Source organism: Spirochaeta dissipatitropha, assembly GCF_054657935.1.
In genome coordinates, this window is sequence record NZ_BAAHXT010000001.1 from 113,873 (window position 1) to 344,558 (window position 230,686).

General features: G+C 50.8%; 170 protein-coding genes and 1 tRNA gene (2 of these 171 cut by a window edge). 100 read left to right on the top strand and 71 right to left on the bottom strand.

The genetic code is table 11. The features are described from left to right. On the bottom strand, nt 1–402 hold the 5' end (the start) of the coding sequence (locus ACYQ2L_RS00545; RefSeq protein ID WP_460049919.1) for a response regulator transcription factor. It extends 456 nt beyond the left edge of the window; 402 of the gene's 858 nt are visible here — the first part of the coding sequence; it begins with the start codon at nt 400–402; its stop codon lies beyond the left edge, outside the window. Nucleotides 403–519: 117 nt separating this feature from the next. On the opposite strand from ACYQ2L_RS00545, the gene ACYQ2L_RS00550 reads away from it, so the two are divergent. Genes ACYQ2L_RS00550 through ACYQ2L_RS00565 form a run of 4 tightly spaced genes read left to right on the top strand, consistent with a single transcriptional unit; the run spans nt 520 to nt 5,797 of the window. After that, a complete protein-coding gene (locus ACYQ2L_RS00550) occupies nt 520–1,932 on the top strand; it encodes a hypothetical protein (protein WP_460049921.1) in 1,413 nt (470 codons plus the stop codon). 3 nt (nt 1,933–1,935) lie between these two features. Continuing rightward, nucleotides 1,936–4,158, top strand: a complete 2,223-nt coding sequence (locus ACYQ2L_RS00555; RefSeq protein WP_460049923.1) for an InlB B-repeat-containing protein — start codon at nt 1,936–1,938, stop codon at nt 4,156–4,158. Beyond that, entirely contained in the window at nt 4,158–5,525 is a 1,368-nt protein-coding gene (locus tag ACYQ2L_RS00560) for a hypothetical protein (protein ID WP_460049925.1), read from the top strand. The genes ACYQ2L_RS00555 and ACYQ2L_RS00560 overlap by 1 nt, the downstream gene beginning before the upstream one ends. Then, nucleotides 5,522–5,797: a hypothetical protein gene (locus ACYQ2L_RS00565; protein WP_460049927.1), complete on the top strand. Its 276-nt coding sequence runs from the start codon at nt 5,522–5,524 to the stop codon at nt 5,795–5,797. The genes ACYQ2L_RS00560 and ACYQ2L_RS00565 overlap by 4 nt, the downstream gene beginning before the upstream one ends. Before the next feature lie 45 nt (nt 5,798–5,842). Here the strand turns inward: ACYQ2L_RS00565 and ACYQ2L_RS00570 are convergent, their stop codons facing one another. Genes ACYQ2L_RS00570 through ACYQ2L_RS00580 form a run of 3 tightly spaced genes read right to left on the bottom strand, consistent with a single transcriptional unit; the run spans nt 5,843 to nt 10,057 of the window. Next, complete coding sequence (locus ACYQ2L_RS00570; protein WP_460049929.1) at nt 5,843–7,681, bottom strand: putative glycoside hydrolase; 1,839 nt, start codon at nt 7,679–7,681, stop codon at nt 5,843–5,845. A gap of 51 nt (nt 7,682–7,732) precedes the next feature. After that, nucleotides 7,733–8,953, bottom strand: a complete 1,221-nt coding sequence (locus ACYQ2L_RS00575) for a glycosyltransferase (protein ID WP_460049931.1) — start codon at nt 8,951–8,953, stop codon at nt 7,733–7,735. 15 nt (nt 8,954–8,968) lie between these two features. Continuing rightward, a complete protein-coding gene (locus tag ACYQ2L_RS00580; protein ID WP_460049933.1) occupies nt 8,969–10,057 on the bottom strand; it encodes a DUF8084 family protein in 1,089 nt (362 codons plus the stop codon). 180 nt (nt 10,058–10,237) lie between these two features. On the opposite strand from ACYQ2L_RS00580, the gene ACYQ2L_RS00585 reads away from it, so the two are divergent. The 5 genes from ACYQ2L_RS00585 to ACYQ2L_RS00605 are packed head-to-tail and all read left to right on the top strand — an operon-like array spanning nt 10,238 to nt 17,951. Continuing rightward, a complete protein-coding gene (locus ACYQ2L_RS00585) occupies nt 10,238–10,861 on the top strand; it encodes a TetR/AcrR family transcriptional regulator (protein WP_460049935.1) in 624 nt (207 codons plus the stop codon). Beyond that, nucleotides 10,858–12,147 (top strand): efflux RND transporter periplasmic adaptor subunit, encoded by a 1,290-nt coding sequence (locus tag ACYQ2L_RS00590; RefSeq protein ID WP_460049937.1) that lies wholly within the window; start codon nt 10,858–10,860, stop codon nt 12,145–12,147. Before ACYQ2L_RS00585 ends, ACYQ2L_RS00590 begins: the two co-directional genes overlap by 4 nt. Further along, nucleotides 12,144–15,293, top strand: coding sequence for an efflux RND transporter permease subunit (locus ACYQ2L_RS00595; RefSeq protein WP_460049939.1), 3,150 nt, complete (start codon nt 12,144–12,146; stop codon nt 15,291–15,293). The genes ACYQ2L_RS00590 and ACYQ2L_RS00595 overlap by 4 nt, the downstream gene beginning before the upstream one ends. Continuing rightward, nucleotides 15,290–16,525, top strand: coding sequence for a hypothetical protein (locus ACYQ2L_RS00600; protein ID WP_460049941.1), 1,236 nt, complete (start codon nt 15,290–15,292; stop codon nt 16,523–16,525). Before ACYQ2L_RS00595 ends, ACYQ2L_RS00600 begins: the two co-directional genes overlap by 4 nt. Continuing rightward, the gene (locus ACYQ2L_RS00605) at nt 16,509–17,951 is read left to right on the top strand and encodes a TolC family protein (RefSeq protein WP_460049943.1); all 1,443 of its coding nucleotides are present in this window, start codon (nt 16,509–16,511) and stop codon (nt 17,949–17,951) included. Before ACYQ2L_RS00600 ends, ACYQ2L_RS00605 begins: the two co-directional genes overlap by 17 nt. Nucleotides 17,952–18,024: 73 nt before the next feature. Here ACYQ2L_RS00605 and ACYQ2L_RS00610 read toward each other — a convergent pair whose 3' ends face one another. The 3 genes from ACYQ2L_RS00610 to ACYQ2L_RS00620 all read right to left on the bottom strand — a co-directional run bounded on the left by ACYQ2L_RS00610 (nt 18,025) and on the right by ACYQ2L_RS00620 (nt 24,452). After that, nucleotides 18,025–21,768, bottom strand: coding sequence for an alpha-amylase family glycosyl hydrolase (locus ACYQ2L_RS00610; RefSeq protein ID WP_460049945.1), 3,744 nt, complete (start codon nt 21,766–21,768; stop codon nt 18,025–18,027). Then, nucleotides 21,768–23,750, bottom strand: coding sequence for a 4-alpha-glucanotransferase (locus ACYQ2L_RS00615; RefSeq protein ID WP_460049947.1), 1,983 nt, complete (start codon nt 23,748–23,750; stop codon nt 21,768–21,770). Before ACYQ2L_RS00615 ends, ACYQ2L_RS00610 begins: the two co-directional genes overlap by 1 nt. 63 nt (nt 23,751–23,813) lie before the next feature. After that, the gene (locus ACYQ2L_RS00620) at nt 23,814–24,452 is read right to left on the bottom strand and encodes an alpha/beta hydrolase (protein WP_460049949.1); all 639 of its coding nucleotides are present in this window, start codon (nt 24,450–24,452) and stop codon (nt 23,814–23,816) included. Between the two features lie 71 nt (nt 24,453–24,523). On the opposite strand from ACYQ2L_RS00620, the gene ACYQ2L_RS00625 reads away from it, so the two are divergent. The 7 genes from ACYQ2L_RS00625 (at nt 24,524) to ACYQ2L_RS00655 (ending at nt 30,552) form a co-directional block, all read left to right on the top strand. Continuing rightward, entirely contained in the window at nt 24,524–24,814 is a 291-nt protein-coding gene (locus ACYQ2L_RS00625; RefSeq protein WP_460049951.1) for a sll1863 family stress response protein, read from the top strand. Between the two features lie 35 nt (nt 24,815–24,849). After that, complete coding sequence (locus ACYQ2L_RS00630; RefSeq protein ID WP_460049953.1) at nt 24,850–25,335, top strand: ATP-binding protein; 486 nt, start codon at nt 24,850–24,852, stop codon at nt 25,333–25,335. 3 nt (nt 25,336–25,338) lie between these two features. Next, nucleotides 25,339–25,713 (top strand): hypothetical protein, encoded by a 375-nt coding sequence (locus tag ACYQ2L_RS00635; RefSeq protein WP_460049955.1) that lies wholly within the window; start codon nt 25,339–25,341, stop codon nt 25,711–25,713. 14 nt (nt 25,714–25,727) lie between these two features. Further along, on the top strand, nt 25,728–26,837 hold the full coding sequence (locus tag ACYQ2L_RS00640) for a methyl-accepting chemotaxis protein (RefSeq protein ID WP_460049957.1): 1,110 nt from the start codon (nt 25,728–25,730) through the stop codon (nt 26,835–26,837). A gap of 32 nt (nt 26,838–26,869) precedes the next feature. Further along, nucleotides 26,870–28,969: a PP2C family protein-serine/threonine phosphatase gene (locus ACYQ2L_RS00645; RefSeq protein ID WP_460049959.1), complete on the top strand. Its 2,100-nt coding sequence runs from the start codon at nt 26,870–26,872 to the stop codon at nt 28,967–28,969. A gap of 273 nt (nt 28,970–29,242) precedes the next feature. Continuing rightward, entirely contained in the window at nt 29,243–29,728 is a 486-nt protein-coding gene (locus tag ACYQ2L_RS00650) for a hypothetical protein (RefSeq protein WP_460049961.1), read from the top strand. Next, the gene (locus ACYQ2L_RS00655; RefSeq protein ID WP_460049963.1) at nt 29,728–30,552 is read left to right on the top strand and encodes an alpha/beta hydrolase; all 825 of its coding nucleotides are present in this window, start codon (nt 29,728–29,730) and stop codon (nt 30,550–30,552) included. The genes ACYQ2L_RS00650 and ACYQ2L_RS00655 overlap by 1 nt, the downstream gene beginning before the upstream one ends. A 3-nt stretch (nt 30,553–30,555) precedes the next feature. Here ACYQ2L_RS00655 and ACYQ2L_RS00660 read toward each other — a convergent pair whose 3' ends face one another. The 7 genes from ACYQ2L_RS00660 to xylA all read right to left on the bottom strand — a co-directional run bounded on the left by ACYQ2L_RS00660 (nt 30,556) and on the right by xylA (nt 39,327). Beyond that, nucleotides 30,556–31,926: an alpha-amylase family glycosyl hydrolase gene (locus tag ACYQ2L_RS00660; RefSeq protein ID WP_460049965.1), complete on the bottom strand. Its 1,371-nt coding sequence runs from the start codon at nt 31,924–31,926 to the stop codon at nt 30,556–30,558. Continuing rightward, a complete protein-coding gene (locus tag ACYQ2L_RS00665) occupies nt 31,923–32,513 on the bottom strand; it encodes a TetR/AcrR family transcriptional regulator (RefSeq protein ID WP_460049967.1) in 591 nt (196 codons plus the stop codon). The genes ACYQ2L_RS00660 and ACYQ2L_RS00665 overlap by 4 nt, the downstream gene beginning before the upstream one ends. A gap of 66 nt (nt 32,514–32,579) precedes the next feature. Beyond that, the gene (locus ACYQ2L_RS00670; protein WP_460049969.1) at nt 32,580–33,434 is read right to left on the bottom strand and encodes an SDR family oxidoreductase; all 855 of its coding nucleotides are present in this window, start codon (nt 33,432–33,434) and stop codon (nt 32,580–32,582) included. 73 nt (nt 33,435–33,507) lie between these two features. Beyond that, complete coding sequence (locus ACYQ2L_RS00675) at nt 33,508–34,281, bottom strand: DUF4097 family beta strand repeat-containing protein (RefSeq protein WP_460049971.1); 774 nt, start codon at nt 34,279–34,281, stop codon at nt 33,508–33,510. 81 nt (nt 34,282–34,362) lie between these two features. Continuing rightward, nucleotides 34,363–36,351, bottom strand: a complete 1,989-nt coding sequence (tkt, locus tag ACYQ2L_RS00680; RefSeq protein WP_460049973.1) for a transketolase — start codon at nt 36,349–36,351, stop codon at nt 34,363–34,365. Continuing rightward, the gene (locus tag ACYQ2L_RS00685; protein ID WP_460049975.1) at nt 36,348–37,994 is read right to left on the bottom strand and encodes a hypothetical protein; all 1,647 of its coding nucleotides are present in this window, start codon (nt 37,992–37,994) and stop codon (nt 36,348–36,350) included. The genes tkt and ACYQ2L_RS00685 overlap by 4 nt, the downstream gene beginning before the upstream one ends. A gap of 19 nt (nt 37,995–38,013) precedes the next feature. Continuing rightward, nucleotides 38,014–39,327: a xylose isomerase gene (xylA, locus tag ACYQ2L_RS00690; protein WP_460049977.1), complete on the bottom strand. Its 1,314-nt coding sequence runs from the start codon at nt 39,325–39,327 to the stop codon at nt 38,014–38,016. Nucleotides 39,328–39,534: 207 nt separating this feature from the next. Between xylA and ACYQ2L_RS00695 the strand changes: the two genes are divergently transcribed. Next, nucleotides 39,535–40,392 carry a helix-turn-helix domain-containing protein gene (locus ACYQ2L_RS00695; RefSeq protein ID WP_460049979.1) on the top strand — a complete coding sequence of 286 codons (858 nt, stop codon included), beginning with the start codon at nt 39,535–39,537 and terminating at the stop codon, nt 40,390–40,392. A gap of 29 nt (nt 40,393–40,421) precedes the next feature. Here the strand turns inward: ACYQ2L_RS00695 and ACYQ2L_RS00700 are convergent, their stop codons facing one another. From ACYQ2L_RS00700 to ACYQ2L_RS00710, 3 genes are read right to left on the bottom strand one after another with little or no spacing between them, the layout of a single operon-like run. Then, the gene (locus tag ACYQ2L_RS00700; protein WP_460049982.1) at nt 40,422–40,847 is read right to left on the bottom strand and encodes a hypothetical protein; all 426 of its coding nucleotides are present in this window, start codon (nt 40,845–40,847) and stop codon (nt 40,422–40,424) included. Nucleotide 40,848: 1 nt separating this feature from the next. Continuing rightward, nucleotides 40,849–42,219 (bottom strand): hypothetical protein, encoded by a 1,371-nt coding sequence (locus ACYQ2L_RS00705; RefSeq protein WP_460049984.1) that lies wholly within the window; start codon nt 42,217–42,219, stop codon nt 40,849–40,851. Between the two features lie 33 nt (nt 42,220–42,252). Further along, on the bottom strand, nt 42,253–42,852 hold the full coding sequence (locus ACYQ2L_RS00710; RefSeq protein ID WP_460049986.1) for a DUF1707 SHOCT-like domain-containing protein: 600 nt from the start codon (nt 42,850–42,852) through the stop codon (nt 42,253–42,255). Nucleotides 42,853–42,972: 120 nt separating this feature from the next. Between ACYQ2L_RS00710 and arfB the strand changes: the two genes are divergently transcribed. The 4 genes from arfB to ACYQ2L_RS00730 all read left to right on the top strand — a co-directional run bounded on the left by arfB (nt 42,973) and on the right by ACYQ2L_RS00730 (nt 51,572). After that, a complete protein-coding gene (arfB, locus tag ACYQ2L_RS00715; RefSeq protein ID WP_460049988.1) occupies nt 42,973–43,386 on the top strand; it encodes an alternative ribosome rescue aminoacyl-tRNA hydrolase ArfB in 414 nt (137 codons plus the stop codon). 78 nt (nt 43,387–43,464) lie between these two features. Further along, on the top strand, nt 43,465–47,913 hold the full coding sequence (locus tag ACYQ2L_RS00720) for an acyl-CoA dehydratase activase (protein WP_460049990.1): 4,449 nt from the start codon (nt 43,465–43,467) through the stop codon (nt 47,911–47,913). A 2-nt stretch (nt 47,914–47,915) separates the two neighbouring features. Beyond that, the gene (locus tag ACYQ2L_RS00725) at nt 47,916–49,355 is read left to right on the top strand and encodes an amidase (RefSeq protein WP_460049992.1); all 1,440 of its coding nucleotides are present in this window, start codon (nt 47,916–47,918) and stop codon (nt 49,353–49,355) included. 81 nt (nt 49,356–49,436) lie between these two features. Continuing rightward, nucleotides 49,437–51,572, top strand: coding sequence for a methyl-accepting chemotaxis protein (locus ACYQ2L_RS00730; protein ID WP_460049994.1), 2,136 nt, complete (start codon nt 49,437–49,439; stop codon nt 51,570–51,572). Between the two features lie 21 nt (nt 51,573–51,593). Here ACYQ2L_RS00730 and ACYQ2L_RS00735 read toward each other — a convergent pair whose 3' ends face one another. Then, nucleotides 51,594–53,177, bottom strand: coding sequence for a sensor histidine kinase (locus ACYQ2L_RS00735; RefSeq protein WP_460049996.1), 1,584 nt, complete (start codon nt 53,175–53,177; stop codon nt 51,594–51,596). 121 nt (nt 53,178–53,298) lie between these two features. Here ACYQ2L_RS00735 and ACYQ2L_RS00740 point away from each other — a divergent pair, with 121 nt between their 5' ends. Both ACYQ2L_RS00740 and pbpC read left to right on the top strand, forming a co-directional pair. After that, the gene (locus ACYQ2L_RS00740) at nt 53,299–59,259 is read left to right on the top strand and encodes an alpha-2-macroglobulin family protein (protein WP_460049998.1); all 5,961 of its coding nucleotides are present in this window, start codon (nt 53,299–53,301) and stop codon (nt 59,257–59,259) included. 2 nt (nt 59,260–59,261) lie between these two features. Next, nucleotides 59,262–61,622: a penicillin-binding protein 1C gene (gene pbpC, locus ACYQ2L_RS00745; protein WP_460050000.1), complete on the top strand. Its 2,361-nt coding sequence runs from the start codon at nt 59,262–59,264 to the stop codon at nt 61,620–61,622. Nucleotides 61,623–61,666: 44 nt separating this feature from the next. Here the strand turns inward: pbpC and metE are convergent, their stop codons facing one another. Next, entirely contained in the window at nt 61,667–64,021 is a 2,355-nt protein-coding gene (gene metE / locus ACYQ2L_RS00750) for a 5-methyltetrahydropteroyltriglutamate--homocysteine S-methyltransferase (protein WP_460050002.1), read from the bottom strand. Between the two features lie 101 nt (nt 64,022–64,122). Between metE and ACYQ2L_RS00755 the strand changes: the two genes are divergently transcribed. Next, on the top strand, nt 64,123–65,019 hold the full coding sequence (locus ACYQ2L_RS00755) for a LysR family transcriptional regulator (RefSeq protein ID WP_460050004.1): 897 nt from the start codon (nt 64,123–64,125) through the stop codon (nt 65,017–65,019). On the opposite strand, the gene ACYQ2L_RS00760 is transcribed toward ACYQ2L_RS00755, so the two are convergent. Continuing rightward, the gene (locus ACYQ2L_RS00760; protein ID WP_460050006.1) at nt 64,991–66,646 is read right to left on the bottom strand and encodes a methyl-accepting chemotaxis protein; all 1,656 of its coding nucleotides are present in this window, start codon (nt 66,644–66,646) and stop codon (nt 64,991–64,993) included. The genes ACYQ2L_RS00755 and ACYQ2L_RS00760 overlap by 29 nt on opposite strands. Nucleotides 66,647–66,751: 105 nt before the next feature. Here ACYQ2L_RS00760 and ACYQ2L_RS00765 point away from each other — a divergent pair, with 105 nt between their 5' ends. After that, a complete protein-coding gene (locus tag ACYQ2L_RS00765; RefSeq protein ID WP_460050008.1) occupies nt 66,752–68,125 on the top strand; it encodes an aldehyde dehydrogenase in 1,374 nt (457 codons plus the stop codon). A 230-nt stretch (nt 68,126–68,355) separates the two neighbouring features. On the opposite strand, the gene ACYQ2L_RS00770 is transcribed toward ACYQ2L_RS00765, so the two are convergent. Then, entirely contained in the window at nt 68,356–69,693 is a 1,338-nt protein-coding gene (locus tag ACYQ2L_RS00770; protein WP_460050010.1) for a lipase family protein, read from the bottom strand. Between the two features lie 3 nt (nt 69,694–69,696). Then, nucleotides 69,697–71,025 carry a lipase family protein gene (locus ACYQ2L_RS00775; protein WP_460050012.1) on the bottom strand — a complete coding sequence of 443 codons (1,329 nt, stop codon included), beginning with the start codon at nt 71,023–71,025 and terminating at the stop codon, nt 69,697–69,699. 51 nt (nt 71,026–71,076) lie between these two features. Here ACYQ2L_RS00775 and ACYQ2L_RS00780 point away from each other — a divergent pair, with 51 nt between their 5' ends. From ACYQ2L_RS00780 to vapC, 11 genes are all read left to right on the top strand, one after another. Beyond that, nucleotides 71,077–71,742, top strand: coding sequence for an alginate O-acetyltransferase AlgF (locus tag ACYQ2L_RS00780; RefSeq protein ID WP_460050014.1), 666 nt, complete (start codon nt 71,077–71,079; stop codon nt 71,740–71,742). A 31-nt stretch (nt 71,743–71,773) separates the two neighbouring features. Next, nucleotides 71,774–73,231, top strand: a complete 1,458-nt coding sequence (locus ACYQ2L_RS00785; protein WP_460050016.1) for an MBOAT family O-acyltransferase — start codon at nt 71,774–71,776, stop codon at nt 73,229–73,231. A gap of 16 nt (nt 73,232–73,247) precedes the next feature. Next, on the top strand, nt 73,248–74,432 hold the full coding sequence (locus ACYQ2L_RS00790; RefSeq protein WP_460050018.1) for an alginate O-acetyltransferase AlgX-related protein: 1,185 nt from the start codon (nt 73,248–73,250) through the stop codon (nt 74,430–74,432). Between the two features lie 66 nt (nt 74,433–74,498). Then, nucleotides 74,499–75,131 (top strand): NAD(P)H:quinone oxidoreductase, encoded by a 633-nt coding sequence (gene wrbA, locus ACYQ2L_RS00795; RefSeq protein ID WP_460050020.1) that lies wholly within the window; start codon nt 74,499–74,501, stop codon nt 75,129–75,131. Between the two features lie 239 nt (nt 75,132–75,370). Next, nucleotides 75,371–76,528 (top strand): response regulator, encoded by a 1,158-nt coding sequence (locus ACYQ2L_RS00800; protein ID WP_460050022.1) that lies wholly within the window; start codon nt 75,371–75,373, stop codon nt 76,526–76,528. Next, nucleotides 76,521–79,457, top strand: a complete 2,937-nt coding sequence (locus ACYQ2L_RS00805) for a PAS domain-containing protein (RefSeq protein ID WP_460050024.1) — start codon at nt 76,521–76,523, stop codon at nt 79,455–79,457. The genes ACYQ2L_RS00800 and ACYQ2L_RS00805 overlap by 8 nt, the downstream gene beginning before the upstream one ends. Nucleotides 79,458–79,665: 208 nt before the next feature. Next, nucleotides 79,666–80,805, top strand: coding sequence for a hybrid sensor histidine kinase/response regulator (locus ACYQ2L_RS00810; protein WP_460050026.1), 1,140 nt, complete (start codon nt 79,666–79,668; stop codon nt 80,803–80,805). Nucleotides 80,806–80,815: 10 nt separating this feature from the next. Next, nucleotides 80,816–83,752: a PAS domain-containing protein gene (locus ACYQ2L_RS00815; protein ID WP_460050028.1), complete on the top strand. Its 2,937-nt coding sequence runs from the start codon at nt 80,816–80,818 to the stop codon at nt 83,750–83,752. A gap of 183 nt (nt 83,753–83,935) precedes the next feature. Next, nucleotides 83,936–85,480: an MFS transporter gene (locus ACYQ2L_RS00820; protein ID WP_460050030.1), complete on the top strand. Its 1,545-nt coding sequence runs from the start codon at nt 83,936–83,938 to the stop codon at nt 85,478–85,480. 326 nt (nt 85,481–85,806) lie between these two features. Then, nucleotides 85,807–86,010, top strand: coding sequence for a type II toxin-antitoxin system VapB family antitoxin (locus tag ACYQ2L_RS00825; RefSeq protein WP_460050032.1), 204 nt, complete (start codon nt 85,807–85,809; stop codon nt 86,008–86,010). After that, a complete protein-coding gene (gene vapC / locus ACYQ2L_RS00830) occupies nt 86,007–86,414 on the top strand; it encodes a type II toxin-antitoxin system VapC family toxin (protein ID WP_460050034.1) in 408 nt (135 codons plus the stop codon). The genes ACYQ2L_RS00825 and vapC overlap by 4 nt, the downstream gene beginning before the upstream one ends. 20 nt (nt 86,415–86,434) lie before the next feature. Here vapC and ACYQ2L_RS00835 read toward each other — a convergent pair whose 3' ends face one another. Genes ACYQ2L_RS00835 through ACYQ2L_RS00845 form a run of 3 tightly spaced genes read right to left on the bottom strand, consistent with a single transcriptional unit; the run spans nt 86,435 to nt 89,950 of the window. Next, a complete protein-coding gene (locus ACYQ2L_RS00835) occupies nt 86,435–88,078 on the bottom strand; it encodes a methyl-accepting chemotaxis protein (RefSeq protein ID WP_460050036.1) in 1,644 nt (547 codons plus the stop codon). Nucleotides 88,079–88,097: 19 nt separating this feature from the next. Next, nucleotides 88,098–89,069 carry a cytochrome c biogenesis protein gene (locus ACYQ2L_RS00840; protein WP_460050038.1) on the bottom strand — a complete coding sequence of 324 codons (972 nt, stop codon included), beginning with the start codon at nt 89,067–89,069 and terminating at the stop codon, nt 88,098–88,100. Next, nucleotides 89,066–89,950 carry a cytochrome c biogenesis ResB family protein gene (locus tag ACYQ2L_RS00845; protein ID WP_460050040.1) on the bottom strand — a complete coding sequence of 295 codons (885 nt, stop codon included), beginning with the start codon at nt 89,948–89,950 and terminating at the stop codon, nt 89,066–89,068. The genes ACYQ2L_RS00840 and ACYQ2L_RS00845 overlap by 4 nt, the downstream gene beginning before the upstream one ends. 94 nt (nt 89,951–90,044) lie before the next feature. On the opposite strand from ACYQ2L_RS00845, the gene ACYQ2L_RS00850 reads away from it, so the two are divergent. The 4 genes from ACYQ2L_RS00850 (at nt 90,045) to ACYQ2L_RS00865 (ending at nt 96,365) form a co-directional block, all read left to right on the top strand. After that, nucleotides 90,045–92,162: a methyl-accepting chemotaxis protein gene (locus ACYQ2L_RS00850; RefSeq protein ID WP_460050042.1), complete on the top strand. Its 2,118-nt coding sequence runs from the start codon at nt 90,045–90,047 to the stop codon at nt 92,160–92,162. Between the two features lie 118 nt (nt 92,163–92,280). Continuing rightward, nucleotides 92,281–93,948, top strand: a complete 1,668-nt coding sequence (locus ACYQ2L_RS00855) for a methyl-accepting chemotaxis protein (RefSeq protein ID WP_460050044.1) — start codon at nt 92,281–92,283, stop codon at nt 93,946–93,948. Nucleotides 93,949–93,961: 13 nt separating this feature from the next. Further along, nucleotides 93,962–94,249, top strand: a complete 288-nt coding sequence (locus ACYQ2L_RS00860) for an STAS domain-containing protein (protein WP_460050046.1) — start codon at nt 93,962–93,964, stop codon at nt 94,247–94,249. Between the two features lie 13 nt (nt 94,250–94,262). Continuing rightward, entirely contained in the window at nt 94,263–96,365 is a 2,103-nt protein-coding gene (locus ACYQ2L_RS00865) for a chemotaxis protein CheA (protein WP_460050048.1), read from the top strand. Here the strand turns inward: ACYQ2L_RS00865 and ACYQ2L_RS00870 are convergent. Beyond that, on the bottom strand, nt 96,349–97,374 hold the full coding sequence (locus ACYQ2L_RS00870) for an omptin family outer membrane protease (RefSeq protein ID WP_460050050.1): 1,026 nt from the start codon (nt 97,372–97,374) through the stop codon (nt 96,349–96,351). The two genes, ACYQ2L_RS00865 and ACYQ2L_RS00870, sit on opposite strands and share 17 nt — an antisense overlap. Nucleotides 97,375–97,423: 49 nt before the next feature. On the opposite strand from ACYQ2L_RS00870, the gene ACYQ2L_RS00875 reads away from it, so the two are divergent. The 3 genes from ACYQ2L_RS00875 to ACYQ2L_RS00885 are packed head-to-tail and all read left to right on the top strand — an operon-like array spanning nt 97,424 to nt 100,231. After that, entirely contained in the window at nt 97,424–97,903 is a 480-nt protein-coding gene (locus ACYQ2L_RS00875; protein ID WP_460050052.1) for a PH domain-containing protein, read from the top strand. Beyond that, nucleotides 97,896–99,380 carry a PH domain-containing protein gene (locus ACYQ2L_RS00880; RefSeq protein ID WP_460050054.1) on the top strand — a complete coding sequence of 495 codons (1,485 nt, stop codon included), beginning with the start codon at nt 97,896–97,898 and terminating at the stop codon, nt 99,378–99,380. The genes ACYQ2L_RS00875 and ACYQ2L_RS00880 overlap by 8 nt, the downstream gene beginning before the upstream one ends. Next, nucleotides 99,365–100,231, top strand: coding sequence for a symmetrical bis(5'-nucleosyl)-tetraphosphatase (locus ACYQ2L_RS00885; RefSeq protein WP_460050056.1), 867 nt, complete (start codon nt 99,365–99,367; stop codon nt 100,229–100,231). The genes ACYQ2L_RS00880 and ACYQ2L_RS00885 overlap by 16 nt, the downstream gene beginning before the upstream one ends. A gap of 92 nt (nt 100,232–100,323) precedes the next feature. Here ACYQ2L_RS00885 and ACYQ2L_RS00890 read toward each other — a convergent pair whose 3' ends face one another. From ACYQ2L_RS00890 to ACYQ2L_RS00905, 4 genes are all read right to left on the bottom strand, one after another. Then, the gene (locus ACYQ2L_RS00890) at nt 100,324–101,598 is read right to left on the bottom strand and encodes a hypothetical protein (protein WP_460050058.1); all 1,275 of its coding nucleotides are present in this window, start codon (nt 101,596–101,598) and stop codon (nt 100,324–100,326) included. 10 nt (nt 101,599–101,608) lie between these two features. After that, entirely contained in the window at nt 101,609–104,158 is a 2,550-nt protein-coding gene (locus ACYQ2L_RS00895) for a hypothetical protein (RefSeq protein ID WP_460050060.1), read from the bottom strand. An 87-nt stretch (nt 104,159–104,245) separates the two neighbouring features. Continuing rightward, nucleotides 104,246–106,699 carry an ATP-binding protein gene (locus tag ACYQ2L_RS00900; protein ID WP_460050062.1) on the bottom strand — a complete coding sequence of 818 codons (2,454 nt, stop codon included), beginning with the start codon at nt 106,697–106,699 and terminating at the stop codon, nt 104,246–104,248. Nucleotides 106,700–106,791: 92 nt separating this feature from the next. Further along, nucleotides 106,792–108,870, bottom strand: coding sequence for a methyl-accepting chemotaxis protein (locus ACYQ2L_RS00905; protein ID WP_460050064.1), 2,079 nt, complete (start codon nt 108,868–108,870; stop codon nt 106,792–106,794). Between the two features lie 134 nt (nt 108,871–109,004). Here ACYQ2L_RS00905 and ACYQ2L_RS00910 point away from each other — a divergent pair, with 134 nt between their 5' ends. The 3 genes from ACYQ2L_RS00910 to ACYQ2L_RS00920 are packed head-to-tail and all read left to right on the top strand — an operon-like array spanning nt 109,005 to nt 110,569. After that, the gene (locus tag ACYQ2L_RS00910) at nt 109,005–109,226 is read left to right on the top strand and encodes a hypothetical protein (protein ID WP_460050066.1); all 222 of its coding nucleotides are present in this window, start codon (nt 109,005–109,007) and stop codon (nt 109,224–109,226) included. Continuing rightward, nucleotides 109,216–109,719: a type II toxin-antitoxin system VapC family toxin gene (locus ACYQ2L_RS00915; RefSeq protein WP_460050068.1), complete on the top strand. Its 504-nt coding sequence runs from the start codon at nt 109,216–109,218 to the stop codon at nt 109,717–109,719. Before ACYQ2L_RS00910 ends, ACYQ2L_RS00915 begins: the two co-directional genes overlap by 11 nt. Beyond that, nucleotides 109,631–110,569 carry an HU family DNA-binding protein gene (locus ACYQ2L_RS00920; protein WP_460050070.1) on the top strand — a complete coding sequence of 313 codons (939 nt, stop codon included), beginning with the start codon at nt 109,631–109,633 and terminating at the stop codon, nt 110,567–110,569. Before ACYQ2L_RS00915 ends, ACYQ2L_RS00920 begins: the two co-directional genes overlap by 89 nt. Nucleotides 110,570–110,586: 17 nt before the next feature. Here the strand turns inward: ACYQ2L_RS00920 and ACYQ2L_RS00925 are convergent, their stop codons facing one another. Beyond that, nucleotides 110,587–111,312 carry a hypothetical protein gene (locus tag ACYQ2L_RS00925; RefSeq protein ID WP_460050072.1) on the bottom strand — a complete coding sequence of 242 codons (726 nt, stop codon included), beginning with the start codon at nt 111,310–111,312 and terminating at the stop codon, nt 110,587–110,589. A 136-nt stretch (nt 111,313–111,448) separates the two neighbouring features. On the opposite strand from ACYQ2L_RS00925, the gene ACYQ2L_RS00930 reads away from it, so the two are divergent. The 6 genes from ACYQ2L_RS00930 to ACYQ2L_RS00955 all read left to right on the top strand — a co-directional run bounded on the left by ACYQ2L_RS00930 (nt 111,449) and on the right by ACYQ2L_RS00955 (nt 118,878). Further along, a complete protein-coding gene (locus tag ACYQ2L_RS00930; protein ID WP_460050074.1) occupies nt 111,449–113,437 on the top strand; it encodes a hypothetical protein in 1,989 nt (662 codons plus the stop codon). A 149-nt stretch (nt 113,438–113,586) separates the two neighbouring features. Then, nucleotides 113,587–114,243: a hypothetical protein gene (locus tag ACYQ2L_RS00935; RefSeq protein WP_460050076.1), complete on the top strand. Its 657-nt coding sequence runs from the start codon at nt 113,587–113,589 to the stop codon at nt 114,241–114,243. A 39-nt stretch (nt 114,244–114,282) separates the two neighbouring features. Then, on the top strand, nt 114,283–115,437 hold the full coding sequence (locus ACYQ2L_RS00940; protein WP_460050078.1) for an MFS transporter: 1,155 nt from the start codon (nt 114,283–114,285) through the stop codon (nt 115,435–115,437). Between the two features lie 20 nt (nt 115,438–115,457). Further along, nucleotides 115,458–117,584: a diguanylate cyclase domain-containing protein gene (locus ACYQ2L_RS00945; RefSeq protein ID WP_460050080.1), complete on the top strand. Its 2,127-nt coding sequence runs from the start codon at nt 115,458–115,460 to the stop codon at nt 117,582–117,584. Nucleotides 117,585–117,650: 66 nt separating this feature from the next. Further along, nucleotides 117,651–118,457 carry a Cof-type HAD-IIB family hydrolase gene (locus tag ACYQ2L_RS00950; RefSeq protein ID WP_460050082.1) on the top strand — a complete coding sequence of 269 codons (807 nt, stop codon included), beginning with the start codon at nt 117,651–117,653 and terminating at the stop codon, nt 118,455–118,457. A gap of 46 nt (nt 118,458–118,503) precedes the next feature. Beyond that, nucleotides 118,504–118,878: a PilZ domain-containing protein gene (locus ACYQ2L_RS00955; protein WP_460050084.1), complete on the top strand. Its 375-nt coding sequence runs from the start codon at nt 118,504–118,506 to the stop codon at nt 118,876–118,878. A gap of 32 nt (nt 118,879–118,910) precedes the next feature. Here ACYQ2L_RS00955 and ACYQ2L_RS00960 read toward each other — a convergent pair whose 3' ends face one another. From ACYQ2L_RS00960 to ACYQ2L_RS00980, 5 genes are read right to left on the bottom strand one after another with little or no spacing between them, the layout of a single operon-like run. Continuing rightward, nucleotides 118,911–120,140: an ABC transporter permease gene (locus ACYQ2L_RS00960; RefSeq protein ID WP_460050086.1), complete on the bottom strand. Its 1,230-nt coding sequence runs from the start codon at nt 120,138–120,140 to the stop codon at nt 118,911–118,913. A gap of 10 nt (nt 120,141–120,150) precedes the next feature. Beyond that, entirely contained in the window at nt 120,151–121,437 is a 1,287-nt protein-coding gene (locus tag ACYQ2L_RS00965) for an ABC transporter permease (RefSeq protein WP_460050088.1), read from the bottom strand. Further along, nucleotides 121,434–122,174: an ABC transporter ATP-binding protein gene (locus ACYQ2L_RS00970; protein WP_460050090.1), complete on the bottom strand. Its 741-nt coding sequence runs from the start codon at nt 122,172–122,174 to the stop codon at nt 121,434–121,436. The genes ACYQ2L_RS00965 and ACYQ2L_RS00970 overlap by 4 nt, the downstream gene beginning before the upstream one ends. Next, entirely contained in the window at nt 122,171–123,268 is a 1,098-nt protein-coding gene (locus ACYQ2L_RS00975; protein WP_460050092.1) for a slipin family protein, read from the bottom strand. Before ACYQ2L_RS00975 ends, ACYQ2L_RS00970 begins: the two co-directional genes overlap by 4 nt. Before the next feature lie 9 nt (nt 123,269–123,277). Then, nucleotides 123,278–123,715, bottom strand: a complete 438-nt coding sequence (locus tag ACYQ2L_RS00980) for a GntR family transcriptional regulator (protein ID WP_460050094.1) — start codon at nt 123,713–123,715, stop codon at nt 123,278–123,280. 172 nt (nt 123,716–123,887) lie between these two features. Between ACYQ2L_RS00980 and ACYQ2L_RS00985 the strand changes: the two genes are divergently transcribed. Beyond that, nucleotides 123,888–125,390, top strand: coding sequence for a B12-binding domain-containing radical SAM protein (locus ACYQ2L_RS00985; protein WP_460050096.1), 1,503 nt, complete (start codon nt 123,888–123,890; stop codon nt 125,388–125,390). Here the strand turns inward: ACYQ2L_RS00985 and ACYQ2L_RS00990 are convergent. The 3 genes from ACYQ2L_RS00990 to ACYQ2L_RS01000 are packed head-to-tail and all read right to left on the bottom strand — an operon-like array spanning nt 125,383 to nt 128,187. Further along, nucleotides 125,383–126,192 (bottom strand): MerR family transcriptional regulator, encoded by an 810-nt coding sequence (locus ACYQ2L_RS00990; protein WP_460050099.1) that lies wholly within the window; start codon nt 126,190–126,192, stop codon nt 125,383–125,385. The two genes, ACYQ2L_RS00985 and ACYQ2L_RS00990, sit on opposite strands and share 8 nt — an antisense overlap. A 36-nt stretch (nt 126,193–126,228) precedes the next feature. Beyond that, nucleotides 126,229–126,870, bottom strand: coding sequence for a GyrI-like domain-containing protein (locus ACYQ2L_RS00995; protein ID WP_460050101.1), 642 nt, complete (start codon nt 126,868–126,870; stop codon nt 126,229–126,231). Nucleotides 126,871–126,912: 42 nt separating this feature from the next. Then, nucleotides 126,913–128,187, bottom strand: a complete 1,275-nt coding sequence (locus tag ACYQ2L_RS01000; protein WP_460050103.1) for an AGE family epimerase/isomerase — start codon at nt 128,185–128,187, stop codon at nt 126,913–126,915. 124 nt (nt 128,188–128,311) lie between these two features. Here ACYQ2L_RS01000 and ACYQ2L_RS01005 point away from each other — a divergent pair, with 124 nt between their 5' ends. The 9 genes from ACYQ2L_RS01005 to ACYQ2L_RS01045 all read left to right on the top strand — a co-directional run bounded on the left by ACYQ2L_RS01005 (nt 128,312) and on the right by ACYQ2L_RS01045 (nt 137,797). Then, nucleotides 128,312–130,732, top strand: coding sequence for an ATP-binding protein (locus ACYQ2L_RS01005; RefSeq protein ID WP_460050105.1), 2,421 nt, complete (start codon nt 128,312–128,314; stop codon nt 130,730–130,732). Nucleotides 130,733–130,758: 26 nt separating this feature from the next. Further along, nucleotides 130,759–131,739: an alpha/beta fold hydrolase gene (locus ACYQ2L_RS01010; protein WP_460050107.1), complete on the top strand. Its 981-nt coding sequence runs from the start codon at nt 130,759–130,761 to the stop codon at nt 131,737–131,739. Nucleotides 131,740–131,846: 107 nt separating this feature from the next. Beyond that, nucleotides 131,847–132,458 (top strand): hypothetical protein, encoded by a 612-nt coding sequence (locus ACYQ2L_RS01015; RefSeq protein ID WP_460050109.1) that lies wholly within the window; start codon nt 131,847–131,849, stop codon nt 132,456–132,458. After that, nucleotides 132,451–132,756, top strand: coding sequence for a transcriptional regulator (locus ACYQ2L_RS01020; protein ID WP_460050111.1), 306 nt, complete (start codon nt 132,451–132,453; stop codon nt 132,754–132,756). The genes ACYQ2L_RS01015 and ACYQ2L_RS01020 overlap by 8 nt, the downstream gene beginning before the upstream one ends. Further along, on the top strand, nt 132,753–133,526 hold the full coding sequence (locus ACYQ2L_RS01025) for an outer membrane lipoprotein-sorting protein (protein WP_460050113.1): 774 nt from the start codon (nt 132,753–132,755) through the stop codon (nt 133,524–133,526). The genes ACYQ2L_RS01020 and ACYQ2L_RS01025 overlap by 4 nt, the downstream gene beginning before the upstream one ends. Continuing rightward, nucleotides 133,480–134,631 (top strand): hypothetical protein, encoded by a 1,152-nt coding sequence (locus ACYQ2L_RS01030; protein ID WP_460050115.1) that lies wholly within the window; start codon nt 133,480–133,482, stop codon nt 134,629–134,631. The genes ACYQ2L_RS01025 and ACYQ2L_RS01030 overlap by 47 nt, the downstream gene beginning before the upstream one ends. Before the next feature lie 8 nt (nt 134,632–134,639). After that, nucleotides 134,640–135,317, top strand: a complete 678-nt coding sequence (locus ACYQ2L_RS01035; protein WP_460050117.1) for an ABC transporter ATP-binding protein — start codon at nt 134,640–134,642, stop codon at nt 135,315–135,317. Nucleotide 135,318: 1 nt separating this feature from the next. Beyond that, on the top strand, nt 135,319–136,563 hold the full coding sequence (locus ACYQ2L_RS01040) for an ABC transporter permease (protein WP_460050119.1): 1,245 nt from the start codon (nt 135,319–135,321) through the stop codon (nt 136,561–136,563). Beyond that, nucleotides 136,556–137,797: an ABC transporter permease gene (locus ACYQ2L_RS01045; RefSeq protein WP_460050121.1), complete on the top strand. Its 1,242-nt coding sequence runs from the start codon at nt 136,556–136,558 to the stop codon at nt 137,795–137,797. Before ACYQ2L_RS01040 ends, ACYQ2L_RS01045 begins: the two co-directional genes overlap by 8 nt. 38 nt (nt 137,798–137,835) lie before the next feature. Here ACYQ2L_RS01045 and ACYQ2L_RS01050 read toward each other — a convergent pair whose 3' ends face one another. Continuing rightward, nucleotides 137,836–138,609 carry an AAC(3) family N-acetyltransferase gene (locus tag ACYQ2L_RS01050; protein WP_460050123.1) on the bottom strand — a complete coding sequence of 258 codons (774 nt, stop codon included), beginning with the start codon at nt 138,607–138,609 and terminating at the stop codon, nt 137,836–137,838. Between the two features lie 119 nt (nt 138,610–138,728). Here ACYQ2L_RS01050 and ACYQ2L_RS01055 point away from each other — a divergent pair, with 119 nt between their 5' ends. Together ACYQ2L_RS01055 and ACYQ2L_RS01060 are read left to right on the top strand one after the other, a co-directional pair. Further along, entirely contained in the window at nt 138,729–139,742 is a 1,014-nt protein-coding gene (locus ACYQ2L_RS01055; protein WP_460050125.1) for a glycoside hydrolase family 16 protein, read from the top strand. 319 nt (nt 139,743–140,061) lie between these two features. Beyond that, on the top strand, nt 140,062–141,090 hold the full coding sequence (locus tag ACYQ2L_RS01060; protein WP_460050127.1) for a glycoside hydrolase family 16 protein: 1,029 nt from the start codon (nt 140,062–140,064) through the stop codon (nt 141,088–141,090). 57 nt (nt 141,091–141,147) lie between these two features. Here ACYQ2L_RS01060 and ACYQ2L_RS01065 read toward each other — a convergent pair whose 3' ends face one another. The 8 genes from ACYQ2L_RS01065 to ACYQ2L_RS01100 form a co-directional block, all read right to left on the bottom strand. Next, nucleotides 141,148–142,308: an ROK family transcriptional regulator gene (locus ACYQ2L_RS01065; protein ID WP_460050129.1), complete on the bottom strand. Its 1,161-nt coding sequence runs from the start codon at nt 142,306–142,308 to the stop codon at nt 141,148–141,150. A 96-nt stretch (nt 142,309–142,404) separates the two neighbouring features. Then, the gene (locus tag ACYQ2L_RS01070; RefSeq protein WP_460050131.1) at nt 142,405–143,109 is read right to left on the bottom strand and encodes a hypothetical protein; all 705 of its coding nucleotides are present in this window, start codon (nt 143,107–143,109) and stop codon (nt 142,405–142,407) included. 106 nt (nt 143,110–143,215) lie between these two features. Beyond that, entirely contained in the window at nt 143,216–144,814 is a 1,599-nt protein-coding gene (locus ACYQ2L_RS01075) for a glucose-6-phosphate isomerase (protein ID WP_460050133.1), read from the bottom strand. A 27-nt stretch (nt 144,815–144,841) separates the two neighbouring features. Beyond that, the gene (locus ACYQ2L_RS01080) at nt 144,842–146,119 is read right to left on the bottom strand and encodes an argininosuccinate synthase (RefSeq protein WP_460050135.1); all 1,278 of its coding nucleotides are present in this window, start codon (nt 146,117–146,119) and stop codon (nt 144,842–144,844) included. A gap of 1 nt (nt 146,120) precedes the next feature. Next, entirely contained in the window at nt 146,121–147,383 is a 1,263-nt protein-coding gene (locus ACYQ2L_RS01085) for an aspartate aminotransferase family protein (protein WP_460050137.1), read from the bottom strand. Beyond that, nucleotides 147,370–148,161: an acetylglutamate kinase gene (gene argB / locus ACYQ2L_RS01090; protein WP_460050139.1), complete on the bottom strand. Its 792-nt coding sequence runs from the start codon at nt 148,159–148,161 to the stop codon at nt 147,370–147,372. Before argB ends, ACYQ2L_RS01085 begins: the two co-directional genes overlap by 14 nt. A 1-nt stretch (nt 148,162) precedes the next feature. Further along, a complete protein-coding gene (argC, locus tag ACYQ2L_RS01095; protein ID WP_460050141.1) occupies nt 148,163–149,215 on the bottom strand; it encodes an N-acetyl-gamma-glutamyl-phosphate reductase in 1,053 nt (350 codons plus the stop codon). 24 nt (nt 149,216–149,239) lie between these two features. After that, on the bottom strand, nt 149,240–149,710 hold the full coding sequence (locus ACYQ2L_RS01100; RefSeq protein ID WP_460050143.1) for an arginine repressor: 471 nt from the start codon (nt 149,708–149,710) through the stop codon (nt 149,240–149,242). 36 nt (nt 149,711–149,746) lie between these two features. Here ACYQ2L_RS01100 and ACYQ2L_RS01105 point away from each other — a divergent pair, with 36 nt between their 5' ends. Then, nucleotides 149,747–151,228 (top strand): flagellar assembly protein A, encoded by a 1,482-nt coding sequence (locus tag ACYQ2L_RS01105; protein ID WP_460050145.1) that lies wholly within the window; start codon nt 149,747–149,749, stop codon nt 151,226–151,228. On the opposite strand, the gene ACYQ2L_RS01110 is transcribed toward ACYQ2L_RS01105, so the two are convergent. After that, a complete protein-coding gene (locus ACYQ2L_RS01110; protein ID WP_460050147.1) occupies nt 151,222–152,217 on the bottom strand; it encodes a glucose-6-phosphate dehydrogenase assembly protein OpcA in 996 nt (331 codons plus the stop codon). The genes ACYQ2L_RS01105 and ACYQ2L_RS01110 overlap by 7 nt on opposite strands. Beyond that, entirely contained in the window at nt 152,214–153,692 is a 1,479-nt protein-coding gene (zwf, locus tag ACYQ2L_RS01115; RefSeq protein WP_460050149.1) for a glucose-6-phosphate dehydrogenase, read from the bottom strand. The genes ACYQ2L_RS01110 and zwf overlap by 4 nt, the downstream gene beginning before the upstream one ends. Nucleotides 153,693–153,902: 210 nt before the next feature. On the opposite strand from zwf, the gene groL reads away from it, so the two are divergent. The 7 genes from groL (at nt 153,903) to ACYQ2L_RS01150 (ending at nt 164,383) form a co-directional block, all read left to right on the top strand. Further along, on the top strand, nt 153,903–155,567 hold the full coding sequence (gene groL, locus ACYQ2L_RS01120) for a chaperonin GroEL (RefSeq protein ID WP_460050151.1): 1,665 nt from the start codon (nt 153,903–153,905) through the stop codon (nt 155,565–155,567). 98 nt (nt 155,568–155,665) lie between these two features. Further along, nucleotides 155,666–155,971 carry a hypothetical protein gene (locus ACYQ2L_RS01125; RefSeq protein ID WP_460050153.1) on the top strand — a complete coding sequence of 102 codons (306 nt, stop codon included), beginning with the start codon at nt 155,666–155,668 and terminating at the stop codon, nt 155,969–155,971. A gap of 101 nt (nt 155,972–156,072) precedes the next feature. After that, entirely contained in the window at nt 156,073–156,420 is a 348-nt protein-coding gene (yajC, locus tag ACYQ2L_RS01130; RefSeq protein WP_460050155.1) for a preprotein translocase subunit YajC, read from the top strand. 23 nt (nt 156,421–156,443) lie between these two features. Then, the gene (gene secD, locus ACYQ2L_RS01135) at nt 156,444–158,174 is read left to right on the top strand and encodes a protein translocase subunit SecD (protein ID WP_460050157.1); all 1,731 of its coding nucleotides are present in this window, start codon (nt 156,444–156,446) and stop codon (nt 158,172–158,174) included. Next, entirely contained in the window at nt 158,174–159,238 is a 1,065-nt protein-coding gene (gene secF / locus ACYQ2L_RS01140; protein WP_460050159.1) for a protein translocase subunit SecF, read from the top strand. The genes secD and secF overlap by 1 nt, the downstream gene beginning before the upstream one ends. 96 nt (nt 159,239–159,334) lie before the next feature. After that, nucleotides 159,335–161,578, top strand: coding sequence for an amino acid permease (locus ACYQ2L_RS01145; protein WP_460050161.1), 2,244 nt, complete (start codon nt 159,335–159,337; stop codon nt 161,576–161,578). Nucleotides 161,579–161,587: 9 nt separating this feature from the next. Then, nucleotides 161,588–164,383: a hypothetical protein gene (locus ACYQ2L_RS01150; RefSeq protein ID WP_460050163.1), complete on the top strand. Its 2,796-nt coding sequence runs from the start codon at nt 161,588–161,590 to the stop codon at nt 164,381–164,383. 51 nt (nt 164,384–164,434) lie between these two features. Here the strand turns inward: ACYQ2L_RS01150 and ACYQ2L_RS01155 are convergent, their stop codons facing one another. After that, complete coding sequence (locus tag ACYQ2L_RS01155; protein ID WP_460050165.1) at nt 164,435–167,119, bottom strand: CHASE2 domain-containing protein; 2,685 nt, start codon at nt 167,117–167,119, stop codon at nt 164,435–164,437. A 131-nt stretch (nt 167,120–167,250) separates the two neighbouring features. Between ACYQ2L_RS01155 and ACYQ2L_RS01160 the strand changes: the two genes are divergently transcribed. Together ACYQ2L_RS01160 and ACYQ2L_RS01165 are read left to right on the top strand one after the other, a co-directional pair. Then, nucleotides 167,251–168,537 carry a hypothetical protein gene (locus ACYQ2L_RS01160; RefSeq protein WP_460050167.1) on the top strand — a complete coding sequence of 429 codons (1,287 nt, stop codon included), beginning with the start codon at nt 167,251–167,253 and terminating at the stop codon, nt 168,535–168,537. A gap of 31 nt (nt 168,538–168,568) precedes the next feature. Then, nucleotides 168,569–169,300, top strand: a complete 732-nt coding sequence (locus ACYQ2L_RS01165; protein ID WP_460050169.1) for a FecR family protein — start codon at nt 168,569–168,571, stop codon at nt 169,298–169,300. A 128-nt stretch (nt 169,301–169,428) separates the two neighbouring features. Here the strand turns inward: ACYQ2L_RS01165 and ACYQ2L_RS01170 are convergent, their stop codons facing one another. After that, nucleotides 169,429–169,896 carry a hypothetical protein gene (locus tag ACYQ2L_RS01170; protein ID WP_460050171.1) on the bottom strand — a complete coding sequence of 156 codons (468 nt, stop codon included), beginning with the start codon at nt 169,894–169,896 and terminating at the stop codon, nt 169,429–169,431. 333 nt (nt 169,897–170,229) lie between these two features. On the opposite strand from ACYQ2L_RS01170, the gene ACYQ2L_RS01175 reads away from it, so the two are divergent. After that, the gene (locus ACYQ2L_RS01175; protein ID WP_460050173.1) at nt 170,230–170,514 is read left to right on the top strand and encodes an RNA-binding regulator; all 285 of its coding nucleotides are present in this window, start codon (nt 170,230–170,232) and stop codon (nt 170,512–170,514) included. A 133-nt stretch (nt 170,515–170,647) separates the two neighbouring features. On the opposite strand, the gene epsC is transcribed toward ACYQ2L_RS01175, so the two are convergent. Continuing rightward, nucleotides 170,648–171,559: a serine O-acetyltransferase EpsC gene (gene epsC, locus ACYQ2L_RS01180; RefSeq protein WP_460050175.1), complete on the bottom strand. Its 912-nt coding sequence runs from the start codon at nt 171,557–171,559 to the stop codon at nt 170,648–170,650. A 145-nt stretch (nt 171,560–171,704) separates the two neighbouring features. Between epsC and ACYQ2L_RS01185 the strand changes: the two genes are divergently transcribed. The 4 genes from ACYQ2L_RS01185 to typA all read left to right on the top strand — a co-directional run bounded on the left by ACYQ2L_RS01185 (nt 171,705) and on the right by typA (nt 179,374). Further along, entirely contained in the window at nt 171,705–172,280 is a 576-nt protein-coding gene (locus ACYQ2L_RS01185; protein WP_460050177.1) for an NUDIX hydrolase, read from the top strand. An 8-nt stretch (nt 172,281–172,288) separates the two neighbouring features. Beyond that, nucleotides 172,289–177,070 (top strand): PAS domain S-box protein, encoded by a 4,782-nt coding sequence (locus tag ACYQ2L_RS01190; protein WP_460050179.1) that lies wholly within the window; start codon nt 172,289–172,291, stop codon nt 177,068–177,070. Then, nucleotides 177,067–177,432, top strand: coding sequence for a response regulator (locus ACYQ2L_RS01195; protein WP_460050181.1), 366 nt, complete (start codon nt 177,067–177,069; stop codon nt 177,430–177,432). The genes ACYQ2L_RS01190 and ACYQ2L_RS01195 overlap by 4 nt, the downstream gene beginning before the upstream one ends. A 100-nt stretch (nt 177,433–177,532) precedes the next feature. Further along, entirely contained in the window at nt 177,533–179,374 is a 1,842-nt protein-coding gene (gene typA / locus ACYQ2L_RS01200; RefSeq protein WP_460050183.1) for a translational GTPase TypA, read from the top strand. Between the two features lie 2 nt (nt 179,375–179,376). Here the strand turns inward: typA and ACYQ2L_RS01205 are convergent, their stop codons facing one another. Both ACYQ2L_RS01205 and ACYQ2L_RS01210 read right to left on the bottom strand, forming a co-directional pair. Further along, nucleotides 179,377–179,754, bottom strand: coding sequence for a PilZ domain-containing protein (locus tag ACYQ2L_RS01205; RefSeq protein WP_460050185.1), 378 nt, complete (start codon nt 179,752–179,754; stop codon nt 179,377–179,379). 61 nt (nt 179,755–179,815) lie between these two features. Beyond that, nucleotides 179,816–180,295, bottom strand: a complete 480-nt coding sequence (locus tag ACYQ2L_RS01210) for a hypothetical protein (protein ID WP_460050187.1) — start codon at nt 180,293–180,295, stop codon at nt 179,816–179,818. A 75-nt stretch (nt 180,296–180,370) separates the two neighbouring features. Here ACYQ2L_RS01210 and rsmI point away from each other — a divergent pair, with 75 nt between their 5' ends. The 4 genes from rsmI to ACYQ2L_RS01230 all read left to right on the top strand — a co-directional run bounded on the left by rsmI (nt 180,371) and on the right by ACYQ2L_RS01230 (nt 183,422). Beyond that, nucleotides 180,371–181,051 (top strand): 16S rRNA (cytidine(1402)-2'-O)-methyltransferase, encoded by a 681-nt coding sequence (gene rsmI, locus ACYQ2L_RS01215; RefSeq protein ID WP_460050189.1) that lies wholly within the window; start codon nt 180,371–180,373, stop codon nt 181,049–181,051. Between the two features lie 48 nt (nt 181,052–181,099). Beyond that, nucleotides 181,100–181,384: a flagellar biosynthesis anti-sigma factor FlgM gene (locus tag ACYQ2L_RS01220; protein ID WP_460050191.1), complete on the top strand. Its 285-nt coding sequence runs from the start codon at nt 181,100–181,102 to the stop codon at nt 181,382–181,384. A 101-nt stretch (nt 181,385–181,485) separates the two neighbouring features. Continuing rightward, nucleotides 181,486–182,634, top strand: coding sequence for an iron-containing alcohol dehydrogenase (locus tag ACYQ2L_RS01225; RefSeq protein WP_460050193.1), 1,149 nt, complete (start codon nt 181,486–181,488; stop codon nt 182,632–182,634). Then, a complete protein-coding gene (locus tag ACYQ2L_RS01230; protein WP_460050195.1) occupies nt 182,577–183,422 on the top strand; it encodes a TrmH family RNA methyltransferase in 846 nt (281 codons plus the stop codon). Before ACYQ2L_RS01225 ends, ACYQ2L_RS01230 begins: the two co-directional genes overlap by 58 nt. Here ACYQ2L_RS01230 and ACYQ2L_RS01235 read toward each other — a convergent pair. The 3 genes from ACYQ2L_RS01235 to ACYQ2L_RS01245 are packed head-to-tail and all read right to left on the bottom strand — an operon-like array spanning nt 183,391 to nt 187,730. Then, on the bottom strand, nt 183,391–183,810 hold the full coding sequence (locus ACYQ2L_RS01235; protein WP_460050197.1) for an OsmC family protein: 420 nt from the start codon (nt 183,808–183,810) through the stop codon (nt 183,391–183,393). The genes ACYQ2L_RS01230 and ACYQ2L_RS01235 overlap by 32 nt on opposite strands. Further along, nucleotides 183,807–185,288, bottom strand: coding sequence for an HDOD domain-containing protein (locus ACYQ2L_RS01240; protein WP_460050199.1), 1,482 nt, complete (start codon nt 185,286–185,288; stop codon nt 183,807–183,809). The genes ACYQ2L_RS01235 and ACYQ2L_RS01240 overlap by 4 nt, the downstream gene beginning before the upstream one ends. Nucleotides 185,289–185,291: 3 nt before the next feature. Further along, nucleotides 185,292–187,730 (bottom strand): Lon protease family protein, encoded by a 2,439-nt coding sequence (locus ACYQ2L_RS01245; RefSeq protein WP_460050201.1) that lies wholly within the window; start codon nt 187,728–187,730, stop codon nt 185,292–185,294. A 105-nt stretch (nt 187,731–187,835) separates the two neighbouring features. Between ACYQ2L_RS01245 and ACYQ2L_RS01250 the strand changes: the two genes are divergently transcribed. The 4 genes from ACYQ2L_RS01250 to ACYQ2L_RS01265 are packed head-to-tail and all read left to right on the top strand — an operon-like array spanning nt 187,836 to nt 190,347. Beyond that, complete coding sequence (locus ACYQ2L_RS01250) at nt 187,836–188,597, top strand: Nif3-like dinuclear metal center hexameric protein (RefSeq protein ID WP_460050203.1); 762 nt, start codon at nt 187,836–187,838, stop codon at nt 188,595–188,597. A gap of 12 nt (nt 188,598–188,609) precedes the next feature. Next, complete coding sequence (locus tag ACYQ2L_RS01255) at nt 188,610–189,413, top strand: alpha/beta hydrolase (protein WP_460050205.1); 804 nt, start codon at nt 188,610–188,612, stop codon at nt 189,411–189,413. Continuing rightward, entirely contained in the window at nt 189,413–190,012 is a 600-nt protein-coding gene (gene lspA / locus ACYQ2L_RS01260; RefSeq protein ID WP_460050207.1) for a signal peptidase II, read from the top strand. The genes ACYQ2L_RS01255 and lspA overlap by 1 nt, the downstream gene beginning before the upstream one ends. Continuing rightward, complete coding sequence (locus ACYQ2L_RS01265) at nt 190,009–190,347, top strand: hypothetical protein (protein WP_460050209.1); 339 nt, start codon at nt 190,009–190,011, stop codon at nt 190,345–190,347. The genes lspA and ACYQ2L_RS01265 overlap by 4 nt, the downstream gene beginning before the upstream one ends. A gap of 26 nt (nt 190,348–190,373) precedes the next feature. On the opposite strand, the gene ACYQ2L_RS01270 is transcribed toward ACYQ2L_RS01265, so the two are convergent. The 3 genes from ACYQ2L_RS01270 to ACYQ2L_RS01280 all read right to left on the bottom strand — a co-directional run bounded on the left by ACYQ2L_RS01270 (nt 190,374) and on the right by ACYQ2L_RS01280 (nt 192,531). Next, nucleotides 190,374–192,029, bottom strand: coding sequence for a hypothetical protein (locus ACYQ2L_RS01270; protein WP_460050211.1), 1,656 nt, complete (start codon nt 192,027–192,029; stop codon nt 190,374–190,376). A 23-nt stretch (nt 192,030–192,052) separates the two neighbouring features. Next, nucleotides 192,053–192,126 (bottom strand) — tRNA-Ala (locus tag ACYQ2L_RS01275). A 171-nt stretch (nt 192,127–192,297) separates the two neighbouring features. After that, on the bottom strand, nt 192,298–192,531 hold the full coding sequence (locus ACYQ2L_RS01280; RefSeq protein ID WP_460050212.1) for a hypothetical protein: 234 nt from the start codon (nt 192,529–192,531) through the stop codon (nt 192,298–192,300). A 71-nt stretch (nt 192,532–192,602) separates the two neighbouring features. Here ACYQ2L_RS01280 and ACYQ2L_RS01285 point away from each other — a divergent pair, with 71 nt between their 5' ends. Together ACYQ2L_RS01285 and ACYQ2L_RS01290 are read left to right on the top strand one after the other, a co-directional pair. Beyond that, nucleotides 192,603–195,602: a PD-(D/E)XK nuclease family protein gene (locus ACYQ2L_RS01285; RefSeq protein WP_460050214.1), complete on the top strand. Its 3,000-nt coding sequence runs from the start codon at nt 192,603–192,605 to the stop codon at nt 195,600–195,602. A 14-nt stretch (nt 195,603–195,616) separates the two neighbouring features. Beyond that, a complete protein-coding gene (locus tag ACYQ2L_RS01290; protein ID WP_460050216.1) occupies nt 195,617–199,138 on the top strand; it encodes a UvrD-helicase domain-containing protein in 3,522 nt (1,173 codons plus the stop codon). 89 nt (nt 199,139–199,227) lie between these two features. On the opposite strand, the gene ACYQ2L_RS01295 is transcribed toward ACYQ2L_RS01290, so the two are convergent. Continuing rightward, nucleotides 199,228–200,610, bottom strand: coding sequence for a glycoside hydrolase family 30 protein (locus tag ACYQ2L_RS01295; protein WP_460050218.1), 1,383 nt, complete (start codon nt 200,608–200,610; stop codon nt 199,228–199,230). A gap of 568 nt (nt 200,611–201,178) precedes the next feature. Between ACYQ2L_RS01295 and ACYQ2L_RS01300 the strand changes: the two genes are divergently transcribed. The 3 genes from ACYQ2L_RS01300 (at nt 201,179) to ACYQ2L_RS01310 (ending at nt 204,646) form a co-directional block, all read left to right on the top strand. Next, the gene (locus ACYQ2L_RS01300) at nt 201,179–202,555 is read left to right on the top strand and encodes an ABC transporter substrate-binding protein (RefSeq protein ID WP_460050220.1); all 1,377 of its coding nucleotides are present in this window, start codon (nt 201,179–201,181) and stop codon (nt 202,553–202,555) included. A gap of 73 nt (nt 202,556–202,628) precedes the next feature. After that, on the top strand, nt 202,629–203,564 hold the full coding sequence (locus ACYQ2L_RS01305) for a carbohydrate ABC transporter permease (RefSeq protein ID WP_460050222.1): 936 nt from the start codon (nt 202,629–202,631) through the stop codon (nt 203,562–203,564). Next, entirely contained in the window at nt 203,561–204,646 is a 1,086-nt protein-coding gene (locus tag ACYQ2L_RS01310) for a carbohydrate ABC transporter permease (RefSeq protein WP_460050224.1), read from the top strand. Before ACYQ2L_RS01305 ends, ACYQ2L_RS01310 begins: the two co-directional genes overlap by 4 nt. 99 nt (nt 204,647–204,745) lie before the next feature. On the opposite strand, the gene ACYQ2L_RS01315 is transcribed toward ACYQ2L_RS01310, so the two are convergent. Further along, nucleotides 204,746–205,798 carry a LacI family DNA-binding transcriptional regulator gene (locus ACYQ2L_RS01315; RefSeq protein WP_460050226.1) on the bottom strand — a complete coding sequence of 351 codons (1,053 nt, stop codon included), beginning with the start codon at nt 205,796–205,798 and terminating at the stop codon, nt 204,746–204,748. Nucleotides 205,799–206,106: 308 nt separating this feature from the next. On the opposite strand from ACYQ2L_RS01315, the gene ACYQ2L_RS01320 reads away from it, so the two are divergent. From ACYQ2L_RS01320 to ACYQ2L_RS01335, 4 genes are all read left to right on the top strand, one after another. After that, entirely contained in the window at nt 206,107–208,371 is a 2,265-nt protein-coding gene (locus tag ACYQ2L_RS01320; protein ID WP_460050228.1) for a chitobiase/beta-hexosaminidase C-terminal domain-containing protein, read from the top strand. 169 nt (nt 208,372–208,540) lie between these two features. Next, entirely contained in the window at nt 208,541–210,286 is a 1,746-nt protein-coding gene (locus ACYQ2L_RS01325) for a cellulase family glycosylhydrolase (protein WP_460050230.1), read from the top strand. 231 nt (nt 210,287–210,517) lie between these two features. Next, nucleotides 210,518–211,075, top strand: a complete 558-nt coding sequence (locus ACYQ2L_RS01330; protein WP_460050232.1) for a hypothetical protein — start codon at nt 210,518–210,520, stop codon at nt 211,073–211,075. A 120-nt stretch (nt 211,076–211,195) separates the two neighbouring features. Next, nucleotides 211,196–211,303, top strand: a complete 108-nt coding sequence (locus tag ACYQ2L_RS01335; RefSeq protein ID WP_460050234.1) for a putative quorum-sensing-regulated virulence factor — start codon at nt 211,196–211,198, stop codon at nt 211,301–211,303. Between the two features lie 7 nt (nt 211,304–211,310). On the opposite strand, the gene ACYQ2L_RS01340 is transcribed toward ACYQ2L_RS01335, so the two are convergent. Together ACYQ2L_RS01340 and ACYQ2L_RS01345 are read right to left on the bottom strand one after the other, a co-directional pair. Further along, nucleotides 211,311–211,454, bottom strand: a complete 144-nt coding sequence (locus ACYQ2L_RS01340; protein ID WP_460050471.1) for a hypothetical protein — start codon at nt 211,452–211,454, stop codon at nt 211,311–211,313. Nucleotides 211,455–211,494: 40 nt separating this feature from the next. After that, the gene (locus ACYQ2L_RS01345; RefSeq protein ID WP_460050236.1) at nt 211,495–215,646 is read right to left on the bottom strand and encodes an ankyrin repeat domain-containing protein; all 4,152 of its coding nucleotides are present in this window, start codon (nt 215,644–215,646) and stop codon (nt 211,495–211,497) included. A gap of 73 nt (nt 215,647–215,719) precedes the next feature. On the opposite strand from ACYQ2L_RS01345, the gene ACYQ2L_RS01350 reads away from it, so the two are divergent. Next, nucleotides 215,720–215,941, top strand: coding sequence for a DUF3820 family protein (locus tag ACYQ2L_RS01350; RefSeq protein ID WP_460050237.1), 222 nt, complete (start codon nt 215,720–215,722; stop codon nt 215,939–215,941). A 336-nt stretch (nt 215,942–216,277) separates the two neighbouring features. Further along, complete coding sequence (locus tag ACYQ2L_RS01355; protein WP_460050238.1) at nt 216,278–219,346, top strand: pullulanase; 3,069 nt, start codon at nt 216,278–216,280, stop codon at nt 219,344–219,346. Between the two features lie 107 nt (nt 219,347–219,453). On the opposite strand, the gene ACYQ2L_RS01360 is transcribed toward ACYQ2L_RS01355, so the two are convergent. From ACYQ2L_RS01360 to bcp, 4 genes are all read right to left on the bottom strand, one after another. After that, nucleotides 219,454–222,702 carry a response regulator gene (locus tag ACYQ2L_RS01360; RefSeq protein ID WP_460050240.1) on the bottom strand — a complete coding sequence of 1,083 codons (3,249 nt, stop codon included), beginning with the start codon at nt 222,700–222,702 and terminating at the stop codon, nt 219,454–219,456. Nucleotides 222,703–222,831: 129 nt separating this feature from the next. Next, nucleotides 222,832–223,296 (bottom strand): Dps family protein, encoded by a 465-nt coding sequence (locus ACYQ2L_RS01365; RefSeq protein WP_460050242.1) that lies wholly within the window; start codon nt 223,294–223,296, stop codon nt 222,832–222,834. Between the two features lie 84 nt (nt 223,297–223,380). Beyond that, nucleotides 223,381–224,403, bottom strand: a complete 1,023-nt coding sequence (locus tag ACYQ2L_RS01370; RefSeq protein ID WP_460050244.1) for a flagellar basal body L-ring protein FlgH — start codon at nt 224,401–224,403, stop codon at nt 223,381–223,383. Nucleotides 224,404–224,484: 81 nt separating this feature from the next. Beyond that, the gene (gene bcp / locus ACYQ2L_RS01375; protein WP_460050246.1) at nt 224,485–224,943 is read right to left on the bottom strand and encodes a thioredoxin-dependent thiol peroxidase; all 459 of its coding nucleotides are present in this window, start codon (nt 224,941–224,943) and stop codon (nt 224,485–224,487) included. Between the two features lie 119 nt (nt 224,944–225,062). Between bcp and ACYQ2L_RS01380 the strand changes: the two genes are divergently transcribed. Further along, entirely contained in the window at nt 225,063–225,860 is a 798-nt protein-coding gene (locus tag ACYQ2L_RS01380; protein WP_460050248.1) for a sulfurtransferase, read from the top strand. Nucleotides 225,861–226,005: 145 nt separating this feature from the next. Here ACYQ2L_RS01380 and radA read toward each other — a convergent pair whose 3' ends face one another. Further along, a complete protein-coding gene (gene radA / locus ACYQ2L_RS01385; RefSeq protein WP_460050250.1) occupies nt 226,006–227,469 on the bottom strand; it encodes a DNA repair protein RadA in 1,464 nt (487 codons plus the stop codon). 94 nt (nt 227,470–227,563) lie between these two features. Between radA and ACYQ2L_RS01390 the strand changes: the two genes are divergently transcribed. Continuing rightward, complete coding sequence (locus ACYQ2L_RS01390) at nt 227,564–229,732, top strand: adenylate/guanylate cyclase domain-containing protein (protein WP_460050252.1); 2,169 nt, start codon at nt 227,564–227,566, stop codon at nt 229,730–229,732. On the opposite strand, the gene ACYQ2L_RS01395 is transcribed toward ACYQ2L_RS01390, so the two are convergent. Further along, a protein-coding gene (locus tag ACYQ2L_RS01395) for a GGDEF domain-containing protein (protein WP_460050254.1) crosses the window boundary here: on the bottom strand, nt 229,687–230,686 show its 3' portion. The gene runs 29 nt beyond the window's last position; 1,000 of the gene's 1,029 nt are visible here — the last part of the coding sequence; its start codon lies beyond the right edge, outside the window; its stop codon occupies nt 229,687–229,689. The two genes, ACYQ2L_RS01390 and ACYQ2L_RS01395, sit on opposite strands and share 46 nt — an antisense overlap.

The window sequence follows — 230,686 nt, forward strand, 5'->3', positions numbered from 1 at the left end:
GACAGCCATATCAATCGGTGTATTGTCTGCTCCTCTGCTGTGTATGGTGACGATTCTGCGGTTGTGTTGTGTAATGTAAACCCTGGACATTGCAGAATGGGTCTGTATCCAGGCAATTATGTAGCCTAAGTATGTCCGGGTTTGAAGGGTTGGAATAATTACTGAGCACAAAGGGCTCAGTCCCTGTTGTGCGGCGTCTCTGCCGATTTCCACCCAATCCTGCACAGAAGGGCTGCAGTGTCTGGAGATAAAGTCGGCAGCGCTCTGCCAGCTGCAACCTGTCTGAGGATCAGCGATGAAGGCCTGCCCGGGCAGTGGGAAGTGCTCTGCTGCCGCGGTGACAATACGGTTCGCGATGTCTTCAGTCTGAAAGAGTGGAGAATAAGAGCATGCGTCTAACATGCCTACAATATATCTCTCTCTTTCAGACTTTTTCCATACTACAAAATATAAAATGGGCCGTTTGACCCATAGTTAGGGACAAGAACGCGAAATATATTTAAACGAGGGGGAGTATATATGGAGCGTTATCATAGAAGGATGCTGTTTTCAGCCCTGATCGCCCTTGCCGTACTACTTACGATTACAGCCTGTAATCTTCCGATAAATTCTTCTGCAAGTCATGAACAGATTTCTGTTGATTTTACCTTACCGGTGTTGGGTGTTTCCCGGCACAATTCCGGCGCACGTTTCATTCTGCCGGGATTCGAGGCGGCAGCAGTGGTGCTGTCAGGTATAGGTCATGAATTTCAGACTGCAGTGGCAGTGGAATTACAGGAGCGTGATGGCAGGATGCATGGAAGGGCCGTGTTTAATTCCGTGCCCGCAGATCGGGAGTATCAAATTCAGGTGTCTGTACTCGATGCCAATGGACGTGGGGTGCATTTCGCTGAGCAGAGTTTCAGTCTTCGGGCAAATGCAGAAACAGCTGTCAGTCTGCGTCTGCTGCCGCATCCGGATATTGTACCGGAATCAAATCACATTAATCTGAGTGGCCCCGGAGAGGTGTTCGATGGAATCAACCTGCCGGCTTCGTCGTTCCTGGTGTACAAGGTGCATGCAGAGGATCTCGCTGGCTATTTTCTTTCGGTGTATCCGGAAGGCGATACTGATATAGCGACGATCGATGAGTTTCTGCTTGCAGTGCAGCAAACTCCGGAAGGTGAAATTTTCACTGATCCAGCGGCTCTTGCCGGAGCGGGGTATTTCTATCTTTGGCTGTACAACCAGGGATCGACTGTGCTGGATATGGGCTTCACGCTTGGGGATGTAACCGGCGACTTGAGTGTCACAATTGATCTTCAGAATCCGGATAACCCGGAAATAGTATTTGATGGCACAGAACTCATTCTCAGTCATCTTGGTACCGAGGATTATCCGTCCAGCATGACGGTATCGGCAAGCCAGGGCTTTGCGAACTACAGCTGGCTGCTGAATGGTGATGCTGCACACCCGGGTCTGACAGTAGATCAGGATTTTCCCTGGCAGGTTCAGGTGAATGCGCTTGAGCTGGAACTCGGAGGTTCTCACAGCCTCACCCTTATTGTCGAGGATGATGCGGGAGAGTTGTACTCCAGTCAGCTCGGTTTCCAGGTTGTAGAGGGCCCGAGTATGCAGATCCAGATCAATCTGCAGAATCCTGAGGACCCGGAGATCCTGTTCGAAGGTAGCGAGCTTGTGCTCAGCAGGACTGGTTCCAGCGGCTATCCGCAATTTATGGAGATACATGCTACGGAAGGATTCGTTGCCTACACCTGGCTGCTTGAGGGGAATGCCGAACATTCAGCCATGAGTAGTGAGGTAGAAGTACATCGAGTGGAAGTAGACAGTTCACCGCTGTCGAGTGGTGGCGTGTATCGACTTACCTTGATTGTAGAGGATGCAGGGGGAGACCTGCACTCGAGTCAGCTTGATTTTCTGGTAGTGGAGTAGAGTATGAAAACGAAATATAAATGGATCCTGGCAAGTGCCTTGATACTGATTTTTGCTGTCACCGGTTGCAGCAATTTTATAGGTGGAGGAGGGGCGGATGAGACCCTCCTGATAATCAGCCTTCAGCCGGATCAATCCCGGACGGTTCTGCCCTCACCGGTAGATATTGAAGATATAGATTACTACGTCCTGCGGCTAAGTCGTGAGGGCTATGACGATATCGAAGAGACGCTTGTAAGCTTTGCCGAACCTGTTGAGATTCCCGGAATTGCGATCGGAGAATGGCAGCTGGTAATCGAGGCCTACCTGGAGGGGCAGAGTGGTCCTTCTTTTGGTGGACAGGAATTTGTCGAGATCAATCTCGGGACTAATTCTGTAAAGATGAGCCTGCTGCCCCTGCGGGAAGCTGTCGGCGAACTGGATATTGTGGTCGAGTGGCCATCAGAGCTGGTGGATAATGTCAGTGTATTCAGGGCGAATTCCATCGGGGATCTTCCCGGACAGATTATGGATCCTGAGGACTTCGATTACGAGCTATCTGTGGCGGGAGATCCCGGTATCGGTCGGCTCACGATCCAGCTCGGTGATGAGCCCAGTGGATCGTTTATTGCTACAGTACGCCTGTACAAAAATTCGGAAGTAGTCGCTGAAATAATCGAGGTGGTACGCATTTACGATCATCAGCTGTCCCAGGCCTATATTCAGCTTGAGTCATCTGATTTGAGTCAGCCCCCGAGTGCGCCTATGAATGTTCAGGCAGCACCTATTCGTGATCAAGACTTTTATCTGGAGGGTATAGAGCTGACCTGGCAGGATAGCGCCAGCACCGAAACCGGATACCGTGTCTATCGATCCCTTAACGGAGCTGCGTGGGATCCGATTGCCGGTGCCCTGGATGCCAACTCCGAGTCCTATGTCGATGAGCTTATTGATTTGATGCTGGGATCTGGCACTACAATCCAGTATCGGGTGGAATCCTTCAATTCCTTCGGCAGCTCGGATGAAGTGCCAAGCGATCAGCTGGATTTCTACATTCTGACCTTTGATGCTAATGGTGGTTTTGGAGGTCAGGGTAGTATTGAGACCCGTCTCGTATCAGCTGGAGAAGGTTTTATGCTGCCGAATGATATCTTCTCGAGAGGAGTGTATTTCTTCGATGGTTGGGCGGTGGAAGCTGAGGCGGAAACCTATGACTACGATTTCGGCGAGAGCTATACCATGCCGGCGAACGACATTGATTTTTTTGCCTTCTGGACGGCTCCTCTGTTGATTCCGGATGCCTATAATGAGCGTATCGTTCTCCTGCGCGATATTAGCGGGGCTGATCGACAGGTTATTGATGCCGCACAGCTGGATTGGACCGGAGGATTTCATCCAACAGATGTCGAGATAGATGCGCAGGGACGAATCTACGCGGCAGTAAGTACGGTTCAGAATTATCCAGGTGAATATACTACAGCGCTTGCTGAGTACTCCGATTCAGAGATTATCCGGCTTCTGGATGCGGACAGCACAACTTATGAGGTGATGTACAGTAAGGCCTATTCGGATATATTCGCGATTACCATGGATCCGGCTGGTGAGTATCTCTATTTTGGCGATGTGGATGGATATCTTCAACTGAACCGATTGAGAACAAGCGACGGTGATGTGACCACCATAAACACATATATGTACGATTCTCTTCGCGGAATTGCCTATGCTGAATCAGGAGGAAACACATATCTTTTTGCAGCCGAAAAAAGTGATCTGTACCGATTTGATATAACTACATTTGTGGATGAACCCGATGTTATCAGTGAAAGCCAAGGTGGCGATTTATTCAGTTTTGATAATATGTTTGGTGATATAGCCTGGATTGGCTCAGCCTTACAGGTCATTGCGACACCGAATCCCGGGGTAGGGGGGACGCACAATATTGATCCGTTGTTGTTGACGCTGGACATAAATCTGGAGCTGCAGTCCAGCGTGGGAAGCAAGGGTGATCCGGACATAGACGGGCAGGGATTTTTCCTGTTTCCGCAGAGGTTCGTGGGTGTCTATAAGAATGAGGATATTTATGTGACCGATGGTGGTGGTTTTGTACTGGATGGATTCCCGGTTGATCAGGATCCCGGTCATCTCATACGCCTGCGTCATGAGGAGGATGCGGTGACAGAATGGGAAACATACGCTGACAGTGAAGCATTCGGCTTCGAGGGTTATAACCTCTATATTACCTCGTAATGCTGGCTGCGCTTATTACCTGCGATCGTGAAGAGCAGTTCCGTCACTCTCTGAACGGACTGCTCCACTACCTGCCGGACAGCTGTCGGCAGGTTCTCGTCTGCGATGACAGCCGGGATCCCTCTGTGGTGCAGCGTAAAGCAGCCGTAACGCAGCAGATCAGTTCTGTTTCCGGCAGAAATATCTGCTTTTTCGGGAGAGAAGAGCGCCGGGCATTTTCCGCTCAGCTGACTGAGAAGACTGCTGTTCCCGAAGACTTAGCGGAATTCATGTTCTTCGGCGATGAGCAGCTGGGTGTGAACAGCACAGGTGCGAGCCGTACGGCCCTGCTGCTGAAAGGTGCCGGCAGCAAGCTGCTGAGTTTTGATGATGACTGTATTTTTGAATGGAGAGAGCTGCATCAGTATGGTTCGGGACGGCTGCTGCATGGTGCCTTTGCCGAGCGTCGGGCCTACGAGCAGATCAGTGATGTTTATTCAGGAGATCCTCTGATTGAAATGTCGGAGATGCTAGGGTATCAATCCCGGCAATCCCGTCAGGAGCTGCAGGGTACGGCACGTGCTGTTATGGCCGGATTATACGGGGGGCGCTGGTTTTCCCGGCCCTTCGCGCATTTCTATATTCAAGGTCCGGTACGTGACATGTGCTATACAGATAAATCAGCGTATCACGCCGCTGCACGCTATCCCTTCGCCTTTATTCAGGCAGCAGAACCCATGACTTCCTGCGAACCCCTGTTTGTTTCCAGCGCCATTGGTCTGGATGCAAGAATCATGCTTCCGCCTTTTGTCCCAAATATTCGCAGTGAAGATACGATATGGGCTATGATGCTGCGCAGCAGCAGTGCAGACAGCAGGATTGGCCATACAGCCTTCAGCATCGGCCATGAATTTTCGGGCCGCGCAGCCTTCGAATCCGGGGATTATCGCTCGGTGCTGCCGGATGTCGGGCTGAACGTGATGCTGATCACGGCCGATCTGCTGCGAAAGCAACAGTTTGACGATCCAGCTGAAGGCCTTCCGGAGATCGGCGGGAAGTTTCGTGCTATTGCAGCCCTCAGCGATACTGATTTCAGCAGCTATATGCATTCTCTGTGGCGGAAACATGTCGAAGCCAGCATCTTCCAGCTGGAAAGACTGCTCCAGGAATATGACTACGAACCGCCGTTCTGGGCGAAAGACTGCCGGGTTTTCATACGAGACCTGCAGAAATCGCTGAAAGTACATAACGGACATTACCTGGAGTTTCCGTACCGTCGACTGCTGAAGCACACCGGAGACATGCTGATCGCCTGGCCGGAGCTCTGGAATAGTGCGATAGATCTGAACCCCAATTATGATATAATGAACCATGGAGGTGATCTATGAGTTCTATTACCATTCATGATATTGATGAAGCCTTGAGTGACAGGTTGACGATCGAATCCAGGCGGCAGAAAAAAAGCAGGAATCAGCTTATAAAAGAACTCCTTGCAAAGGAAATGGGCTTACCTCGGGGTGGGATCTATTCAGATGATTACTCCGGGTTTTGCGGTCTCTGGACAGCTGAGGAGCTCGATGAGTTCAACAGGTATCAGAAGGACAATAGTGTGGATTGCTGCTTCATGCATGGAGCATGGAGCCCGCCTGCTCACTCTTGATAAGCATTTTGAGTTCGTTGACGGGCTGCTGCTCTGTAATTTGGCTTAGTTGCTGTACTCTTCCAGATGGGCCTGGGTATAGCGGTGCAGCGGCCTGGTAACCATGTAATAGCGTCCGCTCATGTTCCAGAGCGTGAATCCCGATGCCGGGCTGTTGAGGGTTCCTCTCAGCTGGCGGTGCAGGTATTCAGTATATTCGGCCTGGTTGTAGTTCAGCTCACCGCCAATCAGGAATGCCTGGACATAGGGTCGAATCAGTACGCTTTCACCAACCATCTCGACTGCCCGTCTTGAGCCTTCCTCATAGATAAACTCTGCCCGGTCAAAATAGGTCATTTCGCGGTGAAAGTCCCGGCTGAAGTGGCTTGGGTATGACATTGGACTGATTACATCTACATATTCACTGATAGCTTCAATGTCCTGACCGAGGTAGCCGGTGCGGTACCAGGCGTTGAAACCGAAGACATCGGTTCCTACCGGAATGCTGAGCTCTTCGCGGGCCATTCGCAGGAATGAGGTCAGTGCATCGACGCGGCGCATACCGGGTCGGTCGAATCGGTACTGAATATTTCTAACCGGGCCGTCCGAGGGAAAGCGGATATAATCAAACTGGATTTCGTCGACGCCGAGTTCTTCGAGCTCTCTGGCAATGTCTATATTGTAGCGCCATACTTCTTCGGAGTAGGCATCAACCCACATCTCGCGGATAACGGTGCGCTCATTGCCTTCAGCATCGGTTTCTGTGCGGTAATCACCCCATGGTCGGTCTTCCACGCTGTCCCAGAGGGCAAAGCGATTGCTGTCGTAGCGGAATAATCTGTTGTCCTTGAACACGACAAGCCGTGCAATGACGTAAATATCGTGTTCATGCAGGGTCTGTATTAGCTCGGCGGCATCGAAGCGGGCAAAGATCGAGTTCACCTCTTTGGCCATGGGCAGCTGGCTGTTGTATGTAAGCCAGCCAACGTCATCCTTGAAGTCGATTACTACCGAGTTCATTCCGTGTTCGAGCATGAACTCTATGTGCTGTTCCAGACGCGGTGATTGTGCCTGGTGGGGATTCAGGAATATTCCGGTTCTGTTGGCTGCAAGTTCGAGTCGCTTCTGCTTTTCTGTGGATGCACTGGCCGGTCGGCGCTGCAGGCTGCTGAGTATAAGCGGCCGGGACCGGTAGCGGTCTTCCGGCAGGAATTCCAGGGGAGCAACAATCCGGGGGTCGTCCGGACCGATTGGGGAAACCCGATTGATTGCTCCGTCCGGGCGGCTACGTTCCGCAAGGTACAAGCCCCCGCCGAAACCGAGCTCGAAGAATATCTGTGAGGGGTTTTCCGGGTCATAGGCCAGTCCGCTGATTTCCTCATAGAATCCTGCGCCGCGGTTAATGAATGAAAACAGATTGGTAGTTGTCAGTTGTGTCCAGCTCTCTCCTCCATCTCTGGTTTCATAGAATCCATTGAAGCTGGTTCCCATGAGAAAATGCTGCGGGTTATGGGGAGAGGGGCTGACAGCGGTAATTATTACGTTCCGGTTAAAGCTGGCTGGTACAGCAACTGTCCGCCAGTCCTGTCCGGCATTATCTGAAAGGAAGATCTGATCATCGGTAGCGATTATGACCCGGCGGCTGTTGGATGGGTCGAGGCCGATGCTGCTTACTCGTCTGAACTCACTGCGGTCGAAGGGGTAGGCTACACGTAGCGGCAGGCCTTCATTCCTGCTTTCATAGTTCCTGCCGCCGTCGAGAGAGACAAGTATGCCCTGCCCCGTTTCGCTGCGATAGCGGATGTCATTTGTATTGGTCGCCTGTGCGCTGAGTCCTGCCGCAACAAGGGCAAGCAGAACTCCTGCTATAATGTTGATTCTGATCAATAAAGCATGTGATTTCATGCGACTACAATAAACCGAGGACCGGGAATGCGCAAGCAGGGCTTTTCCTGATCAGCGTCTCCAGGGCAGCCTGAATCCGCGTTGAGGGCCTGCTCCGCAGACATCCTGATATACTTCTATCAGATCGCGGCAGAGGGCTTCGGAGGTCCAGTTTTGCGCATAGGCCAGGGCTTCTGCGGACTTCTCCTGCCAGAGTTCCGCGCTGTCCAGTAGTTCTATAACGCGATTGCTGAATTCCTGCTGATTGTCGCTCACCATAAAACCGCCGTTGTTTCCGTTCATGACCTCGCGGGTTCCCATTTCTCCGATTGCAACCACCGGAGTTCCACAGATCATCGCTTCAATGGTGACCAGGCCCTGGGTCTCTGTTTTTGAAGGGAAGGTGAAGACATCGGTGCTGCCGTAGATTTCGCGCAGCTGTTTTCTTGGCAGGTAGCCGAGAAATCTGCAGTTATCATGCAGTCCCCGGCTGCGGGCATTCTGTTCGAGGTCGGCACGCCCTGGTCCGTCTCCGACATACAGCAGCAGGGTGTTCGGGTGTTTTTTGAGCACAGTCTCGAGCACTCCGAGCAGAAAGCCGGGATTTTTCTCCTGTGAGATTCTTCCGATAAATGTCAGTACCCGGGTATCGTCGGGCAGTCCTGTGAGCCAGGGGACTGTTTTACGAAGTTCCTGGCGATTTATGCCGCTGAAATCATCAGCGCTGATTCCGGTTGGAATAACTGAAATCGGTTTGTGTATGTGATATTTCTGCAGGACTGATTTCATGCTCTGACTGGGAGCGATGATCCGGGTTGCCTTGCGGAAGCGCATTCTGGTAATTGCGATGGCAGTCTGCCTGGCAGCAATCGAAGGCAGGAAGGGCATGTAGACCTTTATATAGCGTTCCCAATAGGTATGGCTGGTCATGACCACCGGGATTCTTGCTTTCCGGCGGTATTCCAGGAGTATTTCCAGGCCCGAGAATTCTGTGTGCGCATGCACTAGATCCGGCTGGAATCTCTGGAGAGCCTCCGTAGCGATTTTCTGGCCTTTCAACACGTCAATCAGGCGGTCTTCCGAGCTGAAGAACAGACTTTTTGAGGGGAGGCGGATTATCGGGTTTTCCTCATCGATAGACTCTGCATCCTCATCTGCAAGCCCCGGGTATTGCGGTGCGAGAATGAGTACCTGGTGTCCCATTGCAATCAATTCCCGGCGGAATACTTCAACCGAGACTGCGACCCCGTTTACACGGGGCCAGAATGTGTCGCTGGAAAAAACAATGCGCATAGAATTATCCTCGAATTAAAAAATCATATTCATGTTGACAACGGTTTGTTCGAACCTGGCGATGCGGTTCACAAAGGAATCGAACTGAATGTTGACTTTTTTACAGGCGTCGTTCAGGTAGGACAGGTAATAGAGTCCGAGATTTCCCATCATGGCATCTCCGGCTTCCGAATAGAAATCCTTCAGACTCTTTTCTGCTACGTTTTTATTGGTACGGTCGTTAATGCTGTTTTTCATGCTTTCGAACTCAGTCCGCTGGTTCGAGATATTGATTCCCAGTTTAGCCCGGTCGCCGCTCATCGGCTTCTTCTGATTGAATTTCCAGAGGATGTAGATGTTTTCATCATCATCTTCATAGCCGGGTTTCACCTGGCCGCCCTGAGTGGTCAGGGTGATCAGCAGCTCAATCAGCATGAGTCCAAGATATTCCGGAATGGGGGCCCGGCGCAGATATTCGTTCAGGGTGTGCTGGATCTTGCGGATCATATCTATGTAGGCATCTGAATCCTTGTAGGCGGTCAGGATAAACCAGGTCAGCGGGTTCATATTGTTCAGATATTTTTCACAGAGAAAGGCCTGGATATTCTTTTCGTCCGGGAGCAGGCCGGGGTTTGTCCGGATGTTGTTATAGAGCGGACGGAGGATCTGCGAGCGTACCTGTTGAACCTCCAGGCGATTTTTATCGAGAACCTTGTTCAGGTATTCATGCTTGATTGGTGTCTTGAAGTCTATCGGGTTCCGCATGTTGTGGCGGTTCCATTGCCGAACCAGTTCTGATTCAACCAGATCTTCGAAGACAGCAGTATCAAACTGCCGGTAGAGCATTGCATAGCTTATCAGCTTGGTAAAATCTATAACATCCTTGCGCTTTTCAACAACATTTGGAATTGCAACTTCGATTTTGGACAGGTATCCAAGCAGCAGCATGCGCTGAACGGTTGCAGGTGAGAAATCGACCAGGTATATCCCGTATTCTTCGTTGTTGTCTGAGAGGCGGAACTTGTTTATGCGTTTATTGTGACTGATAAAATATGAAACACCAGCGTCGGTAAAGATCATTTTGATGGGCACGTTAATATGCGGGCGTTTCGTCTTGGTTGGCACCTATCATCGCTCCTTACAGTAATATCGGCCTGGTTTCAGCTAAAGTGTAGCATGACCGTAGCAGTAAATAAACGGGTTTTTTATCAGTACCTATTGTTTTTTACCAATGATCCCTATTATATTAGATTTATTGTATAAATGAATGAACGTTCATTCATTTTAAACCAACAGAGGGAATAAATGTCAAGAAATCAGGATCCGGAAAAGCGTGCCTTGCTGCTCAGAACAGCGGTTCAGGTATTCGGAGCAAAGGGATACAGCGCTACCACAATCAAGGATATTGCCGGAAGTGCAGGTCTGGCGGCAGGTACAGTCTACAATTATTTCCGCGACAAGGACGATCTGTTCCAGAGTTGTTTTCAGGAGTCCTGGACGGAATTCCATATTGGAATGGAAGAAATTCTGTCCAGGGGTCAGTCGATTCAGAGCAATATCGAGGAACTTATTCATTTCGGTTTTGATCTGCTGCTTGATGTATATCCCCTGGTACGGGGCATGTACACGCAGGCTAATCTCATGGATATGCTCTCTCCGCAGATAGAGCGACTCTGTACCGCCCTTGAAAGTTATCTCGGTGAGTATATCGTGCTGCGGATCAAGGCAATCCAAGACGATACAGAACTCAAGCACTTCTTCATGCAGATGATGATCTCCGGAATACTCTCAACGGTCAGTCAGACAGCGAACGAAAATATTCATGCTGTGCTGGAAGATATGAAGAGAAATCTGTTGAAGGGACTGCAGTTCGCAGCTCAGGCAACAGAAATATGCAACGATCTGCATAGAGGACTGGAGGAAGTATGAGCAAGGTGAAAAAATTTCCTCTCTATTTGATGCTTTTTATCCTGCTGGTGTTTATTGGCATTCCGGTCTATCGATTCTTTTTCGATTCTGCTGAGGATACTGCTGCAGAGCCGGGGGTGCTGGTTGAAACCGTTCCGGCAGGACTTGCAGATTTCGAAAATATTCTGAGGTACCCGGGAACGATTACACCTCAGACGACAACAGTGGTAACACCAAAACTGTCAGGAGAAGTTCTGACGGTGCATGTGAGCACCAATCAGATGGTTGAGGCCGGGGATCTGTTATTTACCATAGATGACAGTGTGGCCAGGCTGCAGGCAGAACAGGCGCGGGCCGGAGTCAGGGCGGCGCAGGCGCAGCTTGAGAGAGCCCAGCGCGGAGCCAGGGCCCAGGAGCTGGAAAGCGCCAGAGCGAGTGTGGAGCAGGCCCGTGAGGATCTGCAGACAGCAAGGAGCAATCTGGAGCGCACCGAGCGCCTGTATGAAGCCGGTACCATAGCGCGATCCCAGTTCGAGGAGGCACAGAACGCCTTCCGCAATGCACGAACCCAGGTCGAAAATGCCGAGCGGTCTCTCAGGATCATGGAAGAGGGGGCAACCTCGGAAGATCTCGAGCTGGCCAGAGCAAATGTACAGTCAGCCCAGAAGCAGCTTGAGTTGGCAGAACTACAGCTTCGCTATGCTTTGGTACGGGCGCCGGTGCGCGGACTGCTGGCCGATGTAATGATCGAAGAGGGCAGCATGGCTGGTACCACAACCCCCCTGGCTGCAATCATTGCGGATGAGATGATTCAGGTTCAGGCAGCAATTCCCGAGGAGCGCTACGGTCTGCTGGCGTATCGGGCCGGTGAGATGCAGGCCAGGGTGTATCCGGCTGCCTATCCGGAAGATCCGGCTTATGAAGGGATTTTATCCATGGTTTCATCGGTAATTCAGCCTGAAAGCCGTTCCTTCGGAATCGAGATTGCAGTCGAGAACAGTTCCGGCCGTCTCAGACCGGGCATGTTCGTGAACTTCGAGCTGATTCTGGAACGAATGGATAATGCTGTCAGTGTGCCGGCAACTGCGGTTTTATTCCGTGAAGGCCGACAGGTTGTGTATATCGCTGATTTTGATGATGACGGTGCTACTGTTGCCCGCATTCAGCCGGTCAAGACCGGGATCCGCGACGGCAGCAGAATACAGATTATTTCCGGCGTCGAAGCAGGAGATGAAATTATTGTACGGGGAGCCAGCTTCCTTGAGGATGCCCAGTTAATCCGGATCCGTGAGGGCCGCAGCCTATGAGTATCCCCAGAAAAGCAGTCCAGCACCCGGTAACCACGGCGATGGTCTTTCTGGCCATGCTGGTGCTGGGTCTGATCAGTCTGAACCGACTTGGTCAGGAACTGTTCCCGGACATGAGCCTGCCCTCGGTTTTTGTGCTGACTATCAGCCCCGGGGTGGGTCCATACGAGGTCGAGGATGGAATAACCAGACCGATCGAAGCAGCTGTGGCAGGAATGAGCGGGGTGGAGCGCATAAATAGCGTGTCTTCGGAGAGTGTTTCGCAGGTCACTATCTCCTTCACCGATGATATCGATGTGGATGTTGTTATTCATGATATCCGCGAACAGATTACTGCCGCCGCCGAAAACTTCCCTTCAGGAACCCAGCGCAGCCGGCTTTTCAAATTCAATGCATCCGTACTTCCCAGTATGCAGCTGCATGTCTATTCCAGAACACCCGGCATGGATATCCGCGGCCTGCTTGAGGATGAACTGGTACCGCAGCTTGAGCGGGTGCCGGGTGTAGGAAGAATCGATCTCTTCGGGGGGCAGGAAGCGGCCGTCATGGTCAGAATCGATCTGGACAGTCTCAGTAAACGCAATATACCGCTGTTGCAGATTCTCCAGGCCTTTGAGGGAGCAAATATTGATCTTCCGGCCGGGGTTATGGAGGACAGCGGGCGAATTCTGAACCTGCGTACCACCGGGAGTTTTCAGTCGATTGAAGAGATCGGTGAGGTTCTCATCGGGGCTGGAAACGGTGTCCCGATTTTCCTGAAGGATGTCGCCGAGATTGAAGACGGTTTCCGGCGACAGCAGCAGTTCCTCAGCACAGACGGCGGTGACGGAATTCTGCTGCATGTGCAGAAACAGGACGGCTACAATACCGTGGATGTCAATGATGGCGTCCTTGCACGGCTGGCGCAGGTGCAGCCGCAGCTGCCTCCATCGATCCGCTTCGAGATCCTGGAAAATCAGGCTGACAGTGTCCGGGATGCCATTGGCGGTGTTGCCCAGGCAGCCTGGCAGGGGGGTCTTCTGGCTATCCTCGTTCTGCTGGCTTTTCTACGGAATGTTCGTTCAACATTTATTATTGCGGTGGTAATACCAGCTGCCGTTATTGTGACCTTTTCTCTGATCGATTTCGGTGGACTGACTATAAACATTACGACCCTGCTGGGAATGACCCTGGCAATCGGTATGTTTGTGGATAACGCTATCGTGGTTCTCGAGTCCATCTACCGCAAGCAGCTGGCAGGCTATGACCGCGTTGAAGCGGCAATCCTCGGAGCTGAAGAGGTTGCTACTGCGGTTACCGCCAGTACCCTGACCACCATGGCAGTATTCGTTCCGATGATTTTTGTCGGTGGCTTGGCGGGGATTCTGTTTCAGCCGTTCTCCATGACGATTGCATTCAGTCTGTTTATTTCTCTGGCGGCATCCCTGAGTCTTACTCCGATGCTCTGCTCGAAGTTTCTGCATGTTGAGGCTGAGGTGCATGAGGATGCACAGCTCGAGGAACTGAGTCTTGCCGATGTTCATATTCACAGCGAGAACCCGGTACTGCTGTTTCTCAGCAGGATGATCCAGAAGGGACTACTTGCTATGGACCAGGTCTATGAGCTCGGGATTCGATGGTCACTGAAGCACCCGATCCGGATTATTTCCTCGGCGGTTCTGCTTTTCGTCCTCAGTATCGGCTCTGTACTGCTACTGGGAATGGAGTTTATTCCGGAAGGTGATGAGGGGCTGTTTTCTGTAGAGTTCGAGACCCGGCTCGGGGTTGATTATGACTACACCAGCAGCCTGGCTTTCGAAATTGACCAGATAGTGCGTGAGGAAGTTGGCGAATATATCAAGACCTCCGGCACCAGGGTCGGGTCAGGAGGAAGTCACCGCGGTTCAATCAGCGTAGCTATGGTAGATATCTCGCAGCGTCCGGATGATATCTGGACCATAGTGAACCGGATTGACCGCCGCATCCGTAATGAGGTCGCCGATGTCAGGCATACTATAAATATCGAGGGTATGGCATCCCTGGCCAATATGGCCAGCGGTGAGACCAGTGCCCTGGTAATTGAACTGACGGGAGATGATATCGACCAGATGGCGGAATATGCCGAGTTCCTTGCCCTGCAGATTTCAGATATTCCGGGAACCAGGAATGTCAGGTCATCCCACACCGTCGGGGTGCCCGAGCTGCAGTTTGTGGTGGACCGTCAGGCTGCCAGTATGCTGGGATTAAGCCCGATGGAAATAGCCGCTACGCTCCGGACGGCCTATAACGGTACCGAAGTAACCCGCTACAGCAGCGGCGGCCGCGATCTGGATGTCTACGTAATCCTCTCGGAAAAAGACCGCCAGGATATTGCCCGCATCGACAGCCTGTTTCTGGTCAACCGGAGCGGCCAGCGGATTGCCCTTGAGTCTGTTGTTACCCGGATAGAGGGCGAGGGCCCGATACAGATTAACCGCAGCAACCGCAGCCGGGTAATTCGTGTGCTCGGCAGTCTGACCGGTGAGCGTCCGCTGAACCGGGTGCTGGCAGACGTGGACTCGGTACTGGCGGAGGCCGGTGATCCCCCGCTCGGCATCGGGCGGACAGTCAGCGGTGCCGGTGAGGATATGGCAGAATCATTCGGCAGTCTTTTCAATGCCCTGCTGCTGGCGATACTGCTGGTTTACATGGTCATGGCCAGTCAGTTTGAATCCTTTGTAAATCCTTTCATTGTCATGTTTTCGGTGCCTTTTGCGATCATCGGTCTGACAGCGGCCCTGCTGATAACCAATACTACCTTCAACCTGCTGTCCTTCGTCGGTGCAATCCTGCTGGTTGGGATCGTGGTCAACAATGCAATCGTACTTATTGATTACATTGATCAGCTGCGCGGTCGCGGAATGGCTCTGACAGAAGCGATCGTACACGGCGGAAAAACCAGACTGAAGCCGATTCTTATGACCTCGCTGACCACACTGCTGGGTCTGCTTCCGATGGCCATTGGTGCCGGTGGCGGGGCTCATCTCAGAGCACCGATAGCCCGGGCGGTTATCGGTGGACTGACGACATCCACAATTATCACAGTAATTCTGATTCCAACCCTGTATTTTATAGTGCAGGGGGCGCTCGAGAAGCGCAGGGAACTCAGAGGGAGGGAGAGTATATGAGGAAGATACAGATTTTTTCAGGCAGATTGCCAAAGCTGTCGAAGCTGCCGAAGCTGCCGAAGCTGGTGCGCCTTTCGGGAATCCTGCTGCTGGCGCTATCCGCAGTCATGCTGGGCGGCTGCAGCTATTATCATCGGGCTGTTGTCGAGGGATTTGTCGAAGACAGCAACTCGGAAGCCGGAATCAATTCAGCGACGGTCCGCTTTTATATGACCGAGCCTGAAACAGCAAATGAAGAGGGCTTTTTTGCCAGGACTTCAACTGCGACCAGCGGAGGCTCAGCCGGCTATTTCCGGAATACGGTGATCTGGGACAATTACTTCAGCTCATTCGGAGCCGAAGGTGATACTGGAACCATATATCTGGGTGTGACCCATCCTGATTACCAGGAGAAGATTGTACGGGTGCCCGGAATCCTCAGCGATGACATTAACCGCATAGAGGCCATTGGTCTGCAGCGGGTGACATTTGCGGCAGGTGAGGTCTTCGGCAGATTGATTCAGGAAAGCGATGGTGAGCCGGTCAACGGTGTGCGCGTCGTGCTGACCGTTCCCGAGCTTGACACTGAAGGGGAACCCACTGAAGAGGAGCGTGAGTATATCGCCCTGACCGGGAACCGGGCTGGCGAGGCTGGCTGGTTCAGCTTCAACGAGCCGGTCTGGCGCGATGAAGCCACTCCTCCCGGTGGAGACAGCGAGGTTCTGGCTACTCTGAAGGTCGATGACGATGACTACCGACAGCTCGAAGATACCCCTGTATCCATCGGTCTGGTCAGCAAGGAAGACAGCGAGCTCAGAGATGAGATCCGGATCGTGCGCAAACCGCGAACCGAATTCAATACGGTGCTTACCGGCCGCCTGTACCATAAACCACCCGGCCTCTCGGCTGATGCTGATTATGTCGGTCTCAGCGGGGCAGAGATCCGGGTGACCTGGACAGCCCTCGATGATCCCGACGGCGAGCGCTATGTGGAAACCGAGACCGGTCCCGATGGAACCTTCCGCGCCCAGATCAGATGGAAGCGCGCTGATGGCTATGAGCCACCTGACGGGGTACCGGAAGGGGAGGACGCTCTGGACATTTCAGAAGGGGATAGCATGGAAGTTCGCTACATACACAGCAAGATTGGTGACCCGGATGCTGACCCGCCTGGCGAGGTCCGCGACCGCAGCCGAATCCGATCCTGGATCAACCCGAACCGTATGGAAGACTACTATGTTCCTGAACCATAGAGCTCCGGGGCTGGCAGGCTTTGTACTGCTTTCCGCCATACTGTTCTCTTCCCCGCTGCAGGCGCAGACTGGTACCGAGCTGAGTCTGGATACCGCCTTGCGTGAAGCCGAGGAATACAGCTTTGCATTGCAGCGCAGTGCTGCCGCCCTGCGAGAGGCCGATGCCGGTCTGCTCTCGGCGCGTGCCAGGCAGCTGCCAAAAATCGATGCCAATATCTCGGCTTCCTATCTGAGCAATCCTCCGGATGGTGTCAGAATCCCGCGAGGAAGTCTGGGGAGTCAGACCCAACCAGGCTCGACTTATCCGGTGCCAGTTCCTGATCAGGATGTTGTCCTGCTGCCTGACCCGGAGAACACCTTCTACCGATTCCAGGCCACCCTGCAGCAGCCCCTCTTTACCTGGGGCAAGCTTGGTCTGGGAATAGATGCTGCAGCAGTCCAGCGTGAAATCGCGCTTGTGGATTCACAGGCAGCTCTCCGCGAGCTGCGACGTGACGTCATCCAGGCTTACTACGGTCTGCGCTTTGCCGGCATTGCTGCAGAGAAGCTGGCTGAAATTGAGGAAAGGGCAGAGCAGATGCTCCGGGATCAGGAGCTGGCTTTTGAGGTTGGTACGGTTAACCGGCAGACCCTGCTTGAAACCAGAGTAGAATTGTATGAAGTCCGCGTTCAGCGGATCAACGCCGAGCAGGCCCGGAAGTCTGCTGCAGACGGTCTTTCACTGTTGATTGGCCGGACATTGCTCTCTGATGAGGATCCGGACAGAACCGAACTGACAGACGATTATCGCTTTGAATCAGGTCCGGATAATCTCCTGGAGCAGGCTGCTTCAGAGACTGCGGCGCTTGCTGCATCCTCTGATCTGGCGGGGCTCGAGCTGCAGGGCAGACTGGCCCGCATCGGAGCCGAGATCGAGCGCAGATCGGGAATGTGGCGCCCGGATATTGCACTGCAATTGCAGTGGGAGTCATCCGGTCAACGTCTGCCTCCGCAGGCCAACTGGCATGATTCATGGGATAACGGGCTTACCCTGACGATTGCCGGGAGCTTTGGAATTTACGATGGGGGAGCAAAATCGGCCTCACTGCAGGCTGCAAGGGCTGTCGAGCAGCAGGTGAGTGCAGGAATCGCCCAGCTTGAGGAAGCCAAAGCCTTCCAGCTTCGCCAGTATCGGGAGGCCGTTCTCAGGGCACGGGGCCAGCGGGATCTCGCAGCCGCCAGGCGTGAGCTTGCGGTTGAACGCGCCCGGAATGCGGCAGTCAGTTTCGAGAATGATCTTATAACCAGGACCGAAGCCCGGGGGGCCGAGATTCTCCAGTTAATGGCCGAGCTCGAAGAAGAGCGGACACGTTTTGAACTGGAGTCTGCTCTTGTGGATCTGGCCTACATAAGTGGTCTGCTTGGTGACTTTGAGCGTAGACCGTAATAAAAAAGCGGCATATAGCTGTTACAACACAGGCTATATGCCGCCGGTCTTCCCTCAGGTATTAAAGGTCAGCCTATTTCGAGGATTCCTTATTACCTTTCTCTGTCCCGCTTTTTGAAGCAGGTTTTTTCGCAGTTGACGGTTTAGTCACCGGTTTCGCGGCCGGTTTTTTTGCTGCAGGCTTTTTTGCCGCAGGCTTGTCGGTCTTTGCGGATGGCTTGCCTGAAGTTTTTGCCGTGCTCTTCGGGGCTGCCTTTGCAGTAGCTGAGCCGGATAACTGTTCCAGCAGTCCGCTGATGGTGTAGCCGGAATTCTGCTCGGCAGTATGCCAGCTGTTGATCACCCTGCTGAGGGTTTTCAGGTCGCCGGCACTCGGGCTGAGAGCCGTGGCATCGTTATGGTATTCATACAAACAGGCAAAATAGCCGGTGAGCAGCATGTTTTCTGTGAGGCTTTCGAAGCCTTCCTTGCGGTAATAGACAACACCTTCATAGCTGTGTACGCCGAGCAGACTGTGAGCATCTATGTCCTGAAGGATTCCTTCAAGAATTCTGACTTCCCACAGCCCGGGATCGGCTAGGGTGCAGGGCAGGTAGGGCAGCCAGCCGAGAATCACGCGTAACCGTGTTCTGACGCGGTAGGCAAGATCCTCGAAGTCGATGTCTCCTCCGAGTGCATCCTTTACGTTGCCGACTATTACACGATCCAGATCCCATTCTTCCAGCAGCAGGGCCGCAGTATCCCTGAAGGGGTGCACTGCATCCTTGCAGATTTTTTCTGTCGGTGGGATTCGCCGGGACAGTGGCAGCAGATACGCCAGTGAAAAGAGGATTGCCAGACGCTCTGCATGCGAGCTGTCGGGAATCTCGGTACCGTTGCTTATAGTCTTTTCAAGTTCCTTCTGAAGGGTTTTTGCGGCTGTTGATTTTTTCGCTCTCTCGGCTGCATACAGCAGGGATAATCCCTTCTGTAGGTCAGCACTGAGTGTTTCCCTGTCCGGAAGTGCGTATGAGCGTGAATCGAAGCCCCGTAGACTGTCCACCGCATCCGCATAACGCACAGAAAGATCATTCAGAAGATCCTGATCAACGGGTATCTCCGGACTGCTCCAGCCTCTCAGAATGGCACGGAAGGCATCATAGTGACAGGCCCAACCCATCGGCGCGTGTATCGGCTCGAGATACAGATCGCGGACAGCTCGATTGATGTCTGGCGTTCCATGTCCATTCAAGCGGTCATTCAGGCGTGCGTAGAGGGCACTGGATGTATCCTCAACCTCATGTATCTGTATGAAGACCTGGGACTGATATCCCTGCAGACTGGCGAAGAGTCCGGCATGATAGAGTTCGCTGCTCCGGCGGATGAACCACAGGCCGCTGCGTACCTCTTTCATGATAGTGAACCACTGGGATCCAACGTGAAGGCGGAGGGCATGCGGGAGATCCGTTCGCTGGTTGGGCAGTTTCCCGGCTGCAGTTTTGCGTGTGTAGGGTGCTGATCCCTTGATCCATCCCTGGGTTGATTCATATGAGTTGTTGAATAGCACAAGCGCCCGTTCTTCTCCGTATGAATTGCTGTAGGCATAGACATTCTCATTGATATGTCCATGACTCGTATAGAAATCATAGAGATGGAAGTTTTCCACTTCTGCAAAGAGATAGCGTTTACGGACCAGCGGGAAAATATCATGCTCGTGTCTGGCCACCAGTCCCTCATCCGGGACTTCATCGTGGTAGGCCTTGCTGTATTCCATGCCGTATTTCTCACTGAAGCCCTCGATCTGTCCATGACCGAACATAGGCAGTCCCGGCATGGTGATCATGAGTGTACAGACACCGAAGTATTTGTCATCGCGTCCGAATTGGGCTATAGCTGTTTCCTCATCCGGGTTGTTCATGAAATTCACGAAGCGTTTGAGAATATCCGGATCGAATTCCAGGGTGTTCTTGATGGTCTGACGGTACTTGTCGTTGTCTTCATTCTTGAGCATGTGCATGAAAGCCGAGTTATAAACCCGGTGCATGCCCAGGCTGCGGACAAAGTATCCTTCCATCATCCAGAATGCTTCAGCGAGCAGCAGGGTGTCGGGAAGTTCCTGGGCTACGCGGTCAACCACTTCGCGCCAGAACTCTTCGGGGATTCTGGCATCGAATTCCTCTCTGGTCAGTCCATGTTCTGCGCGTGAAGGAATGTCGCCGCCGCTGCCAGGGGCCGGGTACCACAGACGCTGTATATGTTTCTTGGCCAGGGTCATTGCAGCATCGAAGCGGATAATCGGAAAGTTCCTGGCGACATGCAGAATGGTCTGAATTACTGCTTCACGCACTTCAGGTTTGATGAAGTCAAGCTGTGCTGTGTCATTCCAGGGCATGTGGGTGCCGTCATTACCGTGGTAGATGTAGCGTACATCTCCGGTGTTGTTGTCTGTCCGCTTGAATACAACACTGGCGTCGCTGCGGTCAAAATAATGATCTTCAATCTGTACTGTGAGATGCGGGCTTCGGCTCAGATTCTGTCCGTTGAAGCTGTATCCGGGAAAGGGTGAGTGATCCAGCTGAACGTACCAGTCAGGATGGCTTTCAACCCAGTCTGAATCTATGCCGGTGTGATTCGGAACCATGTCGCTGGCGAGCCTGATTCCGCGCTGGGCACAGCGCTGGCGCAGATTTGCAACTGCGTCCCAGCCTCCCAGGGCATTGCTTATTTCATAGTTCAGCAGTGAATAGGCACTGGCTTCTGCTTCCGGATTTCCACAGAGCCTCTTGATTTCTTTTGATGCAGGTGAGCGCTGCCAGAGTCCTATCAGCCATAAGCCGGTTATTCCCCGCGCTGCCATCTGATCAAGTTCCTGATCCGGGATCTGGTCAAGCCTGGTGATCCTGTATCCATACCAGCGACTGAGCTGATCAAGCCAGACAAGGGTGCTTTTGGCCATCAGGACAACCCGCGGCATCCAGTCCCGGTCCATGCTGAAGCGTTCTGCTTCATCTTCGGTTCCATCTCCGAAGTGCAGAACCTCGGAGCTGCCTCCGCCGACAAAACCGCGTCCCTTCAGTTCTTCCGACAATTTATCCAGTGAGCGGAGGAGCCGCTCGAGAAGACTTCCCAGCATGGATCCCCAACGCCCACGGATGTAACTGAGCTGGTCGAAGAGTGAATCAGGGTATTTCAGAGCCGGGGCGCGGAGCATATCAATCAGATATTCATTATCCGGTCCGAATTCCGGAACCTCGGCAAAGACTTCGTGGAGCAGGTTGGTGAAACTCTGGTACGAAGTTTTATTCAATTCCTGTTCAACAGAGAAAATTTCTGCATAGTTTTTCAGTGCGGGGTTGGCCTGCTCAAGGTACACCAGCATCAATTCCTTCTGAAGCAGATCAGCGCCATTTTCCTCGGGAAAGGCTCCACGGGGAACAGAAGATAAAAATTCCTTGAGACCGATTCCCTGTCTGAAGACTGTCGATGGAGGGTGATTTTCGGCAAAAGTAAGCAGGAGCCTTTCCATAGCAGTGCTGCCGAGCCGCTGCTCGATTTCCTGCATGCAGTTTTTCAGGATCTCATCACCATACTGATCCTGGTAAAGTTCAATAAGATAGCAGTAGATTTCATCGAGCAGCGACATTGCAGTCAGCTCTCCTGCTGATACTGCCTTTTCCGGGTGCAGCGCAATGTTTCTCCGGCTGTTCATCTCATAGGCGAGCAGGGCCGGGGTACGTACCCCGCTCAGCATTGACTCCTCGCTTGAGATACCGATTCTGTTCCCGTCCGGATCGTACTCCTGCCGGAAATCTCTGTGAATATGGTAGGCTCGCAACATTAGACTGTCCTTTCGGCTCTGGGGCCGGTTAGTTCTCGGATTCTCTGGTTCAGCAGCTCGTATTCATGAAGGCTGGTTATATCTACCGGAATCCTGTAGGTCCAGTTGAAATCATTGAGGGTTCCGGGAATGTTGATACGTTCCTGTGCGGCATCTTCCAGCCTGAGTCCGGGTTCCAGGGCAAAAAGATCCTGGATCTGGAACATGCACAGCTGGGAGTTTGCTTCAAGCAGGCGTGAGTAGACCAATGCTGCTGTTTCGGCATCGAAACTTTTCGGGCAGGGATCGGTGAAGCCGAGGCTGTACCAGAATCCCTCCCTGTCTCCTTCACGCTCCCACCATTCCCTGGTGGTGCTGGTATCATGAACCGAAGGAGTGCAGACACTGAGAGCCGGGTAGTCTTCAAGGGCATAGTAGGGCTGGCCGGGGGCATCCCAGTTACGGCTCCAGCGGGGAATCCGGAGGCTCAGTATTCCAAGCTCTCCCAGCACGTTCGGAACACAGTCAGGAATTGCGCCGAGATCCTCCGCACAGGTGAGCATCCGGACACTGTTACTCATAAAGCTCAGCAGCCGGCGGCCGGTCTCTTCCCAGAGGGCTTCCGATCGATTGGCGTGGCTCGAAACAAGGTGCTCCATGGCATTCTTTTCGTGGTCAGACAGCAGCTGATACCGTGAGCATTCACGGAAAGTCCAGGATGGTGAATAGACCCCGTCAGCAACTTCGATCAATGCCCGGTCCTTGAACCAGTCACGTAGAATCTGCTTCTGTTCAGGGCTGATCTGCATAGAATCAAAGACCTTTTCTCCGTGAATCTTACTGCTGAAGGTAAACAGATCCTGGTCGAAGATTCGGGTGAATATAGTAGTGATTATGTCTTCTGCTGATTCTCCGAATGCTTCCCTGATCTGGTCACCGGTAATGTGCGGCTCTGCAAGCCAGCGGATTCTGGCATTGTCCAGGCCGTGATGTCTCAGTTCCTCCTGTGCAATAAAGGCAGAGGGATAGAAATACCCGAGTGTTCCGAGCCGGTTGGCCTCTGGAATCGCCCAGATCCGGAAAAAACCGAGAACATGATCAATTCTGTAGGCATGATAGAATTTTTCGGCTTGCTGCAGCCTGTCTTTCCACCAGCTGTAATCCTGTTCTGCAAGTGTGTCCCAGTCATAGATCGGGAAGCCCCAGTTCTGCCCGTCTGCAGAAAACATGTCCGGTGGTGCACCGGCACGAAGGCGGGTAATGAAGATGTCAGGATGGGCCCAAACATCGGCGCTGTCCTCGTTCATGAGGATAGGAAGATCTCCCTTGAGAAATACATCCATCTCATCCAGTCGATTGACTGCTGCTGTCATCTGCTGTTCAAGACGCATCTGTAACCATGCCTGATACATGTGTTCGTTAAGCAGATTTTTCTGGTTCCATCGCTTTTTTATGTCTTTTGGTTCAGGGTGCTGCAGGGATTTCCATTCAATCCAGCCACGTTCCTCGTTCTGTGATTTCAGTACCCGGAAGACTGCATATTCCCGCACCCATGAGTTGTTCTCAATCCATTCTGCAAGCTCGCCGGAAGGAATAATACGCTCTGAATGCTCATCAAAAATCCTGCGGGCAAGTTTCTGCTTGATCGTCAGGGTTCCTTCGTAATCCATGCGTTCACTGGAGTTCAGACTCTTTTTTGAACGGGAAATAGAAGCCTTGATTTTTTTTGAAAGCTCTTTGTCCGTTTCAAGCTCCGGTAGATCCTGTATTCGCAGATAAATGGGGTGCAGTGCAAAGGCACTCAGTGCGAAATAAGGTGAGCTCTGTGAGCCGGTGTCGTTGATCGGCAGCAACTGGATTACTTCAAGTCCTGCGGACTTGCTCCATTCTGCCAGGGCAGGCAGATCTGCGAATTCTCCGCATCCGAGACTGTCCGGGCTTCGCAGTGCCGAAACGGGCACTGCTATACCGGTTAAATAGTGTGTAAAGCCGGGAAATTTCATGTTGTACAGCTCCTCCTTCTGTGTATACTCCATTATAGGTGCATAGGAGGCGTATTGAAAAGGTTAACCCAGGTGATTCAGCATAGATTCTATCGCATGCAGCTCCGCTTCAGTAACGCGGTGCTCTTTTCCGGGAAATGTATGCATGTCAATTCTGCAGTCAAGCAGTTCAAGCTGGCTTTTTGTGCGGTGAACCCGACTGAGAGGTATATATGGATCCTCTTCGGCGCAGGCAAGATACACCGGTGTTCCGACAGCAGAACCGCTTGAATTCCATTCAGTTGAATCATCGCCGATCAGGCCTCCGGCCAGACAGAAGACCCCGCCAAAGCGCCGGGGATTACGGCACAGGTATTCCGCGGCCAGACAGGCGCCCTGAGAGAATCCGCCGAGAAAGATTTTTTCCTGTGTCATGCCTGCCTGCAGGAACTGGTGTACCAGACTGTCTACTACACGCAGCGCATCGTCGAGGTGGATTGCATTTTCAGCCAGGGGAGATAGAAAGCTTTCTGGATACCAGGAGTTGCCTGCAGCCTGCGGGGCGACAAAATGCAGATTGTCTACACCATCGAGATAATCCCGAAGGTGGAGTATTTCACGGGCGTTGGATCCCCGTCCATGCAGCAAAATGACTGCTCCATCTGCCTTCTGGAAGGGGACGCCTGCTGCTTCAGTAGAAAAGGGGTGATGCGGTTTGTTCATATATCCTCCTGGACGATAATAAAGTTTGGCGATATCGCATACATAGTACTATACTAAGAACAGGAGGTGCTATGTCAGCGCGAGAAGAATTAATCCAGAAGCTGAAAACCAGGCTGGATGAGTGGAACAAATCTATAGATGAGCTTGAGGCCCAGGCTGAAAAAGTCGAAGCTGATGCGAAAATCAAGCTGCAGGAACAGCTGCAGGACTTGAAGAAACAACGGGATTCTGCACGTAATGACCTCCGTGATCTTCAGTCCGCCAGTTCCGAAGCATTCGAGGATATGAAGGACGGACTGGAACAAGCATGGAAATCTATAAATGATTCTTTCAGATCAGCACTAACAAGATTTAAGGATTAATGTTATACTGACGAATATATAAAAAAGGAGAGCACATGAGTACATCAGAGCATGCCTATGTGGACATCAAGTTCGGCCCCTGCTGGAAGTATATATCTGTTACCAGAAGCTATGTTCAGAACTTCATCGCAGTCGGCCTGGCCGGCCAGGTAAAGGCGGACAAGATCGCAATGGCTGTCAGTGAGCTTCTGGAGAATGCCGTCAAGTATTCTGCTGGGGATGACACCAGGGTTCGACTGGAAGTCAAGCCGGAGGACGGGAAAATAGTTGTCGCTGTCTCAAACAAAACTGAACCGGGCCGTGAAGAAGAATTGCGCGCGATCTACAAGCGTGTCAATTCCGGTGATCCTTTACAGGTTTACATTGAAATGATGCGTGAAGCAACCGTACGAACTGACGGTAAAAGTCAGCTCGGGCTTGCGCGAATCCGGCATGAGGTGGGAGCAGACATACAGCTCGATATATCAGATGATCACGTGGTTACAGTTCGGCTGGACATCGACGTGGAAATGGAAGGTTAGGTTATGGGTAAATTAGGCGTAGATGCCGTTCAGGTTGAACGGCTGAAAATTGATGTACAGGACAGCCCTGCACAACTGACATTTATTGGTGATATTGATATGGAAGATCCGAGTACTATACTGGATCCCTTTTTCACCAAGACTCATGAGGGGATGCTTGCAAACGGACTGAAGGAAATCCAGGTCGATGTTACTTCTCTGAATTTCCTGAATTCCAGCGGAATCAAGGCCATATCCAAATGGATCATGCAGCTTGCTGCGCTTGGTGATGATCAGAAATATGTGATCAAGCTCAAGCATAATCCCGATATAACCTGGCAGGCTACCAGCCTTCCGACACTCACCTATCTTGTTCCAGGTGCAGTGGAAATAGTCTGAATAGTGAAGCCGGAATGAAACGTTCTGTTCTTTCAGCTATTACTATCAGTTTCTGGATCCTGAATCTGGCGGTGGGAATACTTCTCCCGCCGGTTTTTTTTGCTGTATTCTCCACAGCCGGTTTTGCAGTGCTTGTGTTTTTTATAATCAGGCAGCATAGCTCCTCTGTAGTGGACCAGGCAGGAAGCGGATCAAGTACAGAAACAATTGAGACCGGGGATAGTGAACTTCCTTCCAGTGAAATCGAAGAAATTGATGAGGCAGAACCTGCCGCCTTGACATCTTCCGTGAGTGAGGCTTCCGTTGCGGAAATTCTGCAACTGCTGAAAGAGCTGGAGGCAGAGGTAGAGGCATCCCGGAATACCCATTCCCCGCAACTCGTTCGGGTTCGGCATATTACCGAGGATGAGCTGCGTCCCAGACTTGGAAATTTAAAGAAAGATACCCAACAGATTCTTCAGAATGTGAACAGATCCTATGATATTTCTGACAACCTGAGCAAAACAGCATCCAATGCCTTTTCCCTGGCGGCCAAGGTCCAGAAGGGAATCGAAAACATTAATCAGAGTCTGCAGCAATCCCTGCAGAATACAGCCTTCCTCGAGGAGCAATCCAAGAAGATCAGCCGGATTCTGGACCTTATGTCAGATATCTCCTCACAGATTCAGGTGCTTTCAATGAATGCATCCATTGTTTCTGCCAGAGCCGGAATCCATGGGAAGGGATTTGAGGTAGTTGCAAAGGAAATCAGGAATCTCTCTCATGAAACGGAAAACTCGCTTCAGGAGATTTCCAGCTCGATCAAGGAAATACAGGGCACAATAAGCACCGTAAGTCTGGATACACAGCAGGCTGATCAAGCCGCTGCTGAGGAGACAAAGAGTCTTATGTCCGTTGCCGGTGCCCTGCAGGGAGTTCAGCTAGCGGTTGAGGTGGTTCATACCGTGAGCACAGAGTCAAAGGAGAAAATCCAGCAGCAGACGGATGTACTGCAGCAGATTGAGGATATGTACAATCGTCTGGATGATGAACTCAGGGACATGGATTCGGAATCTTCGGTGACCGAATCTACCGGAAATCTTGTTTCCAGAATCCGTGAATTACTGGATGGTCATGTGCAATGAGGATAATGTAAGAAATAAAGAGGAGGCTGAGGATGTATAGGTTTGTTGAACTGGCACTACTTTCATACCCGATTGTACTGCTGGCAGTACTACCGCTGTGGCTGGAGATTCGCAGGAGGGAGGAATTCGGCAAGCGCCCGAAACTTCTACGGAATTCTGTTTTGTGTATGGGTGCAGCCGGGCTTCTGAGCCTCGTAGCGTACCTGGAACTGCTGCCGAAGACCGGGAACTGGTTCATTTTTCTGTCCGGTGCCTCAGCTGCTCTGTATGCCTGTTCCGTAATTCTGCTTGAGTACTCGATCCATTTTCAGCGTATACGTGACTCGTTCTTCGAAGAGGAAACCTCGAATCAATTCAGGAAACTCTTTCCGCCGGCAATGATTATTCTGGCAGCAGTGCTGCTTGCCGTTGTTCTGGAAGGCCTGCATCTGCTCTTCGGAATGGATCAGTTTGTGCCTACAGGCTTGATTGCTGCGGCGCTGCTCCTGGGATTATTCTGGTTTGCTATGTTGGCATACCTGGAGCTGTTCCAGTTTCAGGCCGGCGTAATTCGACGGAAGACATTTACCATTACAGCTGTCGGTACGGTTTCGCTGCTGGCGGTATTTGCGGCAGTGGCTATGGGGCGCCAGCATTTCTTCGTGTGGTTTGTGATTATACATGTAGTGTATCTATACCGCGTATTCCAGGAGTACTTCTTCGCACGCTTTATTCACCTCAATGATCTGTTCAGCAAGCTTCAGGATACTATTCGGGTACGTAATGAACTCGTAGACAGGATAATCCATACTCCGGTACACCAGGATCATACTGTGGTAGAAAGCATGTTTCAGTCTGCGGTTGAACAGACCCAGAGGGAAGCAACTCTTCCTCAGTACAGCATTACCGGAGCCGCCGTGTACCGCCGGATTGGCGATGATCTGGTCTGCGAGTCCGATGATTATACCTATGGCTACTGCATCCCGCTGTATGAAATCGACACCATACGGAAGCTCAACAGGGAACAGCTGGTAAACAAGATACGGGATCAGAAATTCAATCTACGCAAACTGAAAACCCAGTCAGAGGATTCCAGCAAACAGTTCGGTATGAGCTATATGCGGAGTTTGGTGGAGACCAGGGAGCCGGTCAAGATCTATGATATACCTGCCTGTTTCCAGGGCCTGGTCAGTTTTATTGCCGTTTACCCCGTGGTTGACCGTGAGAACATAACCGGCTGTGTAATGGTTTTCAAGGACAGTTTTCATGATTTATTCCCCCAGGAAGACCGGAACCTCCGCACATTTGCCAACAACCTGAGTACTATTTTTAATATTATTGATGGTAAGCAGAAACAGGAAGAGCGGAACCGTTTACAGGGTGAAATGGAAATTGCCAAGAATATTCAGACATCTATTGTACCGAAGGAATTCTCGATTCCCGGTTACCGCATTGCGGCGTCCATGGAGACTGCCACCGAAGTCGGTGGGGATGTATATGACTGGATCCCCACTGAAGAAGGGAATTATCTGGCGATCGGAGATGTTTCCGGTCATGGACTTCCCTCAGGTATTATGACGCTGATTCAGATGGCTTCACTGCATGGAGCAGTCAGGGCTGCAAGCACGCTCAAGAAACAGCTTCCGGTAGATTCGCTCTATAATATTGTCAATCAGGTGCTCTGTACCATTAACCGCGATCGGATTGGCAGCGATAAATTCATGACCGGCAATTATCTCTTCCAGAAAGATGGAAAGATCGAGCATGCAGGTGCTCATGAGATAGCACTGCTGTATTCTGCAAAGAGTAAAAAGGTTAATGAAATACGTGGAATGGTACAGAGGACAGGATATCTCGGAATTTCCGAGCATGTGGATGCCTCCAGTTCAACCGGTGCGGTCGACATGAGTGACGGTGACGTCCTGCTTCTGTATACCGACGGTATTATCGAAGCGATGGACAGTAAAAACGAGCAGTTCGGCATACCAAGAATGTCCGAAGTTCTACTGAACAATTGTGACGCAGAACCTGAAGTGATCGTGGAAGCCTTGAGAGAGGCGGTCCGTAATTTTGCCTTGAATGGCGATCTTGCAAAGCACGATAATCATTTCTCGGATGATATTACACTTATGGTGGTCAAGAAGACCAGCTGATCAACTGATTTGCCGACCAGGTATAAAAATGAGGCGCTCCTTCCTGAGTAGTCAGAAAAGAGCGCCTTATTTTTTATTTTTTAGTGTTGTTTTGAGTTGAATTATGATAAAGAAGGTATCTATGTAACAGTCATGGTGCCCTTTTGGGACTGCTCGAGATGCCTTTCTCAGACTTGAGAATTAAAGCCGCAAAATTCTTCTTTTTAATTGTATTCACGTCTATTTTATGAGTATAATTTAGTTAAGAAAAAAATTACTGTAAGGGAGTGACGAATGAAATATCAGGACAAAATTGATCGTGTTATAGATACAGCGGTCGATCAGAAAAGAATCAATTCTGATTCAAAAGGTAAAATCGAATTCGCAAAATCTGTTTTTATCGATTTGCTTAATAAAACAGATGGCCTAAGCCTTGCACAGATCAAGGATAAAGCAGTCTCCGGCAAGATCGGCCGCACCGAGGTTACCGACGAAATGCTGAAGGTACTGCTTCAACTCCGGGAAACAATAGATGCTAACCCGGAACTCAGAAAATCCAGAAGAAAACGGACACGGAACACCAGTGAGATTCTCAAACAGCGGAAAGCTGAAATTGACAGTCTGTATGCAGCTCTTCTGGCAGACGCTCCGGCCCAGATCAAGGTAGGTGGCAAGAAATGCGAGGCCAGGGTCGAGATGAGAGTTATGTATGAGGAGAACGGCAAGCTCAGAATCAGGACTATTCCGGCAGCCTTGCATCACATACAGGTTCAGAAGTAATGGATCTCGAGGTTTTGAGGGAAGATGGTCCATTTGGTTCAATAGTACGGCTGCCTGATCTGACGACGGGGCTCATAGCTGAGCGACATGTGGATGTATTACTGCCACCTTCCTATGCTGACCCGGAATCGAGCGGGGAACGCTATCCTGTAATCTACATGCATGACGGACAGAATGCCTTTTTTCCTGATCTGTCATTTGCTGGTACTTCCTGGGAAATTGACCGTGCATTATCAGAACTCGGGAAGAAGGCGATTGTTGTCGCTGTCTGGAATTCCGGTCCTCAACGCCGTCGTGACTACATGCCGAACGCCGCCTTGATTGATGAAGAAGAGCGTCAGTTGTTCGTGCTGGAAAATGGCGGAGCGCCCTTATCCGATGCCTATCTCGACTGGCTGGTAAGCGCTCTCAAGCCGACCATAGACTCGAGCTTCCGTAGCCTCTCTGACAGGGACAATACTTTCATATTGGGTTCAAGCATGGGAGGCCTGATCTCCCTGTATGCTCTCTGTCAGTACCCGCAAATCTTTGCAGCTGCAGCCTGCATTTCAACACACTGGCCAATCGGCGGTGGCTGCATGCTGGAGTATATGCATCATTTTCTTCCGGACCCTGGTGCGCACCGTCTGTATTTCGACCATGGCACTCTGGATCTCGATCAGGAATATGCCGAGTATCAGATGCAGGCCGACGAAATACTCGTCGACCGGGGTTACCGCAGCGGAGAGGACTGGGTTACGCGTATCTTCAAGGGAACCGGTCATGACGAGCAGGCATGGCAGAACCGCGTTGGAATCCCCCTGGGGTTCATGCTGAAAGCATGATTCCTAATTGAATAGCTGCAGAACTGCAGTCCCGTATGCAGGCAGCTCAAGCTGCATTCTGCCTTCCCTTATTTCTATGCAGCCTTCATCCTGAAGAAGGCTGCGTGCCATGCTGCCGGGAACGCCGGTAATTTCCATTTCAACTTTATCTCCGGAAGCATTGAAGGCGGCCACGGCTGCCGAGTTCTGTCCTGGCGAATCTGAATCCTTGATTCTGAGAAAGGCCATGGCCTGGTGACTCACGTGCAGTTCCCTGTAGGCACCGCTCTCAAGGGCCGGACAGACCTTGCGGGCAGCGCTTAACTCGCGTATGAAATTCCGGAGATTTATTCCTTTATCCGGAACCTTTAATGAGTTGATATCCGGAAGATCTGACCAGGCTGGGCGCAGGGGCGAATCGTCTCCGTTTGTTTTTATTCCTCCCGCTGCAAGTTCTCCACCATAATAGATTGCGGGGCTTCCGGGCATGGTCATCAGCATACCGTATAGAGGATATAGATGTGCCTGTGTGTTGAGCAGGGATGCTGCTCGATCAACGTCATGGTTCTCGACAAATGAGTAGAGATGATACCCTTTGCTGATTCCTTCTGTACCGAACTGACGTTTCAGTGAGTAGGCAATCTCGAAATAGTTGGCATCGTTCAGCGAAGACCACAAGCCCTTGTAGCATTCGTAGTTAGTAACCGAGTCGAGCATGTCAGCACCCAGATATTCCGCGTAGTTACCGTGAATGACTTCACCAAGTAAATAGAAATCCTTTTTCTTCTGGTTTACATGCATACGTAGATCCCTCAGAAACCAGTCGGGGAGACAATATGCCACATCCAGCCGTAATCCATCTATGCCCAGGACATCAATCATCCAGTCGACAGCCTGGAACAGATGCTCTCGAAGCGGGGCATGATGCAGGTTCAGTGTTACCAGATCGAAGTGTCCTTCCCAGCCCTTGTAGCTGAAGGGATCTCCATAGGGGCTTTTTTCAGAGAAGTCCACATCGCAGAACCAGTCTCTGTACTGTGATTCAGATCCTTCCTCCAGCAGCTTTTTGAATGCCCAGAAGTCTCTCCCGACATGGTTGAAAACCCCATCCAGTACGATTCGGATACCAGCCGCGTGCAGTGAGTCTGCAAGACGGATAAAATCACTCTCGGTACCAAGCCTGGGATCGATACGAAAATAATCTGCAGTATCATAGCCATGTTTACTGCTTGCAAAAACAGGACCGAGATAGACCGCTTCACAGCCGAGGTCCTTGATATGAGGAACCTGATCGATGATTTTCTGCAGGCCTTCCGATCCACAGAATCCGAGGGGGTAGATATGGTAAAAAACGGCACCATCGTGCCATGTCTCTGTCTTTGGTGTGTCTGTCATGAATATATCCCGTGTGAAAATTGGTGCATAATCTGATGCGGCAGCTCGTCCTGCATCTGCAGGTCGCCATTGAGTATCAGTTCTGCGTATGCGAAGATTACTGCCAGGAAGCTGAGAGCATAGGCCTTGTGTCGGCCCTTCATGTTTCCGTGCTGTGCTGATGCTTTCTCAAATAGTCGTTCAAACGCGGTCCTCAGTTCAGCAAGCAGGCTGTCCGCTGCCCGGCGGCTCTCACTGCTCCGTGCAGCATACTGCAATGTTAGTATAAGCTGCAGAGATTCCGGATCTGAGGCTGCCAGTTCAAGAACTGCCCGGATGATCCTGCTGAGAGTTCCGGGTAGATCACCTTCGTAGGCGAGGGCTGGCTGTAGCTCCGAGCTCCATCTTGCGTGGATGTCCTGGATAACAGCATCCAGCAGGCCCCGCTTGTTTCCGAAATAATGGTAGAGGGTTGGTTTGCTTATCCCCGCTGTACTGCATAGCAGCTGAACACCGACGGCGTCATAGCCCTGGTCGGTGAATAAACGAAGAGCCTCGTGCATGATTCTCCGGCGGTTATCCTGTTCGTATGTCGGTTCCTGAAGCATGCCCTCACTATACCGATCGGTATAGTGAGGGTCAAGGGTGCTGTGCTGGGTTACAGAAGATTTTGGTCAGCAGAGTTCCTCACTGATTTTCCACAGCTCTGCTGCCAGGATATCGTTACGTGAGGCGCGGCTAGGAATTACCGGTTTTTCCCTGGCATAATACAGGCCGGAGCTGATCTTATCGGTATCTGCAAGATGGACAGAAGTGGCTGCGCCTCGCTCCGGGCTGCCGGCAAACAGAGCTGCTATGGTCTGAAAAACAAGGGCAGAAAATTTCTTTTTATTCTGGATACCGCCGAAGTTGGTCCTGATAAAACCCGGGTGAAGCGCGGCCGTGGAAACATTGCTGCCTTTCGTGCGCCGCGCGAGCTCTCTGGTGAAAAGGATGTTCGCCAGTTTGCTGTTGCAGTATACCGGGAAACCTCGGTACCGCAGGGGATTCAGCAGTGCGCGGAGATCCTCGGGTTTCTCTATCTTGCTGAAGCGATGTGCATCGGACGAGACATTAATTATTCGAGCTTCCGGAGCTTTCTTGAGGAGATCCATGATTCCGGTGCTTAGACGGAAGGGACCGAGATGATTCAGTGCAAAAGTATATTCTATTCCGTCTTCGCTGGTACGGCGGTCGTAGATCATCGCCCCGGCGTTATTGATCAGAATATCTATGCTTTTATAGGCACCATGCAGGTTTGCGATTAATTCCTCGGTTGAGCGCTTGCTGCTGAGGTCGGCCAGAAGCAGGGTCAGATCGGCATCGGGATCCTCTGACTGAATAGCATCCAGAGCAGCCTTACCCCGTTCCTGGCTGCGGCAAACCATAATAACTTCTGCACCGAATGCTGCAAGTTTTCTGGCTGTTTCAAATCCTATGCCGGAATTGGCTCCGGTAATAATAATTTTTTTCCCTGTTGCAAAAGACATGCAGCCCCCTGTCCAGAATGTATTGCAGATTGGACAAAGGGGCAATAAGTCATGAAGGGATGATTCTGAAGCCTCAGTCCGTTTCCAGTTGTCTGACTACGATTTCACCGGTCGAACATTGCAGGCTCAGCTGATATGGGCCGTTGGAAGTTACGGCTTGAATGTTTGTGCTTCCGGTCTGGATTGAGGTCTGGATACTGGCATTCAGCTCCCGGTGCAGGTGCACATGCAGCTTGCCTGTAGAAACAGAAAGCTGGCTGTTGCTGCTGAGCGAACGGATTTCTGCATCTATATCTCCGGTTTGTACTTTCATATTCCCGGTAAGGGCTGTATCCATGACCCGGATTTTTCCGGTCGTGACCTGTATGTCTCTGGCAGATACCAGGTCACGGATGTCTGCATTTCCGGTGATTATACGTAAGCTATCAAGCTGCAGACCACCTCTCAGAACTACATTTCCGGTGTCGTTTTTAATGATCAGTCTGGTGTTTTCCGGCACGCGTATTTCATAGTGCACCTGCATGTTGCCATAGTCACCTGAATGGAACATGGTGGTAATGTGCAGTTCCTTTTCTCCGCTATGGTGATCGATCGGGCTACCTTCAAGAATGGATATGGCCTCAAGACCTTCTCTGGTGTATGAGGATTTCAATCCGCTCACAGTAATAAAGGCATCGTCCGTTTGCCGCACTGTTACCGAACCGCTTATGTTCTGGATAGAAACAAGCTGATAATCTTCTGCAGTGTACAGCCTGGAAAAGCTGTCTTCATAATCCATTGGAAGCATTACGCAGCTGCTGAACAGAACTGCTAATACAGACAGTAATATAATAGTTGTTTTTTTCATGGGATTCTCCTGACAGATTAAACACCTGTCAGGAGAATTCATGTCCCTGCATCCGAAAAAAACTGCAGGAAAGTGGAAAGACTACCTGCCTTTTAACCGCTCAGCTAGTTTCCCGGCGGTAAATCCGAGAGCACTGCTGACATCTCCTGCCTTGCCGGACAATCCATAGCGGTCAATACTGAAGTGATTTTCTGAATCGGGGCAGCAGAGTGATTCCCATCCGAGCCGGCTTCCGGCTTCAACCGTAATGACACGACTTTCGGGAGGAAGAATCTTCCTGCGGTATTCCTGATTTTGCTGGAGGAATCGTTCGCGGCAAAGTACAGATACTACGCGTATCCTAGGCTTGTCACTGCCCTTACTGGCTAATTCTGCTGCCTCGAGGGCCATGCCTACTTCCGATCCGCTGGCTGCTAATATAATATCCGGTGTGCCTTCGCAATCCTGTACAATGTAGGCACCACCCCGCGCAGTGTTCTCCCAGTCAGGATCGGCTTTGCTGTAGACGTCCAGATTCTGCCGGGTCAGGGCAAGGGCAACCGGTCCGTCGCTGCGCTCCATTGCCAGCCGCCAGGCCAGGTTGCATTCTTCAGCGTCTCCAGGACGGAAGAGCTGAAGGCCCGGTATCAGCCTCAGTGCGGCAATCTGCTCAACTGGCTGATGAGTGGGGCCATCCTCACCAACATAGATCGAATCATGGGTAAAAACATATACCAGCGGGAGATTCATAATGCCGGCAAGCCGGATAGCCGGACGCATGTAGTCAGAGAACACAAGGAAGGTGGAGCAGAATACCTTGAACAGACCATAAAGGGCAATTCCATTCGAGACTGCTCCCATAGCATGTTCGCGTACACCGAAATTGATGCTGCGTCCGTTCCGGTTTTCGGGAGAATAATCCGTAACTCCCTGGAATTTGGTTTTATTGGATTCAGCAAGGTCAGCGGAACCACCTACGAGACAGGGGTAGGCTTTTGACACAGCCTGCAGGGATTTCTGTCCTGCAGATCTGGTCGCGATGGAATCACCTGATGAATAATCCGGCAGTTTCAGGCTATAGAGCGGAATTCCTGCCTCTGCAGCCCTGTATTCCTGGTGCAGATCCGGGTTGGCTTTTTTCCAGGCATCGTACATTTTCTGCCAGCTGCTGTATTTTTCTTTCAGGTTTTCCCTCAGTCCGGAAAAAAACCAGTAAGCCTCTTGAGGTACCTGAAAGGTGAGTTCTGGATCAAGTCCCAGTGCTTTCTTGGCAGCCTTTATTTCGGCTTCGCCGAGTGGGGCACCATGAACAGATGAACTGCCCTGCTTATTTGGTGCGCCTTTTCCTATTACTGAACGCAGGGCGATCAATGAGGGTTTTTCGCCTTCATCTTTGGCTGACTGAATCATCTTTCTCAAATCGTCAGTATCATACGCGCTTCCGTTCTGAACATGCCAACCGTATGATCTGAATCTGGCCTGTACGTCTTCACTGAAGCTGAGGTCAGTACTGCCGTCGATGGTAATATGATTGTCATCGTAAAACACAATAAGTTTGCCGAGTTTCAGGTGCCCGGCGAGGCTTGCTGCTTCAGAAGTGACGCCTTCCATCATGCAGCCGTCACCGGCAATACAGTAGGTGTAATGATCGAATATCCTGTGCTCTGAGGTGTTGAAGCGGGCCGCGCTCATGGTCTCGGCCAGAGCCAGACCTACTGCATTGGCAAATCCCTGCCCGAGAGGGCCGGTTGTCGTTTCGACTCCGGCCGTGTGTTCATACTCAGGGTGACCCGGGGTCAGTGAACCAAGTTGACGGAAGTTCTGGATTTGATCCATGGGAAGGTCAAAACCAGCCAGATGCAGCAGGGAATACTGCAGCATTGATCCGTGCCCGGCAGATAGTATAAAGCGGTCTCGGTTCGGCCATTTCGGCTGATCCGGATAGTAGTTCATTGTTTCGCCATATAGAAGCACACCTAGTTCGGCAAGACCCATAGGTAAACCTGGGTGTCCTGAACCCGCTGCTTCAATTGCGTCCATGGATAATGAACGTACAGCAAGTGCTGCGGCTCTCAAAGATGCATCTGTCATTGTATACTCCCGATTAATTCGAATGTTTCTGCAAGTTGATTGAGATAGGATTTCTCCCCGCCGTGGTACGCTCTGACCATGTCGGGGTCCGGATCAATGCGCTCTTTCTCTTCAAGAAGAACGCTTACAGCGGCTTGCGCTGCCTTTGTGCCAAGCTTCTCGTTCAGAATTGCGGCATAGCCGGCCAATGCGACTCCATATGCTGCCCCTGATCCTGCAATTCTGATTACCGGGCGCTGCCAGATTGAAGCCGCACGCCTGCATATCTCGAGACTGGCGCTTGGTCCTCCGGTTATTTTAAGGGGCTCCTGTGAATCCGAAAGGCTGCGGCTGTAGAGGTAGAGTATGCCCAGGCTGCTGTCGATCAGGCCGCTGTAGTCAGCAGCAAAATCGGCGTTTCCTTTTCTCTGAATCTCGAATTCCCTGCTGAGAGGAAAAGATTCCATCCGTGGCTGCCAGAGAACCATGCTTGATCCTGCCGGCACGGATTGGAGGGCCTGCTCCCGGGCAGCATAGTCCTTGCGTGGAACCTTGTGATGATTACAGATGGCATCCCAGACTGCTGCTCCATTGGTTCGGCATGCAAAGATAAAAGGCCTGCCCAGTCCGTCATACATACTGTTGGCGTAGCCCTGTAGATCTACTCCAGGCTGTTCCTGTTCAATCATATATACGAAGCTTGTACCAAGACTCAGTAGTTCTCCCTGAACCGCTGCTTTTGACTGGGGGTTGTCGCCGGAGCCTATCCCGATCAGGCAATGAGGAGATATTCCGTAGCGATAGCTGAAATAGGCAGCGATGCTGCCTGCTCTGCTGAGCGGATGCGCGAGTCCTCCGAGCTTTGCTGACAGGGCAGCAGTACCACCGGGCAGTCCCTCTGCAGCAGCATCAAGCAGCGCGGGAGACCAGCTTTTCCGGGTGTAGGCCATGAGGCTCATGCCGGATGCATTGCCCCAGTCTGCCGGAACATCCATGCGTCCACATAGAACCCCGCTCAGAAAGCTGCTCAACAAACGGATTCCCGCAGTCTGGGCATATTCCTCTGGATGCTTTTTTCCGATGCGGCGTATTACGGCTCCGCTGAACCGCAGCGGGGAGTCACTTCCGGATTCCCGTATCATACCTTCCGAGCCGCCCATGGCGTCCCGCAACGATGCGGCTTCCTCACTGGTGTTGCTGCTGAGCCAGATAGGACATGCCGGGTATGAGAAGGTGTTTTCAAAGATGTCTGTAAGTTTTCTTCCCTGCTCTGCTTCACCAGCAGCCCATGCAGCAGCGGTAAGAGACTGAAATGCCCGTCGTGCGCTATCCTTTATGTATACATGTCCGTGCTGCTGGGCAGAAATCTGCAGTGCCGAGAGTGAATTCAATTCTGCTCCCTCTTCCATGAAATCATGAAGGAGGGCGTCCAGAGCCGCCAGAAACATTTCCGGCGGTTGCTCTGCCTGTCCTTCTTCGGAGGACGGAAGAATCAGCAATTCAGGATGAATTCCGAAACAGTTTGTCCGCGGATCTTCAGTAAAGACAATGCTTTTTTCTGCACGGATCTGTACCTTTTCATTCTGTATTTCCAGGATTACCCCGGTCATGCTCTGCGTACTGCAGTCGATACCCAGCACCAGTTTTTTGCTTGTGTTGTCCATTTCCATCCTCCGCAGTTGTTTACAGGTAGTCGTTCAGGATGCTTTCCAGATATTCCTGCTGTCCTGATTCCGGTAAGAAAGCCGGTTCATCCAGCATTGCCTGTTCAAGTGATTTAAGACTTGCCTTTCCTTCGCTGATTTCCTTACCCAATCCCTTGGTCCAGGATGAGTATCGATTTTCTACGAAGCTATCCAGGGCTTTGTCTTCAATCATCCCGTGAGCAGCTTTCAGTCCGCGGGCAAAGCAGTCCATACCAACAACATGGCTGATAACCAGGTCGCGTACGGTGTAGGAAGGACGGCGGATCTTGGCATCGAAGTTCAGACCACCGCTGTGCAGTCCTCCATTCTTGAGAATTTCGTACATCATGAGAGTAGTGGTGTAGAGATCTGTGGGGAATTGATCCGTGTCCCATCCCAGCAGAGTGTCTCCCTGGTTGGCATCAACGCTACCGAGGATTCCGTTGATACGTGCAAAATGAAGCTCATGCTGAACGCTGTGTCCGGCAAGGGTTGCGTGGTTGGTTTCAATGTTGAGCTTTACATGAGGAAGCAGATCGTAGGTCCGCAGGAATCCCAGAACTGTTGCGCTGTCTGTATCGTACTGATGCTTGGTGGGCTCTTTGGGTTTTGGTTCGAAAAGGAACTGACCGGTAAAACCGATTTCCTTTGCATAATCGACAGCCATGTGCATGAATCTGGCAAGGTTGTCCAATTCACGTTTCATGTCGGTATTGAGCAGGGTTTCGTAGCCCTCGCGTCCGCCCCAGAATACATAGTTGGCACCGCCGAGTTCCTGGGTAACCTCAATGGCCTTTCGTACCTGACCGGCAGCATAGGCAAATACGCGGGCATCCGGGCTGGTTGCTGCGCCATGCATATAGCGGGGGTGAGAAAAGAGATTAGCTGTACCCCAGAGAAGCTTTACAGGAGAATCCTTCATAAGATCTTTGGTAAGGGAGATGATTTCATCCAGGTTTTTCTGGCTCTCGCGCAGGCTTGCACCTTCAGGCGCGATGTCTGTATCATGAAAACAGAAGAACGGTATACCAAGTTTTTCTGCAAGTTCAAAAAGTCCCTGCATCTTCATTTTCGAGATATCCATTGGATTGTTCATGTTATCCCATGGGCGTACAACGGTCGGGTTACCGAAGGGATCTGTGCCGCCTCCGTTCATGGTATGCCAGTAAGCCATGGAAAAGCGCAGGTGTTCGGCCATGGTTTTACCACCGACCTTTTCGTCGGCTTTATAATGCTTGAAAGCCAGCGGGTTTCTGCTTTTAGGTCCCTCGTACGAGACTGCCGGAATATCCGAAAAAATGTCTTTGCTCATTGTATCCTCCTGGATAGGAATTTTTTGCCAAGCGGCAGCAGAACGGCACCTTGACTGTATGGTCGAAGGTTGCCGGAATCTAGGAAAGAGGAGTGCAGGAGGTACGCAAGGTGCCGTCCTGTTGCCGCTTGTTCTGTAAATCATGCTACAGCGGAAATAACTGTCCGGGAATATACAAAAGTGAACTTATTTATGTATAATTGAGAAATGCAGCAGGTACAGATACTGGATGTGGTCTACGTCCACACCATGAACAAGCCACCGCTTATCCACTGGCATTCACGGAGGCACTCACATTCCGAGAATCAGTTCGAGTTTCATTATTTCCTGCATGGTGAGGGAACCTTTGAGGATCACTCCTCGGTACGGGAAATACAGCCGGGCTATGTCTATTATACCCTGCCGAATGAGGTCCATAAAATTCACCCCGGAAGCCTGCAGCGGCCGCTTGGTTATTATGCCGTACTGTTTTCTGCAACCACGGAACATGAGGTAAATCAGCTTCTGTGTTCCCAGGCTTTCCGCAGCCGCTTCCCTTGCCGGATAAGTGGGGCCAGGCGTTTTATTTTTGATGATCTGAAAACTGATTTTATCCGCGGCGATGCCATGCAGCAGCAGGCTGGGGTCTACAAACTGCTGTCGCTCATTTATGAGCTCGGCTCTGACAGTTATACTGCCAGCGGTGACCTCCGGCCGGATGAACCCGGGATTTCGGTTCTGCTTGAGCAGGCAATCAGTCTTTTTCAGCAGAATCTCTCCGGAAATATCAGTCTCGACGAGGTCCGGATTAAACTCGGGGTGTCCAAGGAATATCTGATCCGGATTTTCAACCGCCATCTGCACAGCAGCCCCATGCGTTACTACAATAAACTGAAGATCGAAGCTGCCTCGGCCATGCTGATTGATACCAGTCTGAGCGTGAAGGAGATTGCATATGAACTGGGATTCTCCAGCAGCTTTCATCTTTCAAAACGCTTTCGGGAATACACCGGCATGCCTCCCAGCGAATACCGCAAGCGTTACTATCGAATGACCCCGACGCAGTATCATACCAGACTGATTTAGGCAGCTCAAAGGGAACTGTAATCCTGAGCCTAGTGTGGATCCAGACTCAGGATCAGAGTAAGGCTGGTTTTTTCCATTTCGATTAAAACACCATCCGGACGCGCATCGCTGCTGCCTAAGGATATACGGGTGCTGGTGTCCGGATTATAGAGAATGTAATAGACATTGCGGTCTTTATACTCAAGTTCCGGCCAGGCAATGACTCTGGTTTTTAATACCTCACGTGTGTTAATTTCATGTGAAACCCTCTGAGTGCCAACTACTGAACTCCAGCGTGTGACCTGGCTTCCATCTATGGAGCAGTTTATTCCGTCATATCGTTCTATAGTCAGGACTGTTTTTATTCTGGATGGGTCAATTTCCTCGGTTTCCGGTTGTGCTATCAAAGCAAGTAACAGATTTCCGCAGCTGCTCAGCAGCATTACCGTAAAACACACTGCGATTATTTTATACATTTCAACCTTCCTCACTGCCGGTTATCTGAATCGTATCTCCATTCTCATGTATGAGAAACAGATCAGTAGGGCCGCTATTGGGAATGGTCTCTACAACCCAATCCTCGTTTGAATGCACAGCTCCCCGCTTCTTCTGTGAGCTGCTGGCATAGGCAATACCCGGTCGCTCGGGAAGCTCATAGTCAGGATCCGGGGCAAAGTTTAATTCACCATTCTCAATACTGAAGCGGAGCCAGCTCTCATCATGCTTTTCGGCCATAAATTCAGTGTCACTGATCCAGCGAACAGAATTGCGGTTTATTCTGTGCAGTTCATTGAAGTTTGGTTCAACTTCCTTCGGGGACCTCAGGATCTGTTCTCCGTCACTGACAATGAACTGATATCGGCCCGGGAGAAAATAGTCCGAATAGTATTTATTGAATAGAAAGTAACCTGATTCAAGCGATGCCGACATAGGATTTGACCAGTCTGGAATATTCTCAACAGCCTGAAGCCTGCTCTCGGCAGCAAGCGATGATACACTCATATCTATGGTATGCAGTGAATGGAACACATAGGCTTCATGGCTATTTTGACGCCGCTCGACGGCGAACAATCGTTCTGCACTTCCCGGTTTGGAGATTTCAAAGCGGGTATCGCTGCTGAAGCTGCCGATCATGGCCACACCTCCATCCTTACTTACGAAGTGCAGATCGTGAATTCCCTCATTATCATTCCAGGGCGGTTTTGTGTGGATCAGGCTTGTACCATTGGAAATCGGATAGATTTCGGTAGTATTCGAAGGAAAACTCTTGCTTATGCTGAAATCTGAATCAATCAAGAGCCATTGCGTACCGCTTTTGTAGAATGCATGTTCAGCGGGATAATAGGCATGTATGCTTGCGCCAACTATTCTACCGGGATCATGGACATAGAGATTTATCTCTTCCTCTTCGTTCCAGCGTCTGAGACTGCGTTGGCCCTCATGTATATTGGTGAACAGAATCGAATCATCCCATAAAATAACCGGAGTCGTATTCTGCTCCCAATTGAAGACAGCCTCGATTTCCCAGTTTTCGTTGGATACCTGAAAAGCAACTGGATTGGCTATTATTACTGAGGGATACTGATTATCAAACCACCAGAAACTGAAGCGGGGGTCATCATGAACTGCTTCTGCGGAAAGAATTATATGTGCTGATTTGAAAAAAGCCTTGTAGAATAGATCGTCGATCAGGTGTGTTTTTCCGTCAATTACGGCTCTGACCTCTCCCAGTCCAGGTCTGGAGTTGATAATCAGAATCTCATGATTGGTGTTGACCGGATCATAGTAACATGCAGCACTCAGGATCAGGACCGCTATTACTCCCCAAAACATCAGTTTTCGTTTCATGCCGGAAAATATAGACACATACAGTGGAGAAAATCATTTTTTTGCAAAGAGTTTCTGTAAAAATCTGATAAAAGGTCCTGGACCGGGATGAACTGCCTTCAAAACACCTGAATTTACCGTGCCCTGAACTGTAATTACCGGCTTGCCTGGCTGCCAGGCAGCTGTTGCCTTGTTCCGGCTGATACCACTGTTGATGCTGACATCATCCATATTCACATTCCAGCCCTCCGGTACTATCAACTTTACGATTCCACTATTCACTGTTGCTCTCACCGTGAGGGATGTATGCCGGCAGACTGCCTTGTTGAAATCGATCGTTATTGTACCGGAATTACATTCTGTTGTTATTTCCGAGGGTACCTGCCAGACACCGTTTTTCTTCATTACGCCACTGGAGTTTTTCATTACCAGGGGCTTGAGCTCCGGGACGGCATCAGCAGGAAGGTCGGCCGTGATCAGGGCAAGTTCATTCATGGTTCTGGCCTCATATACCGCCGTCAGTCGATCTTCGAGCTCACTGAAATCGATCCGGCCGTCTGTGGCTGCCGATCTGAGCAGTTCTTCAACCTGCATGCGGTCCGAATCCGATGCCCGTGACTGGATTTTCATTTCCTTACTGTCTTGTTCCTGCATAGTGACCCTCCAGGCAAAGAATATACTACCGAAGCAGTTCATGTACATGCGCAGATCTGGAATTGCTGGTTATTCTGTAAAAAGCTCCCAACAGAGCTGTTTTCATTGTAGAATAGTAGAATGGACAAGGAAATGCTCGAATACAGAATCCGTGAGACAGCCGAGGAAGTGTTTTCCCGTTCGGGCGGTCCAGGCGGTCAGAATGTGAACAAGCTCAATACTCGCGTAACTCTTCGTATTGAGTTGAATCGTCTCGAACTGAGTGAGATTCAGCTGGCGCGTCTGCACAGGATTCTTGTAAACAGGATAAATGCAGAGGGAATGCTTGTTTTGCAGTGCAGTGAAACCCGGAGCCAGCTTCGCAACCGCGAGATTGCGCTCGAGCGGGCTGTTCATCTTATTGGTTCTGCCCTGCAGCAGGAAAAGAAGCGCCGGCCGACCAGGCCCACCGCAGCCTCGCGCGAACGCAGGCTGAAAAAGAAGCAAAATCGAGGCAGACAGAAACAGCAGAGGAACTGGCAGCAGGACGAGTGAACGGTGAACTATTCAAGAGTAACAGCTCTCTTCACTTTTCAGTCAGGGGCCGGTATAATCCGGGAATGAGGTATGGTTATGCATAGTAATAACACAGTCGGTCGCAGCATCGGTTTGAATGTTGGTTCATCAAGTGTGAAATTGGTAATGCTTGAGGGCGATAGAATAATATATCAGAAGTCAGTTCCACATGATGGCGAATTTGCAGAAACAGCGCGGAAGCTTCTGGCTGAGCTGAATACATGTTCTGTGCCTGCACTTGTTACAGGAACAGAGGGCCGCTTACAGTTCAGGTTGAAGAATACCGTGGAACCGGTCTGTGTCGAGGCAGCACTGGCGGGCTCAGGCAGCCGACCGAATGCGGTTGTATCTCTGGGTGGCGAGGACATGGTTCTCTACACAGTGGATGATTCAGGCCGCATTATTACCAGTTTCTCCGGCAGCAAGTGTGCGTCCGGTACCGGAGAGTTTTTCAAGCAGCAGCTGGGCCGCATGGACATGCAGCTCGATCAGGTAGCCGGAGTCAGCTCAGACTGCAGGGTTATGTCGCTGTCAGCGCGCTGTTCGGTGTTTATGAAGAGCGACTGTACCCATAGACTGAACAAGGGCGAGGCCACCAAGCACGACATTGTGGTCTCCATGAGTGATGTTATGGCCACCAAGGTGGCTGATTTTCTGCGTCGGGCGAAGATTCTCAGCGGCGAGGTTCTGCTGACCGGCGGGGTTACCCAGAATCCGCATATGCTGCGCTCCCTGCAGGAAAAAATGCCCGAGATCCGCTTTAATGTACCGGATACAGCCCCCGTTTTCGAAGCCTACGGCGCCGCTCTTCTGGCGGCTGAAAACGGTACTCCCCTCCCGGAGCCAAAGGATCTGCTGCTTCCCAACCGCGTCAAGTTTGACCGCTATGAAAGTCTTGAGCCCCAGCTCGGACGGGTGACCTATCTGGACAGTCCCCGCGGAACCGTGAAGGTTGGCGGTGAATATATTCTTGGAGTTGACGGTGGGTCGACAACCACCAAGGCCTGTCTGATCGACATTGAGGATGGCACGATTGTTGCCGAACATTATGGCCGGACCCATGGCGATCCGGTAAATGCATTGAAGGAATGCCTGGTAAAAATCGATGAACAGGTCAAGGCTGTCATTGGTGATGCCCCGATCATGATTTCAACGGCAGCTACAACCGGCAGCTCACGAGAAATTCTCGGGGTTTTCCTGGAAACCCAGGCTGTCTATAACGAGATTATTGCGCATGCAGTCGGCACAACCCACTTCGATCCCGAGGTCGATACGATTTTCGAGATTGGCGGGCAGGATGCAAAATACGTATACATCAAGAATCAGGTACCGATTGATTATGCCATGAATGAGGCCTGCTCGGCCGGAACCGGATCATTTCTGGAGGAATCAGCCTCCGGAGATCTGAATATCAAGCATGCCCACGAGATCGGGCCGGTTGCGCTCAAGGCCACGGCCCCGTTGAAGTTTGGAGAGCACTGTTCGGCATTCATCAACTCTGATATTAGAAATGCAATTCAGCAGGGTGCAGACAAGGCGGATATAACCGCCGGTATCGTCACCTCTATTGTCAGCAACTACCTGAATCGTGTGGTCGGAAACCGATCTATCGGCAAGAAGATCGTGCTGCAGGGCGGGGTTGCCAAAAATATCGCTGTCGCTCCCGCCTTTGCTCTTCTGCTGGACAAGGAAATTCTTGTTCCACCGAATCCCGAGTTGATGGGCGCCTACGGGGTAGGTCTGCTGGCTATGCAGAAGCTGGAAGACGGCCTTCTGCAGAAACAGGTTTACCGCATAGATGAGATCCTGCAGACGGAAATTGTCTATGAGCGGGAGTTTACCTGTAAGGTCTGTGAAAACTTCTGCCCGATCCGGATCCTGAATATAAACGGCCACAAGTACAAATTCGGCGGCCGCTGTAATCTCTACGCCAACAGTCGCAAGAAAAAGAATTTCCGCGATTCCGAGATCGTAAATTATGTGGAAAAACGCATGGACCTCATGTTCAGCGAGATGGCGCCTCCGGATCTGGACAGCGCAGAAGCGCCGGTTATGGGCAGACGGGATATTACCGTTGGTATTCCGCGAAGTTTCTCGGTCTACACGATGTACCCACTTTATAGCTGGTTCTTTCATGAGCTTGGTATCCGGACTGTCCTCTCCGAGGAAATCTGTGCTGAAGGGGTTGCCCGGGTCGAAAGCACCTACTGCTTTCCGGCCGAGATTGCCCATGGAACGGTACAGGATATTCTCAACCGCGGTGCAGATTATATTTTCCTCCCGCATTACCGCGACATGCCGAGTTATGAAAAGGACGTGCACGCCAACTTCTGCCCAATCACCCAGGGACTGCCCTATTATCTGAAAAAAGCCTTTCCCGAGTTGACTGAAGAGCGGATGCTGCAGCCAGTGGTCAGCTTCAAGTACGGCAGGAAAAAAGCCATGTCCTATTTCGTCGAAATGGCTGCCGGACTGGGAATATCTGCTGCAGAGGCCGAACGAGCCTTTGATGCCGCCTATGCCAAACAGGATGAATACTTCCTCAAGGCCCGCGAGATGGGACTGCAGGCGATAGCCGAGGCCCGGGCAGCAGATAGACCGGTAGTTGCTCTGCTTGGACGGCCCTACAACGCCTTTACCAAGGATGCCAACATGGGTATTCCACGGAAGTTTACCAGCCGCGGTTGCACCATTATTCCATATGATATTCTGCCCTTCGAGGACGAGGGAATCTTCCCGAACATGTACTGGTACTACGGCCAGCAGGATATGAAGGCTGCTCAGTTCCTGAAGAATGAGGAAAACATCTACGTGACCTTCATTACCAACTTCAGCTGTGCACCGGACAGCTTCATGCTGCATTATCTCAAATGGATTATGGGTACCAAGCCCTTCCTTATTCTCGAGCTTGATTCCCACTCAGCAGATGCCGGGATAGATACCCGGGTCGAGGCATTTCTGGATATTATAGAAGGCTACCGCAGCAAGATCGGTGATCTGAAGCAGGAACGCTATGACAATGGCCTGCGCTTTGTGAACCCCGGTAACGAGAACATCTATATCCGGGACGAGCACAACAAGCGCGATATACCGATCCGCGGCAACAAGCGGGTTAAGGTTCTGGTATCCAACATGGGCGATCTGGGTGCCAGAATGGTGGCAGAGGTAATCAACTCTACCGGTATTGATGCCGTTGCCCTGCCTCCGGCAGATCATAAGACCCTGCAGATTGCCCGCTCGCATTCATCGGGCAAGGAATGTGTGCCCTCGCATCTTGTACTCGGGGGAGCCCTCAAGTTCCTGGCCAGCGAGGAATACCGCAAGGACGAGATCTATCTGTTATTTGTTCCGATTACCACCGGACCCTGCCGCACGGGTCAGTATTTCGTTTTCTACGAGAATCTCTTCCGCGATCTGCACATCGAGAACGTGGTGGTCTTTACCATGAGTGCCGACAATTCATATACCGAACTCGGACCGATGTTCAGCCGTCACGTCTGGTGGGCCATGGTAATCAGTGATTATATGAAGGACATCGAGAATACCCTGCGTGCCTGTGCTGAAGACCCCGCTGCAGCCATGGTGGAATTCCACAAGCACTGGAATGAGCTGATCGCTGTAGCCAGTACTGACGTTACAAAATGTTTGCCGGTACTGCAGACAATCAGCGATGAACTCAAACAGGTTCCCTTGAAGCAGAAGATGATTGAAGCTCCGCGTGCCCTTATTGTTGGTGAGATCTATGTGCGTAGAGATGATTTTGCAGTCGATGAGCTGGTTGAGTTGTTCAGCCGCAAGGGGATCATCGGTAAGGTCAGTGGCACCACTGAATGGATTCACTATCTTGATTTTGTCCGCCGCTATGATCTGCGGAAGCGTCTCCGGATGCTGCCTGTCTGGCGGAGGCTGTTCTCTGATCCAGCGAAAGGCCTGTTGAAGCTCCGCCTTGAAGTCGCCTGGAAGCATTGGGTCGAGAAAAAGGTCAAGACAGCGCTTTCCAGCTGTGAACTGATTCCGCCGACGCCTCACGATATGGATAGAATTATGCAGAACACCGCTGACCATTTTCTGAGCCATGAGCTCAACAGCGAGATCGCAATCTCAAGCGGGGTGGCCGCAACTGCCATGGAAAGCGGTTACAGCGGGGTTGTGAACATCTCTCCCTTTGCCTGTCTGATCGGCCGGGTAATCGAGGGTATCTACACGCCATGGGCCCGGGAGCGGAAGTACCCGATTATCTCTGTCGAGGTTGACGGCAATCTGCTGCCGGCTGGAATCAAGAGTAAGCTGGATATTTTCATGCTGAATGTTCTGCGGTTCCGGCAGAACCCGGATCTGTCTGAACTTCTGGATGACTCTGGTGAAATAGCTGCGGAAAGCGAGACGGCAGAAGCAGGAGCAACTGCAGTAGAAAGCGTTGGAGGCAGTTCCCGCGAGCGGAGTGAGCATGAGCGTCAGAAACAGCTGATCCGTGAACTGCAGAAAGAAGCTGTGGTCAGCGAATAGCTATGGAAGGCATTCAGGCGCTCGGTATTTCGGGTCTGCAGCAGCTCATGAGCAAAGGGGATCTCTCCAGCAGTGAAGCGGTGCAGGCTTATCTCAAAAGAATCGAGCACATCGATCCTTATATACATTCGGTAATCGAGCTAAATCCTGATGCCGGTGACATTGCAGCACAGCTGGATGCCGAGCGTGCAGCCGGGAATCTGCGGGGCCCCCTGCATGGCATACCGATACTTCTGAAGGATAATATCGACACCGGCGACCGCATGCAGACTACTGCCGGTTCTCGGGCCCTGCTTGGGACAGCTGCCGAAAAGGATGCCTTTATTGCGGGCCTCCTGCGTCAGAACGGGGCGGTGCTGCTGGGTAAGACAAATCTGAGTGAATGGGCGAACTTCCGCTCGACAAATTCAAGCAGCGGCTGGTCCTCGCGCGGAGGACAGACCAGAAATCCATATTGCCTTGAGCGGTCTCCCGGTGGCTCCAGTTCCGGATCGGCCGCAGCTGTCGCTGCCGGCCTCTGTGCCGCCGCTGTGGGCACCGAAACCGATGGTTCAATAATCAACCCGGCTCAAAGCAATGGTCTGGTGGGGATGAAACCGACACATGGACTGGTGAGCAGGGAGGGAATTATACCGATCTCCAGGAGTCAGGATACTGCTGGTCCTATCGCCATGAGTGTCCGGGATGCCGCTCTTCTGCTGGCTGGTATGAGCAGTGCCGGCACTGCATTAGCCTGCGCAATCGATGCAATGGAGGAATGCTTTCTGAAGGGCAAGCGGATCGGTATTGCCCGTGGCCTTATTAAACAGAGTAACCGGGGAATGGACGGGCTTTTTGAACGCGCTGTCTCGGTATTACGGGATGCCGGAGCTGTCCTGATAGATGTCGAGATACCACATGCTGATTCATTTCAGGACGATGAATTCACTGTTCTGCTCTATGAATTCAAGGCCGGTGTGAATGAATACCTTGCTGAACGAGGGCAGACGCTGGAGGATGTTATACGTTTCAATCTCGAGCAGAGTGAAAGCTGCATGCCTCATTTCGGACAGGAATTACTGGAAATGTCAGTGAAGAAGGGATCCCTCACGGATGCCAGGTACCGGAAAGCCCTGGCACGGAGCAGGAAGGCCGCCGGTGACAAGGGACTTTCGAGGGTATTCTCGAAGCATCATCTTGATGCGATCTTTACCCTGTCCGGTGGCCCGGCCTGGATGATCGATCATGTGAATGGTGATTCTGCTGCCTGGGACTGCAGCTGCACGTCCGGACCTGCTGTTGCTGGCTGGCCGCATATTACCGTGCCAGCTGGTCTGGTAAAGGGCTTGCCGGTCGGGGTTTCGTTCATTTCCAGGCCCTATGAGGATGCCGGACTGCTTTGTCTGGCACATGCCTTCGAAGAAATTTCCGGATTCCGGGAAGCTCCCTCGCTGAATTTTTAATTTCTGAACTCCCGCACTTTTTTTGTGATTTTACCTGTGATGCATTAGAATTAAATTCTTCACAATTGCTATGGAGGTGTTATGAAAGGGTTCAGGACTGTTCGCGGGCGTATGGTTGCTTTATTTGGCGGGGTTTCGGCATTGCTTCTTCTTGCAATGTCCCTGGTCATTCTGCTACAGGTAGGGAATGCCCAGCGGCAGACAATCGAGGATCTTGCCATGGAAATCGTGGATGCACGCGGTTCCGAGGTCGGAAGGTGGCTGGATGGTCATCGAAACGAGGTCCGGGGAATTACTAATCTCAATATAATACGGGAAGGTGATTTTGAAGCCACTACCGAATACCTCACAGGCCGTAGGGATACCCTGAATCCTGAATATGAATCTGTTTTCTATGCCGAGCCGAGCGGCCGGTACATAACCAGTCTCGGGGTTGTCGGTGATATTTCAAGCAGGGATTACTTCCAGGAAATTATTAACGGTGGACAAACCGAAGCAATCAGCAATGCCCTGGAAAGCCTCTCCAGTGATTCGGACATTATTGTGGTGGCCCATGAGGTCCGTGGATTCCAGGGGGAGCGTCTGGGTCTGATCGGGGCCGTTATCACCCTGGATATTCTTTCTGAGGTGATAGATGGCATGCGCTATGGTCAGGATGGCGTCGGCATGATAGTGGACGGCAGCGGACTGATTGCTGCTCACCCCGACCCTGCCCTGCGCATGCGCCTGAATCTCCTGAACTCAAGGGAATATGATGGCCTTGATGCAATCGGCCGCATGATAGTGAATGGACAATCCGGCATAGGAGATTATCAGCGCCCGGATGGTACACGGATGCATGCGGTTTTTTCACCGATTCCAAGCTCACCGAACTGGGCAACGGCCTACCTTATTCCGGATAGCGATATGAATGCCGAGGTAAACCGGCTGATCTGGTTCATTGCAGTTTCGGTACTCGTAACCCTGGCTGCGGTGCTCGCGGCTGCCATATTTGTTGCCAATCTTACTGCCAGACCGATAATCGATTCCGTGGAGCAGGCCAAGGCGGTGGCCCAGGGGGATCTGACCCGGATTATTCCCGAAAAATACCGGGAGCGTCGGGATGAAATCGGGGTACTCGTGCAATCTCTGGATGAGATGCAGACCCAGCTTACTTCAGTAGTGCAAAGTATCAAGACGACTGCCAGGTATGTCAGTGATGGCAGTGTAGAAATGAAGGATGCTGCCCAGCAGATTTCCGAGGGGTCCGAGCAACTTTCGTCGACGGCACAAAGCCTCAGTCAGGGAACAAGCCAGCAGGCTGCTTCGGTTGAGCAGGTCTCGGCATCAATGGAGCAGATGGCAGCAAACATCCAGCAGAGTGCCGATAACGCCCAGGCCACCGAAAAGATCGCATTGCAGTCTTCTGAAAATGCCGAGAAGGGCGGTGAGGCAGTACGGGAAACCGTGCAGGCCATGAAGCAGATTGCCGAAAAAATCAGCATAATAGAGGACATTGCACGGGAAACGAATATGCTTTCCCTGAATGCGGCTATTGAGGCAGCTCGCGCTGGTGAACACGGCAAGGGATTTGCAGTTGTTGCCCAGCAGGTGAGGAAACTGGCCGAGAATTCGGCTGTGGCAGCTGGAGAAATAAGCAGTCTGAGTTCGCATTCGGTCAAGGTTGCAGAAGGGGCCGGAGAGCTCCTGGCGGAGATGGTGCCGAATATACGACGGACAGCAGACCTGGTGCAGGAAATTACGGCATCCAGTAAAGAGATGAGCAGCGGTGCTTCCCAGGTCAACAGTGCGGTGTCCCAACTGGATCAGGTTGTGCAGCAGTCCGCAGCATCAGCCGAGCAGGTAGCTGCTACCAGTGAAGAGCAGACTGCGCAGACGGAGAATCTCGCAACAACAGCCGAAGAACTGTCCTCACAGGCTCAGCAGCTTGAAGAGGTCATTGCATTCTTCCGGATACAGAATGATGAAGGGCTGAGAGCTGCTGTCCGGCCGGCTGTGACTGCGCCGAAAGCAGCAGGCAGAACTGCGCTTCCGAAAAGGCCATCTGCAACCAGGCTACCTGCAAGAACCCAGCCTGAAAAAACGGCTTCTGCCAAGCCTCCGCGGTCTGAAAACAGTCCTGCGAAGGACATCCGGAAATCCCGGGTCACGGGTATTACGCTTTCGGATATGAATAATATGGATATCGGGGATGATTCGGACTTTGAGGAATTATAGGAGTTTGTCAGAGGGTAAGCCTCAGGATTTGAGGCAGGGAACAAAGCTGATGCTGAAGCTGGTGCCGTTTTCGGTTTCGAAGCTGGATTCGGCATTCAGTTGGCTGCTGATTATGTCTATAAGTGTGAGCCCGAAGCCGGCATCCTTCTGCCTGTCGAAGTCAACGGGAAATCCGATGCCGTCATCTTTTATCTGTAGATACGCCATTTTTTCGGTCTCATCAAAATATGACCGGATGTAGATATTGCCGTAACGCTCGTCCGGAAAAGCATACTTAACGGAGTTTGTCAGCAGTTCGTTGATCAGTATGCCAAGATAGAAGAGCCGTCCTGCATCCATGGTAAAATCTTCAACATCTATATTAAGCGATATCCTGTGGCCTTCATTGAAGCTGTCCTGAATTTCCTCTGCCAGGCTTTCTATGTATTCACGGACCTGCAGCTGCCCGTAGGCCTCGGACTGATACAGGCGCTGGTAGATAATCAGCATGCTTCTGACCCGGCCCTGGGCCTCCTCCAGGGCTTCCCGTGCATCCGGATTGTCCACCATGTCAGCCTGCAGACTGAGTAGATTAGCGACAGTAGACATGTTGTTTTTAATACGGTGGTGCACCTCGCGCAGGAGCATGTCCTTCTCCGCAACCATTTTTCCGATCCGCTTTTCTGCTTTCTGCTTCTCTCGATTGACAGCGGCGAGACGGAAAATAATCAGCAGTAGAATGGCGAGAGCAAAAAAAACGGAAAGGTAGAATCTTCTGGTCTGTCTCTGCAGCCTCATGCTGGCCATAGTCTGATCGGTAATATCGTGAATGGTGCCGAAGACGGTGGCTGTTTCTGCATCGTACTCAGCCATGGAGTGGATGTAACGCAGTTCGCCGTCTTCCAGGCGGTACATTCTGAAGCGCACATTATATTCGTGTCCGGCAAGCAGTTCCTCGAGTGCCCTGTCCATCATTGGACGGTCTTCACCATGAACCAGGGATTGTACTATTGCCATTTCCATTGGCCTGTCTCCGAGACCGTAGATTCGCCTGGCGCCATCCGAGGCTGTCACATGACCGGTCTGAAGATTAAAACTCCAGTAGCCGATTTCGGTAATTATTTCGGCGCGCCGCATCTGCTCGGCATTTCTCAGGTAATCGATTCTGGTTGTTTCCCGGTCAGTGACATCGTGAATAATCGAGCTGAGGTAGATCTGGCCTCTGTGCTGTATCGGCCAGGAGATAACGTCGACGTTTCTCTCTGTCCCGTCTGCCAGACGGTGGATTACTGTAAAATGATTAGCTTCATTAACTGCTGCTGTGGCCAGCAGTGATGCGATAGTATCGACGGGCATGGTATTGAGTTCTGAGACCGGCAAGCCGCGGAATTCCTCCTGGCTGTATCCGTAATAGTCGGTGGCTGCCTGATTGGCAGAGAGAATGAGGCCGGAAAATGGGTCAATGATCATCATCGAAACTGCGGATTGGGCAAATGTGGGTTGTTGTTCGAGATCAGTGATAGCACTGCTGTTGGCCAAGGTCGGGAGCGCTACAGATAGATACAGTATTGCAGAGCAGAAGATGCGGAGATATAACTTTGCTGAGGCCACAATCTGCAAGCTCATATATGATCAGTATAGGGCATGAATACCGATTCTGCCATAGCAGGGTGATGATTCGCGTTTCTGCATGCAGTGCAGTTTTTTCTGTGCTATATTTCATGAGGAAATGCAGCGGGGGAAATAGATGATTAAAAGCAATCTTGAGAAAATTTCAGCAGTACTTTTGCTGATATGTCTGGGACTGGTGGTATCTTGCGGGGCAGCCCGTGAGGGGGACCTGGAGGGCTGGGCTACATCCGGTGGCAGGGCGGTCAGTGAGGTTGTTCCTTACGGCCAGGCTGCAGTATCCGGCTTCATACAGGGTTCGATTGTCTATTATGAAGCTGCTGCAGATGCCGCTCAGGATAAGGCATTGTCTGTCGGAACCGGGACGGAGCCTGCAGGAGATGTCCGGATTATTGACTGGGGGCCGGTTGATGAACTTCCTGCAGAAAACCGGCGTCCGCGCGTGTATGTAAGCTTCAGCCACCCTATGGTTCCGCTTGCCATGCTGGGGGAGGTTCAGTATTCAAGCTCGATTCTGCAGATCGAGCCGGAGCTGCCCGGTGTGTACCGCTGGTATGGATCCCGGACACTGGTATTTATTCCTGATAATCCGATTGATGCCCAGCAGCCGGTCCAGATATCTGTTGATTCCGGGCTGCGTTCAGCAGGCGGCGCGGTTCTTCATGAAGATTACCATGATTTTTCTTTCAGCTTTTTCCGGGAACGCCTGAAGCTGGTGCAGGCTTTTCCCGGCAGGGGAGGCGAGCCGATTGATCACAGTGAGATTCCTCCGGAACAGAGGATTTTCAGCCTGCGGTTCAACTCTCCGGTAGACGCGGATCATGTTTCCTCTTTTATAGATGTAGAATTTGGGCCGGTTGCCCGACCGAGAAATGTGGAATTCACAGTACGGCATCCGGAATCAGCGGAGGTTGAGGGAGATGAGAATCTGCGCAGGCGCAGTCTTATTCTCGAACTCTCGAATAATCTGCCGGAGAATACCGCCCTGCGTATCGGTCTGCGGGCAGGCGCCAGTGCCTTCCCGGGCTATATGGAAAGCCTGGTGGATGAAGTCAGGAGCTTTCACAGCATTACTCCCTTTGAATACCGGGAGTATTCAAGCCGGTCGTATATGTTTCCCCGAAGTGAGGAAGGTGACAGTAACCCGATCTTTCTGGAATTCAGCCATGAACTGGATCCGACGAGCCTTGAGGGGAATATAGACATCGACCTGGAACTGGATGAGGGCCGGAAACTGAGTGATTATATAGAGGTCTTCAGGAATGTAATCCGGCTGAATAATCTACCAGTAGTCTATGAATCAAGCTATAGTCTGCAAATCGGGGCTGGAATTCGGGATGTCTATGGCCGCGAAACCGGTCAGGAACAATCAGTAGAGATCGAAATTCCACGGGCTGCCAGGTACTACTATTTTCCGAATGCAGGCAGCCGTTTTCTGGAAGCGCAGTTTGTACCCCGGATTATTTTCGAGCACCAGAACATGGATGATGGTGTCTGGCGAATTGATTCAATTACGGACCCCTTCTCGGCTTTCTCTGCCTCTTCCCTGTATCCCTATGATTTCAGTGCAGTGCCCGAGAACACGCGCTGGTTCGATGTCAAGGATCTTCGTCCTTACCTGAACGAAAGCGGCAAGGGATGGGTAGGTATCTCCTGGAACTTCGCGGAGAAGAATGACCGAGGTGTTCGGCCAACCTGGAGTCAGACAAACCTGCAGCTGCAGGTAACCGACATGGGAGTAACGGTACGATACGCCTACAATCAGGTGCTGGTCTGGATCCGAAGTCTGACTGACAATAGCCCGGTAGTCGGCGCGGATGTGCGTCTGCTGCCGGGATCGCGGGGATCCGATTACGGGAACCGTGGGCTAAGCGATGCTGATGGTCTTGCGGTAATCAATCTTGAGCCTGGTGAATTCCAGAAACTGTACCGGGATCAGTATCAGCGGGATGAGCTGATCATCAGGGTTGAAAATGCTGATGATATTATCGAATTCAAACCGAACTACAGCCACAACACCTGGGCTCATGGTATCCGCGCTTCGGTAAATCCCGGAAGAATCGAGGATGGGCGTCGGGCTACCTTTATGTTCAGCGATCGTGGTTTGTACCGTCCGGGCGAGACCATGAGTTTTCGGGGAATCGACCGGAATCTGGTTCTCGGTGAATATGAGGTTTATTCCGGTTATTATACGATCAGATTGGTATCCAGTGACTGGCGGGTGGACCGGGCATTCGGATCGCAGACTGCACGGGCAACTGAAAACGGAGGCTTTCACGGCAGTTTTGATCTGGATTCTGATCTGGCGCCTGGCCTGTATTATCTGGAGTACCAGCGGCGAGGGGCTGCGAGGTATGATTACGAACGGGTGCCAGTGCAGGTTGCCCATTTCCGCAATGCAGCCTTTTCTGTCGACGTCAAGGCTCCGGCTGTTGATGTCATTATGGGTGAGGATGCTGGTATTGGCATCAGTGCTGAATATCTCTCCGGTGGCGGGATGACATCCGCTGAGTATTTTTTTGATGTCATTCGTGGGCCGGTGCTGTATCAGCCTCCAGGAATTGAGTGGGCAGGATATCGCTTCGGTCCGCTGCATCGGCATAGCGGGCGTGGGCTTGTCAGTCAGGGATCCGGACAGCTGGATGGTACCGGCCGGGCTGTCGAGCAGGTCAGGACAGAATCTGCAGGGAGCATTGAAGGCATGCCGCAGCAGTATCAGTTCGAGGCCAGGGTGCAGGATGCCGACAGTCAGGAGATTGCCGGAAGAGCCGCTTTTGTAGTGCATCCAGCAGAAATATACGCCGGATTGAGAATACCGGGAATGAACAGGGGCTACTGGGGTGGCTATTTTGTCGAAGCCGGCAAGATCTACAGCCTGGAATCACAACTGGTGCATATAGACGGAAGAGCAGTCGCTGAGGATTATCGTGCTGGCCGAGATTTCAGTCTTGAAGTTATAGAAACCAGATGGAAGCTGGTGCAGCAGCAGGGTATCGGCGGGCGCATGAATACCCGCTATGAACGGGAACAGGTCAGCATTCTGAATCAGGAATTAGACCTCAGGGGTGGAGCCGCGGATCTGGAGTTCGAGATTCCATCTGCCGGCACCTATACGCTCAGACTACAGGGCAGTGATTCTGCCGGGCGGAAACTGATCACCGAGCTGACGCTGTATGCATCCGGTTCCGGGTTCACCCGATGGTGGGCGGATGACTCACAGATGATTGGAATGCAGCCGGACCGGGCTGAATACCGGGTGGGGGATACTGCCGAGATTTTTGTGCAGACACCTCTGCCGCATGGAGAGTATCTACTGACCATAGAGAGAGAGGGAATTTTTTCGCATGAGCTCATAACAATCGAGGGCAGTCAGACGGTGCTGAATGTTCCAATCGAGGATCACCATGTCCCGGTCATATACGTCATGTTGAGTTCTGCCAGCGAGCGTCAGGAGACTCCGAAAAACTATTTCGAGCCGGATCTGGGTAAACCCCAGGGATATTTCGGGGCTGCAGTGCTGGAGGTTAATCCTGAACCGCGGCGCTTCGATATCGAGATTATTCCGGCTGCTGGGGGATTCGAGCCCGGTGGAACAGCAGAGGTACGCATGAAACTGAGCCGGGACGGTAAACCCGTGGCCGGGGCAGAGGTGAGTTTTATGGCGGTCGATCGCGGTGTTCTGGATCTGATCAATTACCGCGTGCCGGATCCGGTAGCGTTTTTCTACAACCCCTACCGATTTCCGCTCGGGACTGCAGGGGCTGATTCACGCTCTCTGTTGATAGATCCGGTAACCTATGAGGTGAAAAACCTGCAGGGCGGAGATGCTGGCGGGGAGAAAATGGATGAGCGGAAGGATTTCCGGCCTACTGCTATTTTCGAGCCGTATCTGCTGAGCGATGAGAATGGAATTATTGATTTAGAAATCGATCTTCCCGACAGTCTCACTACCTATCGTCTGACTGCGGTCGGGGTCTACGGCAACAGCTTTGCGCTGCGGGAATCCGAGATTCTGGTCAGTAACCCAATGCCGATGCGGGCAAGCCTGCCACGGCTGCTGCGAGAGCGGGATACCGCCATTGCAGGTGTGGTCGTCAGAAATCTGCAGTCCGGGGCACAGAATGTGACGCTTTCTCTGGCAGAGATTGCAGGTAGGGAAGATGGCTTGCTGATTGACGGCAGTGCTGAGCTTCAGCTGCGGCTGGAAGCGGGGGAAACCCGTGAGTTCGCGTTCCAGTTAGCCGCGATGCAGGAGGGAAGCTACGAGCTGGTCTTCGATCTTCTGGCTGAAGATGCAGCCGGGGAGGGGGCAGTCTTCCGTGACCGTATGCGGAGCAGTCTGCGCGTTGAGCGAAGTCTGAATCCCGAGACGGTATCGGTATTTGGTACCATTGGTCCTGAGGCTGAGGCGCTTGAACAGTTTCTGTTTCCGTCTAGCGCAGCGCAGGGATTCGGCGAGCTGAGATTGCAGCTGCATGGCAGCCGGCTGTATCAGCTGGCTGCGCAGGCAGCAGCGCTGGACAGAATCTGGCATTCTTCACTGAGTTCTCGTATCAGTCGTTTTTCACCATCTCTGCTGCTTGGCAGCGGATTCAGGGATCTGACAGGAAGACCCGGGGCGGATGCCGAAGAAATCGACGCCTTTGTGCGCAGCATCGCTACTCTGCAGCATGAAGACGGTGGATTTGTTGAGTTCAGTGACGTATTGCAGCGCAGCACTGAGTCTTCTCTGTGGACCACGTTGAGAGCAGCCCATTTCCTGGCTGAGTATGAAGCAGAAAGCTCCCGTGGACTGCCTGGATCATTAAAGATTCAGGCCCTCAGAAATAAGATCGACAGCATAATCCAGGACCGGCGTATTGATTTCGGCACGCGGGCATATGCCTATTACGTCCGCTCTATGCTGTATGGAAGCAACCTTGGAACGGCGCGGAGCCTGCTTGAGTACGGCGATGAACTTGGAATGGATGGTCTCGGATTTATTGCCCTGGGAGTTCTGCAGAATTCTTCGGAAGCAGCGGAGGCTGAGCGCATCGCCAGGGATTCCCTGAGACGGATGATGAATATGGTAAATATAAGTCCCCGGGGAGTTGATTTCCTGCAGACCTATGAAGCACGAACTTATTTTGATGCCCCTGCACGGCGGCTCGCGCTTCTGCATATGCTGCTTTCGACTCTGGAGCCGGATTCTGATCATCTGGATCGCATAGCCCACACCCTGGTTCGCGAGATCAACAGCGGGCAGTGGAGTCAGCGTGATGACCAGCTCTGGGGTTTACGCGCCATGGCACCTCGATACGGGGCCGGTACGCAGGGAGATGCTGCCGGTACAGTCGGCCGCTATGTAATCAGTCTGGATGGACAGGAGATTGCTGCAGGAACTGCTCCCGGTCTCTATGATCCGGCTGAGGTTTCAGTACTGCCCCTGTTTGACGAGCCACTGAATGAGCTGCCGAGAAATCAGCTGCTTGAATTAGGCTTCGCTTCAACTGCAGTGCATCCCCTGCAATACACAGCGCTCATGAACTACTCCCTGCCGGATGAACTCATATCGGCCAGGGATGAAGGAATCGGTGTCAGCTCCTGGATTGAAAAGACAGACGGCACAATAATTGCTGCAGCCGAGCTTCGTCGTGGTGAGACCTACCGGATGGTGGTTAACCTTGAGGCACCTTCCCGCTACTACAATCTAGCGCTCAGGGTGCCGGTACCCTCCGGAGCAGAAATTGTGGACGGCAGTCTGCAGACCAGTGGGCAATATGCCGCTGATGGCGGTGTGAATCAGCGTTCATGGACCCGCGAGACTGATTACGGTGATACCGAGGAATATACAGGTGAGGGATATTTCGGTTTTGGCTCCGGCGGCTGGTGGACACATTGGATCCGGCCTATACAGCGAATTTATGATGGCGAGCTGCAGTACTACTTCGGTTCCGTGTATGCCGGTAGTCAGACCGTAAGCTTCCTGTTTCGTGCCGTGTACCCGGGTGTGTATCCACTGGCCTCTGCCCACGCGGAGTTGATTGATGAGCCGGAGGTCTTCGGCCGCTCAGGCGGGGTTCTGTCGGTAATACAGTAGTTATGACTGAAGAAAAAACGCCAGCCTCGCGGAAGGCTGGCCGGAGAATTATTTATTTTTTCATTCTCGTTTTTCTCTGTGTGGCAGGGATTTATGGAGCAGCTCGATTCAGCAGCTTCCCCCAGCTGGAAGGGTTTATCCGGCAGCCGGTCAGCCGAGAAATTCTCGATCGCAGGGGGGGCTTGCTCTATCGTGAGCATTTGCCCGACGGAACCCGCCGAATGTGGGTTCCTCTGGAAGAGATTCCGTCTGGAGTGATACAGGCATTCATCGCCGGCGAAGACAGGCGCTTCTATCTGCATCCGGGGATAGATCCTGTTTCTGTGGTCCGGGCTGCCTGGCAGAACCTGAGAGGCAGCAGAAAGGTGAGCGGCGCCAGTACCATCAGTATGCAGCTGGCGCGGATTATTTCCCCACACCGAGGAGATATTCCGGGTAAGCTGCATGAAATGTGGAATGCATTCCGTCTGGAAAGCCGTTTTTCCAAGGATGAGATTCTTGAACTCTATCTGAACCGTGTGCCTTTCGGACGCGGTAATGAGGGAGTCGGGAGCGCTGCACTCGCTTATTTTGCAATTCCGCTGCAGTCAATGTCGCCGCCGCAGGCTGCGGTGCTCTCGGTCATACCCCGCAGTCCCAGTACCTATGATCCTGTCAGGCAGCCAGAGCGGCTGAAGGCAGCGGCGAAAATTGTGGGGGAGCGAATGAAACCGCCACAGCTTGGAAGCGAGATATCCACAGCTGTGGAGGAGAGTGCCGCGGCGCAGCGTGTGAGCGATCCCATGAGGGCCGCGCATTTTGTACTCAGGGCTGTTCGTGAGCATCCGCAGGATACTGAAATGCACCCTTCCATGCGGAGCAGTCTCAGAACCAGCCTGGACCCCGTTGTCCAAAGGAGCGCAGAAAGCCTGGTCAGTCAGGCCGTTCATACAGCTGCGGATCACCGGGTGCAGAATGCTGCAGTCCTGGTCATAGATAATCACAGTGGAGAAATCCTTGCCTATGTCGGGAGTCCCGATTTTTTCCGTGAGGATATAAGCGGTCAGATAGATGCGGTGAGAATCAGGCGTCAGCCGGGAAGTACCCTGAAGCCCTTCCTGTATGCGCAGGCACTGGATTCCGGCTACAGCGCGGCCAGTATTCTGCCCGATATTCCCCTGGCTCTCGGAGGGTCGGAGGTATATATACCCCAGAATTTTGACCGCAGCTTTTCCGGTCCGGTGCGCTTGCGTGAAGCCCTGGCTTCCAGTCTGAATGTGCCCGCCGTCTGGATGGCATCCAGGCTTGGTGTACAGTCCTTCGTCGGGCTGCTTGAGGGTCTGGGTTTTGACCTTGAGAGTCAGCGAAATTCGGTCGGAACCGGAATAGCCCTCGGTAACGTCGAGGTCAGTCTGGAGGAACTCAGCCGCGCCTACACTGCCTTTGTGAATGGCGGACGGAGTCTTGATCTGAGTTTTGTGCCTTTGCCGGAAACTCGCAGCAGCCGGAGCGCACAGAAAACCGGGAGCGCCTTGGCAGCCGGGAGCGCCCGGGAAGCCCAGCGCAGTCAGGGTGCCGTGACACCAGGGCCTCCCATTTCTGCGCATAGTGCCGGCATAATCCGGGATATTCTCGGCGATGCCTCCGCCCGCAGCCGTGGCTTCGGGCAGTATCAGCTGCTTCGGACCCCGTACCCTTCATTTTTCAAGACTGGAACCGCCAATCAGTTCTCGAATATCTGGGCAGTGGGGGTAAGTCCGGATATTACCGTAGGGGTCTGGATGGGCAATGTCCACGGGCAGAGCGTTCAGGGGGTTACCGGTTCCAGCCTGCCGGCTCAGGTAGCCGTTGGAATTCTTGATCGATTCAGCTCCCTGCAGAGCAGTTTTCCGGACATACCCGATGTTCATAAGATCTGGATCTCCAGCATCAGCGGAATGGCTGTTGATCCTTCGGCATCCTATGCAATACAGGAGTTATTCCCGCTGGGCAGTTTTCCTGCCCAGGACACCTGGCACCGCGGAACCTCAGGCCAGATCAGATATCCGGCAGAGTACATTCCCTGGGCCCGCGATTATCGCTTCCCGCATCTGAACAGCGCTGGCGGCGAATCAGCTGATTTCTGGGGACGAATCGTTTATCCGAACAACCAGGCCCAGTATTTTGTTGATCCATATATCGAAGCAGGTGGATTCCAGGCCTTGCGCATTGAGGCAATCGGAGAGGCGGCATCCATGGAGCTCTATCTCAATTCCAGGCTGATTGCAAACGGCTCGCCGCCCCTTGCGGTGTACGAGCCGCTTCAGTCAGGCCGCCATATTCTCGAACTCAGGGACAGCAGCGGCAGCCTGCTTGATCGGGTCCAGTTCCGCGTCGGCAGATAATACGGCGGCCGGCCAGCCGCCTGCATCAGTTTTCCCGGTAATGTTTATATAGCCGCAGCTAAATTCCGGGTCTGTTCTGCGTACTCATGTCGGATGCGTTTCGCAGCTGCAGTCATTGCTTGCAGAGACGGAACAATCTCGGCCCATCCCCGGGTTTTCAATCCACAGTCGGGGTTTACCCAGATCCGCTCCGGAGCGAGCTTCCGGACAGCTATGCGAATCAGCCCTTCCAGCTGAGCTTCATCGGGAATCTGAGGGCTGTGAATATCGTAGATCCCTGGACCGAACTCATTCAGTCCCTGAATATCGGCAAGCTCATGCAGCACAGACATTTCCGAGCGGCTGGATTCTATGCTGAGAACATCAGCATCCATTGCACAGACTGCATCCAGGATAGTCGAGAAATCGGAATAGCACATGTGGGTATGGATCTGGGTCCTGTTCTCTATTCCCCTTGAACAGCGTCGGAATGCTTCAGCTGCCCAGTCCCCGTAATCCTGCCAGTCCCTGCTTTTAATCGGCTGGGCTTCCTTGAAGGCGGCCTCATCAATCTGTATTATGCTGATTCCGGACTTCTCGAGATCCCTGACCTCACTGCCGATTGCATCCGCCATCTGGAAAACCTGTTCCTTCATGCTGATGTCGCTCCGCTGAAAAGACCATTTAACCATTGTTACCGGCCCGGTAAGCATGCCCTTCACCGGTTTGCTGGTCAGGCTCTGGGCGTACTCGATCCAGTCCAGCGTCATTGGCAGCGGTCTCTGGATATCGGCCCAGATAATGGCTGGTTTGACACAGCGGCTGCCGTAGGACTGTACCCAGCCGTTTGCTGTTCCGATACAGCCATCAAGCAGCTCGGTAAAGTATTCAACCATATCATTGCGTTCGGGTTCGCCATGAACCAGCACATCCAGACCGATCTCTTCCTGTATCCTTATAACCCGGCGGATTTCTGCACGGATTATATCCTGATAGCTCTGGTCATCCAGAATCCCCTGTCTGTAATTCCGCCTCACCCGCCGCAGATCTGCGGTCTGTGGAAATGATCCGATTGTAGTTGTCGGAAACAGCGGCAGGTTCAGTCTGGCATCCTGTTCCTTCTTCCGCTCTTCATAGGGGGCCCGGCTGGATGCAGGACTGTCAGCTTCGCTTGTACCATGTGGTCCCGCCGCAGCATGCTGACGTTGATAACGCTGAAAACTGGCGATTGCCCTGCGGTGCTGCTTGAGTCTGAATCTGGTTTCCTCGTTCATCCAGCTATCCCCGGTGCTTCCCTGCAGGCTGCAGCAAAGCTGATTGGCTGCTTCGGCTGTCAGTTCAAGCTCGGCCAGTTTTTCATGCGCGAAGGATAAGCCGTTGAGCAGCTGGTGGGGGAGGGTCTGCTTCTCTGCGATCAGACTGTATGGGAGATGCAGCAGAGAACAGGACGGGGCCAGAAGTATGGTATCTTCCGGGGTGATCAAGGTTTTCAGCAGCGGCAGCAGGACATCAATATCTGTCTTCCATACATTCCGGCCGTCAATAATACCAAGTGAAAGCTGCTGCTTCAGGGCTATCCGCTGCTTCTGAAGCAGTTCGAAGCTTCCGGACAGACTTAAGTCCAGGTGTACCGCATCAACTGGCAGCTCTGCAATCAGTTCAAGATTCTCCGTTATTCGCTCAAAGTAGCTCGTCAGAAGGATACGCGGGGGCTGACCTTGCTCGGTACCGGCCGCCGCAGCCAGTACGCTGTACGTGCTTCTGAAAGCAGCTTTCCAGGAATCATCCAGATTATCCTGTACCAGGATCGGCTCTTCCAGCTGGATCCAGTCAGCGCCTGCTGCATGCAGCTGGCGAATCAGTTCTGCATATTGCTGTGTCAGTTCCGGCAGCAATTCGAGCGGTGAAAAATCGGTATTATCGCTTTTTCCGAGAAACAGGAAGCTCAAGGGACCTATGAGAGCAGCCTTCACCTCCTTGCCAAGGCGGCCGGCAGACTTCACTGCCTCGACGAGCGATTCCGGATTCAGGCCGGGCCTGCTGTTTTCATCGAACTCAGGGACGATATAGTGATAGTTGGTATTGAACCATTTTCTCATTTCAGCTGCGCCGGCATTTTTTGATCCGCGGGCTATGGCAGACATGATGGACTCTTTGCTGCCGCTGAAGTCGCGGAAGCGGGCTGGAATGAGATCAAACATGAGGGCTGTATCCAGCATTCGGTCATAGTAGGAGAAGTCGCCGACGGTGATTATATCGAGTTTTCCCTGCTCCTGCAGATTTTCTTCCTGTATCGCTGCAGCAACGGCCTTCAGGCCTTCAAGTGGTAAAGCACCTTTCCAGAAGGACTCCAGGGCAAATTTCAGCTCACGGTTTTTTCCGATTCTTGGTAGACCGAGGCTGTGTGTCTTAAATGCCATACTACGCTCCTTTTTAAGCATATGTGCTGGCTGTATATTACTGTAGGGCTTATATAAATAAAAATGATTTATTATCATTTATCTATGAGCAGGATTTATATATGATCGAAAGAATGCATTTACAGATAATTGAAGCCCTGGCACGCTGCGGCAGTCTCAGCAAGGCAGCGGATGAGCTTCACCTGACCCAGCCGGCCCTGACGCACAGTATCCGCAAGCTCGAATCACTCAGTGGCAGTCGGCTTTGGGAGCGGCGCGGGCGTCGACTGCAGCTGACACAGGCAGGCAGTATGCTGCTTTCACTGGCAGAAATTGTACTGCCCCGCTTCAGATCGGCGGAATCAGATCTCAAGGCCTACGGGCAGGGACGCCGGGGCCGGCTGCGTCTCGGTGTAGAATGTCACCCCTGCTATGAGTGGCTGGTCGGGAGTATAGAGCATTTCCTTGCGACCTGGCCGGATGTCGAGCTCGATGTCACCCGCAGTTTTCAGTTTGACGGACTTTCAGCCCTGCAGGAATATGAAATTGATCTCATGGTGAGTCCGGATTACATCCCCCGTCAGGGTCTGCAGTATATTGCGATTCACGATTTCGAGCTTCAGCTGGTGAGCGCCATTACTCATCCCCTGGCAGCCGTAGCGGAAGCCCGCGGATGGGTCGAAGCAGAAGACCTGTCAACGGCCGTACTTTTTGCCTATCCAATTGCAATCGAGCGGCTGGATGTGTACACGCAGTTTCTTCAGCCGGCTGGCGTTCTGCCCGGGGAACACAGCAGTGTGGAAGCAATCGAGATTATGCTGCAGCTCGTGGCAGCCGGCAGAGGCGTCAGTACCATGCCGGACTGGCTTATCCTCAGACATAGCTCGGAGCTGCCCGTGTGCGGGTTCCGCCTCGGAAAGCATGGCATACACAAGAAACTCTATCTCGTATACCGGGAGGAGGATCGGAATATTCCATACATAGATGATTTTATTCGATGTTCACATCAATCAGCTTGAAAGACGAGATTTCATTGTCGATCTCGTTGACTGATTCCTGATTCTTCTCCGCAGCTGTCAGTACATCCCGTGAAGTGGATTCAATTGTCTCCGTTTCATTCGATATCTGCACCATATTTTCAACCAGAATCCCGTTGGCTCCGGATAGTTCGCTGGTCAATTCTGCCAGGTTGCTGCTTTTTGCCTGGAGATCCTGTGCAGCAGACTGTACCTTGCTGCTGGCCTCCTGCATCTCTGTCATGGCAGTATTGATCTGCTCGGATCCTGATAGCTGTTCAGACATTGCAGCTTCAATTTCCAGTATATTGTTGGCTGCATCCTGTACGCCTTCAATTATTCTGGAAAAGGAACTGGCAGTGGAGCCGGAGGCGGTAACCGCAGCATCGATTGATTCCTTTATAGATGTCAGTGACCCGGCAATCTCGCGGGACTGGCTGGCAGTCTGCTCGGCCAGCTTGCGGATTTCATCTGCAACCACGGAGAAGCCCCTGCCGGCATCGCCCGCATGAGCAGCCTCGATAGCTGCATTCATTGCCAACAGATTTGTGGTGCCCGCAATCTGGGATATTACCTCTACCGCATCCATCATGCCCTGGCTTCTGGCGGCTATGCTCTGCACGGTGTCGAGAATCTCATCCAGATTCTGCTGCCCTTCACTACTGTGTTCCTTTAACTGCTGGGATCCGGTTTTGGTTCTTGCTACATTGCCCCGTATTGAACTGATATTCTGCACCATCTGCTCGGTTGCAGACACTGCCTGTGAAATCGATATACTTTGTCCTTGTATAAGGTCCTGGAGTCCGGCTGAAAACTCATCCAGCCCTGCCATTAGTCCTGCTATTTCGTTCACGGATTGACCCTGGAACTCCATTCTCGATCTCGAGTCGGACAACTTGGAACTAATTTCTGTCAGTGATCCTGCATTGCTGTGAACTGCGTCATGCAGTTTGCTTCCCGAATTCTTGAGCTCATTCATGAGGATGTGCAGTCTGCCTGCCATCGCCTGGTATTCTGATGTAGCGGTCTCGTAGCTGTTACTCTGGCGGACAAGCAGTCCTTTTACCGTTTCGGGAATAATCAGGAGGACAATTCCGAAGAGAATCAGGTACATGCTTTTATAGAATTGCCCGGTTGCTGCTGCATGTGGAGCGTACATAACAAGCTCTGGGGGAATATTGCTGTAAGTCAGCCAATAGACCGCATTGAAACTGAATACTGCCAGCAGGCTAGTGTATATAATCAGAATTCGGTTATGACGGAAAGAAGAGATCAGGATCACAACGGGGTAGATAAGAATTATGGCGGTTGTAGATGCCCCGGATGGATGAAGAAACAGGGTTGTGCTGAGGACGTTGGCGCTTATCAGCAACACATCCAGGCTTGAGGATACCCATTTCATCCATGGACGAATGCGATCGGCTCGCATAGCCGGGAAAAGCAGCGCATTGTACAGCAAGGCTGCTGTTATGCTGAATGAAGCCCATATACCTGCCTGGGACTGCTCGGGATTGAGGATCTGGGTTACGGTCATAATACTGAGAAAACCGATCATGATCCATCTGAATCGATAGGCGATCCGCTCCCCACGTCTGGCTTCTTCATGAATAAGATGATGCAGTAATTTCATAATTTCCCAATTATAGTTTCGAATAAGTTAAAAAGCAAAAGTATAAATCCCTGCAGCTGTCATTTTCTCATGACAAGGATTATATTATAGGTGTGGGGGCCAATTATGACATTAAATCCAGTTGAACTGCGCCGGAAACAGGGCGAATTCTTCTCAAGCGGCAGAACCCGTTCTCCGAATTTCCGGATTGCGATGTTGAAGCAGCTTCTGAATGCAATTAAAAGATATGAGAATGATTTCCTGGCAGCTCTGGCAGCAGATCTGGGCAAATCAGAGTTCGAGGCCTATTCCAATGAGATCGGACTGGTATACAGCGAGATCCGGTTGATGATGCGCCGGCTGCGGCGTTGGTCCATGCCCAGGTTCGTCCGCCCGGATCTGCATTTGTTGCCCTCAAGTGCCTGGGTACAACCCGAACCCTATGGGTCAGCATTGATTATTGGTCCCTGGAACTATCCGATGCAGCTTCTTTTTATGCCCTTCGTCGGGGCTATAGCCGCCGGTAACACCGCAGTGCTCAAGCCCTCCGAACTGGCTGTTGCTACTGCAGAAGTAACGACCAGGCTTATCGAAGAAACATTTCCACAGGAGTATGTTGCAGTGGTTCAGGGAGGACCCGAGGAAAGTCAGGCATTGATTGATCAGGCATTTGACTATCTGTTTTTTACCGGCAGCGTACCGGTCGGCCGCAAGGTAATGGCTGCTGCTGCACCGCATCTGACTCCTGTCACCCTTGAGCTTGGAGGGAAAAGTCCGGCCTTTGTTACCTCCGAGGCAGACATCGAAACAGCCGCTCGTAGAATCGCCTGGGGTAAGTTCAACAATGCCGGACAGACCTGTGTTGCCCCGGATTATGTGCTGGTGGATCGCAAGGTCAGCAGCAAATTCCTGACAGCCCTTGAGGCTTCAATCCGCGAGTTTTACGGGGAGGATGCCCGCAGCTCGGAAAATTACGGGAGAATTATCAACGAACGGAACTTTCTGAGATTACAGGATATTCTCAATGCCTCTGAGATACTCAGTGGCGGAGCGGTGAATCATCAAGAGCGCTATATGGAACCGAGCATTCTCTACCCTGCCGACTGGGACAGCGAGAGCATGAAGGACGAGATATTCGGTCCTCTGCTGCCGGTAATCGAATATGATGATCTGAATGAAGCCGCTGCTGAAGTACGCTCCCGGCCACGGCCCTTGGCGCTCTATGTATTCTCGAACAGCAAAAAAGAACAGCGCTGGCTTACAAGTACCCTCCCCTTCGGCGGAGGAGCGATCAACACTACCATTCTTCATGTCGCATCACATCGTCTGCCTTTTGGTGGCATCGGCAACAGCGGCATGGGCGCGTACCATGGGAAGGCCAGTTTCGATACCTTCACCCACCTCAAAGCGGTACTTAGACAGCCGCTGCGTCCGGACATCAAGCTGGCATACCCTCATCGGCATATCAGCATGAAGCTCCTGCGGCGTTTGTTGAGGTAGAAATTCCGGGCTATTCCCTGTGTAATCTGATATCGTAACTGGTACTCCGTCCGCCAGCGCCTGCTCTGGGTTTTAGAACTCCAATGGCAACGAGCTGCTGCAGATCACGAGTCGCTGTTGCCTTGGATGTGCCGATCGCCCAGTTGCCATGAGCCGATTATACCACTTAATCGGCTCAAATATCAGGTTTCTCTGAGCCGATTACGCGTGTGCCGCAGTCTGCCGCCGCATTACCGCAGGCCGGCCATCTCAAGCATCCAGTCTACTGAATCCTCAAAGCCCATGGTTCTGACATCGCGGTGTCTGGCTCCGGAAATTATTATATAGCTGACCTCACTGCCGCCGTGGCGTAAAGCCTCGACGAAGCGATCCTGTGCGGCTGTGCTGACAATAATATCATCCGTTCCGTGGATCACCAGGGTCGGCAGGCCGTGGCCATCGAATCCGGCCCGGTTCTCCCTCAGTACTTCCGCCATTTCAGGGAAAGTCTCGCTCATGAGTTCGTGTTCAAGGTCATTGTGCAGTGCCTCATAAAACTCCGGGGTAAACAGGGTTTTGCCGTCCCGTGGGTAGTGAAACTGGAATTCCTCGACGCAGAGTCCCATTATGTCCTGCTCGAAGCTGTCCATCCAGCGGGGGAGCAGGTAATCAGCCGGATCAATCCGGTCCTTGCCATAGATTTCGGCATAGGTATGAATAATATAGGGACTGTAGTAGGCCATCTCCCGCATCAGCATGGCTACATCATTGGTCTGACCGAAACCGATCAGGCCGGTAATCTCGATTTCCGGGGCATATTCGGGTTGGAGGTCTGCCGCTGCATGGGCTGCATGACCACCCTGGGAAAATCCGGAGAGGAACAGATCCCCTGAAGGGATTACGCCTGGAGCATTGCCTTCAGCGGCTGCATCGGCGTAGAAGTTCCGGACAGCTCGTGCTGCATCCAGCATGACATGGGCTTCAGCGACCTTGCTGAAGTAACGTTGGGGCATGTCGGGAATTCCAAATCCAAGGTACTCAGGGAAGATTGAAATTATTTCACGTCCGGCATAGGCAAGCATGTTGCTGCGGAAGTCACCCCAGCGGTTTTCTACGGGTACTTCGATTATAGGTGCACATTTCTCGCTGAGGCCGGTTGTGCCGGCACCGAATACATGTACCGGCCGCGCTGCAGGAGCGCCGGAACCGGAACTGCCGGAATCAGAATTATCAAGCACGGGAATAAACAGCTGTGCGCGGACAGGAACCGGAGTTCCATCCACATCTGTACTGCGGAAATGAATCAGATATAGATCTGCAGCATTATGGGCTTCGGGAATACCGGCATTCCCGAACAGCCAATCGCCGCGCGCTTCAATCTCTGAAGCCGAGAAACTCTCCAGGAATTCGACATACAGAATATCTCCCGGCTCGAGCATGACCAGATCTTCCGGCGGATAGATCATGGAATTCCCCTGGTTTCCCCGGCTTGCCTGATTCTGCTGAGCGCTTAGATGGGCAATAGTAAGACTGATCATGACTACAGCCGCCATCAGGAAAACTGCTGTGTGTACTGCTGATTTTTTCATGTATTACTCCTCGGTTGACATACGCTGCTGCATCCAGCGGCGCGCATCGGAAAATCCGATCTGCCGGGTATCATGCCGCGATCCCGGGTAGACAAGATACTCGACTTCGCTGCCATTGTCACGCAGCTGACTGACGAAGTGCTCCATGTCTGCCAGGTCAATTACTACATCATTTCCGCCCTGCAGTATCAGAGCCGGGATACCGTGGCCGCTGAGTCCGCTGCTGTTCTCCTGCAGGATGGCATGTATTTCCGGGAAATCAGCCTCAAGTGTCCGTCTTCTCAGGGAACGCAGAAAATCCGGACGGAAGAAGTTATCCGGTCCCCATGGATAGTAGTCCTGCAGGCCGAGAATACAGAGTCGCCGGACGTCTATGAACAGAGACTCCAGCCAGCGGTCCTGTATCATTACGGCCGGGTCAAATCTATCCTCACCGTAGAGCTCGGCGTACGTGTAGATTATCGGGGCGGCAACGAGGGTGAATTCCCGGAACAGATTCTCGATATCGGTAGATGCTCCGTAGCCAATCAGACCTGCAATCTCGATGTCGGCTGCGTAGTCGGCGGCCTGGTCAGCAGCAGCAAAAATCGCGTGTCCGCCCTGGGAAAAGCCGGCCAGAAAAGGTCTGGGATCCGGCCTTACGGCATGCTCTGCACCGAAAAAGAAGCTCCTGGCAGCACGGACAGAATCCAGGAGCACACGGGCTTCTGCCTGAGGCACAAAATAAGGCTGTAGTCTGGAAGGATCACCGAAATACATGTAATCCGGCAGCATGCCAATGCTCCCTTGTCCGGCGTGCGCGAGCATGTGGTTACGGTACAAACCCCAGTTGATGCCGATTTCATGTTCTCTTGAGGTGCGGCAGAGATCGCTCAAACCGGTGGTTCCGGCTGCGAAGACATACAGCGGTGCCTCCATGGATTCAAGACTCCGGGGAACAAAGAGCTGTGAGAATACCCTGGTAACTTCTTCGTCCATTCCCAGGCTTTCAAATTCGATGCGGTAGACATCTACAGCGTATTCAGCAGAGGGGCGATCGCCGCCGAAGAGCTGAGCTGCCATGCTGTTGATCTGGGCTGTGGAATAGGTGACCTCATGCTGAATGTCGAGAATCCTGCCGGATCCCTCCGGGGGCTGGGGCACTGCCGGCTCAACAGGCTCTGCAGGCTCCGGGGATTCCGAAATTTCAGGCTCCGCGGGCTCGGGTTCTGCGCTGTTCACCGATTCCGCCCGGCAGCTGGTAACAGTCAGAAGCAGGAAGAGAATTATTACTGTAGTTCTTCGGGACGCAGATGGAATCCGCTGAAAAACCCGGGTATTTTTTACAAGCATAGTATGTTATAAATGCGTATGGATGGTCGTACTGTCAAGGGGAGTGTATATATGAACAGGAATATGCTGCGAAAATGTCTCTGGCTTACAGGTCTCACAGGATTTGCCATACTCTTTACCATTCAGGCAGCTGCACAATCAGCCAGTCTGTATGGGTCTTCGGCTCCGGACGACGCGGCCTTTGTCCGTGTTTTTAATATGACCCGGCACATTCACAGCGTCTGGGCGGGATCGGTTCAGTTCCCGGAGATTGAGCCCTGGACAGGTACAGCATACCGGCCGGTTAATCCGGGTGTGCATGCGGTGTTTGTCGGTAATAATTTCGCTGAACTGATTGCCCGTGACGGCAGATTCTATACCGTAATCCTGGGTCTGGAAGGACCCTCTGTTATCGAGGACAGCCGTCATAACCGGGCGGATCAGGCGCAGATAATCCTTTATAACGGGACTGATTCAGAAACTCTTGAACTGCGAACTGCCGATGGCAGCATGGCAGTAATCCCCGGGGTCGCCCCTGGTGAATCGGCACTTGTCTCGGTTAATCCGGTCGCCGTCGATCTGGCCGTCTTCACTGAATCCGGATCATCAGTAAATCTTGGAGATATAGGTTTGAGCAGAGGGCAGTCCTATGCACTGTTCGCCGGCATGCAGAATTCCGGCACGCAGAATGCTGAGCTCCTTGTAATTGTACAGCAAGCAGAAGTGCTGGCTGAGTAGTCCCGGTCAAATGGTCAGCGGGGTACAATAGGTGGTCTTCAGCACAGCGATTTTCCTGTTTCTATTCCTTCCTCTATTCCTTGGTATCTACTATCTGATTCCTGCCAGGGCCAGGTCAGCCTGGATTTTATGCGGGAGCTGGATCTTTTACGGTTGGTGGAGACTGGATTTTCTTTTCCTGCTGATTCTTACATGTGTCTGGAATTATTTCCTGGGTAAGCTGATCCATAAGTCACAGCACAAAGCACCCCCCGCAACAGGAGCCGGAGCGACCGCCGCATTAGCTGTCGGGCTCATACTCAACATTGGCAGTCTGGCTTATTTCAAGTATTTCAATTTTGCAGTCGACAGTCTGAACGCGGTACTGACAGCCGCTGGCGCCGAATCCCTGCAGACATGGTCGGTAATCCTGCCGATAGGGATCTCGTTCTACATATTTCAGGCAAGCAGCTATCTCGTAGATGTCTACCGCAGTGATGCCCCCGCTGCGCGGAGCTTTATTGATTTGTCGGCATATATTGCACTCTTTCCCCAGCTGATTGCCGGCCCTATCCTGCGCTACAAGGATCTAGCTGATCAGTTTGTTCAGCGTCGGCATGGTTTTGATCTTTTTTCGCGGGGATCATACCGATTCATGTACGGATTCGCCAAGAAAGTACTCATTGCCGATACCGTTGCGGTCATTGCAGATACGGCCTTTGCGCTGGAGAGTCCTGGCTTTGCTGCTGCCTGGCTGGGTAGCCTGGCATACACTGCCCAGCTTTATTTTGATTTTTCGGCCTACTCGGATATGGCAATCGGACTCGGCCTCATGATGGGCTTCCGATTCATGGAGAATTTCAATCATCCCTATATATCCCGGAGTATCGCCGAGTTCTGGAGGCGCTGGCATATCAGTCTCTCGACCTGGCTCAGGGATTATCTGTATATACCACTTGGCGGAAACCGCCGAGGACGAATTAAAACCTACCGGAATATGCTCCTGGTTATGCTGTTGGGCGGACTCTGGCATGGGGCAGCCTGGAATTTCGTTCTCTGGGGTCTGTGGCATGGCCTGCTTCTCATGATAGAACGCTTGAGAAGCGACAATGCTTTAGGTGATAAAAAACCACGCAGTACTCCTGGAACCATTGCAGTCTTCCGCACCTTTTTTCTGGTAGTTATTGGATGGGTTGTGTTCCGTGCAGCTGATCTGGCAGGAGCAGGGCGCATGTATGCCGGGATGCTGGGCATGCAGGGTGTCGGTCAGTTTGAAAGTCTGCTTGCAGAGATTGGTTTGCTGGCTCCGCTGGTGCTGTTTGTCAGCTTTATACTCATGTTCAGGACCCTGATCTGGAAGGGCTCATTTCTGAATAGGCAAGCGGATATATCTGCAACACCCGCTACAGCCTTCAGCTATGGACGACTTTTTATGATTCCCTTTTTCCTGCTCGGTATAATCAAGTTACTGGCCGAATCGCATTCACCATTTCTCTATTTCCAGTTTTAGGCAGGGCAGGGTAAGTATGAGTAAAAACCACAGACAAACTCAAAACACAACAAAACAGAGCAGTGGTCGGACACAGCATCCGACTGATCCAGGTCAGAAGTTCATCCGAGGGATCTTTGCTGTTGTCATGATTTTTATACTGCTGACTGGCTTTGCCGTTTCTATTCCTGCAGTTATTGCGGTAATGAGGACAGAACAGCCAATCGGGTCTGCCAGGCAATACCGAGAGAAACTGGAAGCTGTCCTGTCAGGTCAGGTAAGTGCTGATTTTCAGAATCAATACGATGAATCACTTCCCCTGCAGGAGCCCTCGCTGTGGATCTGGACAGCCTTCCGCTACGCATTTTTCCGGGAAGGATTGCAGGGTGTCCTGGTCGGACGGGATGGTTGGCTTTTCTCCAGCGAGGAGTTCATAACTCCCGGCAGTCCGGAAAAGGAACAGCAGCGGATCATCGAAATCGTAGAAAGTATTGAACAGGTCAGCACGCAGCTGCAGCTGCATGGAGCCGAACTTCTGTTGATCCCGATTCCTGCCAAGGCGCGGATATATCCGCAGAAGCTTGGAAGGCATGTATTCCCCTGGGCAGCAAAACCCCGTTATGAAGGTTTTCTGCAGGACTTGAATACACGTGGTCTTTACACCGTTGATCTCGCATCTCTCTTTCAGGATCTGGTGGATTCCTCGGTGCAGGTTTTTCTGCGCAGCGATACCCACTGGACCCCCGATGCAGCAGAGGCGGCTGCAGCTGCAACTGCTGCCTACCTCCACGATATGAGCACATCTCCGCAGCTGGAAAACCGGGAATATCGGGTTCAGCGGGGTGAACTGCAGGACTATGCCGGAGATCTACTGAACTTCCTGCCCCTCGGGCCATTTCAGGACATGCTTGAACACAGCCGTGACAGTATCCCTGAACTGCATATTGAGGCAGGGCCGGCACCCATCCTGGGACTGTTTGATTCGGCCTCGGTTCCGGTGGTTCTGATCGGTACCAGCTACAGTGCAGGTGAGCAATGGGGCTTTGCTGCTTTCCTGCAGGAACAGCTGCAGGCTGAAGTGCTTAACCTCGCCATGGAGGGACGCGGACCCTTTCAGCCCATGCAGGAGTACCTGCAGAGCGACACCCTGCTGGAAGCACCTCCTTCCCTGGTAATCTGGGAGATCCCCGAGCGATATCTCGTAGTTGATTCTTCTCCTTAGTATTAAATTTGACTAATATAGTCATGATTATTATATTAGAAAAATCATATACAAGAGGAGTTCTCAATGAGCACACAAACAGGATCAAAAGGACCAAAGATAAAAGTACTTTTCTATTCAACCTATGGGCATATGTTCGCAATGGCCAAAGCAGCTGCTGAGGAAGCCGAAGCCGCAGGTGCCGATGTGGAGCTGAAACGCTTCCCGGAAATAATTCCCGCCGATCGGCTTGAAAAGATGGGCGCACTTGAAGCGCAGAAGGCCTTCAGTGATATTCCCGAGGCAAGTGCTGAGGATTTCAAGGATCTTGACGGACTTATTATTGTGACTGCTACACGCTACAGCAACATTCCCGGTCAGGTAGCCAACATTCTTGACCAGACCGGAGCCACCTGGGCCAAACAGCTGCTTCGTGGAAAGGTCGGCGGAGCAATAGTCGGAACCGGGACTCAGCACGGCGGTCAGGAATCAGCAGCCCTTACCCTGCATAGATTCTTCCTGCACATGGGCATGGTTGTTGCAGGATTGCCCAGCACATTCCAGGGAATGTTCGGCATGGATGAAATCCTCGGTGGCAGCCCATACGGAGCAAGCACAATCTCTGGCCCCGATGGCAGCCGGATGCCAAGTGAAACCGATCTCGCCGGAGCGCGTTACCAGGCCCGCTACATAACCGAACTGGCAGCAAAACTGGCGTAGATATTACCTGGCCTGGACTATCGCCAGGCCAGGGTACCAATCCACCGCATATAACTCATTTCAATGTCGCATTTAAACCGCGTCTCCTTTTTTTTGTTGATTAAATTAATAATAACATATTTTTCTCGTGATTTTGTCCTTCTTTTGTATTAGATTTTCATCTGGCACATGGAGTTCTTTGCAGTAACTGTATTCTTTTTTACATTATGCAGATATTTAATTTTTGTAAGGAGTCGCTAATGGGAATTACGCAAGACAAGGCAATTATCATGGTCGTTGATGATACACCGGCCAACCTGGAGCTTCTCAATGAGATACTTTCGGTGCACGGCTACATCATCAAGGCCTTTCCCAGTGGTGAACGGGCCCTGGCTTCAATGGAGAAAGAATTACCCGATGTAATCCTGCTCGATGTAATGATGCCTGGTATGGACGGATACACGGTCTGCCGGAAAATCAAGGAGCAGCAGGATAAAAAGGATATCCCGATTTTGTTTATAAGTGCACTCGGCGACACCGAAAGCAAGATCAAGGGCTTTGCCGCAGGCGGCATCGACTATGTCTCAAAACCATTTCAGGAAGCAGAGGTACTGGCCAGGGTAAACGCACAACTCACCATAGCATCCTTACAGAAAGAGCTGCACAAGCACAACTCCCGGCTGGAAGAGCTGGTCAGTCAGAGAACCCGGGAACTCAGTATCGCGAATGAACGATTGCTTGAACTTGGCCGTCTGAAGGACGAGTTCATGAGTATGATCTCCCATGAAATTCGTACTCCAGCTAACGGCCTGCTTGGAATGGGTGAACTTATAATCGCCGAGAGCAAACTATCTGAATCCGGCAAGCTATACAGAGATATGTTCCGTCAAAGTGGCAATAGACTTCTGCAGCTTATTGAAGATTCTCAAATGATTATGGAAGATAACATCAGTCTGAATGCCAAAGACTATGGCTGTTCTCTGTCAGACTGCATTCTGTTCCTGAGAAAATCTGATCCCCATATCCAGATTCATTTCAGGGATTTGCCCGAAGAAAATAAGGTTCGTCTGCTGGCTGACAGGCCCTTGCTGCAGAAGTCACTCAATATTGTTCTATCACTCGCGGCCTGTTTTACTGACAATAGAGTTCTCATTTTTTATCAGCATAAACCCGGATTGCTGAGTCTGGAAATTCCGCTCGATCCGCTTACACTCCGTGATGAGCAGGCGGCTGATTTTTTTAATCTCGAATCCAGTGTCCGGGGTGCTTCTTATGCCCAGGAGCTTGGCCTGGCTCCAGTAGTTGCCAGAAAAATTCTGAAAGCCTCAGGTGGAGAGCTTGGAATGCGCAAGCACAGTGAGAAATCCGGTGTAATCTACGTTGATATCCCCATGGCAGCAGGAGACATGCATGAATAAAGCGATAACCTTGGCAGATATTAATTTGGTGGATGTGCTTGAATCCAGCGCAGCCGCAGTACTTGTTATAGATTCTGACAATAATATAGTACATTCAAACTCGAAATTTCGTGAGCTGACCGGTTATGAAATTTCGACACAAAATACCTGGCAGAAATTATGCCGGGTGGCATTTCCGGATACAGAGTACCGCCGTCAATTTGTGAAATCATGGAAACTTGAGAATGTGCCCTACGATGTAGAATTCAAGTGCAGTAATGGCGCTCTCAGATATTTTGAAGTTACAGTTAAACGCATTAACAATCTATGTATAAGCAGTTTCTCGGACAGCACGGAAAAAGTACTCGCGTTTAATCAGAACAAACGATACCGAGACATTATGGATCGGGTTCATAGCATAACCTCTGTTGGCTTCTATGAGCTGAACTTATTGAAGAAATCGGGGTACTGGTCTGACGAAGCTATGGAAATCCATAATTTCCGGGAGCGGGTCGATACCTGGCAGGAATATGTAGAATATTTCAAGGAAGGTGAATCGCGTACGCAAGTTTATAATGCCTTCGATCTGGTCGTCAATGAAGGGAGAGAATTCTCTGTTGATGCCCAGCTATCATTGGGAGAAGGACGCGATCGCTGGGTCAGAGTATTCGTAGAAGCTGATTTTCTCGATGGAGAATGTCTGTGGCTGTATGGGATTGTACAGGATATAGATGAACAGAAGCAGATCGAGAATGATCTGTCAGTTGAAAAAACGCAGTTTGAACAGGCCCAGTTTATTGCTCATCTGGGTAGCTGGGAATTAAATTTCTTGACTGGTGAAACATTCTGGTCAGATGAATTTTATCGTATCTGCGGTCTGGAGCCGGGAAGCTGTCCACCAAGTGCAGAAGCAGGATTTGCGATGATTCATCCAGATGATCAGGAAAGTGCCGTTGAGGCAGTGAATGAGGCTCGATTCAATGAAAAGCCGTATGAAATCGAGAAGCGGATCGTTCGTCCGGATGGCGAAGTTCGTTGGGTAAGAAGCCAGGGAGAGGTAATACATAACCCAGAGGGAATTGCAGAAAAAATAGTGGGCACATTCCTCGACATTACTGAAAGCAAGGCTGCCTGGGAGGCCTTGAAATCAAGTGAAAAACGCTACCGGCTGCTTGTTGAGGCTACCGCAGCCTCATTCGTTGTCTGGGATGCAGATAAAGAAGGCAATATGATAGAATCATCCCGTAGCTGGCGGGCACTTTCCGGGCAGAATCCCGGTGAAGAACTGGGGGACGGTTGGCTGAATGCCCTTCATCCGGATGATCGCGTTTCAATCATTGAAAACTGGCATGAAGCCATAGCTGATAACAGAAACCCTGATGCTGAATTCAGGCTCCGGACATCAGAAGGCAGGTGGCGTTGGTTCAGAATGACTGGGAACCTCTTGACTGATCCATCTGAGCGGATATTGAGATGGATCGTCATGTGCATAGACATAGATGATAAAAAACATGCCATGGAGGAAGAAATTGCCAGAAAGACAGCAGAGGCCTCCAATTCTGCCAAGAGTGTGTTCCTGGCAAATATGAGTCACGAAATCCGGACACCGCTGAATGCAATTATCGGATTTTCCCATATTCTCGAGCGTGATGTCCGCATGAATGAAACCCAGCTCCGTCATCTTCGTGCTATTACCAGAAGCGGGGAGCATCTGCTTAACCTTATCAATGATATTCTTGACCTGTCCCGTATAGAGGCCGGTCAACTCAGCCTGATGATGAGAGATTTCAGTCTGTTCGCATTCCTGGATGATCTGGATCTCATGTTCAGACTCAGGGCAGAATCACAGGGCCTGCGTTTCCTTTTCGAACTCCATGAAAGCGTACCTCGATATATTCATTGCGATGAAGCCAAGCTCAGGCAGGTATTTGTGAATATTCTGAGTAATGCAGTTAAATTCACTGAATCCGGGGGAGTTGCGGTAAGAATCCGGGCTGATCAGAATCATCTGGACACCACGGAAAGACCTCTTCTGCTTATAGTCGAGATTGAGGATTCCGGCCCGGGAATCGATCAATCGGATATGGAGCGTATTTTTGAGTCTTTCCAGCAATCGAGTGAAGGGATTCGGGCCGGAGGTACCGGTCTAGGGCTGGCAATATCCAGGAGGCTGGTAGAATTAATGGGTGGAGAACTATCAGTAAAAAGCAGGTCTGGAACTGGCAGTATTTTTCGATTTTCTATTCCGGCTGGTCTGGCTGATTCTGCAGATCAGAAAAAGACAATTATGTATAGTAATATTATTGGTCTGGAGGTTGGCGACAGGACCCTCCGCATAATGATAGTCGATGATCGCAAAGACAACCGTGAACTTCTGCAGGCGCTTCTTGAACCTTGCGGCTTCTCGTTGCGCCAGGCCGAAAATGGAAAGGAAGCGGTTGAGCTATTCGAGGTCTGGAACCCTGATCTGATCCTTCTGGACATGGGAATGCCGGTTATGAATGGCTACGAGGCGACCAGAATAATCAAACAATCAGAACGGGGGAAAGAAATCTGTGTGATAGCTGTTACCGCGAGCGCATTCGAAGAAAACGAGGCGGTAATCAGATCCACCGAAGTAAATGACTATATCAGGAAACCTTTCAGGCCAGGGGAAATATACAAGGTTATCGGGGAACACCTGGGTCTGAAATTTATTATAGCCGAGGACAATGAAGACTGTGCGGATCCGGAAGAGATTATGTTGACAGCCGATACGCTAAAGGTCATACCAGAGTCGAGCAGAATCGCTATGTATGAAGCAGTAGAAATGGGCAATATCTCCGAGCTGAAAAACCTCATTGCTCAAATCGACGAGTCCGGTATTGCCAGAGCGCTGCTTGTACTCGCACGGCAGTACGATTACGATAAGCTATTGTTTCTTCTATCCAACAGTCTCGGCAGGACCTGAGCGAATCTCTACAGACTGCCGCGCATCAGCCTGTGCGGCAGGTCTTCAAAATATAAAATCAAATATAAAATCAAGGTTCACATCGCTTTTTTTGCTGAATGAACTGATAATTCTGATTTTTCTTATTATATTGGAAGTAATGCTTCTGATTATACGGAATAAATAGCAAATAATGGAGAAAATAAACACAGGAATAGGGTATTGAATTATGGCAGATGAGCGAAACACAGCAGTAATTATGATCGTTGATGACACACCGGCTAACCTTGAGGTTCTTGAAGAAATACTTTCAGCATCCGGCTACATCATCAAGGCCTTTCCCAGTGGAGAACGGGCCCTGGCTTCAATGGAAAAAAAATTACCTGACGTGATTCTGCTGGATGTCATGATGCCTGGCATGGACGGATACACGGTCTGCCGGAAGATCAAGGAACAACAGTACACAATACATATTCCTGTTCTGTTTATAAGTGCACTCGGGGACACAGAAAGCAAGATCAAGGGCTTTTCTGCGGGCGGGGTTGATTATGTTACCAAGCCTTTCCAGGAGGCGGAGGTACTGGCCAGGGTGAATGCGCAGCTCACCATAGCATCCCTGCAGAAAGAGCTCCAGGAGCACAATTCCCGTCTGGAAGAGCTGGTCAGTCAGAGAACCCGGGAACTCAGCATTGCGAATGAACGATTGCGTGAGCTTGGCCGTCTGAAGGACGAGTTCATGAGTATGATTTCCCACGAAATTCGTACTCCTGCCAACGGATTGCTTGGAATGGGTGAACTGATAATCGCCGAGAGCGACCTGTCTGAATCAGGCAAGCTCTACAGAGATATGTTCCGTCAAAGTGGCAATAGACTGCTGCAGCTTATTGAAGATTCTCAATTGATTATGGAGGATAACATCCGCTCAGGTACCGTTGATTACGGCTATTCCCTGTCTGAGTCCATTCAGTACATCAAGGAATCCGACCCACACATTCACATTCAATGCATAGAAATTCCTGAAAGGGATGAAGTGCTCATTCTGGCTGACAGGTCGCTGCTTCAGAAGTCTCTCAGCATAATCCTGTCTCTCGCTGCCTGTTTTTCCGAGCACAGAACTCTGACCATCTCCTGTCAGGAATCAGGCAAGCTGAATCTGGAAATTCAGCTTGAGCCTTTTTCCCTGCAGTCCGGACATGCAGCTGAGTTCTTCAATCTGGAGTCCAGTGTCAGGGGGGCTTCGTATGCCCAGGAGCTCGGCCTGGCTCCAGTAGTCGCTAGAAAAATACTTAACGCCTTTGGTGGTGAGCTTGGTATACGCAAGGACAGCGGGAACTCAGGGGTGATCTTTGCAGATATCCCGATGGCATAAGGAGTCCAGCATGAATACACAATCGGAATTGAAAGATCTGAAGACCATAGATGTCCTCGAGTCTACAGCGGCTGGAGTGCTTGTAACGAATGCGGACGGCAGAATTACATATGCAAACGGGAGATTTTCCGAGCTGACCGGTTACGATGGTTCAATGCATGATACCTGGCAGAAATTATGCCGGGCAGCATTTCCGGATACAGAGTACCGCCGTCAATTTGTGAAATCCTGGAAACGCGGGACCGTCTCCTATGACGTGCGATTCAGGTGCAGTAATGGCGCATTCAGATATTTCATTGTCACGGTTAACCGGACCAACAATCAATGCATAAGCAGTTTCTCGGACAGCACGGAAAAAGTTCTGGCAATTAATCAGTACAAGCGCCATCATGAACTTTTGGAGTGCGTATGCGGCATGACCAGGGTGGGGATCTATGAGTTGAACCTGCTGAATAAATCAGCATTCTGGTCTGAGGTTGCCATGTCTATTCATGAATTCCAGAATCAGATAGATACCTGGCAGGAATATGCCGGGTGTTTCAGGGAAGGAGTATCACGTGAACAGGTTCATGAGGCCTTCCAGCTGGCCGAGCATGAAGGGCAGGAATCCTCTCTGGACGCACTATTTGTTTCCGGTTCAGGGCAGGAGCGCTGGCTCAGATTGCGTATCAAGGCCGAATTTCTTGATGGAGAGTGTCTCTGGCTGTATGGAATCGTACAGGACATTCACGAGCAGAAACTGATTGAGGATGAACTGTCTGCAGAAAAAGAGCAGTTTGAACGTGCTCAATCCATAGCTCATCTCGGTAGCTGGGAGTGGAATTTTCTTACCAATGAAGCGTATTGGTCAGATGAATTCTACCGCATCTGCGGCCTGGAACCGGGAAGCTGTCTCCCAAGTGCCGAGGCAGGATTTGCGATGATTCATCCAGAGGATCAGGAGAAGGCAGTCGAGGCAGTGAACGGAGCCCGCTACAAGGGAGAGCCCTATAAAATCGAAAAGCGGATCGTTCGTCCGGATGGCGAAATCCGTTGGGTTAGAAGTCAGGGTGAGGTTCTTCATGACCCAGAGGGAAAGGCAGAAAAAATATCTGGAACATTTCTGGACATATCCGAAAGCAAGGCTGCCTGGGATGCGCTGGAATACAGAGAAAAACGCTATCGTCTCCTTGTTGAAGCTACTGCATCCTCATTTGCTGTCTGGGAGGCGGATGCAAGGGGTATAATAGTAGAGGAGTCCAGGAACTGGCAGGCCTTCTCCGGGCAAAAACCAGGAGAGGAATTGGGGGACGGCTGGCTGAATGCAGTTCATCCGGATGACCGCCCTTTTGCCAGAGAAACCTGGCAGAAAGCCATAGCCGAAAATACAATACCCGATGCCGAATTCAGGCTTCATACCGCAGAAGACAGGTGGCGTTGGGTCAGATTAATTGCAAGTAAAATGACCGATTCATCCGGTCGCATATTGAAATGGGTTGTTATGTGTCTGGACATAAATGAAAAAAAACATGCGATACAAGAAGAAATCGCCAGGAAGACAGCAGAGGCCTCCAATTCTGCCAAGAGCGTGTTCCTGGCAAATATGAGTCATGAAATCCGTACACCGCTCAATGCAATTATCGGATTTTCCCATATTCTCGAACGGGATGTCCACATGAATGAACTTCAGCTCCGTCATCTTCGTGCTATTACCAGGAGCGGTGAGCATCTGCTTAACCTTATCAATGATATTCTTGATCTATCCCGAATAGAAGCTGGGCAGCTGAGCCTGAATACCAGTGATTTTAATCTATTCTCTCTTCTGGATGATCTGGATCTCATGTTCAGACTCAGGGCAGAATCACAGGGCCTGCGTTTCCTTTTCGATCTCCATGAAAGCGTGCCTCAGTATATTCATTGCGATGAATCCAAACTTCGGCAGATTTTTGTGAACCTTCTGAGTAATGCAGTAAAATTCACTGAATCCGGGGGAGTTGCGGTAAGAATCCGGGCTGATCAGAATCATCTGGATTCCACGGAGAGGCCACTGCTTCTTATAGTCGAGATCGAGGATTCCGGCCCGGGAATCAATAAAGCGGATATAGAGCGAATCTTTCAGTCCTTCCAGCAATCGAGAGAAGGAATTCGAGCTGGAGGTACCGGTCTCGGACTGGCAATTTCCAGGAAACTGGTAGAATTGCTGGGTGGAGAGCTATCTGTAAAAAGTACTGAGGAAACAGGCAGTATTTTTAGATTCGCGATTCCGGCTGGCCTGGCTGATTCTGCAGATTTCAAAAAGACAGATCCGGGATGTCGGATTATCGGTCTGGAGACTGGAGACAGGACTATCCGCATAATGATAGTCGATGACCGCGAGGACAACCGTGAACTTCTGCAGGCGCTTCTTGAACCCTGCGGCTTCTCATTGCGCCAGGCTGAAAACGGAAGAGAAGCAGTTGAGCTGTTCAAGGTCTGGAACCCTGATCTGATCCTTCTGGACATGGGAATGCCGGTTATGGATGGTTACGAGGCAACCAGAATAATCAAACAATCAGAAGGGGGTAAAGAAACCTGTGTGGTAGCTGTTACCGCGAGCGCCTTTGAAGAGAATGAGGCGGTAATCAGGGCAACCGAAGTAAATGACTATGTCAGAAAACCGTTCAGATCAGGAGAAATATACAGGATTATCGGCGAACATCTCGGGCTGGAATTTATTATGGCCGAGGACAATGAAGGCTGTGCGGATCCGGAAGAGATTATGCTGACAGCCGATACGCTAAAGGTCATACCAGAGTCGAGCAGAATCGCTATGTATGAAGCAGTAGAAATGGGCAATATCTCCGAGCTGAAAGACCTCATTGCTCAAATCGACGAGTCCGGTATTGCCAGAGCCCTGCTTGCACTCGCACGGCAGTATGATTACGAAAAGCTGTCGCGTCTGCTGAGCAGCAGCCTCGACGGGACTTGAGCTATAGCCGGGAGGTCTTAATGTCAAAAATCTCTAAGTGACTTGGAATCAACTGCACTAACATGGCAGATCTGCCATGTTGCTGTAGTTACACACACAGGACATGGAGATTTTCGAGCTTCTTCGAAACACTCGTCATGTACCTGTCCGCCAGGCTGAAAATCTGCTATATTATACTGTCTTATGAGATCCTCAAAACGACACGGTCCATTTCTCAGACGCCCCCCATTCCGCAGGCGCGGTCCCGAACCCGCTCCGGATGCAGCAACAGAAATCGAAAGCTCCCCGGCAGGCGGCCAAACCCCGACAGGCGGCCAAACCCCGACAGGCGGCCAAACCCCGACAGGCGGCCAAACCCCGACAGGTCAAGACCCACGAAGCAGCAAAAACGCGTCCATCCCTCAAGAGCCCCTCAGCCGCAGTGAGCAGGAAAGAGGCATCCGCAACTACCTGCGCCACGCCAGCTGGAACGGACTCGGCATCTACCTGCTGAATGTAAACATTATCAGCCTGCTGGCAATAAGCTACGGGGCCAGCAACCTCCAGCTGGGCTACATCTCCAGCGCTTTCCACCTCTCGGGATTTATCCTGATTTTTCTACCTCGGCTGCTGCAGGGGGCAGGCATCCGCAATGTATTTGCCAGAGCCTGGTATGTCCGTGGAGTAATCTGTCTGTTCTACGGATCATTGTTCTTTCTTTCCGGCCAGGCAGCAGTCATTGTAATAATGCTGATCTACACCGTATTTGCCATGATGCGCAGCGTCGGCATTCCCATGCATCATCCCCTTCAGAAAGAACTCGTACAGCCATTCGAGGAGGGCAGCTTTGTCAGCCGATTCAGCTTCCGCCTGAGCATCTCCCAGCTCGCCTCACAGATTTTCAGCTTTGTATTCCTCTCCCTGCAGATTTTCGCCGGAAGCACCGGCCTCATTCTCATACCGATTATCGGTGCCGGCTGCAACACCGCCGCGGCATACTACGTCTCGAAAATCCCCAGCCGCGAGCGCGTCGAGTATCACCCCGGCCGTAATGTCCTGCAGATATTCCGCGAAACCATGGCCCATCCCGAACGCCGCCAGGTCCTGCTACTGCACTGGCTCGGAATGTCATCGCTCATCGTATTCACCTTCGGCATCGCCTTCCTGCGCCGCGAAGTCGGCATGCCCACCAACATGACCTTTCTCTATTCGATTTCAACCGCCGGCGCAGCAATTCTGGCCAGCTTTTTCCTGCGTCCTTTCGTGGACCGCGTCGGCAGCCGCCCGCTGCTTGCCATTGCCTATGCCAGCATCAGCCTGGGGGCAGTAGTCTGGATCTTAATCCCCACCAATCTGGCCTGGCCCCTGTATTATCTCCTGGGATCATTCAGTTATTTCTTTCTCAGACTGGAAATTCTCCTTGTCAGCCGGCTCATAATCCGCAATCTCCCCGGGGACAGCCGAATCTCATTCACCTCGATGATGCACTTTTCCAGCGCGGTCATCGCGCTTGCCATTGGATTGCTGGCCGGTCAGCTGGCCGAAACAGGTCTGGCCCTCGGCCAGCTCTCACAAATCCTGCCGCATCAGTACAGCCTGACCTTCATATTCGGCTTCATCCTCGCCCTCGTCGGGCTGTATACCGCATATAAACTCAAGGACAGCGGCAGCCTCGGCATCCGCCAGACTGCTTCCATCTTCAAATCTATCCGCAGTATTCGCGAATTTCTCGCCGACGGCGCTATTTGATCATTTCCCGATCATGGATTCACAGAGCAATTCAAGATGTGCACCTGTACATGAGAGGTTATTTTGTAAAAGATCAAAAATCTCCATGTCCTGTGTGAGCAACTACGCCAACATGGCAGATCTGCCATGTTGGCGTAGGAAGTTCCAAGTCGCTTAGAGATTTTTGACATGGAGATGTTTGGTATTGTGCTATTTTTTGGGCGCACATCTTGAATTGCTGGAATTTCCTGCAAATTGCAAGTTCAACTTTCAATTTGCATGGAAACAGCGTGAACTTGCCGGAAGCTCGAATGTGTATTACTATACACATAGGAAGGTGTATTGTTATGCGAACGAATATTGTGCTTGATGATAATCTTGTGAGCGAGGCTTTTAGCTGTGCTGAAAGGATCCATACCAAACGTGAACTGATTGAAACGGCACTCAGGGAGTTTGTGCAGACGAGGAAAATGAAGAATCTTCAGGATCTGAAGGGTAAAATCCAGTTTGCCGATGACTATGATTACAAGAAGATGCGGACCGAGCAATGATTCTGGTTGATACTTCCGTTCTCATTGACTATTTCAAGGGAAATAATTCGCAGCCGGTACAGTTGTTTGATCAAATACTGGAACAGGGAATTCGCTACGGAATTAATGATTTTATATATCAGGAGCTACTGCAGGGAGCAAGAACCACAGAAGAGTTCACACAGCTCAATGAATACCTGGAAAATCTGCCATTCTACAATCTTCGTAATGGAAAAGAATCCCATAAAAATGCGGCCCTGCTGTATTTCCAGTGTCGAAAGCAGGGCTACACTATACGCAGTACTATAGACCTGCTCATCGCAGAATCAGCCATAGAACACCAGCTATACCTGCTCCATAATGATGCGGACTATGACAAGATAAGCAGGGTCTATCCGGAATTACGGATATATCAGGGCCTGTAGCAGAACCACAGCTGCCCTGTTCATTCCCCCAGCCGGAAAAAGCTCATCGCCTCTTCAAGCTCCCGGGCCTGCTGCGACAGGGCATCGGAGGCCGCCGCCAACTGCTCGGCCGCTGCTGCATTCGACTGTACCACACTGTCCAGCTGCTGAATCGAGAGATTGATCTCCTGAACACCCCGTGACTGCTCGTTGCTGCCCGAGGAAATCTCTTCCACCAGATTCGCTGTCATCTGAATCTCAGGCACAATCTCCTTCAGAATCTCCCCGGCCCGGTCAGCTTTCTTCATGTTCCCGATTGATAACGCGCTGATTTCAGCAGCCGCTCCGCGTGAACGGTCAGCCAGCTTGCGAACCTCGTTGGCCACAACCGCGAATCCGCGTCCTTCTGTCCCGGCCCGTGCCGCCTCAACCGCCGCATTCAGAGCCAGAAGATCCGTCTGCCGCGCAATCTCCTGAATCACATTGATTTTCTCGACAATTTCACGCATAGCCGCCACTGTCTCGGCAACTGCCTGGCCGCCCTCTTCAGCCTTGCCGGCTACCTTCACTGCAATCTCACGTGTCTGCAGGGCATTGTCCGAATTATGCTGAATCCCTGCCGCTGTCTCTTCCATCGATGCCGAAATCTCCTCGACCGAAGCAGCCTGCTCGGTTGAGCCGGTGGAGAGCTCCTGGGAGCTGTTGCGAATGTCCACACCTTCAAGATTCACCTGATGGCTGGCCTGCTTCACGCGACCCACAATATCCCGCAGCGCAGCAACCATCCGCAGCATGCTGTCCTGCAGCAGACCAATATCATCGCGCGAATCCGAAACTGCAATATCAGCATCAAGATTCCCCTGCGCAATCTCCTCAGCATAAGCCCGCAGTCCCCGCACCGGGAGAATAGCCAGCCGCTTTACCAGTACATACATAAAAGTCGAAGCCAGCAGCAGAATCAACAACGACACCCCGCTGATCGACGCCACCGTCATCTGCACATCCGCCTGCATCTGATCCAGTGGAAACAGGAACTGAAACCCGCCCCGCAGATCTCCGGCCCGCATCCCCTCCATCGGGAAACCCAGTACATCCACATCGCCGTCCCCATGGCAGATCAAACAACCATCCTGCACCGAAATCAGGCGCACAAAGCGCACTGCATTCAGCTCGGAATCAACCTCGAAAAAACTCTCATCCCCCCGGGCATCCATCTCGCGTAGAATTTCAAGCTCCCGGCCCTCAGCCAGATTCCGCGGATTCCTCGGCGCATCCGAAATCACCCGGAATTCAAAACCCAGCTCCTCGGCATTGCGTTCAATCGACTGCCAGCTTGCCACAATCGGAATCGCCGGGTACATAGTAAGACCCTGCGCCACCCGTAGCCGCTCCGCATTCGTCCGGACCCCGGCCATCGCCTGTCGGGCCTCGGCAAACATCCGCTCCTGATCAACAACCCCGAACTCCCATAAATCGGAAACAGAGTCCCGGATCTCCTCACTCACCAGAGAAATCCCGCGGGCCTGCTCGGTAATCCCCAGCATCGCCTGCCGCTGCACCTCACGCGCCGACAGAATCAGGGTAATCCCCACCGTCAGCGCAAAGAGCACAACCACCACAAACACAATCCGAGCCCCGAAATTCATATCTCTCACACGCAAGCCGCCGCTTAATTTTCTCTTCATACCCATGATTATAATCTCTTTAATACGCATGTACACTGTTAAAAAGCAAATTTACCCCAAAAAATGTGAAAGCCGCCAACAGAATCCCCAGCAGTGCCAGCACATTGAGCAAACGACGTTTCCCGGCCGCACCAAGCCTCCGTGCCCCCGCAATATCCGCATGCAGATACAGGGAATACAGCATCCAGGTCGCCAGCGCCCAGACCTCCTTCGGATCCCAGGCCCAGTATCGCCCCCAGGCCTGGTAGGCCCACAGCGCTCCAAAGACCAGAGCTCCCAGCGTAAACAAAGGATATCCCGCATATACCGCCGCCCGGGAAATCCGGAATAACTGCGCTTCGTGGATTTGTGCCGCGTCCTCCCCCGACCGGCCCCCCGGGCCGTCCGCCTCCGGACGATCCTTGTTATGCTGCGTGGAGTAATCGCGCGAGCCGGCTCCCTCCGGCCGAAGCGCAGACTCCGTCCCTCCGGCCCGTTTATGAGAGCCGCTGCGCGCTCCCCGTCTCGACGCAGCCAGGCTTCCTGCCGCCGCAATCGCCGCCAGCAGAAACAGAGCCTCGCCGGCGACAACCGCCCCGACATGCAGCAGCAGCCAACCCGAGCGCAGCGCAGGAACCGGTGCTGCCGGATCCCGCAGCACCCCCGGAAACTGCCCCGCCAGCAGCAGACCGGCCGCTGCCGCCAGCAGCTGGAAGCGCAGGGCGTTCGCTGTCTTTGTCGTTTTTGCTGTCTTTCCAGCGGATCCGGCCAGGAAAAATCCTCCCGGAATCAGCAGCAGCACCAGCAGGGACAGAACAGCTGTCGTTCCCGAGAAGGCCGGAAAGCCGGCTGCAAGACTCCGCTGCAGCAGGTATCCGGCGACAGGCAGACAGACCAGTAGATCCAGCCAGTCAGGCATCCAGCCGGCAAAGGCCGGTCTGAACAGGCGAATCCCGCGAATCAATAGAAGAAGTGCTGACAGTCCGATGGCTGCCGAAATCATGGTGTTCATGTTTTTGTTCCTTTCATGCTGCCGCTTTCCGGATGTAGTCTCAGGCGCTTCAGGGAGTAGAGCAGAAGACCTGTTGTCATAAGTATTCCCCCGATTCCTGCAGGCAGTGCCCCGGGGTCCCAGGCCAGACGCAGACCGCTTATTACCTTGCTGCCCTCACCGATCAGCTTATGCTCGATTCGTGCAAGTCCCTCGACTGCTTCCATGCGGCCAGGTGCAGCCACTTCGCCCTCGTTTTCCGCGAATCTCGAGAAGTAATATCCGCTTTCATCCTGAGAGAGAATCCAGAGATCCCCATCCACCCGGAAGCCCTCGCCCAGGGCCAGCAGCAGGGATTCATCTCCGCTGTCTGCAGAGGCGATACGCAGGGCAGGTCGCTCCTCCCAGTCGGTCTGGTAGAGGCGATAGGCAGAGATCTTCAGGGGACGGTTGACAGCGGTATGACCCTCACGGATATCCTGGCCAGGCTCCCGGATCAACAGGCTGCTTTCCCAGTTTACCAGATCATTCCGCTGGTTCCTGAGGGTCTCGCTGCTCTGCAGCTGAATCGCAATGCCGGCACTGAACTGATGCTGTTCCCCAGGCTCCAGGTAGGCTGTCTCCTCATAGCGGAGCAGGCTGCTCAGGGCCAGACCGATAATCAGAAACAGCAGACCGATATGAATCAAGTGTGGAGCCCAGCTCATGAGCCGCAGTGGAGGCCGATGCCAGAGGGAGTACAGGGTACAGGCTGCAGTGTTTATCGCCAGCAGGGAAAACAAGGTGACAAGCAGGACGGATGCAGTCCCGGTCGAAATCAGTTCAAATGACTGCAGGAAGAAAAGCGGAACAAAAGCCGTCAGGACAAGCAGGGTAAGCCGCAATGAGCGCAGGAATTTCATGAAAAAATACTATCATTCTTTTTTTTTCTGTTATAGGCATGGCAAACAGGTGATTCATGCTTTAGGATAGAATTCTGATTACAGGAGGTAACTCATGAAGAATCTTCGCCTCGGAGTTAAACTTATCGGGGGTTTTTCGCTGGTAGCTGCCATTGTGCTCGTTGTGGGCGTAATTGGACTTATCGGTTCCATGCAGCTCAGTGACGATATTACTGAAATCGGGCAGGTACGCCTGCCGAGCATAGAAAATCTGTTGCGGGTGGAAATCGCTGCTGAGCAGTTGTTGCTTTCCCAGCGCACCCTCATGTCAGAACAGCTTGATATGGCAGAACGCAATTCGTATATGCAGGAATTCAATGTGGCTCGAGATGAATTCTGGCAGTATTGGGCAATTTTTGAAGCCCTGCCTGCAAATGAAGAAGAACTCAGACTCAGTGCCGAATTTTTGCGGGAAGCCGAGGAATATCGTGCTTCCAATACCCGTTGGCTTGAACTGAATGCTGAATTTGAAGCCCTTGGTATTCTCGATCCTAATGAACTTGTCGGAAATCTGGAACGTTTTAAAGGGGATCACTATGCCCTGGAGCTTGAAGTAGCCATGCTGCTTCTGTCCGGGCAGGATTTTCAGGGTGGTGATGATCCGACAGCCTGTAATTTCGGGCGCTGGCTTCCGACCTTTGAAACCGCAAACCCTGAATTGCGCCAGCTGCTCAGAGATATTCAAGGTCCTCATAACCTTTTCCATCAGGCAACCGGTCTGCTCCGGGCCGAGCTGCGGGCCGGAAACCGGGCCGAAGCCATGGATCTGTTCGAGAATACCATGATGCCGGCCTCTGACGAGGTATTTGATTATTTTGACCAGATGCTTGCCCTTGCGAACCGTGCGAATTCCCTGCGTGAGGAGATTGCAGCACTGGTAATGGGGCAGATTACTGATGAAATGTACGATGTTATGGCTGTACTGGACAGTCTGGTTGCTATCAACGACCGAATTGCATCAGAATCTGCTGCTGCAGCAGTAGTCAATGCACAGCGTGTAATACTGACTGTCAGCATTGGTATGGCCATCGGTGTACTCCTGGCACTCATTCTGGGCATTATTCTGACCAGAATGATCACCAAGCCGGTAGCCCTCGGCGTGGCATTTGCCAAGACCCTGGCGAACGGCGACATGACCGCAGATCTCTCGGTGAATCAGAAGGATGAAATCGGCGTGCTTGCTGACGCACTGCGCAACATGAAGAACAAGCTGACCGAGGTTGTACGTGAAGTGCAGAGCGCTACCGACAATGTCAGCAGCGGCAGCGAGCAGCTCAGTTCAGCCGCGCAGCAGCTGAGTCAGGGTGCAGCCGAGCAGGCCTCATCCGGCGAAGAGGTCAGCAGCTCCATGGAAGAAATGTCTGCATCTATCCGCCAGAACTCGGACAATGCCATGACCACCGATCAGCTGGCCCAGAAAGCCGCCAAGGATGCCTCAAGCGGCGGACAGGCGGTCAGCGCCACCGTGGAAGCCATGAAGGACATTGCCGAACGCATCGGAATCATTGAAGAAATTGCCCGCAACACCAATCTGCTGGCACTGAATGCCGCTATCGAAGCAGCCCGAGCCGGTGAGCACGGCAAGGGTTTTGCAGTGGTAGCCAGCGAGGTCCGTAAACTGGCAGAGCGCAGCCAGAAGGCAGCTGTCGAAATCAGTGACGTTTCCCGCCGCAGTGTTTCAATTGCAGAAGAAGCCGGTAAGACCATTAGCGGTGTGGTTGCCGACATCAGCAAGACCGCCGAGCTGGTGCAGGAAATCAGCGCATCCAGCAATGAACAGAACTCGGGTGCAGAGCAGATCAATACAGCCCTGATCCAGCTGGATCAGGTAACCCAGCAGAATGCCGGTTCCAGCGAAGAAATAGCTTCCACTGCTGAGGAGCTGTCTGCACAGGCTGAGCAGCTCAAACAGACCATGAGTTTCTTCAGGGTGGAAGGAAATGCCTACCGCGCCCCGCTGGCAGCTCCCAAACAGTACAGCTCCGGCAATTCAGGCCATTCCGGCCAGAGTGGTCAAGGCAAGACGGCACATACGCCCCCGGCCAGTCCTCCCAGGCAGAGCCGGAGTACGGGCATAACCCTTGCAGGTGATGGTCAGAAGGGTCAGGGCGGCTCCTCAGGGAAGGGTATACCGGTCATAAACCTGGACGATAACGACTTTACGGAGTTCTAGAGTCTGTTAGATTCCATTTTGTACTGACATGAATGGTACTGTGCCATAGCGCAGTGCCATTCCATCCAAAATTTGTTTTTCCTGTGTTGAGGGCTTAGAATGGACACAGGAGGAGCATATGGAAGTAACTCCAGATAAAGATGTTCAATGGCAGAAAAGCATTGGACTCAGGATTTTTCTTTCTATTTTCAGTGTATCTATAATGATGATAGCCGTGGGCATTACCATGGCTATCATCATTTCTATTATATCCCGTGATCTTGCAAACACATCGTACTACCAGGGACAGTTTTCCAGGGCCCAGGAGATCCGCTGGCTGGATGAGGTTCTGACTCAGTCTTTGCGGAATTATCTGCTTACTCAGGACGAGGAGTGGCTGGACAGATACTTTGATCACGCCGATCTGCTGGATGAAGTTGTTGAAAATGCAATGGCAGAGGTGCGTGAAGAAGCAAGTATCGCGATTTTCAGCAGACAGGAAGAGGCGAACGCCTATCTGTTCGAGTTGGAGGACCAGGCTATAGAACTAGCTTTGGATGGACAGTTTGATGAGGCCTATGAGACTGTCACCTCTGCTGAATACGATCGATGGAAGGATGTGCTTGATGATACCATCGGCGGGTTCCTCAATAATGCCGAGACTGGTCTGGTGGCCTTTCAGAATGCATTGACAGATAATGTCAATCGCTTTTCCTCTATTGCTGTTCTGATTCTGATCGGAAGTCTGCTGTTCGGCTCTGCTTTCGTGCTGTTTTCGATTTTCATCTCGATAAGGATTGCTTCACCTATCAAGGCAGCGGCGAGACAGGCCAGTGCAATTGCCTCTGGTGACCTTGGAAGCAGCCTGTCCGAGAGTCTTGTCCGGCGGAAGGATGAGGTAGGCAGATTGGCAGGGTCATTTGTGGACATGCAGCAGAAGCTGAGTCAGGTTGTTCAGGCCATCAAGGAATCTGCTTCAGCCGTGAGTTCAGGAAGCCTGGAGCTAAAGGATGCATCGGAGAATCTGTCCAATGGATCCGAACAGCTTGCGACCACGGCCCAGCAGCTGAGTGAGGGCTCCAGTCAGCAGGCAACCTCTGCAGAGCAGATATCCTCTTCCATGGAAGAGATGGCTGCCAATATTCAGCAGAGTGCGGACAACGCTCAGACGACAGAACAGATTGCCCTGCAGGCCGCCGGCGAGGCCGAGGAAGGTGGGAAATCAGTTGCCGAGACCCTGACGGCAATGAAGCAGATTGCCGAAAAGATCGGTATTATTGAAGATATCGCCCGTGAGACAAACATGCTCTCGCTGAATGCTGCCATTGAAGCTGCCCGTGCCGGTGAGCACGGCAAAGGCTTTGCGGTGGTCGCGGCCCAGGTACGCAAACTGGCCGAGAATTCAAGCGTGGCAGCCAGGGAGATCAGTAAACTCTCTACCAGTTCGGTACAGGTGGCTGAAGAAGCAGGAGCTATGCTGGAGCGGCTGGTGCCAAGCATCCGTAAGACAGCCGATCTGATTCAGGAGATTTCCTCATCGAACCGCGAAATGAGCTCCGGTGCACAGCAGGTAAGTCAGGCAATCAGTCAGCTGGATCAGGTTGTGCAGCGGAATTCAGCCTCGGCTGAAGAACTTGCAAGCACCAGTGAGGAGCAATCATCACAGGTTCAGGAAGTAGCTGCAACGGCTGAAGAACTGGCGGCGCAGGCTGATCACCTCGAGGATATCGTGGCTTATTTCAAGCTGGCTGCTGGTACGCAGCAAGCAGCAGCAGAGCTGGAATTTAATTCCGCTTATAATGAGTAAGAGGAGACATAATTTGGCAGTAGAGAAACAGGGGACCAAGCTCGTAGTTAGTGGAGATGTACAGGTTGCGGACTGTGGCGAAATACATGAACTGCTTCGGGAAATGAGCCGCACTGAAAAGGAAATCGTCATAGACTCAAGCGGGCTGGTGGAAACGGATTTCTCCTTTGTACAGCTTCTTGCTGCCATGCAGAAATACGCAGCCGGGCATAATATCAAGCTTGATTACTCATCATCAATGGCAACTCCGGTCAGGGAGCTGATCAGGCTCTGCGGCTTGAATCACGTTCTGCAGGTATAAAGGAAATGCAGCTATGAATGTTCCCAACAATGTATTTATTGACGAGACCACTGAAATTCTCGAGCAGTTTGAACTCGATCTGATCAAGCTGGAAAAGAATCCCGGGGATGATGAACTGATCAACAGAATATTCCGCGGTGTACATACCATCAAGGGGTCCGCAGGAATGTTCGGGTTCAGTAATCTATCCGAGCAGGCTCATGTAATGGAGAATGTATTCGATCAGATACGGGAAAAGACCCTGGAGCCTTCCAGGAAAATAATCGATCTCGGCCTGCAAGGGGTCGATTTCCTTCGGAGGATGCTTCAGGATTCCACAATTCCGGCAGACACTGCAGAATGGGAAGCTATAATTCCTCAGGGAACAGGGACAGATTCCCGGTCGGCCACTGAAGCGCAAATGAAGGTGGAGGATGCTGCCCAGGAAGGCGATTTCGCCATGTATCACATCTTCTTCAGGCCGGACATGAATTTTCTCATGACAGGTGGGCGTCCCGATTTATTGTTCCGTGAACTCTCGGAACTCGGTGAGATCCGGATTACTGCGGATGTCAGTCAGCTCCCGGGAAATATGAACCTGGATCCAGGGGTGTGTTATACGCGTTTCGATATTCTGCTTGCTGGAGAAACCACAGAGGAACAGATACGGGATGTTTTCATATTTGCAGAGCACAACGCCGAGCTTTCTGTCCGTAGAATTTCGATCAATGAAGACGATGAGAGTACGCTTCCAAAACTGGGGGAAATACTGCTGAACCGGAAGCACCTGAGTAGATATCAGATGGAGTTGATTCTTGAGGAACAGAAGAAGTACCTCCGGTTGGGTGAGATCGCGGTGCAACGCGGCTTTGTAAACAAAGAACTGGTGGATGAGGCCCTGAATGAACAGGATTTTATCAAGGAGCAGTTCAGCAAACGTCACGACTCCCAGGCCAGTCTCAGAATCCCGGGCAAAAAGGTAGATACCGCGGTCAATCTGGTTGGTGAGCTGGTCACCCTGCAGGCCCGGCTTAGTCGGCGGATGAAAACCCTCAAGGATCAGCAGCTCACTGGAATTGTCGAAGCCCTTGAGCTGCTGGTCGGTGATCTCCGGCAGGGTGTCATGAGCATGCGCCTTGTGCCGCTCAATGACACCTTTATCAGTTTCAAGCGCCTGGTCAGAGATCTGAGCCGTGAAACAGGCAAGGAGATCGAGCTGAGCATCAGCGGCGGGGAGACCGAGCTCGACAAGATCGTAATCGATCGACTGAAAGGGGCATTCGTACATCTGATCCGCAACTCTGCAGACCATGGCCTTGAAACACGGGAAGAACGCCTGGCAGCAAACAAGCCTGCTACCGGTACCATCTATCTGCAGGCACGCTACATCGGCTCACAGGTAGAAATCGAAATATCGGATGACGGGGCCGGGGTCAACAATCAGAAGGTATGGGAAAAAGCGGTGTCCCGGGGATTAATCAGTGCCGACAGCAATCCCGATGAGATTGATGTTCTCTCGCTCCTGACTGCCCCGGGTTTCTCGACCAGTGATGAGGTCTCCAGCGTCTCCGGCCGTGGCGTCGGTATGGACGCCGTACTCATGGAGGTCGAAGCGCTCTCCGGCACTCTAAGCATGGACAGCCGGAAGGGGCAGGGTAGCAGTTTCCGGATACGTCTGCCTCTCACTCTGGCTATAATCGACAGCCTGCTGGTGCGTGTCGGCAAGGATCATTTTACCATTCACCTCAGCGATGTCGATGAATGCTTTATTCTACGGGATGCTCCCGAGGTGCTCAGGAATCGTAAGTGCCTGAAGAACTACAATGGAGCTGCCATGGCGTATGTTGATCTCAGACAGCACCTGAAGATTGAGGGTGAAACACCGCAGATTTCCAATGTTGTGGTGTCGGCAGCCGGGGGACAGCCAGTCGGAATTGTGGTGGATGAAATCATCGGACAGTATCAGGCGGTTATCAAGCCGCTTAATACCGCCCTTCGCACTGCCCCGGAGCTGAGCGGAACAACCATCCTCGGAGATGGCGGAATATCCTTCATTCTGGACATTGCAAAGCTCGTATCCGGAATTGGCGCAGAACAGCGGGTAGATCGGGCAGCCCTGTCTACAACCCGGAACTGATCCGCAGGCCCAGGCTGATGCGGGTGAGGATTTTGGAAGCTCCACCTGCATCAGTGAATGGGCCTTTGATCAGACCAGTCAGTACATTGAGCTCGTATGAATCACCCTTGAATACAGGAACATACTCGGCAGCACTGGATGCGGTCACTTCTATTCCCTCGCTTATTCTCAGTTTTCCATCGAGATGTATACCGGCATACAGCCCCCCTCTGGGGAGATCGTAATACTCCCGGCCTGTTTTGTAATGGTGGTCAATGGCATCTACCTGTATTGGCCACCCAATATCGCCCTTCAGCCGGACTTCTCCCTTATTGCGAACCGGAACAAGCAGTCCCATTGAGAGATAGGGAATTCGGTGGTACTGACGGTATGAGATAACGGTTCCATGAAACTCGACTTCGCCGGTTGGATAAATGGCGAAGCCGTCTCTGCCGTCAAAAGTGTAATAATGGCTGCGGAAGCCGATTCCAGGCAGGAACTGCAGATCGGTTCCCAGGTGCAGGTTTGCCCATACATCTGCCCGGTAACCTCCAAGGAGAAACAAATCATGTTCAGAGTAATGGCTTGGCGAAAAGGGATCGTCGGGATCCGTCCGGAAAGAATGCTGGTTCATCCAGTCGCGGTCGGTCATCTTTCCTGATGCCAAAGGTACTGCGCCGGAAAAATCCACACCGAATTCTGCTCCGCTCTGCATTCTGTCGTCTCTGGTATTGGTATATTGGAGTTCCAGGCGGAAACCCTGCATGAGAGCCGGCTTCAGATCCCAGGTAAGGTGGCTTAACATGTCGTCGTCGCGGTATGATTGCTGTTCAGAGAAGACGTATTCACCGAGCTGTCCGTAGACCAGGGCAGTGTAGACGCTGGTGGAAAGCGTCCAGTCAGACACATTCCGATCGCTGTCATCCGGATCAAGGGCATATAAGGGCTGTATTGTCAGAATGGCAATAAAAGCGAATAGTAGGGAAGCTGTGCGGTATATATGGCAGTGTTTTCGTGGATAATATTTCACAGTATACTACTGTGGTAAAAAAGAGCTATAAAAGCAATAGGAGTATGACATGGTGCAGGAAGAATGGGGAGAAAAACTTGCTGGACAGGCCAGGCTTATCTGGGCCGTGCGGGCAGCGCTGACTGGTCTGGTCATTTTTCCATCCGGGGTGATTGCCGCAGTCCTGTTCGGCTGGCTTGGTTTGACAACAGCGATTGTTTCCGGCATTTCCCTGCTGGTGGTTTTTCTGCTTGTTTTCTGTGCCCTGCTCCCGCAGATCCGCTACCGGATCTGGCGTTACAGAATCACTGATGACCGCATAGAAACCCGCAGGGGCTTGCTGTTCCGGACCTTTACCAGCGTTCCCTTTGCCAGAATTCAGCATGCGGATACCAATCAGGGGCCGCTGCTGAGGCTTTTCAGGCTGGCTCATGTCCAGGTATACACTGCCAGCAGTGTGCATGTCATTCCGGTGCTGCCGATAGAGCGCGCTCACAGCATACGCGCCCAGATCGTTGAATTGACGAACAGGAGCGGGGACGATGTCTGATCTCCGCAAGCTGCATCCCTATACTGTATTCAGCCGCAGTTTTTCTGCTATCCGTGGTATTGCTGTGCCGATTCTGTTTGTGCTTGTACTGACCAGAACTTCGGATTTCAGCTTCCTGAGAATATTGCTTACATTGCTGGGTATAGTGCTGCTATGGGCAGCTGCCGCGGTCTACAACCTTATCTGGTGGCGTTGCTTCAGCTATCAGGCCGATGATTCCGGATTGAGCCTGAACTGGGGAATACTGATCAAGCGTCATCGCTTCGCTTCGCTTTCCCGTGTGCAGCGCATAACTACCCAGGCGGGTCCATTTATGCGCATACTGGGGCTGAATGCCCTGCGTATCGAGACTGCCGGCGGTAGCGATGAACCTGAAATCTATCTGCCTGCAGTAAATCTCCAGGAGGCTGAGCGCCTGCAGCAGCTGCTGAACCCTGCTGTAGGCGAGCGTTCAGGAGAGCCTTCTCAGGATGCAGCGGAGCGAGCATCAAGTCCAGGTCCGGACAGCATGGACAGTACTATTGGCTCGCGCTTCACCATGCGGATTTCTGATATGATTATCGCGGGTGTGACTTCCGGTGGCATATTTGCTGGTCTGATTTTCTGGGTTGCGATCTACGGTGAACTCAGCAGCATTATAGATAGTGAACTGCAGGATCGTTTTTACGATCTGTTTCCCAATGTAATTGTCATGTTTGCGGCCATTTTTGGAGGAATGCTTGTTATTTCCTGGATCACCTCCAGTCTGCTGCATATCGAATCATTCTGGGGATTCTCCGCAGTTCGGAACGGCAAGCACATCAGCATCAGCCGGGGTCTGCTCACCAGACGCAGTACCGAGCTTGAGGTGAGCCGTATTCATACCCTGACGATAGTTGAAAGCCCGGTGCGTGCTCTGTTCGGCAGGGCAGTGGTAAAAGCTTCGGTTGTCGGGCAGAGCAGCAACGATGGTATGGACAGCGCCAAGCTCTTTCCGATGATCAGACGCAGGGAACTGGATTCTGCGCTTGCATCCCTGCTTCCCGAATATATTCATAGCGGTGAACCTCAACGGCCCCCGGCCTCCGCTGTCTGGCTTTATATATTACGCGCTGCAGTGCCGGTTTTTATGTGTATCGCGGCAGCGGCCTGGTATTTTTCGCTGCCCTGGCTGCTTCTGCTGACGGGTATACCAGCGGCCTGGGCCGTGCTGATGCACCGCGACAGCGGCAGCCTGGTTGAGCAGGGTATAGCGGTATTTCGTGGACGGTTCTGGGCCCGCAGAACGGTAAGAATTCTCCATCGACGGGTTCAGGCAGCGGAGCTGCAGTATGGACCGCTCGAGCGGCGGATGAAGCTTGGAACCGTCCGGCTTTCGGCGGTCACCGGTATTCTGCGCTTCACTCCCATGAGCGGCAGTATTGTGCGCAGCATAGCCGCTGAGGATGCGGAGACTATCCGTTCATGGTTTGAGGAAGCGTCATGCCCTGCTATGTAATCGGCGATGTGCACGGCAATCTGGATGCCCTGCATCGGCTGCTGGAGAAATTCCATTACAGCAGCAGGAGCGATGAACTGCTCTTTGTAGGCGATCTGGTAAACCGGGGGGGACAATCCATTGAGGTGCTGAACTACGTCCGTAGTCTGGGCAGTTCAGCGGTGACAGTACTCGGTAATCATGATCTCTATGCACTGGCATACAGGGAAGGACTGCTGCAGCCCCGCCAGTCTGACGGCTTCAAGGCGATGCTGGATCACAGCTCAGCAGATGCTGCCCTGGACTGGCTTGGAAAACAGCCCCTGCTTATCTATCAGCGCCGCCGGCGTCTGGTACTCGTGCATGCCGGCATACCTCCACAGTGGAATATCAAGGAAGCAAGTCTCAGAGCCGGCGCTGCCGAATCAATTCTGCATGGATCCAATACCCGCAAACGACAGAGTCTCCTGCAGCGCATAAGCCGCGACCGTCGAATCAATGCCCCCGAACAGCCCTTCCCTTACTGTCCCTGGCAGTATCTACAGGAGGATGCAGCGGCGTATACGATTCAGGCCTTTACTCATCTACGATTCACCAACAGCCGGGGTGATGTGTTCCCGGGCAGCAATTCAGAAGAAATAATACAGACCTATCTGCTCGGAGGAGGCAAAAACCAGGAGATTCTGCCCTGGTTTCGCATGTACAGCCGCAGACAGCCCGGTCTTCAGGCTGCTGTCTGCTTCGGTCACTGGGCACGCCTCGGCGGACTGCATGAACACCCGTATTACGGACTGGATACCAATTGCGGCGGCGGACACAGCCTGACTGCCCTGAACATCCGGACCAAACAGCTCTGGTCTGTAGATGTGTAGTAGTTCCGGTGTTGGCCTCAAAAAAAGGGCTGTTCGAACAATAGTCCGAACAGCCCTGAAATCAGTACAATAGATTCTATACTGTGTCTATATCAGAAACCCATGGCGATATTCAGGCGGGCTGCTGCTCCACGAGTAGAGAATACACCCCAGAACTGCGGGCTGCTGGTGCTGACCTGCAGCCCAAGCTCGAGTACGCGGATATTCAAGCGGAGACCCAGTGTGCTCCTCCACGCTATATCCTGGTGAGCGATACCAAAGGATATGCCGGTTAGAGGCCATACTGAACCCTCGACGTGGACACCTGCATTCACCCTGAAGGGCTCTGAAAATACAAGTGCACCATGACCAATGAGATCAATCAGGGGCAAGCCGGTGTAGCGGTAGAAACCGCCGACGCTCAGCGGCATATAGATGCGGGGAAGTTCTCCATCCAGAGCACCAAAATCGAGTTCAGGTTCCTGAAAACCGCCTCCTTCTTCAGCATCCGGGTCCACGTCACTGTCCTCATTCAGAAACAGATCGAGCAGACTTTCAATCTCTGCTGATGTGTCTGCAGTGAAATTCCAGCCATAGTTAGCCGGTGGTGCATACAGTGGAACATTGATTACAGAGAGTCCCCAGTCCGGACGGCGCTTGTTCGGGTTGTGAATCACACCAAAGTCAATTTTAAGCCCCTTGTTGGCAGCCTCAAGTGCTTCAGGACCGATTGTATCGCTGTTTTCCAGGTCAAAGGCTGAGTAGAGTTCGGCGGTAAGGCCAGCTGATCCACTGAGCTCACCGCCACTCTTGGCCAGGAATTCGTAGCCGAATTCTGCATTACGGCTGTGGGCTAGCGGTATGTAGATGCCGAGTTTGCCACCGAAAGTATACTGATTCCAGCGCAGACTGCTGTAGACTCCGTAATCAATATAGCTTTTTATAAAAGACTGGCTGGATGAAGCATACTGCTTGTCCATCTCTATGCCTTCTGCCAGAACTTCGAAAAACCCCTTGGGAATGCGGGTCTCAACGAGATTGTAGTTGTCCGCGTAGATACCTACACCAAGTCCGAAGAGGTGGGCACTGAAGTGGGTTCCCAGATCGAGGGTTGAACCGATTCTGTAGCCGGCATTCCCCACATTCCTGTTCAGCTCATCCAGATCCAGAACTATAGTCTGCTGGAGAATTCTTCCTGCAGAAAGATAGCTGTTCTGGACACCGGCAGTGCCGGATACACCAAGTTCGAAGAAGGGTCGGCCCCCTGCAGAAAGCAGGCTCGGATTTGCCCGGTGGTTCCATGTGCTGTTCGGAGTCGCCATGACCCCGCCTGCCAGCAGCATGAACATTATCACGCCGCCGAATAGTATACGGTTTTTCTGTGTCATAACGTACTCCTTAGAAATTCCCGGTTATAGGGAATGTATAATCGATATCAGTCTTGAGGGACATCCATAGACTCACTGTGACTTCAACATCAGGGTTTATCGGCATAGATCCTCCCGGCAGCAGAATATCGATGTCCGGCATGAAAAAGTTCTCCCTGAGAAAGAGGAAATCAGCGGCTGTGAATTCCAGCTTGTGATCAGGAGCAGTAGCAAATCCAATCTGCTTCTCGAAATCACCCTGCTTCATTCTGATCGTCATATTCAGTCCGCTGTCGTTTACCAGTCCATAGTTCAGGGCAACCGATTCAACCTGCTGCAACAGTTTAGCAACCTCGTCATCCTCGGCTTCAATCGATTCCCGACCGAAGAGATCTTCATCGAAAGCGATCATCGGATTCCCGTCCTCGTCGAGAGGAGTCCAGACCACACCGCCATCAGGAACGTTCAGCTGCAGCGGCACAACCAGGCGCATACCGATGGAGATGGGTTCGCTGTCTTCGATGTCTGCCAGTATCAGCTCGTAACCTACTACGTTTATGTAGTACTCAATCACAAGATCTGAAGGGCCGGTATTTATGACGGTCTCCAGGTCAATTGCAATATCATCGCCTGTTTCGAAGGTGACAGCAGCATAGTCGGCAGGATTTGTGCGATCACCTCCGTCTGTCAACTCTCCACCTGCCAGCACGATCACATCCTCACCTTCGTTGTAGTGACCGATCATTACCAGTTCGCCGTTGAAATCAGCCCCGCGTATTGTTAGATATCCTTCAATACCGTCGATAGTAACACCGGGAGGCAGAAAGTCTGCAATCATCGAGAAGTCCATTGGCTCCTGTGGGTCACCTTCAGTACTGCTGTTCATTTCCAGATCCTTGAGATGAATGCTGTATATTTCCGGAGCAAAGTTAATGGATCCGGAGAAGTTGTAGTCTTCACCAGGGGTGACATTTGTAAGTGTCAGGGTATTGGTAGCTTCATCATAACCTGTCATTTCTATCCGCAGCTCCAGGTCTATACCGGTACCGATATTCCCTTCGTCATCCTCAACATCGTCTCTGAGATTATCGAACACTATGCTGGAATCCAGGGTAATAGACTTTTCATCTGCTGTGCTTCTGTCTCCTGGAAAATTCAGTGTTACTGTGTATGGATCGTCTATAGTAAACAACAGTGCCTGTGAAACCAGGGTGACAACAATATCAGTTGGTAAACCATTAATTATGGAGAACTCCAGGTTCTCGGTTCCTCCTACCAGATTGATAGCCTCTATAAAATCCAGTGTATCCTGATCAAAGATTATACCAATGTTCTGGCTGAAGTTCAGGTCCTCAGCATCCATTTCTATCTCGGAGAAATTCGATATGGTCAGGGTTGTTGTTGCGGTGATTTCCGGAGTATCGGTGAGCTCGAAACTGGCGTTGTTGCCAATGACATTATATATGAACTCCACCTCAAGCTCATCATCTTCCTCAATAGTAATTCCGTCCAGATCAAGTATTAAGGTAATCAAGTCGCCGGTACCTGCATCAGTAGATACACTGGTACCATTTATCAGGAGATTGGCTGTAGTATCCAGAGATACTCCCTCCCAATCTCCGGGAATTTCAAGCGTAATCTCCATTTCTCCAGTGCCAATGATTACCTTTCGAATATTGTCTGGCAGTGGATTTTCCAATTCTTCTGTTATGCTATCTGGATCTGTTGAAAAATCAACTCCCTCGGCTGCCTGTATCTTGGTGCCTACAAAACCAGGTGTTGCAGTTAGTTCAAAAGTTGCTCCATCTCCATTTTCAATCTCCAGGTAAAATGAAAGGTAGATATTGCTGGTGAAAGCAGCCTCTGAAAGGTCAAACTCCAGAGTTATATCTGGATCAATAACAGCACCTAACGCGGTACCAGCATTCCCCTCTGCTGTTGCAATAGGATCATTGTTTGAATCCAGGAGCTGTGCGTTATGAATACTGAGCTCCATACCTGGAGACGTTCCTGTAGTGGTAATGACAATATTGAGGAACCCTTCTGAAAAGGTAATACTACTATAACCATCGGTTTCTATATGTATTGGATTCTGTGGGAAATCACTATCGAAGTTGACTACACCATTACCGTCAGGCTCTAGTGCAGTGACACTTACTGGGTCAATTTCTATACTACCTGGCAGATCTATCGGATCGACATTAATTTTTATCTCACTGTCGATATCCATATCAGGAACTACAAACTCCTGCGGGTCTATGTCCTGGTTGACTGCATCAAGGCTCAATCCATCATCGGCGAAGTCGTTGGGGTTGAACTCGATCAAATCCTGGGATACTTCAAAGGTGAAGGCCCCATCATCATTGAGATAAATGCTTGGTTCGCCGAAGTCAGCTGTGAGCGCGTCCTCGAGCATGGCTCGCATATCGAAGAACTCGGTAAGATCAAGTGTTGTTGAACCTGCCGGTAGTTCAACTGATGGTTTACCGATTATCTGGACCTCTTCCGGCATGACCCAACCGCAGGATGCGATCAGTGCCATGATGGCAGATCCGATCAGGATTACATATATTTTTCTCATGGTCGTCTCCTCGGGATATTCCCTTTGCAAAGGGGCTTCACCCTGTATACATAAGTATAGCTCGAAGTACATGAGAATCCAAGTTGATTACCTGAAAAACTCCTGTATTGTCTGTTCGAGCTTCTTGAGGTCAACAGGTTTTGTGGCAACCGCATTCATGCCTGCTTTCAGAAATTCCTCGGTTTCGTCACTGTGGGCGTGGGCAGTGACTGCAATGACGGGTATATCCGTGTAGGCGGCACCGCATTCTCCCTTGCGGATGCGGCGGACCGCCTCGCTGCCGTCCATGTCTGGCATCTGTACGTCCATAAGTATGAGGTTTATATCTTTGTCCTGCTTGAGGGCCGCAATCGCTTCGGCGCCGGTTTCTGCCAGCACGGGTTCATGGCCCATGCTTTCAATTGCCCGCTGAATGATTTTGCGGTTGATGCGGTCGTCTTCGGCGATCAGAATTTTCAACTGATTCCAGTCATTCTGACTTATGACAGCTTCACCGTCGGGGTATTCCAGGCAGTCGCTCATTATTGCTATATGCGGATTGTCTTCATCTCTGCAGCCAGCCTGATCACAGTCTCCAGCCTCCAGGGGCAGCATGAATCTGAATGTGCTTCCTTCACCCGGCGTGCTGCTACAGCTAATGCTGCCTCCCATGCGCATGGCAAGATCACGGGCGATGGTGAGGCCCAGGCCGGCTCCTTCATAGGCTCGAGTCAGCGAGCCGTCGGCCTGCTGGAATGCTTCGAAGAGGGTATCGCTCAGTGCCGGGTCGAAGCCGCAGCCGGTATCACTGACAGTGAACACGATCTGCTCGTAGCCATCTGTCTGTTCAATGTCGGTCATGAGCATGATCGAGCCTTCTTTGGTAAATTTGACCGCATTGTTCAGAAGGTTGCCGATGATCTGGGCAATTCTGTCTGGATCTCCACAGATTGAGGCGGGAACCGAAGGATCTATCATGTGCAGTAGCTCTACAGCTTTCTGTTCAGCCAGCAGTTGGTAGGGCTGAACCATGCTCTGCAGGGTATCAGACAGCGTGAAACTTCGGCTGCTTATTCTCATGGTATTATTGGCAATGCGTGAAAAGTCAAGCAGGTCGTCTACAATGTTCGTCATGCGCTGCAGGCTTTGCTGGGCGAGCAGGGCATACTCGAGCTGTTCATCGTTCAGGGGGCTCTTGAGAATAAGATAGGTCATTCCCATGATTCCGTTGAGTGGTGTGCGCAGTTCGTGGCTGACGTTAGCTATGAACTGATCCTTGGCTTTGTTGGCATCTTCTGCTGCCTGTTTGGCTTCCCGAAGTGCCTGTTCCTGCTCCTTGCGCTCACTGACGTCACTTATATGCCCGCTCCAGATTATCTTGCCGCTGCTTTTTTTCTCCGGCTGCGCGAGAACATGCAGCCAGCGTTTCCTCTGTTGTGAGTGCTCTGCCTGAAAATCAAAATCCAGGGTATGCAGTCGGGAAGCTGATTTCTCCAGGGCAGCCACAAAGCGCTCGCGTTCCTCATCCGGCCGGATAAACGAGAAAAGACTGTTGGCGTCTTCACTTACTTCGCTCAGGTATACAGGCAGCAGTTCGGTAAGATGCGGAGTAAAAAAGGGGAAGTTGTACATGCCGTCTCTGCTGCGTTGCAGACGGAAAATGCCTCCCGGTACCTGTGCGGAGAACTTGACCAGTTCACTGAGGGTATTGCTTTCTGCCTCATCCTCAGTAACCCGGGTCAGCAGGATGCCGACCTCTCTGGCAAAGATTTCTGCCAGACTCAGGTTCGAGAATCGTTCTCCCGGCGGCATGACGAGGCTGAAGTGACCTACATATTGGTCGGCAGCACGAATCAGACAGACCAGTTTCTGTCCTGTCAGGTGGGTGCATTCTACACGGGACAGAAGCTTGTAGTAGGGGTGTCTATGACCTATCAGTCCCGCCAGTGACTCTACCTCGATAATATCCCGGAAATCGAACATGCGGAGCAAACCGTTCAGGGCAGCACGGCTGTGGATCAAGGGGGTGCCTGTCAGGGTCACAAGCTGTTCAAGAATTTCTGATTCTGCAGATATCGCCGCAGTGTGGGAAAAGTACTCACAGGAACCCTTCACATGAAAGGCAGCCACCTGTGCACCAGTCACCTTTCTGAAGCGATCGGCTATCTCCTGGTAATCCATCTTACTCGTATGTGTATGAAAGAAGTCCTGCAGGAGTTCGGCAACGGTGTGCTGATTACTTATGTCATGCAGGAATATAGCGGTTTGCGACTCGTTCAGCTTCCGGAGGCAGATTCGAAGCCATTGCCCGGTCTCGGCAATATATCGTTCGCTTTCGGTTTCGCTCTCAAAAAACGAGTTTTCCGTGCATGTCTCCGGCAGAATATCCAGGACATCCCGGCCGTTCAGATTTCCGGGCGAGCTGCTGAAAATAGAGGCGAAACTGTGGTTGACTTCTTCAAACCGGAATACCGCTGGACTGGTTCTGATATCCTTGCGGCAGATGGCTATAGCATTCGGACTCTTATGAAACAGATCGTGGTTGAGTTCCTGTGTGGACATAGAATCAGTCTAATGCAAAAAAAACAGGCTTGCACATGGCAAGCCTGAATTTCAGCAAAGAATCATTTTTTCGTAGTATCAGCTCACTTGATTTAGTTGAGCTGCCCGGAGTAACGCTCGAGTACCTTTTTGAGCCGGGCCACAATCTCTTCGTTTTCTTTGGCTACATTCTGCATGTTGTCGACTGAACCCGCGATCTCGGTGTTGTCCTGTGCCTGCTGGGCAGTAGCCGCCTGAATCTGGCTGAAAGCCTCGATCAGTTCGGTGACAGACTGCTTCATGGCCTCACTCCGCTCACGCTGGGTATGCACCACCTGACTGATGGTCTGGGTCGATTCAACCAGTGAGCTGATGCTTTGCAGAATCTCGGTAGTTCCTGCATTCTGCTCACGCATGGCAAGCGATATCTCGGCAACCAGCTGGTTGGTCTGCTGGATATCACTGGAGATTCGGTCCAGCGAAACCCCTGCATTCTCGGAAAGCTGTACCCCGTTATCAATAAGTTCCAGCATTCCCTTGATCTGAGAGGTGATTCCCTTGGCACTCCTGGAGCTGTTTTCTGCAAGGTTCCGGACTTCCTCGGCAACAACCGCAAAGCCCCGCCCGGCATCGCCGGCATGGGCGGCTTCGATAGCAGCATTCATGGCCAGCATATTGGTCTGGGCAGATATCTTGGAAATAACCGTGACAATATCGTTGATCTGCTTCGAGCTGCCCTCGATCTCGCGGATAGCCTCAATCGCCTTTTTAACGGCGTCACTGCCCTGTCCGGCAACCTTGGTCAGCTCCTCACTGACCTTGTTGGTCTTTTCCGCTGCCTGGGTAACAGAATCGATGCTGGCAGCCATCTCATTTACGGAGCTCGATGTCTGTTCGACAAAGCTGGCCTGCGTGTTGACCTGGTCGGCGATTGTCTCGAGTGAACCAAGAATCCCCCGGATGTCGTTTCCGGTTTCCTCCACCGCTTTCAGCTGCTCATCGGCATTGCTGGACACCTGCTCAATGGCGGCTACCATGCGGCCGGCGGCACTGCCCGTGCTGAAAATTACTTCCTGAAGTTTTGTCGATGACTCAGCCGTCTGGCTGCTGGCCTGCATTACCGTCTGCAGCAGTTCACTGATCTGATCCATGAAGGTGTTCAGGCTGGACACAATGTCCCCGACCTCATCAAATTCGATTATCTCGATTTTACGCGTCAGTTCGGCATCACCCTGCACCAGTTCTGCCAGTTTTTTGCGGATCAGCAGGACCTGTCCCAGCATCGATTTCGAGCCGAGCATGTGGACACCCGTGGCGATGCTCATGAGAATAATGACGTAGACAATCAGAATCAGAGTGAAACGCTGCGGATGCGGAGCGTAATCAGTCAGTGAAAATTCGTTCCTGGGAACATCGAATCCACCGAAAGAACTGAGCTGTGCGTAGTAGCTGTCCTCTGCCTGCTGCAGGCTTATTTCACCGGTCGCGGCTCTGGTGACCAGGCTTCTGAATCGATGTTCAATGGTAAAAATCTGCAGGAAGCCGAAGCTCATGGTCATAATCAGGAACAGAGCGATAATACGGGTCTGCAGAACCGATTTCATGGTGATCTTCGCACCGCGCACATCCTTATCCGCGTCGATCGCGTAGATCTTCAGCATCGCCCGTGGTTCAGCAATAATCAGGGTGATAATACTGTGCTGCATGAGGGCTGCCAGGCCGGCAGTCGAGAGTATAAAAAGCAGCTGGATTATACCAGCTACGTTCAGCAGCTCACTGATATTCAGTACTACCCCGGCCGCCCAGGCCAGAAAGAAACCGACGAGATTAGCTGCGTAGATGTTTTTCCAGAGTCTGGAGATGGAGTGTCTGGCTGCGAAGTACTCTTCCTCATCCGGAGTTTCTCCCATGTCGATTTTCTTGACTGCTCTGTGCAGAGGTCCCAGTTTCCGTGTAATAAACCAGGCCAGGACAGCTATGGTCGGGATTCCGATTATAACGAGGATGAGCATACCGCCCAGCAGAACCTGGAAAAAATTCGGTAAACCGAGCATTGCAAATGGCGGGTAGAGCAGCAGAATGTTCTGCACAAGCAGGGTGACAAATACCACTCCAATCACCGACACCATAACCTTAACGCGGAAGTCTCTGTACAATCGATCTGTGTACTGCTGAATTTTTTTCTTGGCCATATAAGACCAAGATAGAGCCAAAATGTCCTTTATGCAAGCTATGGAATATTGCTTCGGCAGCGTGCCGCAGTGCAGTTGCAGGACGGCTGGAACAGGTACATAATGGAAAGTGTGAGTATTGAAGGAGATTCTGTATGATAAGAGAAATAATCAAGCCTCAGGAAGAGATTTACAAGCTTCATATTCCAAAAGAATATTTAAATACCGAGATTGAAATTTTGATTCTCCCATTTTCATATCCAGATAATGATATACCTTCAGATGTACATTTGAATGAATCAGCTGGCATTCTTGGCGGAAAGGTTGTCGATCCAGCCGCCTGGCAACGTCAGCTCAGGGAAGAATATGAGCGATAAATATCTTATTGACTCGAACATTCTGATTTATCATTTAAATGGAAACATGCAGGTCACTGAATTTCTTACTGCGAATCGAAGTGCTTGCAGCATTTCCAGAATTACTTATATTGAGGTTATGTCCTTTAACTTTTCTCCATCAGAAGAAGCAGTTGTGAAGAAATTTCTCCATAGTTTTCGTGCACATGATTTAAATCAAGGGATATCAGAACTTGCCGTGGAAAATAGAAGAAATAAACGGATCAAGATGGCTGACAATATAATTGCGTCGACGGCTCAGTATCATAATCTGATCCTTGTTACTAGAAATGTAAAAGATTATCGATCTCTTGAGTCGTTGATAATTCTGAATCCTTTTTCTGATTGGAATATGAGCAGTATAGTTAGTAAAATAGAGGTACAGCATGAAGCAGACATTCCAGGAATTGCCCGAGCGCATACAGAATCACCTGAGGGGTATTACCGCAAGTTCAGGCCTGCCGCCGGGAGATGAATCCCTGCAGGCTCTGGCGTCCAACTGGATCAAGAAGCGTGAGCTTTTTGCCGGTCAGGTTCAGGCGCTGGATATGATTGAACTGGCCAGCTATGATCCCACGGACTGCAGGGCGGTGCTCCTGCTGAGCTACTCCGGCTCATTGATGAGTCTGGAAGCAGTGAGTCCATCGGAAGAAGCCTCGGAACCAGCGCTGGAAGCCGCCCCGGCAGCAGGGGCTGCGGTTGCCGCACCGAAGCCGCCGGCCCGGAAATTCGAGTACGCCAGCATCAAGCTGCGTCATGATGTTCCGGATACCATTCAGGCCGATGCGGTGCAGCTGAGCTCGGAAGTCCGGCTGGATGAGGTCGTCACCTTTCGCGGTTCTCCGGTTGCCAGGAGTTCCGAGATACTGCATATCGCCAGCTTTCCCGCTGATGTGAGTCCGGGCGAGCAGAACCGGCGGCTGCGAGAGGCGATGCTCTTCCTGACCAACGGATTTGCCAAACTCAACCGGCAGCTGACCCAGGTCAATGCAGCAATCGATCATTTTACCACCCAGAACATGGTGCAGTTTATTGCCAAACGCAGCGGCCTGACCCAGGCCAAGACCCGGGAAGTCATAGATGATTATATTGCCATGATCCGTGCCGGAATGATGATGGGTGAGAGGGTTCCGGTAGGCCGACTCGGCCGGGCTCATGTCCAGAAGCAGCCTGCCCGCAAGGCCTACATGGGGCGCAATCCATCAACCGGGGAGGACATGCTCATCTCTGCTAAACCCCCGACCATGGTTCCCAGGTTTTCTTTTTCCGGGGCTGTGAAATCTGCCGCCGAGCGTTTGCCCGTGGAGGAAGAAGACGAGGAATAATTTCGAACTTTTAGATCTCAGAATTCGATCAGCATGCGGTAGCTGCGTTGCAGAAACAAGGCCCCGATCCTGAAAAAGATGTCCAGTCGGTCGCGCTGAATCGGCAGGCTGTTTCCGGAATCAGTAAGTCTGAAGCTGATTTCGGTACGTGCCTCGCGGATTATCCATGTGCTGTCGGCATTATAGCTCAGCTCCAGAGGGTAGCCGCTGTCGGCAGCCAGCCAGAGTTCACCCTTCAGTGTGTCCCCGGTGTCCGTCTCGAATTCGATTTCATATCCATCTGCCCTGCGTCCCTGAATACTGCGGGATTTTCCGCTAGCCCTGCCGCGAAGGCTCTCGTAAACAGGACTTCCGAATCCCCTTCCTCCGCCTCCGCTGCTATTGTTGTCACTTCCATCATCGCTTTCCTCATCCTGATCAGCTGATTCTGATTCCAGCATTGAAGCAAAGCTGTCAAAGCGACCCAATGAATCGATTTCGGGATCAACCGGTTTCCCGTTCAGCAGGAACACCGCCTTACCATCCGGATCTGCTGAAGGGATAATTTCCAGGCTTTCCCTGACTGCGCCATTGCTGCGAAGTTCCTGGATCAGACTGCGGCGTGCAGGATTATCTGTCCCGGATTCCTCTGCCAGCAAGCGGCCAGCCTGCGACAGAAGAGCATCAACTCTGCTGTCAGCTGCTGCCGACAGCGGCAGGAGAAATAGCAATATACATACCGTAAGAAGTGATATCTGTTTCATACTAAATGTAATATAGAGGTGTTATTCATAAAAATCGAGTTTTATTCCAGTTTCACCCGTGAATACAGGTTTCAATTTGAATTCGGCTTCCCGATGGGCTATGCTTATGAACATACACTATAGATCAGGAGGATGTATGAAACGTATTTTTATGACAGCTGTTGTGCTTGTTATAGCAGCTGCTGTGCTGCCCGCACAGGATGTAGGGTCAACATGGATTGATTCAACCAATGGGGCCAATATGCTGTTCCCGACTTCCATGATTTCGGAGGTTTCTGACGGTGCATATACCGATGAAATCGATATTCTACTGCGCTCTCCCCTTGAGCTGGCCAACTATGATGGCTACGGGATTTTTACCCTGTACGGGAATCATTCCGCTCATTGGGGTATAACAGGATACAATAATCCTTTCAATACCGGAGGAGTCAATGTTCAGCTATACCAATTCGGCGCAACCATGCCCCTGGGTGAAGGTATGCGGGGCGGATTTGTCGGTCGTTACTGGAACACCACGACACCGGGTCTGGCTGGTGGGCTTTCCTTTATAGAGGATGGTGAAGTCGAGCAGACCAGAGATACCACGGATCCTGAAGAGGTAATCCACGAATCCACCGAGACAACAGCCTACAATTTTACGGTCAGCACCAATACCCGAAACCATATCTTTGGTACCGGGCTGAATATGGGCCCCTTTGCCGCTTCGCTGTTTGTCGGTATGAATAATGATGCCCGCACAGTTGGTGGTACATATACCTATGAATATGCCCGACGGGACAATGATTTTGATCCTGGGAATCAGCTGACGCTGGAATCATATATACTTGGTCGTGACGATGAAGGAAAGGCCAGGAGCTATCCTTCCGACTCTGACTGGAGTGTAACATTACTTGGACAGCTGCCACTTGCACTGATCGGTGAAAGCTCTCCGCTTACAGCATTCCTGAGGGTTGGAGCTGAAAGCGATTATGATAACCTGCTTACTGGTGTACGAACCGTTTTTGCCCAGACTACCATGACGGACTGGGAAGAAAATGAAACCGTGCGAATTACCCGCACCTATGGTGAAAACCTGAGTGGCAATCCGAATCTTGAAGCAAATCTCCCCGGAAGTGGCGCAGTTGCGGCTGGAGATGACGCAGGTGGAGCCACATATTTCGACCTCGATAACATCCGCAATGGTAAGTTCGGTTTTGAACTGGGCGGTGGAATCGATCCGGTAATTGCCCTGGATGAACGAGTTACTGCATTCACCAAGGCGCACATGTTGTTCGGCATGAATTTTGGAAGCAACAACACAGCCGAGCGTGAGGAACTGCGTGTTCGTAATTCTGCAGCAGAAACTGACTGGCAATCAAGCTATTCCGAAATTAGTGAAGAATCGAATCTCGAGATCGACCTGCAGTCTGAACTTGGTGGACGTCTGGCATTTACAGATGAAAGCGGCTTCCTGACCCTGTCTACCGGACTCTTCCTGCGTCCCGGGTACAACCGCGATTCTACAACACCCAAGACCACCACCACTGTAACCGAACGACGCAATGATGGAACCGGAAATGATCTGACTGAAGCTGCGGTTGAAGCAGCCGGCGGTCCAGTAGCTGCAGCGGCTCTGGTAGATGAAAATATTGATGGTCGATCTGTTCTGACTCAGACTACAGAGTGGGAAGGTGCAGACGCAAGTACCACCCTCAGCCTGGATCTGGTTATTCCGACCAGTGTGCGCATGGACTTCCGCGAAGGGACCCTGAGCCTGATTGGTGGCTACAACATCAGCCACACTCAGTCCTGGACCACAAACAAGGATGACAGAACTTCAACTACCACTAATTCTGCTGCCATGACCACAGCCGATGGGAACGTGACTGTCACAGATGGTCCAATAGCAAGTGAAACCACAAGCGCACCGCGAATCGAAAAGACTTCTGCTGCCGCCCCATGGGCTGGTCAAATGGACTGGATGGTTCGTTGGACACCTAATGAGAGTCTTACCGTTGATATGTCAGGTGCGAGTGTCATGACAGCACTGAATATGGATCTGTTCGGCCGTGGAGGAAATGCTGCAGGATTTAATCCAGCGACTATTCTCAATAGCCTGAACTTCGGCATCAGCTTCCGCTTCTAGGAAATCTGCTGAGCACAGCTTGCGCAGCTTATGTGCAAACATACGAAGGCCGTCCCTGAGGGGGCGGTCTTTTTTTGGGAAAAACACTGTTTTTTAATGCAAAGTGCTACACCTCTGCTGTATATAGGGGTACAGTAGAAGGAGATATAGTGGAGAGTACCGCAATGAATCTGGGTGATAAAGAGTTGCAGCTAATCGGAGAATATATCAGGAAGCAGTTTCCGCAATGGGCTGAGGACTATTTGAATATTCGAAAGTCTGAGCTGCCTGCAACCCTCGATGTTTCACTGATTGAGCGCATTGTTCGGGTAGAGGAAGGCATTAAGGCTATTCACGACAGCATGGAGCTTCGAGCGGCATCCCTGGAAGAACGTCTTGTCTTCATCGAAAAGCGTTTCGAGCTGATTGACCGACGCTTTGAAGAACTGCTGGACAATATGAACCAACGCTTTGAACAGGTTGAAAAGCGTTTCGAGCAGATCGATAAGCGCTTTGAGCAGATGGACAAGCGTTTTGAGGAAATGCTGGGCAGCATGAACCAGCGCTTTGAACAAGTAGATAAGCGTTTTGAACAGGTGGATAAGCGTTTCGAGGAGCTGCTGGGCCAAATGAATCAGCGCTTTGCGCAGGTCGACAAGCGCTTCGAAGAGCAGATGCACTATATTGACAAGCGCTTCGAGGATATACTGCACTACATGGACAAACGTTTTGAACAGGTCGACAAGAGGTTTGTCATAATGCAGTGGGTCATGGGCCTTGGTTTTGCCGGCATTGCTGCGCTTATGGCGGTATTCAATTATCTATAGAGCTTTGTAGAGCGAACACACTATCTGAAAGGACAACTCATGAAGCGTTTCGTGGGGCCGTTTGTATTTCTGGCAGCGGCTCTTTTCCTGGCGGTCAGCAGCAACGAATCCTATAATCTCCTTCCGAAGCATTTCTCGCTGCAGGGAGTGCATCCATCGGCTTCGGGTTTCGTTATGAGCTTTTCGGGTCTTGGCGGTATAATTGTGCTTCCATTCCTGGCTTTTTTTATCGATCATTTCAGGGCACGAACAATTCTGACGGTCGCGTTGCTGTTTATTATCCTGACTCCCTTGCTGTATTTCCTGCCGGTGCCGGCGGTCGAGCTCTATGCTATACCGCGTGGTATTCAGGGAGCAATGTTCTCCATATTGATGGTGAGCTTTACCGCAGCTGTAAGCCACAGTCTGCCGGAGGGAAAACGTTCGCACGGTCTGGCTCTCTTCGGGCTCATGGGTCAGGCTGGAGGGCTGACAGCCGTGGCCCTGGGTGAGCCGATCTTTGATGCCGGAGGCCTGCGCTGGCTTTACATTTTTTCTTTCAGTCTGTCTGCCCTGGCTCTTATCAGTATCCGTCTGTTTCCGGAGGAACGCAAAATTCATGTCGGAGAACAGCCGAAACTGAGCGATTTTGCAACCGTTCTGGGACGGCGATCCATGATTCCTCCCTTGTTCTGGATATTTATTCTGGGCAGTGCTTTCGGGACTATTCAGGCTTTTCTGCCGGATGTGGTGCTGGAGCGGGGGCTGGGAATGGTTCGGCCCTTCTACATTGCTTATCCTGTAACGACAGCGGTAGTACGGATCGGTTTCGGCCGCTGGTTTGATCGTTTTCCCCTGCGGTGGGTTGTGCTGATTCCCCTGATTCTGATTCCTGCCAGCCAGTTTGCCGTGTTTTATGCCCCGGGTATCGCCTGGATAGCGTTTTCCGGTTTCTGCTATGGAGTTTCTCACGGGGTAATGTTCCCGGCTATTATGGGGCATCTCCTGGACCGTTCTCCATCGCATTTCAGGGGGCGGATGAGCTCGGTATTCAATATGCTGTTCAGCGCAGGGCTCTTTGCATCCGGCAACCTCGGGCGGGCCTTCATCCGTACGAGTGCGGCCGATGCTTTTTTTGGTATGATGATTCTCAGTCTGAGCGGAGTTCTGCTGCTGATCGCGCTGCAGTTCAGAAAAACTGTCAGCCCTCAGTAATTTCAGTATAATGTGTATATATGGATACTAACACCAGGAACAAGCAACAATCATTTGAGCAGCTCTATGATCAGGCATACGCCCTGTCGGGCAATGATCCCCGCCGTGGGCTTGAGCTTGTTGGCGAACTCTCGGAGCGTGCCCGGGAGAATGGAAACCTGGAGTACCAGGCCCTTGCGCTGTACATTGGCGGATTCTGTCATCTCGGACTGGGCGAGTATCCCGATGCCCTGCATGCCTTCGATACCGGTTCACGATTCTCTTCGGAGCAGGGGCTGCATGAGCTAGAGGTCAAGTTTCACAATGCCTTCGGCACCATGCATTTTCAGCTTGGCACATTCGCAGATGCGATTTCGGAGTACAGCGAGGGCCTTCGCAAGGCGAGGCTTTATAATCTCCGTCAGGATATATGCCGTCTGCTCATCAATCTCGGAAGAATCAGTTTGAAAACCTCACGGGAGGAAGAGGCCCTGCGTCTGTATCTTGAGGCAGAGAGCTGTCTGGAGGACGATGATCCACCATTCCTTGCCTCCGTGCTCTACAGCAATCTTGGCGAAGCATATCTAAAAAATAATCAGTTGAAGAAAGCCAGGGAATTGACCCTAAGGTCACTGGAATATGCACGTGAACATGGAGTACTGAGCAACGAGATTACGGATATGGTCAGGCTGGGTCATATTTCTGCAGATAGCGGAGATTTCGATGCTGCAGTTTCCATTGCCCGTCAGGCCCTGTTGCTGGCTGAGAACAGAGGCTTCAAGGAATTGAAGATCAAGTGCCTTCTTTTGATTGGAAGTGCACTGGCCGGTGAAGGCAAGTTCAAGGATGCCAGGGCTGCCTATAATGCTTCCATGAGGCAGATCAAGAAATACGAGGTGAGTCATCTGCTGGCCGATGCTTACGAGCAGCGCGCGGAAATCAACAAGCGTCTCGGTTGTTATGCCGAGGCTTACGATGATATGACCAAGGCTATGGGCCTGAGCCGGGACTGGCTTCGTGCAGAATCCAGTACACGCCTGGAACAGCTGGAAACTGCCTACCATCTGGACGGCATGCGCCATGAAGCAGAGCTTGAACGGCAGCGGAGGCAATCCCTGGAGCGGGCTAATGCTCATCTGCAGGCCGTTACGCGAATCGGCGTTGTCCTCACCAGCACCCTGCAGCCGGAAGAAATTCTGACGCGCATGTGGCGTGAACTCAGCGTTATTTTTCCCCTGTTCAGTCTGGCAATCGGTGTCTATAACCGTGATAACGAAACCGTTGAATTCCCTTTGCTGATTGATGATGGTCAGCTGCAGTCCAGTTTTACGGTGTATATGAGTGATGAGCAGAGTCTGGCTGCATATTGTATCCGCAAGGGAAAAACGCAGTATTTCCGGAATTCCGATGAAGCGAGGCGTTATATAAATCGTCCTGAGGTAGCAGAAACACCTGGAGCACAAACATCCCAGTCAATGCTGTTTATACCAATGTATTCAAGGGATGAGGTCAGCGGAGTGCTGACAATTCAGAGTCTGGAAGTTGATGTCTTCAGTCAGGATATTGTCGAGATGCTGGAGGCAATTGCTGTGTTCGCCGGGGTTGCAGTAGAAAATGCCTGGAATATGGGCAGAATGGAGAGTCGCCACCGGAAGGTTCTGTCCGAGAAGGTGCGTATCCAGAAGCAGGCAGCACAAACGGCCTGGCTTGCTGATCATGACGGACTGACCAGGCTGGCCAACCGCAGGTTTCTGGATAAATTCCTCGAAGATAAAGTCAGCAATAACAAGACATTTGCCCTGTTCTACATGGACCTGGACGGCTTCAAGCCGGTCAATGATCAATATGGACATGAGATCGGAGACCGGGTGCTCGTCATGGCTGCCGAGCGACTCAAGGGATTGTTTCGTTCAAGTGACCGCCTGTGTCGTGTCGGTGGAGATGAATTCGTTGCTGTTGTAGTGGATGTAGAGAAGGAGGAGGATTGCATACTTATTCAGGACAAGATTTTTTCGGCATTCAAGGAGCCCTTCAAGCTCGACAACGGAACCATATCCCTGAGTATTTCCTCCGGTTTCTCCCGGTACCCTGCAGACACGAGCGATATCGGTAGTCTGCTGTCAAATGCTGATGCAGCAATGTATCGGGACAAGCAGAGCCCGGATTAAGTTTTTCGCTCACGCAATCAGTGTTCCGAGCTTGCAGTTTCCCTGCCGGCAAGGTATGAATATGGTATGAATATTGAACTGATTGCGCTCGACCTTGATGATACATTGCTGGATGATCAGCAGCAGCTCTCCCGTGAGAATCATGATGCCATTATTGCGGCTGAAGACAGGGGAATCCGTGTGGTTCTGGCTTCCGGCAGGGGACCTTTTGCGATGGCACCCTATCTGAAACAGCTGGAGATGGACTGCAGGGAAGGCTATGCTGTCTGTTCCAACGGAGCCCTGGTTATGCGCAGTGATAATGCTGAAGAACTCGTGTATGAGGGCCTGGCAGTCGACATTGCGGCCGAGGTTATGGAATGGGCCGAAAGCAGGTCTGCCACATTGCAGACCTACCGTGAGAATATAATCTATTACAACCGGAGTAACAGCCACAGTCATATGGACAGCAAGCTGACAGGGCTTCAGCGTGTTCAGGCAAGTCCTGAAGAGATGCTGGCCATGAAGCCGGTCAAGTATGTTCTTCCCGGTGATCCTGAAATTCTTCAGGCTTATCAGATTGAATTGAAGTCACTGCTGGGGGAGCGCGCGAATATAATTTTCAGCAAGCCCTATTTTCTTGAAGTGCTTGCCCCGCGAGCCGACAAGGGTTTTGGTCTGGCAAGTCTCTGCGAAATTCTGCAGGTACCCCAGGACCGTGTAATGGCGATGGGCGATGCCCAGAACGACATCGGCATGCTCAAGTGGGCAGGTTTTTCGGTTGCAATGGCCAATGCCACGGCTGAGGCTAAAGAAGCTGCAGATGCAGTAACTGAAAACGACAACAACATTGCTGGAGTTGCTGAGGCACTGTACCGCTATATTCTGAAATGATCTCCGGGGATTTTGCAATTTTCTCTGAATGAATTACACTTCAGGTATGGAACATCACAGACAGAGCGCGCGGCGCAAGGTATTTTATTATCTGGAGGTTGATGATCTGGCCAGTGGGAAAATGCTCGGCCGGATAGGTGATATTTCGCCGGATGGATTGCTGCTGCTTGTAACTGCAGCACTGCCTATGGCAAAGCTGTATTCCGTGGCAGTACGCCTTCCTGATACTCCGGAATTTTCAGGACAAAGCCTGGAACTGGAAATAGAAACCCGCTGGCAGAAACCGGACGTGAATCCCGAGATTCTTATGGTGGGCTGTCGGGTAACCCGCAAGCCTGCAGGCCAGGGGGCCCTCATCAACCGCATAATCGACTATTACGGATTCAGTGAGGGCTACAAACTCTACGATCAGAATGAGTAGCTGAACCCCCCGGAAATTCCAATATTCTCATTCTATTCAGCCCGCAGGGCTTCTACGGGCCGGAGTTTGGCGGCTCGGCGTGATGACGGGTAGGTTGCAATCATGGACACGACGAAAGAATACAGAAATACACCAAAGGTCGTGACAAGATTCAGTACCGGATACAGGGTGGATGATATGTCCATGTCCATACTGTCCAGGTACTCTCCAAAATTTATTCCATAGATGCTTAGGGGAATGGTAATGCCAATGCCAAGCAGCACGCCGAGTAATGAGCCGACGAATCCAAGTATAGCGGCCTCAGTGAAGAACAAGCGGATCAGTTCCTTTTTGCTCATGCCGAGCGCGGATAATGTCCCGATCTCCCTTGTGCGTTCATGAATGACCATCATGGTTGTGCTGATCACCACAGTCGAGGCTAGCAGGAAAAACATCAGGGCCATCGATCCGTAGGCTGCCTGGGCCATCTGCAGATAGGCATAACTCGGGCTTATTTCTGTCCATGGGCGGGCTGAAATCTCATTCCTGCCAAGTTTACTGAGGACTGTATTGATTTCCTTTGTGAGCGCAGCCGTCTGTCCGCGGGTGCTTTTGATCAGGATCTCGCTCGCTCCACCATCCATGAGCATGAAGCGCTCTGCACTCTCTATCGGTAGTATATATGCACGGCTGTTAAGGATGCCCACGGGAAATTCTGCAAGTCCCACGACATCTACACTGAAGGCGTTGCTGCTGCGGTATCTGGTCTGGGTCATAAATGTCACCATATCCCCGATACCGACACCGATTTCCTCTGCCAGTCGAGTGCCTATTATTATTTCATTACTTCCGGCTTCAGGTAGACGGCCGCTGTGGACAAGCATCTCCAGGTCCTGGTAGTCATGCTCTTGTTCCATGTCCAGGCCGAAACCGATGGCGGCAACCTGTTTGTCGTCCTGAAAGTAAGCGCTTGGCACCTGGATCCGGGGACTTATTGCGCGTACACCTGGCTGCTGTAGCAGCAGATTGCTGAGTTCTCGATAATCCTCGACGGTATGCTGGATCGGATTCAGATGCTCGTACTGATCATAGCTGAGGTTGCGGATTCTGATTTCCCCGGCATCGTAGTTCCATGCATTATGTTCGATGTCCCGGTAAATCCCTGCCAGGAGTGAGAACAGTATAGTTATTGTCATGGCGGCAATCGAGATCGCAACTATGGAGAGTACACTGCGGCGGGTATTCCGGAAGATGTTTCTTGTTGCTATTGTGCGAAGTTTCATAATGCTCTCCTTACTGGCGCATGCATTCTGTAATGTTCTTTTTCAGGATTTTCCGGGTTGGAAGCCAGGAAACAAGTCCGGCAATGACGATGGCCGTTCCTGCAGCGATGAACATTAAGGGAATGTTCCACTCGCCATAGAGAATGCTGGACATCCGGTATCCTAAATCGATCTCGTCAAGAAGGAAACCATAGTCCAGTCCGACATTCACGAGAAAAAGCTGGAGCAGGGTACCAAGAATCAGTCCGAATACGGCTCCTATAATTCCGATTCCGGCTGCTTCAAAGGCGAACATATCGCGGATATCTGAGGTGCGGAATCCCAGAGAACGAAGCATGCCGATTTCCTTTTGCCGTTCGAGCACAGACATGAGCATGGTGTTGGAGACTCCCACAATCGCAATGATCGCCAGCAGGAATGAGAAAAGGCCGGTGTAGGCGTCTGCCATTCCCATCATCTCATCCATTTCACGGTTCATTTCTGCAAAGCTCAGGACTTCAAGCTGATCCCCATTGACCCGGGTGGTAATAGTGCGTATCGCTTCTGTATCCTCAGGCCCGGCAAACATGGTCGGGAGTTTTACATGGACTGCTGTAACTGCGCCCCGCATTTCCAGGTATTCGTCAGCAGTAGCCAGGGGAATGAACACCATATTCCGGTCGACTATTGGGTTTGGTGTTTCATAAATTCCGACAATTTCCATGTCCAGAAGCTGCCGGTAGCCGTCACGGGTACGGGTGCTCACATTGACGGTGTATCCTGTCTCGGCGCCAAGTCGTTCAGCCAGCCAACGGCCCATAATCAATTCTTCATCACCTTCCAGAAATCTTCCCTGTAGCATGTTGTCTGCGAGCAGAAAAACTTGCGGATCCCGCACAGGATCAACTCCGGTGAATACCATCGGGATAGACCCGTCTTCAGGGAAGGGATCGTAGTGGACAATGAGTTCACCGCGGAAGCTGGTTCTGGCTGCTGCCTGGAAACCAGCATCTTCAAGTTCCTCGAGCAGAATATTGGCATCCTCGACAAGCCGTTCAAGCCGGTAGCTGTCCATGGTTTCATAATATCCCCGGGCAAAAATACCAGCGCTGCTGAGTTCATAGAGCTGAAGATTCCGGTTCGAATCGCCTGCAAATCCCGACATTATGGAACTCAGGGCGATAAACATAGCTACCCCGGCGCCGATTGCTATTGCAGTTATTATGCTGCGTCGTGTATGCCTGGCGAGATTCCTCATTGCCATGGCAAAGAAGAACCGCACAGGAGCCTTATGTTTCCGTGCCGGTTTTTTATTCATGATCGCTGGCCTGTAGTTCCGCCTGCAGCCACAGCAGCAGTATGGATATGTGCATTGTTTCCGGACAAACTGTCACTCTCTATCAGCCCGTCATGTAGTCTGCACAGCCGGTTCGCATATTCCATGACCATTGGATCATGGGTTGAGAAGATAAAAGTAGTTCCTCGGCTCAGGTTGATATCTTTCATGAGCTTCAGGATTGATTCTCCTGTTTCAGAGTCCAGGTTTGCTGTTGGCTCGTCAGCCAGTACGATCAGCGGATCCTTGGCCAGGGCGCGCGCAACGGCTACCCGCTGCTGCTGTCCTCCGGAAAGTTTTGCCGGACGGCGATGTTCCATGCCCTCCAGACCTACTTCCTTGAGCAGGTTCATGGTCCGCTCACGGATTTCCGGGGCAGGAATCTCAAGCAGTGAAAGTGTCAGGGAGACGTTTTCGAAGGCCGTGAGAACCGGAATCAGATTGAAACTCTGAAACACAAAGCCGATTTTTTCACGTCTGATCTCGGTCAATGCCTTGGCCGGAAGCAGTGAAAGAGGCGTTTCCTCAATAAATATTTCTCCGCTGTCCAGTTCATCTATGCAGCCGATCAGATTCAGCAGGGTTGTTTTTCCGGATCCCGAAGGGCCGGCAATCGAGATAAACTCCCCGGCTGCAATCTCCAGGGAAACGCCACGCAGGGCATGGACTTCGGTGTCGCCGTCTATATATTTCTTGTGGACATTCTGGATTCGGATCATTTTGTTCCCCCCGCAGTTGGATTCTGGTGTTTCTGCAAGGCGACCATTCCCAGCGGACTGCCGAGATTCATCTGTTCTGCAGCTGAAGACGGAACTAGCACCATGGATCCCTTGCTCTGGCGCAGACCGTCGTAGACCATGTTCATTGCCCGTAGCTGGAAGGCCTCGGGGTTGTTTGCATAGTATTGCGCTGCCCGCTGCATTTTCTCTGCCAGTTCGATTTCGGTGTCTCCAAGGATTATCCGCGCTTGGTGTTCACGGTCAGCCTGTGCCTTCTTGCTCATGGCGTCTTCCAGTTCCTTGGGGATAATTATGTCGGTGAACTCAACTGAAAGTACGGTAATCCCCCAGGGATCAGTTTTGGCATCCAGTTGTTTCTGCAAGTCGAGGCCGATTCGATCGCGTTCCGAAAGCAGGGTGCTCAAATCGTGGGTGCCGATGGCATCGCGCAGGGCAGTCTGTGCGGATACGGTAACGGCTTCAAGGAAGTTCTCCACCTCGAGGATTGCCTTCTGGCTGTCCCAGATCATCCAGAAACAGACTGCATCAATGTGAACCGGAACATTGTCACGGCTCAGGGTGCGCTCTGCCGAGAAATCAGTGACCCGGATACGGGTATCAACCCTGGCTGCAATGCGGTCGGCGAAGGGCAGGAGCGTGAAAAGGCCGGCACCACGGATCTTTCTGAATCTGCCGAAACGCAGGATTACTGCCTTGTCCCAGTGATCCAGCATCTGCAGCATTGCGGCCGGGACCAGAGCCAGAACCGGTACCGCGTGCGCCAGTGGCGAGTAGCTCTCGGATGTATAGAAGAGCGCCGCCGCCGCTGCCAGTAGTGAGATTACCAGCATGCCCCAGGTTGGTAGAATCAGGAGAATAATAGCTGCGGCAATAAGCCCGTAGGTAATGCCCTCAAGCTCTTCAGGACTGATTGTACCGCTCAGCTGACCGATTCCCGCTGCCGCTGCGGCAATAATCGCCATAAGCAGCAGTGAAAAGGTTGAAAAACGGAAGTCAGTCTGCAGCCGCCGCCTGGGCTGGTTCTTGATCCTGCTGGTTGTATTCCTGATTGAAAACTGTTCCATGAACTGCATGGTTCCTCCTTACAGATTAGCTGCCATCTCGCGCAGCTGTGCAATGATTTCTTCGGTCTGGAAGCCGTAGGCACTGGCCTGACTCAAGGTGTTCTGACAGATCTCGGTCAGTATCCGCTCGCGTTCGATATCCGAGAGCAGAACATCGCGTTCTGAAATAAAGGTGCCGGTTCCTTGCTGGGTATTAACAATCCCCCTGATTTCCAGCTGACTGTAGGCCTTCGCCACAGTGTTCGGGTTGATCTGCAGATCAACAGCCAGACTGCGAACAGTCGGCAGCTGATCGCCCTTCTTGAGTCGTCGGTCAGCAATCGCGAGCTCTACCTGCAGGATCACCTGCTTGTAATAGGGGACCCCGCTGCTGTGATCGATGGAAAAACGAATTTTGTCTGCCAATCCATCCTCCTTATTCTGGTCATTCTGCTCGATGATATTTTCTTGTATCATTGTACTACATATACAGTACAAATAGTACAATATACCTTCTTGTATGGATGTGCAAGGGAAATATTTTCGGGCTGACAGGAAAATTGACATTCAGGCTTAATGTGGTAGTTTATTATCCTGTGAATGCTCAAGCAGATGTAATTCTGCAAAATGCTCAGGAGGAGGAAATTGATTGTCTACCCTATCCATGACTACCTCAGTAACTACTTCAGTGAATAGCCCGGAACTGCAGTATCGCGGCATTCCAGCCTGCGGAAACATAAATGATCCTGATATTCTCCTGCTCAGCGTGAACGCTGGCTACATTCATGCACATATAGGTCTACGCTATCTGCTTGCCAACCTGGGTGAGCTGCAGGGCAGGGCTGGAATTCTTGAGGGTACCCGACGCTCGGGAGTCCTCAATCTGGCGGCTGCGGCAACTTCGCTGAAGCCTCGGATTATCGGCATCTCGGTCAGTATCTGGAATCACCGGGAGAGCCAGGAGCTTATGGAATTGATTCGCAAGGAGCTTCCGGATGTTCTGATGGTAGTCGGCGGACCCGAGGCCAGCTACCTGGATGAGAGCCATGAATTGTTTGTGAATGCCGATGTGCTTATTCGGGGTGAGGCAGAACTATCCTTCACGGAGCTCTGCCGGGAGTATTTAGCAGCGAGTGGGCCTGGCTGGGTCGGTGAGGCCGGCGAGGCCGGCAGGTCCCTCCAGGTCATTGAAGCAGGTCCCCCAGATCTGAAGAATATAAGTCTTCCCTACAGTCTCCTGAGTGACAGCGATCTGAAGAATCGGCTTATTTATGTTGAGACCAGCCGGGGCTGTCCCTTTTCATGCGAATTCTGTCTTTCCAGTGTGCAGGGGAGGGTACGCACATTTCCTCTTGAGCCGGTGCTGGATTCAGTGCGGGATATGTATGAGCGCGGGGGGCGCTACTTCAAGCTGATCGACCGCACATTCAATATAGATATCGCCAGAGCCAGGCGGACCTTACAGTTTTTTCTCGAATTGTTTTCCAGGCAGGATCAGCCTGGGGCCTATGTGCAGTTTGAGGTTGTTCCGGACCGCATGCCGCATGAACTGCGGGAGATTATCCAGCAGTTCCCGGCAGGCAGCCTGCGGCTGGAGATCGGTATTCAGACTTTCAATAATGATGTTGCAGCCCGCATTAACCGACGTCAGGATCAGCAGCGAACGCTGGATAATCTGGCCTTCCTGAGCCGTGAAACAGAGGCTGTGCTGCATGCCGATCTCATAATCGGCTTACCCGGAGAAGATCTCGCGAGTTTTGCAGCCGGGTTTGACCGCTTGTGGGAAATGCAGCCCGGTGAGATTCAACTTGGTGTGCTCAAGGCCCTGCCCGGTACCACTCTGCATCGTCATGATGCAGAGTACGGCATGGTCTACAGCCCCGATCCACCTTACGAAATACTGGAAACCGGAGTAATCTCCCGGGAACTCATGAACGATCTGAAGGCCGCTGCCAAATTCTGGGAGCTGGTGGTGAACAGGGGCCGCTATCCCCGACAGGTTCAAAATCTAATTCCCGTCGGTGCCAGGGCATTCTACCGCTTTCTGGAACTCAGCAGATATCTTTTCCGTCATTTTGACAGAACATGGGGAATCGATGCTGCTGAACTCGGGCGGCTTCTCGATGAATATTCCGCGGCAGAAATCACCTGATCATGAACTGAATTTCGGTAACAAAGCGTTTCGGGTTGCGGGGAAAAATCATTCCCGGCCCTCTGATATAGATTTCCCGGCTCGGCAGCAGCTTGTTGTGTCCGTGCTCATTACAGAAATCAAAGAGCTTCTTGTAGGAACGACCAAGCTCCTCATACGGTCCATGGTGCAGTATGCTTGCAGCAGTACCTCCAGGCAGCACCCGGCAATCGATGCCCTCTTTGCTGACGGCTTTGCGGACTTCTACACAAGCCTCAATGTCAGCATCGCTCTCCTTGTAATCATCATCATGGTACAGTGCAAAGGGTTTACCACTAGCGTATCTGCCAATCTGTCGGTATAAACTGCCGAAATGTGTCCCGATTTCGTTATATGCTCCCTTGAAACGAATGCTGCAGATAGTTTTTTCTGCAATTTCCTTTTTTTGAACCTCGATTGCTTCACTCATGGCTGATTCCTCCCTGTACATGCTGTTGGCCGATAGTATGCTTTGAATGCTGGCATCCAGAGCCATATATTTCCTTGCCTGATTCCTGATCTCCTGCTGCTTGGCCTTCAGCTGCTCGATCAGCTCCTCGTCATCGCTGCAGGTTCCGAAAATCTCCTTGATATCTGCAAGAGAGAAATTCATGTCCCGAAGCCGGCGGATAATTCCAGCGCGCAGTGTGGACTCATCCCCATAGTAGCGGTAGCCGGTCTCGGCATCGATCCGCTCGGGAATCAGTATGCCCTCTTCATGATATATTCTGAGGGCTTTAATGCTCAGACTGCTTACCCGTGAAAATGCACTGATTGTCAGCATGGACATAGTATAGTGCATAACAGAAGCTGCTTGTATTTAGTCCTGTTGTTTCTGCTCTTCTATGAACATCCGCAATACGGTTTTCAGTTTCTGAGCAGGAGTTTTGCGGGCATCATTCAAATATATTTCCCGATGATCCAGTGACCGGCGTCTGAGGCTCTGCTTCCCGGCAAAGTCTGACATTTTTCTGAAGCTTTCCGGCTCGTTGTCATAGCTGCCGGTATGAAGCATTTGAATGCAGAGTCCGTCCTCTATACTTGTAAATTGAACTGATTCTGTCATGGTTGTTTTCTTTTTCCTGCGGACATCATCGAGAATAGATTCGATGAACTCAGCGGACAGAAAATCTGCTTGCCGTATCATTATCGTGTATTTCAGATTCGACTTGTCAATCGCTGCGTTGACATCAAACTCTTCCGGCCTGGCTATGCTCCAGATACCTTCCAGAGGGTAGACCGTGTAATCCCGGTAGCCGCTGCTTCCTGTTTCTTTTTTTGAGCGCATTTTTACCGCATAAGAGCATGTATACAGGGCTTGTACACAATATTCAAAGTGAGCACTGTTCGGGTTTCCCTCGCCCTCGATAGTCAGGAAATTGAACCCGGGTACGGTAATCAATTCAGGTGAAGATGTTGGCAGGTATAAGCCTTTTTCGTGTTTTCTCCATTCGTGTTTCATATCCTGAGTATCAGGTCCGCCCCCGGGGCAGGGTCAAGGATTTTATTTCTGATTATTATGCAAAAAGCTCTGATTATTTTGGGTAATTAATCGCTGCAGCAACTGCCAGGCATACATCTGCATCCGGGGAAGGTGGAATGGCCCCTTGAACATGTTCCCTTTCAGTTCGGTGGATACGCTACCGTCACGGTTCAGGTAGCCGAACCATTCGCCGGATTCCCGGTCAGGGAAATGAGCTTCGTTCCAATCGTGAATACGCTCAAACCACTTCAAATAGTGTTGTCTCCCGGCCCCCTCGTTCAGCAGGGTGGCATAGAGGCAGGCGATTACAGCCTCATTATGTGGCCACCAGAACTTCATGTTATGCCAGTATTCGAAGGGCGGTTTTCCTTGTGCGTCCAGGAAATAGTACAAGCCTCCATACTCATTGTCCCAGCCTGACTCCAGCATCCAGTCGAGAATTCTGCAGCCGGTTTGCCCTAATGCCGGGTCGTTATGAAAATCAGCTTCTCGCAGAATAAACCAGGCCAGCTCTATGCTGTGTCCAGGGTTCACCAATCGACCTTCAAAATGATCTGACTGGAATTCTCCGTTCGGGCCTGTCTGTTCGAGCACGCAGCACAGATCTTCCTTTATAAAGTTCTTTTCGATTAATTCGATCCGGTCGCGGATAAAGCGGCTGCATTCGTGAACCCGCTGACTGGCGGGACCCTCAAGATTCAGTGCTGATTCCCGCAGTTCCTGGGCAATGTTGATTTCTATCATCGGTAATGCCAGTCCGATAGACGGGCGGGTTCGCGGTTCCACTTTTGGATTCTGCATGGCAGGGTCGTCCTGAAAATGCTGAAGACTCTCGAAAAGCCTGAAGGCCTGGTCCAGAGATTCTGTGCTTCCGCTTGCCGATCCATAGGCAGATTTTGCTATAGCTGCAAAACATTCGCTGAAGAAATATCTGCGCTTAATCAGCGGACGACCCTGCCGCGTGACCCGGAAGTACATACGGCCATCGCCGTCCCTGTCGTAACAATGGCGATCACTGAAATCGATAACAGAGGCAGCGGCTTTCAGCAGCTCAGGATCCTTATCTACCTGTAATCTGTAGGCAGTCGCGAAGGTCCAGCCAGCACGCCCCTGAAACCACACTGACTTGTCGCTTTCAAGAAGCTCTCCACGCCTCCCGAGTCCGGTAATAATTCCGCCGTGTTCACTGTCCATTCCGTGCTTCAGCCAGAACGGCAGGGTATTGCTGTAGAGTTGTTTCTGGTAGTTCGCGGCATGTTTTGTCAGATTCTGCTGCTGTTTTTTATCTGCTTCCATGACTGTATATTGTAGCATTGTCCTGCATTGTTCAGGGAATTTAACCCATAAAAGCAGATTAATATCATAGAATTGATTACACTGTTTTGTATTGACGGTATGATATGGGAGTGGGTAAGGAAGAATGGGGTTAATTGTCCGGTGGGGTCTTAGATCAACGTATCTCGCATTTCTCCTCATGTGTGCAGCAGTGCTGTTTTCCTGCAGCGTGAGACCCGTTTCAGAAACCGGACTCCTGCCCTCTATAAATGATTCTGTGCTTGATCTGCGAGCTATAGATATTCAGACCCTGCCTGCAATACCTTTATACGGAAACTGGGAGTTCATCTATGGACGCCATGTCATGCCTCAGACTTCAGATTCTGATGAATGGCGAGGTGAATCGATCCTTATTCCCGTTCCTTCCAGCTGGAAAGGGCGCAGTTACATGGGGGAAGCCCTGCCTGGCGACGGAATTGCAAGCTATCGTTTGCAGATCCAGACCGATATGGCAGAAGCTGGAACACTTGGTTTGCTTGTGCCTGCCTGGGAATCAGCTCATGAAATTTTCCTGAATGGCAGAAGTATAGTCTCCGCAGGAAGACCTGGTACAGAACCGGGTAACTATGCGCCTTCCTGGTCACCCCGTTTTGCCGTTCTCCCTCTATCTCCCGGGAGCAATGAGATTGTCGTCCACATCAGCAATTTCAGTCATGCCCGAGGTGGACCTGGAATGGTCCCGTATATCGGATCGGTGGAAGAAATCCGCAGATTACGGGAGTCAGGAATTGCAGGAAAGATGTTTTCTTTCGGCAGTCTGTTCATTATTTCATTGTACTACGGCGCTATTTTTCTGCTGCGGCGTAAGGCAAAAAGTGCAGTTTTCTTCGCTGGCTTCTGTCTGGCAATGGCGCTCCGGGCTCTGGTGACCGGAGAACATGTGATCATGCTGTTTTTCCCAGGAATTGATTGGGCGCTGCATGTACGGATTGCGTACCTCTCGATAGTCTCAGCGGTGCCTCTGTTTCTGTTTTTCACCGAGTCCCAGTATGGTGAAGATATGCCCCGACCGGCAATATGTTTTTTTGCTGGGGGCAGCTTCCTGTATGCTGCGGTAATTATTCTGACACCTCCTGCTGTCTTTACCCTGTATACCAGCCATTACAGTATGTTTATTTTGCTGGCTGTTCTATCCTGCCTGGTATGTCTTTCAGTTTCGGTGTATCGCAGACGTGAAAATGCGCGATTGTTTCTTGGTACATTTGGAATCTATGCCCTGTTTGTGCTCAATGACATTCTATTTTTCCAGCAGCATATATCAACCGGTTATCTTGCATCCTATGGATTTATTCTTTTTGTATTTATGCAGGCGCTGCTGCTCGCCAGACGATATGCCGCATCTATTGTAAAAAAAGAAATGGCAGAGGCGGCAAGCAGCGCCAAGAGCCTTTTCCTTGCCAGCATGAGTCACGAGATACGGACTCCTCTTAATGGTGTGATCGGCTTCAGCGATCTCCTCCGTGAAACAGAGCTTTCAGCACAGCAGCAGCGTTATGTTTACAATGTAAATGAATCAGCCCAGGCTCTGCTGGATATAGTGAATGACATTCTTGATTTTTCCAAAATTGAAGCAGGCATGCTTGACCTGGAAGAGCATGAGACCGAAATCCGGACTCTGCTTGAAAGCTGCGTTGAAATGCTGGACTATACAGCAAGTCAGAAGAAACTCGATCTTGTTATGTCTGTTGAGTCTGAGATACCGGAAATTGTGTTGGTGGATTCAGTGCGGCTCAAGCAGGTCCTGGTCAATCTGCTTGGAAATGCTGTGAAGTTTACTGATTCAGGTACAGTGGAACTCAAAGTCAGGTATCGGTCGCTGGAGGAAGATTATGGAGAACTGCATTTCTCTATCCGGGATACCGGAATCGGAATTTCCCGGGAGCAGGGGCGTATATTGTTCAATCCTTTCTCGCAGGCAGATAGTTCTACTACACGGAAATTCGGCGGCACCGGCCTCGGTTTGAGTATTTCTTCTCTACTGGTACAGAAAATGGGATCCAGAATAGAGCTGGAAAGTTCACCTGGCAAAGGCAGTACGTTTTCTTTCAGGATTGCTGTCAGGACGAGCCAGGCAAAGACAGGTCAGCCGGCAGACCATGCACCGAAGGTTTCGCGACATCATAGGGACGGATTGGCTATTCTCATTGCTGATGATGTTTCAATGAATCTGCTCATGCTGAAAGCCATGCTTGAAGCCTTTCTTCCCGATGCCGTAATTCTTGAAGCCGGGAACGGGCAGGAGGCGGTGCAGATGTTTCAGGAGTCACGTCCGGATATAGTATTCATGGACATACACATGCCGCTGAAGGATGGGCTTGAGGCAGTCAGGGAAATACGTGAATTCGAGAGATTCTCGGGTGGGCATGTTCCGCTTATTGCCTTGACCGCTGGTGCCAATATTGAAAAGATGGAACAATGTTTTGCTGCAGGAGTCGATGATTATCTGGCCAAGCCGATCAATCAGGCACGGATCAGGGATATACTCGATCGATTTCTGGCTACATAGTTACTGGACTTTGCAAGGAGAAATATATGCCATTGAGTTTTGATCTGTCTCTGGAAGAAATGTACGGGTATCAGGGACGAAATCCCCGGCCTGATGATTTCGAGGGATTCTGGGCCCGTTCTGTTGCTGAGCTTGATGCTGTTAAATCGGACCCCGAAATTATGCCTGCCGATTTTACCTGCAGTTTTGCCCGATGTGATCATCTGTATTTTAATGGTACGGATTCAGCAAGGATACATGCCAAGCTGCTCAGACCAAAGAAAGCTGCTGCGGGATCCGGCGGCCCGGCCCTGTTGATGTTTCATGGTTTTACTATGGATTCCGGTGACTGGACAGGCATGCTGCCCTATGTCGCTGCCGGTTTTACCGTTGCCGCCATGGATTGCCGCGGACAGGGTGGGATGACTGACGATCCCGGAGTCAGACAGGGAACAAGTCTTCATGGGCACATTATCCGGGGCCTGGAATCGGCACTGCAGGGACAGCCTGAAAAGCTACTGTACCGGCATATGTACCTTGATACCCTGCAGCTTTCCCGAATAGTAAAAAGTCTGCCAGAGGTCGATTCCCGGCGGATTGGAGCGACAGGGTGGAGCCAGGGCGGTGGTTTGACCATTGCCTGTGCCGCCCTTGATCCGGATATCAGGAAAATCGCACCGGTATACCCCTATCTGTCTGATTACCAGCGGGTATGGGAAATGGACCTTGCCCTGCACGCCTACAATGGCCTGCGGGAATTCTTTCGACATCATGATCCCATGCATCTGCGAGAGCAGGAAGTCTTCCGTAACCTCGGCTACATAGACATTCAGCATCTTGCCGACCGTATCCAGGCCAAAACCTTCATGGGGATTGGTCTTGCCGATCAGATATGCCCACCCTCGACCCAGTTTGCTGCCTATAACCGCATTCCCGGCGAGAAGGAGCTGGCAATCTACCCGGACTTCGGGCATGAGGGCCTCCCCCGGCACAATGACAGCATATTCCGGTTTTTTATCGATTTGTAGATATCTTCTTGACAGCTCCAGCTTTGTGTTCTAAAGTTACTTTGTAATGCAAAGTAACGTGATATCCACAGCTGGCCGCTCTGGCTGTGCCGTGTTCAGGGGGATATATGTCAGAAAAAAAGCACGACTATTTGCGGGATGTGCAGACAATCAAGGGTATACTCGAGGAGCGGGAGGACAGGGTTCTGCTTCCTCCCTGGTCATTCTTTTCCTGGGCCGTGGTAATGCTGCTTGGCCTTGGGGCAAGCTTGCTGGCGGTGAGCAATGGCTGGGGGGCGCAGCAGGTTGCCCTGAGGATCTGGACGGCGGCAATTTTACTGGGGGGCTTGTGTGAGTCCTTCGGTTGGCTGCAGTATCTGCGGCGCAATGAGCGTGCCTTTCTGACGTCGAGCCATATCAAGCTCCTGTCTTCTTTTATGGGGGTGGTCTTCGCTGCCTGCGGAATAGCATTTTCGCTCGCTCTCCGCGGCGTTGATATTTCTGCCGAACTGCTGCTGTTGTTATCGATCTGTTTTTTCCTGCTCGGAATCTTTACCTTCAAGGCATTGTTCATTGAGTCCTATGTGCTGCTGGCTGCGGGACTCATCCTGATGCTTCTGCGGGCACTGGGACTTGCAGATTCTGAATCACTATATATAGCCAGCGCTTTGATGGTATCTGCCGCCTTTATTGTGGCTGGAATTCATACCGGAAGGGTAATGAAGCGACGCCATGGCTGAACTCTACACAAGATTCGACAATGTGTTTTTCGAGAAAACTCGTCTTTCATTGCTGACTTTGCTGTATCGCGAGGAGAAGATGACCTTCAATGTACTCAAGGAACAGCTTGCTCTGTCTGACGGAGCTTTATACACACACCTGGAAAAACTGATACAGGCCGGGTATGCGAGCAAGAGCAAGGAAGCGGCTGGTTTGACCGTACAGACAGTTTATTGCCTGACCGATTTCGGTGCTGGTGAATTTCTGGCGTATCTGGATTTCCTGAGGGAAGTTATCCGTAACGGGGAGGAAAAATGAAAAATCAAATGTTGATACTGACTGTAGTGCTGCTCCTGGCAGGCGTCGGTTCGCAGGCTGGTGCAGAGAGCACGGTTTATCCAGCTGGTGATGCACTGCTTCAGGAAATGGAGCAGGCTCTGTTTCCAGAAAGCTACCGCATGCGTATGGAGATGAACACCATTGAATCCAATGGCCGGGAACGTCCCATGGAACTGTCGGTCTGGTACCGGCGTGGAACCGGGAGCTATATGGAAATTGAGGCTCCTGCGCGTTCACGCGGGACAAGGTTCCTGCAGCGGGAAGATTCCCTGTGGATGTTCGTCCCCCGCAGTAATTCCCGCAATGCTATCCGGCTTTCCGGCAGGGATTCCTTTCAGGGAAGCGTTTTTTCAAACCGGGACATCGGTGAATCAATGTACACCGAAGACTACAGGGCCTCAGTCAGCGGACGCGGGAGTATGAATCACCCGGAACTCGGAGAGATCAATTATTACATAGTGGAAATGCTGCCGCGCCACGATGCGGCTGCTTACGGAAGGGTAATTGCGCATGTAGAAGTGGAGTCGAATCTGCCAATCAGCATGCAGTATTTCGTACGGGCCGGGATGAAGATCAAGGAAATGCATTTTTCTGATATTCAGGAAATAGCCGGCAGGAAGCGCCCGCTCCGCATGGAAATGATCTCACTGGAAGAAGAGGGCAAGCGCTCGATTGTCCAGATCCTTGAACTGGAGGCTGATAATGCACTACCTGACCGCATTTTTACCCAGCAACATCTCACCCGCTGATCTCACCCGAGGTGTGTTGATTCTGCTGTTCTGTTTGACAGTAGCGTGTGTGCCGGCTGCTGCGGCCAGTGACTACAGTCTTCAGGCTGATTTTGATTTCGGACTTGTACATATTTCGGAGCACAGTCTGGCAGGAGCCCCGGGCAATATTGAAGGTGACATTCTGATTCCTTTCCTGATGATGCGTGCAGACCACCGGATACTGTATGAGTGGGGTGAGTTTGCAGTCCGGCACAGTTTTGCCAGTACCGGTCCTATGCCAGGTGCTGCGGTTCATGAACTTCAGCAGCTCTCGGTCTATCTATGGGCTCTGGATCCACTCACTCTTCGCTTGGGAAGGATTTCTGCCCCATGGAGCTTCGGCTATGTGTTTGAGCCCTCGAACGCTTTGCATGTCTCTGTCGGGAAATCATGGTTTGATGGAGCTGCTGTAACATGGACTTTTTCACCTGACTGGAGTCTGACTGGAATTCTGAGGGCTGATACAGCTTTTCCTTCATCGGACTTTCGTTGGGGGCTTCGCCTGAATGGCTATGTCGGGGGTGTTGAGTCCCATCTTTCTGCCCTGTATCAGCCCGGGAAACTTCTGCGACCCTCAGCCGGGCTTAGTTATTCGCTTGGTCCCCTTGTGCTGCATGCGGAAGCTGCTGCTGAGTTGATCGGTGAGGATTCCGGAATGAACGGCCTGCTTCAGGAAGGCGCAGCAGTTGAGAGCCTCTGGTCTTCCGGCGTATCGGTCCTGGATGGTTCGCAGGCAGGATATGCGCTGAGCGGTGGACTGAACTGGCAGCATTATATTGGCTTGCATGGACTCAGTGCTGTACTGGACTATGTCTATACAAGCGCTCCGCCGGCGGATTCCGGAAATCAGCTGGTGTTCGTTCAGGCTGCTTATGACTACGATCAGCGTTTCTCATTTGAGCAGGCTCTGATCCTGACGAAAGAAATGCAGCGGGCAATGAGTTTTTCTTCGGTAACTGTGATTCCTTACGATTCCCTGGAATTTACGGCTGGAATTATGGCTGCTTCCGATTTTGGATCGGATTCTGTGTCGGACTGGTGGAAATATCAGACTGCCTGGTTTGGAACACGGGTATATTATTAGGAGGCTTTATGGCATTGGTGGAACTGAAATCGGTACACAAGGATTATTATCTGGGCAAGACGGTTATTCATGCCCTGAAGAACATTGATCTGGAGATTGAATCCGGGGAGTTTCTGGCAGTCATGGGGCCATCAGGCTGTGGAAAATCTACCATGTTGAATCTTATCGGCTGCATCGACGCCCCTACTTCTGGTGAAGTCTATCTTGACGGTGAGAACGTAGCTGATTTGAACGATGATCAGGAAGCTGAAAAGCGCCTGAATTCAATCGGCTTTATTTTTCAGTCTTTTAATCTGATTCCCGTGTTGAACACTGCCGAGAATATTGAATTCCCGCTGTTACTGGCACGCGTACCGAAGCTGGAGCGCAGAAGAAAAGTCGACCGGCTGATGGAGCTTGTGGGCCTGGAAAACCATCGGAATCATCGGCCCGAGGAATTGTCGGGGGGGCAGCGGCAGCGGGTAGCTATTGCACGTGCGCTGGTCAACGACCCCAGACTGGTAATTGCAGATGAACCTACTGCAAATCTGGATAGTGAGACGGGACGTGATATTGTAGAAGCGATGCTGCGCCTGAACCGTGAGGAAGGTGTGAGTTTTCTCTTTTCTACCCACAACCCTGAGGTGACCCAATACGCCAGCCGCATTATCCAGTTGAAAGACGGAATAATAGTCGGGGGGCAGTAATATGTTTATAAAAATGGCTGCACATACCCTGGTGAAGCATCGGAAACGGAGCCTGCTGATTCTTTTTGCAGTTATGGTTTCGGTGCTGGTAATGGAAGTTGTAGCAGGAATGTTTTATGGAATCCGTGAGAATTTCTACCGGAATCTCAGTCAGGAAAGCGGGCATGTTCTGCTTTCAGCTGAGGGCAGGAAAAGCAGCCTGAATCCTTTCTCACTGGATTTCAGCATAGATGACTACCGTCAAATTCTTGAAGAGCTTCGTGCTATGCCTGAGGTGCTGAATGCCGAAGCGGTAATGAGTTTTGGCTCGCTGCTGCAGACAGGGGACAGAAATATTGCTATGGCTGGCCTTGGACTGCATCCGGATACCGGACTCTATGAGAGTGTCCGCAATGGTATGATTACGGGTAGTTTCCCACCTGATGCTGGAACTGTGTTGATCTCCAGCGCGATAGCCGAGCTTCTCGGGATTTCGTATTCCAGTGAGGACGATCAACTGCTGGGCAGTGCAGAAATATTGCTGGTGGTAGAGGATAGTACCGGCAGTCCATTTTATCTTGCATTCGAGCCTGGGGGTGTGTTCAGTACAGCATCACAGGATTTTGACGAGAATCATTTCCTGATTCAGCATAATGATGCTGAGGATCTTCTGTATCTCGAGAATCAGACAATGGAAATTCGGGTGTTACTCCGAAATCCGGACAGTGCTGCCGACATCGCTACCGGGCTTCCCGGGAGACTTGGAGAGGCTTCGAAAAGCCTGGAAATCCGTAGTTATATCGAGGTCAATGAGGGGCTGGTCAGTCTGATCGAGATGATGGACTTTTTTGTTATATTCATGAATCTCTTTGTTGTGATCATCGTGGCTACTGTAATTACCAACGCCATTCTCATGAATGTGTTTGATCGAACGCGGGAATTCGGCACAATGCGTGCAATCGGGCTGAAACGTAAAGGCTTGATCGGAATGATTATGACCGAGGGTTTGATTCTCGGGGCATCCGGCAGCCTGCTTGGTCTTGTGCTCGGCATTCCTGTAGTGCTGTATTTTTCCGTCAATGGTATTCCCATGGGCGGTATCTCGGATGCATTGGGCATGGGCAGCAGTGATTTCTACTTCGGCTATTCAGCGTTTAACAGTCTCATGAATGCATCCGGTGGTATCATTATTGCACTTGCTGCATCCCTCTATGCTGCGCTGGTGGGCAGCCGTCTTTCAATTATGGAGGCCTTGCGTTATGACTAAATTGATTTTCTGCATTGATATGATACAGGTTGCCTTCAGGAATATCCTCCGCAATCCCAGGCGTACGATTCTCAATGTCATCGCCCTGGGGCTTGGTATGTCGATCATGCTGGCGTCTCTGGGGTGGATGCGCGGATATTTCAGCACCTTGTATAGTGGAATGATTAATCTGGATACGGGGCATGTACAGCTGCTGCATCGGGATTACCTTGATGAAGAGCGCCGGATGCCGCTGGATCTTGTTATTGATGACTATCGGACTGTTCGTTCGGAATTATCGCGGCGGAGTGGTGTCTCTGCAGTCTCGGGGCGTATTCACTATGATCTTGAGCTTGGAAACGGCCGTGAGTACATGCCGATGCGCGGGAGGGGAATCGATTTTGACCATGAATTCGATATTACCCGGATACGGGATTTTATGGAGTCCGAGGGCGCGGAAACGGGAGTCCTGATCGGCAGGACTGCTGCTGAGCTGCTTGGTGTACAGACTGGTGATACTGTGTTTATCCGGGTTCGGGATCGCCATGCAGCGCCGAATACGACGACCATGACTGTGGCAGGAGTTTTTTCAACCGGATATCCCCTGTTTGACCGCTATCTGGTTCTAAGTGATCTTCAGGAAACCAGCCAGCTGCTTCGTATGGATAATTCTGTAACACACATGGCGCTCAGGCTTGAAGATGGTCTGAATCCTCAAAGATTTGCGGCCATGCTCAATAATGAGCTATCCCCGGATATGGAAGCGTATCGATGGCAGCGTTTTGCCCGGAGCATGGTTGCAGCTGTTGAAGCAGATATCGGGGCATTCAGCATGCTGATTGGAATTCTGTTTCTGCTGATAATTCTTGGTATTCTCAATTCTATGTCCATGACCGTGCGCGAGCGAAACCGCGAGATCGGTACAATGAGGGCCATAGGCATGAAGCGCCGTGAGCTTTCGGCATTGCTCCTGACCGAGGGGGCGGTAATAGCATTGCTGTCCTCAGTGGTGGCTCTGCTGATAGGGGGGAGTTTTGCAGCCTATGTGCAGTTTGTCGGATTCGATATTGCTCAATTTATGCCACCGGATCTACCGATTCCATTCGGTGACAGATTTTACGGGGATTACCGTATTCCTGACTACCTGATTTCTCTGGGGATTGGTGTTGCTGCCGCAGTGCTCGGAACCTTGATTCCAATACGCCGTGCAGCGAGGCTCAATGTTGTAGAAACGATGAGAAGCGGGGCTGTATAGCCCCGCTTCTGCTCGGCTCCGGGACAGCTGGCGCGGGATCAGGAGAACTGTGGCACCGGTCTGTCATCCAGGAAAAGCTGAGGGTCTATCTCCAGCAGCCGGCAAATGAGTTCTGCCATCTCAGGGACACGGACAGCATAGGTTTCTGCATCGCCGAAGAAGCCCTGCACAGCGATGCCCCTTTCCAGCAATGGCTCACGCATTTTGCTGTAATTCTGTGATACATCTCCGCCTGAACTGTGATGCCGTCTCATGGGACGCTCCATGGTTTTTCCGCCGGGAAGTAGAATCTGCATGCTGGTGTATTCGTCGGTGAGACGATCCGGAATATCCATTACCTCTTCGAGCATATGAATTGTGGTGTTGGGTCGCATGCTGCAACCGATGAAGAGCAGCTTTGCCTGGTAATCAATCAGTTTTCCCCAGCATCCACTCCTCGGGCAGGGGGTCTCCGAGAACTCTTCACCTGAAATAAAGGACTCTGCATCTCTGCCGATTGCGGCTACCGAATGGGTTGGGTGCAGGCTGCGCTGTGCTCCAGGTCGATTGCGGAATAAATCGCTCAGTGCGCCGACACACGATGGCTCTGTTTCCGGATCGTACAGCGTTTTTTCTTCCGGGATCTGTTTCCATGTATGAGTAGGGAACACGAGCAGCCCATCAGAGAGATGCTGTGTCAGCGCGTCGAAAATGGATTCGGGCCCGCCCGTAACTTCCCCGATTGACTTCAATGATGAATGAACGAGTACAGTATCGGTCGCAGTTATTCCCAGCTCATGGAGCTGAGTGCTCAGAGTTTTTGTCGTGTGCATGACTGATTGTATCCGCTTATTAATGTATGGTCAAAGAAATCGCAATAGCAAAAAATTGCTTGACGCATGCAATAAACGGGTGGAAAATATAAGTAAATTGTATGGGTATAGGAGGGTATATGAAGGTTCGATTTCGAATATCGTCAGGTATTTTGGTAATGCTGCTGATTGCATTGGCGGGCTGTGCATATCTCGATATGCCGACAGACGCGGATGTCGCTGATGCAGCTGCACGCAGCACTGGCTCCGAATGGGAGCTGGTTTGGCAGGATGAGTTTAATCAGGGCTCTCTCAACCTGAATAACTGGGATTTTGATCTAGGTGACGGTAGTGCAGTCGGAATTCCCGGATGGGGAAATAATGAGCTGCAGTATTACACCAATGAGTCCCAGAATGTGTTCATACGAGACAACAAACTTGTAATACGTGCTATCAAGGAAGATAGATCCGATAGCCTCGGCGAAGGAGAGTATACGAGTGCCCGGATTGTAACCCGAGGCAAACAGTCATTCCTGTATGGCCGTATTGAAGCAAGAGCGAAGCTGCCCGAAGGAAAGGGCCTCTGGCCCGCAATCTGGATGCTGCCTGAGTGGGAAGGTGCACATGCCAGCGGTAAGTACGGTGGTTGGGCTGCATCAGGAGAGATTGATATTCTGGAAGCCAGAGGTAGCCGGACAAATCAGGTTACTGCAGCCATACATTATGGCGGTGAATGGCCAGATAATACCTATAGTTCCGGCTCATACAGCTGGAGAGGAAGAAATACCGGTTCCATAACAAACTTCAACGATTATGCCTTCGAATGGGAACCAACAGAAATGCGCTGGTACGTGAATGGCAATCTGTTCTTTACTGCTAACCGATGGCATAGCACCGGCGGTGATTACCCGGCACCTTTTGACCAGCCCTTCCATCTGCTGGTGAATCTTGCAGTCGGAGGTCATTTTGACGGTGATCCTCCGGACAATGCTGATTATTTCCCTGCTGAAGTTGAGGTTGATTATATCCGCGTATATCAGCGCTCGAATGGTGATGACAACGGCGGAGATGACGGTGACAACGGTGATGACGGTGATGACGGGGGCGGATCATCTCCTGGTGGACCTCCCAGCGGCCGGGGACCGAACAGGTAAATCCTGAGCTTCTTGCAATAGTCTGAACGCCATGAGCCCTGCAGTTGAATCTGTGGGGCTCTTTCTCAGTGGTCAGAAAACGTCACAAAGGTCTTTTCTAAATTCTTTATCTACAGATAGTTACATCGGTTTTTTTCAATCCCAATGCAAATACACAATTGATACTGTCTAAGTTTCTACTGGGAAACAAATTAACGTCATTTCTTTGTGATGTTTTCTGACGACTATTGAGAGCCACTACATTTTTTAATTAATTGCTTGACGCCTGAAATAAACCGTGTGAGAATGTAAAAACATTTACAAATCTTCAGGAGGATTTATGAGATTTCGTTTCAGATTATCGTTAGGTATTTTAGCAGCTTTGCTGATTGTGTTTGCAGGCTGTTCATTTGTAGATACACAGGAGGCTACAGGATCACTGGATGTCACTGGACGCAGCGCTGGTTCCGAATGGCAGCTGGTCTGGCAGGATGAGTTTAATCAGAATTCGCTTGATCTGAATAACTGGGATTTCGATCTTGGTGACGGCAGTGCAGTCGGGATTCCCGGATGGGGAAACGGTGAGCTGCAGTACTATACCAATGAATCACAGAATGTATTCATACGGGATAACAAGCTTGTCATCCGTGCTATCAAGGAAGATCGATCAGACGATCTGGGAGAAGGTGAGTACACAAGTGCACGTCTGGTTACCCGCGGATTGCAGTCATTCAAGTACGGCAGATTCGAAGCTCGAATGAAGCTTCCTGCAGGTGAAGGTCTCTGGCCGGCACTGTGGATGCTGCCTGAATACGATGGTGGACATGCCAGCGGTAAATACGGTGGATGGGCGGCTTCAGGCGAGATCGACATTATGGAAGCTCGCGGCAGCAGAACAAACCAGGTTACCGGTGCAATCCACTATGGTGGTGAATGGCCAAATAATACCTACTCATCAGGATCCTACACCTGGCGCGGCCGGAATGTCGGTACAATTACCGAGTTCAACGATTTTGCGCTTGAGTGGGAACCAGGTGAAATTCGCTGGTACATAAACGGAATCAATTACTTTACTGCCACTAACTGGCACAGCACTGGCGGCGATTTTCCTGCCCCCTTTGATCAGCCCTTTCACCTGCTTGTGAATCTGGCTGTAGGTGGATTCTTTGATGGAGATCCGGCAGACAATGCTGATTATTTCCCGGCTGAGATGGAAATTGACTACATTCGTGTATATCAGCTTGGTGATGGCAGCGGTGACAATGGCGGTGATGACGGTGGTGACGACGGAAGCGGCGATGACGGAGATGATGGCTCCGATGACGGCGGCTCTGGTGGACCTCCAAGCGGACGCGGCCCGAACCGCTGAGGCGGATAAGGTACATAGAACCAACACGCCCCGCAGTGAAAACTGCGGGGTTTTCGTTCATCTGTGTATCTGTTTGAGAAGGTTCACGCCAAGATAGGTCTTCGGAGAGTTTCTTTCATCGCTTGGAATTGCGAACAGGTGTTCAAGGAACATTGCGGCGGCACCATGCGCAACGGCATATTCACCCATTTGACTGAATTCAATTCTGCTTTGAACCGGATAATCATAGGAATTGTTACGGTTGATTTCTTCGAGGAACATCGGCTCTATTATGTCTTTCTCCTCCACTATGTTTCCACCGATATAGATATGCGAGACATCGAGTATATTCGCTGTATAGCCAATGTGTCTTGCAAGCTCCTGGATTATCCCCTTCCTGGCATTCCGGTTTGCAAGGGCATTTCTGATTTCGTCATCGGAGAAGGAAAACTGCGAGCTGTTTTTTTCTTTCCAGAGAATACTCTGGAACTCTCCGGATGCATAATGAGAGCCATGATAAACACTACCATTGATTACTATTCCGATGCCGACGGCCAGTGTTACATCATCAAGTTTATCCTTGCGCGGGTGTCTGAATTCGCCCAGGACATAGACCATGTTCTGTGACCGCTGGAAGCCCGCCAGGGCCAGTTCTCCCCAGCAGCAGCAGTTGGCGTCATTCTCTATAAAAATCGGAAGATCTATGTGTTTTCTGACCAGAGAAACAAAATCAAGTGGTTCAAAAATATCCAGAGGATTGGATCGTTGAATAATTCCATTGTAGGGGTCAATCAGTCCAGGCAGGCCGAGTGAAATTCCGATTAGAGGGCTTTTCTGCTTGCTGCACTCCTGCTGAAGCAGTTTCAGTACCAGGGTAAATGCTTCTGGTACATCGGTCTGCGCTGGAAGTACATCAGAAATCCTGAACAGGATTGTACCGTTAAGATCTATGCCTACGGCATGAAATGTATCAGGCTGAATTTCTATGCCGAGTATGTAGCCGAAGCTGGTATTCAAGCTGAGTGCTTTTGGCCGTCTGCCTACACTTGTGCTTGCAGAATCCATGCTTCGGGATTGAATCAGGCCGGTGTCTTCCAGTCGTGCAATAATGCGGGAAACGGTCGAAGGATTCAGATTCAGATTACGGGCAAGATCCGTCTGGGTAGTTGTCCTGGACATCCATATGTCACGCATAACCATGCTGGTGTTAAGAGAAAGTACATCACCTTTTTTATCCATAATCCTGACCTGCCCCTGTGTTTCTGTTTTCTGGCGGTTTTAGTATTTCAGGATGTAGGTTAATGTATTTTTCTTTTCATATCCATAGGGCAATTTCTATGATTTCATTCTGAGTTTCTGCAGTGCCTGATGGTAGAAGTCCAGGAAATCGCTGTCATCCTGGTATTCCTGTAACACAGAGACTCCGAACAGGTTGACGCTGCCATGTGCTATTGAAGTGCTGCTTCTGTAGCTGGTAGAATCCTTCCAGATGGTTGTGCCGTCGGTCGATTTCATCTCAACAGAAATTTTGACCCGGGGATATACCCGACGTACCTGCATGTCGATTTCCTGGACACCGATGTTATGTCCTCCGGTCCGGGAGTAGCTGAGTTCAATATCTATGAACAGATCGGGAATTTCAGCTGCACTGCCCACAGGGTAACGGAGTGATCGATCGTGTCTCCATTTGCCCTTTCTCCCCGGGAAAGATCGAGCACTGGCAGATTCGTAATCTACAAGTGGTATATCAAAGTCGTAAATGAGAGATTCAATTGTTACATCCTGAATGGCCTGTCCGAGAATCTCCACGGCATCCTTGTCAAACTTTTCCTGTTCGATCTGCGTCTCTGCAATGGACTGTGCAATCATTATGAGCATGCCGATTTCACCCCTGGGGTTGGACTCGGCTTCAGGGGGATTGAAGCTGATGTTGATTCTGCGGAGACTTACAGCCTCGAACTGGCTTCGATCAAGCGGCACGGTTGAACATGCACTGAATATAAGCAAAACAGCACAGGCGCTAAAAAGTAATCTCTTCATGCTTATTTATACACCAGCGAAGCTGAAATGTGTCCCTTTACGTAAAAGCCTTCTGCAGTTTTTCTGCAGAAGGCTGTGGTAATTTGCCCGAAGACAGAAATCAGGATCAGATTTTCAGCAGTTCAGCAAATGCCTTCAGTGCCGGGTGCATTCCGCTACCGCCCAGGACCTGTTTGGTGAGGACCTTTCCGAGCTGTACGCCTTCCTGGTCAAAGCTGTTCAGATTCCATGTCAGGCCCTGGAACATAACCTTGTTCTCGAAATGAGCCAGAAGAGCGCCGAGAACCCGGGGGCTGAGCTTTTCTGCCAGCAGAAGACTGCTGGGTCTTTCGCCGGGGAAGTTTTTATTTGGATTGTCGCTGCTCTGACCCAGGGCGTAGGCAGCAATTTGTGCCGCAAGGTTGGCGTTCAGTTTTGCCTGGCTGCTGGATCCGTCAAAGTCGAGATCTCTGCCGCCCTGGTTTTTTATAAACCCGATAAACTGCAGCGGAACGATATCGGTTCCCTGATGCAGCAGCTGGTAAAAGCTGTGCTGACCATTGGTGCCTGGTTCACCGAAGATCACTGGACCGGTAGCATATGCGATCGATTGACCGTCCCGATTGACCTGTTTCCCGTTGCTCTCCATGTCCAGCTGCTGCAGATGTGCAGGAAAGCGGGAGAGTGCCTGACTGTATGGCAGAACAGCTGTCGCCGGAAATTCCATAACATTCCGCTCGTAGACACCAATCATAGCATCGAGGAGGGCAGCGTTCTTGCGGATATCAGGTTCGAGGGCTGCGGTATCTGCTTCTGAAGCTCCTGCAAGGAATTCATCAAAGACCTCTGGTCCAAATGCAAGGCTCAGAAGAGCCCCGCCAACGGCACTGGTGGAGCTGTAGCGGCCGCCGATAAAATCATCAATAAAGAAGGAATCCAGATATTCATCGGATGCGGCCAGGGGACTGGTTTCGCTGGTTACGCAGATCATATGCTTGCGGGGTTTCAGTCCCTGAGCTGGTGATTTCGAAAGTGCATCGATCACAAAAGCCTCATTTGTCAGGGTTTCCTGGGTGGTTCCGCTCTTGCTCACCAGAATGAACAGCGTTGACTCCGGATCAATACGGGACAGTACTGCAATAGCGTCATCCGGGTCCACATTAGAAATGAACTCAGCTCGCATCCTGTTTCCGCCCTTGTAGGCTGCATCCTGCTTCATCAATGTCTCGAGGGCCAGGTACATCGCACGCGGGCCAAGATCTGATCCGCCAATTCCGACCTGAACGACTGTATCGAAGGCTTTGCCAGTGGATCCAATAATCTCTCCGGCATGTACCTTCTGCGAGAAATCGGCAATGCGCTGCTGCTGTTCGCTGTAGAAGCTACGCAGGTTTTTTTCGTTATGTACTACATCTGCCGCCAGCTGCCCGCGGGTCAGGTGGTGCAGTACCTTCCGGTTTTCACCGGGATTCATTGTCTCTCCAGCAAGAATGTCCCAGTATTTAGGTATCAGTTCCTGTTCTTCACTGAGTTTCTGCAGGATATCGAGAATTTCTTCGCTTACTGCCTTGGCTGCGTAGTTATATACGAGCCCGCTGCCAGCATTTACCTGATATTTCTGTACACGCTCTGCAGTCAGCACGTCCTGCAGCCGTATCTTTCCGGCCTTGAGCAAGGCCTTGAAGGCAGCCGTTGAGTCAAGATTCCTGTAGGTTCGTTCTTCCATAGTGTTACTCCTTGAAACCAGCGGGGTTTATTTTTCGTGAAATCCGGCCATAGCCCGCATCTCCCGGGCCGGACCTTTATTCGGCAGCTTCCGCTCATGAACCATTGCCTGTACACCGGTGGCGAGGCCATAGAGGTTTATGAATCCGGTAGCATCGGAATGATCATATGCACTTTCTCCGAAACTTGCCAGATCTTCAAGGTATAATGAGTAGGGAGATTTTCGGCCGGCAATCGTAACGCTTCCCTTGTAGAGAATTACCCGAACTGATCCGGTGGCATACTGACTGGCGGTCTCTATATAGGCATCCATGCTTTCGCGGAAATGTGTGTACCATTTTCCGGCATAGACCTGCTCTGCATATTTTAGGGCCAACTGGTTTTTCATTGCCAGTGTCTCGAAGTCCATAGTAATCATTTCGAGTTCTCTCAGCGCGGTATGCAGAATGGTTCCAGCTGGAGTCTCATAGACCCCACGGCTCTTCATGCCGACCAGTCGCGTCTCAACGATATCCGCACGGCCTACGCCGTTTTCCCCACCGACCTTATTCAGATATTCCAGAATAGCCAGGGGCTCCATCTTCTCGCCGTTGAGGCCGACCGGGAGACCCTTTTCAAAATCTATGATCAATTCTGTTTCCTGGTCTGGTGCATCCTTGGGGGCCTTGGAGAGAATAAACATTTCTTCACGTGGACGTTCCCAGGTGTTTTCAAGCTCGCCGCCCTCATGACTCATGTGCCAGATATTCCAGTCCCGGCTGTAAATGTTCTTTTTGGAGATGTTGCCGATCGGTATATTATGCTGCTGGGCATACTCAATTGCCTGTTCGCGGCTGGTAATGTTCCAGCTTCTCCATGGTGCGATTATTTCCAGATGCGGAGCGAGAGCCTTGTAGGTCAGTTCGAAGCGTACCTGGTCATTTCCTTTTCCGGTACAGCCGTGAGCAACCGCATCCGCGCCTTCTTCAAGTGCGATCTCGACCTGTTTTGCTGCCTGCAGCGGGCGGGCAATACTGGTTCCGAGGAGATATTTGCCTTCGTAGATTGCTCCGGCGCGGAGCATGGGCCAAAGCATGTCCCTGGCAAACTCTTCACGGATATCACATATATGGAGCTTGCTGGCGCCGCTGGCAAGGGCCTTTTTTTCCATTGCTCCCCAGTCTTCATCCTGGCCGACATTGGTGCAGACCCCGATGATTTCGGCTCCGTTGTACTGTTCCTGCAGCCATGGAATTATTATCGATGTATCGAGTCCGCCGGAATAGGCCAGGACGATTTTCTTGATTTCACGTTTTGTCTGTTTCATGCTACATGCTCCTTTTTTGTGATTGCTTGATTTCGCTCAGTACATCGCGCAGAATTGCTGTGCCCTTATGAATATCCTTATCGCTGATAGTCAGTGGCGGTGCTATTCTGATCAGATTTTCTCCGCTGCGCAGGATCAGGAGTCCCTTTTCACGGCAGCGGTCGATAATCAGTTTTATCGGCTGATCCTTGGCCTCCGGCAGGTCGATGGGCAGGCCTACCAGAAGACCTTCTCCGCGCATCGATCCGCAAAAATCAAAATCAGCGGATATTTTACGGAGTTCGCCTTCCAGCACCGCAGCTTTGTTCCTGACGCTGCCGAGAAATCCGGGCTGATTGATTATGCTCCAGACCCGTTTTCCGACTGCTGTGGTTACCGGGCCGCCTCCGAATGTCGATCCATGGTCTCCGATCTGTATTTCATCATTAATCGCTGCGGTAATTATGGTGGCTGAAAGAGGGAGCCCTCCTGCAAGCGGCTTGCTCAGACAGATTATATCCGGATTAAGTCCGCTGTTCTGGCTGGCGAGCAGGCGACCGGTTCGGCCGATCCCGGTCTGTATTTCATCTGCTATGACCAGGATATCATGCTTGTCAGCTTCTTCCCGGATGGCTGAGATGAAGGAAGGTGAGGCGATAGAGAGGCCTCCTTCACCCTGAATCGGCTCAAGTATGATTGCAGCAACCTTGTTGTCCTCATTCAGGGCCTGACGAAGAGCATCCGGATCGTTAAAAGGCAGCTGACGGACGCCTGCAATCAGGGGGTAAAAAGGTGTTTTGTATTTCTCGGTACTGGTTACAGACAGCGCCCCCATGCTGCGCCCGTGAAATGCATTGCTGAATGATATGTAGCCGAAGTTTTCTGCTCCGCGCCTGTTCCCGGCATATCTGCGGGCATACTTCAGGGCTGCTTCTATGGCTTCTGTCCCGCTGTTGCCGAAATGAATTGCCTGATACTGCCTGCCTGGAATAACGCTGTTGATGTCGCTCAGTATGTTCTGGGCAAGATCAACGGCTGGTTCAGTTGCATAGAGGTTGGAGGTATGAATCAGTTTTTTCATCTGCCTGGCCGCGATTTTTGCCAGATCCTTTCTGCCGTAACCCAGGGAATTTACTGCTATACCGGAACCGAAATCCAGGTAGCGTTTTCCCAGGGTGTCATACAGATACGAGTCCCGTCCGTAATCAAGCAGCAGAAATTCACTGCCGTAATTACGTGGGAACGGCGGTTCATACACGAAGCTTGAGGTTTCAAAACGTGCCAATGTGGGTCCCCCTTTTTCCTGTCAGCAGATCAAGAAGCTGACCGCTTACAGCATAGTCACCGATGCAGACAGTGCCAATCCCCTCCTGAATACCGGAAATGGCCGAGCGGGTTTTGGCAATCATACCATCGCGGATTTCGTCCTCCGCAATGGCTTGTTCAATCTGCCCTGCACTGAGTTCCGAGGCAATGTTGCCGTGAATTATTACCCCCGGTATATCCGAAATGTATACGAGAGCAGATGCTTTCAGACCTTCGGCTATTCCTCTTGCGAATTCATCGGCATTAATATTCATGGGCCGTCCCTGGGAGTCCTGACTTACAGAAGCAATTATCGGGAACATGCCTGATTCATGGAGAATATGCAGAATCTCGGGATTAACGGCGGCAACGGTGCCTGTGTGTTCAATAACTGCTTTGGCAGTGCACAAGCCGGCGTCACAGCCATTCAATCCGATGCTTGGAATGCCCTGTTTGTGAAACAGACGGACGAGCTCGGTGTTCATTTCTCCGGCAAGAACCTGATCGGCTATCTTCATGTCCTGTGGTCCGGTTATTCTGACCCCGTCTGTGAATCTTGCCTGAACCCCCAGGAGGGCTGACAGTGCGGTTACCCGGCTGCCCCCTCCGTGAACAAGGGCTACCTGTACGCCTGCTCTCAGCAGCTGCCCGATCTCATCGGCCAGTGATCGCATGCAATCCTGATCGGTTACCGGTCTGCCGCCGATTTTTATAACAATACAGCGGTATTTTCTGCTGATATCCGTTAGTGCGCTCATGCTATACCTCCCCGAATATCGGCAGCCCGCAGGTCTCTTCAAATCCCATTCTGATGTTCATGGCCTGAACTGCTTGTGAAGCTGCTCCCTTGTACAGGTTATCGATTGCCGAGAAAAGTAGCAGATTGCTGCCTTCTTTTTGTATTGAGATCTGGCAGCGCGATGTTCCCCGGACAGATTTGGTCATGGGGAGTGTTCCCGGCTTCAGAACCTCGACACAGGCAGAATCGGCATAGGCTTTGTATAGCAGATCATGAAGAGCATCCTGATCCAGATCTGTGTTGTCCTTCAGTCGGGTTGTGATTGTTGCCAGCATACCCTGCTTCATCGGTACGAGGTGCGGTGTGAACAGGAGTTCCGGCTCATTGCCGGGTTTATTGAATATTCCGATTTCCTGTGAGATTTCACTCCAGTGACGATGGCTTCGGCCTGGAAGGTATGCATTCATGTTCTCGCTGCGCTCGGCAAGAAGTAGATTCATCTGGGCTTTTTTTCCTGCACCGGTCAGGCCTGACATAGCATGTATGTGGATGTGGCTCTCAATGAGTCCTGCTCGCAGAAAGGGTATCAGCGGGAGAAGTGATGCTGTCGGGTAGCAGCCGGGGCAGGCGATGAGTCCGGCCGTTTTCAGCTCTTCACGATACCATTCAACAAGTCCGTATACTGCATGCTGCTGCAGTTCAGGATATGGTCTGTCCTGGCCGTATGCTGTCCGGAATCGTTCATCGCTTTTCAGCCTGAAATCTGCCGAAAGATCGAAAACAGGTATTTTCCCGATATATTCTGCACAGAGCTCAGCTGAAGTCAGGTGCGGCAAGGCTGAAAAAACAACATCAGGCTTGAAATCACGGACTTCGTCCGGCGATACAAACCTGCTCTTGCAGAGTTCGAGATTTCGGCTGGACTCTGGAATTCCTGGATCGTAGTCAGTCAGCAGGCTGCCTGCAAGGCTGCGTGAGGCAGGAATCAGATCTGATATCCGGGGATGTTGAAGCAGCAGTCGGGTAAGGGTCATTCCGATATACCCGTTTGCGCCGATTATAGCGGTTTTCATTTTTTTCTCCTGAAGTGATCCGGCTTATTCTTCAAAGCCGGGGATTCTATCCCGCAAAGTCTGCAGAAAATCATTGCGCTGGACATTTTCTGCCAGCACAAGCAGGACAGCATCGTCACCGGCAATTGTGCCGAGCAGTCCGTCCAGGTGCAGACAGTCCAGCGCTATGGCTACACTGTTGGCGTGGCCGGTCAAGGTTCGAAGTATAGCTACAGGACTGGAGAATTCGATGGATAGATACCCACGAAGAAAATCATGAATGTGATTTCTCTCGTTCTCGCGGCGTTCCTCGTCACTGGGGAGCGCATAATAGTAGCCTTCACCACCTTCAGCGACCTTGCCGACCTGCAGGTATTTCAGATCTCGTGAGAGTGTGGCCTGGGTAACCATGAATCCCTCATTATGCAGTTGTGTCAGCAGGACTTCCTGGCTTCGTATACGGCTGGCTCGTATGAGCTTTTTCACCGTACGTAACCTCTGTGTGCGGTCTTTCATGAATATATATTCGGATTTTTTGCATAAAATTGCAATATGTTTTCACTGGAGTTTTGGCTGTTTATAGCCGATACTGAAGGTATTATGGATGCTCAGCCGAGAAAACCGCATGCTGGTGATGCTGTCTTTACCGTAGAAGTCTCAGATGATGGTTTGCAGGCTTTCGGAACCTTTCGCCCTGCGGTCGGTAAGGGGCAGGATCTCAGTATGGACTATATAGAAGCAGTTCTGTTCCAGAACAGCGTATCCTACAATATCAGATGGCTTGAAATCCGCCAAGCAGTAGAAACATGCAATACCAGTAAACAAGCGATAAACCGTCTCTTGATAGCAGAAGGGGACAAACCCGAAGCAGTGCTGCCCGAACGTCTTGTGGTTGAGGCCAGATTCCGTCGGCGTCATCCGGTACCCGGTGCGGTACAGCGTGACTCCGGAGTTATAGATCTGCGTGAGCGACATCTTTTTATCGTAGTCAGTGAAGGCGATCAGGTTGCTCACAGAGTTCCTGCGCGAAGCGGTGTTGAGGGCAGATCTGTGGGCGGGGAGGCTATACCAGCCCCGGAACCGCATGTGCCGCTGCCTGTCTGCGGAATGAATCTTGAGGAGAACGATGGTAAGGTTACCGCCCTGGTTGGCGGTCAGCTCATCTTCGATGATAAGAAAATAGAGGTTCTTGAGACACTACAGCTTGCGGCAGGCATCGGGTATCACACCGGACACATCCGTTTTCCCGGGAATATAGAGCTTGCAGGGCAGGTCAAACCGGGATTCAAGATCTGGGTCGGAGGCGATCTGCATTCCAAAGATACCCTGGATGTCACAGAAGTCTATGCCGAGGGCCGGGTTATCTGCGATGCGGGAATCATGGGGCATGGGAGTGGATTGCTGCGCAGCAAGGCTGGGGTTCGTGCCAGGTTTGTCGAAAACGGAGTGGTCGAGTCCCACAAGGCAATTTATGTGCAGCAAAGTTGTCTGCATGGCAAACTGCGTACTCTTGACCGCGTTGTTTTTGGCGACAAGGCCAGAGTCGTCGGCAGTGAGATAGTTGCCGGCAACGGAGTGTTTGTTCACAGTCTCGGCAGTCCACGCGGGGGGAAAGTAACCGTATGGGCAGGTATCAATTTTATAACCGAGCGCAAGATCGAGAATATCCGGCAGCAGGTGGAGCGGATAGTCAGCAGAATTGCAAAACTCCGGATGTACCGCGAGCAGCATCCAAACGAGAAAATAGACCGCCGCATGAGGGAGCTTGAAGAAAAACGAAACGAAATGCAGCAGCAGATCGGGGATCTTCTCGTTCATCTGGATGCAAATGAACAGGCGATTGTCGCGGTTCGGGATTCTGTGTATCCGGGAACCGTGATCTACATATGCCGCTCCTATTACGTTGTCAAGGAGACACTCAAGTCCGTACAGTTTTCACTGGATGCGACGAGTGGAAAAATTACGTACAGCAAATTCGAGCGATCCGTATATCCCCGGCTTCAGGAACTGGAAACCGGGGAAGATGATCAATGATGAAGGCGTAACTGCTGGAGGCTGGGCAGGTAGGTCCTGTCTCCATAGAGATAGTCGGTTTCTTCCTGCAGCAGCTCTGCATCACTGGCTGACTGAAAAACTCTCGGGCTTGCGTCCATGCCGGGGATTTCAATATCGCCGCAGCCGTTCGGGGCACCGCTCAGTATAATTTCCTGACCATCAGTCAGTGTCATTCTTATCTCGATACCGTCCTCTACGGGTCCTTCATTATGGTGTTCTGCCTGAATACTGCGTCCGTCGAGGCTGCGCATGCCCGGTCCATCGATTGTCCACTCCATGCGCTCTGCAATCCACAGGAGATAGAGCTGAACCATAGCCTTGCGTCCGCCTTCAATGTGTATTGCACTGATTTTTTCCGCCAGCGGCAGGCTTTCTTCCCGGTTGAACGCCCAGGCTGTCAGTTTCCTGACAGGCAGACCGCGCTTCCAGGCAAGGTCAGCTATCAGAACATGTTCATCTGCGATCTGATCAAGATAAATTCTGAACATTTCTCCTACAGGATCCTGGGGACTGAGCGGGAAATCACTGTCAAATATAACCTTGTCCGCATGTCCCACGGCTGCTGACAGAATATCCTCGTTTCCGACTACCCGGTCGAGCCAAAGCACGAAAACGGGAATATCCCGGACAAGCAGTGGGGTCCATGCGCCAGGCTGAGCGCCGAGTTCATCACGGCCGCATTCAATGAGTATTTCCTGAAAGCAGATTGCTTCACCGCTTTCGCCTTCCCTGCATCTTGCCGAGACTGAAACACTGCTCTCTTCGTTCGAGCTTCGCTGGATTCTGATTACCCGGGCGGTGCGCTTTCCAAACATGCCGGAATAGAATTCCTCGGCCCGGTCCTGGCTTTCCTGCCGGGTAAATACAACGAGGTTGAACAGTGTGGCCCGTGAACCGTAAGGCGAGGCTTCCTGCTGGAGGCGTCTCAGTTCGTTCTCGATTTTTTCCGGTATCAAAACGATGCTCATATTTTCCTCCATTTCCTTTCACCCAGCAGAATTCTGGAAAGTTCCGGTCCTGAAGATCCTGCGGGGTATGGTGCCGGCGGGGTGGTGTCGTTTTCCCAGCCCCGAAGTATTCTGGTAATAAATTTCCAGCCGGCCTCAATTTCATCTCTTCTTGTGTAGAGCGTTGTTTCTCCGAGGATTGCATCAAGAATGAGCCTCTCGTATGCCTCAGGACTTTTAACACCGAAGGCGGATCCGTAGGAGAAGTCCATGTTTACCGGACGCATTGCATTTTCATGGCCGGGGATCTTGGCGTTCGCGTGTAGTGTTATTCCCTCGTTTGGCTGAATTCTGATTACAAGTATGTTCTGTGAATGCTGGCTGTCCACCGGATTGAACAATGACAGAGGCGGGTCCTTGAAGTACACGGCAATTTCGGTTGTCTTCTGCGCAAGCCGCTTGCCTGTTCTCAGATAGAAAGGTACGCCGGACCAACGCCAGGTATCGATAAACACCTGGAGTGCGGCATAGGTCTCTGTATAGGAATCATCCGGGACCATGTCCTCCTCGAGATATCCGGGAACCGCAGTTCCTTCCGAGAAACCGCCGGTGTACTGTCCTCTGACGGTATATTTCCCGGTTTCGCGGTATGTGATCGGATGCAGGGCCTGCAGCACCTTCACCTTTTCTGATCGTATAGCTTCAGCGCCGAGTGAGGAGGGGGGCTCCATGGCAATAAGACTCAGGAGTTGGAACATGTGATTCTGAACCATATCCCTGAGCGCTCCTGCCGAGTTATAGTAATTTCCCCTCGTACCGACACCCAGACTCTCGGCGACTGTAATCTGTACATGATCGATGTGGTTTCTGTTCCAGATTGGTTCGAAAATCGAATTCCCGAAACGCAGCATCATTATATTCTGCACGGTTTCCTTGCCGAGGTAGTGATCTATCCTGAAAATCTGTTCTTCGGAGAAATATTTGCCCAGAAGCTGATTCAGACTGGTGGCACTGGAAAGATCCCTGCCAAAAGGTTTTTCAACAATAATACGACTGAATCCATTGGGACTTTGATGATGGCCGCTTTCACCGAGCCTGGTAATAATATCTCGATAGACATTGGGGGGAGTGGAGAGGTAGAACATCCGGTGCTTGAAGCCTTCATTCAGGAGTTTGATTTCAGCATACCCTGCCGGATCATCGAAGTTGGACGATATGTAGAACAGATTGTCAAGAAAACGGGCCTTCAGTTCATTACTGCCTGAATGCTTCTCCAGTGCTTCCGACATACGATCCCGGAAATCCTGACTGCTCCAGGGGCGCCGGGCGAATCCAACGAGCCTGAAGCGGGTTATGTATCCCTTCTGGTAAAGCGAATACAGGGCGGGAACCAGTTTTCTTCTGGTGAGATCACCGGTTGCTCCAAAAATATACATAACGAAGGGGCGGGTATCGCGATATGTTTCCAGCCCCTGCATGAAAGGGTTCTGCTTCATGCTCTAAATATGCTATGACTTGAACAGGAAATCAAACGATATAATATGGTTATTCCCTGTTGAAGATAAAAAACCGGGCTTCACTGTATCAGTGAATGTTTTTTTTTTGAAAGAAAACGCTTGATGCTTGGTGATTTTGTTAGTATCTTTCCGCAGGAAATATCCGATTTTATAATCCAAGACACCATATAAAGGTAAGGAGAGAGACTTATGGCGAAACAGCTAAAGTTTGACGAAGAAGCGCGCAGAGCGCTGCTAAGGGGAGTTGATAAACTCGCAAGTGCAGTAAAAGTAACGCTTGGCCCGCGCGGACGAAATGTCCTTCTGGACAAAAAGTTCGGTGCCCCGACTGTAACCAAGGACGGTGTTTCGGTTGCCAAGGAAATCGAACTCGAAGATGCATTCGAGAATATGGGCGCTCAGCTGGTGAAGGAAGTTGCCAGCCGAACCAATGATGTTGCTGGTGACGGTACAACCACTGCTACAGTACTCGCGCACAGCATTGTCATTGAAGGGCTCAAGCGGGTTGCCGCTGGAGTTAACCCCATGTCGCTCAAGCGAGGAATCGACGTAGCAGTAATTGATGCTGTTGCAGAGATCAAGAAGCTCAAGAAAGACATCAAGGACAAGGAAGAGATCGCACAGGTTGCTGCAATCTCTGCAAACAATGACAAGGAAATCGGCCAGGAAATAGCCGGTGCCATGGAGAAGGTAGGCAAGGACGGGGTTATTACCGTTGAAGAGTCCAAGACTATCGAGACCACAACTGATTTTGTTGAAGGTATGCAGTTTGACCGGGGATATCTGTCTCCATATTTTGCTACCAACCGTGACAACATGACCACGACCTTCGACGATCCCTACATCCTGATCTACGACAAGAAGATTTCCAACATGAAGGAACTGCTTCCGGTTCTGGAAAAGGTTGCACAGGCTAATAAAGCCCTTTTGATCATTGCTGAAGATGTTGATGGTGAAGCCCTTGCTACCCTGGTAGTGAATACCATCCGCGGAACCCTGCAGGCTGTAGCCGTCAAGGCTCCTGGTTTCGGCGATCGCCGTAAGGCCATGCTTGAGGATATTGCAATCCTTACAGGCGGACAGGTTATCAGTGAAGAACTGGGCCTCAAGCTTGAAAATGCCGACATGAACATGCTCGGACGTTCCAAGCGGGTCAAGGTTGACAAGGAAAGTACTACCATTATCAATGGTGATGGAAAAGCTTCCGACATCAAGGATCGAATTGCTCAGATCAAGGCACAGATTGATGGAACTGATTCAGATTACGATCGTGAGAAACTTCAGGAACGTCTTGCCAAGCTGGCAGGCGGTGTAGCAGTAATCAATGTAGGTGCTGCGACCGAGACAGAACTGAAAGAGAAAAAGCACAGAGTTGAGGACGCATTGTCAGCAACACGTGCCGCGATTGAAGAAGGTATCATTCCCGGTGGTGGATTGAGCCTGATTCAGGTTGCCGCAGTGCTCGGGCAGAAAGACATTTCACACCTCGATGAGGAAGAAAAAGTTGGCTATGCAATCGTACGGCGTGCACTCGAAGAGCCTATCCGTCAGATTGCTCATAACGCAGGACTGGACGGAGCGGTTGTTGCCGAGCGTGCAAGAAACGAGAAGAAGGGAATCGGTTTCGATGCCTACACTCTCGAGTGGGTTGATCTTGTGAAGGCCGGAATCATCGATCCTGCCAAGGTAACCCGATCTGCTCTCGAAAATGCTGCTTCTATTGCTGGTCTTTTTCTCACAACCCAGTGTGCTATCACCGATCTTCCTGAAAAGGATGATGCAGGTGCAGGTGCTGCCGGAATGGGCGGCATGGGTGGAATGGGTGGCATGGGCGGAATGGGCGGCATGATGTAATCAAGCCGCGTGTGAACCCTTCATATTTCTGTTCACCGCAAGGAGCCCCCGCATGTCGGGGGCTTTTTTAATCCTGTAACACTGTGTAGAATGATATAATGAAACACGAGATGAAAAGGGAAGACTTTATTTTCACGATTGGATATTCAGGAATGTCCGCCATGGTGGACAAGGGCGGTAAAAAGCGCTTCGGCAGACTTTCTGCAGACGAACTCCTTGAGAAAGGTCTGTACCGGAGTGCGTTTGCTTCGGTAATTTATGATAATGACAAGGATAAAATCGAGCAGTTCGTTGGTACCTTCCGCTCCAGAACTACTATTGATGTACAGTCAGTAGATCAGCTGAAGCGCTTGTTCGGGGTATATCGTGTTCCTGAAGGCATTAAAAAAGTGGTATTAGTATAGTCTGGACTGTATAAACAGGACTGGCTGGCATAAATCAATCCTTGACTGCACTTTTCATAGTGTGGTACTTTGACTGAATCTAACGAGAAGGAAGATGAATCATGGGACAAAGTATATTTAGTCTCCCGCTATTGCAGGCAGCTGCACCAGCAGCAGGCGCTCAGGGCGGGCAGTTGATGATGACCGTGGTGACATTTGGTCTTGTATTCCTGATTTTCTATTTTTTGATTCTGCGTCCGCAGAACAAACGGCAGAAAGAGCAGGCCAATATGCAGGAATCCCTTAAAAAGGGTGACCGTGTTGTTACTATCGGTGGAATTCGAGGCGTTATAGCGTCCGTAAAAGAAGACAGCGTCGTACTAAAGGTCGACGAGAATGCCAAAATGGAGTTCAACCGATCGGCTATCTCCAGCGTACTGAGTTCCAAAGGGAATTCCGATAACGCTTAATACCAGTTTGGAGCTGAAGAAAAATGAATAAGAGATTCCGCTTTCTATTGATCCTGGTATTTGTGATTATTGCCGGGTTCTTTCTGTATCCAACTATTGACTGGTACTTTTTTGTGCCTGAGGATATGAAAGAGCTGGCTGCTGGATCACGGGTACAGGTCAGAAATTATGCACAGTTGGAGGCCCGTAATGAGGTCGAACGGCTGACTGCAGCTGCCCAGGCGGGGAGTACAGAGGATTTCAGCAATGAATTCCCTCATGCTGTACGTGCTGCCAGGGCAAACTATCGGGCTATGGGTATGGACCGGCCTTCAGAATGGACTGCGACAGCATTGCTGTCGGCCTTCCGTGGACAGGATGATCTGTATGAAATCCTCGAGGACTATCATCGCAGAACAATTCTTGATCTGAAAGCACGTAAAAACCGTATTATCGAACTGGGTCTTGACCTGTCCGGCGGGGTAAGCGTAACGCTTGAAGCTGACCGCGACAGCCTTGCCACCCGTCTTGGTCGGCAGCCCACAAGCGAAGAAGTCAGCGATGCAATTGATCTTGCGGTGGAAATACTTACCAACCGTATCGATCAGTTCGGTGTAACCGAGCCTCAGATCAGGCGGCAGGATGATAATCGCATTGCAATCGATATTCCGGGTGATGATGATCCGGACCGGGTAAACGCATTCCTGATGGGCCGGGGAAGTCTGAACTTCCATATTGTTGATAATGAGGCGACAGACCGGCTCATGGATCTTCAGCGTCGGAATCCCGGCTGGAATCCTGATCTGGACGGTGTTCCTGATTTTATTGCTGCCGGAACCAGAATTGTCGAGTATGTTACCCGCGATGCCTACGGTGTAGACCGCACGGAGCGCTGGATCGTAATCAAGGAAGATATCCAGGAGTTCGGTCTCGATGGATCACACATCGTCGAGGCGCAGGTCAGCCGCAGTCAGATAACCAATCAGCCGACCGTCAACTTCGTTCTTGATTCAGAAGGCGGGCGTATTTTTGCCGATCTGACCCGTGAGAATGTCAACGAATCCATGGCAGTTGTTATGGATAATCGAGCACGCTCCCACGCAGTTATCCGTGAGGAAATTCCTACAGGTAACGTGCAGATCTCTGGCGGCTTTACCGTTGAAGAAGCCAACGACCTTGCAACTGTACTTCGTACCGCTGCACTTCCGGTTGACCTGGTGGTTATGAATCAGACCAGCGTCGGTGCCAGTCTCGGGGCCGAGGCGATCCGGATGGGGCTTATGTCTATTGCGGTGGGATTCTCGCTCGTTGTTATTTTTATGATACTTTACTACCGCAGGGCTGGTCTGGTAGCGGTGCTTGCGCTGCTTCTGAATCTGTTTTTCCTTATGGCACTGCTTTCAGCGTTCAACCTTACGCTTACGCTGACAAGTATTGCAGGTATAATCTTGACCGTTGGTATGGCAGTAGATGCCAATGTAATTATCTATGAGCGTATTCGCGAAGAATACCGTCTCGGAAAGTCTGCCGCCGCTTCTATTGAGGCTGGTTATCAGAAAGCTTTCTGGACGGTTATGGACGCTAACATCACCACATTCATTGCAGCAGTTTTCCTCAGTCAGCTTGGTACCGGGCCGATTCAGGGTTTCGCGATTACTCTGGCAGTTGGTATTGTATGTTCCATGTTTACTGCTCTGTATGTGTCGCGTCTCATTTTTGATGTGGGGACGGATGTGTTCAAGCGCAAAAAGCTCAGAATTGGATGGGGTGTATAATGAAGCGTGTAATTCCATTTTCTAAATACCGCTATCTTGCGCTGGTTGTTTCTCTGCTTGTAATTATTGCAGGCATTGGCATGACAGTTATGAATGACGGCTTCAACCTGGGTATCGATTTCCAGGCGGGGCTGAGAATGCAGGTACGTCTTGATGGTCAGAATCTGACAGCAGATGACGTCAGCAATACTATTTTATCTCTGACGGATATTCCAGCTGTTATGGTCGGGGATCCTGCCGAGCAGACCTTTATGCTTCGCGCGCAGGATGACGGCAGCACTACGTTCAGTGTTGATATGAGCAGCAGTCTTCTGGAGACGCTTGAAGCGGCCTACGGATCTGTCGAACAGCTTGAGGTTGCTTATGTAGGCCCGAGATTCAGTACCGACCTTGCCGGAAACGCTTTCTGGCTGGTTGTCGGAGCACTGGGACTCATTCTTTCCTATATCTGGTTCCGATTCCGTCTGACCTATGCTGCTTCCGCCATTGTAACCCTGGCGCATGACGTAATTGTAATGCTCGGTTTTATCGGGGCATTCCAGCTTGAGGTTACAACCGCCACGATAGCGGCAGTACTGACTATTATCGGGTACTCTCTGAACGATACCATTGTTATCTTCGACCGTATTCGTGAGAACGAAGGTCTTCTCCGGGAGACCTCGTACCAGCAGGTGATTGATACATCAATATCACAGTCACTGACTCGTACTCTTATTACATCGATTACCACATTGCTGGCAGTCGGTTCGATCTTCGTGTTCGCAACCGGTGAGATTCAGCTCTTTGCTCTGAATCTGATGGTTGGTATCGTAGTCGGTACCTACTCTTCGATCTTTGTCGCAAGTCCTGTGCTGCTGGCTTTCGCCAAACGGAAAAAGGCAAAGAGCAGGAAATCAGCGAAAGCTGCTGTGTCCGGTATGAACTCAAGTGGTTCCAGCAATACTGGAGCGGCCGAATCAAAGGGCTCGGACAACGAGGTCAGTTTCAGCGAAAAGAAAGCGATTATTGATCAGATGGCCCAGAAGCGTGCCGCCAAGGCAGGCAAAAAAGGCAAGAAGAAGTAATTCCATTCTTGTAAACTATCGTATAAACCCTCTGCATAAACGCAGGGGGTTTTTTTTGGCTTGACTTGCTTCAATAAATAGCCATAGTGTAGATTAATGAAAAAATTCGGCACATTCAGCGGGGTATTCGTCCCCAGTTTTGAAGCGATTCTTGGCGCTGTGTTGTTTCTCATTCTACCTCTCCTGGTTGGGCAGGTAGGTATGGTGAACATGCTTATAATTGTTCTTCTGGCAAATACAGCGACCCTGGCAACGGCGTTCTCTATTTCTGATTCGGCGACGAATCTGTCAGATATAGGTCCGGGAGGCATGTATGCAATATCCAAACAATCGCTGGGACGCGCTTTTGGCGGATCTATCGGCATACAGATCTATGTTGCCCAGGCTGTTTCAATCGGCTTCTACTGCATTGGTTTTGCAGAGCCTATTGAACCCTTGCTGCGCCAGCTTCCTTTTGTAATTGAAATCAGTGAGACCTTTGGCCTTACGATTCTGCAGCGTAAACAGATTATTGCCAGTCTTTTTGCACTTATATCCTTTGCGGTTGCGATTGCCGGGGCCGATTTTGTTTCAAGGCTTCAGATGGTGATTCTTGTTGTCCTCGTAGTTTCAATTGCAGCGATTATGATCGCTCCGCTGCTCAATCCTCAACTGGACGGAGCAGCAATATTCACTATAGAGCCGAATCTCTATGGCGCAGGTGCCAGAATAGGATTTGCAGCGGCTTTTGCAATTTTCTTTCCCGCGGTAACCGGAATTGATGCAGGGGTTGGCATGAGCGGCAGTCTTAAAACCCCGCAGCGCAGCCTTGTTGTGGGAACCTTTGCAGCAATAGCCGTCACCACTCTGGTTTATGGCCTGGTTACGGTGATTTTCGGCTTTGTAAATCCGCAGCTGCTGCTGCCGCAAAATGGAGTTGCAGTATCCACACTCGATTTGTTTGCCCAGACTCCTGTGCTGCCTCTTATATTGATTACCGGCATACTTCTTGCAACCAGTTCCAGCGCTCTGTCCTATTTTCTTACCGCGCCCCGTACCATGCAGGCCCTGGTTCAGGATAATGTTCTTCCTCGTTTTCTTGGCTTCCTCGGTAGAGATTTTACAGCCAGGGGCAGTGAGCCCCGATTAGCCACGGTACTCACCTTTCTGATTACCATAGGTATTGTCTGGTCGGGCGATATCGCCTTTGTTTCTCTCATAGTTGGTATCTGTTTTCTTATAGTATACGGTTGGGTCAATTTTTCTGCTTTCCTGGAAAGAGCGAGCGGCAATCCAAGTTTTCGTCCCAGTTCAAAGGGACACTGGATTATTTCTCTCTATGGATTTGTTCTCTGTCTGGCTATAGTTGCTATGTTCAATCTTTTTGTAGGTATAGCGGTTGCGGCAGTCCAGATCGGTATTTTCATGCTCCTGCTGAAATACAAGACCCAGAATCGCCTGGAGGGTGTCTGGTGGGGTGCATTGTTTGCCTTTCTGCATCTGCTTCAGGGAAAAATGACAACCATTATTCAGGGAACCAAGAACTGGAGACCGATTGTCGGAGCTTTCGCATTCAATGACGTTCCGTCCCAGATCGAAGGTATCAATCGAATGTCCATGCGGCTGATTGAATCAAAGGGTATTGTCTCTCAGCATCGATTGGTGGCCAGTAAGGAAATGGATGCCGAGCTGGCAGTACAGACAGAAGACGGCGCCGGGATTCTGTATTACTGGAAAGAGGAAATCAATCCACTCCTTATGGGAATGATTCAGGCCGCTCCGCCGGCTGGCTTTGGTACCAATACTGTCCTGCTACCGGTTGATTCCCGCTTTGATGCTGCAGCGATAATCGAGCAAAGCCTGCGGTTGAGCAAACATGTTCTGCTCTACAAGCCGGATGGACGCGATGTGGATGCGCGGGCCGGGGGTAAGAACCGGATAGATGTCTGGTGGAAGGGTGCCGAGAACGGTAACCTCATGGCATTGCTTGCCCATGTAATCAATTTCAGCGAACAGAAGAATAAACTGGAAAAATCAGAACTCAGATTTCTCCGGAAGTTGTGGGGTGAAGAGAATAGAGCAGATGCACAGCATGAAATGGAAGAATTGCTACGTACAGCCAGGCTTCATGGAGAGATTCTGATAATTGATGCCGATGACAAGCCTATTCACGATACTGTTAGCCGAACAAGCGAAGATGCCTCCCTTGTTTTTCTTGGTCTCCCCGGTGAACCAGCTGGAAACCTGGCCAGAATGTTTAACCTGGATCAATTTCTGTTTCAGAAAAATTTCGAGCCCTACAAAAAAATGCCGGAAATGCTGTTTGTGAAGGCGGCGCATATCCTGGATCTTGAAGAATAGGAGATACATGTGAAAAAAACATCGAGAGCTCTCATGCTTGGTCTGGCTCTATTTTGCCTGACCGTAACAGCTCATGCTGCAGCAGAATGGGCTGACACCGCTGCCGGGTTCCAGGGCTGGAGTCAGATTGAAACCAGGTATACCAGGATTATTTTCGAAGATCAGGATGTTGAAGCCGCGCTGGAGCTTGTGTCCTTCGCAGATAGAATCTTTGACGAGGTCACGGCGTTACTTGGCTATCGACCGACCGAGTTGGTGCCGGTAATTATTACGGACAGGACAGCCTTTGCCAACGGATTCTATTCTGCCTTTCCACATAGAATCAGTCTTTATGTTACCAGCCCTTCAGAGCGCTTTCTGGGGAGCCGGGATGAGAGCTGGCTTGAAATACTCTACCTGCATGAACTGGTGCACTATGTCCATATGACAGCCCCATATGGACTTCCTGGCTTCCTTTCACATATCTTCGGGCCTGATCTCAAGGCAGGAAACTTTCCATTTATGCCAACCTGGTGGATTGAAGGAATAGCGGTGTATGCCGAAACCGCAATGACTGCCGGGGGTAGAGGTGATTCAGCTGTCTTCCGCCAGCGCTACCGTGCCTTCATTCTTGAAGAAGAAATGTGGCACCGTTATCAGATGCGCTACTGGTCCCCCTTTGAACCTGCAGACCGTCCATATATGGGTGGTTATCTGTTTGTTGACTATCTCATGCGACGTTTTGGCCAAAATGTATTTGCAGATATTAATCGAAGCTTCGTGCGATGGCCCTTTTTCGGTATCGGCTTTGCAATCTGGCGCGGTACCGGTGAATCCTTCGGCAGTCTCTATGAGGACATGATTGCAGATCTGGAACTGGAGTTTGCAGAATTTGATATGAGTCAGGAGCGTGGGCAGTCCCTCATACCTGCTGCACGCAGCAATATTCATCTCCCTCAGCCTGCCAGCGGCGGCTGGCTGGGCTATGAGCAGGGACTTTACACCGGCAGTACACTGACCCGGTATTCTTCTGATTTTGAGGTCCAGGAGCGCTATACCATAGGCAGACTGAGCGATGCTGCCTCTCTTTCGGTTCATCCAGATGGTGAGTACGCTGTCTTCTCGACAATCAATGGTGACCCTCTGCATCCCGGTGGTACGGCGCATGCAGCCCAGAGCTATTCTGATTTATATCGTATCGATTTGCACAGCGCGGTTATCACTCAGCTGACCAGTCAGCAGCATCTTCTGCAGCCCTCTGTCTCCTCGGATGGACGGATAGTGGCTCTGTCAGCTCGTGGTCCGTATTATGTGCTGGTTGAGGTGGATACGCAAAATGCTGCCGTACGGGAAATCTACCGTACCGATAATGGTAGCCTGTATGAGCCGCAGATAGACAGCAGGGGAGAATTCGTTACTGCAGTCGAAATTGTTCGAGGTCACAGTTCATTAGTACGGATCCCACTGGACGGAGGAGAACCGGATCGTCTCCTGCCTTTCAGCAAGGCAGCGATCTACAGGCCGAGAAACATGGCTGATGGTTCGATTCTCTTCAGCTCGGATCTGAACGACAGTCTTGTTCTGTACCGATATTTCGAAGGCACAGTTACTGCCTTGCTGGATGATCCAGTAGGGGTGTTCGGGGCACAGGAAGCAGGGGATGGGCTGGTATATTCCGTATTCCGGCATAAAGGCTATACCCTGCGTGGTCTGCAGCTCGAGGAGCTTGACTCCCGCATTGTTGACTGGCCTGAAGATGAAGCGCCAGCATCCGCAATGGCTATAGTGCAGGAGAGTGATGTCCGGATTAAAAACTATCGTGATATGCCCTTATTTGGAATGTGGGCTCCAAATATAGCGCTCAAAGATAGTGGTCGGCCGGATGGAATTCCGCATGTGCTACCGGGGATCTATGTTTCCATGGCAAGCCCGTTGGGGAGGAATCACGTTTCTCTTTCCCTGCTTTATAATTTCGCAGAAAATCAGCCGGATTTCGATATTCAGTATCTGCAGCAGCGTTCATGGGGACATACAGGTTACCGTGCAGGCAGCTCATATTATCCGGATGGAGCCTTCCGTGATTCATTTGTGAGCATAAATACCTCCCGCATACTCGGCTACCGGCAGTTTCCTGGCTGGAGTTCTGATCTTTCTGCCCGCGGCGGGCTTGCCGGGGTCATGCGTGTATCTACTGGACCGGATCATTATTATCTCGTCCAGCCAAATATCGGGATTGGCTACCGACGATCCAGGCATGCAGCCTCAGCGGCAATGTATGGCTCGGATGCGTATTCCGCCAGTCTTGATCTTGCGGTTCCTGTAGAGTTTTTTCGGGATACGTTTGCTTACGATTTACGGCCCAGGGCTGGTCTGTCGTTGCGCAGGAGCTTGCCCTGGTTCCTTCATGTCCTCCAGGCTGATGCAGATCTTGCTGCGAGTCTGTCTGGTGACATGCGGGCTGCGCTCCTGCCGCGCGGAGGAGCAACCTGGTATCTGGATACCGATCTTCAGGCCAAGCTCAGGACTACTCTGCTGTACAGAATGCCGCTTCTGGTATTCGATCAATGGGTGCCCTGGGGCGGTGTAACCGGCCTGGGCAGCTCTGTCTATCTTCAGACAGCCTGGTATGCAGGTCTTACAGATGACGGCCCGTCTTTTAGCTGGGAGCAGGCAATGTATGCCGGTACAGAAATGAATCTGAACTGGCAGCTGCTCTCCGGACAGCTGCGGCCGGTCTTCGGCGCGAACTTCAGAATAAGACCCGGCGAGAAATTCGATCCGGGCCTCAGTGGTGATATCAAGCTTTACTTTGATATTGCTTTTTAATGATTTTATCCGGCCCTGCGCATGTACGAAAGCAGGGCCGGGATATGGTGATTATTTCTGGGTAAGTGAGAAGACTCCGTCCCAGTTTTCCGGGGGCGGTGTTTCCATATATTTTATGCAGCGGGCCAGGTAGACCTGGGAAGGGCCGTCTTCAGGTCGGAGCTGAATAGCCTCGTTAAAGGCGTCTTTGGCTTTAGTGAAGTCTGCTGCTTCGAAGAGCTGCAGGCCTTCGGTAAACACCTTCAGCATATTCTGGAATTTGTCATCACACTGATTCTGTTCTTCCAGAACCTCATACAGACGTACTGGTTCACGGACACCCACGACGCGTACCCTGTCCAGCAATCGGAAGAGCAGGGGATTTTCGGCCGGCATATCAGACTTGGCCTTATTTACCGTGTTCTCCGATGCCAGAATCCAGCTGCCGTATTGTTTGTTGACACCCTCAAGGCGGGCAGCCAGATTTACATGGTGCCCCATAATCGTATAGTCCATCTTCCGTTCGGTGCCCATATTGCCGACTACCATGTCTCCACTATTAATGCCTATGCGGGTCAACAGGGGTGAAGGTGCGGATCCTTCTTCGGCAAAAACCCTGTTTAGTTCGGCTTCAGCGCGTTTCATTCGAACCCCGGCCAGACATGCACGGTAGGCATTGTCAGGGATGAGCAGAGGTGCTCCATAAAAGGCAATGATCGCATCGCCCTCGTATTTATCGATAGTCCCGCCAAGTTCCAGGACAAGATCGCTCATGGTGCTGAGGTAGCGGTTGAGCAGCTTGACCAGATCCTGCGGATCCAGAACTTCCGAAATAGTCGAGAATCCCTTTACATCGGTAAAGATTGCGGTCAGTTCACGTTTCTCACCACCGAGATTCAGCTTGGAGGGATCGTTGAGGATTTCCGCTATGACATCCTCGGAGAGGTAACGGGAAAAGGCTCCGCTGATATAGCGCTTTTCACTTTCTGTAAAGTAGAACTTCAGTAGCGAGATTCCGATAAGGGCCAGGGTAATGCTGAATACAGGTACTGCAGGCCGCAGAAAGGCACCCCACACAGTGAACAGCAGCCAGATAAAGAATACTGTGGCCAGAAGCACTATAAGTCCGGTAATCATGGTCCTGCGAGCCGAAGAATTACGCACCAGCAGGCCGGTAATCATGGTCAGTACAAATCCTAATATAATGCTTATCCAGTAGGGCAGTTCAATCAGGAAGTCCTGCTGCAGTATGGTGTTGGCCACTGCAGCATGGGTGCCGACGTTCATATACCTCTCGTCGAAGGGGTTCTGACCAATATCAGTGGTACTCACTCCGGTCCAGCCGATAATGGCAATGACGCCGTCCAGTTCATCAAATAACCGGCTGCGTCGTTCTGCCAGATCATAAGCTATATGCTGGATGGTATCGAATAAATCTGAATTTTCCTGCCGTATCTCGGAATACTCGGTTCGCAGATGTTCGGCGAGATCTTCTCTGGCTAGAATTCTGTCAACATCGGCGTGGAATTCAGCCAACGTATCATCATGAAGAAAATCGATGACAGCATCATACCACAGAGATCTTTGTTCGATGTATATCTTGTAAAGCTCACGGTCTTCATACTCGAACATTTCATAGCGGATATCCTGAAGATCGTAATACCATGGCAAGAGATCTCTGCCTCCCGGGTGGTATCTGAGCATGCCCGCCTGGGCGAAATCTTCAAGTCCCTTGACAAGCTCTGCCTCAAATTCATCCAGCTCGAAGATGCGCGAGTAGCTCAGCTGTCTGAAAGTGTTGTCAAATCGATCCGGTGGCCAGGTGATCAGCATGGTACCGTCATCGGTTCGCGGTATGCGAATGTCTCTGCTGCTCCCGTCCGGAAAGACTGCGTCTTCAAGCAGTACTTCGCGGTCCCGGAAGTACACATTCGGCTGACCCAGGAAATCAAGCAGCGGTCTCAGGGCAAGCTGACCGAAATAGCCCTGGTTATCGGTCTGAATAAGTCTGATTCGTCGCCGGACCCCGTCTGTATCAATGGGGACATCGGGGAAGCCGGCACCGGCAGACCTTGAGCCTATGGGAAGAATTACCGGCTGTATGTTTTCTGCAAAATTGATTTTCTCTGTTTCAACCGAGAGCCTGGGAACGTTGAAGTTCTCTCTGGCAAAGGCGATGGCTTCATCGCTGCTGAGAGAACTCTCGGAGTCTATCATGGTGTTGGTGTAGTAGGCACTGCCGTAGAGCAGGGCTGCCCGCCCGTGGTACAGGTCGTTATCGCGGGCAATCGCGCGGGCGGCATCAAGAAGCTGTTCACGGTGGTCTTCGTTTCTGGTGACGAGCTGAGCAATGAAGGTTTCGGCTTCTTCAAGCGGAATCATGCCTCTTTCCAGGGCTCTGAACAAATCACTGATATTCTGGTTGATTTCTCCGAAGGCACCGAACAGGGTGCGTGGATAATCCTCGTTCAGAACCGTAGGCGCGACTCCCATCGGGCTCGGGTCGACGTATTCTATATCGAATATAGCCATTCGTGCCCCGAACTCGCCCAGATGAATCAGTCCGTCTGCCAGAACTGATCTGCTCCAGGGCCAGGTGCCTACCCGGGCTATCGAGTCATCATCGACATTCAGAAGCAGTATTTCGGGCGCTTCCTGAACGGGCCGTCTCATACCCAGCAGGGTATCGTAAAACATGTAATCTATATTCCTGAACCTCGGTGTCAGTATGAGCAATGAGAGGGCCAAAGGAATCATCAGACAAAGAATAAGCAAAATTATGCGTTGTTTAGTCATTTTTTTTCCATTCTGCCGTTTTGAATTAGAAACCCCTTGAAAAATGGAGTACTATATATAGTAGTGTAAGAGGAAGGTGGTGGAGAATGCAAATGAAAAAGCGAATCTTCGTATGCGTAACGCTGTTTTTTGCAGGCATAAGTCTGCACAGCTTTGATATAGGTCTGTCCGTTGATGCTTCACTCGGACTGCTCCGTTCTGCTTCAGCAGCGGAGCAGGGTGAAAGCAGTCTGAATCTGTTCAACTCCGAGACAGTCACATTCTGGGGCTTGAGGAATCCGGCAGATGTACCGGTTGGCCTGTCCTGGCGTGCCTGGTACCGTTATGGTCTCGAGTTTATAGAGGGTGAGCCGACCTACAGAAATACCTTTGAACTGGACGAGCTTTATATGTTTGGTTCAGTTGATCTCGCCATGTTCAGTGCTGCGTATCGTGTTGGACGATTTTCGATACAGGACTGGAACGGCACTGTGTTCAGGCACACTCAGGATGGTGCACGGCTTACTCTGAGTTCAGGACTTCTTGATCTAAGAGTCTTCGGCGGTTATACCGGATTGATAGCAGGCCACAATTCAAGTCTGTTTATTTCACCGATTGATGAGCAGCAACGAGGGCAGCGTTATGGTGGCAGTCCAAGGGCAGTATTCGGAACCGGCGTCAGATTTCCGGAGTTACTACCTGGCTTTACAGCATCCATTGAGGGGCTTGCCCAGATGGATTTCAACCATTTACTCGTTGATGATGCAGATATACAGGTGAATTCCCAGTATGCTGGACTTCTTCTGAATCAGAGTCTCGGCCGCAATCTAAGCCTGGATCTACTTGGAAACCTGATGTTTCAGCAGCGGATTGAAGAGGATGCTGATCAGGTTAATACCCTTGGGTATCTCGGTAGACTCGATGTGTCGTACATCAATCCGGCATTCAAGGGATTTTCTCTGGGAGCCCGCGGCTGGTATGCCAGCGGAGCTGGACATGATGCAGAGCTTGGCCCCTTTGCCCTCGGCAGATATCGGTCAATGCATGTCCAGAACGTTGTGTCAGTACGTCCTGTTGCCATCGGGGGTACCTTCGGCAGCAGGCTGAGGGCTTCAATTAACCCATTCAGAGACAGTGCTGCTATAATACTGCAGGAAATGCAGACCAGCGCACATACCACGATTGCATTCAGAACAGATGAGAGTAACACGGTTATGGGACAGCTGAGTCCAGACTCTGATCAGCTTTATGTAGGCACAGAAATCGGAGCAGGGGTTTCATTCCGTCCGTTTCCTGATCTTGGAACCAGACTGAGCGGAGGTGTATTCCTCCCCGGGGCAGCATTCGAAAATAATTTCATTCGCTGGCAAATGGCTCTGGATATTTCATTATCGCTTTAATAGCTTCCTTACGTGAAGCAGGAGGATAAATATGAGAGTACAATTGAGGAGAAGTCTTCTTTCTGTATTGTTTTTTCTATTGGCAGTCACTGTACTGCAGGCACAGATCGCTGAACCGGTTGTGGCCCGCAGGGTTACCGGAACGGTTGAAGTCCGTGTGAACGGCGGAGCCTGGGAACCCTTGTTTGACGGTGATGAGATCACAGTCGGAAGTACTATTTCGACCGGCTTTTCGAGCACGGCTGTGCTGGAAATTGGTCTTGCGGTCCTTGAGGTGCAAGCCCTGTCCAGGATGACGATCGAGGATCTCATTGAAGAGCAGGGTGTGATTGAAAGCGACGTATATCTTGAAGTTGGCCGTGTGCGGGCTGATGTCCGCCGTGTAGAAGACCGCCGGCAGGATTTCAGATTGCGCAGTCCGGTTGCTACTGCGGCAGTCCGTGGTACCAGTTTCAGCTTTGACGGTCGCAATCTTGAGGTCACGACAGGTGTGGTCGAGCTTGCTAATCTTCGTGGGCGCCGTTCAGTCGTTCCCCAGGGATACCGCTCCCGGGTTGTTGACAATGCTCCCCCTCCACCGCCGCGGCAGGCTGCGCAGGAGGATAACCGCGTTTCTCATGACACCAGTGTCAGGCAGGAAAGCGGAGGGGGCGGCGATGAAGGCGGTAGTTCGGATGATGATGATACCGTCTCGACTGTATTCGACAACGTTCTGAATGAACCGGATATCGAGTATGGTACTCTTGTGGTTGAATTCCGCTAAGGAACCGCCAGGAAGAGATGAATTGAATTATTCAAGGAACCTTTAATGGGAGGGCCGCTGACGGATTTTTTCCGGCAGCGGCCTTTTTCTGATCCATCTGCGGCTGCAGATGCAGTACTTCGGTTTTCCTACATTCGTGCCGGACGATTGTTCTCTACATAGCTCGCAAATCGACCTGCTATCTGCAGTGATTCAGGACCGCTGATTAAATTCTGCGGATTATTACTGCCCTGAAGAATTCTCCGGTATCTTGCATCCCGGTATGCATAGCGGGGAGATCCTGTCAGCCTCAGCATTATACCCGGGGATACATCGAAGAGCTTGACTCCAATAAGGGCGGCGTGAGCTGAGGTTATAACAAGATCTGCATCGGCCTCTGCGTAATACGGAACCAGGTCTCTCAGCATCCGCAGTGCAGCGTCAGGAGGAGTATCGGACTCTATGAGTCCTGCTGCTCCCAGGAACACATAGGCAGCGTCTGTAAGATTGATACTGTCCTGTCCAAGCAGTGTATCTATCGTTTCGGCCGCGCTTTGTGCGGTCAGTCCTGTTGTGGTTAATATAAGAACCAGTCCAATTAGACAATACTTTTTCATAACATACTCCTGTTTAATATATAATTCATTTTCGGCCGTAAATCCATTTCTTATGCCAGTATTCTGTATCATCATACTGATAATTGCCTATTGTTCACTGAGCCGACGTATTTTGAGCTTGACCTAATGTTTAATTGGGTATAGTGTAAATAGTGCGCTCCTCATTCTGTGAGAACGAGGAGAGTGCCGTGTTTTTTGATTTCCGTTTCTTTCTCGCCGAGCAGCCGTTTTCGATGTTCCCAACAGTAAGGAAGCACCTCAAGAACGCGAAGTTCCACGTGTTGCGTGGAAAAATCAAAGACCGGACATGGATCCGGGAAGAGAGATTGGTGTATGTCCAACAAACTGTATGTCGGTAATATGAATTACCGCACAAACGAAGAGACCTTGAGAGGTCTGTTCGAAGCTCACGGAACAGTTAATTCTGTTACCATTATTTATGACCGCCAGACTGGTCAGTCAAAAGGTTTTGGTTTCGTCGAAATGGAAACTGCTGAAGCTGCTGAAGCCGCAATTGAAGCATTGAACGAGTACGAAATTGAAGGCCGTCGTCTGCGTGTAAACGTAGCACAGCCTCGGGAAGAAGGTGCTCAACAGCGCCGACCCCGTCGCTACTAGGCCTAGATTTAATAGATCGCAGTCCTGAAGCTGTCCGGAGTAATCCGGACAGCTTTTTTTTTGTTTGCCCAGCGAAGCGCAGGCAAACCCGGCCGGTTGCAATCTATGGCCGTACTTCAGATAAGCTCCCCGGTTAAATCTGGAATTCGGGCTGGTATTCGTTCTGGCGGTTTTTTCGTATGTAATCAGCCGGCAGATTGTAGATTTTGCTTCCTGGAGGTACAGAACTGGTAATCCAGACGTTCCCACCGATGGTGCTTCCCTCACCAATTATGGTATTGCCTCCGAGAATTGTAGCACCACTGTAAATAGTTACATTATCTTCAATCGTGGGGTGGCGTTTCTGGTTGGCCTTGCTTTTTTCTACACTCAATGCGCCCAGGGTTACCCCCTGATAGATTTTGACATTCTTCCCGATTACTGTAGTTTCACCGATTACAACGCCTGTTGCGTGGTCAATAAAGAAACGCTCACCAATGCTGGCTCCGGGGTGAATATCGATGCCGGTTTTCCCATGGACGATTTCACTCATTATACGCGGAATGAGTGGTACTTTCTGAATCCATAGCTGATGTGCAATTCTGTGGGTTATAATTGCCTCTACTCCGGGATAACTCAGTATTACCTCTTCTGTCGACTGGGCAGCAGGATCACCGGTAAAGGCTGCCTGGACATCCAGTTGAACCCGACGGCGAATTTCTGGTATCTGCTTCAACAGATGCAGGCTTTGATCTTCAGCTTCGCAACGGCAGCTATGTACATCTGCTCCGGTCTTTCCCCGGGCAAAACAAAGTGATTTCTGGATTTCTGTGGAGAGCGACCTCCATACCCGGCTGATCTTCTCCGACAGGGTGAATCTCAGGTCCTGTTCTGTTATGAATTCTTCCTCACGGAAACCAGGAAATATGAGAGCTTCCAGATCCTTTAAAATCGTGTCGATTGCCCGTCTGGAGGGCAGATTCGGACCATGGATATGGTTTATGCCACCTATTTCCTGATAAGAACGAGCAATTGCCTCTACCAATTCGGGAATTTCTTTTGCCATAGTCCATGGGAAATCGAATCAACCTTGATTGTCAAGTACAAACAGTAGAGCTTTTTGCAAAATTGCGTGCAATTTCCTCGGTAAGTATTTTTATTCACTGGTGGCCCTGACCCCATAAAATCATTATGTTTATGCGAGAGGGATTATGAATTCAGATTCGCACCTGCATTGGCAGGCGCTTGGTGAACGGATTTTACTGGATGGCCATGTGTTTCAGGTGACGGCTGCTCGACGGCAGGCTGAGGACGGACGTGAGGCCGAGTTCTATCTGCTGCATTCACCGAGTTGGGTAAATATTATAGCTGAAACAGAGGATGCTCAGGGCAGGACCTGTTTTATAATGGTTCGGCAATACCGCCATGGCGAAGAGGCTGTAAGCCTTGAATTTCCAGGAGGGGTTGTGGATCCGGATGAGGACTCTGTCGTGGCTGCTATGCGTGAGCTGAAGGAAGAAACCGGGTACAGTGCTGAATCATTAATCGAGATCGGAAGAACAAATCCGAATCCTGCAATCATGAAGAACCGGGCGATTACGTATCTGGCAAAAGGGGTACACTCTGTGCCGGACTCACAGAATCTTGATGCTAATGAAATTATGGATATCGAGCTTGTACCGGTAAAAGATATCCTCCTTGGACGAAGATCTGATTTTCTGAATCATGCCATAATGATGAGTGCTGCATACTGGTATGTCCTGCACACCAGCAGTCTTCAGATATAGGAAATGCTATGGGAATACGTTATCTGCTTGGCATAGGCGCATCTGCTGGCGGTCTTGAGGCCCTTCAGGCACTGCTCGGGAATTTTGAATTCTCTGATGATGAAACTGCTGTGGTAATTGCACAGCACATCAGCCCAAGCTACAAGAGTCAGCTGGTGGAGCTGCTCTCCAGGCAGACGGGACTCTCGGTTAACGAGGCTGTTGATGGAGATATACCAGAACCAGGCAATGTATACATAACGCCTCCGGATAGAGATATTGCTTTTTCTTCAGGCAGTTTTCTTCTGACCAAGCCGGTGACAGGGCATGGACCACGGCCAAGTGTAGACAGGTTTTTTCAGAGTATGGCAGAAGCTTTTGGAAGTGGTGCGGCTGCAGTCATTTTATCCGGAACCGGTAGTGATGGAGCTCAAGGATCGGCTGCAATATGCAGAGCTGGTGGCCTGGTTATTGCTCAGGATCCTGCAACTGCTAAATATGACGGTATGCCCCGTTCGGCAATCGAGAGTGGAAATGTTGATCTCGTTGCCGCTCCCGATGTTATCGGCAGTAAACTGCCGGACTGGTGCCGCATTGGTGCCGAAACCCTTCGTTCCGAATCAGCCGAAAATGAGAATACTCCTGATGAAAGCAGTGTATTGCAATCGGTTCTACAGAAACTATCTGATCATACAGGGACCGATTTCGGTCGCTATAAACCAGCTACAATCAGCCGGAGACTGGAAAAACGACTTACGTCATTAGGGATGGAAAGCATTGAAGAATATCTTCCTGTTCTGGAATCGGATAGTGAAGAGTTGCAGAGACTTTTTTCCACGATACTCATAGGGGTTACATATTTTTTTCGTGATTCTGCCTCCTTTGACCTGCTTCGGGAGCATCTGGAGCAGCTGCTCACAGGAAAGAACAGAAATGACAAGCTTCGGATCTGGATTCCTGGTTGTGCCAGTGGTGAGGAAGCATATTCAATTGCCCTGCTTATCGCAGATATTCTGAAGGAACAGGATAGGCATCTGGATTGTCAGATTTTTGCCACAGACCTTGATGAACAGGCGCTTTCCACAGCGCGGCGGGCTCGTTACTCCGAAAAAGCCCTGGAAAATGTACCGGAAAAAATGCGTGAGACTTGGTTCAACAGGCAGGGTACAGACTATGAGTTGATTCCCTTTATCAGAAATCAGGTGCTTTTTTCCAGGCATGATGTTTCAAGTAACCCTCCATTCCTCAAGCTTGACCTGATCAGCTGCAGAAATCTGCTTATCTATTTTGGATCTGAACTTCAGCAGCAGGTTCTGTCTCTCTTCCATTATGCACTGCAGCCGCACGGGATTCTTTTCCTGGGTAAAAGTGAGACCGTCGGTGCGCTCACGGATCTATTTGATGCCCGGTCATCTACTCACAAAATATATCGGCGTAAAAGTGGTGTGAATCCCTATTTTGCTAATCAAATGCGATTCCGCTCAGCTGGTTTGCCGAGGCGTCTGCAGCCTGATCGTCGGAAAGAGGATTACACGGTCAGCGACATGGTGAAGGACACCTTGTACCATAGTTTTGAGCATCCCTATGTAGTTGTTAACAGTCAAATGGAAGTGGTTGAAATATCCGGGGATGTCCGGGCTTTTCTTTCAATTAAAAGCGGTGCTATGAATGCATCGCTGATTTCTTTGATCGATGAAGCATATGAGATGGAAATCAGGTCCCTGTTAAGTGAGGCTATCCGTGAGCATTCAGCTGTGGAAAGCAAGCCACGCTGGTTCAGCACGGAATCCGATGAGCTCTTGCGTTTTGTGATCAAACCCGTTCTTTATTCCGGGACGACAGACTCCCTCTTTATTGTTATTTTCGAGTGTATTCAGATGGAAAATCTGCGGCCGAGAATTACCCGGAAAGAGGATGATATACAGAGTCATGACGAAATGAGAGTGCAGGAACTCGAGATCGAGCTTGCATCAACCCGGGAACATCTGCAGAACTACATCGAAGAGCTCGAGACAAGTACCGAGGAGCTGCAATCCCTGAACGAGGAGCTGCAATCCACTAATGAAGAGCTTCAGTCTTCGAATGAAGAACTTGAGACTTCGAACGAAGAGCTGCAGTCGACGAATGAGGAACTGCAGATTGCGTATGCCGAGCTGAAAGAAGTGAGTCAGGAGCTGGAACGGCAGCGTGTTGATCTGAAAGAAGCCGAAATGCATCAGCGTGCGGTACTGAGTAATACTCTTCAGGCTTTCCTGCTCCTGGATCGCAGTTACCGATTGATTGTAATTAACGAAAGGGGAAAGGAACTTTTTCACCAGATTACTGGATATCCTCTTGCTCCCGGAGCTCTGATTATTGAAAATCTACCCGGGTCCGAAATGGAGTTCTTCCAGAATGCTTTTTCCCGCTGCGGGCAGGGGGAAAGTGTTGCCGAGCTGCGCAAAATTTATTACCCGGATCAATCAATACATTGGCTGTCGTGGAATTTCACACCGGTTTCAGAGGATGAATCCGGTATACCGCTGATCTCCATTGCTGTGCTCGATGTATCCGAAAGCAAGGAGATGGAGCTGTCACTTAAGGAGCAGAAACTCCTGAATCAGCTGATGCTTGATTCCGCTCAGGTAGGTATTTCTCTGACAGACAGCAATGGGCGCTTTGTCGAGGTAAACCCTGCATACTGTACAATTTACGGATACAACAGGGACGAGTTGATCGGAGAGAAATTTACGATGCTACTACCACCTGGAATGCATGATTACGCAAGCAAACTGCATACTCGATTCCTGAATGGTGAGACAGAGGAGTCGGCCGGAGAGTGGGAAGTCGTCAGAAAGGACGGCAGCCGGCTCTTTGTCATGGTTGGTGCAGGCAGACTGGAACGCAGTAAGGGAGAATTTCTTAAACTAACCAGTGTTGTAGATATTACTGCGCAGAAGATGGCAGAAGAAGAGCGGAACCGGCTGTTTACCGTCAGTCTGGACCTGATCGGTATTCTTAGGTATGACGGCTTTCTTCAGCATGTTAATCCATCCTGGCAGGCGACTCTTGGTTTTACAGAAGAAGAGCTCAAGAGTAAGCCTGTGGTGGATTTCCTGCATCCGGAGGACAGGAAAACAGCACTGGATTTTATCCGTACTTTGATTGAGGAATCCGGTTTGTCACTGGAAGACAGTACCGGAACAACTATAGCGGAATCTGAAGCCCGCGGTGGACTGGTTGTCCGCTGTATGACAGCTGACGGCGCTTTTCGCTGGCTTTCCTGGAAAATAGCAGCTGTACCCGCCCAGCGCCTGCTCTACGCGGTCGCCCGCGATGTCACTGATTCACGGCGGTATGAAAATCTGTTGAGGGACACCCAGCGCGTCGCCAGGGTCGGAGGCTGGGAGCTTGATCTCTCTTCCGGTAGAACGAGCTGGACCGATGAGGTGTACCGGATTTATGATGTGCCCCTGGGCCAGGCGACGGACTATATGTTCGGTTTGCAGGCTTATGAAGAGGAAGATCGACAGCTTGTGAAGGATGCTGTTGAAAAGGCTTCTCTGTATGGTGAGTCCACCGATCTTGAGCTTCGTTTTACCAGCTCCACCGGACGGAAGCTCTGGGTAAGGGTAACTTTCAAGGGTGTTGAATCGGATAACAGGACTGAAAAGGTTTTGGGGACAATTCAGGATATAACCGGTCAGAAACTGGCAGAGCTCGAGAACCGAAGGCTTTCTCTGGTAGCCAGTCGTACTGACAGCGGGGTAATAATAGCTGATCGTGATTTCCGGATCCAATGGGTGAATCAGGGTTTTACCAGACTGACTGGTCTCGCTCTGGAAACAATAGTGTCCAAACCTATTGGTCAGGCTTTTCTTGGGCTGGATGCTGATCGAACGGCTGTGAAGCAAATCAGTCAGAAGATGGGCAGCGGCTCATCCATGCACCACGAGCTGCAGATTGTGGGCATGGGAGGCTCGGAAATCTGGCTCCGGCTCGATATCACTCCGGTTGACGACGAGGAGAAAAAACCGGAGAACTGGATTGTACTGCTGCATGATATTACCGGGGAGAAAGATTTCCAGAAACAGTTGATAATAGCCAGGGACAGAGCAGAGGAGATGAACAAGCTGAAGAATGCATTTCTGGCAAATATCTCGCATGAAATCCGAACACCGATTAATGGTATTCTCGGTATGGGCAATATAATCCAGAGAGAAACACAACAGGATAATGTTCGTGAGTATGCAGAAATGCTGGAAAAAAGTGCGCAGCGTCTGCTTCATACGATAAATCAGGTGCTCGATCTCTCCAGGATTGAAGCCAGGCAGACCGATCTCAAGTTTGAACGGGTCGAGCTGAATGAACTTTCACAACGATTGACTGACAGTGTAATGGAACAGGCTTCCGGGAAACAGCTCAGGCTGCATCTGCATCTGGCTTCGGCAGCCCTGTTTGTGCATGCCGATGCGTACCTGATTGAAAATATTCTGTTGAACTTACTGGATAATGCTATTAAGTTTACAGCAGAGGGTTCGGTAGTGGTGAAAACCGAGACACGAAGCCGAAAGGGAAGAACCTTCGCTGCAGTCGAGATCCGTGATACTGGTGTGGGCATAAGTCCTGATTATCTGAAGCAGATATTTCTGCCTTTCAGTCAGGAAAGCAGCGGCCATGCACGTAAATTCGAGGGAACTGGAATCGGCCTGGCAATCTCGCAGGAGTACGCACGAATGATGGATGGTATTATAACGGTAAGTTCAAGAAAAGGTGAGGGTAGCAGTTTCAGACTGCTTCTGCCCCTGCAGCCTTCAACGGAGAAGTCATGAAGCGTATTTTGATAGTAGAAGATGATCCGGTAGGTAAGGTTGTACTGCAGAAAATGCTTGAAAGAGATTTTTCCTGCGACATTGCTTCCACGGGTGAGGAGGCTCTGCAGCTTGCCGGGCAGCAGATGTATGCCGCTCTGGTGCTGGATATAAATCTCGGTGATGATCAAATGGACGGCTGCTGTCTGCTCAGGGCGATCAGGCAGCTGGATGGATACTCCTCTGTGCGGGCTGTTGCCACAACGGCTTATGCAATGAGCGGCGACCGTGAGCGATTCCTTGAATCTGGCTTCGATGCCTACATCTCCAAGCCGATCAGAATGCAGGAACTGCTGGATACTGTAAATACCATACTGGACTGATATTCCAACCTCCAGCTTGTAGGACTGTGCGGTTTCTTTCCCGATGCCTATGCAATGACTTGCCGAATAATGTATAGTCGCCCATTCATAGGAGACTTTTGTGCCGCATACACGTGTAATTAATTCACATATCAGAAATATAGCTATTATCGCCCATGTTGATCATGGCAAAACGACCCTGGTCGATGCACTGTTCAAACAGAGCGGAACCTTCAGGGCAAATCAGGACGTTGAGGATCGGGTAATGGACAGCATGGACCTCGAGCGGGAACGGGGAATTACCATTTCCGCCAAGAACTGTGCCGTTAAATATCACGATGTTAAAATCAATATAATGGATACCCCGGGCCATGCTGACTTCGGAGGCGAGGTCGAGCGTGCGCTTTCAATGGTAGATGGAGCCATTCTGCTGGTTGATGCATCCGAGGGACCGCTTCCCCAGACCCGTTTTGTGCTCAAAAAAGCACTGGAGCGCGGTCTCAAGCTGATCGTTGTAATCAACAAGATTGACCGGAAGGATGCCCGGCCCAAGGCTGTTCTTGATGAGGTCTACAGTCTGCTCATTGATCTGGATGCAGATGATGAACAGCTTGATTTTCCTGTTATCTATGCAAATGGAAGGGCGGGTATTGCCCAGCTCACTCCCGAAGAGGAGGGAGTCAATCTCGAGCCGCTTTTCAAGGCTGTCATCGAGGAGATTCCAGGGCCCCAGGGTGATCCTTCTGCAGAACTTAAAATGCTGATTTCTGATCTTTCATACAGTGATTTTCTCGGAAGGCTTTGTGTTGGAAGAATTCACAGCGGCTGTCTGACTGGCGGTGACAGTCTGGTCTGTGTTGGAGAAGGCGATGTAGTTACTCCTCTGAAGGTCAACAAACTGCAGGTGTATCAGGGGCTCAAGCTGGTAGATGCCGAAATGGTTGAATCCGGTGACATTGCTGTGCTTGCCGGAATACAGAATGTACATATCGGTGATACGATTTGTACGAAGGATCAGCCCAAGGCCCTGAAGCGCCTGACGGTTGATGAGCCCACGGTTGCCATGAGATTTTACCGCAACAATGGCCCGCTTTCCGGTACGGAAGGCACGCTGGTTCAGCCGGGGAAAATAAAAGAACGTCTCGACAAGGAAGCCCTCGTTAATCTTGCAATCCGTATTCAGGATACCGATGACAGGGACAGCTACCTGGTTAATGGAAGGGGTGAGTTTCAGCTTGCTATCCTGATCGAGACTATGCGGCGTGAGGGTTATGAGTTCTGTGTCGGCCGTCCCGAAGTTATTTATCGCAGGGATGAAAACGGAAAACTGACCGAGCCGATCGAGCAGCTTTTTGTTGACTGTGAGGACAGCTTCGCCGGTGTTGTTACCGAAAAACTGTCTGCCAGGAAATGTCGGATGATGAGCATGGTGAATCACGGGACCGGGCGGGTGAGAATGGAATTTTCCGCTCCTTCACGGGCACTCATAGGATTCCGTGATGAATTTCTTACCGATACCAAGGGAACCGGACTCATGAACAGCTATCTTGTCGGATATGAGGAGTACCGTGGTGACTATATCGAGCGTCGGAACGGAAGCCTTGTGTCGGATCGCTCAGGCAATGCTGTGCCATATGCACTGTATAACCTGGAACCCCGGGGACGCATGTTCATAGGAGCAGGAGAGAAGGTGTATGCCGGTATGATCATTGGTGAGCATAACCGTGATCAGGATCTTGATGTGAATCCCTGTAAGGAAAAAAAGCTTTCAAATGTGCGTGCATCGGGAAGAGACGAGAATATCGTACTGACCCCGATCGTGCCGCTATCGCTTGAGCAATCCCTGAATTTTTTGCGTGATGATGAGCTTCTCGAGGTCACCCCGAAAAGTCTCAGGCTTCGTAAGGCGGTTCTTGATCCGACCCAGCGAAGAATAAGCGCGAAGAAAAAGAGTCAGGTCTGATTTCAGTCCTCTGAGGCAAGTTTACGCAGCTCCGATTCCACCATTTCGGGGCTGCCTGTGTTGAGTTCGAGGAGTCTGCGCAGCAGGGTGATGCTGTCTATATCGATGAGGGTGAATTCCAGACCAAAATCATTGCCGCTTTTGTGTACCGGGACCGCCATTGCTTCTACATCCGGTCCATTGCCGGGCAGGTGCAGACGCAGTTCCAGGTCGCGGAAGTTCATAACCCGGGCAGCTGCCTGGCTGTCCGGAACATGGATCGAAGCACCCTTGAGGCTGATATCTGTCAGGTCAAAATTGACAGTATCGTTCCCGTGGCTGATTGTACCTTGTGCTTCGAACGACAGCCGCGTAAAGCGCCGTCTGTTTACAGTGTTCATACTATAATAGTATGCCCTGGCAGTCATAACTGCAAGCGTGTTCTGTAATCTGTGCTTCGAATTATGATTTACGTGGTCCCCGACAGCGCGTGCAGCCCAGCACATGGACATGTGGCTTGGGTTTGCCCGGCCTCGGCGGAAACATTCTGGCAATAGCGTAATCCTCAAGCTCGAGCTTTTTTCTGCATACCGGGCAATTCCGTTCTCTCGGCTCGGGGATTGGCTCCAGTTTCGGATAACAGTACGGGCATCCGAAAATGTGCATCATCCGGTCAGTTTTGCCGGGGAACACAGCGGAATATACCCGCCCGCCTCCAGAAAGAGATGCCTTGCAGATAGGGCAGCTGCGTCCGCTGCGGTTGGAGTCCGGACCGCCCTTGAGCGGACCTGCATTTCTGTCTGACTTTCGTTGATTCCGGTGGCGGCTGTGAAACTGGCTTCGCCCCTGACCCTTGCCGTGCCGGGAGAAATATTCTCTGCTGAATGCAGAAATCAGAACTGCGGTAATGATCAGGCCGATCAAGCCAGCAAACCATATCATGGCAGTATAGTAGTCAGAGGCAGTAATTGCGTCTACTATAGAAATGCTTTTACACAGCTGAAAGGGGATGTATTGATGGCTGAGCTGTATATTGTTGCTACACCTATCGGAAATCTACAGGATATAACTCTGCGTGCCCTGGAAACCCTGAAAACCGTAGAACTGATTATCTGTGAAGACACAAGACATAGCGGAAGGCTGCTTCAGCATTTCGGGATAGAGAAGAAACTCGCAAGCTGGCACGCCCATTCCAGACCCGATGCGGTTGAGCGTCTGCTTCAGCGCGTCGAGGAGGCAGGTACGGCGGCGTATATCAGTGATGCAGGAACTCCTGGCATCAGTGATCCGGGAATGCTGCTTGTGCGAGCAGCCAGGGAGCTGGGAATCAGTGTTATACCCATTCCTGGTGTTTCGGCCCCTGCCACCCTGGTGAGTGTTGGAGGGGTGCCTGGAAAGGGATATCTCTTTGAAGGATTTCTCTCGCCAAAAGCCGGTAAACGCAGAAAAGCGATACAGGAACTGATTTCTATAGGCCGTCCGTTTCTTTTATTCGAATCTCCTTACAGAATACTCAAGCTTTTGGAAGATCTGGCCGAATTCATACCAGAGGGGGAGATTGCAATCGGCAGGGAGCTTACCAAACGCTTTGAAGAAATCTGGTGCGGCAGCTGTTTTGACGCATTTCAGGCCTTTTCAGGGCGAAGTTCGCAGAAAGGTGAGTTTTCTATCCTTGTATCTCCCGGAAAAATTGTTTAACATATACCATGTAGGTGCCGATAATAGTTATGAAAGGAAGGACTTCAGATGAGTATTGACCGTCTGGGACCGATAGACCCGGTAGCCAAATTTAACAAAGCCCAGAAGACGCAGCGTGCAGAGCAGAAGCCGCACAGCGATTCTGTCAATTTCTCTGATGAGTCGCGTGTCCAGGCTGAACTGTACAGGATTTCTGAAGAGGTTCGTGCACAACCTGATGTACGGGCTGATCGGATAGCCGAAGTACAGCGAAAAATGCAGGACCCTTCTTATATTGATGATACCGTACTGCTTTCGGTTGCTGACCGTTTGATGGACGTGTTCGGCATATAATACAAGCAGTGTATACAATATAAAGCAGAGGTGGTTCGCCACACTCTGCTTTTTTTTTCTTCACCGCAGCGATTATTCCGGTTCCGGGCAATGGAGGCTTCATGGAATCCGTACGAATGTATATACCAAGCGAACTGCTGTACGGGCAGAATGCATTGGATCAATTGGGGAGTACCGCTGCCAGACACGGCAAGCGGATACTGCTTTTATCCGAACCGATACTCCAGGATTCCGGTGCACTGGCCCGGGTTCAGTCGGAATTGGAGTCCAGGGCTTTGAGCTGTCTTGTGTATCCGGAAATCAATTCCGAGCAGGAGCATGCTGCTATAGAGGAAGCTATCCAGATCGGCACGGCCGGCAAGGTGCAGCTGGTAGTATCTCTGGGAGGCATGAGGGTTGCTGCTGCCGGCAGAATAGCTGCTGCTGCAATCGCTGCGAGATCAAAGGCCAGTGAACTTCCGTTTGAGCAGACAGATCCTTTGCCATGTTTGCCCTGTATAGAAATACCCACCGCAATCCGTAACCCCTTTCAGCTGCAGAATTCCTGTATAGCAGGACTGGCAGAATCCCGGCTGCCTCAGCGATACCGCCTGACACCGGGTTTCCTGAAAGCATTAATAGTTGATCCTCACTTGACATTGGGGCTGTCCGGTAAAACCAGTGCCGCCATTGTTGTTGATTCGATTCTCAGCGGAATTGAGGCATATATCTCCTTATCTGCTGGATTCATCGGACGCCCGCTTGCAATTGAAGGAATCCGCCTGTGCAGTGAGGCTGTGCTTGGAGTATTTAACACACCCGACGGCCTGCGCCCGCGAATGAAAGCCTGTGAGGGATCACTGCTGATCTCTCTTGCGCTTTCTTCGGGCAGTCAGGGACTCGGCGGGGCTCTGGTGTATGCAATGAGTAGTATGTTCTCTGTTCCGAAAAGCTGGGTTGCAGCAATTCTTGCACCGCATGTTGCTGAATACTGGATACCGGTGGTCCCCAGGGAAATGGCGCTGCTGGCTGGTGCAATGGGGACGGATGTCAGTAATCTTCCCCAGAGTGAAGCCGCAAGGCTTGTTCCCCAGACCCTCAGGCGCATGATCGGTCAGACCGAACTACCCGGAAGACTGCGTGACCTCGGCATCGAACTTTCACAGGCCCAGGAGGCAGCCGAGGTAGCGATGCAGATGCCGATGCTCCGAGAATGCCCCCGCTTTCCGCAGGCGGCAGATTTAATGAACCTGGTGAAACGGGCTTATTGATGATTTCCGTCCGCAAGCTGCAGGCAATGCCCCTGAATACGGCATTGCGGCGTTGTCTGCGGCAGCTTGAATCACTCGAGCGTCAGTTTCCACTTGATTCCCTGGAACTCACATATCTGAAGGAATTACTCGCCTGGCTGGCTTCAGTGTGCCCTGAACTGGGGGCAGCTATCGATTTATTTCTGGGGCAGGAGCTGGATCAGGAATACGCCTTCTTTGATCTGCGGTCCCGTCTACAGGGTTTTCTTGGAATGGAGCCGGCTGAATGGGACCTTTATCCGCCTGCTCATAACGAATCGTCCGGGCTTGTCATGGAGGGGGGGAACGGTCCTCTGGCAGGTGTCAGCCTGTATCTTGACGGTATTCGCTCCCCTTTTAACCTGGGTTCAATAATCCGCAGCGCTGCAGCTTTTGGATGCCGGGAGCTGCTTCTGTCTCCTCTGACTGTTTCTGAACATCACCCGCGTGCCCGGCGTTCTGCGATGGGCTGCAGGATAGCCCTGCGGCGTATGGATCATGACGAGCTTCTGGATCAGGACCGGGCTATAGCTCTGCTTGAAACCGGGGGAACGAGGATTCACGACTTCGCTCCGCTTGATAGACATCTGATTCTGGTATTAGGTTCCGAGGAACTTGGTATACACCCGGGGCTGTTGCGCGCAGTGCCGGTCCGGCTTGGTATTCCGCTGTATGGTTCAAAGGCTTCCCTGAATGTCGGCGTAGCGGCTGGAGCGGCCCTTTCCTGCCTTGAGCCGCTTATGCGGGGCTGGACGTCAGGGAATGGGTGATCTCGGCTGTATGCCTCAGTGTGGCTGCTACAGGGCAGTATTTTTCCAGTGACAGTGATATAGCCTTTTCTATTTTGGAAGTATTCAGCTCATCCCCACGAAAAATATATTCAATGTGAATTCTGGTGTAGACATGCGGGTGTTCACTGGCGCTTTCGGCTTCAATCTGTATATCGAACTGCTCAAAAGGTACGCCCATCTTCTGTAGTATGCTGACAACATCCATGCCGGTGCAGCCTGCTAGCCCGGAAAGCATCAGGCTTTTCGGGCTCGGGCCAAGATTCTGCCCCCCGAAATCAGGAATGGAGTCAACCATAAAGCTGTGACCCTGGTTACGGATTTCGAATGCCATTCCGTCCTTGTATGCTGCATGTATGGATTGTTTCATGACTGTCCCTCTTTACTGAATTTGCTGCTCATACGCTGGATCTGTGCCTTGAGCTCTTCCTCGGAGTTGATTTCGTAATCATTGAGGATGCCCTGATCCAGGAAGGCATAGGGCAGAACGCCGTTTTCATATTCACAGCAGGCATTAGCCAGGTAGACGGCTGCTGCAGTTTCATAATAGCGCGGCGGCGCCAGGTCCGGGCTGTGCTGCCAGCGGATAGCCTGGACCAGGGGTGTGGGAAAGTTCCATTTCTCTGCAATCATAGCGCCGAGTTCGGCATGATTAAATCCGGATGCAAGCTCTTCCAGCAAGGATACCGGTAGATTGTGCTCATTACAGAAGCTGGTAATCCGCTGCAGCAGATCTTCGTGATTGGCCGAAAAAAGGATTTTGCCGATGTCGTGCAGAATTCCTGCTACGTAGGCATCGTCGAGCAGTTCCCTGCGATGTGTGCTTTTAACCAGCTCATGCGCATAATATGCAGTCCGGTAGCTGTGCTGCCAGAGTTCCTGGATTACCCTGGTGTCCTTGTCGAGAATTTCAATTGTGCCGTAGGAGTATACGAGGTTGCTGATTCCTTTAAGGCCGATCAGTTTGACTGCCTCAAGTATGTTGTCAATTCTCTTGGGCAGCATGTACTGCGCCGAGTTGACAATTTTAAGGAGATCGGCTGTAAGGGCTGGGTCGGTTCCTACCTTGCGGGCTATTTTCTGCAGGTCGATGTTCGGGTCCTGAAGCAGTTTCTGCAGCTGGGCAATGTTTTCCGGGAATTGAGGAAGGCGATCGATTGCATCAACCAGTTCACGGGCGATAGTATCAAGGTTACTTTGTTTTCCGGCTTCAATCGGGATTGTGAGTCTTACTACGGTTTCATTATTCTCCACACCAAGTTCGAAGGAGTCTTCGGAAAGACCGATTTTTCGAAGCATCAGAATGAGAATAATAATGCCTAGACCTGCTCCCTCTGATTCATCTATTGCCAGCTCCATGGCTTCCTGGAGACTGTTGTAGGCTCGTGAACGTGCAATTCTGTCGTAGACCCGGATCTGCTCGCGGTCGGTCATAGTGGTATTATTCGCAATGGAGATAATCAGACTTGTGCCTTTCATGGCAAAACTGATTCTGATGTAGTAGCCGTGCTGCTCCATGAGGGGAAGGTATTTCTTGATATCTCCAAGTGTATCCTTCTTGAAGTCCTTCATGCCCAGTGCGTAGTCGCTGCTGTTGTCTATGTCCAGGCCTCTGCTGACGAAATAAACGCGCTTGGTATTCGCCTTCTTGGCATTGACCGCCAGTTCACGAAGACAGTAGCCGAGTGAATCCTTGAGGCTGATACGGCCTATTTCCTGTAGAAAAAGGCCGAGTACTTCCTCGGTCTGCAGTTCGGTTTCGTGCGGAAGTGTTGCTGTGGTGATCGAGTAGGGTGTTCCGCTGCGGACAGCCCTTCGGATTTCTGTACGGTCTTTCTGGCTCAGCATGAATCAGGATCCTCCGAAATCTTTAACCAGCAGCGCCATATCGTGCAGGCGCTTCTCGATAATATTATTTAGTGTACCGGCAGGAAAGCTTCCCTTCCTTGATCCCGAGCTGATCGGGGAACCGGCCTCCATCCCTGTTAAAATCTCGAGTCCCTGATCGATTCTGTCAATAGCATATATGTGAAAAAATCCATTATCTACCGCTTCCTGCACTTCTCTGGACAAAATGAGCATATCGATGTTGCGTCGGGGAATAATTACCCCCTGTTTTCCGGTTAATCCGAGCTTGCGGCAAATATGGAAAAAGCCTTCAACCTTCTCGGAAATACCCCCGACAGGCTGGATTTCCCCGGTCTGGTTAACCGAACCGCTGACTGCGATATCCTGCCTGAGGGGAACCCCGGACACGGCTGACAGTAGTACGTAGATTTCGGTGGATGAGGCGGAATCTCCGTCAATCTCCGAGTATGACTGTTCGAACGCAATGCTGGCGCGGATATTCAGCGGGAAATTGCTGGCATACTTGCTCTGCAGATATCCTTCAATAATGTAGATTCCCTTGTCGTGAATTTCTCCCGAGAGTCCTGATTCACGTTCGATGTTGATTATCCCTTCAGCACCTGGCGCAACACGAGCGGTTATCAGCATCGGCCGCCCGAAGGCATAATAGCCTCTGTCAAGGATAGCCAGACCGTTGATTCTGCCTACTGCGGTTCCCTGCAGGTCTATCAGCAGTTCACCGCTTTGAATCTGCTCATCAATTTTTTCTTCTGGCAGATTGGCAAAAAACCTGCGCTCTTCGAATGCCCGGTGGATAACCTCGGCATTAATTATGGCAGCCTTCATTTCATCTGCCCAGTAGTTTGCCTCGCGTATGAGATCGGCGATCAGAGAAAACTGGGTGCTCATGTGATTACGGTGTTCAGCCAGCCTGACTCCGTATTCGATTATTGCCGCCAATCCGTCCGGGCTTACCGAACGGAGATTTTCACTGCGGCATACCATGTGCGTGAAACCGATATACTCACGTATTGCCTGGTCGTTTCGGGGCATTACCGAGTCAAACTCGGCAGGAACCTTGAACAGCTTCTGGAAATCTTCATCGAGATTGTACAGCAGCTCGTAGAGCCCGTCGGTTCCCATCATGATAACCTTGAGGTGCAGCGGTATGGGATCAGGTTTGAGGGCCGGCCCAGGCATGCCGTATGGTCCGGGATGGTTGCGGATTTCAGTGATTCTGTCTTCCAGAGCGCGCTTCAGACCATTCCAGACATCCTCATTATGCAGAACATCCTCCGCCCGCAGGATCAGAAATCCTCCTGAAGCCTGCAGCAGTGAACCGGCACGCAACAGCTGGTGCATCGGCTTGGGATCGGCTGATTCCTGCTGGGACTCAAGCACACCGAATAGCTTTGCTGAATCAGGGTTGGTCTCGAATACACTGGGTGCACCTTCAGTTTCACTGTGATCCACCAGGATGTTCATACTGTAGCGGGACATATACCAGTCGAGTGTGTTATCCTCGGATTCTGGGAGACTGAGGCTGTCCTCGAGGTCGCTTTCCAGGGCTGTCAGGTGTGCCTGGATATCCTCCTGGTCGTACATCTTCCGTAATGCTGCCAGTTCGCTCTGGATCAGGGGGCGCAGTGCTGTCCTTCTGAGACCGTCAATGTCCTCTTCCATGGTGAGCCGGTTATCCTGGATTTCCTGGAAGAGCTGGCTCATTTCATCCGAGAAGCGGAAATACTTTTCACGCAGCTGCTGGAAGTTTTCCTTGCTGACGCTACCGGCTTTGACCCTGTTCTGCAGTTCCTCGAAATCAACTACATCGTTGTCGATTATGGGGTAGATATCCGGGTGGGAATCCTCGTTGTCCAGAAGTCTGACAAGCTGGAATCCTTCTGCTTCTAGCCGGGCTTCAAAGGCTTTCAAGAGTTCGCTGTCCTTGCCTTCGGTAGATATGATTATGGAATCACGCTCATCACGAAAGGGTTTCTTTTTAAATAATTCCTGGCTTTTACTGCGCAGGCGAAAGAGTATCTCCTTCAGCCGACGCTGAAAGTCACGGGCCTTACCCCTGGGAAAACGCAGCAGACGAGGTGCCTCTTCATTTTCAAAGCGGGCGACATACACCAGGTCGAGCACATAATCGGTTTTCGGATTATGTTCCTTGAGAATCTTGGTGATGGCCGTCTGTTTTCCTGTTCCAGGCAACCCGGTGGCAAAGACGTTGTAGCCTTTGGCATCGATTCCGATTGCCATCTGTATAGCCCGGATTGCCCGCGGCTGCCCGATTATGTGGAATTCTTCTGTAGTTTCCTGAATTCCCTTGACGTACTCTGGTGAGATGCTGAAGTGAACCTTCTCCGGGGGGAGTGCAAAACGTTCAGCTCCGCTAAGGTTTGGATCATTCAGGTCATTACTATGCGATTGTTGTCCCATGCGTACATAATACGGAAAATCAGCCGCTATGGGTAGCCACAAGTTGAGTCCTGGAGATTAAGGCTAAGGTAGCACGATCAGCGGAATTGCTGGTATACTCAGGGTATGACAGTTCAGGAATTTGACAGTATTTGCAGGACATGGTTCGCTCCGGAGCAGTTTACGAGGATGGATCGCTCACTGAATGGACTTCAGGTGGGGCGGCGTGATAAAAAAATCCGGAAAATTGCTACAGCAGTAGATGCCTGTCAGGAGAGTTTTCGACGGGCTGCCGAGCAGCAGGCTGATCTGATCTTTGTGCATCATGGCTTGTTCTGGGGTACTCCTCTTGCGGTTACAGACCAGCACTATGCAAGAATCCGGATGCTGCTGGACTCCGATATTGCCCTGTATGCCATGCATATTCCCCTGGATCAGCATAGTGAACTCGGAAATAATGCCGTAATGGCTGCGGAGCTCGGGTTGCAGGAAGTACAGGCATTCGGCAGTATCAAAGGTACCGTAATCGGTGTTCGCGGTGTGTTCTCCGGTGACAGAAGCATCGACCAGATAGTCGACCGGCTGTTCAGGGGAAGGGAGAATACACTCGGTATACTGCCCTTCGGAAAATCCAGGATCCGTTCTGTCGGCCTGATTTCAGGTGGAGCTCCCTTTGAAGTTCAGCAGGCCATAGATGCCGGTCTTGATTTGTATATTACCGGTGATGCAAACCATATAGTCTACCATCTGGCCCAGGAAGCAGGAATCAACGTGATTTTCGGGGGGCATTATGCAACCGAGATCTGGGGAGTGCAGGCGCTGGGTCAGCGCATGCAGCATGACTACGGGCTTGAGCACGTGTATATTGATGTTCCCACGGGACTGTAATGGAGGTGAATTATGAATTTCTACAATCAGCTGCCTGAATCGGCATTGGTCAGACCGGGTGCCCGTGCACGCTTTCTTCCTGGCGGGGAGACTGCGGTTCTGCTTCTGCATGGTTATACCGGAAACCCCGGTGACATGTATTATCTTGGAGAGCGGCTGAATGCTGATGGCTTTACGGTATCTATTCCGAGGTACCCCGGGCATGGTACCAGTGGGCAGGACTTTATGCAGTCTGACTGGCATGACTGGCTGCGCCGTGCAATGGATGCATACATGGATCTCCGGACTGATTATGAAACGGTTTATGTTGCCGGTCTTTCAATGGGAGCCCTTGTTGCCCTGCTTCTGGCTGCGAAATATGACATTCCGCGCATTGCACTGGCGGCGCCCGCAATCGCAGTCTATGACTGGAAACTGAAGCTCACTCCGGTTTTGAAGTATTTTATCAAGCGGCTGGACCGCAGTGATTACGAAATAGATGCAAGCTCGGATGATTCAGAGTATTTCGGCAATGAATACTGGAGGTACAACTGGGTATCCGGTGGAGCCAGCCTGTACAAGCTCCTGAGAATGGCAAAAGCCAATCTGAAGCATGTCGATGCCGATACCTTGACGATAATCAGTATGAATGATGGTGCTGTACCCCCTGTGGCCGCAGATATAATCGAAAAAGGACTTGCTTCCAGCCTTACCAGAAGAGTAGTGCTTGAAAAAAGTCCACATGTTGTTGTAAATGACTGTGAGCGGGAACGGGTTGCCGATGAGATATGTGCCTGGTTTGCCGAAGCCGCGGGAAAAAATAAGGAGAATAATTAATGGTACACAGTATGAAGCATCGGGCTTCTACACGAGATAAACTGATGCCGCTCAGCCTGGCTGCTGGAATCATTCTGCTCGATCAGCTGACGAAGCTGCTGGTCGTCCTGAATATTGAATATACGCGGCCTCCGCAGGTAGCCTTTGAAGCCTTCGGGGATTTCTTTCGTCTGGTGCATATCCGGAATCTCGGAGTTGCTTTCAGCCTCGGTCGGGGACTTCCGGACAATCTGCGTTCAATTCTGTTCATAGTGCTGCCTTTGCTGGTTATGATAGGTATTGCTGTGTATTACTGGCGGACCTATGAGCTGAGCACATTTCAGCGTTGGTGTCTGGCAGCAATTGCAGGCGGAGGGCTGGGCAACCTGATAGACCGCATGTTCAGACCGGAAGGAGTTGTCGATTTTCTTGACTTCAAATTCTATGGTTTATTCGGTCTTGAAAGATGGCCCACATTCAATGTTGCTGATATGGCAGTTGTTATCGCAGGTGTTCTTCTTGTCACTACGGTGATTCTGGAAGATATCAGCCGCAGCAGACAGGCAAAACAGGATAGATTATATCAAGGTGCCGGTGATTCCGGGGAGGAAAAATCGTGAGTAAAGAATTGAATACAGTATTATTTGTATTGGGCGGCGTGCTGCTCAACCTGCTGCTTATGGGATCGGTATTCCTCGGATCGGTTATTCTACTCGCCAGGGTGTTTTCCGGGGTGATGAGTGATGGACTCCTGCAGGTTCTGCTGGTTGTGTCACTGCTGCTCTCGATTGGAGTGAGTCTATTTGTGTATTATCGCGTTGTGCGCTGGCTGCAGAAGAAAATCGATTTTGATCAATACTTTGTGGCCTTTATGCGTGGGCGCGGCCCCGCCGGTAACGAGGCGAAGAATATGCAGAACAGAAAAAAAGAGGCTGAGGGACATTCAGACAACTGATTGATATCCGATTAATATGTGATTGATCAGTATCCGTCCGAAATGGAACGGTTGTGATCCTTCTTGCAGAGCTCGCTGTAGACAAAGCCCCGGTTTTTCAGCTTGTCCTTGACTTCCTGGGGGAATGGGGTGTAGCGCCACAGTATACTGCGCACATCCCGTTCCAGCTTCTGGGTGCCTTCACTTTCCTTTGTTATCCACAGTATATAGTCCTGAATAAACTGCTGCCGTACATCGCCTTTCATTTTAGCATCGGTAAACCACTGGTAGTACCAGCCAGTCAGGCCTTCTTCCATCCAGTAGTGAGCCGCCTTTTCCTTGGCTACCTGCCAGCGCAGATCGCCGAGCGCTGCGATAACCGCCAATTTGGGGTCTTTCGGATACATCGGAATCGCTAGTCTTCCCCGGCTGGTAGCACGGTTAAAACGATCGAAGGGCTCCCAGCATATTCCCATCTCACCATAACAGGGGATCAGAACTATGTTCGGAACTATTCTATTGGTTTGCTGCTTGAATGTTCGCAGGAATATGCCTGGATCGAGATACTCCACATCCGCGAGTATGTTGATGGTTGTCTCGCGGGTACACATGTCATAGATCGATCCCCGGAAATAGGGTTTGTACAGCAGCGGGAAATGATTTCCCTGTCTGCCGACGCAGAGCTTGGCCATTTGACGGATGGTTCCCATCTCGCTTACAGCCAGGCTGTCATCCATACTGGATTCCTGTTCATAATCAGCCATTGTTTCCGAGGCAAGCTTGTCTTTTTCCTCTTTATAGCGCTCAAGTTCGCGGAAAGCACGCTCAAGTTCACGGTTCAGGCGACTGATGTTCCGTATAGCAGAGAAGATCTCCGACATTGCGTTCTTCTGGCTGTCACCAAGTGGTATTTCCAGGTCCTGGCCGAGATCCGGCCGTCTTGAGCGTTGTTGCGCCATCTGGAGGTGCGCGGCAGCCGTCTTCAGCTGTTCGTTCAGCTCAGCATTTTTGCTGCGGATAAGGGAACATTGAGCCTCATACTGGCCCCTGCGCTTGAGAAGCATTTCTTCATTGCGTCTCTGTCCGCCCTTCGGTCCCTTGGTTTCGTCGGTCAGGGATGCGCGAACCTCACCGCTTCCGACAAAACGTACCCATTCATCGACGTAGTAGACGGAAACATTCGTGGATTGTTTGAGGGGGATGGAGGATAGAGTCTGCCGCTGCTGCTTGTCTACCATGGTGGGGACAAGCAGTCCGAAGCGCAGTGCCAGGCGTTTTTCGGTTATCTCGCGAGTATTGGTTTTTGATGCAAGCTTGTTGGCAAGTTCCCAATATGCCGGGCCGAGGCGGCTGCGGCAGGTTGATCGCTCCTGTGAGTCACTGGCTTTGAGAAAAGCAGCGATCAGGCCATGTAGTTTTCTGGCGATCTCCCCCTCATCATTGAGTATAGCCTTGTAGTAATCGGCATTGGAGAAGCTGTTGTGGGGAGTATCGCTGGTAATTTTGGGTATTTTCTCGAAGCGCTCTTCTTCACCGCTTTCGGTTTCTTCCGATTCCAGGAATGAAGGTGCTTTAGCAGTCAGATCAGGATCATCAGCAAAAAGCTCGCTGAAATCAGGTACATCCTCGAGCCCGCCTGAATCAGCTGCCGCAAAACAAAACTGGAGTATAGAACTGTTCGGAAGAAGCTTATCTCTTTGCATAATGCTGTGCTTTTAAAAAGCGATGGAGGTGACGGGATTCGAACCCGTGACCCCGTGAATGCCATTCACGTACTCTAGCCAACTGAGCTACACCCCCCAATAGATGATTGGATAGTACGGAAATCAGGATTGAATGTCAACTCTGATGTTGAATAAATTGCTGATTCTACCAGGGAGAGTCGGCAGCCTGTAGGGGGCTGCCGGCGCGCTCCCACGCGGCCTGTAACCGTTGATGGTCACCAATCAGTTTAAAGCTTGATTGTGAATATCAGCCGGCTGCTCGCATGTGCTGTCTGAGCTGGTGGGCTGGCAGCGGAACTGGTATGAGGTAGCCTGTTCGCAGGCAGGATTTGAAGAGGTCCTTGCTTATGTATTCCCGGGAATCGCTCTCGCCGTATTGGGTGGTGCTGTGCATGTGAACGGTGTATCCGTCGCTTTCTTCGTTCAGGATCTCGAGATAGGTGTCGATTCCGCTCATGCCTTTTATCTTGAATATTGTCATGTCGGTGGTCTCCTTCTATTTATTTTCGGCAGTTCTTTGAAGGAGATAAGCGATATCGTTATAGTAGGTGTATGCGAATAAATTCCATCGCGGCGGCCCGTATTGCCGGGTGCCTGCCGGATTCAAGTCATGTTTTTGTGTTTCCTTCCGAAATTATTGCGGCGCAGTGGCGGATGTACAGTTTGCGTGAGCTTTGCGGGGGGCGGGCTGTGGATGCCCGGCGCTGGATTTCCTGGGATGAGTGCAAGCAGTTTATTCTCCGGCCCCTTGTGCCGGGAGGTGAGGATCTGGTGCCGGCCAACGGGGCGGTGCGGGTTTTGTGTGCCGATGCCTTGCTGCAGCGGCAGCTGTTGAAGCGGCTGGTGCCTGAGAATGCCTCGGCCGGGAGTTTTCGGCGCTTTCTGGCGCGTGTGTTGCCGGTTTCGCTCAGGATGCGGGATTCAGCTGTGCTGGATGAGGCTGTGGGAATTGAGACGGCACAGGATATTCGATGTCTGGCGGATGAGTATGAGGCCTTTCTGGCGCGCTTCGGTATGTATGAGCCCTCGGCGGTGTCGGGGAGCATAGACAGCGCCGGCGCGGTGTATCATGTGTTTTCGCCGGAGCTGCTGGAGGATTTGCCGGAACTGCTGCCGGAGTTGAGGAAGCATGGCGATGTGCATCTCGAGTTCGGGAGGGGGGGCGCAGACGGGGCGGCTGGTGTGGCCGGTGTAGGCGGCCAGACTGCTGCGACCGGGCCAACAGGATCGGAAGGCGCGGCCGGAGCGATCGGCGCGATCGGATCGGAAAACCCGGATAGCCTGGCCAGTTTTGCTGACTCGCGGCATCAGCCGGTTCCGCTGGTCTGGTACCCCAACGTAAAGGCCGAAGTCAGGGCTCTCATGGACCGCGTTGAAGCGCTGCTTTCGCGTGGAGTTGCCTGGAGCGAGATTGTTGTTACTGCGGCTGATATGGATGCGGTTATGCCGTATATAGAACGCGAGGCTGCACTTCGCGGATTGCCGGTTTCCGGGCGTCAGGGGCTGCCGCTGGCAGAATCACCCGGTGCTGCATTGTTCTCCGGGCTGCAGGCTCTGGGAGGGGGCGCGATGGAGTATGCGGCAGTACGGGATCTGCTGCTGCATCGTAGGATTCCCTGGCGAAGACCGGATAACATGCGTGCCCTGGCAGCATTCGGGCGGCACTGGCGCTGTTGGGGGCGTTTCGGGAAAGATGATCTATGGGAGGATGCATTCCGCAGGGCAGGCAGCAGCATGCTCTCGAGGGAATTCGGGGAAGAAGGAAGCTTCTGGACTTCCTACCCCGAGGCCGATGGACTGGATGATCTCAAGGATCTGTACCGTTCCCTGAAGAACCTTTCAATGAAAATGTCTTCTGCAAAGTCCTTTTCAGAACTGAGACAGGTGTTTTTCCGCTGGTATTCTCTGCATGTGGATGCAGAAGCCTGGGACGAGGCTGGTGAACGCGAGTTTCAGTCCTGTCTTTCGGTGCTCGGAGACCTGATCCGCATGGAGGAGCGGCTTGCTGTGGCAGTGTCGGCACCCTTCCAGATTTTTATGGAGATGCTGGGAGAAAAGCTGTATCTGCAGGCAGGGGGTCGGGGGGTGGCCGTGTATCCCTACCGGGTGGCAGCTGGTGGATATGCGCCGTACCATTTCGTGGTGAATCTGCACCAGGACGCCTCGGAGGTACTCAGCGGAGGGCTTAACTTTTTGCGTGATGATCAGCAGGAGAAACTCGGGATCGAAGTCCGGGATATGAGTGCTGATTTCCTTGCTGCATATATGAGCGGCGGCAGCGAGGTCTGTTTCAGTGGGAATGCCGGAATCCGGGGACTGGTACATGCGGTTCCATCTTATTATCTGGATAATTCTGATTTTCTCATCGATGGATTCGCTGATGGCTCGGCAGATGATCCGGGCTGTGAAGTACGCGAGCAGCTCTGGTGGGCAGGTAAGCTCGATGATCCAGATTTGTATCTCCGGCAGTTCAGGGGTTTACAGAGTTTTCTGCTGACCGGGGGACAGGAACAAGGTTTTGACTGCAGCAGGGAGGCATTTTCGGCTGCAGCCGATGCTGATTTTGCAGTAGAGGCAGCGGCAAGGCTTGCTGACCTCCTGAAGACTCGTTATCAACATGAAGGACTCTGGGCGCTATCTGCGTCTGCCCTGAAATCTGTGGGGTCCAATCCGGCCAGTCTGTTGCTCAGACTGCTCGGGATCGAGCATAACGAGGAGTGGGAGCCGGGCTGGTTTTTACCCCTGGATACCGGGAATCTGTATCATACAGCGCTGGAATGGATTTTTTCGCCCGAGGCTGAATCCAGCTTTCTGTTGGATCCTCTTCTGCTCGAATCTCAGCTGAATGAGCTTTCTGATTTACTGGGCAGGAAATTTATTCCCTGGCGCAGCCGGCTGACCCTGCTGGAGCAGGGCTTTGAGTTGGCGACACTCAGGCAGACCCTGCAGGAGTTGATTCCGGAGCTTGACCCATCCCTGGATCAGGCAAAGGTTGCTGGTGTTGAGGTTCCGCTTCTGCAGCTTGATACCGAGTTCAATATCTACTGGAAGGGTAGGATCGATCGCCTGGATAGAGTTCCTGCCGACGGGCGGGTATTGATCTATGACTACAAACGCAGCGGTATTCCTGCGGGTAAGCAGCTGCGACCGCTGCAGATCGATGCCAGTGATCCCTTCCCGATGATCGCTGAGCCGCAGATGGCTGTGTACCTGCGCTGTGCCAGTCTGATGGGGGAGGATGTGGCTGCAGCCCGCTTTGTATCAATCCTGAAAAATGCCGGGAAGATTTCCGAGAAGCTTCGGGATGTTGTTCTCCAGGAGGATATGCAGAGGCCGGGCAAAAAACCGAGAAAACAAAAAGATGACCCCTATGCCGAGGAAGGTTGGCCTGCTCTGTTTGCTGCCTTGCAGCTTCAGACAAGGGATTTTACCGAACGCCTGACGGCGCTGGATTTTTCACTTGTGGACAGCAGCGGCAAGCAGCTGAGGAGCCGCTTTCTTCAGAGTTCGGACTACAGGCAGATTCTCCGTCATCGCTATCGGGTACGTTAAAAGGAATTACTTGAATGAATATACATCCAAAACAGAAAGAAGCTATAGAAAGCAACTGCACCACGGTGGTCTCGGCTGGAGCAGGTTCGGGAAAGACCATGGTCCTGACTGCGCGCTATGTACGATTGATCAGGGAGGGAAGGGGGAGCGTCGAGTCTATTCTGACGCTTACCTTTACCCGGAAAGCCGCTGCCGAAATGAGGGAGCGCATTCAGGCCAGACTGGCTGCAGAGGCGGCAGACCCTTCCTGCAGCGTGGATGAGCGTCAGCGTTTGAGGGCTGCTGTCCGTGGTTTTCCCCGTGCCCGGATTACCACACTCGATTCATTCTGTAATACCGTACTGCGTGAAGCTGCCAGGAATTACGGGATCAGTCCGGAGTTTACGACAGATGAACAGCGGGTGAAGGAGCTGCTGCGGGCGGAGTGTCTGCAGTTTATTGCTGCACACCGCGAGCATCCGGCAATGGAGGCCTGGCTGCGGGATCATGGAGTGGAGGCCGTGCTCGAAAAAGGGCTGATGCGTCTGGCAGCTGAGGATTTTTCCATTGCTGCGCCGCGTGACTGGGCGGCTTATGCTGATCAGGTCGAGTATGCCACTGTTAATCTGTTCTCGAATCTGGCTGATGAGGTTCTCGATACCTGCGATGAGATTGCAGGATTTATGAGCGAAGGCAACAAGTTTATCGAACAGATACGCGAAATGGCCCGGAACTATTGCAGCATGCAGCAGGAAATGTCGATTGATGAGCTGCTGCTGCAGGCGTCCAGGGATGCTGTGTCTGTTAAAAAGCCCGGGGGGAGAACGAAGGCTGAGCTGGTCGACAGAATGGCGGTTTGCAAGAATTTTGTGGATGTATTGAAGGGCCAGGTTCCCGCCGCTGCTGCGAGCAAGGCAGCACTGCCACTGTTCCGTGGAATGTCCGAGCTTTGTGCGGAACTGCAGGAGCGTATCATTGAACGCAAGCGAAGCAGCGGACTGCTGGGTTTCAGCGATGTTGCGCAGCTTGCCCTGGATGCCCTGCTGAGCCTGCCTGATCTTCGGGTATATCATGCCAATCAGCTTACTCATATTATGATTGACGAATTCCAGGACAATAATCAGCTGCAGCAGGATCTGCTTTTTGCTCTGGCTCTGAAGGATCCCCTGGATTCAAGGGTTCTGGAACAGGCACCGGGAATCGAAGAAATAGCGCGTGATAAGCTCTTTTTCGTCGGCGATGAAAAACAGTCGATATTCCGCTTTCGCGGGGCAGATGTCTCGATTTTCCGTACGCTGGCTGACCAGGCAGGAGATTTCGGCGGGAAGCTTATTAACCTGGATGTGAACTACCGGAGCGAGCCTGATCTGATCCGCATGTTCAACGACCTGTTCCCTGGTGTGTTCGGGGCAGCTGCTGAAGCCTATGAAGCCCGCTTTGAGGAGCTTGAGCCGCGTGAAGCCAGTCCAGGGGTAAGGCCACTGGCAGAGTTCTGGCTCTTCGATGATGAGCCTGCTGAAAAGGGCGAGCTGACTGATGATGAGGAGCTGAGTGCTGCAGAGTGTGAGGCGGAATTCTGTGCTCGCCGGTTGGTGGAAATGGTAGAGGGCGGGGAATTGACTGTACCAGATGCACAAGGTCCGCGGAAACTCGAGTACCGGGACTGCGCCCTGCTTTTCCGGAGCGGCGGATCTGTCATGCATTTTGAGGAAGCCCTCAGGCGGCACGGAATTCCGTATAATTCAATGATCATGCGAAGTCTTTTTCTCGAAGCACCGGCCAATGATATGTATGCAGCCCTGCAGACGCTTGTGTATCCGGAGGACAGATCCGCCTATGCAGCGCTGCTTCGATCCCCCTTTGTGAATCTTGATGACCGGACACTGATTCTGCTGTTGACCGATTCCAGCCTGCCCCTGTTTCCGGATGATGATCAGCTGCTGCCCCTGTCATTGCCCGACAGCGAGTTGATAAAGCTTCGTAGAGGGCGTGAGATGTATAGCTATCTGCAGGAATCCTGCGACCGCCTGACTCCGGTTGAACTGCTGGATTACCTCTGGTATGACTGCGGCTATCGCTATCTTCTGCTTCAAGATCCCTCTCAGCATGCCTATCTTGAGCATTTCGAGTACCTACGGGAATGGTTCTCCCGGCCCGGAATGCGTCTTGTACAGCTGCTGCAGGAATTGCGTGTGAGGCTTGGCGAAAATGAGCAGTACGAAGGAGATGATATAGTCCGGGAACAGCAGGATGCTGTTTCGATTCTTACGGTACACAGTTCCAAGGGGCTGGGTTTTCCATTGGTGATTATCTGCCGCAGCGGCCAACGGCCACGGGCCTCACACGGGGGTCCGCTGGGCTATATACAGGGTAAGCCGGTATTTCTCTTCTCGAACCCGGATAGCTCGCAGAGGAGTACCAGGAACTTCCTGGTACAACAGGTTGAAGACTATGAGAAACTGAATGAAGAAGCGGAGCTCAAGCGTTTGCTGTATGTAGCCCTGACCAGGGTAAAACAGCATCTCGTGGTCTCCGGCATAACACCGCCCCCAAAAACAGCACCAAAAGAAGGGGCAACCGCAACCACCTTTTCTGCTCTTGTGCAGCAATCACTGGAGCTGTCTTTTGATGATTCCACTGAGATACAGTGTGGTTCGGTTCCGGTTAAAACACGGATTATCGAGCGTTACAGCAGGGATAATGTGCGACGCAGACGGCATCCGGTCGATCCGCAGTCAGCAGCGGCGGTTCTGAGTGCTTGTGTCCGCAAGGCGATTCCCGAGGAACCTGGAATCATGAGTGTCAGTGCCCTGGCTGCGCTTCTGCATGAATCCGGGGAAATACGCGTGGAGAATATGCGGGGTGAGATTCTGTTTGATTCCAGTGACCCGGATTCCGATGATTCGACATCTATGACTGAATTACGGGAACTCCCGGTAGATACTCTGCTCAGGGAGCATGGGCTTGAGGACCGTTTCGGGAGTCTCTGTCACTACATTCTCGAGCAGCGCCTGATCCGTCCTGATACTCCGCCAGTCAGACTCGAGATAGCCGGGCAGGCATCCAGCCGTTTCCAGAGCCGACTCAGCGACGAAGACTGGGAGCAGATGTGGTCTGCTGCCTGGGCCCTATCTGACAGGTGGTTTGGGAGCCGGAGGGCTCTGGATCTCGGGCTCAATCCGGGCAGCGGTTTCAACCGTGGTCAGTATCGTGCGGATGGTTATCCCGTGATAATGGCAGAGCGGAGCTTCCTGATAGGGCTACGCGTCAGAATGGCCCGGCCCGGGCCTGCCGCTCGGACCGTACCTGCTGACGGTGACGCTGCTGCTGCCGGCATGAAAGCTGGTGAGCATGTGCAGGAACGGGATCTGATAGTCAGAGGGATCATTGATGTCAGTGTGGAATATCCTGACCGGGCCCTGGTGCTGGACTACAAGACTGACAGCTTCTGGATTCCCCGGCAGCATGCCCTGCAGCTTGCCATCTACCGTGAAGCTCTCAGGGATATCAGCGGCCTGGAGACTGAGGCTGAGCTGATAGCCTTGCGGGCCTTGTAATGTAATCAGCAATATAAGTAATTAGTGAGGGACCGGATAATAATCATTCGACTATTATCCGGTCGGTAGTGTGCGGGTTCAGCCCGGAACTATGTGGTTGAGATTATGATTGTCTGAATACTGCGTGGGGGACAGACAAGGGCTTGCTCGGTCCCTAAGCGAATACTGTAATTTATTTCGTCCTCGGTTCGGTTGTAGAAGACCAGTGCTATTTCACCGTTCGGGTTGCGGAAGGCTGTTGCCTCAATATAGGTACCTCGTGTGCCGTCAACTGTTGAGGGTACCATGCCGCTGTTCAGCTTGCAGCCTATTCGTACAGCTCCGGGTTTCACGAAGCGGCTGAAGTGTCCCAGGTAGTAATAGGAAGACTGTAGATGGTATTTGTCAGCCTCGGTGTCCACCAGAACCGGGGCATCACAAAAATTGCTTACATGATTTGGGCCACCCTGCAGATCCAGGGCGATGTTCCAGTCGATCCATCCGTTACAGCCGTGGTTCAGGTCGTTAATTATGTTATGCGCATAGCGTTCTCCGACAAACCACGCACCGAGACGCGGTCCACCCTCAATGCATCCCTCGGTAAAAAGCAATGCTTTTTCCGGAAAGGCTTCTCTTACCTTATCGAGATGATTGTACTGATCTCCCGAATACCAGTGGAAGGCGGCTCCTGTTATTATTTCTCTGGCTCCGGGAATCTGCATGCTTGCATGAATTCTGTCCCAGAGCAGGTCCCTGTTGTGGTCCCAGATGTATATCTCTGTATCTTCAAATCCATGCTTTTTCAGTGCTGGATGTAGATGTGTAACTGCAAATTCAGCCTCTTCCTCGGCTGTCCACTCACAGGAGTCCCAGGTCTGGACCGCGGCGGGCTCATTCTGAATACTCATACTCCAGATATCGATATTACGATCCTTTAGATGTTTCAGGTACAATGCGACATAGCTGGCCCAAAGGGGGTAGTATTCTGGTTTCAGCTTCCCGCCGTTGTTCATTTTGTTGTTGGTCTTCATCCAGGCCGGAGGGCTCCACGGGGTGATCATGATTTTGAGATCGCCGTCTGCAGCAGCAATTGAATCCTGAATCAGTGGGGTCAGATATTTGTCGGCCCGTTTCAGGTCGAAACTTTCCAGGCTTTCATCGCCGGTATCGACACAGTCCCAATTTTCCAGTGAGAAGTCGCAGCTGTTCAAATGAGTTCTCGCCAGGGTGTATGCGTTTCCTTGCCCTTCTGGCTTGAAGTATGCATTGAGCACCTCTGTACGGTTTTTCTGGCTCAGTTTGTTGAGGACAAACGCACTTGCTTCTGTCAGCGCTCCACCAAATCCTGTGATCTTCTGGAACTCCTGGGCTGGATCCAGTTCTACCTGAATAGAACCGAATACATTACTGTTACCTATTTTCTCTGCGGGATTAACGTCGCAGAGACGGCTGTTATTGTCCTTCGCCGTTTCGATTATTCTGGTAATTTTCATATAAACTCCTGATGTTTTCGTTAACATGTTGCATGCCAAGGAAATTATATATCGAGTCTATATATCATGCAAGGCATAGAACAGACATGAGAATAGTATTGTATGAATGAATATCTTGAAATCCTGGATTATAGTGGAAAAAATTATCATTTTTGCAGCAATATCTTGGGAAATATTGGAAAACCAGTGGGAAATAACTATACCCGAGGGGTTTAAAACCAGATATATCAGATATTAGCATGGAATATAGCTATTACCTTTTGGTCTTTGAATACTTCCAGGCTGATATACTTCAGGCCATTTTCTCCACCAAAACCAACAATTGTCAGAAAAATAATTCGCTGAAATGAAAAATAATGTTTGCGGAAACATTAGATCTATCATATAATGATCAACAGAAACATTCAGTCCATGAGGGAGATAGTGTGAAGGAATTAATGATGCTTCCGGCATTCAATAACTTGTTTCCTTTATCAGAACTTCTTACAGGCGGAATGCCTTGGGCAGGAATAGTTGGTGTATGAAATACCGGATGTTATTCGGTTGGAATTTTTTTAAGGAGGGCTGCATGCGTACAAGAATTATGCAAGTTGTTCTGGTTGTGTTTATGTTAAGCGGAGCTATGCTCTTTGCTGGAGGGCAGGGAGAAGGCGCAGGTCGGACTGAAGTCCGTTGGTTTGTAGGCTTGGGGGCTGGTTCAGATGAGCCGACATTCCTGCCACAGAGAGCCGTTGTTGATCGATTTAATGAGTCACAGGATGAAATCAGACTGGTGCTGGAGATAGTAGATAACAGTGCCGCATTCAATACGCTCGCGACTCAGATTTCAGGTGGTAACGCACCCGATATTGTCGGACCGGTAGGTATTAGAGGTCGTGATAGTTTTCGTGGTGCCTGGAGAGATCTCAGTGATCTGGTTGAAAGCCAGAATTATGACTTGACCCAATTCGATGAATCGATGGTTGAGTTCTATCGGGATCCTACCGAGGGCCTGGTAGGTCTGCCGTTTGCCATTTATCCATCCTACCTGTATGTGAATGAAGAGCTGTTTGCTGAAGCAGGTATCCCACTTCCACCTCAGGAATACGGTATGCCCTACGTCGACTGGGACGGCAATGAGCGTGAATGGAATCTGGACACTGTAAGGGAAATCGGTTTGATTCTCACTGTTGATGCCAATGGTTATGATGCAACGGATTCACGTTTTGATCCAGGCAGCATAACCCAATGGGGATTTGGTTCCCAGTGGTCAGATGCGCGGGCATGGGCGACTATGTTCGGAGCCGGCAACTTTGTAGATCTTGAAGGAAATGCTGTCATTCCCGAGCACTGGCTCGAAGGTTGGAAGTGGTTGTACCGCGGTATGTGGGAAGATCATTTTATTCCTAATGGCCCCTATGGTTCCAGCGATATAGTAGGGCAGGGAAACTGGTTCGCTTCAGGAAGAGTTGCGATGGTTCAGACCCATCTCTGGTATGCTGGTTTTGCAGAGATGAACTTTGACTGGGACATCTATCCAATGGCGTCCTACAATGGCGTAACAACAGCAAAAATGCATGCAGATACCTTCGTAATTACCCAGCAGTCAAAGAATCCGGAGGCCGCATTTACTGTATTAACATATCTTCTGGGCGATGCATCATCTGATCTTCTGAAGATTTATGGGGGAATGCCTGCCAGAACAGAATTGCAGGAAGATTTTCTGGAATCGTTCTTCAGTCAGCGTTATCCCAACCAGAATATTACAACCCGCATAGTATCAGAAAGTATTCCTTATGCTGATAACCCCAGCCATGAAGGTTGGATGCCTAGCTTTCAGGAGTCAAGTAACAGATATAACGAGTTCTGGGATCTATTGCAGAATGAGTCTGGTCTGGATGTAGCGGCTGAAGCAGAACGCCTGCGTCGGGATTTAGCACAGATTTTTGCAGCATATTCAAACTAATCTCTGATTACTTCAGTTGATCAGGTGAAAACCTGATCAACTGATTGAGTATTGATCGAGATGAGGAATAAAAATGACACTTAAAAATTTATCACAAAAAAGCTGGGAGAACTGGTGGGGTTTTTTCTTTATTGCCCCATGGCTTATTGGCTTTTTACTCTTGTATTTAATCCCGATGGCTGCGTCGTTCGGATTCTCATTCATGAGTTATAATCTGATTCAGCCGGAACAATCCCGATTTATCGGATTGACCAACTGGCGACGCGCCTTGACCCAGGATCCGCAGGTTCTGGCATCAGTTGGAAGAGTGCTTGTGTTCAGTATGATATCGCTGCCGATTACCTTTGGTGTTTCTCTCTCGGTAGCAATCCTTTTAAACAGTCGAATGCTTCTGGGTACCAAGCTGTTCCGGGTTCTGTTCTACATGCCCACTATGGTTCCGCTTGTAGCGACCGTTTTGATCTGGAATGGTGTGTTAAATGAACATACTGGTTGGATAAATCATATTATCCAGAATCTGACGGGTTATCAGGCTGTGGGGAGCGATGGCATTCGGTGGCTGGCAAACCCGAGTCTCATTTATTTTGCCTACACCTTCATCGGTTTGTGGGGTATCGGTAATTCGATGTTGATTTTCCTTGCTGGCCTTCAGGCTGTTCCAACCGAGTTGTACGATGCTGCAAGTATCGACGGCGCAGGATGGTTCGATAGAATGCGTACGATAACAGTGCCGATGATAACACCTGTGCTTTTCTACAATCTGACCATCGCTACTATTACCATAATGCAATATTTCCTTGTTCCTTTTGTAATTAACCAGGGAAGCGGCTTTCCAAATGGAATGACTAATTTTCCAATGATCTATTTCTACAGGCAGGCTTTTTCATACTTTAATATGGGTTATGGTGCAGTTATTGCCTGGATAATATTCGCCCTGGGAATGTTCTTTGCTGCGATACTTTTCGCATCGTCAAAAAAATGGGTCTACTATGCAGGAGGAAAGGAATGAGTTCTTTTAATGTGAAGCAGACAAATTATCCTTCAAAAAGCAGCCTCTACTCAAAAAAAAATAAGGAAGCTCTTCAGAAGGCATTACTGATCATTGTCACCGTTACTGTCCTGCTTGTTTTTCTTATGCCGCTCTTCTATGGGTTTTCAATGTCTCTGAAATCGAGAGCACAGATTGCGGCCTTGAATCCTTCACCTCTTCCTCGCTCGCCAATGATGTACGAGTATGCAGGCAGGTCCTATGAGGTTCTGCTGTTACCGATGGACGATGGTACGTTTGAGCCTCATGCGATTATTTCCAAAGGACGTTCGGAGTCTGAGTTCCTGGATTTTTCATCCGAGACGTACCAGATAAAAACCTGGGAGGGACAATGGAGACAGCTTGAACAGGTTTGGGAGCTGGATCCGCAGTGGGTAAATTTCCCGACAGCCTGGAAGGCTATCGATTTCCTGAAGCTGCTGCAGAATACCCTGTTTTATGCAATTGTAACTACCCTGGGTACCGTTATTTCATCTACGTTGGTCGCGTACGGCTTTTCACGGTTCAGTTTCAAATTCAAGAAACTATTGTTTTCTGTGTTGATCAGTACGATAATCCTTCCGGCAGCAGTCATGTTAATTCCTCAATATGTTATATTTTACCAACTCGGTTGGGTTGGTACCTGGCTGCCTCTGATAGTTCCGCATTTTTTTGCAAATGCCTATAATGTCTTCCTGTTACGTCAGTTTCTCAATGGAATTCCAAAGGAAATGGACGAGGCCGCCAGAATAGATGGGGCAGGTCCTGTTCAGACTCTTACCAGGGTTATTCTTCCACAGCTTGTGCCTGTAATGATAGCTGTAGGTCTGTTTCACTTCTTTTTTGCGTGGAATGATTTTTTTGGTCCTCTGATATATTTATCCGGAAAGCCTGACTTGCAGCCGATATCTGTTGGTCTGGCATCGTTCAATAATATGTACACTTCAGAGCGTCACTTGATTCAGGCGGCAAGTATAATCAGCACCGCGCTGCCGTTAACCGTGTTCTTCTTTGCCCAGAAGTTTTTCATGCAGGGTGTTGTTGTGACCGGTGTTGATAAGTAACCAAGGACAGTTAATTCTGTTCTTCTTCGATTATTAGAATATTCTGTTGGGCTCTTGCATCCTTGCGTCCTTATCCCCACTCTGCAAGAGCCCCTTTTTTTAATCTTCCTGTTTTTTCGGTGGGCCCAGTGTTGTGCCCTCGATCCATTTAACAGGCAGGATATGCTGCTGCTTGGTAGTATCTTTCGACTGGAGCTGCTCAATCAGTACTCTGGATGCAAGCTGTCCCATTTCCTGCAGTGGCTGTTCATTGGTTGTCAGATGCGGCAGGTTGAAAAAGCTCGACTTGAAAAAACCGTCAAATCCTACGAGCGAGATTTCATCGGGCACCGTAATACCGAGTGATAATAATTCAAGAAAGATCGCGATACAATCGGAGTCTGTCGCACAAAAGATTGCGGTTGGTAGGACACTGGAATTTTCTATAAATTCACGGATGATTTTCCTGTTTGAATCATAATCAAATGTTCCTCGGATAATCATCGGTTTGAAATCGTTGACTGCATAGGCTTCCTCAATAGCGCGTACATAGCCTGATTCCCGATCGGAAATATTGGCGTTATGGATGCTTTTATCAAGTCCAAAGAATGCAACTCTGACATGTCCCTGGTTGAGTATATTCCGGGTGGCCTGATAGGCAGCGTGGTAGTTATCGGTGTCTATCCAGGACAGTTGCTTGTGATCCGGACGATCCCCAATGACTACACAGGGAATGTTTTTTTCTTCGATCTCCTTAATTATTGCATCGGGGATTGTCTGCAAGCCAATATAGATCATGCCATCAATCTTTCGCTGCATGTAGGGACGTAGCAGATCGTTGGTAGCTGTTTCATTGTTGATCGGCGATAGAAGAATATCATAGGAATGGAGTCGACAGAATCGCTCGATTCCCTGAAGGATACCAAGCAGATAATTATTTTCAAGACCCTCGGAAAATCTGACAGGAGTCATGACTCCAATGGTTTGACAGAGTCCGCTGTTAAGAGCCTTGCCGGCAAAGCTAGGCACATATCCGGTAGCTTTAATTGCTTCTTCCACTAGTTTCTGTGTTTCCGGTTTCACATTGCCCATCTTGTTAATAACCCTGGACACGGTTATGAAAGATACTCCGGCTAATTCTGCAACGTCTTTTTGTGTGGCTGTTTTTTTCATCGCTGTATATACCCGCTTTTTTTGATTGTAATCCTGCGACTGCTCATAAAATATATCATTCCATCGTTATTTTTTATATGAGATTCGACGCTGCTATTCATGCAATCCATATTCATTGTGTATTGCAATTAAAATTTTGTCAAATATCTTTTTAATTTTGTATATTAGCATTAATGTTTTCGCTATCATTTGCAGTTTAATAGCGTATATTCTGTATCAGGTCATAGAAAAAACTTTACATCACAGAAACGAGGGGTTATAATTCAATAATGTTTGCGTAAACATATAGCGAGTACAAAGGAGTACATATGAGATGTATAAAGATTCTGATTGTGTTATCTGCTATCTTTACTATAATTACTGGTTGCGGGAGTGGATTATTGGGCGATTTGGCTGCCGATAATGAAGGAAATAGTACTGATGCTCTTTTTTCCAGCGGGATTGTTGCTGATCGCTCGGTTTCAGCGGGAACAGCAGTTGAGTTCTGGCTTACCAATCCGTCCACAAATGTATGGCTTCAGCGTCAGTCTGATCTTCAATTTGAGGCCAACAGCAGTAATGGAAATGTAACGATTACTGTGAATCCGGACGAAAAGTTTCAGGTAATGGACGGATTCGGGGCTTCTCTGACCGAAGCATCTACCTGGCTTTTGAAAAACCAGCTGAGCCCGCAGAAGCGTGCTGAAGTGCTGGAAAATCTGTTTGGCCCATCTGGAATTCACATGAGTCTTCTGCGTCAGCCGATGGGGGCGAGTGATTTCAATTTCGAGGCCTGGACCTACGGAGACACCCCGGGTAATGTTGATGACTTTAATCTTGACCACTTTTCTCTGGACAGAGAGCTCGATTCCATCAGGCCGATTCTCGATATGGCGATGGGAATTGATGAAGGCCGTATCAAGATAATGAGCTCTCCCTGGTCCCCGCCAGCGTGGATGAAGACCGGAAAACACCTGTATGGGAATCAGGGCGGATCACTGCGCAGCGATGTATACGACGTGTATGCCGAGTACTTCCTGCGATATCTTCAGGAATATGATGCCTTGGGCACACCGGTATTTGCCATTACGGTACAGAATGAGCCGAAGTTTGCTGCTCCGTGGCCGGGAATGCTCATGAGCGCTCAGGAACAGATTAATTTTATTAACGTTCTCGGACCGCTGCTGCAGCAGAATGGATACGGTGATGTCAAGATAATCGCATATGATCACAATTATGATGATATCGATTACGCTCGAGCCGTATTAAACTCAAGTGCAAATCAATATGTCGCCGGAAGCGCATGGCATTATTATTCAGCATTATCACATGAGAACCTGACGACTCTCCATAACGAATTTCCTGATAAAGGGCATTGGTTCACCGAAGGTGGGACCGGAACCTGGATCGGTGGAGGAACTGACGAAGGAATGTTTCTTGATCTCATGATGCATACAATACGATTCCCGAGGAACTGGTCAAAATCCTACATAACCTGGAATGTTGCATTGGATCAAAACTCCGGTCCTTCACTGGATGGAATTGATGACAGTAATCGCGGATTGCTGACTATCCGCTCTGACGCTATGGATGATGTGGAGTATACCAATACATATTACGGATTGGGGCATTCGAGCCGCTTTGTTCATCCCGGGGCCGTAAGAATTGGCTCCACTACGAGCAACAATGTTGAAACTGTAGCATATCAGAATACCGATGGTTCAATAGCACTTGTATTGCTGAACAATGCAAGAAGGGGCCAGAATGTTAAGGTTCACTTTGGAGATGTCTCGTTTACCGCAAGTGTTCCGGGCAGAGCCGCTGCAACCTTCGCCTGGGAGGGTGGGGCTCCTGTAGCTGAAATGCCATCTGCCAGTCATGCATCCGGCAACTTTTCTGATCCATTCTTTTTGAGCTTGTCTACCTCAACCGAGGGTGGTGAAATCCGCTATACACTGGATGGCAGTGAGCCTGTTTCTTCTTCTCTGTTATATTCAGATCCACTGTATGTAGACGAATCGGTAACCGTAAAAGCACGTACCTACCATCCTGAAATGAGTGCATCAGCTGTATTGACTCTGAACTATTCTTACGACGATGGCACAGCTCCTCCAGTTGTTGAAAGCTCTGTGTGGCATAATAATTTTGAAGATGGACTGGCATTTTCTGCCGGTGGACGAGCTGCTGTCCGTCTGGTTAATGAATCTGCAAATACCGGTGGTAATAAGGCAGTTGAACTTACCGTTCGCAACAGTGGATATCCTGGTGCAACAGATCGCAGCGTGTATATACGTCATCCTGAAGGTGCCGTTATAAGCGCACTGGACTACAGCCACCTGGTGTTCTTTGGCTTTGACATGGTCGGGAACAATACCGTGTATGTCACTGGGGTTGATTCCAACGGGAATACCGCTTCTGCCTGGACCGAAACAGCAGGCGCTCATAATTCCTGGACTAAGTTTGTTGTTCCGTTGAATGCATTGTCTCTGCAGAATATTGTGGAGATTCGTTTAGGTCAGTGGAATAATGGAACCTACCTCTTTGATGATGTGTATTTTACACAGAGTAGTGATGGAGAGCTTCCTCCCTTCTGATATGCGGATATTTATAAATTATAAGGAGAGGAAATTGCAAAATTACGTGCAATTTCCTCCTCGCATAAGTAGCGAATTCTCAAGTTGTTTTATGTAAACAACTTGAGAATTTATAATCTTGCGAATGCTAATGCAAAATGTAATTTTGCATAAAGCTCAGGAGGTATATGTGACAAGATTTTTTTTCGTTAGTATGGTGTTTATGATTGTTTTTCTTTCTTCATGCGTTTCATTCTTTAATCACAGAAATAATCAAGGCATAGGAGAAAACGGTTTTCTGACCGCAGACGGTTATGTTATCAGAAATGTAGATGGTGATGAAATCCGCTTAAGGGGTGTCAACCTTGGCGGCTGGCTTTTACAGGAAACCTGGATGAGTCCGGTCCATGGTTCCGAGGACAATGTCAGTACACTGGAAATATTGATAGAACGCTTCGGCCAGGAAGGAGCTGATCATCTTATAGCTGTGTATGAGGATAACTGGATTACCACGAAGGATCTGGATATTCTCCAGGATATTGGAATCAATCTTTTGAGGGTACCTTTTGGTTACTGGAATCTTCAGTATCTGGATGGAACATGGCGAAGGAACGATAGGGGAGAGAAGGATTTTCACCGTCTCGACTGGATAATCGAAGAGGCTGGAAAGCGTGGCATGTATGTCTTACTTGATCTGCATGGTGCTCCGGGCTTTGCCAGTAACGCACATTCATCAGGAAAAAGAAACGCAAGTCAGCTTTTTGAGGATAGTGCAGAAGGGGAAATGTTCCGGCAGTGGACAGTCGATCTGTGGGTCGAAATAGCCAGACATTATAATCATAATCCCGTTGTAGCCGGGTTTGATCTACTGAATGAGCCGATGGCCTTGCCCAGTGATCAATACCTCTGGGATTATTATGACCGTATGTATCATGCTATCCGGGAAGTGAATCCTTATCATATGATTTCTATGGAGGCAATCTGGGAGCTGTATAATTTACCAGACCCCGCTGTGTATGGCTGGGAGAACGTATGGTATCAAACACATGATTATTCCTGGAATAGACCTCAAAAACCATTTGTAGATGAGAAGCTGAATAATGAAATTCTGGCCAGAGAATATGGAGTGCCATTGCTCGTTGGGGAGTTTACTGCATTTGAAGATCCCTCGGATTGGGAATATACCCTGCGGAAATACGATGAAGCAGGAATGCATTGGACCTTATGGACTTATAAGCTTGTAAAGAGAGGTACTACTGGATGGGCAATGTACAGTAGCCCCTTCGTTGAGTCGCCCAATGTTCAGACAGATTCTTTTGAAGAAATCGAGCGGAAGTGGTCCAACATCGATACAGATTTAAATCTGTTCCAGAAAAATCCCATGGTTGTCAATGCGGTCAGGGAATCGCTGGCACGACCCCTTGCCTCTGCTGTTTCAAGCTCGGATTCTTTATCCGCGGAATCTACAACAATAGTTTCCAGGTACGAAGCCGAAGATGCAGTTATCCTGAATTCCAGACATAAGCGAGAGGGAATTCCGGAGGGAACGGAGCAGCAAGGCTTCTTTTCCGGTAATCTTGCTGCAGGGGGAATAGATAACACTGTAGCTGTTCATGATGTTTTACCGGATTGGTCCAATATCGGTCATGTACGCTTTGATGTAGTAGTCGAACAGGGTGGATTACATGAGTTAACGATTGCATATAACGGTGATGACGATAAACATATCCTGGTAAAAGTAAATAATGATCCTTCGTTTCGGGTAGATATACCAAGCAAGTCCGGCGGAGGCTGGAATGTCATGCTTGATCATCAAATTGATGTTGACCTGAAGAAGGGTGAAAACGAGATATGGATATCAGGATCCTTAGGTGGAAAAGGCTGGTTGAATATTGACTATATTGAACTTGTTAAGGCAGGGGAAGATGCAGAGTAATCTGCATTTTCTTCCTACCTTATAGCAAAATGGTATTTTGCAAAAAAACTCTGTAGAGAGGAAATTGCAAAATTACCTGCAATTTCCTCCTCGCATCAGTAGCGAATTCTCAAGTTGTTTTATGTAAACAACTTGAGAATTTATAATCTTGCGAATGCTCATGCAAAATGTAATTTTGCAAAAAGCTCTAGAGTTTTTGTATTTTTTTGTTTGCGCAAACAGGAGGCGTGTATGAGGTTTTTTAATTCGGCGGTTCGAGGGATGTTCGCACTATTGGTACTCTTTTTTCTGGCAGCAATGCTATCGTGTGCTACTGCAGGAAGTGCAGATGGCGCTATAGATGATGCGGCTGAACCTGAAATAGCATCTTCATTTATTCATAATGAAATATTTATGGTATCCAGGGTAGATGGAACCCATTCAGTTGATCCGGACAGCAAAATTGAAGTGTTATTATCTGTTGAAAACCTATCCGGGTATGAAGGTGTGGAAATAGCTGCTGTAGGCCATGAGCTGAATGATGGAAAAAGCACATTTACCTGGAACAATAATCCAAATAGCGAAAATCTAAGTGCTGTTGTTTCGGATGGATCGGCAGATTTCATTTTCTATTTTAATACTGCAAACGATTCTACCGATTTCAAGATCTTTGTAAAAAACAGCTGGAATGAAGTTATTACTGATCCACAGGAAGGTGATGGGAATATCAGAATAGTTCTGGATGATCTTGTATCAGTGGGACAAAGGGTTTCTGTCATTGTTGATGCAAGCTCCTTCGGTACAGAATAGTACCGCGTCTATTTCAGTGTACAGCTCCGGTTTTGAACTGGAGCTGTTTTTTTACATAGCGCTTATTGTACCCCCGGTAGGGCTAATGTAAAACGATTAAAAATGAGTTAGATTCCTGATATGACACCCGATGAAAAAACCCTGTTGAAACTGGCCAATACTAAAATGCCCTTCGGAAAATATGCCGGACGCTACCTGGTGAACCTGCCTGAGCCATATGTACTCTGAGAGCAGCTTAGCCAATTGATAATATACAGGTCTGAATACCGCACGGTTGGCAGTTAATGGTACGTTCTGCCTGGTTCTGCCGAATGCCCAAGTCTATTTCATCTTCTGTACGATTGTTCAGAATCAGTGCAAGTCCTTTATCGAGATTTATAAAGGCACCGTGCCGTCATTGAGGCTGATGTTATTACAGACTATTCCTGATCATCTGGAATAACAGTAAAATTATAGGCAATGCTGCTATAGTAGACACCTTCCTCGGTCACGAAATATACCCTGCTCTGATCATTGTACACCTCAGCAGAAGTTGCATAGGTAGAGTAGTGTGAAATCGGTATAACTGCCGTGTTGTTTACGATCGGTATACGACGTCCGCCTGGAATATATTTACTGAAGTACCAGAGTTCCCCGATCTCAATACTGCTCGTGTTGAACACCATGATAACTTCGCTCTCGCCATGACGTGGAATTGAATCGGGGAGGTAAAGCTTGTATTGAATCTTGTTATCAGTGCTCCATCTTTTAATGATATTATCTCTCTCAAACATTCCGTGCAATATGAAGGAAGCAGTTGAATAGCCCTTGTCCTGAGCGGCTGCAATAATTTCATCTCTTCGAAATCCCCTGTGTACATTGTAATATAATAGCAGAGCTGTTTCTGCCGGATATCGATCTATAGGCAGAATTCCGAGTCCAGAATCCATGAGGTGTAAAGCAATATTTACCTGAATTTCTCGATCACCGTAAATTGAAAGCAGTCCAATAACGGTTGTTGCAAGGGGATTGTCAGTGAATGGATCGGGCTGGATCAAATCGACACCCCTGTCAAGAAACAGCTGCAGGAGAGATGGATCCTCTCTGACTGCGGCATAGATTATCATTGGGATTTTGTTCAGCATGGCGTTCGGATCACCCCCGTTCTCAAGATGGTGCCGAACGGTTGTTCTTTCATCTGTCAGAAGAGCCCTGAGCAGCGGAGACAGATTCCCGGGATCTGATGATTTAACGGCAAGCTGCAGAAGAGGAACTAATTCATTTTGCTGATTAGGGGTGTTATGCCATATATCCACCATTCGTTGTACTACATCAGGGTCTCCGAATTGAATGGCCATTTCCATATGGGTAAAATCATCTCCAGATGAATAGAATGGCTTAGCTCCGTATTCAAGCAGCAAAAGGGAAATCTCTTTGTGGTGGTGTAGCAGACTGTTCGCAAGGATTGTTCTTCTTCCATGCACTCTGTTTGGATCATCTCCTGCAATCAGCAAGCTACGCACAGATTCTATATTGTTTCGAAAGATTGCATAGGTCATTGCTGTCTGGTTATTCGTATTCTCGGTATTGAGATCGGCCCCGGCAGCGATGAGAGCCGCGAGAACTGCGCTGTTATCCTGATATACAGCCAGGTGTAGGTTCGGGAGAATACCGTCTTTGGATTCATTGGGATTACAGCCAGCGTCGAGCAGTCTTTGAACTATCTCAGCGTCTGCATAGCGTGATGCAAGCATAATATGCGACCAAGTCGTTCCCTGATCGATGAGAGGATCTGCTCCGTGATCAAGCAGGAGCAAGGCTTGCTCGTTGAGCCTGTTTAGCAGGCTGTAGCCAAGTGGGGTTCTTTGCGTTTTAAGTCTGGCATCCGGATTGGCTCCTGCTTCGAGCAGAATCCTGGCAGCCTCGTGCTCGTCTTTCCGTATTGCATACGCCAGTGCTGTTTCGCCGGAAAGATTTGGTGATTCGAGGTCAGCCCCGGCAGCGATGAGAGCCGCGAGAACTGCGCTGTTATCCGGATATATAGATAGGTGCAGGTTCGGGAGGATACCGTCTTTGGATTCATTGGGATTACAGCCAGAGTCGAGCAGTCTTTGAACTACCTCAGCGTTTGCATAGCGTGATGCAAGCATAATATGCGACCAATCCGGTCCCTGATTGATGAGAGGATCTGCTCCGTGATCAAGCAGGAGCAGGGCTTGCTCGTTGAGCCTGTTTAGCAGGCTGTAGCCAAGTGGAGTTCTTTGCGTTTTAAGTCTGGCGTCCGGATTGGCTCCTGCTTCGAGCAGAATCCTGGCAGCCTCGTGCTCGTCTTTCCGTATTGCAAACGCCAGTGCTGTTTCACCGTAAGGATTTGGTGATTCGAGATCAGCACCGGCAGCGAGCAACTTTGAGAGAAACTCTGGATTATCCCTGTTTAAGGCCAGAATCATTTCGTCGGAAGGACTTAATGATTCAAGTTCCGCACCAGCAGCGATAAGCATCGAGAGAATTCTTGATTCACCCTGAAGTATGGCGAGATGCAGATTAGGGACACTATTCATAGAAAAGTCATTGGGATCACAGCCAGCATCAAGCAGTCTCTGAACTACCTCAGGGTTTGCATAGCCAGAAGCAAGCACGATTGGCGACCAATCCGTACCCTGATCAATAAGAGGATCTGCTCCGTAATCAAGCAGGAGCAAGGCTTGTTCGTTGAGGCTGTTTAACAGACTGTAGCCAAGTGGAGTTCTTTGGATTGTAAGTCTGGCGTCCGGATTGGCTCCTGCCTCGAGCAGAATCCTGGCAGCCTCGCGCTCGTCTTTCCGTATTGCAAACGCTAGTGCTGTTTCACCATCACCATCCTGCGACTCGAGATCCGCACCAGCAGCGATCAGCATTGATAGAACTTCATAATCTTGTTGAATGATTGCCAGATGTAGTGTCGGAGATAATCCTTCTGCATGTTGATTCGGATCCGCACCGGCTTCGAGCATGAGCTGCATGACACGCGCATCAGTATATCGGGCTGCGAGCATGATGTTTGTCCAGTTCCATCCTGAGTACAAATCTGGATCCGCCCCGTGTTCCAGCAGAAGAATGGATTCTTTTATGAGACCTTCTCGTAGACTGTAGCCTAAAGGAGAACGCTCATTTGATACCCCTGAATTTGGGTCTGCCTTTGCCTGTAGCAGAATTTCAACTGCTTCAGTGCTGTGGTTCGCTATTCCAAGTGACAGAGGTGTTTCTCCGGCAGCGCTCTGCTTTTCAATGTCGGCACCATGACGCAGAAGAATTTTGACTGCTACAGGTTGATTGTACATGGCGGCAATATGTAGACTTGATCTGTCCAGATAAGCTCCCTGTTCATCTATTCGATAGTCATGGTTAATAAAAAGCTCGAGCATTTCAGGGAAATGTTGTGCCGCATGCCCCGTCCACAATAATCCTCTGACCGGAGTATCCCAGAACCTCCAGGTATGTAATAGGTGGGCTACTGCATCAGCATCCTGCGTTTTCAGGGCATAGAACAATCTGGCATCATTTTCATAGATATGCAAACCAGGAACGGGCAGTCCAAGATTACAGTGAAGAGCAGAGCGTAGTAATTCTGGTGATTCAATCATGGAAAAGTCGGGTGGGGTAGTTATATACTCGGCAAACGCAGGAAGCTCCCTTCCTTGTTTAAGCAGCTCGCGGCCGTGGCTTATGAGGTGTGAGCTTTCTGACGCACCCCAGTGAGCAGATTCTGTCAATTCGTGAACGACAATATTCATGTCTCGCAGAATTATGCTGTAATCATATTCACCAAGATTTGTGTAATTACTTATGACAAATGCCATTTGGGAGTGCGCCAGTAGACCAAATCCCCAATTTTGTGATGCGAAAATGAGGGCGATGTCTTCCAGCACTGCACTTCCCTCCCGGAAATCCAGATAACCAGCTTCCATACCCCATTGAACAATGATTGAAAGCCGTGAGAGTTCTGCTGCGGCAAAGACGGAGTAATCAAAACTCTCTGGATATTCCTTTATGAGGTGAAGGATCAGGATATCTGAATTGCTGAAGACTCCTTCCGCGAGAAGCTGCTTCTGTATATCCGGGTTCCAGGCTGCGTTAATATCGTCTGCCAGCAGCCTGTGAGTATTCAGTGTCTTCAATAGATTCCTGTATACAGTGATTACGCCGTTGTATATAAGGTTATTGAGGGTATGTTTCAACTCTTCCTTATTATTTACGTTCCAGGATTTTCTGAGCATTTCGGCAGCGGCTAAACCTTCAACCTCTGATTCATCTGGAGATAATGAGAGGTCTGGTGTCCCATTGATCTTCATCAATGCTGCCCCTGTTAGAATTCCCCATCGAATGAGTTCCGGATCTGTTTCTGTTTCCTGGTGACGAATAGCCAGAGAGGACTCAAGAACATCGGTTTCTGTTATGGAAATTATGGCTGGTTCAACGGACTGTTGCTCGTCTGGCTGATTTAAGCTGTCAGCTTCTGCAGTAGCCGGTGCGGAAACGCAGGCTGCTGATAATATGCAGAAGAGAAGTATAGAAAAAATGCGAAACACGTCATGGTGAGGGTTGTTAATCATTATTGGTATAGAATAAGCGATTTCGTTTTTTCTGCAATAGCTGATAATGGAAATACAGGGTAAAATTATTATTATGACACCCGATGAAAAAACCCTGTTGAAACTGGCTAATACAAAAATGCCCTTCGGAAAATATGCCGGACGCTACCTGGTGAACCTGCCTGAGCCATATGTACTCTGGTTCAAGAATCAGGGCTTACCTTCCGGGGAGCTGGGAGAACTGATGGCGCTGCTGGTCGAGATCAAGGTAAATGGTCTTGAACCACTTATCCGGCCGTTAATTCTTGAGTCGTGAGAAAACATCACAAGGATTACTCGTAAGTACCTGTAGATCAGGTAAATATGTCTGGTAAGATTGAAACAGGCATAATTGCCTTGTTTTTTATGCCCAGGTCTCTGCAGGAAAAGCATTTAGCGGGTAGGCTTTGTGGTGTTTTCTAATGACTACAAAAGTAAACCGGTACAAGTCGCTAAACTGCATTCTTGTGAAAATTCCTTTGTCAGGCCAATTGTAAAACATTAAACGCTTCTGAAGCCCGGAATTTCACAGCGAATTGTGATTCATTTATAATAAAATCCTTGAAATATACAGTAAAACGGTTTACCCTAAAGATTCTTAAGGGAGATAATTATGAAGAAAAATTTTATCTGGTTTCTGTTACTTGCCGGGTTGCTGTTTTTTTCCTGCGGTACCGGGCAGGATATTGCAGATGACAAGGCAGCCGATATCCAGGAGATTCCTGAAGGTGTTGTCCGTGTTCATTATACCCGTGCTGACGGGGAATATGAGAATATGACTCTCTGGATCTGGGAGGACACTACCTGGGAATCAGAAGGCGGTTGGCCTGAAGGACTCAGTGCTAGCGGAACAGACGACTATGGTGTCTATTATGATATACCGGTTGCACCGGATGCCAGCCGGCTCGGTATGGTTGTAGTGGACCGGACCCTGGGTGATGCCGGAAAAGATGGCGGAGACAAGATAGTCGAATTCAGATTCCCGGAAACCAGGCAGTTCTGGATTACAGAGGGATCTGATGATGTAATGCTTTTCCGTCCCGTAGAGATTCCGGAAAATACACTACGGGTACATTATGTCCGTCATGATGATAAGTATGAGAACATGACCCTGTGGACCTGGATGGATTCCGCCTGGGAGCACTCGGACTGGCCTGAGGGGATGCCGATAAGCGGCTTTGATGAGTTCGGGGCTTATTTTGATGTTCCTCTCCAGGAAGATGCGGAGACACTCGGCTTCCTTGTTGTTGACCGTACTATGGGTGATCCGGGTAAAGACGGGGGAGATAAAAGTTTTGATATGCTTGATCTCTATAACCGGGTCTGGATTCAGCAAAATGATGATGATGTGTATGTAACACCAATGTTCACCAGTTCAGCCATGCTGCAGGCTGCAACGGTGGCAGATGATACCGCAATTACCCTGGTGTTTAACATAACCGATGGATTATCGGAGGAAGATCTTCTTGAAGGCCTCTCAGTAGTTGATATTGATGGCACAGAAGTTACTCCGGAATCTGTCAGTATAATTCAGGGCAGCAACACAGTGGAGCTTACTATGGAAATCGATCTCACAAAGGCCCCATACCGGGTCACTTATGATGATCGTACTGTCACCGCACGAGTCGGCTGGCAGTATGTTGATGCACAATATGCATATGATGGATGGCTCGGACCGCGCCTGAACAGTGACGGTACCGCAGATATAAAAATGTGGTCACCAATGGTGGCTGATGTACAACTGGTACTCTATGACAGAGAAGATCAGGATCATGTTATCCGTGACAACATCCAGTTGAACAGAAACGATAATGGGGTATGGTCGGTTCAGCTGGATTCCTCCAATACAGGACTGGCTTCACTGCGCGGATATTACTACCAGTATCTTATTGATGCTGACGGTGACGGTTCCTACCGGATCGCTCTGGACCCCTATGCATCTTCAATGGCACCTTTCAATAATCAGATATACGAAATCGGGAAAGCCGCTATTATAGATGTTGCTTCAATCGGTCCCGAGTTGAACTATGCCGAGATCGAGGGCTTCGAGAGCAAGACCGATGCAATTATCTGGGAAATTCATGTTCGTGACTTCACGGTGGATCCCTCGATCGAGAATGAACTGAATGCACCATTCGGCACCTTTGAGGCTGCAATCGATAAGCTGGACTACATCCAGTCTCTTGGTGTTACCCATGTACAGCTGCTTCCGGTTATGAGTTACAAATGGGGAGATGAGCTTGCGAGTCGGGAACGGGAGATGGAATATACCGCCAGCGGAGCAAATTATAACTGGGGATACGATCCTCATAGTTATTTCTCCGTTACCGGCATGTACTCTGCTGACCCGCGTGATCCCGAGCTCAGAATACAGGAGCTTAAAAACCTGATAGATGCAGTTCATGCCCGCGGCATGGGGGTAATCCTGGACGTTGTGTACAATCACACAGCAGATGTTCGGATCTTTGAAGACCTTGCCCCTGGATACTACCATTTCATGGATTCCGATGGTCGGCCACGCACCAGTTTCGGCGGAGGACGCCTCGGTACAACCCATGCGATGAGCCGCAGAATCCTGGTTGATTCGATTGCCTACTGGACCCGTGAATTCAAGGTGGATGGATTCCGCTTCGACATGATGGGCGATCATGATGCAGAATCAATCCAGATTGCCTATGATACAGCAAAGGAACTGAATCCCAACATCGTTATGATCGGTGAGGGCTGGAGAACTTTTGTTGGTGATGCTGGTGATCCCCGTATGCCGGCTGACCAGGACTGGATGCAGCACACCGACAGCGTTGCAGTGTTCTCTGACGAGTTCCGCAATGAACTGAAATCCGGCTTCGGCAGTGAGGGTATGCCCCGCTTTATTACCGGTGGCGCACGCAATGTTCAGCAGATTTTCGAGAATGTGAAGGCTCAACCCCGCAACTTTGTGGCTGATCAGCCCGGGGATGTAGTTCCCTACATCGCAGCGCACGATAATCTTACCCTGCATGATGTAATTGCGCAGTCAATCCGGAAAGATCCGGAAATACCCGAGAACAGTCTGGAGATTCACCGGAGAATCAGAATCGGTAATGCCATGGTACTGACCAGCCAGGGTGTAGCCTTTCTGCATGCCGGCCAGGAATATGGCCGGACCAAGCAGTGGCGAGTGGAGGGTAAGCCTGAGCATAAGGAAACCTATATGGTAGATCAGGATGGAAATCCTTTTACCTATCCGTACTTTGTGCATGATTCCTATGATTCAAGCGACATTATCAATATGTTTGAATGGCAGAAGGCTACGAATGCTGAACTCTATCCGGAGCAGAATCTGACCCGTGAGTATACAGCTGGACTGGTTGCCCTCCGGCGCTCAACAGATGCCTTCCGTCTTGGGGACAGGGATCTGGTTGATCAGAATGTACAGAAGCTTGATATTCCCGAGATCCAGAACTCGGATCTTGCAATCGTGTATTCGGTGGAAGCAACGAATGGGGATGTGTATTACGTCTTCATCAATGCTGACAGCAAGGAGCGGACCTTCAGTCTGGACATAGATCTGACCGCCGGACAGGTGCTGGTGGATGAAAATGAAGCCGGTACCACTGAGGTTCGAAATCCATCAGGTTTCAGTCTGACATCTGATCGGATTGTCATGGATCCTCTGACCGTGGTAGTTGTGAAAAATTGATCACTTCCCGGGCATGAGCCCGGGATTACATCAGACGATCAGAGAGTTCAACCCTTGGTTTTAAGGGGTGGTTTTAAGGGGCGGCGGTCTAAGGACTGCTGCCTTTTTTAACGATCGAGACAGTCTTCAATTACGGGGAGGAGTTGATCCAGCTTTTCCTGCAGAGTAGTCGCTGCCGCAGTGATCTCTGATTCCCCGGCACCTGCATCCATCAGGGTTTCCAGAGCATCCGCCGCTGTATACACCGCATTGAAGCAGAGATTGCCGGCAGATCCCCGTAGTGCATGACTGATTTCCTGCAGGCTGCTTCGGTCATCTGCCGAGGCCGTCGAGGCCTGCAGGCGTTCAGTCCAGTCGGCATAGCTGCCTCTGGCACCTTGCAGCAGCTTCTGGAATAGTTCTGAATCTCCGTTTATTTTGTCCAGCAATTCCTCTTTGTCGAATATTTCTTTGTCAGTCACAATCACAGGCTCCTTATCCGGTAACAGCTGGAAGATAGCCTGCTGCAAGGCTTTTTTATTTATCGGTTTGGTAATAAAGCCATTCATTCCTGCTGCCAGACATCGGTCACGTTCGGTTGTGCTGGCATTGGCTGTTATGGCAAGTACAGGGGTTTTTGCTTCCCTTTTTTCTTCAGTCTTTCGTATTTCTGCAACCGCCTCAATGCCGTCCATCTCTGGCATGTGCAGATCCATCAGTATCAAATCAATTGATTCTCCGGAATCCCTGAATACCTCTACGGCTTCCTTTCCGTTCCGAGCCTCCAGTAATTCTGCATTCGGAAGAATACCTGAAAGAATACTGCGAAGCAGGGTCATGTTAAGCGCGATATCCTCTGCAATCAGCAGTCGGTATTTCTGCAGGGAGCCAGCCGCAGAACGAGCCATGGATGCCGTTCCCGCTTTCTCTGTCTGCGATTCAGGTACAGGAATTTTCCGGGTTTTCTCATCTGGTCCGGAGAGTGTCTTCAGCAGCTGCTTTCTGGAAACCGGCTTGTTGATTATACCAAGCAGGCCGGCTTCGGAATAATCTTCCTGATTCGTATTCGAGCTGCTGTTGAGAAGGATAATCTTCAGTTCCTCCGGAGATCTCTGAAGCTTTCGACGGATCATTTGTATGGTCTGTAGTCCATCTACATATGGCATATCTGAATCCACCAGAATCAGTGGAATTCCTGTATCCTGTCTGAGATGCTCGATGGCACAGAGGGCATCGCTGCAGCCTGTAGCCTCAATCCCTATTTCATTGAGCTGCTGCTCTAAAATTTCCCGACTCCGTTGATTATCATCCACCACAATGCATGACTTGAATTCGTGATCAGGGAACAAGGGTGGTCCCTGATCCGTTATTGTAACTGGAATTCTACAGGTGAAGATTGAACCTTCATCCTGTCGGCTTTCCACGCTCAGTGTTCCTTTCATCCTGGAGGCAATAGTATGAGAAATGAACAGTCCCAGTCCGGTGCCTTCCGCCATACTTTTACTGTTCTGAACGCCCCGGGAAAAGGCTGTAAACAACTTCTGCTGCAGTTCATCACTCATGCCGGGACCGGTATCCCGTACAGAGAAAATACATTCCTTGTTGTCGTAGCCGACTGAAAGCTCTATCTCGCCGTTTTCAGTGAACTTCACTGCATTACCAAGCAGGTTGATAAGTATCTGCCTTATACGTACCGGGTCACTGTGCACGCGCTCGGGAACTTCGGAGGGGATATCCACCAGCAGTTCAAGTTTCTTGATCCCTGCCAGATACCGGACAATATCGATGGTTTCCTCAATCATTTTGCGTAGATTGAAATCGCTGTATGAGAGTTCCAGCTTTCCGGCTTCGATTCTGGAAAAGTCCAGAATATCGCTGATAATATGCAGCAGGCTACGGGCAGCAGTTCCGGCATTTTCAGCGTACTGCTGCTCTGTACCTCCGAGGTTCCCCCCTTCAAGCAGATCGAGGAAGCCGATAATCGCATTCAGCGGTGTGCGAATTTCATGGCTCATCATTGCCAGGAAGCTGCTTTTAGCCTGATTCAGGTGATCCGCTGTGTTTTTTGCCATGACCAGCTCATGCTCGATTCGTGCCCGCCGCAGTGCATCCGAGAGTATGTTCGCAATTACCTGCAGCAGGTAGACATGCTGTTCATCCCAGTATCGATGCTCAAGAATGCTGTCAAAACCAAGGAAGCCGGATAATTCCGCATCATCATATACAGCCACCGCCAGCGTAGACGCCAGCTGAAAACGTGACAGAAAATCCTTTTCATCTGCCGCTTCGGGTGGAAGCTCTTTTATATCGGGAATCAGAATCTGTCCCTGTTCCTGAAGCTGCCCGGTCCACCACTTGAGACTGGCGCACTCTATATCCTGTAGAAGTTCCTTATGAGATTCTGCTCCATTCCGGCAGTACTCATGGCTATTGCTCATGGTTCCGGAATCCCGGCTGATAGTAAAGAGATAGCTTCTGTCAACGTTGAAGAAATCAGCGGTTCGCTGCAACATACGCTGAATACTATCGTTGATATTATCCGCAGATGTGCGCAGGAATTCCGAAGATAGTTCAGAAACCATGGACTGGAACTGGTTGATGAAAAACAGCTCCTCTTCGGTCTCGTGCTGCCGGTGAATGTCGAAAATAATACCATCGATAAATTCGGCTTTTCCGAACACATCGGGAACCAGGCGGCCCTGATCGCTGACCCAGCTGCTGCTGCCGTCGCTTCGCAGTATGCGGTATGTCAGCTGGAATGAGCCGTTTTTTTCCAGTAGAACTGATTGCATATCCTGGATACGGTCTCTGTCTTCAGGGTGGATAATTTCATGCAGCTTTCTGCCGTTTTCTGCAGTGAAAGTTCCCGGGGGAACCCCGCAGATGCCCTGTATTGCATCCCCGATAAAATTCACCTGCCATGGTGCTGCGGCACTGCGGCGGTAGATTGCTCCCGGAATATTAGAAACCATATCGCGGAAACGTGTTTCGCTCTCTTTCAGATCGGTAATGTCGATGGCAGAACCTATTATGTAGGCAGTCTCTCCTTCCTGAATGATCGGTGAGAGGCTGGTGTGCCAGTAGCGGATTCCAGCAGGCAGATCAAGAATTTCCTCGTAGTTGATTTTTTTCTGTTCAAGAGCGCATCGTCTGTAATTGGCTGAGACTGTATTTCCCAGGGTTTCTCCAAGCAGCTCCTGGGGACTCTTCCCTTCAATATCTGCCAGACTTATGCCGGTCATAAGTTGATGGGTTGCATTGCTGCTGATAAACCTGAATCCGCCGTCTGCCAGAACTTCAATCAGGAACAATGCATCCTGCGTATTATCGTAGAGTTGGATGAGGAGTTCTTTGTATCGGGCTTCCGGTAATTTCATTACCTTTAATTGTATACTACAGGCTAAAGAGGTCAAGGACTGCGGGCAGGACGGAATAAAAAAAAGCCCGGCGGGTTGCCGGGCGCGACGAATCAGCTTCTTCCTGAATAAATTCTTGTGAAAGCTGACTTATGCCAGATATGCGCGGAGCATCCAGCTGTTTTTCTCGTAGGTTTCGATGCTGGCGGTCAGCATGTCGGCCGTACCTGGGTCGTTGTTGTTTTCGGCGACTTCAATGCTGTCCCGCAGAAGCTTGATAATATACTCGAAGTCCGCCAGAACAGATTTTGCACTGTCAGGACCGTTAATCGCGACAGAAGCGGCCTCGGTTAATTTTGTGGTGCCGAGGAAATCCTTGAGCGATGCCAGGGGGCGCTGCCCGATGGACAGAATCCGCTCGGCAATCTCGTCAATCTGCTCAGCGAGGAAGTCATAGTATTCCTCATATTTTTCATGCAGGGTGAAGAAATTGCTGCCCGTGAGATTCCAGTGATAATTCTGCAGTTTGGCATGCAGAGTCCGTAGATCTGCGAGGTACTGGTTGAGGGTCTTTGCGACCGCTGCTGTCTGTGTGTTGTTGATACCGATATCCATAATCTTGACTCCTTGTGGATTTTTATGTCCTGTTATGCCTTTAAAGATAGTCAAATAATGTAGCCGGGTCAAACAAGTAATTACCTATGACCGGGCTGTAAGGCGCCGGTACAGTCGAAGCATTGGCCAGGCCTCATTTTCCAGAATTAACTCAATCTCCTCAATGCTGATCATCGCATCATCGGCGGCAATTCTCTCAAGCGCTGTCTCGGCAGCGGCGTCATCGCCGATACGTATGTAGTATTGAAAGGCCGTCATCTCGACTGATGCCCGGGTTAGCGCATCCAGACCGTCCCTGCTCAGGAGTTCATCCAGAACTGCCGGTACGTGCTCCAGGTTGTCCTGCCGCTCATCGAGAATCCAGTCGGTTACGGCTGCCAGAAGAATACCCGTGTTGCCAGTCAGATCCAGTGAATCGGGTGGGTAGCTGCCGTCATCAAGATTGTGGATAGATACAAGATTGCCATCGTCCATACGCAGCAGCACCAGTGCAATGTTTTCATCGAGGCTGGCCATGCGGCCCTGTTCGGCAATGATTTTCCCCGCAAGCCGGTCGATGTAGATGTTCGTGTGAATAACCAGGATGGAATTCGCAGGAATTCTGGCGCCCTCGCCGGGTTTCAGCATGCCGAGCTGTAGTATCAGCGGTCCGCCATCCAGAAAAAACCTCGGGATACCGACCTCTCTGAACACTCCCTCGCTCTCGGCCGGGAAGTCCAGGAAGAGATGATCGGCCAGAGCCTCCCATTCATCATCATCCATCCAGCCCGAAAGCCCGGTGTGGGCGAAGAGCTGGTTCAAGGCAAAGACACGCCCCGCCGGTGAAAAACCGAGTGTCTGCCCCGCTGTCTTGCGGTCATAGCGGAGAAATCCGAATCTGTCTTCCTTGATATCGGGCTGTGTGTCGGATTCAATACCGGTTCCGAGCTCCGGCTGCGCCGGGGTGCCGGAGTCAGGGCCCTTGTCCGCTGCCGGATCAGCAGCTTTTTCGGCGAGGCTGGGGTCATCCTGAGCTGCTGATTCCGGCGCCGAGGCGCAGCTACCGAGGAAGATCAATAGGATTATCAATGCCATTATGGCTGTGGAAAAAATTCCTGAACGTTTCATATGGCCAAGTATATCCCTGGAAGTATAAATGCGCTACTCACAAGAGAAAAATGCTGTAAATTTTGCAATTTCCTCTGCTCTCTATTCTTTTAATGCCTGCAGTATCAGCTCGGCATGGTTTTTCGGACTTACCTTCGGGAACACATGGCTGACAATTCCCTGTTCGTCAAGGATAAAGCTGCTTCGGAGTATTCCTTCATAACTTTTCCCATACATTTTCTTTTCTCCCCAGGCTCCGAATGCATGGATAGCGATTTTTTCCGGATCGCTGATAAGGTGGAATGGGAGCTCATATTTGCTCTGGAATCCGGCATGAGAGGCTTCACTGTCAGCGCTGATTCCGATTACTGCGGCACCGAGATCGAGAATTTCTTCATACACATCCCGCAGCCCACAAGCCTGTGTAGTGCAGCCTGGAGTGTTGTCCCTGGGATAAAAATACACCACAGTCTTTTTACCCCGAAACTGCTTAAGCTGTACGGGATGACCCGCAGAATCGGTCAGCATAAAATCCGGGGCTGTGTCACCAACTTTGAGCATAATGCCTCCTGCGCTTAATATACTGAATTGCCTGACGATCGTGCGCGATTCCAGCAATTCCAGCAATTCCAGAAATTCCAGTTTCCTTGACCAATAATTCCATATGTACGATGCTTTATATGGTGAGCGTAACTGGATCTTCAATTTTGTTATCACCGCAGCGTTTGTATCAGGCCCTGGATGAAGTTAAGGTTATTGATGTTCGTGATCATTCTGATTTCGAATCCGGCCACATTCCAGGGGCTGTGAACATACCAGTGGATAGATTTGAACAGGATGTATCTTTAGGTGAGGGAATAGTACCAAGACAGGTAAGGGATCACTCCTGGTGTGTAGCTGTGCTCTCAGAACACGGGATACAGCGGCATGATACCCTGGTTCTATATGATCAGGGCGGCAGTTGCCGTGCTGCCAGGCTCTGGTGGATTCTCGCACGCCTGGGCCATGAGCGAGCTGCAATCCTGAACGGGGGATTTAGCGCCTGGGTCTCCGATATCAGCCGTGTCCAGAGATTTTCTGAAGCTCCGCAGCCGGCTGCCTACGAAGATCGGGCCATGAATCTATATCACGCTGACTTTTCTGACGTGCTTACCGCACAAAGCAATAAAACAAGCATCCTCTGCAATACACTGCCTGCGGAGAGCTTTGCCCAGGGCAGCATTCCGCGAAGCATCAACTTGCCGTACACACTGTTGTTTACCGGTCGGCCGGTTCCGACGATCCGCCGCTCATTCGAGGCTGAAGCTGTATTTGCCCAGGCAGGTATTGCTCTGGATTCACACTGCATATTTTTTGGCAGCAGTTCCTATGCCTCCTCGCTGGCATTTTTTTCGGCCCGGCTTTGTGGGATGCATGATATTGCGCTGTATGATGGCTCTCTGAGGGACTGGTTTCTTCGTGGAGGGCTTCTTCATTAACCGGGATATGTTGCAGGATTCAATGTGAGGTTTTATTGGCACTGGAAGAACTCTTGAGTAGTTAGAAAATGGCACCAACCCTTACTGGTATGTTGTTTCTCTATCATAGTTTACAGTCCAAAAAATGGTGCCATTTTCTAACTACTCAAGAAGAACTCCCGCCTGGTTTCTGATCCATTAATGCATGAATAGCCTGCTTCAGGTTCTTTACCCTCATGTACTGTTGATCTACCTGTTCACCTCGCCTAGCAGCGGCTGGGCCGATGCAGGTGCTTATACCTAGATCTTTGGCTGCAGTAAGCCGTTTCGTTAGATGTGAGACCGGACGGACTTCACCGGCAAGGCTGATTTCTCCGGTGCAGGAGGTGTGTGCCGGGCAGGGTATACCTGTACGTGCTGAGTAGAGTGCAATGGCAAGGGCCAGGTCCACGGCTACCTCGTTAATTCGTATGCCGCCGGCAACGTTTATATAGATGTCCTGATCCGAGAAACGTAGACCGATGTGCTTTTCGATGACGGCAGCAATCCTCGATATTCTGCGGGGATCTATCCGGTCTGAGTAGGTTCGTGGGGAGCCGCCGGCGCTGGCTACTGTCAAGGCTTGAATTTCGACCATGAGAACGCGGGAGCCTTCGTAAACCGGGGTTGTGGTTATTCCGGCAGGTAGCGGATTGTCACGCTGCACAAAGAACAATCCGGTGGGATCGATTACGGATTGCAGACCGTCCTGTCCCATGCTGAATAAACCAATCTCATCAGTGGTGCCGAATCGGTTTTTCGGTATTCGCAGGAAACGCAGATCGTGTTCGGATTGCTCGAAATACAGAACTGCGTCTACCATATGTTCGAGGATTTTAGGTCCGGCAATAATGCCCTCCTTCGTGACATGTGCAATGAATACCCCCGTGGCCTCGTTCATGCGGCACCATTCACTGAGAGCAAATGAGCATCTTCTCAGTTGTGTTGGTGCACCGGGTGGGGATGCTGTTTCCTCATCCCAGAGGGTCTGTACCGAATCGATTATAAGTAATTCAGGCTGTTCGCTGTCCAGGACATCGAGTATTTCACTCAGGGTTGTTTCACTGCTGATACGGATTTCACGGTCGCCGATACCAAGGCGGTCTGCGCGGTTTTTTATCTGTTTCGGGGATTCCTCGCCGGCAATGTACAGGGTCCGGCGGCCGGCCAGGGCAGCAGTCTGAAGCATCAGGGTTGATTTGCCGATTCCCGGTTCCCCCCCGAGCAGTACCGTAGATCCGTGGATGAAGCCTCCCCCAAGCACGCGATCAAACTCGGGTTGGCCAGTGGAAAACCGTAGGCCGTCGCCTGCATTGAGTTCATTCAGGGAAAGTGCAGATGGATGATTAGCAGGTGGCCGGCGGACTGAAGAAGCTGTTCCTTCATTACCATCGCCTGGTCTGTTGGCGGGGGTAGAGGAAATTCTGCGGGGTCTGTGAGTTGTAGCTCCTGCCTTGTCGCTTCGCGCCGGGGATTCCCTGAATTCCTCCATGCTGTTCCATGTGCCGCATGAAGGACATTTCCCTGACCACTTTACTTCGCTGTGTCCGCACTCGCCACAGACATACTGAATAGTTCGTTTGGCTGCCATGGCTTATTGTTGTTGATTTCCACTTACATTTCAACTGGATATTGTTGAAACATCGGAAGTAACAGATCTCTGCCCCTTTGGTGTTGCAGGCTGTGTGGTATTAATTGACAAAGCTGATCGTGCAATCTATGGTTATGGAATGAAATCCAGGGAATACCGTCTTGCGGCAATAATGTTCACTGATATTGTCGGCTTCAGTCGAAAAATGGAGCAGGATGAACAGGGGACACTGGCACTCCTTTCCGAGCATAATGCCATAATTTATGAAATTGCCAGCCAGTTCAAGGGTACGGTAATCAAGACCATTGGGGATGCCTTCCTCATTGATTTTCCGAATACCGTTCAGGCAGTTCAGGCGGCGGTTTCGATTCTGTCCCGCTTTCTGGCCTGGAATACCGCCCGGGGCGGTGAGCCGATGGAACTTCGTATCGGAATCCACCTTGGCGATATTCACTTTTTTGATGATGATGCCCTGGGTGAAGGAATCAATATTGCCTCCCGCTTGCAGCAGGTTGCTAAACCCGGGAAAATCGCTATCAGCCAGGATGTCTATAACCTTATTGCCAACAAGGTAAAAGTCCCCATAGAACATAGAGGCGAGGTCAAGCTCAAGAATATTGCCCGCTCGATTGAGGTTTATGAGATATCTGTAACCGCAGATCTCGTTCCTCACCCAGGTCCAGCAGCATCGATGCCTGCTGTGCAGAACGGATCCGGAAAAACCCATGAGATAATCTCTGAATCGGAGTCCATGACCGGGATGCAGGAAAGTCTGCAGGCCTCAGGAGCCTCTGAAACTGCTGATCGAACTCAGGATTACAGGCATTCAGATGGCACAGAGGGGCAGCAGGAAGCCCTGCAGGAACTTGTGCGCAGTACCGTTCTCGCTGGTATCAAGCAGCAGGGAAGACGCCTGAGCTTCTCTGAAGCCGAGGAGCTTTTTCCGAAGGCAGACAGCGATATCAGAGCCGCTCTACAGGTTCTGGTGACCAAGGGTTTGATCGCTCGTGATTCACAGCGGACGCAGTCTGACCGCAGAACTTATGCTGCTGGCACAAACAGTGGACCGGAATATGCTGAGTCTATCTCATCTACAGCCTTCCGAGGTGCAGGCGAGGTAATCGGCAAGATTGGTGATGCCCTGCGTGATGCCGGAATAATCGGGGGTTCCCGCGGGAAATTGCAGACTGACCAGGAGTATATCGAGGAATATCGGCGGAAGGTTGAACAGGATGCCTCTCGCGAACGCGGAGGATTGCGGGCTCATATCGGATCGTTTATCGGCGTCAACGCCTTTCTCATAATGCTGAATCTGAGTACTTCCCCTGGATTCCCATGGGCACTTTTCCCTCTATTCGGTTGGGGGATTGGTATGGTGAATCATATCAATGAGGTCAAGCGGAAGCAGGACCAGGTCCGCCACCTTGAAGCCTTACCCAATATAAACCGGCAGGGACTTAAACTACTTCAGGAGTATGAAAAGATCCGCAGTGGTTTCAGCTCGCATGTGGTATCAACCCTAGCAACCAGTGCTCTGTTGCTGATGATCAATCTCGTAACATCCTCGGCATTTATGTGGTCCTTTATTCCGATCGGGGTAATGGGTATCGGGTTAATCGGGCATGTAGGCGCATTTCCGGGAAAAATGAGTAAAATTCGCAAGCGCATGGAGCGAATGGGACTGCTTGTACCTGATCTGCCGCTATTCCGTCCGTCCAGAAGATTGCCGGATCCAGGTGAAGGTGGGTACTCCCGCACACAGCAGGCACGGATTATCCGGGCAGTCATTCAGGGACAGTACAAGAAAGCAAAACGCAGTGGCGCTCCTATTGACCGAGACTTTCTGGATCTGCTTGACCGCTATGTCGATCAGATCGCAGCGCTCGATGCAAAGAGCCTGGATGTGCTACAGCTGATTCAGGGAATTCCAGTCAGTGATCTGGAGCGTGACCTTGCGGTTCTCAAAAAACGGAAAGACAACACAAACAGCGAACAGCTGCAGTCAGAGTACAGTGAATCTATCAGGCAGCTTGAAAAACAGAAGGCATCCTACCGGCAGCTTACCAATCAACAGGAAATGCTGGATCTCCGGCTTACCAGTTCTCTCAATGCCCTGAAACAGCTGCAGATCGATATGGTTCGTGTGCAGAGCATGTCAAATGCCCAGGACAGCAGCCTTCTGCAGGATCTTCGCGGAAGATCAGATGATCTGAATCTTTATCTCTCGGATGTTGAGCGCAGTTTCGCTGAACTGGAGTCATAAATAACATAGCGGTTTTTTCCCGCCGCTTTTGCCTGGTACAGGCAGTGATCTGCTGCGGCAAACCAGTGGTCAGAATTCTGGTGACCATCCAGAGTAGATGCCCCAATGCTGATGCTGACTGATCTGCCCTCTGTATGCAGGTTGCCTCTAATACCACTTATTAAATTATCGCATACCGTCCTGAGTCCATCGGGGCTGGTTCCGGGAACAAGTACAATAAATTCATCTCCCCCGTAGCGGAAGGCTGTATCGCTGTGTCTGATCGAACTCAGCAACAGGTCAGAAAACTGGACAAGTATGCGGTCACCGGCAGCATGCCCGAAGAGGTCGTTCACTTCCTTGAAATCATCGAGGTCGATAATAATCAGTCCAGTATGACTATTGCGGGTTTCAGGGATATCTGCGTATTGATTCAGAATGATTTCAAGCTTGCGGCGATTTTCCAGTCCGGTCAGGGGATCCTTGTTTGCCCAGTTCATGAGAATCGCCCGGTGGCGGTTGTTCCTGGTTGCAAAGAGAAAGCTGAATATAGTTGCTGTGAGACCAGAGCTCAGAAAGCTCGTCATCTGCAGTGTGCTCTGGAAAATCTGCGCCTCGCTGTTTAACAGTCCAAAAGCAAGAACAGTTGACTTGACCAGGAGAATCATTGCAAAGGACAGCCAGGGGTTGCAGAGATAGAATACAAACATGATCAGAGGATAAATCCATAGAATTCCATAGACCGGAATATTTGTCGCAACTACGGTGACTCCAAGCGACAGGAATACCGAGAGTATGGTTCCTGCTGGCTGTGTCTTTCCGCTGTGATAGGTGTAGCCGGCCACCAGCAGTGAAACCAGAGCCATGGCTGCATCTGCGCTGCCAACCAGAATATTCCCCTCAAGAAAGCGGAACACGGCATAGGGAGTAATTACCAGCACAGCAAGTGTAGCGACAACGATAATGAGGGTTAAC

Coding starts and splice junctions, on each gene's coding strand:
- ACYQ2L_RS00550 (WP_460049921.1), top strand. CDS start 520: ATGGAGCGTTATCATAGAAGGATGCTGTTTTCAGCCCTGATCGCCCTT.
- ACYQ2L_RS00555 (WP_460049923.1), top strand. CDS start 1,936: ATGAAAACGAAATATAAATGGATCCTGGCAAGTGCCTTGATACTGATT.
- ACYQ2L_RS00560 (WP_460049925.1), top strand. CDS start 4,158: ATGCTGGCTGCGCTTATTACCTGCGATCGTGAAGAGCAGTTCCGTCAC.
- ACYQ2L_RS00565 (WP_460049927.1), top strand. CDS start 5,522: ATGAGTTCTATTACCATTCATGATATTGATGAAGCCTTGAGTGACAGG.
- ACYQ2L_RS00570 (WP_460049929.1), bottom strand. CDS start 7,681: ATGAAATCACATGCTTTATTGATCAGAATCAACATTATAGCAGGAGTT.
- ACYQ2L_RS00575 (WP_460049931.1), bottom strand. CDS start 8,953: ATGCGCATTGTTTTTTCCAGCGACACATTCTGGCCCCGTGTAAACGGG.
- ACYQ2L_RS00585 (WP_460049935.1), top strand. CDS start 10,238: ATGTCAAGAAATCAGGATCCGGAAAAGCGTGCCTTGCTGCTCAGAACA.
- ACYQ2L_RS00590 (WP_460049937.1), top strand. CDS start 10,858: ATGAGCAAGGTGAAAAAATTTCCTCTCTATTTGATGCTTTTTATCCTG.
- ACYQ2L_RS00595 (WP_460049939.1), top strand. CDS start 12,144: ATGAGTATCCCCAGAAAAGCAGTCCAGCACCCGGTAACCACGGCGATG.
- ACYQ2L_RS00600 (WP_460049941.1), top strand. CDS start 15,290: ATGAGGAAGATACAGATTTTTTCAGGCAGATTGCCAAAGCTGTCGAAG.
- ACYQ2L_RS00605 (WP_460049943.1), top strand. CDS start 16,509: ATGTTCCTGAACCATAGAGCTCCGGGGCTGGCAGGCTTTGTACTGCTT.
- ACYQ2L_RS00610 (WP_460049945.1), bottom strand. CDS start 21,768: ATGTTGCGAGCCTACCATATTCACAGAGATTTCCGGCAGGAGTACGAT.
- ACYQ2L_RS00615 (WP_460049947.1), bottom strand. CDS start 23,750: ATGAAATTTCCCGGCTTTACACACTATTTAACCGGTATAGCAGTGCCC.
- ACYQ2L_RS00620 (WP_460049949.1), bottom strand. CDS start 24,452: ATGAACAAACCGCATCACCCCTTTTCTACTGAAGCAGCAGGCGTCCCC.
- ACYQ2L_RS00625 (WP_460049951.1), top strand. CDS start 24,524: ATGTCAGCGCGAGAAGAATTAATCCAGAAGCTGAAAACCAGGCTGGAT.
- ACYQ2L_RS00630 (WP_460049953.1), top strand. CDS start 24,850: ATGAGTACATCAGAGCATGCCTATGTGGACATCAAGTTCGGCCCCTGC.
- ACYQ2L_RS00635 (WP_460049955.1), top strand. CDS start 25,339: ATGGGTAAATTAGGCGTAGATGCCGTTCAGGTTGAACGGCTGAAAATT.
- ACYQ2L_RS00640 (WP_460049957.1), top strand. CDS start 25,728: ATGAAACGTTCTGTTCTTTCAGCTATTACTATCAGTTTCTGGATCCTG.
- ACYQ2L_RS00645 (WP_460049959.1), top strand. CDS start 26,870: ATGTATAGGTTTGTTGAACTGGCACTACTTTCATACCCGATTGTACTG.
- ACYQ2L_RS00650 (WP_460049961.1), top strand. CDS start 29,243: ATGAAATATCAGGACAAAATTGATCGTGTTATAGATACAGCGGTCGAT.
- ACYQ2L_RS00655 (WP_460049963.1), top strand. CDS start 29,728: ATGGATCTCGAGGTTTTGAGGGAAGATGGTCCATTTGGTTCAATAGTA.
- ACYQ2L_RS00660 (WP_460049965.1), bottom strand. CDS start 31,926: ATGACAGACACACCAAAGACAGAGACATGGCACGATGGTGCCGTTTTT.
- ACYQ2L_RS00665 (WP_460049967.1), bottom strand. CDS start 32,513: ATGCTTCAGGAACCGACATACGAACAGGATAACCGCCGGAGAATCATG.
- ACYQ2L_RS00670 (WP_460049969.1), bottom strand. CDS start 33,434: ATGTCTTTTGCAACAGGGAAAAAAATTATTATTACCGGAGCCAATTCC.
- ACYQ2L_RS00675 (WP_460049971.1), bottom strand. CDS start 34,281: ATGAAAAAAACAACTATTATATTACTGTCTGTATTAGCAGTTCTGTTC.
- tkt (WP_460049973.1), bottom strand. CDS start 36,351: ATGACAGATGCATCTTTGAGAGCCGCAGCACTTGCTGTACGTTCATTA.
- ACYQ2L_RS00685 (WP_460049975.1), bottom strand. CDS start 37,994: ATGGACAACACAAGCAAAAAACTGGTGCTGGGTATCGACTGCAGTACG.
- xylA (WP_460049977.1), bottom strand. CDS start 39,327: ATGAGCAAAGACATTTTTTCGGATATTCCGGCAGTCTCGTACGAGGGA.
- ACYQ2L_RS00695 (WP_460049979.1), top strand. CDS start 39,535: ATGCAGCAGGTACAGATACTGGATGTGGTCTACGTCCACACCATGAAC.
- ACYQ2L_RS00700 (WP_460049982.1), bottom strand. CDS start 40,847: ATGTATAAAATAATCGCAGTGTGTTTTACGGTAATGCTGCTGAGCAGC.
- ACYQ2L_RS00705 (WP_460049984.1), bottom strand. CDS start 42,219: ATGAAACGAAAACTGATGTTTTGGGGAGTAATAGCGGTCCTGATCCTG.
- ACYQ2L_RS00710 (WP_460049986.1), bottom strand. CDS start 42,852: ATGCAGGAACAAGACAGTAAGGAAATGAAAATCCAGTCACGGGCATCG.
- arfB (WP_460049988.1), top strand. CDS start 42,973: ATGGACAAGGAAATGCTCGAATACAGAATCCGTGAGACAGCCGAGGAA.
- ACYQ2L_RS00720 (WP_460049990.1), top strand. CDS start 43,465: ATGCATAGTAATAACACAGTCGGTCGCAGCATCGGTTTGAATGTTGGT.
- ACYQ2L_RS00725 (WP_460049992.1), top strand. CDS start 47,916: ATGGAAGGCATTCAGGCGCTCGGTATTTCGGGTCTGCAGCAGCTCATG.
- ACYQ2L_RS00730 (WP_460049994.1), top strand. CDS start 49,437: ATGAAAGGGTTCAGGACTGTTCGCGGGCGTATGGTTGCTTTATTTGGC.
- ACYQ2L_RS00735 (WP_460049996.1), bottom strand. CDS start 53,177: ATGAGCTTGCAGATTGTGGCCTCAGCAAAGTTATATCTCCGCATCTTC.
- ACYQ2L_RS00740 (WP_460049998.1), top strand. CDS start 53,299: ATGATTAAAAGCAATCTTGAGAAAATTTCAGCAGTACTTTTGCTGATA.
- pbpC (WP_460050000.1), top strand. CDS start 59,262: ATGACTGAAGAAAAAACGCCAGCCTCGCGGAAGGCTGGCCGGAGAATT.
- metE (WP_460050002.1), bottom strand. CDS start 64,021: ATGGCATTTAAGACACACAGCCTCGGTCTACCAAGAATCGGAAAAAAC.
- ACYQ2L_RS00755 (WP_460050004.1), top strand. CDS start 64,123: ATGATCGAAAGAATGCATTTACAGATAATTGAAGCCCTGGCACGCTGC.
- ACYQ2L_RS00760 (WP_460050006.1), bottom strand. CDS start 66,646: ATGAAATTACTGCATCATCTTATTCATGAAGAAGCCAGACGTGGGGAG.
- ACYQ2L_RS00765 (WP_460050008.1), top strand. CDS start 66,752: ATGACATTAAATCCAGTTGAACTGCGCCGGAAACAGGGCGAATTCTTC.
- ACYQ2L_RS00770 (WP_460050010.1), bottom strand. CDS start 69,693: ATGAAAAAATCAGCAGTACACACAGCAGTTTTCCTGATGGCGGCTGTA.
- ACYQ2L_RS00775 (WP_460050012.1), bottom strand. CDS start 71,025: ATGCTTGTAAAAAATACCCGGGTTTTTCAGCGGATTCCATCTGCGTCC.
- ACYQ2L_RS00780 (WP_460050014.1), top strand. CDS start 71,077: ATGAACAGGAATATGCTGCGAAAATGTCTCTGGCTTACAGGTCTCACA.
- ACYQ2L_RS00790 (WP_460050018.1), top strand. CDS start 73,248: ATGAGTAAAAACCACAGACAAACTCAAAACACAACAAAACAGAGCAGT.
- wrbA (WP_460050020.1), top strand. CDS start 74,499: ATGAGCACACAAACAGGATCAAAAGGACCAAAGATAAAAGTACTTTTC.
- ACYQ2L_RS00800 (WP_460050022.1), top strand. CDS start 75,371: ATGGGAATTACGCAAGACAAGGCAATTATCATGGTCGTTGATGATACA.
- ACYQ2L_RS00805 (WP_460050024.1), top strand. CDS start 76,521: ATGAATAAAGCGATAACCTTGGCAGATATTAATTTGGTGGATGTGCTT.
- ACYQ2L_RS00810 (WP_460050026.1), top strand. CDS start 79,666: ATGGCAGATGAGCGAAACACAGCAGTAATTATGATCGTTGATGACACA.
- ACYQ2L_RS00815 (WP_460050028.1), top strand. CDS start 80,816: ATGAATACACAATCGGAATTGAAAGATCTGAAGACCATAGATGTCCTC.
- ACYQ2L_RS00820 (WP_460050030.1), top strand. CDS start 83,936: ATGAGATCCTCAAAACGACACGGTCCATTTCTCAGACGCCCCCCATTC.
- ACYQ2L_RS00825 (WP_460050032.1), top strand. CDS start 85,807: ATGCGAACGAATATTGTGCTTGATGATAATCTTGTGAGCGAGGCTTTT.
- vapC (WP_460050034.1), top strand. CDS start 86,007: ATGATTCTGGTTGATACTTCCGTTCTCATTGACTATTTCAAGGGAAAT.
- ACYQ2L_RS00835 (WP_460050036.1), bottom strand. CDS start 88,078: ATGAAGAGAAAATTAAGCGGCGGCTTGCGTGTGAGAGATATGAATTTC.
- ACYQ2L_RS00840 (WP_460050038.1), bottom strand. CDS start 89,069: ATGAACACCATGATTTCGGCAGCCATCGGACTGTCAGCACTTCTTCTA.
- ACYQ2L_RS00845 (WP_460050040.1), bottom strand. CDS start 89,950: ATGAAATTCCTGCGCTCATTGCGGCTTACCCTGCTTGTCCTGACGGCT.
- ACYQ2L_RS00850 (WP_460050042.1), top strand. CDS start 90,045: ATGAAGAATCTTCGCCTCGGAGTTAAACTTATCGGGGGTTTTTCGCTG.
- ACYQ2L_RS00855 (WP_460050044.1), top strand. CDS start 92,281: ATGGAAGTAACTCCAGATAAAGATGTTCAATGGCAGAAAAGCATTGGA.
- ACYQ2L_RS00865 (WP_460050048.1), top strand. CDS start 94,263: ATGAATGTTCCCAACAATGTATTTATTGACGAGACCACTGAAATTCTC.
- ACYQ2L_RS00875 (WP_460050052.1), top strand. CDS start 97,424: ATGGTGCAGGAAGAATGGGGAGAAAAACTTGCTGGACAGGCCAGGCTT.
- ACYQ2L_RS00880 (WP_460050054.1), top strand. CDS start 97,896: ATGTCTGATCTCCGCAAGCTGCATCCCTATACTGTATTCAGCCGCAGT.
- ACYQ2L_RS00885 (WP_460050056.1), top strand. CDS start 99,365: ATGCCCTGCTATGTAATCGGCGATGTGCACGGCAATCTGGATGCCCTG.
- ACYQ2L_RS00890 (WP_460050058.1), bottom strand. CDS start 101,598: ATGACACAGAAAAACCGTATACTATTCGGCGGCGTGATAATGTTCATG.
- ACYQ2L_RS00895 (WP_460050060.1), bottom strand. CDS start 104,158: ATGAGAAAAATATATGTAATCCTGATCGGATCTGCCATCATGGCACTG.
- ACYQ2L_RS00900 (WP_460050062.1), bottom strand. CDS start 106,699: ATGTCCACACAGGAACTCAACCACGATCTGTTTCATAAGAGTCCGAAT.
- ACYQ2L_RS00905 (WP_460050064.1), bottom strand. CDS start 108,870: ATGGCCAAGAAAAAAATTCAGCAGTACACAGATCGATTGTACAGAGAC.
- ACYQ2L_RS00910 (WP_460050066.1), top strand. CDS start 109,005: ATGATAAGAGAAATAATCAAGCCTCAGGAAGAGATTTACAAGCTTCAT.
- ACYQ2L_RS00915 (WP_460050068.1), top strand. CDS start 109,216: ATGAGCGATAAATATCTTATTGACTCGAACATTCTGATTTATCATTTA.
- ACYQ2L_RS00920 (WP_460050070.1), top strand. CDS start 109,631: ATGAAGCAGACATTCCAGGAATTGCCCGAGCGCATACAGAATCACCTG.
- ACYQ2L_RS00925 (WP_460050072.1), bottom strand. CDS start 111,312: ATGAAACAGATATCACTTCTTACGGTATGTATATTGCTATTTCTCCTG.
- ACYQ2L_RS00930 (WP_460050074.1), top strand. CDS start 111,449: ATGAAACGTATTTTTATGACAGCTGTTGTGCTTGTTATAGCAGCTGCT.
- ACYQ2L_RS00940 (WP_460050078.1), top strand. CDS start 114,283: ATGAAGCGTTTCGTGGGGCCGTTTGTATTTCTGGCAGCGGCTCTTTTC.
- ACYQ2L_RS00945 (WP_460050080.1), top strand. CDS start 115,458: ATGGATACTAACACCAGGAACAAGCAACAATCATTTGAGCAGCTCTAT.
- ACYQ2L_RS00950 (WP_460050082.1), top strand. CDS start 117,651: ATGAATATTGAACTGATTGCGCTCGACCTTGATGATACATTGCTGGAT.
- ACYQ2L_RS00955 (WP_460050084.1), top strand. CDS start 118,504: ATGGAACATCACAGACAGAGCGCGCGGCGCAAGGTATTTTATTATCTG.
- ACYQ2L_RS00960 (WP_460050086.1), bottom strand. CDS start 120,140: ATGAAACTTCGCACAATAGCAACAAGAAACATCTTCCGGAATACCCGC.
- ACYQ2L_RS00965 (WP_460050088.1), bottom strand. CDS start 121,437: ATGAATAAAAAACCGGCACGGAAACATAAGGCTCCTGTGCGGTTCTTC.
- ACYQ2L_RS00970 (WP_460050090.1), bottom strand. CDS start 122,174: ATGATCCGAATCCAGAATGTCCACAAGAAATATATAGACGGCGACACC.
- ACYQ2L_RS00975 (WP_460050092.1), bottom strand. CDS start 123,268: ATGCAGTTCATGGAACAGTTTTCAATCAGGAATACAACCAGCAGGATC.
- ACYQ2L_RS00980 (WP_460050094.1), bottom strand. CDS start 123,715: ATGATACAAGAAAATATCATCGAGCAGAATGACCAGAATAAGGAGGAT.
- ACYQ2L_RS00990 (WP_460050099.1), bottom strand. CDS start 126,192: ATGCTGACAATCAGTGCATTTTCACGGGTAAGCAGTCTGAGCATTAAA.
- ACYQ2L_RS00995 (WP_460050101.1), bottom strand. CDS start 126,870: ATGAAACACGAATGGAGAAAACACGAAAAAGGCTTATACCTGCCAACA.
- ACYQ2L_RS01000 (WP_460050103.1), bottom strand. CDS start 128,187: ATGGAAGCAGATAAAAAACAGCAGCAGAATCTGACAAAACATGCCGCG.
- ACYQ2L_RS01005 (WP_460050105.1), top strand. CDS start 128,312: ATGGGGTTAATTGTCCGGTGGGGTCTTAGATCAACGTATCTCGCATTT.
- ACYQ2L_RS01010 (WP_460050107.1), top strand. CDS start 130,759: ATGCCATTGAGTTTTGATCTGTCTCTGGAAGAAATGTACGGGTATCAG.
- ACYQ2L_RS01015 (WP_460050109.1), top strand. CDS start 131,847: ATGTCAGAAAAAAAGCACGACTATTTGCGGGATGTGCAGACAATCAAG.
- ACYQ2L_RS01020 (WP_460050111.1), top strand. CDS start 132,451: ATGGCTGAACTCTACACAAGATTCGACAATGTGTTTTTCGAGAAAACT.
- ACYQ2L_RS01025 (WP_460050113.1), top strand. CDS start 132,753: ATGAAAAATCAAATGTTGATACTGACTGTAGTGCTGCTCCTGGCAGGC.
- ACYQ2L_RS01030 (WP_460050115.1), top strand. CDS start 133,480: ATGCACTACCTGACCGCATTTTTACCCAGCAACATCTCACCCGCTGAT.
- ACYQ2L_RS01035 (WP_460050117.1), top strand. CDS start 134,640: ATGGCATTGGTGGAACTGAAATCGGTACACAAGGATTATTATCTGGGC.
- ACYQ2L_RS01040 (WP_460050119.1), top strand. CDS start 135,319: ATGTTTATAAAAATGGCTGCACATACCCTGGTGAAGCATCGGAAACGG.
- ACYQ2L_RS01045 (WP_460050121.1), top strand. CDS start 136,556: ATGACTAAATTGATTTTCTGCATTGATATGATACAGGTTGCCTTCAGG.
- ACYQ2L_RS01050 (WP_460050123.1), bottom strand. CDS start 138,609: ATGCACACGACAAAAACTCTGAGCACTCAGCTCCATGAGCTGGGAATA.
- ACYQ2L_RS01055 (WP_460050125.1), top strand. CDS start 138,729: ATGAAGGTTCGATTTCGAATATCGTCAGGTATTTTGGTAATGCTGCTG.
- ACYQ2L_RS01060 (WP_460050127.1), top strand. CDS start 140,062: ATGAGATTTCGTTTCAGATTATCGTTAGGTATTTTAGCAGCTTTGCTG.
- ACYQ2L_RS01065 (WP_460050129.1), bottom strand. CDS start 142,308: ATGGATAAAAAAGGTGATGTACTTTCTCTTAACACCAGCATGGTTATG.
- ACYQ2L_RS01070 (WP_460050131.1), bottom strand. CDS start 143,109: ATGAAGAGATTACTTTTTAGCGCCTGTGCTGTTTTGCTTATATTCAGT.
- ACYQ2L_RS01075 (WP_460050133.1), bottom strand. CDS start 144,814: ATGGAAGAACGAACCTACAGGAATCTTGACTCAACGGCTGCCTTCAAG.
- ACYQ2L_RS01080 (WP_460050135.1), bottom strand. CDS start 146,119: ATGAAACAGACAAAACGTGAAATCAAGAAAATCGTCCTGGCCTATTCC.
- argB (WP_460050139.1), bottom strand. CDS start 148,161: ATGAGCGCACTAACGGATATCAGCAGAAAATACCGCTGTATTGTTATA.
- argC (WP_460050141.1), bottom strand. CDS start 149,215: ATGAAAACCGCTATAATCGGCGCAAACGGGTATATCGGAATGACCCTT.
- ACYQ2L_RS01100 (WP_460050143.1), bottom strand. CDS start 149,710: ATGAAAGACCGCACACAGAGGTTACGTACGGTGAAAAAGCTCATACGA.
- ACYQ2L_RS01105 (WP_460050145.1), top strand. CDS start 149,747: ATGTTTTCACTGGAGTTTTGGCTGTTTATAGCCGATACTGAAGGTATT.
- ACYQ2L_RS01110 (WP_460050147.1), bottom strand. CDS start 152,217: ATGAGCATCGTTTTGATACCGGAAAAAATCGAGAACGAACTGAGACGC.
- zwf (WP_460050149.1), bottom strand. CDS start 153,692: ATGAAGCAGAACCCTTTCATGCAGGGGCTGGAAACATATCGCGATACC.
- groL (WP_460050151.1), top strand. CDS start 153,903: ATGGCGAAACAGCTAAAGTTTGACGAAGAAGCGCGCAGAGCGCTGCTA.
- ACYQ2L_RS01125 (WP_460050153.1), top strand. CDS start 155,666: ATGAAACACGAGATGAAAAGGGAAGACTTTATTTTCACGATTGGATAT.
- yajC (WP_460050155.1), top strand. CDS start 156,073: ATGGGACAAAGTATATTTAGTCTCCCGCTATTGCAGGCAGCTGCACCA.
- secD (WP_460050157.1), top strand. CDS start 156,444: ATGAATAAGAGATTCCGCTTTCTATTGATCCTGGTATTTGTGATTATT.
- secF (WP_460050159.1), top strand. CDS start 158,174: ATGAAGCGTGTAATTCCATTTTCTAAATACCGCTATCTTGCGCTGGTT.
- ACYQ2L_RS01145 (WP_460050161.1), top strand. CDS start 159,335: ATGAAAAAATTCGGCACATTCAGCGGGGTATTCGTCCCCAGTTTTGAA.
- ACYQ2L_RS01155 (WP_460050165.1), bottom strand. CDS start 167,119: ATGATTCCTTTGGCCCTCTCATTGCTCATACTGACACCGAGGTTCAGG.
- ACYQ2L_RS01160 (WP_460050167.1), top strand. CDS start 167,251: ATGAAAAAGCGAATCTTCGTATGCGTAACGCTGTTTTTTGCAGGCATA.
- ACYQ2L_RS01165 (WP_460050169.1), top strand. CDS start 168,569: ATGAGAGTACAATTGAGGAGAAGTCTTCTTTCTGTATTGTTTTTTCTA.
- ACYQ2L_RS01170 (WP_460050171.1), bottom strand. CDS start 169,896: ATGAAAAAGTATTGTCTAATTGGACTGGTTCTTATATTAACCACAACA.
- ACYQ2L_RS01175 (WP_460050173.1), top strand. CDS start 170,230: ATGTCCAACAAACTGTATGTCGGTAATATGAATTACCGCACAAACGAA.
- epsC (WP_460050175.1), bottom strand. CDS start 171,559: ATGGCAAAAGAAATTCCCGAATTGGTAGAGGCAATTGCTCGTTCTTAT.
- ACYQ2L_RS01185 (WP_460050177.1), top strand. CDS start 171,705: ATGAATTCAGATTCGCACCTGCATTGGCAGGCGCTTGGTGAACGGATT.
- ACYQ2L_RS01190 (WP_460050179.1), top strand. CDS start 172,289: ATGGGAATACGTTATCTGCTTGGCATAGGCGCATCTGCTGGCGGTCTT.
- ACYQ2L_RS01195 (WP_460050181.1), top strand. CDS start 177,067: ATGAAGCGTATTTTGATAGTAGAAGATGATCCGGTAGGTAAGGTTGTA.
- ACYQ2L_RS01205 (WP_460050185.1), bottom strand. CDS start 179,754: ATGAACACTGTAAACAGACGGCGCTTTACGCGGCTGTCGTTCGAAGCA.
- ACYQ2L_RS01210 (WP_460050187.1), bottom strand. CDS start 180,295: ATGATATGGTTTGCTGGCTTGATCGGCCTGATCATTACCGCAGTTCTG.
- rsmI (WP_460050189.1), top strand. CDS start 180,371: ATGGCTGAGCTGTATATTGTTGCTACACCTATCGGAAATCTACAGGAT.
- ACYQ2L_RS01220 (WP_460050191.1), top strand. CDS start 181,100: ATGAGTATTGACCGTCTGGGACCGATAGACCCGGTAGCCAAATTTAAC.
- ACYQ2L_RS01225 (WP_460050193.1), top strand. CDS start 181,486: ATGGAATCCGTACGAATGTATATACCAAGCGAACTGCTGTACGGGCAG.
- ACYQ2L_RS01230 (WP_460050195.1), top strand. CDS start 182,577: ATGCCCCCGCTTTCCGCAGGCGGCAGATTTAATGAACCTGGTGAAACG.
- ACYQ2L_RS01235 (WP_460050197.1), bottom strand. CDS start 183,810: ATGAAACAATCCATACATGCAGCATACAAGGACGGAATGGCATTCGAA.
- ACYQ2L_RS01240 (WP_460050199.1), bottom strand. CDS start 185,288: ATGCTGAGCCAGAAAGACCGTACAGAAATCCGAAGGGCTGTCCGCAGC.
- ACYQ2L_RS01245 (WP_460050201.1), bottom strand. CDS start 187,730: ATGGGACAACAATCGCATAGTAATGACCTGAATGATCCAAACCTTAGC.
- ACYQ2L_RS01250 (WP_460050203.1), top strand. CDS start 187,836: ATGACAGTTCAGGAATTTGACAGTATTTGCAGGACATGGTTCGCTCCG.
- ACYQ2L_RS01255 (WP_460050205.1), top strand. CDS start 188,610: ATGAATTTCTACAATCAGCTGCCTGAATCGGCATTGGTCAGACCGGGT.
- lspA (WP_460050207.1), top strand. CDS start 189,413: ATGGTACACAGTATGAAGCATCGGGCTTCTACACGAGATAAACTGATG.
- ACYQ2L_RS01270 (WP_460050211.1), bottom strand. CDS start 192,029: ATGCAAAGAGATAAGCTTCTTCCGAACAGTTCTATACTCCAGTTTTGT.
- ACYQ2L_RS01280 (WP_460050212.1), bottom strand. CDS start 192,531: ATGACAATATTCAAGATAAAAGGCATGAGCGGAATCGACACCTATCTC.
- ACYQ2L_RS01285 (WP_460050214.1), top strand. CDS start 192,603: ATGCGAATAAATTCCATCGCGGCGGCCCGTATTGCCGGGTGCCTGCCG.
- ACYQ2L_RS01290 (WP_460050216.1), top strand. CDS start 195,617: ATGAATATACATCCAAAACAGAAAGAAGCTATAGAAAGCAACTGCACC.
- ACYQ2L_RS01295 (WP_460050218.1), bottom strand. CDS start 200,610: ATGAAAATTACCAGAATAATCGAAACGGCGAAGGACAATAACAGCCGT.
- ACYQ2L_RS01300 (WP_460050220.1), top strand. CDS start 201,179: ATGCGTACAAGAATTATGCAAGTTGTTCTGGTTGTGTTTATGTTAAGC.
- ACYQ2L_RS01305 (WP_460050222.1), top strand. CDS start 202,629: ATGACACTTAAAAATTTATCACAAAAAAGCTGGGAGAACTGGTGGGGT.
- ACYQ2L_RS01310 (WP_460050224.1), top strand. CDS start 203,561: ATGAGTTCTTTTAATGTGAAGCAGACAAATTATCCTTCAAAAAGCAGC.
- ACYQ2L_RS01315 (WP_460050226.1), bottom strand. CDS start 205,798: ATGAAAAAAACAGCCACACAAAAAGACGTTGCAGAATTAGCCGGAGTA.
- ACYQ2L_RS01320 (WP_460050228.1), top strand. CDS start 206,107: ATGAGATGTATAAAGATTCTGATTGTGTTATCTGCTATCTTTACTATA.
- ACYQ2L_RS01330 (WP_460050232.1), top strand. CDS start 210,518: ATGAGGTTTTTTAATTCGGCGGTTCGAGGGATGTTCGCACTATTGGTA.
- ACYQ2L_RS01335 (WP_460050234.1), top strand. CDS start 211,196: ATGACACCCGATGAAAAAACCCTGTTGAAACTGGCCAATACTAAAATG.
- ACYQ2L_RS01345 (WP_460050236.1), bottom strand. CDS start 215,646: ATGATTAACAACCCTCACCATGACGTGTTTCGCATTTTTTCTATACTT.
- ACYQ2L_RS01350 (WP_460050237.1), top strand. CDS start 215,720: ATGACACCCGATGAAAAAACCCTGTTGAAACTGGCTAATACAAAAATG.
- ACYQ2L_RS01355 (WP_460050238.1), top strand. CDS start 216,278: ATGAAGAAAAATTTTATCTGGTTTCTGTTACTTGCCGGGTTGCTGTTT.
- ACYQ2L_RS01360 (WP_460050240.1), bottom strand. CDS start 222,702: ATGAAATTACCGGAAGCCCGATACAAAGAACTCCTCATCCAACTCTAC.
- ACYQ2L_RS01365 (WP_460050242.1), bottom strand. CDS start 223,296: ATGGATATCGGTATCAACAACACACAGACAGCAGCGGTCGCAAAGACC.
- ACYQ2L_RS01370 (WP_460050244.1), bottom strand. CDS start 224,403: ATGAAACGTTCAGGAATTTTTTCCACAGCCATAATGGCATTGATAATC.
- bcp (WP_460050246.1), bottom strand. CDS start 224,943: ATGCTCAAAGTTGGTGACACAGCCCCGGATTTTATGCTGACCGATTCT.
- ACYQ2L_RS01380 (WP_460050248.1), top strand. CDS start 225,063: ATGGTGAGCGTAACTGGATCTTCAATTTTGTTATCACCGCAGCGTTTG.
- radA (WP_460050250.1), bottom strand. CDS start 227,469: ATGGCAGCCAAACGAACTATTCAGTATGTCTGTGGCGAGTGCGGACAC.